Genomic DNA, 228,061 nt, shown 5'->3' on the forward strand with positions numbered 1-228,061 from the left:
GAACTACCACCCGTGAAGCGCGTGCTCCTCCTGCTCCTGGTGGCCCTCGGTGTGCTCGCTGTGCCGGCCTCCCCCGCGCAGGCGCACGCCTCGCTGCTCGGCGCGGTTCCGGCGCCGGGAAGCATCGTGGGCACCTCGCCGACCGAGATCGTGGTCACCTTCAGCGAGGCCGTCACGCCGGTCGCCGGCCGCATCCAGGTGATCTCGCCGGACGGCCAGCGGATCTCCGGCGAGGCCAAGGCGACCGGGTCCACGCTGCGCATCCAGGTCCGCAAGGCCGACCAGCCGCTCGGGACCTATCTGGTCAGCTACCGGGTGATCTCGGCCGACAGCCATCCCGTGGGCGGCGCCCTGACCTTCTCGGTCGGCGCTCCCTCCACGCGGCCGGCCGATCCCGGCGAGGCCGGGACCCATCGTTCGGTCACTCTGGTCACGCCGGTCACGCGCTTTCTGGGGTACGCCGGATTGACGCTGGCCGCCGGGCCGGCGCTGTTCCTGGCGGTGCTGTGGCCGCGCCGCCGCTCCCGGACGGGTGCGATCAAGGCCGTGTACGCGGGTCTCGGGCTGATCGGGGTGGCCACGCTGGCCTCCCTCTGGGCGCAGGCGCCGGCGAGCAGCGGTTCGGCTCTGTGGGACGTCTCGGGCCGTGAGCTGGGCGAGGTGCTTTCCAGCTCGTACGGCCTGACGCTGCTGGCCCGGATCGGCGTGCTGGCCGTGATCGCGGGCCTGCTGCCGCCGCTGTTGCGCGGCGGCGCCGGCCGGGCCCGGTCGCTGGCGGTCGCCGCCCTGGCGCTGGGCGGCATGACGACGTGGCCGCTGACCGGGCACGCGGCCGCCTCGCCGCTGGCCGGCGTGATCGTCGCGTCGGACGTGGTGCACATCGCGGCCATGGCGGTCTGGCTCGGCGGGCTGGTCACGCTGACCGTCTTCCTGCTGCGCCGCACCGACCCACGTGTGCTCGGCGTGGTGCTGCCGGTCTGGTCGCGCTGGGCCGCGCTGGCCGTGGTGTGGCTGGTCGCCGGCGGCGTGGTGCAGGCGGTGGTCCAGGTGGGATCGGCCGGCGCGCTCTGGCAGACCGGGTACGGCCGGTTGCTGCTGGCCAAGGTGGCGGTGCTGGCGGTGACGCTGGCCTTCGCGGCGGTCGCCCGCAAGCTGGTGCACCGCGCGCCGGGCGCGGCCGGGCTGCGCCGCACGGTCGGCGTCGAGGTGCTGGCCACGGTCGTGATCCTCGGCCTCAGCTCGGTGCTGGTGCAGATCAACCCGGGGCGCAGCGCGGCCGTCGACCAGGGCGCCGTACGCGAGGAGGGCGTGTCGCAGACGCTCACGTCGCCGCTCTACACGCTGCAGTTCAACATCTATCCGGTGGAGATCGGCGACAACAACACGATCCACGCCTTCGTCTACACGCCGGCCGGGGCGCCGCTGCCGGCCGACGAGTGGACCGTCACGTCGAGGCTGCTCGACCACGACGTCGAGCCGGTCACCCAGCCGCTGCTCGGGCTGATCCCCCGCCACCACGCGGTCGGCGCGATCGCCTTCCCGTTCCCGGGCACGTACGAGATCAAGTTCACGGTCCGCATCGGCGAGCTCGACCAGGCGACGGTGAAGACGACAGTCTCCGTTCCGGCCGGTTCCGTTCCCGCGTCCAGGTGACTTTCGGTCACCGATTGGGCAGTACCTCCGCGACGCCTTCAGGAGGCCGGAAGCGGGGAGGAACTCGTGCACGTGTCCGTGGTGGATAACGCCGACGAATCGGTGGTCATCACCGTGCGGGGAGATCTCGACATCGACAGCAACACCGTCCTGACCACCACGCTCGACCAGGTGCTCGACCGGCCGGGCCCGAAGGTGATCGTCGACCTGTCCGGGGTCGGCTTCTGCGACTCGACCGGGCTGAGCGCGCTGGTCATCGGGCACAACCGGGCCCGGGCCGACGGCGGCTGGCTCCGGCTGGCCGCGCCCAGCGAGTTCCTCGGCCGGCTGCTGGAGACCGTCGGGCTGACGCCGCGCATCTCCGTCTATCCGACGGTGGCCGACGCGCTGGCCGACCGCAACCCGGACTAACCTCACCGGCGTGCTGATCCTCCTGCCGCCGTCCGAGGGCAAGACCCCCGCCACCTCCGGTTCTCCCGTCGACCCGTCCGGGCACTGGCTGCCCGCGCTGGCGCCGGCCCGCAAGCGGGTGCTGTCGCGGCTGGTGGCCATGTGCAAGCGGACCAGCGCCCGGTCGGTGGCCGACTCGCTGGCGACGCTGGGGCTGAGCGCGGGGCAGGCCTCGGAGATCGCGCTGAACGCGGCACTGCTGGAGGCGCCGGCGGCGCCGGCCGCGTCGATCTACAGCGGGGTGCTGTACGAGGCGCTGGACGCGACCTCGCTGGCGCCGGCGGCCCGGTCGTGGCTCGGCGAGCGGGCGGTGGTGTTCTCGGGGCTGTGGGGTGTGGTGCGCCTCGACGACCTGATCCCGGCCTACCGCTGCCCGGTCGGGGTGACGCTGCCGTCGGTGGGCGGGCTGACCTCGTACTGGAAGAAAGCCCTGCCCAAGGCGCTCGATCCGCTGCCCGGGCCGATCCTCGATCTGCGCTCGGGGGCGTACGGCGCGATGTGGGCGCCGGGCGCCGACGCGGCGACGGTCCGGGTGCTGCACGAGCGGGTGGTCGACGGCGTGGCCAAGCGCTCGGTGGTCAGCCACTTCAACAAGGCCACCAAGGGCCGGATCGTGCGCTCGCTGGCCGAGGCCGGTGTGGCGCCGGCGTCGACCGACGAGGTGGCCGGGGCCTTGCGTGATCTGAAATACCGGGTGGAGGAACATCCGGTGCCGGCCGGCCGGGCGCGCCAGCTGGACGTGGTGGTTTCCGAGCTCTGAGCGCAACCCGGCGAACCGGCCGGAAGCCGGTGAGGAGGGTGAGTCGCACCCCGCCGGCCGCTGCGGCGGGTTCCACCAGGATGTGGCGGAACCCGCTCGATACGTACCTCTGAATGCTTTATTTCGCCGCGAGGATGTCCACGACGAAGCGGAGATCGCCCTGCTGTTCGCCGTAGGCGAGGGCGGCCGGGACGTCGAGCTGGACCCGGCTGCCGACCTTCTGGCCGGGAATGCCCTCGTCCCAGCCCTTGATGACCGCGCCGACGCCGATCGGCGTGCTGAACGGCTCGCCGCGCGACCAGGACGAGTCGATCACCTGGCCGGTGGTGTAGCTGACCAGTTTGTAGTTGGCGGTGACGGTCTGCCCCTTCTGCACGGCGGGGCCGGTACCGGGGACGAGCGCGGTGACGCCGAGCTTGGTGAGCTTGCCCTCACCGGCCTTGACCTCGGGCTCTTTGGCGAGCGCGGCCGGCGTCTCGACCTGCGCGGCGGCCGGAGGAGCGGCCTCCGACGGCACGGCCTCGGTGGGAACGGCCTCGGCCGGGGCGGCGGCCGAGGTCGGAGCGGCGGCCGCGGAGGTGTTGTTCGCGTCGTCACCGTCACCGGAACGGACGGTCACGAAGACCGCGACCAGCACGGCGATCACGGCGACGCCGGCCACGGCGCCACCGATGGCCTGACTCCGCCGCTTCTTGGAATCGGTGTTCACGGGGCGAGCGGTCTGGGAACTCATATGTCAGCGACTCTCCTGTATCACGCCGGTCCGGAAACTTCGGACACGATACGCGCTTTACGCGAATACGCCCCGTGAAACCTCCACCGAACCGCCGAGGTGGGTGATCCCCCGTCCGGGCGGTCACGCATCCCGCTCTTCACCGTCACACGGCGAAGTGAGATCGTGTGCGTCTGTTAAGCCCCCTCACCAAATCCCCCCGCAGGAGTTCCGCTTGTCCCCGCGCCGACGCCCGACGGGTCATCGGGCCGATTCCCGACGGCGGGACGACGCGCCGCCGCTGGACGGTCTCGACACCGGCGGCCGCCGCAAAGAGGTGCTGTCCTCGGCCGCGGTGATCCTGGCCGGGGTGCTGCTGGTGATCGGGTTCGGTTTCGTGGCCACGCGCGCGATGGTGCACAAGGAGGAGGCGCTGCCCCCGGTCGATCCGCCGGCGCCGGCGCTGGGCGACCTGCGGCTGCCGTCCTCCGGCACGGGCCTGATCCCGCTGGGCAGCCCGTCGCCGTCACCGTCGCCCACGCCGCCGAGATCGCCGGTCTTCCGCAGCCCGACGGCCGACCCGGGCAGCGTCCAGATCGCCCAGGCCGGCGTGCCGGCCGCGGTCGACCTGTCGGCCGAGGGCAAGGCGGACTGGGTCCACTGGGGACTGAACGGGACGTTCTCCCTGGAACGGGCGGCCGGCGGCGGCTTCAAGATCCTGGAGGGGGCGCCGACCGCGCCCCGCTTCCGCCACGAGCTGAGCCCGCAGCGGTTCAGCTGGGCCGGCGGCAGCCCGGTGGCGGCGAGTGCCGGCACCACCACGGGCATCCGCACCTGCGGAAAGGGCAACGGCTTCACCCTCTCGGTGCCGGCCGGGCCGGCGCCGAGGACCTTGAGGTTGTACGTGGGTTCGCTCGCGGCCCGCGGAAAATTGACCGCCCGGCTCTCCACGGGCACGGCCGGCGGCTCTATCGTGCTCGATCAGCGCACCGGAACGCTGCGGACGGCGGTGCTGACCGTGGTTTACCACGCGCCGAAGAGCGGGCAGGTGCAGTTGAACTGGGCCACCGACGCGACCTATGGCAAGGGTTGCGGCGGGGTGGCCCTGGAGGCGGCGACGCTTCGATGACGTGCTTGCATATCGGGCCGGCCGGGAACCGCCGGCCGTAGGCGACAAGAGGGGTTTTGCGTGTTCGCGGGCTTTGGATCGTGGGTGGCCCGCTTCCGGTGGCCGGTGCTGGCCGTCGCGCTCGTCGCGGTGATCAGTGCGGGCGTCTGGGGGCTCGGTGTCTTCGGGCAGGTGTCCGAAGGCGGCTACAACGACCCGAACAGTGAGTCCTCCCGGGCCGTCGAGGCGGCCACGGAGGCGTTCGGGGCGCAGGGCGGCGACCTCGTCGTGATCTACACCCCCACCAAGGGCAAGATCGACGACGCCGCGCTCGGCAAGCGGGTCCGCGAGCGGCTCGCCGCGCTGCCCAAGTCGGCCGTGACCGGCTCGACGTCGTACTGGCAGGCACGCAGCGCCCAGTACGCGGCCAAGGACAAGAAGAGCGCCGTCGCCGTGGTCACCCTGGCCGGCGCCGACGACGGGGCCAAGCTCGACGCCTACCGCGAGATCGACGACAAGTTCGCCGTCGAGGGGGCCACGGTCCAGCTGGCCGGCGCGACCGTGCTGGCCGACGCGTCGACCTCGCGCTCCACGTCCGACCTGGCCACGGCCGAGGCCATCTCCCTGCCGATCACCCTGATCCTGCTGCTGTTCATCTTCGGCTCGCTGGTCGCGGCGGCCCTGCCGGTGCTGGTCGGCGGCGCCGCGGTGCTGGGCTCGCTGGGCATCCTGCACGCCATCGCCTCGCACCACGAGGTCAACTCCTTCGCGGTGAACGTGGCCTCCCTGCTCGGCCTGGGCATGGCCATCGACTACGGCCTGTTCATGGTGGGCCGGTTCCGCGAGGAGCAGGCGGCCGGGCGCACCCCGGCCGAGGCGGTGCAGCGCACGGTGGCGACGGCCGGGCGCACGGTGGTGTTCTCGGCGTCGCTGCTGATGATCGCGCTGGCCGGGCTGCTGCTGTTCCCGCAGGGCTTCCTCAATTCCCTGGCGTACGGAGGCCTGGCCGCGGTCGGCCTGGCCGCGCTGCTGTCCCTGACGTTGCTGCCGGCGATCCTGGCCGTGCTCGGCCCCCGCGTCGACAAGCTGCCGGTCCGCCTGCCGTTCTCGGCCGGCGACCCGGACAAGTCGTTCTGGGCGCGGCTGGCCACGGGCGTGCTGCGCCGCCCGGTCGTGGTGGCGGTGCCGATCCTGGCCGGTCTGCTGCTGCTCGCCCTGCCCATCTCGGGTGTCCGCTTCGGCGAGGCCGACGAGCGCACCCTGCCGGCGTCCGACCCGGCCCGCCAGGCGATCGAGACCCTCCAGACCAGCTACCCGCAGTTCGCCGGCGACGGCGTGCAGATCGTGCTGCGCGGTCAGGGCGACACGTCGAAGTTCGCCGTCCAGCTGCGCCAGATCCCCGGCATCGCGCAGATCACGCCGGCCCAGCGGGCCAAGGACACGACGGTCTTCACGGCCACGCTTTCGTCGACCGACCCGTTCAGCACGTCCTCGCGCGACGTGGTCGACGGCATCCGGGCGCTGCCGGTGCCGCCCGGCGTGGAGCTGCTGGTGGGCGGCACGACCGCCCGCAACATCGACAGCCTCCAGGCCACGGCCGACAAGCTGCCGCTGATGATCGGCCTGCTGGTCGGGGCCACCCTGATCCTGATGTTCCTGGCCTTCGGCTCGATCCTGCTGCCGATCAAGGCGGTGCTGATGAGCGCGCTCAGCCTGAGCGCCACCTTCGGCATCCTGGTGTGGATCTTCCAGGACGGCCACCTGGCCGGCCTGCTGAACGTGACGCCGGCCCCGCTCGAGGCGGGCATCGTGGTCCTGATGGCGGCGGTCGTGTTCGGCCTGTCCACCGACTACGAGGTGTTCCTGCTCTCCCGGATGGTCGAGGCCCGGGCACACGGCGCCACGTCCAAGGAGGCGGTCACGACCGGCCTGGCCCGAACGGGCCGGGTGATCAGCGCGGCCGCCCTGCTGCTGATCGTGGTGACGGGCGCCTTCGCCCTCTCCTCGGTCACGACCATGCGCTTCGTCGGCGTCGGCATGATCGTCGCGCTCCTGCTGGACGCCACGGTCGTCCGCATGCTGCTGGTCCCCGCCGTCCTGGGCCTCATGGGCAACGCGGCCTGGTGGGCGCCCGGCCCGCTGAAGCGCCTCCAGCAGAAGGCCGGCCTGGCCGAACACGCGGGCGAACTGCCGACGGGCCGCCACGCCGCGAGCGACGACACGCAGGTGCTGGCCCTGCCCGCGGGCCCGAGCCCGACGTGGCTGGCCCCCTTCTTCGAGGAGCCCAGGGCCCTGCCCGGCGCCTCGTCGCCGTACGCCCTGCCGTCCGGAGCGGACGCCGCCGCCACCCAGGTCTTCCCCCGGGTCACCGACGACGAGCCCATCGACGCCGAGATCATCCCCGACGCTCCGGCCGCCTCTTCCTCCTCCGCGTCCGGCCCCGCCGCTGAGCCCGATTCCGATGCCACTCCCGGACCGGATGCCACCGCGGTCGTCGCCGACCTCGGCACGGAGGACCGCACGGCCGCCTACCCCGTGGTCAGCGCCGAGCCCGCCACCGACGACCGCACCGCCGCCTACCCCGTGGTCGGCGCGGGCAGCGTCGCCTCGCCGGGCGCCGACACCCCAGAGGAATCACCCTCCTCCTCGTCCTCTTCGCCCTCCTTGTCCTCCTTGTCCTCCGAAGAGCCGCCCTCGTCCGCGGATGAGCCGGCTCCGGCGGCCTCGGACGACGAGGAGCCCGCACCGGCCGACACCGCCCTGGAGCAGCCTTCGGCCGACTCGGTCGAGAGCAGGCTGGTCGAGGCCGCGGCCGCCGAGGCCGTCCGCGCCGGCATCGAACGCGCCGAGGCCGAGATGGCCGCCGACGAGGCCGACGCCGCCTACGCGCACGCCCCCGACCCGGTCTCCGTCGAGTCGACCACCGACACCAGCCACGATCCCGACGACGACATCATCGACGCCGAGATCATCGAGGACGACGACCTCCCCCGAGGCTCGGTCTACCCCAGCTCGACGGGTTTCCTCCTGCCGTCCGAGCCGTCGAACGGCTCGACGTACAGCAGCAGCAACCACACCGACTACTCGGCACCTGACGAGTTCTTCTTCACGTCCTCCACCAGCACGTTCACCAGCGCTTTCGCACTACCGGCCGAGCCCGACCCGGTAGACACCTCAGCACCCACCCCGTTCTTCGGCGACCGCCCCGAGGCCCCCACCTTCTTCCGCGAGCCGCTGGCCCTCCCCCCGATCCCACCCACCCGCGCGAACGACCTGGCCGACACCGACTTCGAGCGCACCCGAAGCCTCTCCCCCACCGACCTGAACGCGGCCCGCACCACCCCCGAGCCCCCGTCGAGCCCCACCGCCGACGCTCCCACCTCCGGCTCCGAAACTCCCGACCTGGACGCCACAACCCGCTTCACCGCCCCCGATCTGGCCACGACACGCCGCATCCCCGCCTCGCAGATCAAGAAGGCCCTGGAGCCGGAGCCCACACCGACCGAGGAGCCACCGGCCCAGCCCGAGCCCACTCTTCTCTCGAAGCGCCCGGCCCCACCCGCCGAAGCACCACCGACGACGCCCGCTCAGGCCATCCCGCTGCCGCGCCGTCAGCCCCTACCCGACCCGGAACCCGAGGCCCAGCCCTCCCCCACGGCCAAGACCCAGCCCACCACAACGGCCGCGCCGTCGCCCGCGCCCGAGGATCGGCCCACCACAACGGCCGCGCCCGAGGTCCGGCCCTCCACGACGGCCGCGCCCGAGGTCCGGCCCGCCGCTACGGCCGTGCCGCCGCCCGCGCCCGAGGTCCGGCCCACTGCACCAGCCCCGGCCGAGCCGGCCACCGACGCTACGCCCGCCACTCCGGCACAGACCCCGCTCGCGGCCGAGGCTCCGTCCGCAGCGCCGGCCCGGACGCCACTCCCGGCCGAGACCCCGTCCGCGAGCCCGGCCCCGACGCCTCTCACGGCCGAAACGCAGTCCGTGAGCCCGGCCCCGACGCCGCTCACGGCCGAAACGCCGACCGCGAACCCGGCCCCGACGCCGCTCACGGCCGAAACGCCGACCGCGAACCCGGCCCGGACGCCTCTCACGGCCGAAACGCAGTCCGTGAGCCCGGCCCGGACGCCGCTCACGGCCGAGACCCCGTCCGCCGGCCCGCTCGCGGCTGAGGACTCGGCGCCGGCGGAGGCCGCTCCCCTGCCGCGGCGGCGGACGCTGGCCGACGTCGACCCGTTCCGCGCGAATCCGGAGCCTCTGCCTCAGCGCGCGTTCCAGGCCGACCCCCTGCCACGGCGTCAGCCGGCCGAGGCGGACCCGTTCCGGGCCAACCTGGATCGGCCGCTCCCGCAGCGCCCGGCCCAACACGAACTCCCCGCCGCACCCACGGCACCGGCCGAACCGAAGACCTCGGCCTTCCCCGCCCTTCCGGCCCTGCCGGTGGGCCGCGGCGACCGGCCCACGGACCTGAGCAGCTACCTCCCCCAGCGCCGCGCCGACATCCCGGCCCAGCGCCGCCCCGAGGAAACCGCCCAGGCTTCTCCGTCCGCCGAGGCTTCTCTGTCTGCCCAGCCGTCGATGCCCGCCCAGGCCGCGGCGGCCGCGCAAGCTTCTCCGTCCGCCCAAGCTTCGCTGCCCGCACAGGCTTCAGCAGCCGGTCAAGCTTCAGCAGCCGGTCAGGCTGCTGCCGTGCGCCGGCCGGCCTCGCTCGCGGACCAGCCCCTGCCGCATCGATCGGGGCGGAACGAAGCGTCCTTCGCCGAGCCGACCGCCGCCACCGGTGGCGCGCCTGAGTTGCCGTCGTTCCCGGCGCCCCGCGCGCTGCCTCCGGGGCCCGTTCGGCGGCCCGCGGATCTCGGCGATCATCTGCGGGAGTCGCGGCCGGCCGATCTGGCGCAGTACAGCCGTACCCGCCCGGCCGGCGATCGCGCCAAGACCGCCGCCACCGACGAAGCCCCGAACTCCGTTCGCCGGCCCGAGTCCCTGGCCGAGGTCAAGCCCACCCGGCGGCCGGCCAGCCTCGCCGACCAGGTTCCGGCCCGTCCCCGCCCCACCGGCGACCCCGACGGCCCGGAGACGACGGACTGACGGCGCCCCACCGCCGAGCCGGCACAGCGCCGGCTCGGCCTTGCGGGCGGTCCCCGCAGGCCGCCTCCAGCTCCGGAGCGGCGCGGCGGTCAAGGATGCTAACGGCCCAGCATCTCCGACGCCTGGGCCGTCATGTCGGCGATCACCGAGGCGGCGCTCTTCACACCGTCGATCAAGCCCACGCCTTGGCCCGCCAGCAGCGGCATCTCCTCCAGGTCGCCCGTTGTGACCCGGGTCGGTACCAGGTTGGAGAAGCGGGGAATCTCGATCTCGGGGCCGCCCAGGCTCGTATGCCCGATCACCGGGCGTTCCGCGCCGGGCGGGGGCTGCCTCGGCCATTCCTCCGTCACCCGGTTGCTCAGCACCCTCATCGGGTTGAACTCCGGTGTCTCGGGGCCGAACAGGGACGTACGCACCGTCTCCGTCGCCCCCGCCGTGACCAGCCTTTCCTTGTAGCCTTCGTGGGCTCCCGACTCGTCCGTGGCCACCAGCCGGGTGCCTATCCAGGCGCCGTCCGCTCCCAGCATCAGAGCCGCCGCCAGACCCCGCCCGTCCGCGATCCCACCCGCGGCCAGCACCAGGGCCTGGCTCACCGCGTCCACCACCAGCGGCACCAGCGCGAACGTCGGCAGCGTCGCGTAGTTGTGGCCGCCCGCCTCCACGCCCTGCGCCACCACCACGTCGACCCCGTCGTCCACCGCCTGTCTCGCCGCGTCCACCGAGCCGACCTGTTCGAAGACCCGGACCCCGGCCTCGTGCAGCTTGTCGATCCACGTGCGCGACGGGTGTCCCCAGTGGAACGACGCGGCCGCCGGCTGGGCCTCGCCGACCGCGTCGATCTGATCGTCCTGCGTGAAAGCGGTGATGAAGTTGACGTGGAACGGCCGGTCGGTGCCCGCCCTGATGCCGGCGATGGCCTGTGCCAGCGCCGGCGCCGGCATGAGGCCGACGCCGAGCGCTCCCATCGCCCCGGCGTTGCTGACCGCTACCGGCAGTTCCGGTGTCATCGCGACGAACGCCATGCCGGCCTGGGCGATCGGGGTCGACAGCCCGTACTCCTCGGTGAACCTGGTTCGCAGCTCCATCCGGTCGACGATGGCACGGCCGGGGCGCCGGGCCTGTCAGCCGAGGGACAGCAGCTTGCCCACGTTCTCCGGCGCGAAGAACTCGACCGGTGAGGTGATCCCCGAGTTCAGGCGGGCGAACGCGTCCTGACCCTCCCGGCTGCCGGCCAGGGCCGACATGAGCTGCACCGTCTGCTCGTCCGGCGGCTGGAGCGAGGCGATGCCCAGGGTCATCTGATAGACCGGCATGGCACGGGCGTCACGCCTGGCCTGATATCCGGACAGGGCTTCGTCGTACGGCTTCGTGCCGTTCAGCGCCGTGTCGAGCGCCTCGGCCAGGCCTTCGGCGTCGAGGAACGCGTCCGTGATGCCCTGCGCCGTGATGAAGTCGCGGTTGTATCCGGCGTCGCCGACCAGCGCCCAGCCGGGGCCCCACGGCGTGCGGAAGTAGTTCGGCACCGCCATGCCGGAGATCCGTTCCTCGCGCTTGGCGTCGCGGATCCGCTCGGCGAACGAAGGCGACAGCGCGAACGTCTCCATCAGGGTGGCCTCGACGTCGTCGCGGTGCTCGGCCATCTCGGCGTGCGGCCAGCCGCCGATCACCAGGGTCAGGCCGTCGTTGGTGGGGCACACGGCCCAGCCGCGGCCGGGGCGGCTGTACGCCTCGAACGTGTCGGTCGGCAGGTTGCTGTAGTACGAGTAGTAGCCGACCGTCAGCGGCGCCCGCTCCTCGTACTGGGCCGGCTCGACCGTCTTGGCGACCACGGACGTACGGCCGTCGGCCCCGACCACCACGCGGGCCCGCTCGGTCACCGGCGTCCCGCCCGGCCCGCGCCCGCGGATCCCGGTCACCCGGCCGTCGTCGACGAGCACCTCGTCGACGGTGAAGTCCTCGCGCACCTCGGCGCCGGCATCGGCCGCGGCGTCGATCAGGATCTTGTCGAGGAGGGTACGGCGGGGCGCGTAGGCGTACGGCGACTCGGCGCTGCCCGGTGCTCCGGCCAGGGTGATCGGCCCGAAGTCGAACGAGTAGCGGCCCACCGGCGGGCAGCCGGTCGCCGTCACCCGGTCGAGCAGTCCCCAGCGCTGGAGCGCGGCCGCGCCCGGCGGGTGGATGACGTGCGTCGACACCGTGTCGCTGGGGAAGGTGGCCCGGTCGACCAGCAGCGTTCTATAGCCTTTGCGGGCCATCGACATCGCGAGGGGCGACCCGGCGCAGCGGGCTCCGACCACGATGACGTCGTACGTCGTTTCGGTCATCCCGCCATAGTGGAAGATGACGCCGGTCAGCGGAAGACCAGTCCCCCGCCGACTTCGATCACCTGGCCGGTGAGCGCGGCCGACCCGTCGGAGACCAACAGGCGTACCGTCTCGACCAGGTCCTCCGGCACGATCGGCCGGGGCACCGCCTGCCGGGCCAGCAGCGGCGAATGAGCCTCCTGATCGCGGCCGTGGGCGAGCTCGGCCTCCCCCTCGGTACGGATCGCGCCCGGCGAGAGCGCGTTGACCGTGATGCCGCGCGGCCCGAGCGCGTGGGCCAGCGAGCGGGTCAGCCCGATGAGCGCCGCCTTGCTGGAGACGTAGGCCGGCCCGGACGGCCCGCCCATGACGACGGTCGGCGAGACCACGTTGACGATCCGGCCCCAGCCCTTCGCCGCCATGCCTTCGCTGAGGGCCTGAGTCAGCAGCATCGGCGCGGTGACGTTCACCGCGAACGTCTGCTGCCATTCCTGATGCGATAAATCGGGAAAGTTCGAATTTGAGGCGCGAGCCGCGTTGTTGATCAGGACGTCGACCGGACCGGCTTCAGCGGCAAGAGAGCGGACAGCGACCGGATCGGAGAGGTCGGCGTCGAACAGCGAGGCCGAGGCGCCGAGATCGCGACAGCGCTGGGCGACACCGGCGGCCTCCGCCGCGGCGTCCAGGTGATGCAGCAGCAGGGTGTCGCCGGGGCGGGCCAGTCCGGCCGCGATGGCCGCGCCGATCCCGCGCCGCGCCCCGGTGATCAAAATCCGCATGCCGATCACCCTACGGCGACCGCCGAAGGCGCGGGAGCCACGACGCGCGTCGACAACCAGCACCCCGCCGCCACGAGGGTGAAGCCGGCGATCGTGCTCACGCCGAGGTGCTCGTTCAGCAGGACGACACCGAGAAGCACGGCAACAACGGGATTGACGTACGTCACCAGGCCCGCCCGCGTCGACCCGACGAGCCCGATCAGCTGGTAGAAGGCGAGCAGGGCCACAGCCGTACACAGCAGACCCAGAACCACCAGCGAAGCCCACGCCGAACCGGAGACCGGCGAAGCCGGCAGGGCGAACGCCGCGAACGGCGCCAGCACCACCGCGCTGATCCCCGTGGTCGCGCCGGTCAGGGCCTCGGTCGGCACGTCGGACAGGCGGCGCTGCACCAGCATCGTCGCCACCGCGTAGCTCACCGTCGCCACCAGCACCATGCCCGCGCCGATCAGGCCGTTGCGATCGCCCGACAGGTCGAGGCCGACCAGCAGGGCCACCCCGCCGAAGCCGAGGGCCAGGCCGAGGATCCGGATCGGGGTGAGCGGCTCACGGCGAACCATCAGCAGGGCGATGGCGACCGGCTCGATGGCGATCAGCAGACCGGTCAGGGAGGAGCTGATGTGCGTCTCCCCGTACGTGATCAGCAGGAAGGGACCGGTGATGTGCACGAAGGAGAGCAGGACGACCGGGCCGAGGTGACCGCGCAGGCGGCTGAGCGTGCCCCGGGCCGCGGCGATCGGCAGCAGGATCAGCGCGGCGATGGCGATGCGGCCGGCGACCACGAGCAGGGGTGACAGGTCCTCGATGGCGACCTTGATGAGGAAGTAGGGGATGCCCCAGAGCACGGACACGAGCAGGAACAGGAGCCAGGCGCGACGATTCACACTTCGAGCCTCGTCGCTTACGGTAGTAAGCGGTAGTACCTGCTTGCTGATGTGGCTGTTAGGAATTCTTATGATCGACGTGCGGCGACTCGAGATCCTCCGTGAGGTGGCCCGGCTCGGCAGCTTCAACCGCGCCGCCACTTCGCTGCGCATCACCCCGTCGGCCGTGTCCCAGCAGATCAGCGCCCTGGAGCGCTCGCTGGGCACGACCGTGGCCCTCCGGAGCACGCGGGGCGTCGTGCTCACCGACGCCGGCCGGGTGCTGGCCGACGCGGGCGACGCCATCGCGGCCGAGCTGGCCAGCGCCGAACACGAGATCGCCCGGCTGGCGAAAGCCGGCACCGGCAAGCTCACCGTCGCCACCTTCACCAGCGGCGGGCAGCGGCTCCTGCCGTCCGCCCTGACCCGGTTCGCCGTGGAGCGCCCCGGCGTCGAGCTGGCCGTGCTCGAGAACGAGCCCGAGGACGCGATCCCGCTGATCCGCGAGGGCGCGGCCGACCTGGCGCTGGTCTACCACTACGACGGGCCGCCGCCGCAGCCCGCCGGCCTGTGCTTCACCCCGCTCATGGAGGACCCCATGTGGGTCGTGCTGGCCGACGGGCATCCGCTGGCCGGCCGGGACGCCGTCACCGTGGCCGAACTGTCCGGCGAGCGCTGGGTGCACGGCTGCCTGATCGTCGGCGACCTGCTCGACCACTACGCGGCCATGGCCGGCTACGAGCCCCGGGTGGCCTGCCGGGGCACCGACTACGTCTTCGCGCAGTCGCTCGCCCGGGCCGGGGTCGGCGTCAGCATGGTGCCCCAGGTGGCGCTGACCGCCGGAGTGACCGCCGTCCGGCTGCGGCCGCCGTGCCCCACCCGCTACATCGGCCTCGTGATGCCGAAGCGCCGGCCGAACCCGCTGGCCGAAATCCTGGCCGAGGCCCTTGAGAAGACGGTCGCCGCGCTCGATAAGTAAAGTGGTCCAGCACAGTTCGCGTCGCAGAGATAAGGGCAGCATGTCGGAGAAAAGGGTCGATCCCGAGCGCCTGGCGCTCTGCCTCGCGGTGCTCGCCGAGGTCGAGTCCCTGCCCGTGGAGCACCCCGACGCCGTGGCCGTGCGCCGCGCCACCGCGGGCATCTACAAGACGGCCAAGCTCCAGCGCCGCCGCGACCGCCGCGACGCCATCCTGGAGAACGACCGCACCGTGACCGCGTCGACCGCCACGGGCGCACCCGGCCGCATCGACGACGAGACGGCCGGCATCCCGCTGAAGAGCACCGCCCGGGCCGCCGTGGCCGGGGTCCTGCGCCAGGCCCGCGGCTGCTACATCTGCAAGCAGCGCTACACCCAGGTCGACGCCTTCTACCACCAGCTGTGCCCGTCCTGCGCCGAGAAGAACCACGACCGCCGCGACGCCCGCACCGACCTGTCCGGCCGACGGGCCCTGCTCACCGGCGGCCGAGCGAAGATCGGCATGTACATCGCGCTGCGCCTGCTGCGCGACGGCGCCGACCTGACGATCACCACCCGCTTCCCGCACGACGCGGTCCGCCGCTTCAAGGCCATGCCCGACAGCGCCGACTGGATCAAGCGCCTGCACGTGGTGGGCATCGATCTGCGCGACCCGGCCCAGGTGGTGGCCCTGGCCGACTCGGTGGCCGCCCGCGGCCCCCTGGACATTCTGATCAACAACGCGGCCCAGACCGTACGCCGGACGCCCGGCTCATATTCGGCCATCGCGGCCGCCGAGAAGGAGTCGCTGCCGTCGGGCGACCTGCCGCAGCTCGAATACTTCGGCGGCGCCGGCGCCTCGCCCGCAGCGGTCCTGACCAGCGGAGCGGTCACCGTCCTGACCCCCGACGAGATCACGTCGCTGGCCCTGACCGCCCGCTCGGTGGCCATCGACGCCGGCGGCCTGGTCCCCGACACCACGTCGACGAACAGCTGGAGCGACCGCGTCCACGAGGTGGACGCGCTGGAGCTCCTGGAAGTCCAGCTCTGCAACGTCACGGCCCCGTTCATCCTGGTCAGCCGCCTCCGCGAATCGATGGTCCAGTCCCCGTTCCCCCGCCGCTACGTGGTCAACGTCTCGGCCATGGAGGGCGTCTTCAACCGCGGCTACAAGGGCGCCGGCCACCCGCACACGAACATGGCGAAGGCCGCCCTGAACATGCTGACAAGAACAAGCGCGGTCGACATGTTCGCCGACGACATCCTGATGACCAGCGTCGACACGGGCTGGATCACCGACGAGCGTCCGCACCCGACGAAGATGCGCCTGCACGAGGAAGGCTTCCACGCCCCGCTCGACCTGGTCGACGGCGCCGCCCGCGTCTACGACCCGATCGTCCGCGGCGAGCTGGGCGAGGACGTCTACGGCTGCTTCCTCAAGGACTACGAGCCCATGCCGTGGTGAGTAGGTATTACTGACCGTCAAACATCTCGTGACGTAGTGCCGTCTCCGGGTGGTCGCCGGGTTAGCGTCGAAAAATGATCCTGGGTGGTCCGTGAGCGGCGTGCAACGCGCCACCCGCCGCAACGATCTGCCGCTGCCTTCGGCGCGCCGGTCGCCGGACACGGCGGCGGCGGTGTTGCGGGCCGTCCTCGATCACGGGCCGATCGCGCGGAGTTCGATCGCCCGGGCGACCCGGCTGTCCGCCGCGACGGTGACCGGCGTGGCGGCGTCCCTGCTGAACCAGGGCCTGGTCCGTGAGGCGCCGGAAGCGGTCGGGCCGCCGGGGATCGGCCGGCCGCACGTGCCGCTGGACGTCGAGTCCCACGCGGTCGGCGTCGTCGGTGTCCACATCGCGGTGCCCCGCGCCACGGTCGCGCTGCTCGACCTGCGCGGGCGGGTGATCACCCAGCGGCAGTACCCGCACGGCCGCCGTGACCCGGACAGCGTCCTGGCCGCGCTCGCCGGCACCATCACCGCCGTACGGCGGGAGCACGGCCGTCGCCGCCGGATCCTGGGTCTGGGGCTGGCCACCGGCGGCTGGGTCGACGCCGCCAACGGCACGGTCGTCGAGCATCCGGTCCTGGGCTGGCGTGACGTCCCTGTCGGCGCCGTCCTCGGCGAGGCCACCGGCCTGCCCGTGTGGGTCGACAGCAACTCGCGGGCGCTGCTGCGGGCCGAGCAACTGCTCGGACGGGTGGCCGGGCGGGCACGCCAGAGCGCGGTGCAACTGTTCGTGGGCAACGTCGTGGATGTCGCGTTCGCCACCGGCGGCGTCGTCCATCAGGGTCCCCGGTCGGCGGCCGGCGCGGTCGCTCATCTGCCGGTCGAAGGCTGCGCCGAACCGTGTTCCTGCGGTCGCGTGGGCTGCCTCCAGGCGGCCGTCGGTGAGCGGGCGCTGGTGCGCCGGGCGTACACCGCCGGGCTGATCGACCGCCCGGACATCCACGCGCTGGTGGACGCGGCCGCGGCCGGCGGCGCCGAGGCTCTCGGGTTGCTGCGGGAGCGGGCCCGTCTCGTCGGCCGCGCCGCCGCCCTGTTGCTCGATCTGTTCGACCCCGAGGTCCTCGTGGTGGCCGAAGCGGGCGCGAACCGGCTTCCCGAGTGCCTCGCGACGTTGCGCGCCGAGGCCGCCGACGCGTCGTCGTCGGGCGCCGACATGCTGACAACCGTCTATGCGTCGAGCTTCCCGGACAACGTGCTGGCGGTCGCCGGCGGCGCCGTGGCGCTTGATCAGGTGTACGCCTCCCCCCTCATCTAGCAGGGATTACTTAATTCATTCGGGCGCATTGTTGCCAACTAAACCTAGCTGCATAGTATGAATTAAGGACGACGCACGCCGAACGGAGACGTCCATGACCATCATCGATTCCCGGTCCACGTCGGACACCACGATCTTCCGTCGGGCCTTCCGGCGTCACGCCGCCGGCGTCGCCGTGGTGACGGCCGACGCGGGACGCGGCGCGGCCGGCGTCACCGTCACGTCGCTCGCCTCGCTCTCGGCCGATCCGCCGCTGCTGTCGTTCAGCATCGTGGCGACCGCCTCGGTATGGCCACACCTGCGGGATGCCGGCACCGCCGTCGTGCATCTGCTGGGCGCCGGGCACACCGAACTGGCGCGGACCTTCGCCACCAGCGGCATCGACCGGTTCGGCGGGACGACCCGCTGGCGCCGGCTGCCGACCGGCGAGCCCGTCCTGCACGACGCGGCGGCCTGGCTGCGGATCTCGATCGAGCACCGCCACCCGGCCGGCGGATCTCACCTGATCATCGGCCGGGTCGAGGAGGCCGAACTGGCCGCCGAGAGCGCCCCGCTGCTCTACCACGCCGGCAACTTCCACGTTCTGTGAAAGGCAATCATGATCAAGTTTTGGAGACCGGCCACCGTCGCGGCGCTGGTCCTGACGGTGGCGGCGTGCGGCGCCGATGAACCGAAGGCGACCCTGGAACTGAACGCCGCCCTGCCCGACAAGGTCCCCAGTGGAACCACGCTGCGCCTCGGCGACCCGCAGCTGCAGGCGGTCATCGGCGCGGCCGGGCTGGACAAGGAGCTGACCGGCGCCGGGGTGACCGTCGAGTGGGCCAACATCAGCGGCGGCCCGCAGAGCATCCAGGCGTTCCGGGCCGACAAGCTGGACTGCAGTGCGGTTGCGGACATCCCGTCGCTGTTCGCCGCGTGGACCGGCACCTCGACGAAGATCGTGTTCCAGTCGGTCACCGTGGATCCGCTGGAGCACCCGATCTACAAGCTGGGCGTCGCCCCCGGCGTGAACGTGAAGTCACTGGCCGACCTGAAGGGCAAGAAGATCGCCTACAGCGCCGGGCAGGCGCAGGGCGCGCTGGTGCTGCGGGTGCTGCAGAAGGCGGGCCTGAGCCAGAAGGACGTGCAGCTGGTCGAGCTGACCAGCACGGGCGACTCCTACGTGACCGCGCTCGGCAGCAGGTCCGTCGACGTGGCGCCGATCGGCGCGCAGAACATCAAGATCTACGAGGCGAAGTATCCGGGCGCCACCTCGATCGACACCGGCATCCGCGACGACGCGTCGACGCTGTACTGCCTCACCTCGGCCGTCGAGAACGCGGAGAAGGCGGCGGCGCTGAAGGTCTACGTCGGGGTGCGCACCAAGGCCCTGTTGTGGGCCAACGACCACGAGGCCGAGGTCGCGAAGGCGTACTACGTGGACACCCAGGGACTCAGCGAGGCCGACGCCAGGGCCGTCGTCGAGATCAGCGGCGACAAGGCCGTCCCGGCCACCTGGGACGCGGCGATCGTCCGGCTCCAGGAGACCGCCGATCTGCTGTCCCAGGAGCAGGACCACGAGAAGCTGGACGTGAACAAGCTGGTCGACCGCCGGTTCGAGAAGGTGCAGGCGGAGGCCGCGGGCTCCCAGGTGGTCACGGGTGACGCGTCATGACGACCACCCTGCACGCCACGACACCGAAGACCGAGGACAAGACCGACGCCCGGGTCGTACGCCGGAGGCTGGGTCCCGGCCGTCGCATCCGTTTCGCGTTCTGGATCGGCCCGCTGCTCGCCCTGACGGTCTGGTCGGTGGGCTCCGCGACCGGCGTGATCAAACCGGCGATCCTGTCGGCCCCCTGGGATGTGGCGGTGGCGTTCGAGGACCAGTGGGTCAACCACGACCTGCTCGGCAACATCCTGTCCTCGCTGCAACGCGCGGCCGTCGGCCTGGCCCTCGGCGTGGCGACCGGCGCGGTCCTGGCCGTGATCTCCGGATTGTCGCGGGCCGGTGAGTCGGTGATCGACGGCCCGATCCAGATCAAGCGGTCGGTGCCCACCCTGGCGCTCATCCCGCTGTTCATCGCCTGGTTCGGCATCGGCCAGGAGATGAAGATCATCACGATCGCGCTGATCAGCATGGTCCCGATCTACATCCACACGCACAACGGGCTGCGCGGCATCGACGGCAAGTACGCCGAGCTGGCCGAGACGATCGGCATCAGCCGCGGCGACTTCGTCCGGCACGTGGTGCTGCCGGGCGCGCTGCCCGGATTCCTGCTCGGCATGCGGTTCGCGGTCACGTCGTCGCTGCTGGGCCTGGTGGTCGTCGAGCAGTACAACGCGATCGCCGGCATCGGCCACATGATCACCCTCGCCGAGCAGTACGGCCAGACCGACGTGATCGTGGTCGGCCTGGTCATCTACGGCGTCTTCGGATACTGCGCCGACAGCGCGGTCCGGCTCACGGCAAGGAAGGTGCTGGCATGGCGGCAGACACTCGAGGGCTGAGCACGGAGCAGGCGGTCCGCGTACGAAATCTGCATCGCTCTTTCAATAAAGACGGCGGCGTCCTCAACGGACTCGACCTGGACATCGCCCCCGGCGAGTTCGTGGCGCTGATCGGCCGTTCCGGCACCGGCAAGAGCACCCTCCTGCGGGCGCTGGCCGGCCTGGACCGTGACGTCGACGGGTACGGGCAGATCAGCGTGCCGGGCGCGGTGTCGGTGGTGTTCCAGGATTCCCGGCTGCTGCCGTGGAAACGGGTCCTGGACAACGTGATCTTCGGGTTGCGGGGCGACGGCGCCCGGGAACGCGGGGCGAAGGCCCTGGCCGAGGTCGGGCTGGCCGGCCGGGAACGGGCCTGGCCCCATCAGCTCTCCGGTGGCGAGCAGCAACGGGCCGCGCTGGCCCGGTCGCTGGTCCGGGAGCCGCAGCTGTTGCTGGCCGACGAGCCGTTCGGCGCTCTCGACGCGCTGACCCGGATCCGGATGCACGCCCTGCTGCGCACGCTGTGCGAGACCCACCGGCCCGCGGTGCTGCTGGTCACGCACGACGTCGACGAGGCGATCGTGCTGGCCGACCGGGTGATCCTGCTGGACGCGGGCGTTGTCGACACCGACGTGAAGGTGGACCTGGCGAACCGGTCCCGCTCGGACGCCGGGTTCGCCGCGCTGAGGACGCTGCTGCTGGACCGGCTCGGCGTGGACGAGGAGGGCCGGCGATGACCCGGAAGATGCATCTCAACGCGTTCCTGATGGGCGTCGGCCACCACGAGGCGTCGTGGCGCCTGCCCGAGTCGGACCCGTACGCCAGCTGGGACGTCAAGCACTTCCAGGAGCTGGCCCGGATCGCCGAACGCGGGAAACTCGACTCGATCTTCTTCGCCGACAGCCCGGTCCTCCAGGGCCATCCCGGGCGCCGGCCGGCCGGCAAGCTGGAGCCGACGGTGCTGCTCACGGCGCTGGCCGTGGTCACCGAACGGATCGGGCTGATCGCGACGGCCTCGACGTCGTACAACGAGCCGTACAACCTGGCCCGCCGTTTCGCCTCGATCGACCACGTGTCACAGGGCCGGGCGGGCTGGAACATCGTCACCACCGCCGGCGCCGACGCGGCTCGCAACTTCGGCCTCGACGACGTGCCCGCGCACCGGGACCGCTACGAGCGGGCGGCCGAGTTCGTCGAGGTCGCCACGAAACTGTGGGACAGCTGGGCCGACGACGCGGTCCTGGCCGACAAGGAGGCGGGCGTCCACGCCGACGCCGGCAAGGTCCGGGCGATCAACCACCACGGCCGCTGGTTCCGGGTCGACGGGCCGCTGAACGTCCCGCGTTCCCCGCAGGGCCATCCGCTGCTCGTGCAGGCCGGCTCGTCCGAGGACGGCCGGGAGTTCGCCGCCCGCTGGGCCGAGGCGGTCTTCACCGCGCAGCAGACCCTCGAAGAAGGACAGGCGTTCTATCAGGACCTCAAGCGGCGTACGTCCGGACTGGGCCGCGACCCGGACAGCATCAAGATCCTCCCCGGGATCGTGCCGGTGATCGGCGACACCCCCGCCGACGCCCGCGAGCTGGAGGCCGAGCTGGAGCGTCTGATCAGCCCGGAGTACGCCCGTGCCCAGCTCGCCGAACGGTTCGGCCTCGACCCGGAGCTGCTGAGACTCGACGAGCCGCTGCCCGTGGAGCTGTTGCCCAGCGAGGACGAGATCGAGGGGGCCAAGAGCCGGTTCACCCTGATCGTCGACCTGGCGAAACGGGAGAACCTGACCGTGCGCCAGCTGATCGGCCGGCTCGGCGGTGGCCGCGGGCACCGTACGTTCACCGGCACCCCGGTCCAGGTCGCCGACGCCATCGAGGAGTGGTTCGACGGCGGCGCGGCCGACGGCTTCAACATCATGCCCGCCGTTCTGCCTTCCGGCCTGATCGCCTTCGTCGACAAAGTGGTCCCGATCCTGCAGGAACGCGGCCGCTTCCGCACCGAGTACACCGGCACGACCCTGCGCGACCACTACGGCCTGACCCGTCCCGCCAACAGCCTGGAGCTGAGCCCGGTATGACGCGGCAACTGCACTTCAACCTGTTCCTGCACGACACCGGGCACCACGAGGCCTCGTGGCGGCTGCCCGAGTCGGACCCGCACGCCAACCTGTCGCTCGAGGCCCACCAGCACCTGACCCGGGTGGCCGAGGACGCCAAGTTTGATTCGGTGTTCCTGGCCGACAGCCCGGTGCTGTGGAGCGATCCGGCGCGCCGGCCGTCCGGCAAGCTGGAGCCGACCCTGCTGCTGGCCGCGCTCGCGGCGTCGACACGGCACATCGGGCTCATCGCGACGGCGTCCACGTCGTACAACGAACCTTTCAATCTCGCCCGCCGGTTCGCCTCGCTCGACCACCTGTCGAAGGGCCGCGCCGGATGGAACATCGTGACCACCGCCGGGGACGCGGCCGCCCGCAACTTCGGGCTCGACGGCCAGCCGCTGCACAGGACCCGGTACGAGCGGGCCGACGAGTTCCTGCGGGTCTCGACGAAACTGTGGGACAGCTGGGCCGACGACGCGGTGATCGCCGACAAGCAGCGGGGGGTGCACGCGCGGCGGGACCGGGTGCGTGCCGTCGGCCACCACGGCGAGTACTTCCGGGTCGAGGGCCCGCTCAACCTGCCGCGCTCACCGCAGGGACATCCGCTGCTCGTGCAGGCCGGCTCGTCGGAGAACGGCAAGGAGTTCGCCGCCAGGTGGGCCGAGGCGGTCTTCGTGGCCCAGCCGACGCTGGCCGAGAGCCAGGCCTTCTACGCCGACCTGAAGCACCGGGCCGTCGCGGCCGGCCGCGACCCGGACCACGTGGTCATCCTGCCCGGGATCGTGCCGGTCATCGGCGACACTCTCGCCGAGGCCCGCGAGCTCGACGCCGAACTGGAGCGCCTGATCGCGCCCGAACACGCGATCGGGACCCTGGCCACGGTTCTCGGCGTGGACGCCGAGCGGCTGAAACTGGACGAGCCGCTGCCCGCCGATCTGCCGGCCGAGGAGGAGATCGAAGGGCACAAGAGCCGGCGGACGCTGATCGTGGACTGGGCCCGGCGGGACAACCTGACCGTGCGGCAGCTGATCGGCAAGCTCGGCGGTGGCCGTGGGCACCGGACCTTCACCGGCACTCCGGTGCAGGTAGCCGACACGATCCAGGAGTACTTCGAGAACGGCGCGGCCGACGGCTTCAACATCATGCCCGCGGTCCTGCCGTCCGGCATCGAGGCGTTCGCGGCCAAGGTCGTGCCGATCCTGCGGGAACGCGGCCTGTTCCGCACCGAATACACCGGCACGACGCTGCGCGAGCACTACGGACTTCCCCGCCCCGCCAACAGTCTGGAACCGGCATACCGATGAGCATCCCCCTGCGCCCGTTCGGCCGTACCGGTGTCAAGGTCAGCGCTCTCGCGCTCGGCACCATGATGTTCGGCTCACGCGGCAACACCGATCACGACGACAGCATCCGGATCATCCACCGCGCCCTCGACGCCGGCGTCAACCTGGTCGACACCGCCGACGTCTACAGCCAGGGCGAGTCCGAGGAGATCGTCGGCAAGGCCCTGCTCGGCCGCCGCGACGACGTGTTCCTGGCGACGAAGTTCCACGGGCAGATCGGCGAGAACCCGAACCACTTCGGCAACTCCCGCCGCTGGATCGCCCGTGCGGTCGAGGACAGCCTGCGGCGCCTGCAGACCGATCACATCGACCTTTACCAGGTGCACCGGCCGGAGGAGGACACCGACTTCGACGACACTCTGGGAGCGCTTTCCGACCTCGTACGCCAGGGCAAGATCCGCTACATCGGCACGTCCACGTTCGAGCCGTCCGCGATCGTCGAAGGCCAGTGGATCGCCGAGCGCCGCGGCCGGGAACGTGTCGTGGCCGAGCAGCCGCCGTACTCGATCCTGGCCCGGGGCATCGAGCGCGAGGTCCTGCCCATCGCCGCGAAGTACGGCCTGGCCGTCATCCCGTGGAGCCCTCTCGCGGGTGGCTGGCTGACCGGGAAGTACCGCGCCGGCGGCGCCCAGCCGCCCACCAGCCGCGGTGGCCGCCAGCCCGGCCGGTTCGAGATCGGCGAACCGTCCAACGCGGGCAAGCTGGCCGCCGTCGAAGCCCTGGCCCTGCTGGCCGAACAGTCCGGTCTCTCGCTGATCCACCTGGCGCTCGGCTTCGTCCTCGAACACCCGGCGGTCACCGCCCCGATCATCGGCCCGCGCACGTTCGACCAGCTCGAAGGCCAGCTCGGCGCCGCCCAGGTGCGGCTGTCCCGGGACGTCCTGGACGAGATCGACAAGATCGTGCCGCCCGGCGTCACCCTGTCGTCGCGGGACCAGGGCTACCACCCGCCGGCCATCACCGATCCGTCCCGCCGCCGCCGGAGCGCCTCATGAGCCCGACCTTCCTGTGGTACATCCCGAACACGGTCGAGCCCGGCCATCGCGGCGACGACGCCGTCGACGGTTACGGCACCCTCGACCACAGCGTCGAGCTCGCCCTGACCGCCGAGAGACACGGCTGGTCGGGGGCGCTGATCGGCACCGGCTGGGGCCGGCCCGACACGTTCACGGTCGCGACCGCGCTGGCCGCCCGCACCACCACGTTCCGGCCGCTGGCGGCCATCCGGCCCGGCTACTGGCAGCCCGCGCATTTCGCGAGCGCCGCGGCCACGCTGGACCGGCTGTCCGGCGGCCGGCTACTGATCAACATCGTGAGCGGGAAGGACAACCTGGCCGCCTACGGCGACGTGGAAGGCGATCAGGCCCAGCGATACGCGCGCACCAGGGAGTTCATGCGCATCGCACGCCGGCTGTGGACGGAGGAGCGGGTGTCGTACGAGGGGGAGCACTTCAGCGTCACCGATTCGACGGTGGCGCCCCGGCCGTACGGCGAAGGTCCTCGCCTCTATTTCGGAGGAGCCTCCGCCGCGGCCGAGAAGGTCGCCGCGGCCGAGGCCGACGTGCAGCTCTTCTGGGGTGAGCCGCTGGAGGGCGTGGCCGGCCGCATCGCCCGCCTCCGCCGGTTGAGCGGCGACCTCGGCCGGGACCTGCCGCCGCTGGAGTTCGGCCTGCGCATCACCACGCTGGTCCGCGACACCGCGGAAGAGGCTTGGCGCGACGCCGAGGCGAGGGTCGCCGAGATGGCCGCCCGCGCGGCCTCGCCGGAACTGCTGCGCGGCCCGGCGGTGGGCCAGCAGCGCCTGCTCGACCTGGCCGCCCGGGGCGACGTCCTGGACTCGTGCCTCTACACCGCGCCCGGTCGCTACGGCGGAGGCGGCGCCGGCACGACATGGCTGGTCGGCTCGGCCGACGAGGTGGCGGCCGCCCTGCGCAAATACGCCGATCTGGGCATCACACACTTCGTCCTGTCCGACACTCCGTACCAGCGCGAGACGGCCCGGGTCGGCGACGCCCTGATCCACCGCCTCCGCGACGCGGTCCTCTGAGCCGGCCGGAAAGTGTCGTACCCGGGTGCGACGATCCTCCCGGCACGGCTTTTCGACAGAGGAGGAAGCGTGAGGCTCGCCGAGCAGGACGAGGTGGTCGTCATCGGCTACGCGGTGCGGACACACAACGCCGACGAGGCCGACCCGGCGCGGGCCCGGATTCCCGGGCTGTGGCAGCGCGCGACGGCGCCCGGGGCGTTCGACGGCGTGGAGGGGCGGCGGGACCAGCGGCTGTACGCGGTTCTGACCGGCTACGAGTCCGACCACCACGGGGCGTACACCCAGATCGTGGGCGTAGCGGTGACCGAGTCCGCGGCCGTTCCCGGCGGCATGGCCACCGCGCGGGTCCCGGCCGGAAAATACCTGCTGGTGGAGGCCCGGGGCGCGATGCCGGCGGCGCTCATCGAGGCCTGGGCAACGGCCTGGCGGCACACCGAGAGCGGCGCCACCCCGCCCCGCGCGTTCACCACCGACTTGGAGATCCACCACGAGGAAGGAGCCGACCTCTACCTGGCAACAGCCTGACCACCCCCGGCCACCCACCCGACGCGATACGGCCGCTCGCCCGGAGTCGTCCGCCGCGCTCGGCGCTCACCCAGCGCCGAGCGCTGTAGTGGCATGCCGGAAGCATCACGTGTGTCTACGGCCACGTACTCAGCTCATCTCGCAGGGTTGGGGCTCGCGGGCCTGGCTCAACATGTTCGCCGGCGTCGACTGGTGCCCGCCCGGTCCGGGCACGCTGGCCGCTCATCGTTCTGGGCTGTGTTGATCCTGCCCCGGACGAGCGGGATGGCTTTGAGGGCTGAGTCACCAGGAACATGGCGACGACCGTGAAGGCCATCAGATAGGCAACGTCAATGACGGTCATCGGGACAAGCACGCCCACCCAGAAATCACTCAAGTCGTAAGACAGGGCGATCAGCACCCCCAGCTCGATAAGAATGGTTATGCTGATCACTGAGACCACCAGATATTTAAGGTGAAATATCAACATGCTGGACATGAGGTCCACCATTAACCTCAGGAACGGGCGATCCTTGCCGCCTTTAGAGGAGTCCTTGGCGTTCTTGTACAACGATTCGCCCAACACATTCGACCTCAGTGTCATGATTCGTTTCACCAGCGCTGACTCAATACTGACCGCCAGAAGCAACACCGGTATCACCTGAGCTGCTGCGCCATAAAAGTTCTCAAAATCAGTCTTCACGTCGATCCCCCCAGTTATCCAAGGTGTGCGTACAAGAAATGGTTGCCACCTCGCAGAGGAGACGCTCTGTCTGTTGCGCGACCGCATGGCTGTCAGCTTCCGGCAGCCAGGGCGTCTGACCTAGTCGCGCTCCCTCCGTCACTTGAACCAGTTGGAAAGATGACTGGCAACCTGCGCCAAGCATCCACGGACTGGATCCTGCCCTCGAGGTCACGATCGCCTTGGGCGCTGGCCTCTCGTTATTACTAAGTGCCGTTGGTTGCGGATCGGTTAGTTCTATGCCGATCCATCATGGCGATCGACATCTGGCGGATCAGTTCAGGGCGTCGGCGAGGGGGTCGCAGGCTGGCGGCTCGAAGGCGAGGCGGGACGACGCGTTCACGATCATGCGCTTCGGAGCCCCGGTAGGTCATGGCCGCACTGGATCGGGAATTTCTTCAGACGGCGTTCAAATTCCCGTCTTCAATGAGCCACCACAATAGGAATCAAAGAATGCCCCGCATCTTTGTCGCATGCGAGCGGGATTACTCCGACGTCTCGACCACAGATTCACGCCGCGACGATACTCATGCCATCCTGGAGCCGGCCTCGCGCGGCGGCGTGCCGACCGGGCTCGAAACGCGGTCGAGGCGGGCACCCTCTTGCCCAGCTACGAAGTCCTTCGCCGTCTGTCACCCATCCGCGTCAGCGACCTCCGTGAACAAGGTGGCGCGCGTCATGACGCCACCGTTCACTGCGTGCTGGACGCGCCTCGCCGCTGGCCATGCCGAACGGAGGGGCGTTCATCGAACGTTGTGTGTTTCGTTCGACGCCCAGCCACTCACCGCCCGCAGCCGGCCCGCTGAAGGACGACCACGACACCGTGGGGTGTCCGGGGGTCGCCCCCGGAAGCAGGAACAGATCGAGCCACGGCCCTGCGGGGCCGTGGCTCGATGTGGTGCTTACTGACGATGTCAGTGCTTGCCCTTGTGGTGACGGTGGTGGTAGCGGTGGTAGTAGCCCGGGCCACGGTCGCCGAAGTCGTCGCGGTCCCAGTTGTACCAGTTGTCGCTCCAGTCGTCCCAGTCGTCGTTGTCCTCGACGACCAGGGCCCAGCGGCTGCGGAAGCCGTAGCCGACCCGCACGCACTCGGCGTCGTCCCAGCGGTCGAAGCGCTCGCCGAGCCGGCCGGCGATGACGCAGCGACGGAAGTCCCGGTAGTAACCAACGACGCGCTCGTCATCGTCGTCCCAGTGCTTGGCCTGGTTCGTGGTCGCCTGGGGGGCAGCGTTCGAGCTGCTGCCCGTGGAGGCCACAGCCGTGCCGGCGCCCAGCGTCGCGGCGGCGACGACACCCAGACCGGAGACCATCAGCATTCGGGTGATTCGGTTCATTTCACACCTTCTCTTGACAAAACGCTGTGTCCCAAGAAGGAGATCATGAGTACGCAATGTCACGGGTCAGTTTCGTAAGGTGTAACCCGATCGTGGGAGAACGGACTTCGGCTACGCTTCCGGCAGCGCCAGGTAGGCGGGCCGCAGAAGCTCCACAATCGGGCGGCCGTCCTGCGCCAGCCCGGGCGGATCGAGCTGGTCGAGCAACGCGTCAGGCCTGGTCACGGCCCCGGGACGCCCGCCGACCGCCGCCGCCGGAGGAAGCGCGTCTCCCCAGAAGTCAGCCGGGTCTCCCAGCCCGTCACCCGGATCGGTGACGGGGATCTCGGCGGCAGCCGGAGCGGCCGGCTCGCCGGTGACCGCACGGGCGCTGCGCAGCTCGCGCAGGCGCATCAGTAGCTCGTCGCGACCCCGGCCGCGCCAGACGAAAGCCCCGAACGGGTCCTCCTCGAAACTGCGCGCCAGCGCGTAACTCGCGGCCGCGAGGTGTACGCAGGGCATGGGCCATCGCTCGCAGGTGCAGTCCATCGCCACTTCGTCGAGCGACAACGGCACCAGCGACAGCCCGGCCGCCTCGAACACCCGCCCGATGCCCGGCGGCATCCGCCCCGCGAGCAGATCGGCCGCGAACCGCGCCTGGAGAACCAGATCTTCCTCGACCCGGGCCCATTCCGAGGCCCCGAAGGCCCGCAACGCGATCCGCGACCGGAACGCCCGCGCGTCGTCCGGGCCGCGCACCAGCGCCACCACGAGACTCCCCGAGATGGTCAGGCTCCGCACATGCCCGGCCCGCTCGTCGCGGCGCCCCCGGGCAAAGGTCGGCCCCATCCGCAGCGACTCGAAAGTCCCCAGAAACGCCAGCGACAACCGCTCGTCAGTCACTGAGGGCCTCCGGGGCGAGGGTCAGCAGGTCGCGGAGTTCGGTGGTGGACAGCGAAGTCAGCCAGCCCTCGCCGTTGCCCACGACCCGGGCCGCCAGGACGCCCTTGTCGGCCAGGAGGCGGTCGATGCGCTCCTCCAACGTGCCCAGGCAGACCAGGGTGTGTACCCGCACGTCGCGGGTCTGGCCGATGCGGAACGCCCGGTCGGTGGCCTGCTCCTCCGTGGCCGGGTTCCACCAGCGGTCCACGTGCACCACATGGTTGGCGGCGGTCAGGTTCAGGCCCGTTCCGCCCGCCTTCAGGGACAGGACGAAGACCCCTGGGCGGGTGTCGGCCTGGAACGCCGCCACCATCTCGTCGCGGGCGGCCCTCGGGGTGCCGCCGTGCAGGTAGCGCACGGGCACGCCGAAGCGGGCGGCCAGGTGGGGTGTCAGCATCGAGCCGAAGCGCGCGAACTGCGTGAAGCACAGCAGGCTCTCGCCCTGGGCCAAGGCCTGGTCGACGATCTCCTCGAGGCGTTCCAGCTTGCCCGAGCGGCCGGGCAGCGCTGAGTTGTCGCCCAGCAGCAGGGCCGGGTGGACGCAGGCCTGTTTCAGCTTTGTCATGCCGGCCAGCACGATGCCCTTGTTCCAGCGGTCGGTCGACTCGTCGAGCCGGTTGGTCATCTCCTCGAGGATCGCCTTGTACAGCGTGCTCTGCTCGCCGGTCAGGCCGCACAGATGCCGCACGTGACGTTTGTCGGGCAGCTCGTCGATGACGATCGGGTCGGATTTGACGCGGCGCAGAAGGTACGGCCGGGTGGCCTGGCGCAGGCGGGCCGCCGCGTCCTCGTCGGCGTAACGCTCGATCGGCACCGCGAAGCGGGCCCGGAACGTGTGGGCCGAGGCGAGCACGCCGGGGTTGACGAAATCGAGGATCGACCACAGCTCGGCCAGGCGGTTCTCCACCGGCGTGCCGGTCAGCGCTATGCGTACCCGGGCCGGGAGGCGCCGCACCGCCTTCGCCGCCGCGCCCGCGCTGTTCTTGACGTTCTGCGCCTCGTCGAGCACCACCCTGTCCCACCGCACGGCCGCGAGGCGGTCGGCGTCGCGCACCGCCGTCGCGTACGTGGTCAGCACGATGTCGGCGTCCAGCGCGACGTCCCGGTCCGTGCCGTGCAGCACCGCGACGCTCAGCGACGGCGCGAAGCGGGCGATCTCGCGCTGCCAGTTGCCCAGCACCGAGAGCGGGCAGATCAGCAGCGCCGGCCCGGAGCGGCGGTGCAGGAGCAGGGCCAGCAACTGCACCGTCTTGCCCAGGCCCATGTCGTCGGCCAGGCAGGCGCCCAGCCCCAGGCCGTCGAGGAACGCCAGCCAGGAGAAACCCCTGATCTGGTACGGACGGAGCGAGCCCACGAGAGCATCCGGCGGGTCGAGCAGGGTGAGCCGGTGTTCGAGGTCACCCGAGAGCAGGTCGGCCATCCACCCCGAGCCGGCCGTGGCCGTCACCGGCAGGGGCAGCTCCTCCGGCGGCAGCAGCTTGATCGTGCGCAGCGCGTCGCCGGCCGTCATCGTGCCGCCGCCGCGGGCCAGGAACCGCAGGCCGGCGTCGAGCCGCTCCGCGTCGAGATAGACCCACCGGCCCCGCAGCCGCACCAGCGGCACCTTGGCCCGGGCCAGGTCGGTCAGCTCGGCCTCGGTGAGCATCTCGCCGCCGAGCGCCAGCCCCCAGTCGTAGTCGACCATGTGGCCGAGGTCGGCCGCCTGGTCGCGCAGCACCGCCGGCACCGCCTCGCGCGGCCGCAGGTTGAGGCCCAGGCCCAGACCGGGCCGCTGCCGCCACCACGCCGGCAGCAGCACGCCGTAGCCCGCCTCCTCGAGAGTGGCCGCGTGGCTGAGGAAACGATGGGCCTCCTCGGTGTCGAGGACCATGTCGACCGGCCGGGGCACGCGCAGCGCCGCCTCGAGGTCGGGGTGGAGCCGGGCCGCCCGCCCCAGCCCGCCGAGCAGCCGCTCCTGCGGGTGCCTGGTCCAGCGGCGCAGCGGCGCGTACGAGTCGCGCCAGATGTCGGCCGCCGTCACCAGGGCGCTCGGCTCGTCGACGGCCTGGAGCAGGAACTCCAGCAGCCAGGCCTCGCGCGGCGGGGTGCCGGACGGGTCGACCGCGTCGGGTTCCGACCCCTCCTGGGTGATGTGGCTGAGCCGGAAGCACAGCCGCACGGCGGCGCCGGAGACCGCACCCGCGTGCCAGGCGTCGAGCTTGTCGGCCAGGTCGTCGGCGAGGGCGGGCGCGGCGACGAAGCGCGGCTCGTCGGTCAGCGCGGTCAGCCACCCGTCGCCGATGCGCACGCCGGCCTCGGCCAGCCGGGTGCGGACCAGGCCGTCGACGAGACGGTCGAGGGCCGCGGCCAGCGCGTCCGGCGCCGGCAGCCCGGCCACGTCGCCGGGCCGGGCCCGCTCGGCCCGGGCCGCCGCCGGCAGCCGGCGCAGCAGGTCGGCGTGGTGGACGGCGTCGAAGCCGGTGAGCACGGGCCGCCAGCGGGCGATCGGCCCGTGCGGATGGACCGCCGGCAGCACCCGCCCGCGCCGCACGAGATCGGCCGCGAACGCGCACAGCTCGGTCATCCACAGCACCGACGGCCCGAGCCGCCCGTCCCACGAGTCGGCCAGATCGTCGTCGAGGAACGGCACGGTCACGGCCGGCACCGGCCAGGCCCGCAGCCGGGGCGTCCCGCGCCGGGGCGGCAGGCCCAGCTGGGGCGAGGGCAGCGGCCCGGCGCTGGTGGAGGGCAGGACCAGGGTGGCCTGGCGCGCATCGCCGGCCGGCAGCGCGGCGGTGGGCAGCGCGAACTCACTCCGGTCGGAGGACTCGCCCCACAGGACCAGGGAGCCGTCGCGCCCGACGAACCCGTGCAGCACCCGCACCATGGCCTGGGCGACGGCGGTCATTCGACGCTCCAGTCGGGCCGCACCCGGGCACACACCGGGTCACCGTGGGCGTCGGTCAGGCCCAGAGAGCCGATCAAGACCTTTCCCTCGTACGCCGATCGCAGCACCGCCGTCGGCACGTCGCCGAACATGAGCTTGGCCCGCCGGAACATCTCGAAGGCGTCCCCGACGACGTTTCCCCAGGTCAGGTAGAGAAATCGGGCCCCCGGACGGCCATGGACCCACGGCCCGCCCACGTCGAGCAGGTCGTCGACCTCCCGCGCGTCGACCGAGATCTCCCACGTCGCCGACGGCGCCCAGGCCGGGATCAGCTGCTCGGCGACCGCCTTGCGCTGCATCCCGGCATGAACGTTGGCCAGGCGCAGGGCCGACGACCCGGCCCGGGCGCCGGGCAGGTCGTGTCCCTCGATCCGGATCCGCACACCGCAAACATTAGGCCCGGGGTACGACATGATCGCGCTGCCAGGCGTCGATCAGGCCGCCGAAATGTGCGAGGAACCTCTCGTGCTCGTGGACCGGATAGGTGGCGCGGACCGTCTCGCGCAGCAGCGACCGGAACTCCTCGGAGGTGACCCAGTCGTTGACGGCCTCGTCCACGTGTCCCAGGTAGGAGGCGCAGAAGTCCTGGTAGCGGTCGACCTCGAAGTAGGCGTCGGCCAATCGCCGATACTCGCGCAGCTTCTCGGCGTACGACAAAGAACTGTCGTCCGAAATCTCGAAATAGGCCGAGGTGTCGGTGTCGAGGCGCGGCCGGCGGCCCGTGACGACGCAGTAGATGGTCCAGCGCGCGAGCGCGGCCATCGCCCACGGGAAGTAGTAGTGCAGTGAGGTGATCGCCACGTCGGGGCAGGCGTTGGCGTAGTCGATCGGGTGCACGTCGGTGCCGCGTACGAGGGACTCGCAGGAGTTGAACTCCCACCGGAAGAACGCGTTGACCAGCCGCGAGATGGTCACCACCTCGTCGCCGACGTCGGCCGAGAGGAAGCTGTGGTCGACCTCGTAGCGCGAGTGCATCGGCTGGTCGGGCCGGAACTTCATCACCATCGTCTCGGGGCCGATGCTCAGCGAGCGGGCGAACACGTCGTACCCCTCGACCGAGGCCTGCAGGTGCATCAGCCGCTCCCCGGACGCGTCGTAGGCCGCGTGCAGCTCGTCCGGATTGCGGATCTTGGAGACGCCGACCCAGGCGCCGCCGTCGTACGGCTTCATGTAGAGCGGATAGCCGACCTGCTCGGCCGTGCGGTCGAGGTCGAACGGCTGGTTGTAGCGGGCGGCCGTGTAGGCGTACCGGCTGTTGTCCAAGGGATTTTTGTACGGCACGAGGACCGTCTCCGGCACTTTGAGGCCGAGCCGCATCATCGCGCAGTACGCCGCGTGCTTCTCCATCGACTGGAACGTGAACGGGCTGTTCAGCAGGTACACGTCGTCCATCAGCGCGATCTTCTTGAGCCACTCGCGCGGGTGGTAGTACCAGTACGCGAGCCGGTCGATGACCAGCTCGTGCCGTGGCTCGTAGCGCAGGTTGAACGGCTCGATGGTGACCCGCTCGGCGTTGACCCGGTGCGTCTTGCCGTCCGGTCCGGTGATCGTCCCGATCCGCCGCAGCAGCGCCTCGTAGGCTCTCGGCCAGTCGTCCTCGGTTCCCAGCAACAGTCCGATGGTGTGCTCGACGTCAGCCACTGCGGCTCCTCTCAAGCCCGTTTAGCAGTGAGGTGAGGTGCGGATCCAGGGCGTCCCGCCACGCGGGCCAGTCATGACCACCTTCGTTTTCCGCAAAGGCGACCGGATAATCCTGCGATCGCAGGGCCGCGGCCATGCTCCGGTTGTTGGCCAGGTTCTCCTCGCCGTGACCGCAGGTCATGGCCACCGGAACCGGCACGGGCGGCCCGCCACGGGCCCGCAGGACCCGCCCGGTGAACCGGACGATCCGCAGCCATCGGGCGAAGCCGGACTCCTGCTTGTCGAAGCGTGGCTGGAAGAAGCTGCCGGACTGCAGGAACAGCCCGGCGAACGCGCCCGGATGCCGGCGCTGGCAGTGCAGCATGGCCAGCGCGCCCAGGCTGGCGCCGATGCCCACCACGGGACCGTCGGACACCTGCGGCAGGATCTCCTCGGCCAGGCTGCGGGCGTACGCGGGCGAGGCCGAATACCACTCCAAGCGGTCGCCGGCGGGCAGCAGGACGAGGCGGCAGGGCGCGATCCGCCCGGCCGTGATCGAGGCGGCCAGATAGCGGCCCAGATCGGCGTGGTGGTCGTAGTCGGGCCCGTCGTGGGCCACCAGGACGCGGCCGGCCCGCTGGGCGGGCGTCCAGATCCGCGCGGCGAGCACGGCGCCGAGCTGCGGGGCCTTGACGTCGAGATCGTGCCATCGCCCGGCCGCCGCGGGCATGCTCAGCCAGTCGGGTTCACGGCCGGCCGAGCGCTCCATCTCCGCACTCTAAACGCTCAAGGCGTATAGGTCTGCGTCGTTGAAGAAGAAGGCGGCAGGCCGAACATCTCGGTCAGGCCGGTGACGCGCAACTGGCGGTGCACGAACTCGCTCGGGTTGCGCAGGATGAACCGGGTGCCGACCTCGCGGGCCGCGTTGTGACCGGTGACCAGCGTGCCGATGCCCTGCGAGTCCATGAAGGTGACGAAGGTCAGATCGACCACCAGGGTGACCGGCCGCTCGCGCTGGAGGGTGCCGAGCAGGATCTCGCGGAGGGCGCCGACGGTGGCGGCGTCGAGAGTGCCGCGGACATCGACGACGATCGCGCCGTCGGCCTGCCGCCGCGTCGTCATCACCGCCTCGCCCATGGCAGAGAACCTCTCTTTCCCGTGGCCACACCGTACCCCGGCGGAACGGACCCTCGCAGGCTGCCGCGTGTTTCCGGCACCACAGCGGACAGCCGGTGCGTGTCCCCCGGTTGCGCGTGACCGGCGGTAGGCACATCGTTACATCGGCGGGAACCGATAACGGGAGGTGAACGCGGTATGGCGACGACTTCGGGACGGCCGGGCATCTTCGCGGTCAGAGACGTACGCTCCCTGATCACCGAGACGGCGGAGGAGGGGCACGGGCTCAAGAAGGCGGTCGGTGCCACGCATCTGACCGCCATGGGTGTCGGAGCGATCATCGGCACCGGCATCTTCGTGGTGATCGGCGAGGGGGCGGGCATCGCCGGGCCCGCGGTCATCCTGTCCTTCGTGCTCGCCGCGGTGGCGTGCACGTTCTCCGCGCTGTCCTACGCGGAGCTGGCCTCGTCGATCCCGGTCGCGGGCAGCGCGTACACGTACACGTACGCCACCCTGGGCGAACTGGTCGCCTGGATCATCGGCTGGGACCTGATCCTGGAGTACGGGGTGTCGGTCGCGGCCATCGCGGTCGGCTGGGGCGGCAACCTCAACGCGTTCCTCGACTCGGCGTTCGGCGTGGCCCTGCCGGACGCGATCGCGAAGTCCCCCGAGGACGGCGGGGTCTTCAACCTGCCGGCCGTCTTCGTGGTCCTGGCCATCACGCTCCTGCTGGTCCGCGGCGTCACCGAGAGCGCGCGGGTCAACCTGGTGATGGTCGCCATCAAGCTGGCCGTGCTCGTGTTCTTCATCGTCGTCGCCTTCGCCAACTTCGGCACCGGCAACTTCCAGCCGTTCGCCCCCGAGGGCGTGGACGGGGTGACGGCGGCCGCGGCGGTCATCTTCTTCGCCTACATCGGCTTCGACGCGGTCTCCACCGGCAGCGAGGAGGCCATGAAACCGGAGCGCGACCTGCCCCTGGCCATCATCGGCTCGCTGCTGATCTGCACGGTGTTCTACGTGCTGACCGCGGTCGGCGCGCTCGGCATCGCCTCACCGGACCAGATGAAGGAGAGCGACGCGCCGCTGGCCGCCGCCCTCGACCAGGGCGCCGGCATCAGCTGGGCGGCGGCCGTGCTCGCGCTCGGCGCGGTCGTGGCCATCACCAGCGTGGTGCTGGTGATCATGTACGGCCAGACCCGCATCTTCTTCGCCATGTGCCGCGACGGCCTGCTCCCCCAGCGCCTGGCCCAGGTCAACCAGCGGTACGGGACACCGGCCCGGCTCACCATCGTGCTCGGCGTGCTGATCGCGATCCTGGCCGCGCTGGTGCCGCTCAGCGAGATCGTCAAGCTGGTCAACATCGGCACGCTGTTCGCCTTCGTCCTGGTCAACGTCGGCGTGCTGGTCCTGCGCCGCACCAGGCCCGACATGCCGAGGCCCTACCGCGTGCCGTGGTCGCCGCTGCTGCCACTGCTCGGCATCGCGTTCGCCATCTACCTGATGACCGACCTGCCCGTGGACACCTGGATCCGGTTCATCGTCTGGCTGGCCATCGGCGGGCTCATCTATTGGCTGTACGGCTACCGCAACTCCCGCCTGCGCAGCGAGCCCCAGTCCACGCCGGGCTGGGCCCGCGACCACAGCGACGACGACGAGGAAGAAGAGCCGCGATGAGCGGCCCGGTGGTCACCGGATACGACGGGGGCGCGTCCGGCGCGGACGCGCTGATGCTGGCGAGTTGGACGGCACAGACGCTGGGCGTACCGCTGATCGTGGCCGTGGTGCACCCGGCGCCGGCCGCCCTGGGCTCGGGCCGGGTCGACGCCGAGTGGGTGGCCGACCGCCATCGCGCGGCCACGCTGGTGCTCGACGGGGCCCGGGCCGCGCTGGAGGGCGCGGCGGCCGACGTCGACTACCGCCTGATCGCGTCGTCGTCGGCCGCGCACGGCCTGCACGACCTGGCCGAGCACGCGGCGGCGTCGATGCTGGTGGTCGGCTCGGGCGGCAGCACGGCGGAACGGCTGCTGGCCGGCACGGTCTGCCCGGTGGCGGTGGCGCCGGCCGGCCTGACCGGCCCGGTGGGCAAGCACGGCCGGGTCGGGGTGGCCTATGTGGACACGCCGGACGGCCGGCGCGCCCTGGAGGAGGCGGCCCGGATGGCGAGGCGGACGGGCGACGAGCTCCGCCTCTACACGGTGGTCGCCGAGGCCGACGCGTCGCTGCCGTTCCTCATCGGCGACGACGCGGAGCGGGCATTCCTGGAGACGGCGAGGGAGACGTACGAGCTGTCACTGTCCCGGGCCGCCGAAACGGTGCCGGACGTGCGCGTGGACTGGCGCGTCGAGGCGGGCGACGTGGTGGGCAGGCTGGCCGCGCTGACCGAGGTGGACGTGCTGTTCTGCGGTTCCCGGGGTTACGGCCCGGCCCGCCGGGTGCTGCTGGGAGGAGTATCCACCCGCCTGATCCGCCGGGCCCGCCTGCCGATCGTGGTGGTGCCCCGAAGCGGCTAGTGCGGTGTCCATGACCGTTGACCGGGTTCGACGGCCGTGACATTCTTGCTCCATGCCTAGACGTCGTGGCGCTAGCCCCGATCCGGTCGTGCATCGCACCGCCCGGATCGGCCTACGCCTGACCCGAGCCCAACGGCAGCGCTGCTTCGGCCTGCTGCGCTCCGCCGGAGACGTGTGGGCCTGCGTGCTGGAGGTCAACGGCTGGCGGCGCCGGCGTGGGACGCCCCGGCGGCGGGCTATCAACAGCTGTGCCGGCTGCTGGCCCAGTCCGGGCCCGGCACGTTCGGTGAACTCGACAGCGTGGGCGCCCGGTCGGTGCTACGGCGTTACTCCGATGCCTGGTTCTCCGCGGCCGCCCGCCGCAAAGCCGGCGCCCTCGAGGTGCGGTATCCGCGCCGCCGGCGCTCGTTGATGCCGATCCGCTGGTACCACGGCACCTTCGGCCTTGACGGACACCGCCTGCGGCTACCGGTCGCCCGGGGCTGCCAGGCGTTGCTGCTGCGGCTGGATCGGGCGGTGCCGTATCCGGTCGAGACGGTGCGGTCGGTGACCCTGCTGTTCGCCGACGGCCGACTGAGCGTCGACGTCACCGCCGAACTCCCGGTCGCCACGTATCCGGCCGGGCAGCGACCTGATCCCAGGCGCGTCGCCGGAGTCGATTGCGGGATCATCCACCCGTTCGCCGTCGCCACCCGCGACGGGCACGCCCTATTGGTCTCCGGCCGGGCCATCCGCGCCGAACACCGCCTGCATCTGGCCGACACCAAAGCCCGCCGCCGCGCCACCGCCACCCGGGCACCCAGCAAAGGCCAGCGCGGATCGCGGCGCTGGCGTAAGACCCGCCGCCGCGCCCGGCTGGTCGAAGGCCGGCACCGCCGCCGCGTCCAGCAGGCCCTGCACGAGGCCGCCAAGACGGTCGTCGGGTGGGCCGTCGAACAGCAGATCGGCACCCTGACCGTCGGCGATCCCCGCGGTGTGCTCGATCTGCCGGCCGGGCGGCGGCACAACCTGCGGCTGCGGCAGTGGCAGATCGGCCGCACCCTGCAAATCCTGCAAGACAAAGCCGCAATGGCCGGAATCCAAGTGCACCTGGTCGACGAACGCGGCACCTCCTCGACCTGCCCACACTGCCGCAAGAAGATCACCAAACCACGCGGCAGGACCATGACCTGCCGGCATTGTCAGTTCGCCGGGCATCGCGACCTCGCCGCGGCGTTCACCATCGCCGCCCGAACCCCGGGCAGCGTCACCACCACCGCACCCGCTCACATGAGTGCAGTCACGCACCGTCGAGCCGGACGACACCTGCCCGGTGTCCTCACGGCCCGGCGTGACCCCCGCCGCCACCCACCCCGGACAGCGGCAGCAGGGTCAGTTGGCCGGCGGAGGCCCGCCCCACCCATACCGGTGGGGAGTCGCTCGTCCACACTCATGGGCGAGGATCCACAACACCACCGGAACCCACCCGGCAAACGTTCGTGGACACCGCACTAGCCGGTGGAGCCGTCGAGCTGTTCACGCAGGATGTCGGCATGCCCGGCATGCCGGCTGGTTTCAGTGAGAACGTGAACCAGAACATTGAACAGCTTGACGGCGGGCCGGGGCCACCACGGCACCAGCCCCGGAGCATCAACGGCGAGGGCGTCGATGGTGGCGTCGGAGTGCGCCCAGGCGCCCCGATACCGGCCGACGATCTCCGCACGGGTCTCGAACTCAGCGGGCCGGTGGGAGTCCTGCCACACCCGCTCGTCGTCCCACGGAGCCAGGGGCTCGGCGGGCGGCCGCCCGAAGACCTCGCCGAAGTACCGGGCCTCGGTGTGCGCGAGATGCTTGACCAGCCCGAGAAGATTGGTGCCGGTGGAGGTGAGGGGCCGCCGGACGTCGTGCTCGGAAAGCCCGTCAAGCTTCCACAACATCACTTCACGAGCGTCACGAAGCTCACCATGCAGGTACTCCTTCGCAAACTCATCGATCACGAAGAATCACCCTGCCACACGCCTGCACACGCTCAGGCTTTCGTCTGCCGTTCGAGCTCGGCTTCGGTGACAAGCCGCGAGAGCAGCGAGCGGTCGTGGATGAACCACCGCGCCACCCGTACCCATTGCCCTCGACGTCAAGATCTGCTCGCCGTCTTCATACGTAGATAGGCGAAACGTCCAGCGTGGTAGTGACCTCACTCGGCCGGCTGGGCCCGGACGGCGGTGACGGGAGCACCCCGTGACACCGAGGAATCACGCGCCCGAGCAGACGCGGCCGACGACAAACCCGATGAGCACTGGCGCGATGTTCCTCAATACGGATGTGCACGTCATTTACTCAACCTGCGTTATTTCAATTACCGTGATCGTTTCTTTGCTGTCGATCTTCGGGGTGCGGGATAATGACTCATGGCGCAGCTGGGGTTCTTTTCGAGATCGGTTATTGCTTCTATGCGGGATTGGTCGGGCGTGCCGAGTCATTCGCCGGAGATGGTGGAGTTCCGGCGTGGTCAGGATGAGCGGCGGCGATGGGGTCTTAAACGACGCCATGCGTTGAAGTTGTGTCGGCTGCATGGTTGTTCGCGGTTGTGCGGTGAGTTGGGTCTGCATGATTCGACCGAGCGGATACCCCCGCTGGTCTGGGATGACGAGATCAGCTGGGTGCGGCGCCCGATGACCGCTTCCCGCCCCGACGGTGTGCCGCAAACTTCGCAGGCCAGTTGCCCGAAGAGGCCGGTCGAGGCCGACACGGTGGTGCGGGCCGAGCCAGCCGCCCAGGCCGGCCAGGCAGTTCGGACAGAGCCGGCCACGCAAGCCGAGCAGGCAGTCCGGACAGAGCCGGCCACGCAAGCCGAGCAGGCAGTCCGGATCGAGCCGGCCACCCCGCCCGAGGCGGAGGTGCGGGCCGAGCCGGCCGTTGAGGCTGAGACGGCAAGGCGGCCCGAGTCGACGGTTCGGGGCGAGGTGGTGGTGCGGATCGAGGCGATGACGCCGCGCCGGCCGAAGGGTCCGGCGAAAGTCGCCGCGCGGGCCGAGTCCACTGGGCTGAGTGGATTCTCACGCGTCGCCCGTGAACGCCGGTCGGGCCATTCTATATCGGGGGCCTCGCATAGCTCCGGTCGGCGGCGCGCAATTTCTGTCGCACATTATCCGGCAGTGTCATCGCGAAATTATCGGCGACAATGAAAACGTGACCGGGGCCATCTCCGCCGACGAATGAAACATGCCGCTGATGCTTTGCCGAGAGGAGTTGGGTCTCGTTTCTGGATGGCCGCGGCCCCACGAGGCCGCGGCCGGTGGTGTCAGCCGAAAAGGGCGCCGGCGATGTCGGCGTAGAAGAGGGCCGGGTCCTTGGACAGGGAGGCCTTGACGTTAGCGGTGGGGGTGTCGGCGATCACCTCGAGCTTGCCCGCCTCCAAGCCGTCCAGGGCCTGGGTGACCACCTCGATGGGCGGGAGCTTGGGGATGTCGTAGCCGGCCATCATGTCGGTGTCGGCGATGGCCAGGGCCAAGGCCGTGACCTGGGTCTTCTGGTCGGCCAGTTCCAGGCGGATGCCGTTCGTCAGGGACCACTCGGCGGCCTTCGAGGCGGCGTAGCCGTTGCTGCTCGGGGCGAAGGCGTACCAGCTCAAGGCCGAGATGACGTTGAGGATGGCGCCGCCGGACAAGCGAGGGGCGAAGGCTCGGGTGACGTTGAGGGTGCCCCAGAAGTTTGTCTCGAACTCGCGGCGGATGTTGTCCGTCGACGGGCCCAGCAGCGGGGCGTCCGTGGAGATGCCGGCGTTGTTGACGAGGATGTCGAGGTTGCCCACCTCGGCGGCCGCGGCCTCGATCGACGCCGCGTCGGTGATGTCCAGGCGCAGCGGGACCACGCCGGGGATGTCGATGCGGTCGGGGTTGCGGGCGCTGGCGTAGACGGTCGTGGCGCCGCGGGCCAGGAGGGCCTCGGCGAAGGCCTTGCCGAGGCCGCGGTTGGCGCCGGTGACGAGGGCTGTGCTGCCGTTGATCTGCATGCTGTCAACGCTAAAACCTCTCGTTGACGTCAGAGGCAAGTATTGCGAGACGAGTCACTCCGCGCGGTGACGGCCGGCGCGCTCCTCGTCCAACGGCCCCGCGACCGACTCCGGCGGCACCGCGACCGGCTCCGGCGGCACCGCGACCGATGTGGGCGCGTCGGCCGCTTGGGCGTCCCACGGCGAGACCTTCGGCCGCGGTGGCGAGAGGTCGACCTCCTGCATGGGTACGTAGACACGGGCGTCCACCGCCTCGGCCAGCAACAGTGCCGCCACCAGCGCGGTCGGGCGGTGCTCGGGGTCGCGGTCCAGGCAGCGCGAGCACAGGTCGACCACCTCCGGCGGCAGGCCGTCGGACTCGGGCAGCGGAATCGGGTCGTTGTAGCGCTGCGCGTGCACCAGTTCGGTCGGGGTCTCGGCCCGCCACGGCAGGTGGCCGGCGATGCAGAGGTAGAGCAGGACGCCCAGCGCGAACATGTCCGAGGCCGGCGTGGCCGGGCAACCTTCGAAGCGCTCGGGGGCGACGTACGCCGGCGTGCCCATCACCGGGCCGTCCGGGTCGGGGTCGTGGGTGCCGACGGCGGCCGCGATGCCGAAGTCGAGGACTTTCGCCCCGGCCGGGGTCAGCATGACGTTGCCGGGCTTGATGTCGCGGTGCACCACCTTCTCGGCGTGCGCCGCGGCCAGCGCGGCCGCCACCTCGGCGCAGATGCGCACCCCGATGCGCCAGTCGATCGGGCCGGCCGCGATGTGCGCGCTCAGCGTCTGGCCCTCGACCAGTTCCATGATGATGTACGGGACGTCGCGCCCCTCCCCCACCGCGGGCGACGTGCCGAAGTCGTGCACCCCGGCCACGTTCGGGTGCGCCAGCCGGGCCGCCGACCGGGCCTCGGTGCGCACCAGGTCGACGCCCACCTGGCCCAAGGTCCCCTCGACCGCGGGCGCCATGATCTTCACCGCGACCGGCCGGTCGAGCACCTGGTCGTGCCCGCGCCACACCTCCGACATGCCGCCGACGCCGATCCGTCGCACGAGCTGATATCGCCCGCCCAGCGTCCGCATCCACCCCACCATCCCCACTGATCTTCGGATGGCGGTACCCGGGCCGTCCGGGCCGAAAACGCCACTACCGCGTTACTGTGCCGCCCCTCACCCGTCCTTTCACCTTCTGAAACCGCGTAGGGACGATCGCGCAAGGGGCACGCGCCTGCGTACTTGTCTGCACCTGACCAGCCACGCAGCATCTTTAGATGCCGACCGTCGACATCCTCGCGCCGTATCAGCAGATCGCCGCCGAGATCCGCCACGAGATCGTCACCGGTCACCTGCCGGTGGGCGGGAAGCTGCCCTCCGAGCACGTGCTGGCCGCCGAGCACCAGGTGGCCCGCGCGACCATCCAGAGCGCCCTGCGCCTGCTGCGCACCGAGGGCCTGATCGCCTCGCGCAAGGGCGCCGGGACGTACGTCACCAGCCTGGCCGCGGCCGACGCCAGCCGCTGCCCGGCCCGCATCGAGCTCGACCACGCCCAGGTCGGCTGGCTGAGCCGGCTGCCACCGCCGGCGCACGCCCTCGACCGGGTGCTGCACTGCGAGCTCGAACATCCCCATCCGGGCCCGCACGCCGGCCTGGCCCAGCAGGCGCACGGCACCGGCTGGTGGGTGCAGTGGTCGCTGACCGCCTCCGAGATCAACCCGATCCCGCTGTGCGGCGCCGAGCGCGATCCGGCCGACGACCGCCGCTGCCTGCTCTTCCACGGCCACCCGGGCCGTCACCTGCACAGCCACGACACGCACTAACGTGAGCTGATGGAGGAACTCGTCGATCTGGCCGCCGATCTCATCGCGATCCGGTCCACCGCCGACCGGCCGGACGAGCTGGAGCGGGCGCTCACGTTCGTGCTCGGGGTGGTGGGGCCCGGTTTCACGGTCGAGCGGTTCGCGTCGAGCGGCAAGCCGAGCGCGCTGGTGCGCACCGAGGGGTCGAGCGGGCCGTTCCGGGTGATGCTCAACGCCCACCTCGACGTGGTGCCGGGGGCCGACGGGCAGTTCACGCCCCGGCGTGACGGGGAGCGGCTGTACGGGCGCGGCGCGCAGGACATGAAGGTCGCGGCGATCGTCATGGCTTCCGTCTTCCGCGAGCTCGCGCGCTCCGTGCCGTACCCCCTGGGTCTTCAGCTCGTCACCGACGAGGAGGTGGGCGGGTTCGACGGCACGGGACACCAGGTCGATCGGGGTGTTCGGGCCGGGTTCGTGGTGATCGGCGAGCAGAGCCGGCTCCAGGTCGTCACCGAGTCGAAGGGGCTGGCGCACGTGCGTCTGCGGGCCACCGGCCGGGCCGCGCACGCCGCCTATCCGTGGCTGGGCGAGAACGCCGTCGTGGCCGTCATGGCCGGGGTCCAGAGGCTGCTGGAGCGCTATCCCTCGCCGGCCGAGGAGGCCTGGCGGACCACCGCCAACGTGGCCCGGATCGAGACCGGCAACCGGGCCGTCAACCAGGTGCCGGCGGAGGCGGAGGCCTGGATCGACCTCCGCTTCCCGCCCGGGGACGCCGACTTCGACCGGCGTACGAAGGAAGAAGTGGCCGAGCATCTGCGTGCCGTCACGGGGGTCGACGTCGAAGTGCGGGCGCTCGGGGCGCCGCACCGCGCCGATCCGGACAGCGACGACGTCGGGCAGCTGCGCCAGGTCGTCCGGGATGTGGGGTTCCCGGGAACGCTGTTGCGCAAGCACGGCGCGGCCGACGGGCGCTTCTACTACGCGCACGGGATCGACGCGGTGATCTTCGGGCCGGGCGGGGACGGGCAGCACGGCGCGGACGAGTACGCCGATCTGACCACGGTCGAGCCCTACCGCCAGGCGCTGACCGCCTTCCTGCGGACGGTCAGTCCGCGTTCGCGATGAGCAGCCAGCGCACCCGGCGGACGAGCTCGGCCGGGCTGAACGGCTTGACCAGATAGTCGTCGGCGCCCACGGTGAGGCCCAGGTCGATGTCGAGGGGACGGTCGCGGCCGCTCATCATCAGCACGGGGATCTGCGCGGTGGCCGCCTTGGAGTGCAGCTCGTAGCAGACGCTGAGGCCGTCCATGCCGGGCATGGACACGTCCAGGATGACCATGTCGGGCTGTTCGGCCTGGACCAGGTGCAGAGCGCTGCTGCCGTTGTCGGTGGTGATGACGTTGTAGCCGGCGGCGACGAGCTTCGCCACGACGATCTCACGGATGTCCTCGTCGTCGTCCGCCACCAGGATCCTGGGGTCGGTGACGTCGCATCCCGACTCGATGAAGAAGGGCTGTTCCTTCGAAGCCGTTGCAAGAACCACTGATCTCTCCTGAACCGTCGGAGGTTGCCGAGCGGTTGGCCCCATCGGCCGGGGCCTGGTTCAGGACAGGAAAATCATGGTTGCCGTACGGGTGCAGTGGCGCGGGAAATGACGAAGCCGCCCCTTGTGAGGGCGGCCCCGACATCGACGGTGCGGCCGTTTTCCGCACGCACCTGGCGTCACCAACGAAGGTAGAGCATCAAGATCGATCCAAGGGCTCAGACCCCGTGGATCGTGATCGCGCTCTCACCACATCAGAACAATTCGGTACGAAGATCGTGAGCTCCGTCGGCCCGGGTGGCCTCGTAGTAGACCCGCTGCCGGCCGCCGGGCAGGGCGACCAGGCTCAGGTAGCGCAGGCCGTTCGGCTCGTGCGGGCTGCCCAGCGGCTCGCGGTCCTCGGCGGTGAGCTCGCCGAAGCTCCCGTCGGCCAGGCGCTTGCCGCGCGCGAGACCGGTGCGCTCCTCCCAGTTCTCGCCGGCGGTCGCCCGCCCGTCGTACGCGACCGTGATCTCGTCGCCGGTGACCTGCACCGAGGAGACCCGCACGCCGCGGGCGTCCCACTCCCCCGGCCGGCCGGCCAGCGCCGTGCCCCGCCAGGTCCAGTGCACGCCGTCGGGGCTGGTCGCGTACTCGGTGGTCATGCGGTCGGCGTCGTCCCAGCTCTCCAGCGGATGCACGGACGCCCACAGGTGCCAGCCGTGCTCGTCGTGGTGCAGCACCGGGTCCTTGACCCCCACGGTGTCGTCGCCGGCCAGAACCGTGCGCGGCGTGGCCGTGGCCAGGCCGGCGAGGGTGGCCGCCTCGAGCAGCTCGACCCGCCAGTGCTTGGTGCCGGGCGTGGCGGCGCTGACGTAGAGCCGCCACTGGCCGTCGGGGGTGTGCACGATGGCGGGCCGCTCGAGCGACTCGGCCCCGAACTGCTCCTTGGTCACCTCGACGACCGGCATGAAGCTCACCCCGTCGTCGGAGGCGGCGATCACGTTGGCGATGCCGCGGCCCTCGCCGATCGGCAGGCGCAGGCGGTAGGCCAGGTAGAACCGGCCGTCCACCACGATCGAGCTGGGCGCGCCGGCCCAGGCGCCCGGTTCCTCACCCGGAGGCTCGACCACGACGGTGGAGTCGTCCCAGCGAGGTAGCGGGAGCATCGAGATTCCGGTGGTCACGGCGACTCCTTCGGCGCGGCGTCAGACTGCGCACAAGTATGCATTGTCTATGGAGAAGATGGGGATTAGACGGCGCCCGCGTGTCGGTCGACGGAGAGCCAGTCGTCATAGCTCTCCCCCGTCACCTCACTCAGCAGCGCGATGTCGTCAACGAACGACGGCAGCAGGGCGGCACGCTCCTGCGGCGTGGTCACCGGCCGGGCTCCCTTCTTGCGGTGCAGCAGCGTGAGCAGCGGCCCACGGGCGGCGAGCCGCAACGGCACCGGGAAGTGATGCCCGAAGGTTCCGCCGGTGCGCAGAAGATAGCGCAGGATCCGGTTCAGGTCGTCGTCCTCGACCACGTGCCGGTTGACGTTCTCGCGCGGGATCGAGGTCAGCACTCCGGTGGCGACGCCCAGGAACGAGCAGACCCGGTCGAGCGCGGCCGCCGGGTCGTCCTTGAGCTCGCGATAGCGCATCAGCAGCACCTGCTCGCGGGGAAAGTGCTCGTAGAGGTGGCGCACCTGCTCGCCGTACTTGCCGAGGCTGACGTAATGCCAGAAGTCGGCCCAGCCGGCCGCCTTGCGCGACTCCTCGGCCCGGCAGGCGGTGAGGAAGTCGGCCTCCGGCTCGAGGCCGGCGTTCCAGAGGTGCGTCCAGTTCGAGTGGGCCCGGTCGACCGGGTCGCGCAGCAGGATGATCAGGCGGGCCGACGGGACGAGCGCCTTGATGCGCTCGTGCGCCTTCAGGTCGTACAGGTAGAAGGGCGTGGCCTCGCCCAGCGTGGCGGCCGGCGGCGCGGGGGCGAACAGGGCCTCGTACTCCTCCTGGCGCCAGACGTGCTCCTGGTACGTCTGCACGTCACCCGGGCCGCCCGTGGTGGGCGGCGGGCCGTCGGAGAGGAAGAACTTGGGCTCCTTGACCGTCGGCAGGAACAGGTCCGGATGCTGGACCAGTGCGGCGTGCAGCGCGGTCGTTCCCGCCTTGGGCACCCCGGCGATCAAGAAATCGGGCAGCGGCATGGCAGTCCCTCTCCACGAGCGGGTCTCAAGTGAGACTTAGCCTACAGATCTAGTAGGCATTCGCACGCGCGAGGCGGCCGCTCAGCTCCGGCCGAGAAGACGCCGCCACCACGTCACACGCCGGAAACGCGGGCAGCCCGCGGTATCGCACAGCGAGCACTCGGATCCGGGGCGGTAGTGCTCGTGCGCCTGACGCGGATGCCCGCAGACACACACGGCTTCCTCAGTGTTCATCGCCTCACCCAAAGTAATCGCGCTCGGAATCTACGGGACAGTACCCACAACTGGGGCTTCCGGTGGCCCCGGGCGGGGTCGTGTCGGGGGTACGGCGCAACCGGCTCGCAACCGAGACTTCACGGACAGTGATGTCGACGTTCGGTGACGAATTTCACGCGGAGTAATCCGACATTTTTCTTTCCGCCCCCGGTGGGTGGTCCGGAGGGGAAAGCGAGGTCCGCGACTTTCGCGCGGTACCTGTCGAACTCGATCTTGGTGTCCGTTACCCACGGTGAGAATGTGACCAAAGTCGTAGCGTGATGCCGGAGCGTATTCATCGAGTTCAACCGCCTCACAGCGGGCGCACAGACAGTCGTAATCCCGCCGTCTCTTCGGTCGGTTGACGCTTCGTAGCTGCTTGCTACGGTGGGGCGACAGAAGCGAGTTCCTTACGCCTCTTGCCGCCACGGCCGCCCCGGAAAGGGACCGACATGGATATTTCCGCTTCCACCAACAACACGAAGGGTGACGGACGCACATCACCGAGCGTGAGTGTCGTGATTCCGACCCTGAACGAGGAGCGCAACCTGCCTCACGTGTTCGCCAAGCTGCCGGCGGACATCACCGAGGTGGTGCTGGTGGACGGCGGATCGGTCGACCGGACCGTCGAGGTGGCCCGCGAGCTGCGGCCCGACGTGGTCGTGGTGCACCAGACCCGCACCGGCAAGGGCAACGCGCTCGCCTGCGGATTCGCTGCCTGCACAGGCGACATCATCGTGATGATCGACGCCGACGGCTCGACCGATCCGGCCGAGATCCCGCTGTTCGTGGCCAAGCTGGTGGCCGGCGCCGACTTCGTGAAGGGCTCCCGCTTCAACCACGGCGGTTTCAGCCACGACATCACCAAACTGCGCAAGCTCGGCAACGACGGGCTCAATCTGGTGGTCAACGTACTGTTCGGTACGAAGTTCACCGACCTCTGCTACGGCTACAACGCGTTCTGGCGCAGCGTGGTGCCGGTGCTCGACCTGCCCGACATCCGCCTGCCGAGGCCGACCGACGGCACGAAGCTGTGGGGCGACGGCTTCGAGATCGAGACGATGATCAACATCCGGGCCGCGGTCGACGGCATGAAGGTCGGCGAGGTCGGCAGCATCGAGCACCGCCGCATCCACGGCGAGACCAACCTCAACACCTTCCGGGACGGCTTCCGCGTGCTGCGGACCATCTTCAGCGAGTACGGCCGCATGCGCGGCGCCAGCGGCAAGGGCGCCCGCCGTCCGGGCGGCGTGATCGTCCACCAGCACAGCAACCCCGCCCCGCAGCGGGAGGTCGGCGCGTCCACCCGGGAGATCCAGACCCCCGTCCTCGAAGACTGACCGTCCTCCAGCCCCCACCCGCCGCCTTAACCGGACTAAAGGCCCTCTCTCCAGCCCCCCACGGTCTCAGGAGATCTCCCCGTGTTTTCCGCTCCCCTTCTCGCCACGTCGATCGTCATACCGACGCACACCGAGGAACGCTGGTCCTCCCTCGTCCGGACCATCGCCTGCGCCAAGTCGCAGCGGTTCGAGCCGGCCGAGGTGATCGTGGTCGTCGATCACAACCCGGAGCTGTTCCGCCGCATCCAGCGCGACCTGCCCGGCGTGACAGTGCTCGAGAACGCGTACGCGCAGGGCGTCTCCGGCAACCGCAACACCGGCGCCTTCCACGCCACCACCCCCCTCGTCGCCTTCATGGACGACGACATCACGGCCCAGCCCGACTGGCTGGAGAACCTGATCGCCCCGTTCGCCGACCCGCGCGTGGTCGGCACCGGCGGCGGCATCGAGCCGGCCTGGGAGCACGATCGTCCCCGGTGGATGCCCGACGAGTTCCTCTGGGCGGTCGGCGGCTCGTACGCGGGCATGCCCACCGTCACCTCGCCCATCCGCAACGTCTGGTCGGCCAGCATGGTCGTGCGCCGCTCGGTCTTCGACGCCGTCGGCGGCTTCCGTGTCGGCTTCGGCAAGCTGGGCGACCGCAACCGTCCCGAGGACACCGAGCTCTGCCTGCGGATGAGCGCCCTCGACGGCGGCCACTGGATGTACGTGCCGAGCGCGGTCATCCGCCACGAGGTGCCGGCCCAGCGCTCCACCTTCGGCTTCTTCGTGCACCGCTGCTACGCCGAGGGGCGCGGCAAGGTGCAGATGGCCGGGCTGCACGACGGCGGCGAGACGCTCGGCGCCGAGCGGTCGTACCTGTGGTCACTTCCCAAGGCCGTGCTGCGCAACATCGGCACGGGCGAGTTCCTGCGCGCCGGCGGCATCGTCGCCGGCGTGTTCGCCGCCGGTTGGGGCGGTGTCGTCGAGACGGTCGCCGCCAAGCGCCGTCCCCAGGCTGAGCTGGAGCCGGCCCGATGAGCATCACCACGAGCACCGGAACCCTGCCCGCCGTCGTCCTCGACGTCGACCTGGCCGACGGGGTCCCGTCCGTGCCGGCGATCCAGCCCGACGGGCGGCGCGCCGAGCAGGCCTGGGTGCTGGTCCGGTCGTACACCCAGCCCCTGGGAACCGTTCTTGTCGACGTACCGGAGAAAGGTCTTGATTCGGAGACCTTGACCTCCGCCATCGAGGCCGAGCTCGGTGACGCCATCGGCCGCGCCCGGGGCGACGAGTTCCTCACCTCGCGCCGGCGGATCCTGGCCACCGCCCCGCACATCACCGTGGTGATCTGCACGCGGGAGCACCCCGAGATGCTCGCGAAGTGCCTGGACAGCCTTCTCGCCCAGAACTACCCGGGCTTCCGCATCCTGGTCGTCGACAACGCGCCGGTCACCGGCGCCACCGAGAAGGTGGTCCGCGCGGCCGCCCAGCGCGGCCCGGTCGACTATCTGCTGGAGCCGCGGGCCGGCCTCTCGTACGCCCGCAACGCCGCCACCAAGGCCGCACCCGGGCAGATCCTGGCCTGGATCGACGACGACGAGGTGGCCGACGAGAACTGGCTGGCCGAGATCGCCCGCGCCCTGCACGAGCACCCCGAGGCCGACGTCATCTCCGGCGTGATCGTCCCGGCCGAGCTGGAGACCCGCGCCCAGATCTGGTTCGAGCAGTTCGGCGGGCACAGCAAGGGCCGCGGTTTCAAGCCCGACACCTTCGGCCCGCACACCGCGCACCTCCAGAGCCCGCTCTACCCGCTGCCGCCGTTCGCCACCGGCGCCAACATGACCTTCCGGCCGGGCGTCATCGAGCGGATCGGCATGTGGGACACGGCGCTCGGCGCCGGCTCGCCGGCCATGGGCTCCGAGGACACGCTCGCCTTCACCCAGGTGCTGCTCAACGGCGGCACCATCGTCTATCAGCCGTCGGCGGTCACCCGGCACTACCACCGCCGCGACTACCAGGGCCTCGAGAAGCAGATGGTCGGATACGGCACGGGGCTGGTGGCCGCGTACACGAGCCTGCTGATGAAGCGCCCCGGCCTGATCTTCCCGCTGCTCAAGCTCGCGCCGCACGCGCTGCGGGACATGACCGGCAAGGACACCCCGCGGACGGCCACCCTGCGCGACGATTTCCCACGGGAGCTTCTCTCGGCCAACCGCCGCGGCATGCTCGCGGGGCCCCGGGCGTACTTCAAGGGGCGACGCGCCGCCACGAAACACACGGAGGCCCGAAAGTAATGCAACCGCGCTCGGACCAGCCGGACGCCACCGTCCGCATCGTGGTCGGTGACACCGACGCCACCGCGGTGATCACCTCGGTCGACAAGGACGCCACCACCCGCCTGGAGGTCGGCGAGCGGACGGTACGCATCCCGCTCAGCCCCGACGACCAGTCGGAGACCCGCATGCTGCCGGCTCCGGTGATCACCACCGGCGGCCCGGCCGAGCGGGTGCTGGACCGCACGACCACCATCGACGTGAGCTCCGACCACCGGCCCGAGTTCGCGGTGGCCGGCTTGATCGCAGCGGTGATCGGCCTGATCGGCCTGGCCGTGAGCGGCCCGGCCTCGGTCGCCCTGCTCGTACTGTTCGTCCTGATCGGCCCCGGCGCCGCCCTGATGTCGGTCGCGAACACGCGCAGCCGCCTGATCTCGTGGGCGCTGACCATGGCCGGTGGGCTCACGGTGACGACGTTCGTCGCGGTCATCCCGCTCTGGCTGCGCTTCTGGCAGCCGTACATCTGGCTCGGTCTTCTCGCCGGAGCCACGCTCGTCGGGTCGGCGGTTCAGCTCTTCCGGCTCGGCTTCTCCCGGCCTCGCGGCGCCGGCCAGCCGGCCGAGCGCGTCGACAACGGCCCGGTGCTGCGTGCGCTGCCGTTCTTCACCATGGCCGCCGGGCTCGGCCTCTGGATCCTGGCGCTGGTCGCGCTTCAGCCGGACCAGGTCGGGTTGTACGGCTTCACGGCCGCCCTCGGTGTGCCGTTCGTGATCGGCGCCGTGCTGCTGCTGCTCGGCTTCGCGGTCGAGCTGTTCGGCCGGGCCCGCCCGTACGTGATGGCCGCCCACCTGGTCATCATCCCGGTCATCATGCAGGCCACGGTCCCGCTGCTCGACGGCACGACCGAGTACGCCTGGACGTACAAGCACATCGGCGTGGTCGACCTGATCCGCGACAACGGCCACCTGATCAGCGGCAGCGACATCTACCAGCAGTGGCCCGGCTTCTTCGCCGTGGTCGCGATGATCTCGCACGTCTCCGGCGTCGACGCGATCTCGTTCTCGGCCTGGTCGTCGCTGTTCTTCGCGCTGGTCACCTCGGTCATCACGGCCGCCCTGCTGCGCCAGTTCACCCGCGACCGCCGCATCATCGCGGTCGGCGTGTTCCTCTTCCAGGCCACGATGTGGGTGGACATCGGCTACTTCTCGCCGCAGGCCTTCGTCTTCCCGCTCATGCTGGCCTTCTTCGTCGTGGTGGTCCGCTGGCTGGTCGTCGTGCCGGCGTTCGAGGGTGAGCCCAAGGGCCGCGTCGACCGCCTGCGCCGCTGGCTCGTCCGGGGCATGCCGGCCGCGATGGAGACCGACAAGCGCACCCGCCTCTGGGCCGGGCTGGGCGCGGCCGGCATCTACGGCGCGATCGTGGTGTCGCACCAGCTGACCCCGGTCGTGATGATGATCCCGGTGGTCATCCTGACGGTCCTCGGCGTCGTACGCCCGTGGCGGTTCACGATCGGCCTGATCGCCATCGCGGTCATCTTCATCGGCCCGCGCATGGTCTCCGTGGCCAGCACGTACACCCTGTTCAGCCTCGACTTCCTGACGAACGCGGGCGGCAACGCGCAGAGCTGGGGCACGCCGGAGCAGGAGTTCTCGGCGCTGGTGTCCCGGGTGCTGGCCATCGGCCTGTGGGCGGTGGCGCTGCTGGCGGTCTTCCTGACCCGCAAGAAGGTCGGCCGGGTCTTCATCCCGGTGGTGCTGGGCTTCGCCCCGATGGCGACGCTGGTCGGAGGCAACTACGGCGGCGAGGCGATCTACCGGGTCTTCGCGTTCTCCCTGCCGTTCGTGGGACTGCTGGTGGGGCTCCTCTGGGCGGGCAAGGGCCGCCGGGGCGTGCCGGCGATGATCGTGTCGGGCCTGCTGATGGCGGCGCTGCTGCTGGCCGGACTGCAAGGACTGCAAGGCCAGCTGTACGTCCATCAGGTGCGGGCCACGGACATCGTGGCGGCGGACTACTTCTACGAGCACGCCGAACCGGATTCGGGCCTGATCCTGGTCGCGCCGAACTTCCCGACGAAGCTGGAGGGCAACTACGGCTCCTTCAACAAGGGGCACGTGTCGGTGGACATCTCGCTGGTCGGCGACCCGCTGTTCACGAACAGCATCACCGGGGCGCGGCTGCCGGAGATCGAGACGTACATCCGGGCGATGAACTACAAGACGAACTACCTGGTGGTCAGCGACGCCATGGACGACTACACCGACTACTTCGGCACGGAGCCGGACGACGCGATGCAGTCGCTGGAGACGGCCCTGCGCGCCTCGGCCGACTGGAAGGTCTTCTACCAAGGTCCCGGCGTGGCCATCTTCCAGCTGGTCGGCTCGTCCGCCTCCACCACCCCGGCGTCCGCCAACTGAAAGCCCACCCCGCCCACCCACCTATTGCATCAAATCCATTTGATGTAATCTGCGGGCATGCTGGTGCCAGCCTTCCTGACCGCCGCCGGCCACCCGGTGCGGTGGCGGCTGCTGGGTGAGCTGGCGGGCGGCGACCTGGCCGTGCGTGAGCTGACGGCGCTGCTCGGCCAGCCGCAGAACCTGGTGTCGTACCACCTGGGCAAGCTGCGCAAGGCGTCCCTGGTGACCGCCCGGCGCAGCAGCGCCGACGGGCGCGACACCTATTACTCGCTCGATCTGCCCCGGTGCTCCAGCCTGCTGGCCGGCGCCGGGGCCGGGCTGCACCCGGCCCTGTCGCTGACACCGCCGTCCACCCCGCCCGCGCTGGGCGGGCGGGTGCTGTTCCTGTGCACCGGCAACAGCGCGCGCTCCCAGATGGCCGAGGCCCTGCTCCGGCATCACACCGGGGGCGCCGTCGAGACGTACAGCGCCGGAAGCCGCCCCAAGCCGATCAACCCGCACGCGGTGACCGTCATGGCCGCGCGCGGCATCGATCTGTCGGCGGCCCGGCCCAAGCATCTCGGCGAGTTCACCGGCGAACGCTTCGACTACGTGATCACCCTGTGCGACCGGGTCAAGGAGGTGTGCCCCGAATTCCCCGGCCCGAGCCGGCGGGTGCACTGGAGCTTCCCGGACCCCGCGGGTCTTCCCGACTTCGAACGGATCGCCGACGACCTCACCGCACGCATCGCCTTCCTGCTGCACACCCTCCCCGCTGGGAGCAAGTCATGATCACCGGCAACACCGTGCACGTCCGCTACCTGGTGGACGACGTCCAGGCCGCGATCGACTTCTACACCGGCCACCTGGGTTTCACCTCGAACACGACGTTCCTGCCCGCCTTCGCCGACGTGCTGCGGGGCAACCTGCGCCTGCTGCTGTCCGGCCCGGCCAGTTCGGCCGGCCGCCCCATGCCGGACGGCCGCAGCCCCGAGCCGGGCGGCTGGAACAGAATCCACCTGCTGGTCGACGACATCGACGCCGAGGTGACCAGGTTGCGCTCGGCCGGCGTGGTCTTCCGCAGCGATGTGGTGAGCGGCCCGGGCGGCCGGCAGATCGTCCTGGACGATCCGGCGGGCAACCCGGTCGAGCTCTTCCAGCCGGCCGGCACCTGAATGCACCAGGCGTCCCTGACGACGGTCCTGCGCGAGTGGGGCCGCATCGGCTGCGTGGGTTTCGGCGGCCCACCTACTCACATAGCCCTGCTCCGCAAGCTGTGCGTGGACGAGCGCCGCTGGTTGACCCCGCAGGAGTTCGAGGACGCCATAGCCGCCTGCAACCTGCTGCCCGGCCCCGCCTCGACCCAGCTGTCCATCTTCTGCGCCTGGCGCGTCCGCGGCCGCCCCGGCGCGCTGGTGGGCGGCGCCGCCTTCATCCTGCCCGGCCTGATCGTCATCCTGGCGTTGTCGGCCCTGTTCCTGGGCAACCCGCCCACCTGGGTCGTAGCGGCCGGAGCCGGCGCGGGCGCGGCCGTGGCCGCGGTGGCCGCCCAAGCCGGCACAGCCTTGATGCCCCCGGGCTGGAAGCGAGCCGCGGAACAGAGCAGCCGCCGCCGCTGGACCGCCTACCTGCTCCTGGGCACAGCAGCCGCCGCCACCATCGGCCCGTGGTTGGTGTTGCTGCTGATCGCCTGCGGCTTCGCCGAGATCCTGGCCCAGCACCTCTGCACCGGTCCCCAGCCCGGCGCGAACCCCAACGGCGACCCCGCTCACCGCCGGGACGGAGACCACGGTCCGGGCGGCCATCCGCTGCGCGCCCTCCCTCTCCTGGCCGCGACGACCTTGGGCGGCGGCGTCCTGTTCTCGGTGGCATGGGTGGCCCTCAAGGTGGGCGCGCTGTCGTACGGCGGCGGCTTCGTCATCATCCCGCTCATGCAGGCCGACGCCGTCCACCACTACCACTGGATGACCGCCGCCGAATTCCTCAACGCCGTGGCCCTGGGCCAGGTGACCCCCGGCCCAGTGGTGCACACGGTCGCCGTGGTCGGTTTCGCCGCCGCCGGCCTGACCGGCGGCCTGCTGGCGGCCGTGGTGGCATTCGGCCCGTCGTTCGCCTTCATCCTGCTCGGCGCCCACCGCTTCGACCAGCTGAGGGCCAACCCGCGCGTCCGCGCTTTCCTCGACGGCGCCGCCCCCGCCGCCGTCGGCGCCATCCTCGGCTCGACGATCCCGCTGGTCCGGGCCCTGACCGAGCCGTGGCAGTACGTGGTCCTGGCCGGCGCCGCCGTCCTGACCCTGCTCCTGCGCCGGGGCCCGGTCCTCACCCTGCTGGCCGCCGCCACCGCCGGCGTCGTCATCGTCCTGGCGGGCGGGCCGCTCCCCCACTGACCTGCCCTTGCCCTGAAGCCGGCTTCAACTTCTACGCGGCCGCGTTCGGCGCCGAGGAGCTGATGCGGATCGCCCACCCGGACGGCCGGATCCTGCACGCCGAGCTGCGCGCCGGCGCCTCGGTGCTGATGATGGGCGATGTCGAGCAGCCGTTCGTCTCCCCGAACGCCGCCGGCGGCACCACCATGCTGCGGGATCCGTTCGGGCACATGTGGATCTTCCTCACCCACCTGCACGACATGTCGATCGACGATGTCGTCGCCCGCGGCGAGGCGGCGCTACAGCATGCCGGCGAGCACGGATAGGAGATCCTTGGCGAGATATTCCGCGATCAGCTCGTCCCGCGTGATCTCGACCAGGTCGCCGAACGGCGGGGTCGAGGGGTGGGAGGCGTGGACCACGTCGAGGCCGTCGCCCGCCGCCAGCGCTTCGGCCAGCGCGGGGTGGTCGTCGATCAGCAACCAGTTGGGTTGCTCGCCGATCACGCCGGCCAGCTCGGCACTCGCCGAGTACGCCCGCAACCACGCGGCCGGGGACCCGGCCCGGGGCACGACGGGGGTGACGTTCGCCAGCGAGGTGGCCTGGTGAGCGACCAGGATCACGGGAACATCCAGGGCTTGGGCCTGTGCGCTCAGATCGCGGGCCCCGGCTTCGGTCAGCTGGGCGGTGCGGCCGTCCAGATCCCACCAGATGACGCCGCGGCCCGGGGCCGGGCTCAGCGGGGCCACCGTGGGAACGCCGGTGATCAGCACGTCGGACTGGCGGCGCAGCCGGTCGCGGTAGGGGAAAGGCGCGGTCCGGGCGGAGATCAGCGGGCGGCCGGCCAGGCGCTGGGTGAGATAGGGCAGATGCCAGGCGACGATTTCGTTGCGCAGGGGACCGAAGGAGACCTCTGTCCCCGCGCCTCGAACGCGTTCAAGGCCGAGGCCGGCCACGCGCGGGTCCGGGTCACGGATGCCGGACACGCAGCGGGCGAACCCGCACGAGGCGACCAGGTCGGCGCACGGGGGCTGCTTTCCCCAGTGGGCGCACGGTTCCAGCGTCGTGTAGATGGTGGCGCCGCGCAGGATCGATCGGTCGGGGACGCTGTCGATGGCGCAGCGCTCGGCGTGGCGGCCACCGTACGGTTCCGTGGCGCCGGTGGCGATCAGCACGCCGTCTTTGACGATCACCGCGCCGACCGTCGGGTTCGGGCTCGCGCGGCCCTCGGCCGCCATCGCGCAGAGCAGCGCCTGCCTCATCCAGTACGCGTCGTCGGCCCCCGCCACACCCCGCACGCCGGGCCGAACAGGATCGACCGGCGGCGAGCTGGAAGCAGCGGCCGCGGCGTCTGGGTGCAGGATGCCGGCCAGGCCGTAGCCGGGGGCCAGGCGCAGGTCAGGCGGCATGCAACGTCAGGAGGGTGATCTCGCTGGGGGCGAAGACGCGGAACGGTGGGCCCCAGAAGCCTGTGCCCCGGCTCGTGTAGAGCTGGGTTCGCTCGGAATGGCGGGACAAACCCTGCAGGACCGGCTGGTCGAGACGGACCAGGTAGTGGAACGGCCACATCTGGCCGCCGTGGGTGTGGCCGGAGATCTGGAGGTCGACGCCGTGGGCCACCGCGCCGGCGATCTGGGCCGGCTGGTGGGCCAGCAGCAGGATCGGCAAGGCCGGGTCGGCGCCCTCCAGTGCCGCCTCGTGGTCGGCGTGATGGCCGGGGACGCCCGAGCCGGCGGCCGTGCGGTCGTCCACGCCGGCGATGACCAGGGAAGCTCCTCCCCTGGTCACCTCGACGTGGCGGTTGTGCAAGGCCTCCCAGCCCAGCGACGCCATGTGCTCGACCCAGCGCTGGGCGCCGCTGAAGTATTCATGGTTGCCGGTCACGTAGACACGGGCCATCGACGCCTGGATGTCGGCCAGCGGGGCCGCCTGGGAACGGCGCTGGGCCACCTCGCCGTCGGCGATGTCGCCGGTGTGCGCGACCACGTCGGCGTCCAGCGTGTTCACCACCTCGGTCACCTTGCGCGACCAGCGGGAGCGCTCGATCGGGCCGTAGTGGGTGTCGGTCAGCAGCACCAGGCGCAGGCCGTCGAGCCCGGCGCCCAGGCGCGGCAGGGTCACGTCGACCCGGCGTACCCGCGGGACGCGCCTCGCCTCGGCGTACCCCCAAATCAGCAGGACCGCGGAGACCACCGCGACCACCAGCGTGGCGATGCGGTAGCGAGCCGGGTCGCCGACCCCGAAGGCCCAGAGCAGCAGGGCCAGCACCTGGCCGAGGAGGGACTGGACGAACAGGACCCAGATGACGCCCAAGGTGGTGTCGGCGATCACCGCCGGAACGTCGCGATGGTTGCGGCCGTGGCCGCTGAACATCAGCAGCGGGAACGCGACCAGCACCACCGCGAAGACCACCGTGCCGGTCACGAAGACGCCCGCCGGCCAGTGGTTGCCGCCGCCGATCAGCGTCCACCAGGGCACACCGAACAGCAACGCCAGCACCGCGACCAGGATCAACCCGAAGCGCAGCGCCCGCGACGGGCGGCGGCGCGGCTCGGTCTCGACTGCTTCACCTACGGACACGACTGAAAGCATGCCACTTCAGGCCGGAGGGCTGCCGACCCTGTGGATAACCGCCGCCGGCACGACCACGTCAGCGGAGGACCGCGTGGCGGCGATGAGCACGGCATTGCGTTCATCGGTCCCGGTCGCCCACGCCGAGGCGGCCGACACGTCCTTGCCAAACCGGACATGTCTGGAAATAAGCCGGGAAAGTCGCGTCGTCTGATCAAGATCCGCGTACCAGACCTCAGCGAACAACCCCCGCAAGGGCCGCCATAGCGGATCGTCGAGCAAAAGGTAGTTCCCCTCGCTGATGATCAAGCGCGCGTCACGGAAAATAGGCATAGATCCGGCAATCGGCTGCTCGATCACCCGCTCGAACCCGGGCGCGTAGATCACCTCGTCCTCATCGGCCAGGACGCGCCGCAACAGGGCCGCATAACCGAGCGGATCGAACGTGTCCGGCGCCCCCTTGCGATCACGCCGCCCAAGCCGCGACAGCTCGACATCGGCCAGGTGGAACCCGTCCATCGGCACGTGCGCCACCCACGCCCCCGCGACCAGCCCCGGCGGTGGCGTCGGTGCCAGCGCCGCCACCAGCTCCTCGGCCAGCGTGGTCTTCCCGGCCGCCGGCGCCCCCGCGATGCCGAGCACGGCGCGCCCACCGGGCGGCACGAGCGACCGCGCCCGCTCCACCAGTCCCTCGAACGTGATGGTCATGGCCGGAACCTACCCGGACGGGGGTCGGATCGAGGACTGCGGCCCCGCCGCCGGATGCACAGAATCGGGTGCACGGGGGTAAACATGATCACATTGGTTGCCCTGCTGGGCGCCGCCCTTCTCGGGGTGCCGGTTCAGCAGGAGGTCGATCCGCGCGGCCGCGTCTACGTCACCGAGGGCTCGTCGCTCGTCCGCATAGCGCCGCGCGGCCGCCGTTCCACGGTCGCCGTCTTCCCTTGGGCGGGCCCGCTCGCGCTGCGCCCGGTGGCCAGCGGCGTCGCGCGCGGTCCGGACGGCGCCTTCTACGTCGGTGAAACCACGTTCGTCCCGGGCCGGGCGCGTCTGTGGCGGGTGGTGCCGGGTCAGGAGCCTCAGGTGTACGCCGCGGGTCTCACCGCCGTGGTCGATGTGCGGTGGTCGCCCGGCGGCCGGCTCTCCGTGCGCGAGCGCGACGGTTCGGTGCTGCGTCTCTATCCGAAGGGCCGGTCAGTGCGAGAGTCCGAGGCGCAGACCGGCCACGCCGGCGGGTGACAGCGGCCGCGCCGTGGCCCGGGACAACTCCTCACGCACGCAGGCCGGCAGTTCGTCGGCGAGCGAGCGCAGCCGCGGATAGAGGTCGAGCACGTCCCGGTGCGTGAGCGCGCCGACGCCGATGAGCAGGCCGTTCACCGCTCCCGGGGTGCGCACCAGCTCGGCGCAGAGCTCCCTGCGCCAGCCCGGGTCGTCGACGCGGGTGGCCAGCTCGCGGGCGATCCGGTTGCCGGCCGGCGACGGCTCCTCGGGCGCCGCGTGCCGCCCGGCGCGGGCCGGCACCGGGGCCAGGCGGCAGGCGATGCCGAGCAGCCGGGCCAGCTCGGGCACGGTCAGCACGTCCAGGCCCTCGGCGCAGGTCTCGCAGAGCCGGTGATAGGTCGCCGCGTGCACCAGGGTGGCCGGCCGCGGGCAGTCGCCGAGCGGCCCGCAGAGCCGGTCCAGGATGATCTCGGCCAGGGTGCCCTCGTGGTCGAAGCGCCCGACGCCGAAATACGCGGCGGGAGCGCTGCGATAGCGGGTCAGCGCGTTGCGCGCGCTGGCGTAGTGGCCGGACTCGACGCTGATGCGAGGGGCGCCGCTTTCGGTGTGCAGGTAGATAAGTCGGAACATCTCGATCGCTCCCGGTGGTGCCGCGAACCGTCGTCGACCGGAGATACGGGCGTGGCGGCGCGGGAGTTCAAAATCCGCAGCGCGTCGAAGGTGACGGCGTGCAGCGCGTAGAAACCGGCCGTGATGATGATCAGCATCACGATGAGCACCGCCCCGACCGCGCCGTCGAGCCCGCGCCAGGCCACCGGGAGCACCGCGACTCCGAGCACAAGTGCCGCCTGACCTGCGGCCTCGGCGCAGCGCAGTGGATCAAATGTCATAACCTCACCCTTCCGGGTGGAGGTCCGCCGCGCCTCTGCCCGGAGCGGGAGTTCGACTACGACTTTCGGTAGAGGGACGTAGCGTGGATCTTGAGGAGGACGACCGCGTGACCGTGTTGCCAGCGCTCATGTACCACTCAGTGTCAGCTGTCGGTGGCCCGATGCGTGATCTCGCCGTGCCGCCGGAGCTGCTCCGGGAGCAGTTGAGCGCGCTCGGTGACGCCGGTTACCGCCTGGTCGGCCTGACCGAGGCGCTCGAGCTGATCGACCGGGGAAGCACCGAGAAGCTGGTCGCGGTCACGTTCGACGACGGCTACCGCAACTTCCTCACCCAGGGCGTGCCCATTCTGAAGGAGACCGGCGCGGGCGCCACCCTGTACGCCTCGGTCGGCCACCTGGGCGGCACGGCCGGCTGGCTCGGACCGTGGGCGCCCGATTTCGGGCCGATGCTCACCTGGGACGAGCTGGCCGAGGTCAGGGACGCGGGCGTCGAGATCGGCAACCACAGCATGATCCACCACCCGCTCGACGTGCTTCCGCCGGCCCAGCTGCGTGACGAGATCATCAACAGCCACCGAGAGCTCGAACAACGGCTTCAGACGAGGGTACGGTCGTTCGCGTACCCGCACGGCTACAACAGCCGTCGCGTCCGCGACCTGGTGGCGTCCCTCGACTACGACAACGCCACCGAGGTCGGCCGGCGCCTCCACACACCCTCGGAGAAGCGCCTGGCCGTCCCCCGCCTCCAGCCCACCCCCGACCACAGCGGCGCCGCCCTCGTCGAGCTCGTCCGGACCGGCGAGACCGGCCTCGCGCCCAAGGTGAAGCAGCTCGCCCAGCCCGGCTGGCGGGTCGCGCGCAAGGTCGCCCGGACGTTCGGAAAGAACCTGACATGAACCGCCGCCGCCTGCTCGGCCTGTCCGCGCTGGCCGCCCTCCCGCTGGCCGGCTGCAAGACGTACCGCTCGGACGAGGTGCCGCCGCCGATCCAGTCCCATCCGGCGCCGTCAGCCTCAGCCTCAGCGAGCGCCGTTCTGACCGGCGGCGGCGTGGTGCCCTATCGGAGCGGCCGGGTGCTGCTGGGGGCGTACACCCAGCTCAAGGGTTTGACCACGGCCGAGGGAATCGCGCTGCGCAAGAAGCAGCTGGGGCGCCCGGAGCGGATCGTGCACCGGTTCTATTCGTGGACCGACGCGCTGCCGACGTCACTGTCGTACGTCACGTCGGCCAGCACGGTGATGGTGTCGTGGCGGGGCCCCTTCTCCAAGCAGGTCAACGACGGGTCGTCGGACAAGCTGATCGCCAAGGCGGCGCGCCGGATGGCGCAGCGCAAGGTGCCGACCCTGCTGCGCTGGGCCTGGGACATGAACCGCGACTACTACGACTGGGGCGGGCCGTCGAACAACCAGGACGCCGCGGGCTACGTGAAGGCGTACCGCCGGATCCACGGGATCTTCGCCGACGAGGGCGCGGACAACGTGAGCTGGGTGTGGAGCCCGAACTGGAACTCGTATCCGGACGAGGACTGGAACGCCTACCCGAATTATTATCCCGGTGACGAGTACGTGGACTGGGCCGGTGTCTCGGGCTACTCCGAGGGCCAGGCGCCGGGCGAGATGTTCGACCAGTTCTACGAGACGTACTCGGCCCGCAAGCCCATCATGATCACCGAGGTCTCCGCCACCGACCGCGGCGGCAGCACCAAGCCCGACTGGATCAACGCCTTCCACCAGTGGGTGAAGACCCGGCCCGCCGTCGGCGCCGTCTGCTGGTTCGACACCGACATCCACCCCGGCTCCACCGAGAAGTGGCGCATCGACTCGACCGCCGCCTCCCTGAAGGCGTACCGGGCGATGTCGGCCGACCCCGTCTTCGCCGGGTGAGCGGAACGCACCGCGCCGGGGGCCCGGGCCGCCGGTGGCTCGTCCTGTTCGCCGTCCTGCTGCTCGGTGCCGTCGCGGCCGGCGGTTACCGCCTCTTCTTCTACGAGGGCCCGCCCGACGTCGACGCCGCCGGCCCCGGATACTGGGTCTCCACGCGCGGCGCCGACGACGCCGACGGCTCCCCCGGGCACCCCTGGCGGTCGATCGCGCACGCGGTCTCGGCGGCGCCGGCCGGTTCCAAGATCTTCGTTCGGGACGGCACGTACGACCCGTTCACCGTCACCCGTCCCAACCTGACCGTGATGAGCGCGCCCAAGGAGCACGCGACCGTCAAGGGCGTGTCCGGGGTGCGCGACGGCATCCTGGTCGCGGCGAGCGGGACGACCATCGCCGACCTGACCGTACGGGGGTGCGTGCCCAAGCCGAACGCGGACGTGGACATCACCGGCGACCACGGCAGCGGCATCCGCGTGCACGACACCAGCGACGTCACCGTCAGCGGGGTGACCGTGCAGGACAGCCACGGCACGAACGCGGCCGGCCTCCCGGCCGGCTGCTACGGCATCCTGGTCACCGACTCGCAGGACGTGCACGTCACCGGGTCGGAGGTCATGCACAACGGCGCCGGCATCGTGGTCAGCGGCGGCGGACGGGGCGTCGTCGTCGACGGCAACGACGTGCACGACCAGGACGTCATCGTGCAGAACAGCACGGCGAAGGACGACGACTTCGGTGGGTACGGGCTGGCCGCGACCTTTGTGCGGGACAACCCGGGACCGGTGTTCCGCAACAACACCGTCCGCGACAACCACGGCCCCTCGACCGACTACGGCACCGACGGCGGCGGCATCGAGATCTACGACGCGGCCAACCTGACCATCACCGGCAACACGTTCGAGGCCAACGACGGCGTCCTGGAGACCGGCACCGGCGGCCGGGGCGGCTGCGCGAACAACGTCTTCACCGGCAACCGCGCGATCGGCGGCAACGGGCCCACCGGCTTCGACAGCGACACCGGCCTCGTGCTGCGCTGCGCGGCCGGCAACACGATCAGCAACAACAACTTCAGCGGCCTGCAGAAGTTCACGTTCCTGCTGGCCACGGGCAGCGACTTCGCCGGCAGCATCGAGGGCCTGAAGATCACCGGCAACACGGTCTTCCGCAACTCCGGCACCGTCGTCTACCGCCTCCAGATCGACAGCGGCAAGCCGACCATGACCATCGACGACAACACCTATCAGACCGGTGAGAACGCTTTCGCCGTCCTGAACGGCTCGACTTCCGAGGCCAACGTCCCGTACGACGAGTGGCGGTCTACGACCAAGTTCGACGCCCACTCGACGATGGAGTGACCAGGCCGCACTCGTACGCCACGACGACCAGCTGCGCCCGGTCGCGGACGTGCAGTTTCGTCATGGCCCGGTTGACGTGGGTCTTCGCCGTGACCGGGCTGATCACCATGCGGGCGGCGATCTGATCGTTGGACAGGCCCCGCGCGACCAGGGCGACGGCCTCGCGCTCGCGGTTGGTCAGCTCGGCCAGCCGGGCGCCGTCGGCCACCGGCCGGGGCTGGGCGACGTACCGGTCGATCAGCTGGCGCGTGATCGACGGGGCGAGCAGGGCCTCGCCGCGGGCCGCGACCCGGACGGCGTGCAGGAAGTCCCCGGGTTGCACGTCCTTGACCAGGAAGCCGGCCGCGCCCGCCCGCAGCGCGTGGAAGACGTACTCCTCCAGGCCGTAGTTGGTCAGGATGACGACGTGCACCCCGGACAGCTCGGGATCGTCGGCGATGCGCCGGGTCGCCTCGACACCGTCCACGACCGGCATCCGCACGTCCATCAGCACCACGTCGGGCCGATGCCGCCGGGCCAGCGCCACGGCCTCGCCGCCGTCACCGGCCTCGGCCACCACCTCGATGTCGTCCTCGATGTCGAGCAGCGCCCGGAAACCGCCGCGGATCAGCGGCTGGTCGTCCACGAGCAAGACCTTGATCATGTCGTACGGTCCAGGGGCAGCTCCGCCCGCACCGAGAAGCCCCCGCCGTCGCGCGGCCCGGCCCGCAGGTCACCGCCGAGGGCGGTCACCCGCTCCCGCATGCCGAGCAACCCGACCCCGTGACCCGGTGTGTCCCGCGGGGTGGCGGCGCCGTCGTCGTCGACCTGAATGGTCATCGCGCCCGGCCGGTAGCCGACCCGCACCGAGGCGGCGCCGGCCCGCGCGTGCCGCGCGATGTTGGTCAGCGACTCCTGCACGATCCGGTAGGCGGTCCGGTCGACCGCGGCCGGAACGCCCCGGCGGCGCCCGTCGACCGTCAGGGTCGCCTCCAGCCCGCCCGCGCGGGCCTGGCGCACCAGGTCGGGGAGCTGGTCGAGCCCGTACGGCGGGGAAAGGGTGTCGTCCCGCAGCGCCTCGAGGGTCGCGCGCAGCTCGCGGGAGGCCTCCCGGCCGGCCGCGCGGATCGCGATCAGCGCGTCGGGCACGGGCTCACCACGCTTCCCGGCCACGTGCACGGCGGCCTCCGACTGCACCTTGATCACCGAGATCTGGTGGGTGAGCGAGTCGTGCAGCTCCCGCGCGATGTGCAGCCGCTCCTCACCGGCGCGCCGCCGCGCGATCTCCTCCCGGGTCCGCTCGGCCTCGTCGGCCCGCCGCTCGGCCTGGCGCAGCGCCTCACCGGCCGCGCCGGCCGCGATCAGCCAGGCCAGCTCGAGCACGCCCCGGGCCCGCACGAACGCCTCCCCCGCGCCCCCGCTGACCATCGCCGCCGCCGGAAGGGCGGCCAGCATGACGACGCTGGTCACCACGGTGACGAGCCGCCGCCCGGCCCGCACGGCCGAGTAGACGGCGACCAGATAGGCGACGGCGAAGACATCGAACCCGGCCGCCTGATAGCCGAGCGCGCACACCCCCGTGCCGAGGAGCGCGGCCACGGGCTGCCGGCGGCGCACGACGAGCACCAGCCCGCCCGCGGCCAGCAGGCCGTACCCGGCCCACGGCCCGCCGTCCCCGCCCAGCCCGGCCGCCACGAGGACCGCCGCGGCGCCGACGGCGACGGCCGCGTCCCGGGCATCGATCCGCGCAGTGCCCATGCGGGCACCCTAGCCGCCGGCCGGCCCGGGGCGACTCCTCCCAGCGTGGTCACTTCCCGGCGGAACTACCACGTTCGCGGTAGTGAGAAGTGTCCACATCGGCACGATGCCCGCCGCCGCGCCCGGCGACACGATCGGGGCATGACTGCAGACCGCCTCATCGCCACCGTCGCCGCCCTGCTGGCCCTGGCCGGCGTGATTGCCGGAATCCGGGCGCTGACCCGCCCGGCCGCCCTGCTCCCCCTGTCCGCCCTGATCGCCGGCGTCGCCGGCACGCTGACCGGCATCCTGGTCGTGGCCACCGCCGACGGCGGCCCCGGCACGGGCAACGGCGTGGTCGGCGGCTGGGCCGCGATAGCCCTCGGCCCGATCGCGGCCGGCCTGGGCGGCCTGGCCCTGCTCCGCTTGCGGAGATCGGCGACGATGTGACCCGTGATCTACGTGGTGACCGACATTGAGGCCGACGGCCCGTGGCCAGGTCCCAACTCGATGCGTTCGTTCGCCTCGGTGGCCGTGACCGGCGACGGCGAGGAGCTGGGCGTCTTCGAGACGGTGCTGGAGCCGCTGCCCGGCTCAGCGCCGAACCCGGACACGTACGCCTGGTTCCAGACCCACCCCGAGGCGTGGCAGGCGGCCACGGAGAGCCCGAAGCCACCCGCCGGCGAGATGGCCCGGTTCGCCTCGTGGGTGAAGGCGCTACCGGGCCCGTGCGTCTTCACGGCGTGCCCGATCACCGAGGTGGCCCCGCGCCACCTCCCACCGGAGTGGCTGGGCAACATCGAACACACCCACCGGGCCATCGACGACGCCCGCGGATACGCCCACTTGCTGGGGGTGCTCCTGCGGATGTCCAGCCGCTGAGGGTGACACAGGCGATATACGGCGACGAGGTAATTCCGTTGAAGAGCTTCGGGCGGGCGACAAAGATGGATGGACCCCCTCGGTTCCGCCCATCCCAAAAGGACTTCATCGATGCGCCTGCTCCGCGACCTGTGGATCACCTCGAAAGGCCGCACAGGTCTCGTGGCGGTCCTCATCCTGCTCGGCGCGGCCGGGCAGGCCGGTGCTCTCGCGCTGGCCGGCGCCGTGCTCGTCGACCGGTCCATGTCCCTGTTCACCGTGCTCGCGGCCGCGCTCGTCGCGTCCGTGCTGAGTGACGTCTTCGTCGGGCTCGTCGCCTCGCGGCTGACCGCCGACTGGGCGGCCAAGGTGCGCCGCGGGCTCAACCGGGTCGCCTTCGGGCAGGATCTGCCGACCCTGGAGAACACGCCGGTCGGTGAGCTGCTCGACCGGATCGACTCCGACGTCTACGAGGTCGGCGCCCAGCTGCGCGGCAGCGGCGTGCGGATCGCGCAGTCGGTGGCCGTCGCCGTCTTCTCGATCGTCACCGCGTTCTTCGTGTGGTGGCCGGCCGGCGTCGGCATGGTCCTGGTTTCCCTCTTGCTGTACGTCACCATGAACAAGCCGATCCAGCGCATCTCCCCTTTGCGCATCTCCGAGGAGGAGTCCTGGTCCGACCTGGCCGCCGTGATGGAGGAGTCCATCCACGGGCAGGACGACGTCCGTACGAGCCTCGCCGCCCCCTATGTCCGCCGGCTCTACGCCCGGCGCGCGGCCGAGGTGCTGCGGCGCGGGCGGCTGGTCTGGCGCTCCTCGGCGCGGATCACCATGGGCGCCGGCACGATCACCCGGTCGCTGATCGCCGTACTCGTGGTCGCCGGGGCCTGGGCCCTGTCCACCGGCCACATCGACGGGGCCCGGCTGACCGGTGTCTGGCTGCTCGCGCTCGGCTTCGGCGGCACCCTGGAGCATGTCACCCGCATGGTGCCCGAGCTGCAGAACGCGCTCGGCGCCTGGAGCCGCGTCCAGCTGCTCCAGGACGTACCGCAGGAACCGACCGAGGGTGTTCCGCCCGTCGACGGCGATCTGATCGTCCGAAATCTGACCTTCCGTTACGGCGAGCCCGACAGCGGGCGGCCGCCGGCGCTGCGCGACGTCGATCTGACCTTCGCCCGCGGCCGGTCGTACGCCCTGATCGGCCGCACCGGCTCCGGCAAGTCGACGCTGGCCAAGGTGCTGACCCGGGCCGTCGACGTGCCGCGCGGCACGGTCTTCCTGGGCGGGGTCGACCTCAACGACATGAACGTCGAGGGGCTGCGCCGCTGGACGGCGATCGTCCCGCAGCGCACCGAGATCCTGGCCGGCACCCTGGCCGAGAACATCGCCCTGTTCGACCCCGAGCTGCTGCCCAGGTCGGCCGGCGCGCTCGACGAGCTGGGCCTGAGCGCCTGGGTGGCCAGCCTGCCCGACGGCATCGACACCCGGCTCGGCGAGAACGGCTACAAGCTGTCGGCCGGTCAGGAACAGCTGGTCGCGTTCGCCCGCATCCTGGTCCGCGACCCGCATGTGGTGATCCTCGACGAGGCCACGGCCCGGATGGACCCGGTCACCGAGTCGTGGGTCCAGCGCGCCACCGACCGGCTGCTCACCGGGCGCATCGGCGTCATCGTGGCCCACCGGCTGTCGTCGGTGCAGCGCTGCGACGAGGTGGTCGTGCTGGCCGACGGCGAGGTGCTCGAGTCGGGCCCGCTGCGCGAGTCGCAGCGGTTCGCCGAGCTGATGGCCAGCAGCAACCTGGCCGTCCCGGCGCCGGTCAACAGCGGCGGCGGGGTGCTGGTCGAGGAGCACGACTGGGACACCGCGGCCCAGGTCGAGCTCGGCGCCGAACTGCTGGCCAACAAGCTCCCGCCGGTCGAGCCGCCGCCGCTGCCCGAGGCGCCCAAGGCGCACACGTTCCGCGAGATCGCCCGGCTGACGATGAACGACAAGAGGTACGGGCTGGGCGCGGTCGCCCTGTTCGCGATCCTCGTGCTGCTCGGCCTGGACGGCGCGATCCTCCCGCTGCTGTGGTCGAACGTGGTCGACGGCATCGGCAACCCGCTCTACCCGGCGGTCGGCATCGCGGCCGGCCTGCTCGTGGCCATCCCGACGCTGTACTACACGGGCGCCTGGTTCCCGGAGTGGTGGGTCCGGCAGATGCTGCGGATCAGCATGCGCCTGGTGCACGGCCAGATCGGCCCGCGCCGGGTCAGCAAGCACACCCCGGCCGAGGTGGTCGCCCAGGGCGGCGACACCGAGCGGGTGGTCATGCTGGCCGACAACCTGATCGACAACGCCACCAGCCTCGTGATGATCGTCGCGATGACGCTGGCGTCGCAGTCGTTCGTGCCGGCGCTGTTCTTCATCGGCACGATGGTGCTCTCCGGCCTGGCCGCCACCCTGTTCGGCCCGAAGCTGGAAAAGGCCGCCCGCCGTACGGTGGCCGCGCGCGCCGCGTTCGCGACGTCGCTGGTCTCCTCGCTGTCGGCGGCGCGCACGGTCAAGCTGGCCGGCGCCACCGAGCCGGTGCTCAACCACCTGGCCCGGCTCGACTTCACCCGCAGCGAGCTGCAACGGCGCGAGATCGCCATCCAGGTGTGGGCCCGCTCCACCCCGTCGATCGCCAGCGGCCTGCTGCCGATCGCGGCCTGGGCCCTCTACCTGTCCGGTTCCCTCTCGTCGGCGGCGACCCTGATCGCGGTGGCGACGCTCGGCTCGGCCCGCTGGTTCGCCTGGACGACCGCCTCGCTGGTCTCCCAGTTCCCGTCCGCGCGGGTCTGGACCAAGCGGACGGTGGCCATGACCGGCGAGTCCGAATACTCCAAGGACGTGCCCGGCGTCGACCTCTCGGCCGGCACGGCGCCGGCCCCGCCGACCGCGCCGCGTAACCCGCTGCGCCGTCTCGAGCTGCGCCACTTCAGCGCCGTGCACGAGAACGGCACGGTCGGCGCGCAGGATGTCGATCTGGCCGTCGAACGCGGCCAGCTCGTCCTGGTCGTCGGCCCGGTCGGCGCCGGCAAGTCGTCGCTGCTGCGGGCCCTGGCCGGCATCGTCCACCACACGGGCGAGCTGGCCTGGAACGGCGACCCGGTCGACGAGCCCGAGGTTTTCTTGAGACCCAACCAGGTGGGGTACGTCGCCCAGCTGCCCCGCGTGCTGTCCGGCACCGTGGCCGACAACATCCAGCTGGGTCACGAGGTCGACGCGGCCGACGCCGTCTCCACCGCCCAACTGGAGCACGACCTGGCCGCGGCCGGCGGCGGTCTCCAGTTGCTGATCGGCCACAAGGGCACCCGGCTGTCCGGCGGTCAGCTGCAGCGCCTGGCCCTGGCCCGTGCCCTGGCCCCGCGCACCGAGCTGCTGATCGCCGACGACGTCTCCTCGGCCCTGGACGTGACGACCGAGCTCGAGCTGTGGCGGGCCCTGCGCGCCCACGGCGTCACCGTGGTCGGTTCGACATCGAAACGGGCCGCCCTGAGCCAGGCCGACCACGTCGTCGTCCTGATCGCCGGCAAGGTCGAGGACCAGGGCACCTGGCAGGAGCTGGAGGACCGCTGGGGTCACCTGGCGGGCTGAGCGGTGCGCGCCGCGCATCTTTGCGGGGCGCGCACCTCTGACTATCGTTGAGGTGTGGGTCTCCGGGAACGTAAGAAGCAGGCCACCCGGACCGCGCTGAGCTGGGCCGCCATCCGCCTGATCGTCGAGCGCGGCTACGACGGTGTGCTCGTCGAGGACATCGCCACCGAGGCCGGCGTCTCGGCGCGCACCTTCAACAACTACTTCTCGAGCAAGGCCGAGGCCGTGGCCTCCCGCCACCTCGACCGCTGCCTCCAGGTCGCCGAGGCCCTGCGGGAACGGCCGGCTGATGAGCCACTCTGGGAATCGATCACCGAGGCCGTGCTGGCCCAGTTCGAGCAGACCGCGCAGGTGACCGCCGCTCCGCTCCCCCGCGACACCCAGGCCTGGGCCGCCGGACTACGCCTGATGACCGCCATCCCGGCCATCAAGGCCGAGACGCTCCGAGCCTCGGCCGACGCCGAAACCGCGCTGGCCGCCGCGGTCGCCGCGCGCACCGGCACCAACCCCGAGACCGACCTTTACCCCAAGCTGGTCGCCGCGGCCGTCATGGCCGCCAACACGGTGACCTTCAAACACTTCGTGGCCATCGGGGGCGAGCCGGCCGAGCTGAGGGCCATTCTCATCGGCGCCCTGCGTCAACTGGCCGCCGGACTACCCGAACCACAGCGGTGATCCCGTTATCGGCTCGTTATGAAATCCGAGAACCAGGACGGCCACGTGCGCATCACACCGGAAGACAGCACATTCCGAAAGCACCAGGAGGACCGATTCCCATGCGCGCCCTCACCGCCACCATCACCCTCGCCGTCGCCGTCTTCGCCGTCATCGGTCTCGCCGCCTGCGACGGCCCTGAGCACGTCAACGGCGTCGCCGCGCCGGTGACCACAACCTCGGCGGCCGCCGCCGCTGCCACCTCCACCGTGCCCACCTCCACCGCGCCTACCTCGGCGCCCACCGTCACGGCCACAACCGCCAAGCCGACGGCCACAGCCAAGACATCGGCTCCCCCGCGCGACGCCAACCCCTGCCCGGTCTCGGCCGCCGTCCTCTACAAGGCGCTGCGCGCCGACAAGGACATGTCCGCGCGCACCAGGCCGACGGTCGCCCTGAAAGATGAGACCTGCTACCAGGGTTACGCGACGGCCATCACCATCGTCGAGGGGAAGAACGTGCAGCCGGCCGGCCTGCTCTTCGAATACGACACGGAAGCCCGCACCTGGCGCCCCCTCAACCTGGGCAGCGGCGGTTACTGCGAGGGCTACACATCGGCCGCCATCTCGAAGCGCCTCGGCAACGGCTGCTGACCCGGAACGAGGGTGCTCAGCTGATCTGGTTCTGGAGCTGCTTGACGACGCTGGTGACGGTGTCGGCCGGGATGGCGAAGCCGACGCCGATGCTGCCGGTCGACGAGTCACTGGCGGTTGCGATCGCCACGTTGATGCCGACGACGTGGCCATCGAGGTCGACCAGCGCGCCACCCGAGTTGCCCTCGTTGATCGCGGCGTCGGTCTGGAGCAGCCCGCTGAGCTGTTCGGTGCCGGTGTTGATGCTGCGGTCGGTCGCGGACACGATGCCGGAGGTGACAGTGTTCTCGAGGCCGAGCGGCGCCCCGAAGGCCAGAACAGTGTCACCCACGGCGACGCTGTCGTCGGTCCCGAAGGTGGCCGGCGTCAGCCCGGTCAGCCCGGTCGCCTGAACCAGGGCCAGGTCGTGGGTGGTGTCGGTGGCGACGACGCTGGCGGGAACGGTGGTGCCGTTGGAGAGCCGGACGCTCACGGTGCCCTCGGACGAGATGACATGGTTGTTGGTGAGGATCAGCCCGGTCGAGGTGAGCACCACCCCGGAGCCGAGCGACGACTCACGCGTGCCGTCGACCATGACGGTGACGATGCTGGGCTGAACCTGCTTGACGACGGCGGCGAGATCCTGGTCCTCGGTGACTGTGGTGCTGCTGGCCGTCGTAGCCGTGGCCGCGGTGGTCGAGTCGTGATCGATCAGGTAGCGCTCGGCGACCACCCCACCGGCCGTCCCCGCACCGGCGACGAGCGCGATCAGCGCCGCACCACCGGCGATCCGCCGAGGCCACCGGCTGCCACCCGGCGAGGTGGGCGTCACCTGGTCGTACCGGCCGTCGTAGTCCCCGATCCCCGTGTGGTCCGGGTCGGTGGGCCGGTTCATCAGATCGGTCATGGCGGCGCCTCGCTTCGTTGGCTGATGCGACAACCTTGACTCCGCATGTTGTTGACCAGCGGTGAGCCGTCTGTGGGTTCGCTGTACACCCTTTGGGGTCCGGTTACCACTCATCAGTGGGCGCGGCGCCAGGCGTACGCCTCCAGCCCGCCTACGGTCGTCGGGTGCTTTTCGTCCCAGTTACACCCATCTCGTCCCCCGCCTCCTCCCCCGTTACGGCACACCCCGCCCGACCCATTCCCTCGGTCTCGGCCGCCGAGGTGACCACACCCCCGACCCTTGCCCCGCCTCCGAAGGGTGCGATCGGTCCCACCAGAGCAGAACGCAAACCGTTCGGCCCGACGATCACCCCAGCCACCGGCCCCATGCCGGTCTGGCCGCCGACGAGCCCCGCCCTCAGTCACCCCCAGGTGGCCACCCGATGAGCCTCAGCCTCGGCCGGTCTTTCGCTTCGAAGCGTTTCCGGGTCGGCGGCGTGCTCGCTGTCGTTCTCGCCGGTGCGCTCGGCGCTTGTTCCTCGCCCCGCCCCGCGCCTGTGGCGGACGGCGCCTCTCCCGTGCCGGCGTCTGTCACCCCCGTACAGCAAGAAGAACCGCAATCCGCGGCACCCAGCCCGAGCCCGACGCGGGCCGCGCCCCGCACGAACAGCGAGACCACCGGGCCGAAGGTGGCCGGCGAGGCGCGCGCGAAGCCGCTCGGTGATCTGCGGGCGTTCGTGGCCGCCGTGCAGCGTGATCTTCCTGACGTCGCGATCGATCGGCGGGACGAGGAGGTCGCGGCCTTCGGCGAGCAGGCGTGCCGCGCTCTGGCCGCGGGGAAGCAGGCGCCGGCCGTGGTGCGTGAGTTCCGTGCGCAGGGTGTGTCCAGTGCGCAGGCGAAGCGGCTTTTCGCGCTGGCCAGCAACACCGTGTGCCCCTAGGGAGCAGTCGGGCATCGGCCGAAAGTCGCAGTCGGGCACAGCTTTGACCGACGCCGGTCCGATGCCGGGCACAGCTGCGCGCCCGATGCTGGAGTCATCCCCACTTCAGCAGGAGGTCACGAGATGTCCGCACGAGGAATGCTCAGCGTTGTCGGCACCGCCGTCGGCGGACTGGTGGGCTGGACCGCCGCCCCGCCACCGGCCGACCCCGCCTGCCTGCGCGAACTGTTGACCGAGATCGGCTTGACCCCGGCCGGCATCAGCGACGACGAGACCACCGAGGCGGTGCGCGTCTTCCAGGCCCGCACCGGTCTCACCCCGGACGGCGTAGCCGGTCCACGAACGGTTCACCTCCTCACGAGGTACGCCGCCGAGGCACGCGAGCTCCGCTTGGACCTGGCGGCCTAGGCTTCGGTGCATGACCGGGCACGATCATCTGATCACGTACTACGACGACGCCACCGGTGAACGCACCGCGCTCACCGCGCGCGAGCTCGGCACCTGGGCCGCCGCCACCGCGGCCCTGCTCACCGACGAATGCGGTCACGGCCCCCGCAGCACCGCCGCCGTGCTTCTACCCCCTCATTGGCAGACCGCCGCGGTCCTGCTCGGCGCCTGGTCCGCCGGCATAGCGGTCTCCTACCGCGACTGGGCGAGCGCCGGCCTGTCCCCGGCCGGCGCCCCGCTGGACGTCACCTTCGTGCACCGCCGCCGCGTGGACAGCTGGCTCGACGAGGTCCCCATCGGAACCGACCAGTTCGTCCTGTCCCTCACCGCATCCCACTCACCCTCCCCCGGAGCTCCCCGTGGCTACCGGGACTACCCGGCCGCCGTCCACCCGCATCTGGGCGCCGCCCCGCCCTCGATCACCCCGGCCGCCGACGCCCCCGCCACCACCGACGGCACCACGTACGGCGCCTACGCCGCCGTGGCCGCCGAGATGGCCGCCCAGCGGGGCATCACCCGCGGCGACCGGGTCCTGATCAACGCGGCCACCCAGGAGCAGCCGCTGACCTGGCTCCTGACCCCGATGGTGGCCGGCGCGTCGATAGTCCTCTGCGCCAACCTCGACCCGGCCAAGCTCACCGCCCGGATGGAGGCGGAGCGAATCACTCACTCGTTTCTCTGACCGATTCCGATCACCGGGCCTCAGTCATCGAAGGTCACCGTGACCTTCGGCGACGCGGGGACGGACTGGCAGGTCAGGACGAAGCCCGCGGCGAGCTCGGCCGGCTCCAGGGCGAAGTTGCGCCGCATCGTCACGTCGCCCTCGACGACCCGGGCCCGGCACGTGCCGCAGACGCCGCCCTTGCAGGCGAACGGCAGGTCGGGCCGGGATCGTTGCGCGCCCTCGAGCACGGTGTCGCCCGCCCCGACCGTCACCGTCGTCGAACGGCCGTCGAGCAGCACCGTCACGTCACAGCTGCCGGCGCCTCCGGTCGCCGCCTCCGCGCGCACCGGCTCGGGGGGCGCCTCGTCCACCCAGAACAGTTCCCGGTGGATCCGCTCCGGCGGCACCCCGGCCTCGCCGAGCACCTGGATCGCGTCGGTCACCATGCCGTACGGGCCGCACAGCCACCAGTGATCCACCGCCGGCACGTCGAGCAGCACCGGCAACAGGGCACGAAGCTTGTCCGCGTCGAGCCGCCCGCTGAGCAGGTCGACCTCGCGCGCCTCCCTGGACAGCAGGTGGACGAGCTCGAGCCGCGACGGATGGCGGTCCTTCAGGTCGGCGAGCTCCTCGGCGAACATCACGGTGTCGGCCCGCCGGTTGCCGTACAGGACGGCGACCTGGGCCTCCGGATGGCGCAGCAGTGACGTGGCGATCGACAGCACCGGCGTGATCCCGGAGCCCGCCGCGATCATGACGTGGCGGCCGCCGGCCTCGACGTCGGGGGTGAAGGTGCCGGACGGCGGCGCCACCTCGACCGCGTCGCCCACCCGCACCTGCCGCACCAGCCATCCGGAGACGAGCCCGCCCGGCACCTCGCGCACGCCGATGCGGGGCCTGTCCCCGGCCGGGGCGCAGATCGAGTAGGACCGGCGCTCGTCGCTCTCGTCGCCCGGCCGCCGGACGGTCAGGGACTGCCCGGGCCGGAACTGGTAGGTCCCCGCCAACTTTGCCGGGACGTCGAAGGTCACGGCGACGGCGTCGTCGCAGAGCCGTTCGACCTGCGCGACCCGCAGCGGGTAGAACTCGCGAACCACCATCAGTCTCCCCCGCTCAGATCGCTTTGACGTGCTCGAACGGTTCGCGGCAGGCCGGGCACCGCCGCAACTCGCGGCAGGCGGTCGCGCTGAACGCCGTGATCAGCTCGGTGCGCGGCTGCCCGCAGCGGGGACAGGCGATCCCGTCGTCACGGACGCCGAGCGTCAGCGGCACGGGGCCGGGCGACCGGCGCGGCGCGGGTCCGGGCGGGACGATGCCGGCCTCGGCGAGCTTCGCCCGCCCCGACTCGGAGATCCAGTCGGTGGTCCAGGCGGGAGCCAGCACCGTACGCACCTCGGCCCGCTCGAAGCCGCCGCCCCGCAGCGCCGCGAGCAGGTCGGCCCGGATCGCCTCCATCGCCGGGCATCCCGAATACGTCGGCGTGATGGTCACGACCACCCCGTCCGCGCCTTCCTCGACGTCGCGGATGATGCCCAGCTCGGCCAGGGTCAGCATGGGCAGCTCAGGATCGGTGACGGTGGCGGCGATGTCGGCGGCGCTCACCAGACACCGCCCGGTGTCGCCCGTGCCAGCCCTTGCAGCTCGGCCAGGATCTCGGTGAGCTCATCGCCGTGGACGCCATCGCGCCCCTCCCCGGAACCATTGATCGGAGCCGGCACCAATGTCGCGACTCGGAGGACCTCGGCGATGACCGAGTCGAACTCCTCGCGGAGCTCGGCCGGATCGACCGCCACGTCGAGCTCCGCCAGGCGCCGCTCGACCGGATGCGCCTCGAACAACTCCCCGGACAGCGGCAGCACGACGTCGATGGCGGCCTGCATGCGGGCGTGGGACAGCTCGGTGCCGTCGCCGAGGCGGACCACCCAGCCTGCCGCGTAGTCCCGGTGGTAGCTGACCTCCTTGACGCCCTTGGCGGCGATGGCGGCCACCACGGGGTCGCCGGTGGAGGCCAGCCGGTCGAACAGCGCGAGCCGCCACGTGGAGAAGACCAGCAGCCGCGCTACCAGCTCGGCGAAGTCGGCGTCGGCCCGCTCGGCCAGCCGGACGTTGCGGAAGTCGCCCGGCTCGCGCAGGTAGGCCAGCTGGTCCTCGTCGCGCCCCGCGCCCTCGTCGCGCCCCGCGCCCTCGGCCTCGCCGGCCCGGGTGAGCAGCAGCCGGGCCTGTCCCAGCAGGTCGAGCCCGATGTTGGCCAGGGCCAGCTCGTCCTCGATCTCGGGCGCGCGGGTGACCCATTGCTGGAGCCGGTGGGACAGGATCAGCGCGTCGTCGCCGAGCATCAGGCAGTAGGCGGCCAGATCGCCGCGGTCGACCCCGTCGGGAAAGGCCGAGGGCACGCCGGCCAGCGGGTCGGCGAACCCGGTCCCGTACGCCCAGCGGGCGTCGTCGTCGTGGTCGGTGAGGGCCAGGTAGGCATCGTCGAAGGACATGGCGGCCTCAGATGTGCGGCACGGAGTCGGGGATGGAGTAGTACGTCGGGTGGCGGTAGGCCTTGTCGCCGCTGGGCGCGAAGAACGCGTCCTTGTCGTCGGGCCCGGACGCCACCACGTCTTCGGAGCGCACCACCCAGATGCTGACGCCCTCGTTGCGCCGCGTGTAGAGGTCGCGCGCGTGGTGCAGCGCCATCGTGTGGTCGGCCGCCCGCAGCGACCCGACGTGCACGTGGTTGAGGCCCCGCTTGGCCCGCACGAACACCTCGAACAAGGGCCACTCGTGCCGGATCTCGCTCACGCCCGCACCTCCGTCCGCTTGGCCGCGTGCGCCGCGGCCGCTTCCCGCACCCATGCGCCGTCCTCGTCGGCCTGCCGGCGCCGTGCTATCCGCTCGGCGTTCATCGGCCCGTCGCCGGAGATCACCCGCTTGAGCTCCGACCAGTCGATCGCGCCGAAGTCGTAGTGCTCCCGCTCGGCGTTCCACCGCAGGTCGGGGTCGGGCAGCGTCACGCCCAGCGCCTCGGCCTGCGGGACGGTCATGTCGACGAATCGCTGCCGCAGCTCGTCGTTCGTGTGCCGCTTGATCTTCCAGGCCATCGACTGCCCGGTGTTCGGCGAGTCGGCGTCGGGCGGGCCGAACATCATCAGCGACGGCCACCACCAGCGGCCGACGGCGTCGCGCACCATCTCCCGTTGCGCCTCGGTGCCGCCCATCATCGTCATCAGCAGCTCGTAGCCCTGCCGCTGGTGGAAGGACTCCTCCTTGCAGATCCGGATCATCGCCCGCGCGTACGGCCCGTAGGAGCTGCGGCACAGCGGCACCTGGTTGCAGATCGCGGCACCGTCGACGAGCCAGCCGATCACGCCGACGTCGGCGAACGTCAGCGTCGGGTAGTTGAAGATCGACGAGTACTTCTGCCGGCCCTCGATGAGCCGCCGGGTCAGGTCGCCACGGTCGGCGCCGAGCGTCTCGGCCGCCGAGTAGAGGTAGAGCCCGTGGCCGGCCTCATCCTGCACCTTGGCCAGCAGGATCGCCTTGCGCCGCAGCGACGGCGCGCGGGTGATCCAGGCGCCCTCGGGCTGCATGCCGATGATCTCGGAGTGCGCGTGCTGGGCGATCTGCCGGATCATCGTCTTGCGGTAGCCGTCCGGCATCCAGTCGCGCGGCTCGACCCGCTGGTCCTTCTCGATGATCTCGGCGAAGGCCTGCTCCTCGCTCATGACACCTCCCAGGTGAAGAAGCCCTGCCCGCTCTTGCGCCCGAGTTCCCCGGCGGCCACCTTGTCGCGCAGCAGCCGCGGCGGCGCGAACCTCTCGCCCAGTTCCCGGTGCAGGTGTTCGGCGATGGCCAGCCGCACGTCGAGGCCGACCAGGTCGGTCGAGCGCAGCGGCCCCATCGGATGGCGGTAGCCGAGCTCCATGGCCCGATCGATCGAGGCCGCGTCGGCCACGCCCTCCTCGAGCATCCGGATCGCCTCGAGCCCGAGCAGCACACCGAGGCGGCTGGTGGCGAAGCCCGGCGAGTCGCGGACCACGACCTCGGTCTTGCCGAGCCCGCCCACCCAGGACCGGGTCGCGTCGCGCACGGCGTCGCTGGTCGACGGGCCGAGCACGACCTCGACGAGCTTGCTGCCCGGAACCGGGTTGAAGAAGTGCATGCCGAGGAACCGCTCGGGGCGGCCCAGCCCGTCGGCCAGCCCGGCGATCGACAGCGAGCTGGTGTTGCTGGCCAGCACGGCCTGCTCGCCGACGGCCTGCTCGACCGCGGCCAGCACCCGCACCTTCAGGGCAGCGTCCTCGGGCACGGCCTCGACGACGAGATCGGCGCCGGAGCCGAGGGCGGCCACGTCGTCGACCAGCACCAGCCTCTCCAGGACGGCGTCCTCGGGCTCGGTCAGCAACCCCTTCTCCGAGGCCCGCCGCAGGCCCGCGGCCACCCGGTCGCGAGCGGCCGCCGCGGCGGCCGGGTCGCGCTCGACCAGGCTGACCGCCGCACCGGCGACGGCGAAGACCTGGGCGATCCCGGCACCCATGCGGCCGCCGCCGACGACACCGACGAGTTTCGGTACGGAGCCGGTCATGAGCGGCCTCCCGCCAGGAACGCGTCCATGCGCTCGGCCTTCTCGGCCGACTCGAACAGGATCGCCTGCGCGAGGTCATCGGTGAGCGGATGCCCGCCACCGTCGGCCACGAGTTTCGTCAGCCTCAGGGCGAGCTGCCCGGAGCGGCCCATCCGGTCGAGCAGCTCATGCGCCCGCTTGAGCAGGTCACCGGCCGGCACCACCTCGGCCACCAGGCCGAACCGCAGCGCGTCGTCGGCGTCGAGCCGCCGCCCGGCGAGCAGCACCTGCTTGGCGACGGACGCGCCGGCCAGCTCACGCAGCCGCCAGCAGGCGCCGGCCGCGGCCAGGATGCCGAGACCCGGCTCCGGGTTGCCGAACACCGCCGACGGCGAGGCCAGCCGGATGTCGCACGCGTACGCCAGCTCGGCGCCGCCACCGAGCGCGTAGCCGTCGACGGCGGCGACGGTGGGCAGCGGCAGCCGGGCGATCCGGTCGAAGAGCCGGCTGTTGATGCCCTGCAACGCCTGCTCGCGGCCGCGCTGCCGCAGCTCGCCGATGTCGGCCCCGGCCGCGAAGGTGCCACCGTCGCCGGTCAGCAGCAGAAAGCGCGGGCGCTCCTCGAGCGAGGCGCAGACCTCGTGCAGCTCACCGACCATGGCCGCGTTCATGGCGTTACGCGCCTCGGGCCGCCGCAACGTGACGACGACGCGGTCGTCCAGCTCCTGCACGGCGAGGGTGTTCACGGCCGCTCCAGGAGCATCGCGACGCCCTGGCCGACGCCGACGCAGAGGGTCGCCAAGCCGCGGCGGGCGCTCTCGCGCTCCATGCGGCCCAGCAGGGTCACGGTGATGCGCGCGCCCGAACAGCCGAGTGGGTGGCCCAGCGCGATCGCGCCGCCGTCGGCGTTCACCCGCTCGTCGTCGAGCTTGAGCCGGCGGATGACGGCCAGGGACTGGACCGCGAACGCCTCGTTCAGCTCGACGGCGTCGAGGTCGCCGACGCCCCAGCCGGCCCGGGCCAGCGCCTTCTCCGTGGCCGGCACGGGGCCGAGACCCATGAGGTGCGGCGCCACGCCGGCACTGGCCGAGGTGACCACGCGGGCGCGCGGCGTCAGGCCGTACCTCTCGACCGCTTCGCCGCTGGCCACGACGAGGGCCGCCGCGCCGTCGCTGAGCGGCGAGGACGACGCGGCCGTGACGACGCCGTCGCCGCGGAAGACGGGCCGCAGCTTGCCGAGCTTCTCCAGGGTGGAGCCGCGGCGCGGGATCTCGTCGGCGCCGACGTCGCCCACCGCGACGAGCTCGCCGGCGAACCGGCCCGCGTCGATCGCGGCGATCGCCCGCTCGTGGCTGCGCAGCGCGAAGGCGTCGCTCTCGGCACGGGTGATGCCGTCGAGGGCCGCGACCTCCTCGGCGGTCTCGCCCATGCTGAGGGTGGCGCGGTCGCGCTCCTGGAGCACCGGGTTGGTGAAGCGCCACCCCAGGGAGGTGTCGAAGACCTGGCCCGGGCGCGCCCACGGCGTTCCCGGCTTCTCCATCACCCAGGGCGCGCGGGTCATCGACTCGACGCCGCCGGCGACGATCAGGTCGGCCTCGCCGGCGCGGATCGTGTTCGCGGCCGAGACGATCGCGGTCAGCCCGCTCGCGCAGAGCCGGTTGACCGTGTAGCCGGGCACGGTGTCGGGCAGGCCCGCGAGCAGCACCGCCATGCGGGCCACGTTGCGGTTGTCCTCGCCGGCCTGGTTGGCCGCGCCGAGCACCACCTCGTCGATCGCCTCGCCGGGCACCCCGGCCCGGCCGGCCGCCTCGCGGACGACCAGACCGGCAAGATCGTCGGGGCGGACACCGGCGAGCGCACCACCGTATTTGCCCTGTGGGGTGCGCACACCGCCGACGAGATAGGCCTCAGGCATCGGTGCCCTCCGCGGCCGGCACGTGGTGGCGGGACTGGATGGTGAAGAAGCGGCCGCTGACGAAGTAGTCGTCGGACAGCGAGGCGGTCGCGGCCGGGTTGGCGCCGCTGCCGTGCAGGTCGCTGAACGCGGCCGTCTGGTTGACGAAGACGCCGCCGGTCAGGTTTTCCGCCAGGTGCACGCCCGCGTCGAGCGCCGCCTCGCGAGCCGCGGTGAGCACGTCGGGCGAGGTCGAGTGGACCATCGCCGTCAGCGCGCCGTGAGCGCGGACGGTCTCGGTGAAGATCTGAATGCTGTGCGGCGTGGACTCGGTGGCGATGACGAACGAGACCGGCCCGAACCACTCGCGGGTGTACGCCTTGTCGTCGGCCGCGTCGAGCCGCACCACGACCGGGGTGCGGATGGTGGCGCCGGGGTGTTGTTCGTCGGCCACCTCGGCCGACGGGTGGATCACGCTGGCCGCCCCGCCGGCTTCGGTGAGCCGCGCCAGGACGCCGTCGTTGACGATCGCGCCGAGCGTGCCGGCGGCCCGCGCCGGGTCGCCCAGCAGCTTGTCGAGCGCGGCCGACAGGTCGGCGCCGAACTCCTCGACGCTGCGCCGCCCGGCGTCGGTCACGATGCCGCCCCGCGGCACCAGGATGTTCTGCGGGGTCGTGCACATCTGGCCGCTGTAGAGCGACAGCGAGAACGCCAGGTTGCGCAGCAGGCCCTTGTAGTCGGCGGTGGAGTCGACGATGACCGTGTTCAGGCCGGACTTCTCCGTGTAGACGACCGCCTGCCGCGCGTTCGCCTCGAGCCAGTTGCCGAACTCGCTGGAACCGGTGAAGTCGACGATGCGCACGTCGGGGTGGGTGGCCAGGGTGACCGCGATGCCGTCGCCGGGCTCCTCGACCGCGAGCGTGACCAGATCGGGGCTCAGACCGGCCTCGGACAGCACCTCGCGGCAGATCTGCACAGTGATGGCGAGCGGCAGGACGGCGCCCGGATGCGGCTTCACGATCACCGGGTTGCCGGTGACCAGGCTCGCGAACAGGCCCGGATAGCTGTTCCAGGTCGGGAACGTCGTGCAGCCGATGACCAGGCCGACGCCGCGGCCGACGGCCGTGCTGGTCTTGGCCAGCCGCAGCGGGTCGCCGCCACGCTGGGGCTTGGCCCACTCGGAGGTGGCCGGAATGCGGGTGCTGGCGGCCAGCGCGACGGCCACGGCCTCGAGGGCGCGGTCCTGCGCGTGCGGGCCACCGGCCTGGAACGCCATGACGAAGGCCTGGCCGGTGGTGTGCTGCACCGCGTGGGCCATCTCGAAGCTGCGCGCGTTGATCCGCTTGATGATCTCGACGGCGACGCCGGCGCGGCCCTGCGGCCCGACGGCGCGCCAGGCCGGGGTGGCGGCCCGGGCGGCCGCGATCACCGCGAGCGGGTCGGCCTTGGGATAGCTGACGTCCAGCTCGACGCCGTAGGGTGAGCGCTCGGTGGAGACAGTGCCGTCAGCGCCGGGCACCTCGATCGGGAACGGCTTGCCGAGGAGGGCGCGGAACGCGCGCTCGCCGTCGGGAGCGGCCTCCTCGCCGTACACGGACTTGCTGGGAGACTCGGGAAATGCGGACCAGTAGTCGCGCGCGGAGGCGGCGCGGATCGCTTGATCGAGCAGGTCGGAATGCGTCTCGTACAACTCGGTGGGGGTTGTCATCGTCGCTCCATTGCGTTCGGCTGTGCTCATATTTACCGACCGAACGGCCGGTAATCAACCCCCGGGAGACAGGATGGCATTGACATGACCCCACCTGCGGCCCCACGAAGGCGCGGACGCCCCGGTCATGACCAGGATGCCGTGCTCGCCGCCGCGGTGCGGCTGTTCAACGAGCGCGGCTACGACGCCACCAGCATGTTCGACATCGCCGAGTCCCTGGGCATCACGAAGTCCAGCGTCTACCACCACATCAGCGGCAAGGAGCAGCTGCTCCAGATGGCGATGGACCGGGCGCTGGACGGCCTGTTCGAGGCGGCGGACGAGGTGCGCGCGCTCGACCTGCCCGCGCCCGAGCGGCTGGAGCGCCTCGTGCGGCGCAGCGTGCTGGTGCTGGCCGAACGCTTCGAATACGTGACCGTCCTGCTGCGGGTACGCGGCAACACCGAGACCGAGCAGCACGCGCTGTCCCGCCGGCGCGACTTCGACGCGATCGTCACCGACCTGGTGAAAGAGGCACAGGCCGAGGGCGGCGTACGGCCCGACATCGACCCGGCGACCGTCGCGCGCCTGATCCTGGGCATGGTCAACTCGCTCACCGAGTGGTACCGCCCCCGCACGGGCGGCGCCGAGGCCATCGCCGGCGCGCTGACCCGGATAGCGTTCGAAGGACTGCGTGCGCCCGCGCGCTAGCGTGGGCGCCGATGAGACATTGGCAGAGCCGGGCCGCCACCGCGGCCGCGACGATCCTGGTCCTGACCGCCTGCGGGACCACCCCGTCGCCGGAGAAACCCGTCGCGGCACCGGCAAGCGAGAGTCCTTCAGCCTCGGCGCCGCCGACGACGGCGCCGACACCGACACCGACGCCGAAGGACTGCGTCACGCGGACGCTGGACGGACTCGACCTGGCCGGGCGCGCGGGTCAGCTGCTCATGGTCGGCGTGCCGGTCGACACTCCGACCGGCTACGCCAGCGCCGTACGGCAATATCGCCTCGGCGGCGTCTTCCTGCGCGGCCGCAGCACGCACGCCGCCTCCGAGCTGCGCGGCGACATCGCGACCCTGCAATCGAAGGCGACCCTGCCGATGCTGGTCGCCCTCGATCAGGAGGGCGGCAGCGTGCAGACGCTCAAGGGACCCGACTTCCCGATCCTGCCGTCCGCGGAGCGTCTCGGCGCCGGCCCGATCGCCACGTTGCGCAGCACCACCCAGGACAGCGCGCGCCGGCTCTCGGCGATCGGCGTCAACCTCAACCTCGCCCCGGTCGCCGACACCGTGCCGACCGACATCGGCAAGGCCAATCCGCCTATCGGCGCCTTCAAGCGGCAGTACGGCTCGGATCCCGCCAAGGTCGCCACGGCGATCAGGACCGTCGTGCCGGCCTCGCAGGACGCCGGCGTCTTCACCACGCTCAAGCACTTCCCCGGGCTCGGCCGGGTGCGGGCCAACACCGACACGTCGACCGACGCCGTCGACAACGTCGCGACGGCCGCCGATCCGTACCTCCAGCCGTTCGCCGCCGGCATCGGCGCGGGCTCGGCCGCCGTCATGATCTCCTCGGCGTCCTACCCTCGCCTGGACAAGGTCAACATCGCGGCCTACTCGAAGACGATCGTGACCGGCCTGCTCCGCGAGAAACTCGGTTTCCAGGGCCTCGTCATCTCCGATGACCTCGGCGCCGCGGTGGCGGCCAGCACTCTTCCTCCAGCACAGCGGGCCGTACGCTTCGTGGCCGCCGGCGGCGACATGGTGCTCACGATCATCCCGTCGCACGCCAAGCCGATGTCGGCCGCGCTCATCGCCAAGGCCGAAAAAGATCAGGATTTCCGTGTACGTCTGGACGACGCCACCCGCCACGTCCTGCAGGCCAAGGAGCGGGCCGGCCTGCTCAAGTGCGGCTGACCGGCGCCGCCGTGCTGCCCCGCACGACCAGGTGGGGCACCAGGACGATCTCCGTACGCCGGGTACGGCCGCCGTCCAGGCGGGAGACCGCGGACCGTACGGCGTTGCGGGCCTGGGCCGCGGCGTCCTGGTTGACCGAGGTCAGATCGATGTGCGCGAGGCGGGCCAGCGTGCTGTCGTCGTAGCCGACCACGGAGATCTCGCCCGGGACGTCGATGCCGGCGCGGAGGAAAGCGTCCATCACTCCCACTGCGAGGCGGTCGTTGGAGGCCACGACGGCGGTCGGGCGGCCGGTCGATGCCACGAGCGCCTTCCCCGCCCGTACACCTCCTTCTTCGGTGTGATCGCCCGTCAGGACCTGCCCGGAGAGGCCGGCCCGGCGCATCGCCCGGCGATAGCCGCGGCGCCGGGCGGCGGCGACGGCGCCCAACCCGCCGTCGACGAAAGCGATGTCGGAGTGTCCAAGACCGATCAGATGATCGAGGGCCGCGTCGACGCCCACGTCGTCGGCCGAGCGCACCACGTCGACCTGCGCGTCACGGGCCATGCGGCCGACGACGACGCACGGAACCTGCTCGGCCAGCCTGTCCAGTGACGAGGTGGACGCGTCGGGGCCGAGCAGGATCAGCGCCTCGCAGCGGAAGTCGAGCAGGGTCTCGACGGCGCCGTCCTCGTCGCGGTTGCGCGTCAGCGTGGACAGCACCACCTCATAACCCGAGCGGTCGGCCTCGACGTGCAACTCCTCGACCAGCTCGGCGTGGAACGGGTTGCGCACGTCGAGCATGACGCCGAGCAGGTGGCGCCGGCGGCGGGCCAGCAGGCTGGCCGTGCGGTCGGCGCGATAGCCCAGCTCGGCCGCGGCGGCGAGCACCCGCTCACGGGTCTCGGCGCTCGGGCCGGGCGCGCCTCGCAGCACCAGCGACACCGAGGCGGGCGAGACCCCGACGCGGGCCGCCACGTCCGACAGGCGCGGTCGCTGATCCACTTCGGATCCCCCTTGACATTCATCGAGATCAAGATGGATGGTACAGGAGTTCTTAAAGCGCTTTAAAAGCGAGGTCCCCCTGATGACGCACCCGCCCCTCGGCGTGGCGGTGATCGGGGCCGGCATGGTCGGCCGCGCGCACGCCAACGCCTATCGCAATGCCGCCACCGTCTTCGGTCTCGACCTGCCCGCGCCCCGGCTGGTCGCCATCGCCGACCTGCACGAGCCGTTCGCCGCCGACGCCGCCCGGCGCTACGGCTATGAGCGCGTGGAGACCGACTGGCGCGCGGTCGTGGAGTCCCCCGAGGTCGGCGCGGTCAGCGTCGCCGTGGCCAACAGCCTGCATCGCGAGGTCGTCGAGGCGGCCCTCGCCGCCGGCAAACACGTCCTCTGCGAGAAGCCACTGGCGCCCACCGTCCACGACGGCGAGGCGATGGCCGCGGCCGCCGCGGCGGCGCCGGGCCGGGTCGGCGCGGTCGGCTTCACGTTCCGGCGCTCCCCCGCGCTGAACGCCATGAAGAGAGAGGTCGAGGGCCGGCTCGGGCCGGTGCGCCACTTCGTCGGCAACTACTGGTGCGACTACGGCTTCGATCCGGCCCGCCCGATGAGCTGGCGCTATCAGGGCGGTCCCGGCTCCGGTGTGCTGGCCGACATCGGCAGCCACCTCACCGACCTGGCCGAGTTCTTCTGCGGTCCGACGGCCGCCGTGCAGGGCACGACGATGGCCACCCTGGTGAAGCAGCGGCCCAAACCGCTCGGCGTCGCGGTCGGCCATGCCGGCGGCGTCGAGGTCAGCGACGAACTGGTCCCGGTGGAGAACGAGGACGTCTGCACCTTCACCACGGCGTACGAGGGTGGCGCGGTCGGCACGTTCTCGCTGTCGCGGGTCGCGTTCGGTCACGCCAACTCGCTGCGGGTCGACCTGTTCTGCGAGAACGGATCCGCCTCGTTCGAGATGACCCGGCCGGCCGAGTTCAGCATCGTCGACGGCAGCGCCGAGACTTCGATCAACGGCTCCCGTACGGTCTTCGTCGGCCCCTGGCATCCGTACGTGGCCCGAGGTCTGCCCATGGACTTCCCCACCGTCGGCCACGGGCAGAACGACTTCTTCGTCTACCAGGCCCGGGCCTTCCTCGACCAGATCGCCGGCGTCGAGGGCCTGCCGCCCTGCCCCGACCTGGCGCACGGCCTGCACAACCTGCGCGTCCTCGAGGCGGTCGTGTCGGCCGCCGACAAACCCGTCCAGCTCTGAGGAGTCCCCCATGCGACTCGGCGCCTACACCGCCTGCCTGCACGACCGCTCCCTCGACGAGACCCTGAAGATCCTCGGCGAGCTGGGCCTGACCAGCGCCGAGATCAACACCGGCGGCTTCATCGGCGCGCCGCACATCCCGATCGGCGACCTGCTGGGCAGCGCCGGCGCCCGCGAGGACTACCTGGGCCGCTACCAGCAGGCGGGCATCACGCTGACCGGCCTGAACGTCAACGGCAACCCGCTCAACCCCGACCCGAGGGTCGGCCCGCAACACGCGGCCGACCTGCGCCGCACGATCGACCTGGCCGCCAAGCTGGGCGTGAAACGGGTGGTCACCATGTCCGGCCTGCCCGGCGGCGAGCCCGGTGCCACGGTGGCCAACTGGGTGGTCAACCCGTGGGACAGCCAATATCTCGACGTCATCGACTACCAGTGGCGCGAGGTGGCGATCCCGTTCTGGCGCGACATCCAGGCCCGAGCGGCCGACGCCGACGTCAAGGTGTGCATCGAGATGCACCCGCACAACCTGGTCTTCAACCCGCCCACGCTGGTCCGCCTGGTCGAGCAGACCAACGCCACCCACGTCGGCGCCGAGATGGACCCGAGCCACCTGTTCTGGCAGGGCATAGACCCGGTGGCCGCCGTACGCCACCTGGGTGACCTGGTCTTCCACGCCGCCGCCAAGGACACCCGCGTCAACGGCGACAACGTCAAGCTCTGGGGCGTCCTCGACGACCGTTTCACCCGCACCCCCGCCGACCAGAACCCCCTGAACCTGGGCGGCGCCAACACTTTGAACCAGTGGCCCGAAAGCCCTTCCTGGCAGTTCGTGGCCGTGGGCCGCGGCCACGGCGACGACTTCTGGGTGCCGTTCCTGCAGGCCCTGCACGCCGTAGACCCCGACATGGCCGTCAACATCGAACACGAGGACACCGAACTGGACCAGATAGAGGGCCTACGCCAGGCCGCCGAAAACCTCTTGTCGGCCGCCCAGAAGGCCGGAGTCTGACCCTCCCAAGCAACCAGCCCCGCCCACCACCCTTCGCTCCTCAGTACAGCCTGGGCTGGATCTTGGGCAGTAGGGTGGGTTCGTGCCTGTTCCTCCCTACGTTGTGCGTATGCGGGCTCATGTTGGTCATGAGCTGTTGTTTCTGCCCAGTGCCAGCGGTGTTGTCGTTGATGACGACGGGCGTGTTCTGTTGGCTCGGCGGGCTGACAACGGGCGGTGGTCGGTGCCGGCCGGGACCATTGATCCGGGTGAGCAGCCGGCTGAGGCGGCGCTTCGGGAGGTGTTCGAGGAGACCGGGGTTCGGGCGGAGATCGTCCGGGTTGCGGGGGTGGCCACCCATCCTGTGGTCTATCCGAACGGTGACCAGTGCGAGTTTCTGAACGTCTGGTTTCTGTGCCGGGCGCTGTCCACCGCGGCCAAGGTCGCGGATGACGAGTCGCTTGAGGTGGGGTGGTTCGCGCCGGAGGCGCTGCCCCGGATCGACGACTGGTCGAAGCTGCGCATCGAAGCCGCCCTCTCCGGTGACGCCGCGGCCTGGCATGCGGGGCCGGGGGAGAAACATCCGGCGCTCAACCAGCCGGACGCGCTCTGACTGTTGACTCCGGTATCGGTAAGTCGTAGCTTACGGTTCGTGGCGACTTACCGAGAGGCGGACGGGTGGGAGATCCTCGGCGATCCGACCCGGCGCGCCATTGTCGCCTCTCTGGCGGAGCGGCCCCGGGCCGTGGGAGAGCTGGCCGGTGAATTGCCGATCAGCCGGCCCGCCGTGTCCCAGCATCTGCGAGTGCTCAAGGACGCCGGTCTCGTCGATGACGAGGCCGAGGGCACGCGGCGGGTCTACCGCCTCAATCCCGCGGGGGTCGCGGCGCTGCGTGATCAGCTGGACGCCTTCTGGCGCCGGGCGCTCGAAGGCTTTCAAGAGACCGTCGAGCAGGCGGCCGACGAGGAAGGACAACCATGACGGAGACCTCTGCGCCCACGGTTCAGCGGCAGATCGTCGTCAAAGCGCCCGTCGAACGGGCCTTCGAGGTGTTCACGAAGCGATTCGGCGACGTCAAGCCCCGTGAGCACAACCTCCTGAGCTCGCCCCTGGTCGAGACCGTGTTCGAGGCGCGGGTGGGCGGCAACATCTACGACCGCGCCGAGGACGGCACCGAGTGCCGGTGGGCGCGGGTGCTGGTCTTCGAGCCGCCGACCCGGATCGTGTTCAGCTGGGACATCGGGCCGCAGTGGACGATCGAGTCCGACCTGGCAAACGCCAGCGAGGTCGAGGTCCGCTTCATCGCCGAAGGGCCCGGCCAGACCCGCGTCGAGCTGGAACACCGCCACATCGACCGGCACGGGCCCGGCTGGCAGTCCCTGCGCGACGGCGTCAACCACGACGAGGGCTGGCCGCTGTACCTGAAGCGCTACGCCGCCCTCTTCGCGTAGCGGTCGCTCATGGCGAGGCGGGTCGTTCTCGTCAACGGGCTGCCGGGGTCGGGGAAGACGACACTGGCGACCGCGCTGGCGCGGGCGGCCTCGCTTCCCCTGATCTCCAAGGACGCGATCAAGGATGAGCTGGCCGCGGGCAGCGCCGGCCACGCGGGGTCGGTCGCGGGTGGCGCCGCGCACGCGGGGCTGGGCGCGAGTGGCGCCGCGCACGCGGGGCTGGGCGCCGCCGCCTCGGAGCTGGTGTGGACTCGGGCGGCGGAGCACGACGGGGACGTGATCCTGGAGTCCTGGTGGTTTCGGCCGCGGGATCTGGCGTACGCGCAAGCTGGTTTGAAGCGCAGCCTGGCGATCAGCGTGACCGAGATCTGGTGTGAGGTGCCGGCCGAGGTGGCTCGGAAGCGCTTCGTGGCACGGCGACGGCCTGACTATTACCGCGACGCGCAGAGCCTGGCCGGCAACTGGGCGATCTGGAGCGCCGGCGCGGAGCCGCTGGGACTGGGTGTTGTCCTGCGGGTTCGCACCGACGCTCCGGTCGATGTCGCGGCGCTCGTCAAGCGGGTCCGTGCTTCTGGGTGAACTGGGTGATCTGGCTCAGGTTGTAGCGGGCGCTGTCCTCCGCCCTCTCCTCCCAGGCGAAGACGCACACCGTCGCTATGCCGTCGAAGTCGACCGAGTTCAGGGTCCGGAAGAAGACGTCCCAGTCCACCTCGCCCTGGCCGATGTCCAGGTGCTGGTGGACGCGGGCCGTCGAGCCGGGCGGGTTGACGATGTACCGCAGGCCGGACGAACCGCGGAAGTCGAACGAGTCGGCTATGTGGACCTGCGTGAGCAGCGGACCGGCGTACCTCATGATCGCCTCCAGGTCTCCGCCCTGATGGAACGTGTGCGGGGCGCAGTAGAGGAACGACACCAGGTCCGAGTCGATGCCGTGGATCATGTTCACCGCGGCCAGGCCGTCCTCGATGAAGTCGTCCGGGTGAGGTTCCAGCACCAGCCGGACGCCCTCCCGTTCGAAGATCGGCAGCAGTTCCTCCATCGAGCGCCAGAACAGGGCCTCCGACTCGCCCGGCTGGTCCGGACGGCCGTTGAACTCGGAGTTCATGACGTTCACCCCGAGGTCCACCGTGATCTCGATGGCCCTCTTCCAGTAGCGCACCGCCGCCTGGCGGGCCTCCTCGGAAGGGCCCGACCAGCGGTAGAGCGGCAGGACCGACGCCACCTCGACCGACGCCGCGGCCAGGGCCCGCCGGAACGCCGCCACCCCGGCCTTGTCCACCCGGGGGTGGACGAAGAACGGCAGGAAGTCGTCGCGCGGGGACATCTCGATGTAGTGATAGCCGAGGTCGGCCACCACCCGGGGAAGGTCGAGCAGGGGGACCTTCCGCAACATGTACGGGTCGAGGGCGATCTTCACGCGGCCACCTCCGCCCCGTACAGCTTCGGGCGTTCCACCAGGGCCACCGGCACCCGGTCGCCGGTCCGCAGGGCCGCCACGCCCGCGTCCGACACCACCGCCGCCGCGTAGCCGTCCCAGGCGCTCGGCCCGACCGGGCGGCCGCCGGCCGTCAGGGAGTCGATCCATTCCTGGAACTCCACGTCGTACGCGCGAAGGAAGCGCTCCCGCCAGTCGGCCGGCACCGGGCCGGCCGCGACACCGCCGTGGCGGATCGCCACCAGTGGGGCGTTGCCCAGCGCGGCCGTGCCGTTCTCGCCGACCACCTCGCCGCGGATGTCGTAGCCGTAGCGGATGTTCACCGAGATCTCCACGTCGACCAGCACCCCGCCGGCCATCTCCATGACCACGAACAGCGGGTCCTGCAACTCGCCGCCGTTGCGGCTGCGGCGAGGAACCAGGACGCGGACGGCCACCACCTCGTCGTCGAACATCCAGCGCACCATGTCGATCTCGTGCACGGCCGTGTCGGTGATCGCCATCTCCTTCTCGTAGAAGGCCGGCACGCTGGCGTTGCGGTGAGCGCAGTGCATCATCAGCGGATCACCGACGACCCCGGAGACGACCGCCGCCTTCAACGCGCGATACTCGGCGTCATATCGACGCATGTATCCGACCTGCACCAAGCGGCGGCCGAAAGCGACCTCCGCCTCGAGGATGCGCAGACAGGCTTCCTGGCTGGTGGCCAGCGGCTTCTCGCAGAAGACCGGCTTACCCGCGGCGATCGCGGCCAGCACGTATTCCTCATGCGTCGGCCCCCATGAGCACACCACGACCGCGTCCACGGAAGGATCGGCGATCACCCCGGCGCCGGTGGCATGGACCTGGGCGCCGATCCGTGCGCCGACGGACGCGGCCACCACGGAATCGACATCCGACACGGCGGTCACCTGGACGCCGGCCAGCACCGTGGTCATCCGGCGGATGTGGTCCTGGCCGATCATTCCGGTGCCGATGACTCCGACCTTCAGCATGGGCACCCCTTCAGCGCTTCAGCTCGTGCGACAGCTCGGCCAGCTCGTCGCCGCCGGCCATCTGCTGGGTCAGCTCGTCGAGGCCGACCTCCTTGCGGGTCTTGTCCAGCGTGGTCGCCCCCAGCTTGAGGATCACGAAGTGGTCGCCGACCATGTACGCGTGGTGCGGGTTGTGGGTGATGAACACAACCCCCAGCCCGGCGTCGCGGGCCGCCGCCACGTACTTGAGAACCACCCCGGACTGCTTGACACCGAGGGCCGCCGTCGGCTCGTCGAGGATCAGCACCCGCGCGCCGAAGTAGACGGCCCGGGCGATCGCCACGCACTGGCGCTGGCCGCCGGAGAGCGTCCCGATCGGCTGGTTGATGTCCTTGACGACGATGCCCATCTTGCGCAGCTCGACGTCGGCGATCTCCCGCATCTGCTTGACCTTGAGCCCCGCGAGGGGATAGCGGCCGGCGGTCAGCTCGGAGCCGAGGAAGAAGTTGCGCCACACCTCCATCAGCCCGACCACGGCCAGGTCCTGATAGACCGTGGCGATGCCGTGCGACAGGGCCTCCCGCGGCGAGCCGAAGTTGACCTCCTTGCCGTCGACGCGCAGGCTGCCCTCGTTGTGCGGGTGCAGGCCCGAGATGATTTTGATCAGGGTGGACTTGCCGGCGCCGTTGTCGCCGAGCACGCAGGTGACCTCGCCCGCGTTGACCCGCAGGCTGATGCCGCGCAGGGCCCGGATGGCGCCGTACGACTTGCCGACGCCCTCCATCTCGACGAGCGGCTCCCCGCGGTGCAGACCTTTGTCGGCGTGGTCGGCCAGGGTGTCGGTCATGACTCAACCCACCTTCCTTCTGGTGGACATCCGTTTCACGTAGAGGTTCACCAGCACGGCCAGCAGCAGCATCACGCCGAGGAACGCCTTGAACCAGTTCGGGTCCCAGCCCGCGTAGATGATGCCGAGGCTGGTCATGCCGAAGATGAACGCGCCGATGGCGACGCCGATCGCGTTGCCGAAACCGCCGGTCAGCAGCGTGCCGCCCACGACGGCGGCGATGATGTAGAGGAACTCGTTGCCGACGCCGCCGCCGGCCTGGAGCGTGTTGAACCGGAACAGCTGGTGCATCCCGACGAACCAGCCCAGGAACGACACGACCATGAAAAGACCGATTTTCGTACGGACCACCGGCACGCCGACCGCACGGGCGCTGTCCGGGTTACCGCCGACCGCGAAGATCCAGTTTCCGACGCGGGTGCGCTGCAGCGTCCACGCGGCGAGAGCCACGAAGAAGAACCACCACAGCACGGACGTCCAGATCGTCACCGACCCGATCTTGAAGCTGGACGCGAAGATCGTGCCGAGCGAGTCGAAGCCGTCGATGTTGCTGATGTCCGGGGTGGAGACGGTCTCGGTGACCAGCTTGGTCACGCCGAGGTTGGCCCCCTGGAGCACGAAGAACGTGCCCAGCGTGATGAGGAAGCTCGGAATCCCGGTCTTCATCACCAGATATCCGTTGACGAAGCCGATCAGCAGGCAGAACACCAGCGACAGGGCCGCGCCGAGCCACAGGTTGACCCCGTAGTACCAGCAGAACATCGAGCTGAACAGGCCGGCCGTGTAGACGATGACGCCGGAGGAGAGGTCGAACTCCCCGCCGATCATCAGCAGGCCGACGCCGACGGCCACGATGCCGATCACCGAGGACTGGTAGAGAACGGTGAAGAACGACTCGGCCGACCGGAACGACGGGGCCAGGATCAGGAAGAAGATGAAGATTATGACCGCGGCGACCAGGGCGCCGATCTCGGGCCGGGCCATGAGCCGGCTGGCCAGGGCGGGCCGGACCCGGTCGGCCGATTGAGAGGAAGGCGCCGGAGCGACTGTCTGTGTCATGACGGCACCTCCTTACCGGGTGTTGTTCTTGGTGAACGGCAGGATCTTGTCGATGTTCGTCGAGTCCACGAAGGACGGGCCGGTCAGCACCGCCTTGCCACCGCCGATGTCGTTGCCGTTCTTGAGGTTCAGGTAGAGCGAGGTGACGGCCATGTAGCCCTGCACGTACGGCTGCTGGTCGATCGAGAAGAGGATGTTGCCGCTCTTGATCTCGGTGGCGGCCTGCTCGTTGAGGTCGAAGGTGACCAGCTTGGCCTGGCTGCCGGACTGCTGCCGGGCCTTGATGGCGTCGAGCGCCTGCGGGGCGCCGAGGGTCACGATCGAGTCGATCGACTTGTCCTGGGCCAGCTTCGCCTGAAGGGTCGAGGTCACGGCCGCGTCGTCGGCCCCGTTGACCTGGATGTTCTCGGTGCCGGGGACGGAGCTCTTCACGCCCGCGCAGCGCGCCTCGAGGGCGACCGAGCCGGTCTGCTGGATGACGCAGAGCGGGTGCTTGGAGCCCTGCTCGGCCAGCCTCTTGCCGGCCTCGGTGCCGGCCAGGGTCTCGTCCGAGCCGAAGTACATCAGCGCGCCGAGCCGCTGGTAGTCGTTGATGCCGGAGTTGAAGCCGACCACCGGGATCTTGGCGTCGGTCGCCGCCTTGACCGCGCCGGCCAGGGCGTCCGGCGTGACCAGGGTGGTGGCGATGCCGTTGACCTTCGAGTCGACCGCGTTCTGGATCAGCACGGCCTGCTTGGGCGCCTCGGGGTCGTTGGAGTATTTCAGCGTGACCCCGGTGTCCTTGGCGGCCTGGTTGGCGCCGTTCTTCACCTTGTCCCAGAACGTGTCACCCGGCGTCTCGTGCGTGATGAAGGCGATCGTGTAGCCGGAGCTTCCGGCCGCGTTGCCGCCGCCGGTATCGCTCTCGTCGGTCTTCTCGCGTCCGCCGCCGCTGCACGCGGTGGCGGCGAGGACCACGGCCGCGCCGAGGGCGGCGATCCGGAAGGTACGGGTCCGAGCGGTCATATCTTCTCTCCTGAGGGACGGGACGTGAGTCCACGGGAATTGAGATACGCGCGCGTCCGCTGCGCGATCGGGAGCGGGACGTCGAAGTCGACCGGGTACATGTCCTGCTCGACGACGACGAAGATCTCGGCGTCGAGCTCGCTGAGCGCGTCGAGCACGGAGGGGACGTCCGGCTCACCGGCCGGCGGCTCGACGCTGGCGCCCATGGCGACCGCCTGGCCGAAGGCGAGGTCCTCGGCCACGGCCCGCCGGGCGATGGCCGGATCCATCTGCTTGATATGGACATAGCCCACACGTTCGGGATATTTCCGAATGATGCCCGGAACGTCAGCCCGGCGGTAGGCGAGGTGTCCGGTGTCGAGGCAGAGCGAGACGAAACGCGGATCGGTCTCGTCGAGGAAGCGCTCGGTCTGCTGCTGCGTCTCCACCTGATAGTCCGCATGCGGGTGGAAGCGCATGTGAACCCCGTACTCCTCGAGGAGCACCCGCCCGAGGGTGTTGGTGTTCCTGATCAGGGCGCTCCAGGCGTCCTCCCCGAGGGTGGCCGGCTCGAGATAGGCGCCCGTTTTGTCGTCGCGATAGCCAGGTACCGGGACAAAAACGACATTGGATGCGCCGACGGCGGCGGTCAGCGCGGCGACCTTCCGGGTTTCCGCAAGAACGGCGTCGAAGTCCTTGTGAGGCCCGCCAGCGCCGGCCACGGTGCCACCGGCGACCGAGAGTCCTCGCGACTCGACTTCATCGCGCAATTGCGAGGGATCGGTGGGCAGGTAGCCGTACGGCCCGAGCTCCAGCCAGTGATAACCCGCCGCGACCATCTCGTCGAGAAAGCGGTTCCACGGCGTCTGCTGAGGATCGTCGGCGAACCAGACACCCCACGAGTCCGGGCAGCTGCCTAGTTGAAGGTGGCGGATTTCCATAAGAACCTCAGCTCGCCGTAGGGAAGTGCAAAGAGGCGTCGGATGCGGTGGAGACGTGAGGCCATCGGGAAGTGACGACCTTGCCGCGCGTGTAGAACGAGACGCCCTCGGGACCGTGGATGTGCTTGTCGCCGAACAGGGACGCCTTCCACCCGCCGAAGGAGTAGTAGGCCATCGGCACCGGGATGGGCACGTTGATGCCGATCATTCCGACCCGCACCCCGCGCTGGAACCGGCGCGCCGCCTCGCCGCTGTTGGTGAAGATCGCGGTGCCGTTGCCGTACGGATTGCTGTTGATCAGGTCGATCGCCGCGTCCACGGTGTCCGTGCGGACCACCGACAGCACCGGCCCGAAGATCTCCTCGGTGTAGACGTCCATCGACGGCGCCACCTGGTCGAGGACCGTCGGCCCGACGAAGAACCCGTCCTCGTAACCCGGCACCCGCAGCCCGCGCCCGTCCACCGTGACCTTGGCGCCCTGGCGTTCGCCGCTGTCGATCAGCCCTTCGATCCGCTGCTTGGCCGCGGCCGTCACCACCGGCCCCATCTCCGATTTGGGGTCGCGCCCCGAGCCGACCACCACGTCGCCCGCCTTACGCGACACCAGGTCGACCAGCGCGTCGCCGGCCGCCCCCACCGCCACCGCGGCCGAGATCGCCATGCACCGCTCCCCCGCCGACCCGAACGCCGCCGCCGTCAGGTGACCGGCCGCGAAGTCGAGGTCGGCGTCGGGCAGGATGATCGCGTGGTTCTTGGCCCCGCCGAGCGCCTGCACCCGCTTGCCGTGCGAGTTGGCCTGCTCGTGGATGTAGCGGGCGATCGGCGTCGACCCGACGAACGACACCGCCGCCACGTCGCCGTGGTGCAGCAGCGCGTCGACCGCCACCTTGTCGCCGTGCACGACGTTGAAGACGCCGTCCGGCAGCCCGGCCTGCTTGAGCAGCCCCGCGATGTAGTTCGAGGCCGACGGGTCGCGCTCGCTCGGCTTGAGCACGAACGTGTTGCCGCAGGCGATCGCCACCGGGTACATCCACATCGGCACCATGGCCGGGAAGTTGAACGGCGTGATCCCGGCGCAGACGCCGAGCGGCTCGCGGAAGCTGAACACGTCCACGTCGGTCGAGGCCTGGTCGGAGTACGAGCCCTTGAGCAGCTCGGGGATGCCGCAGGCGAACTCGATCACCTCGAGCCCGCGCTGGACCTCGCCGGCCGCGTCGGACAGCACCTTGCCGTGCTCGTCCGAGATGATCTCGGCGATCTGCTTGACGTTCGCGTTCACCAGCTCGCGGAAGTTGAACATGATCTTCGTGCGCTTGCTGAGCGACGCCTGGCTCCAGGTCTGGAACGCGATGCGGGCGGCCGTGACCGCGGCGTCCACGTCGGCCTCGGAGGCCAGCGCCACCTCGTGCTGCTGCTGCCCGGTGGCCGGGTTGTAGACGCGGCCGCGCCGGTCGCCGGACCCGGCGGTGAGCTCGCCGTCGATCCAGTGCTCGATGGTTGCCATGGCTCTCTCTCCTAGAGGTATTGCCGCTGGTCACGTTTCGCGGCGTCGTAGCCGGCGCGGGCCGACCGGGTGCTCGCGAGGGAGGAGACCTCCGGCACGGGCACGTCCCACCACGACTCGGAGGACGGCACCGGTGACAGCGGGTCGGTCTCGATGTGCACGACGGTCAGCCGGTCGGACTCCCGCGCCCGTTTCAGGCCGTCGCGCAGGTCGGCGATGGTGCGGCAGCGGATCACGACGGCGCCGAGGCTCTCGGCGTTCAGCGCCAGGTCGATCGGCAGACGGCCGCCGTCGTAGTCCTGGTTCGCGCCGCGGAACTGGTAGCTCGTCCCGAACCGCTGGGAGCCGAGCGACTCCGAGAGCGCGCCGATCGAGGCGAACCCGTGGTTCTGCACCAGGACCAGGATCAGCTTGACGCCCTCGGCGACGGCGGTGACGATCTCCTGCGCCATCATCAGGTACGACCCGTCGCCGACCAGGGCGTAGACCTCGCGGGACGGGTCGGCCATCTTGATGCCGAGCGCCCCGGCGATCTCGAAGCCCATGCACGAGTAGCCGTACTCGACGTGATATTGCTTCGGGTCCCGGGCCCGCCACAGCAGTTGCAGGTCACCGGGCATGCTTCCGGCCGCCTGCACCACGACGTCGCGTGCTCCGCACGCTTCGTTCACGACCCCGATGACCTCGCTCTGGGCGGGCAGAGGTCCATGTCCGAGGTGGTACGCCTTGTCGACCGTCTCCTGCCACCGGGCCACATCGCCCTGATAGCCGGCCGGGAACCGCCGGCCGTCCAGCGCCGCGAGCAGCTCCGGCAGCCCGCACCGGGCGTCGGCCAGGATCGGGTGGGCCGACTCCTTGTGCGCGTCGAACGAGGCCACGTTGATGTTCACGAACTGCACGCCGGGGTGCTGAAAGGCCGTACGGGAAGCGGTCGTGAAGTCGCTGTATCGCGTGCCGACACCGATGATCACGTCGGCCTCGCGGGCCAGCCGGTTCGCGATCGGCGTGCCGGTCGAGCCGACCCCGCCCACCGAGTTCGGATGGTCCCAGCTCAGGGCGCCCTTGCCGGCCTGGGTGTCGGCCACCGGGATGCCGGTCTCGCGGGCGAACCGGTCGAGCTCGGCCGACGCCTCGGCGTAGATGACGCCACCGCCCGCGATGATCAGCGGGCGTTCGGCCTCCCGGATCACCTCGGCCGCCCGCTCGACGAAGGCGGGCTCGGCCAGCGGGCGGGGCACGTGCCAGACCCGCTTGGCGAACAGCGCGTCGGGGAAGTCGTACGCCTCGGCCTGGACGTCCTGCGGAAGGCAGAGGGTGACCGCGCCGGTCTCCACCGGGTCGGTCAGGACCCGCATCGCGGCCAGCAGCGCGGACGGCAGCTGCTCGGGCCGCCAGATCCGGTCGAAGAAGCGGGACAGCGGCCGGAAGGCGTCGTTCACCGACACGTCGTAGCCGCGCGGGTCCTCCAGCTCCTGGAGCACCGGTGACGCGGCCCGGGTCGCGAAGACGTCGGAGGGCAGCAGCAGGACCGGCAGCCGGTTGACCGTGGCCAGCGCGGCGCCGGTGAGCATGTTGGTCGAGCCGGGGCCGATGGACGCCGTACAGGCCAAGGTGGACAGCCGGTTTTTCATCCGCGCGTAGCCGGCGGCCGTGTGCACCATCGCCTGCTCGTTGCGGGCGAGCCGATACGGGAGGTCGGCCTCACGGGTGCGCTGCGCCTGAAGGAGGGCCTGGCCGATCCCGGCGACGTTGCCGTGCCCGAAGATGCCCAGACATCCGGCGACCGTGCGCTGCTCGGCGCCGTCGCGCTCGGTCCACTGGCTGGCCAGGAACCGCACCACGGCCTGCCCCACAGTGAGTCTCACAGACGGGTCCTTTCGGTGTGTGTGGTCATCGGCAGTCGCGGGTCGACCGGGACACCGGTCCACGACGCGCGCACCCAGCCGTGCGCCGGGTCGTCGCGCACGAGCCACTCGCGCCGGCCGGGACCGGCCATCACGTTGAGGTAGTAGAGGTCGTAGCCGGGCGCGGCCATCGACGGCCCGTGCCATCCGTACGGGATGAGCACGACGTCGCCCGAGTGCACCTCGGCGCAGACGTCGATCGGGCGGTCCGGGTGTCCGTACACCCGCTGGAAGCCGCACCCCGACGTGCCCGCCGGCGACGTCGCGACCTCGAAGTAGTAGATCTCCTCGAGGCTGGACTCCCCCTCGCCGATCTCGTCGTGCTTGTGCGGCGGATACGACGACCAGTTGCCGCCGGGGGTGAGCACCTCGCAGGCGATCAGCCGGTCGGCCTCGAAGTTCTCCGGCGTGCAGAAGTTGTTGACCTGCCGGCTGGCCTGCCCGGCCCCGCGCATCTCGACCTTCACGTCCTGCGCCGCCCCGTAGCGGAACGGCAGCCGCTTGCTGGCCCGGGCCGCCGGCAGCGCGAACCGCCCGCCGTTGGGCGCGCGCACGGTCACCGTCGAGTCGCGCGGCACGTAGGCGAAGTCGGTCACCCGGGAGAAGACCGAACGCCGGCCGGTCAAGGTCATTCGCTCGTCGTCGCAGGTCACGTCGCAGCCGCCGGACAGCGGCAGCACCAGCATCTCGTCCGGCCCGGTGACGAACTTCGCCCGTGAGCCCACCGGCAGGTCGAGCACCCGCAGCCCGCTGTACCGCCAGCCCGCGTTCTCCGGCGTCACGACCAGGTCGAACGGCTTGTCGGCCGTGCTGCCCCGCCGCATGAGCGGGTTCACCCGGGCCATCACAGCAGTCCGACCGCTCGATCGACCGCGTCGGCCACGCTGCCGCCGGCCGGGTAGAGCAGCGACCGCCCGATCACCAGCCCCTGCACGGTCGGCAGATCAAGAGCTTTCCGCCAGGCCGTGTACGCCGCCTCGCCCTCACCGCCGAGGATGAGCGCCGGCAGCGTGGTCGCGGCCATCACCCGCTCCATGTCCTCGACGACCGGCACCTTGAGCCACGTGTAGGCCGAGGTCGTGCCGAGCCCGGCCGCCACCGTGACCGCCCGGATCATGGCGTCGGCGGTGAGCTCGTTGCGCACCCGCCCGTCGACGCGGTGCGAGATGAACGGCTCGACCATGGCCATCTTGCGCCGGGCGGCGAGGGCGCCGACCGCGTTCCCGCAGGCTTCGAGGGTGGCCACGGTGCCCGGGTCGGTGGGGTCGATGCGCAGCAGCATCTTGCCGCCCTCGTATCCGGCGGCGGCGATGCTGCCGGCGTCGTACGCGGTGAACCGGTCGTCGATCTCGAAGCTGGTGCCGGCCAGGCCGCCCCGGTTCATCGAGCCGATCACGACCTTGTCGTCGAGCGCGCCCAGCAGCAGCAGGTCCTCGAGGATGTCGGGGGTGCCGAGCACACCGTTGACGCCGGGCCGGGCCAGCGCGGTGCGCAGCCGGTCGAGCAGGTCGACCCGGTTGGCCATGGCGAGCGGGTCGTCACCGGCCCGCAGGGCGCCACGGGCCGGATGATCGGCCGCGATGATCATCATCTTGCCGTGCGGGCCGAACAGCGACGACGGGCGCCGCCGCGAGGAGGCCGCGGCGGCGATGGCGGCCGGCCGCCGGGTCCGGATGTCGAGGAGGCCGTCCAGGTCAGGCATGCCGTGCTCCTTCGATCAGGGCCCGCACCTCGTGCTCGGTGGGCATGGCGTCGGCGCAGGACAGTCGCGAGGCGACGATGGCTCCGGCGGCGTTGGCGAAGCGCATCGTCGCCTCGAGCTCCCATCCGGCGAGCAGGCCGTGACAGAGCGCCCCGCCGAAGGCGTCGCCGGCCCCGAGGCCGTTGACCACCTCGACCGGCACCGGCGGCACCTCTGTTTTCCGGCCTTCCGCGGATGCCAGGACACCGGCCGGCCCCTGTTTGATCACGGCCAGCTCGATGCCCGCGTCGTGCAGAGCGGCCGCGGCTTCCTCCGGTTTCCGTACGCCGACCGCGGTCTCCGCCTCGTCGAGGTTGCCCACGGCGACGGTCGCGTAGGGCAGCGCCTCCGCATACCACCGGCGGGCCTCGGCGCGGGACGACCAGAACATCGGGCGGTAGTCGAGATCGAACACCGTGATGCCCGATTTCCCGCGATATTTGAGGGCGGTCAGCGTGGCGGTGCGGCTGGGTTCCTGCGAAAGGCCGGTCCCGGTGACCCAGAAGATCTCGGCGTTCCTGATCGCCTCGAGATCCAGTTCGGACGGATGGATCTCGAGGTCGGGCGCCTTGGGGAACCGGTAGAAGTAGAGCGGGAAGTCGTCGGGCGGGAAGATCTCGCAGAACGTCACCGGCGTCGGCAGCGACGCGACCGGCGTGACGAACCGGTCGTCCACCCCGAACCCGCGCAGCGCGTCGTGCAGGAACTCACCGAACGGGTCGTCGCCGGTGCGGGTGATGACCGCGGCGCGCCGGCCGTAGCGGGCGGCGGCGACGGCCACATTGGTCGCGCTGCCGCCGAGGAACTTGGCGAAGGTGCGCACTTCGCGCAACGAGACACCGGCCTGTTCGGGATAAAGGTCGACGCCGATACGTCCCATCGTCAGTACCTCGTCCGCGGGCATGCGCGATCCTCCGGTTGCGATCTCCGGCGAATGATCAGATTTCGGGCACGGTGAAGCGTGCCGTGTGCCGTGCTCGTATCCGGCGCGTTGAGCGAGATGATCGCCGTTCGTAACCAGTCGGCGACGCTATGTTTGCTGCCTTCGATGTAATAACTTGGAGCGGTCTACGTCAATACTTTGTCATGACAAACCGATGATCCGAGGGGGAGCAGTGACATCGGACCTGTCGCCGCCGTTTCGACCGGTCGAGGTGGACCGCACCAGCCCCGTGCCCCTGTATTTCCAGGTGGCGAGCCGTTTGCAGGAGCTGATCGAGAAGGGCGAGATCGGCGTCGGCGCCCGCATCGAGAATGAGGTCGACCTGGCCGAGCGCCTCGGCGTCTCGCGCCCGACGACGCGGCGGGCGATCCAATATCTGGTCGAGCGCGGCATGCTGGTGCGCAAGCGCGGCGTCGGCACCCAGGTGGTGCACCCCAAGGTCCGCCGTCCGGTCGAGCTCTCCAGCCTGTACGACGACCTGGTGGCCGGCGACCGCTCCCCCCGCACCGAGGTGCTCGAGCTGCGCACGATGCCGGCCCCCGACCCGATCGCCGCCGCCCTGGAGGTGGCGCCGGGCACCGAGGTCACCTGGATCGAACGACTGCGCTACGCCGGCGGCGAGCCCCTGGCCCTGATGCACAACGCCATCCCGGTCGACGTGCTCCCTTTGACCCGCGACGACCTGGCCGCACACGGCCTCTACGAGCTCCTGCGCCGGGCCGGCCTGACCCCGCGCATCGCCACCCAGGTGATCGGCGCCCGCTCGGCCACCGCCGCCGAGGCCCGCACCCTGCACGAGAAACGCGGCGCCTCCCTGCTGACCATGACGCGCACGGCCTGGGACGCGGGCGGCCGCGCCCTCGAATACGGCAGCCACGTCTACCGGGCCAGCCGCTACAGCTTCGAACTCAACCTCAGCGCCGGCTGACCCTAACCGGCAGAACGGCCCCACCCACGGCTTGTGCTCGCCGGGGTCGCCCTGACACCATCGCCACCATGATCGAAAGAATCGAGCCCTTCACCCGCCGGTGACCGCGGCCACGCTCTTCGGGCATGCGATGCGTCTTCACCGCCTGCACCCGGACGAGCCCCTCCCCCGCGACGGCTATCCATTTCCCGACGACGATCTCCACTCGGGCCGCCGTCTCCCGGCAAGCGACGATCACCGCCGGGCGGGCGCTGCCGTCGCCGTCATTCTCGACGCCCATTTCGCGCGGCCGCACGCACCGCCGAGTGCTCTCAACGGCGCGTTCCACGACGTCTACGTCCCGATTCACCGCAACGAGCACATCGTGGCGGCGGCCTTACGGGCCGACGCCGACCGGGTGCGCCAGGCGGGCCGCTGGCTCGTCCGGCACGGCACGGATCGCTGCTCGGCCACGGTCGGCCTGGCCCTGCTCGCCACGGGGTGGGACGCCGAGGACATTCCGCTGATCCAGACGATCGGGCTGTTGTCGAACCACTTCGGCCCGCTCGCCGTGGACGCCTTGGCCCGCCGTCCCCGAAACGGCAGCCAGACGCTGCTCTGGCTGGCGCAGCGGGTGGCCGGCTGGGGACGCGTGTACGTGGTCGAGGCACTATGCCGTTACGGCGTCGACGACGATCAGCGACATTGGTTGCTTCGCCACGCCTGCGACGGCGATTACCTCAATAGTTATTTTGCCGAGCGGCTCGCCACCGTCGGGCACCTGTACGAGGCGATCACCTCCGCGGCCGTGGATGACGAGCTGATCGCGCATACCGGCCGGCTTCTGCTGGCCATGGCCGACGCGGGCGGCATGGGAGCAACACTGGAGAGCTACCCGCCGGCCGCGGCCGTGCTCGCGAGGCACGCGGAACTGTTCGGCGGGCTCGCGCCCACGGCGCAGCGGTATCTCACCGTCGCTCTGCTCGCCGATCGCCTCGAACGGAGGCCACCGGAGAAGTCCGGCTGCGACGACGAGGGGCGAGATCGCCTCGTGCTGGAGTATCTGGCCGTCCTGAATCGGCCGGAGTGGTGTGCGGTGATCCACGACGATCGCGAGACGCACCCGGAGTTCCTCGAGTGGTTCGTCCCCGAGGTCGCGATGCGGCTCGGGCTGCGAGCATTCAGCCGGTGATCGGCGGCCGTGGGGGCCACGACAGAGGATCGGGCGGAGCCAGGCGGGCGCGGAGCTTCTCAGTGCAGGCGGTCAGGGCCTGGTGGGGATCCACGTCCAGGCTGGCGATGGCGACCAGGGCGGTGAAGGCCACGTCGGCCAGTTCGGCCGCCACGTCGTCGCGGGTGTGGGTGACGCCCTTGCGCGGGTTCTGGCCCAGCAGGCCGATCCAGGCCGCCGCGGCCTCGCCCGCCTCCTCAGTGACCTTGAGGATGCGGCAGGTCATCTCCAGCGGCATCGTGCCGTTGTTCAGGTCCAGCCAGCGGCGGGCCTCGTCCACCGCCGGCCAGATCGGATCGGTGTCGCCCACATCGCCTCCACCGGCGGTCAAGTAAAGGAGAAACGAACCTTACGGGATGGGGTGACGGGCGAGCGGCGCGACTGACCGTGAGTGAGAGTTCGGGCGCCGGACGGTTGCCCGTACCGCCATCGATCAGGACGATCGGCGCGGTTCGGCTACGTTGGACGCGCTCGATGGAAGGACCCGACCACAGGTGCAGTCATCCCCCTCCGTAACCGGTGGCATCATCCCCGGCGAAGCCGCCACCGCCGATCTCAGCGGCCGCTGCGTAGGCAACTCGTACGTCCTGGTCTGCCCGGTCGGGCACGGTGCGACCGGCACCGTGTGGCGCGGCATCGACCGGGCGACCGGGGCCGACGTCGCGGTCAAGCTGCTGCACGAAGGGCTGTTACGGCAGCCCAAGCTGGTCATCCGCTTCGTGCAGGAGCGCACCATCCTGATGATGATGCGGCACGAGAACATCGTCGGCGTCCGCGACCTGTTCAGCGTGGGCGGCTCGCTCGCGCTGGTCATGGACTACGTCTCGGGCGGGAGCCTGCGGCAGTACGTCCGGGCCATGGGCACCCTGCCGCCGGCCGACGCCGCCGAGCTGCTCGCGCAGGTCGCGGCCGCCCTGACCCAGGCGCACGAGCTGGGCGTCGTGCATCGTGACGTCAAGCCGGACAACATCCTGTTGCAGGAGAACGCCGGCCGTTTCGAGGTGCGCCTGACCGACTTCGGCATCGCCCGGGTGCTCGACACGGCCGGGCTCACCACCCCGCAGGCCATCGTCGGCACCCCGCACTACATGGCGCCCGAGGCGATCCAGGGCGAGGCCTCCCCCGCGTCCGATGTGTACGCCGTCGGCGTCGTTCTCTACGAACTGATAACCGGTTCCACGCCGTACGCCGGTGAGCCGCTGGCCGTTCTCCGCGGGCACCTGGACGAGAAACCGGTGTGCCCGCCGGGCGTCGCGCCCGCGGCCTGGGAGCTGATCGCGTGGTGCCTGGCCAAGGATCCGGCCCGCCGCCCGGCCGCCGCCGAGCTGGGCGCCGCCCTGCGCGAGCTGGCCCGGGAGATGGCCGGGGTTCCCGCCCTGGCCGGGCAGACCCAGGAGTACGCCGACACGGCCACCCCGGATCTGGGGCTGCGGGCCGTCTCGCACCCGTCGTCGCGGCCGGTTCCGAACGCCCGCAAGCGCCCGCGCAACGGCCCCCGCACCTGGAAGTGGCGCCGGCCGGGGATGATGGTCGCGCTGATCGGGCTGGCCGTGGCCGTGTCGGGTGTGGGCGGCTTCAACGCGTGGCAGCTGCTCGACTCCCCCGGCTCCGGTGCGGCGGCCGCCCCGCCGGTCACGTCCGTGGCGCCCGGTGCGGCCACCGCGGTCCCGGCCGGCCAGGGCAAGGCGCCGCGGCCGACGGCCGGTCCCCCGCAGATCTCCGGCAGTCTCGCCGAGAGCGGCGCGCAGATGGGCGGCGGCGGGCTGACCGGTGGAGGACTTCCTGGCGGCGGGCCCAGCGGCGGCACGGTGGCGGGCGGCGGCGCCGCGGGCGCGGACGGTCCGGCGAAGGCCCGGCCGCCGGGCGCGCACGTCTCGGTGGGCCCGACCGGCGTCGGCGTGTCCGCCGGGCCCGGACGGGCCGAGGCGCAGTTCGGGCCGTGGCGCTGCGGCGACGAGTACAGCTGGGATCTGGGCCATCCGGTGCTGGCCAAGCCGTGTCACGCCCTGGGCGGCTCGGTGCGGGTGGCCGGTCAGATGGAGGCGATGCCGGGGATCCAGGCCGACATCGAGCTGACCGTACGGGACGCGGACACCGATGACGTGGTCGCCGGCCCGTACCTCTGCAAGGGACTGATGTTCACCGACTTCGCCCTGCGGCACACCTGCGGGCCGGGCGACCTGCGACCGGAGCACGGCGACCGCAAGGTCGTGGTCGCCATGTCCTGGCGCTACACCCAGCGGCCGCTGCTGCCGGGCGGCGTCACCCGCGGGCCGGCCTTCCGCTGGTGAGACAGCGGAAGGCCGGCGACGCGATCAGGCCGCGTGCCACATCCGGTAGAACGCCGTGCCGTCGGGCAGCAGCATCTCGAACGGATCCATGTCGGCGTAGCCGGTCCGGCGGTAGAGCCGTACGTTGTTCTGGTTCGTCGCCTCGAGGTAGACCGGCACGCCGGTCTCCTTGAGCTCGTCGTGCGTGTGCTTCATGAGCTCGCTGCCCAGACCGTGGTGCTGGTGGTCGGGGTGGACCGCGAGGAACGCCAGGTGCCAGTGCGGGTCGTGCGGGTGGTGCTTCTCGAAGAGTTCGTCCAGGGCGACGAACCGGTCGTGGTAGACACCGGCCAGCGCCTTGAGGCGCTCCTCGTAGTTCTCCGGTCCGGCCGACTCCTTGGTGTAGTCGAACCACACCGCGGTCGCCGCCAGGCCGTCGCCGTCCGGGTTGTCGATCACGTCGACCCGGGCCGCGGACTCGGTCAGCAGCGTGAAGAAGTCGGCCATCACCCGCAGCCGGTCGTCCAGCGACGGCACCAGGTACCGGTTGGCGTCCAGCTCGAAGAACGAGTGGCTGATCAGCAGACCGACGTCGGCGATCTCGTTCTCGCGGGCGGGACGGATGGTGCCGTGACTCACTTGTTCTCCTCGGTGCTGGCGAGGGCCGCGGAGAATCCGCCGCCCCCCGTTGCGGTGGCGCTGCGGGCTCCGAGCCCGATGCCGGCGTAGATCTGGGGACGGGTCGAGCGCAGGATCAGCGCCCAGATCAGACCGGCGACGAACAGAACGGCGAACGACAGGGGTACGACCACCGCGGGCGTGCTGCCGGGCTCCACGCCGAGCAGCGTCGCGATGTTGTCGATGGCCAGGTAGGTCATGATGATCAGCAGGATGGTGCCGATGACCGGGGCGCCGATGCGGTGCCAGAAGTCCTCGCCCTCGGGGTGCTTGAGGAAGTAGCCGATGACGGCGACCGAGGTGATGGTGACCAGGATCAGCACGCCGAGACCGCCGGCGGTGCCACCCCAGAAGAACATGTTGACCAGCGGGTCCCAGCCGTTCACGGCGTAGACCACGATGACGACCAGGGCCAGCGCGGACTGGGCCAGCGAGCCGTTCTTGGGCGCGCCGGTGCCGGGCACGGTCTTGCCGAACGCGCGGGGCAGCACGCCCTCACGGCCGAGCGAGAAGGTGTACCGCGAGATGATGTTGTGGAACGAGATCATCGCGGCGATCAGCGAGGTCAGGAACAGCGCGTGCCCGATGTGCAGGGCGGAGCTGCCGAGCTGGTCGGAGGCGACGTTGAAGAACAGGTCGGGGCCCTCGTTGGCGGCGCGGCCGACGACGTCGTCACCGGCGGCCGAGATCATGGCCCAGGCGGCGAAGCCGTAGAGCACGGCGATGATGGCGACCGAGAGATAGGTGGCGCGCGAGACCGTACGGCGCGGGTCGCGCGACTCCTCCGAGAACACGACCGACTGCTCGAAGCCGACGAAGCCGGTGACGGCCATGACCAGCAGGGCGCCCGAGCCGGCGCCGACCAGTGTGCCGGGGTCGAGCGGGGCCGAGGAGGCCGAGAAGTTCGGCGAGAAGATGTCGGCGAAGCTGAACGCGATCACGACGACGATCTCGGCGACCAGCAGCGTCGCGAGGACCTTGCCGTTGACGGCCACGTCGAGCACGCCGAGGACGGCGGTCAGCGCCCAGCAGGCCAGCGCGAGCACCCACCACTTGATGTCGACGCCGAACCAGTCGGAGAACAGCGGGGCCGCGATGGCGCCGAAGCCGCCGTACGAGGCGATCTGGAACATGTTGTACGCCAGCAGGGCCACCCAGGAGGCGCCGACGCCGAGCGGCCGGCCCAGACCCTGGGAGATGTAGGCGTAGAACGCGCCGGCGTTGGCGATGTGGCGGGCCATGGCGACGTAGCCGACGGCGAAGATCGCCAGTACGACGGCGACCGCCACGAAGGCGATGGAGATGCCGGTCAGGCCGGTGACGGCGAGACCGGTCGGCACCACGCCGGCGACGACGGTGAGCGGCGCGGCCGCGGACATCACGAAGAAGACGACCGCGGCGACGCCGAGCCGGTCGCGGGCCAGTGCGTTCGACAGCTGGCTCTGTTCAGGGGGTTGTGTAGACGTGGTGGACACGCGGATCTCCATTGAGGGGGTTGTGGGAAGGGGGTGGGTGGTCCGGTGTTCGTCAGGCGCGGCGGGCCATGACGGCGTCGCCGACAGCGGCCTCGGTCTGGCTCACCAGCTCGTGCAGCATGGCGGGGAGACGGCGCTTGAGCTGGTCGAACAGCTGGGTGCGGCCGCGGGCGTCGAGGGTGACGAAGACGTGCTGGTCGAGCCCGGTGGCCAGGATGAGCCCGGCCAGCACCAGGTCGGGGACGTCGAGCATCTCGCCGCGGCCGATGAACGTGCGGATGCGGGTGGCGGGCCAGCCGGCGATCATGGAGTCGCTCGGCACGAACGACACCTTGCTGCCGAACAGGCCGCGCTTCTCCTGGCGCTGCACCAGGCCCGCGCGCGACAACCGGCGCTCGACCAGGTCGACGGCGATGCCGGTGGCCAGGAACGAGATCCAGTCGCGGATGGCCCGGTGGTGGCCCTCGCGCAGCAGTTGGTCGAGGACGGCGGTGGCCGCCGGGTCCCCGGTGGGGCGGTCGTCGATGATCTGGATCTTGCCGTCGACCAGATCGAGCCGGCGCCAGAGCACCAGCTCACCGATCAGGGCGGCGGCCATGCCGAGGCCGAGGGTGGCCGGGGAGAGCAGGCACTTGCCCTTGACCGAGTCGTGGGCGGTGAGAAACAGATCATCGGCGAGGGGTAGCTGCGGCGATGTCGCCACTGCCGGGCCTCCTCTCCACGCGCGCGCCTAGTCGCGCCGTGACTTGCGGTGAACTTCGCGCGGTGACTACCGAGAGTAGTTTCGGTGGCTCGACGCGAACGTTACGGTGAGCGCCCCCCAGCACGACATCGGGTAGCATGCCAGCGCGCCAATCCCGGCGCAATGTCCTCATGAGACTAATTTTCAGTCCGATGTGCATTCATCGAGGATGCATGATGCAAGGCGGCATCTACCAGGCATTCCACATCCGGGGGACGACACCCGTAAAGGGAATTTAACGAACACCGAAGTGGACTGAACGCAAGATCAACTCCCCGGTTATTTTCTGCACCTGCTCAATAACGGACCGTGGCCCCTACGGCGCGTGAACACTGAGGGTAATGTCGTTCGTTTTAGTTGACGCTACAAGTAAATGGGCGTACGGTTGGTGTCAGAAAGTTGAACCTTCAACCGGAGGCACCCATGGCCCGCATGCCCGCCCTCTTCCTCAGCCACGGCGCCCCGCCGCTGGTCGACGACGCGCGCTGGGTGAGTCAGCTCGAGGAGCTGACCGCCGGCCTGCCCCGGCCCAAGGCGATCCTGATGGCCTCGGCCCACTGGGAGTCGGCGCCGCTCATGCTCGGCGCGACCGAGCCGGTGCCGCTGGTCTACGACTTCGGCGGTTTCGAGCGCAAGTACTACGAGGTCACGTACGCCGCGCCGGGCGCGCCGGAGCTGGCCACGCGCATCGAGAAGCTCATGCCCGACAACGAGCGGGTGGCCCGCACCGGCCGGGGTCTCGATCACGGTGCGTACGTGCCGCTGACCGTCATGTACCCCGACGCCGACATCCCCGTGCTCCAGATGTCCCTGCCGACCCTCGAACCCGGCCGGTTGCTCGAGATCGGCCGGCGGCTCGCTCCGCTGCGTGACGAGGGCGTGCTGATCGTCGGCTCCGGCTTCACCACGCACGGCCTGCCGTTCCTGCGGGACTGGCGGCCGGACGCGGCCGCGCCGGGCTGGTCGCGCGAGTTCGACGCCTGGGCCGCCGAGACGCTGGCCCGCGGCGCCGTCGACGAGCTGGCCGACTTCCAGAACAGGGCGCCCGGCATGCCCTGGGCCCACCCGACCATCGAGCACTTCGCGCCGATGTTCCTGACGCTCGGCGCGGCCGACGATCCGGAGCGCGCGCCCGAGCAGCCGATCGACGGATTCTGGATGGGCCTGGCCAAACGATCTTTCCAGGTGGCATAACTCCCTGGTCAATCCGGCGTTATTCAGGAATCTCCCAGGGTAAGCGGGGACGATTGATCGGCAACCGCCCCGCTTATCGCCCGGAGGTTCCCCACTCATGCCACTTGAGGTCACCGCGCTCGGCTGGACGTTGACGATCGGCGTCATCGTCGCCCTGCTCGCCCTCGACCTGACGTTGGGCGTCCTTCGCCCCCACGCCGTCGGCTTCCGCGAAGCCGCCGCGTGGTCGATCTTCTACATCACCGTGGCCGTCGCCTTCGGTGTGGTTTTCGGCATGATCGCCGGCTGGGACTTCGGCGCTCAGTACTTCGCGGGTTACATCGTCGAGAAGAGCCTGTCGGTCGACAACCTCTTCGTCTTCGTGATCATCATGAGCACCTTCGCGGTGCCCGAGAAATATCAGCAGGAGGTCCTGACCTTCGGCATCATCATCGCGCTGGTGCTGCGGGTCATCTTCATCGCGCTCGGCGCGACGCTGCTGTCGCTCTTCTCGTTCATGTTCCTGATCTTCGGTCTCATCCTGATCTTCACGGCGGTGCAGCTGTTCCGGCACCGCGACGAGGATCCCGACGTCGAGGACAACGCGCTCGTCAAGGCCAGCAAGCGCTTCCTGCCGGTCACCGACGACTACATCGGCGGCAAGATGATCACCAAGGTCGACGGCCAGCGCGTCGTCACCCCGATGTTCATCGTGCTGATCGCGATCGGCAGCTCCGACCTGCTGTTCGCCCTCGACTCGATCCCGGCCGTGTTCGGCGTGACCGACGAGGCGTTCATCGTCTTCGTGGCCAACGCGTTCGCCCTGCTCGGCCTGCGCGCGCTCTTCTTCCTGGTGAAGGGCCTGCTCGACCGGCTGGTCTACCTCTCCACCGGACTGTCGCTCATCCTGGCCTTCATCGGCGCCAAGCTGGTGCTGCACTGGCTGCACGAGGACGTCACCCACTCGGCGCCGGAGATCTCGACGTCGCTGTCCCTGGTCGTCATCCTGGTCATCCTGGTCGTCACGACGGTGGCCAGCCTGATGAAGACACGAAAAGACCCGGATGCCAAAGCCCACGCGGGCAGCATCCGGGCCAAATCAGCGGTCCCCGAGGACCGCAAGCACTAGTCAGCCGAGGTAACCGCCAAGGCCGGCGGTCTGACGGTCGCCGGCCTGCTGGCGGTGCAGGTCCTGGCGGTAGAGGATCGCGCGGATCTCTTCGGTCTCCGCGGCCGTGTGGCGGCTGATGAGCTCGTCGAGCTCCGCGCGCTCGGCGGTCGAACGGAAGGACGCGAGCTCGTCGGTGAGCTTGCGGTGGGCGACCCGCATCGTCCGGCGGTTCGCCAGAACGGTGCGAACGTCGCGAAGCTTGGTCGTGAACGGCATGGCCGACTCCTTAACGGATCGTGATGGCGATAGGCCTCGTCGCCTTCCTGTACAACGATCCAGGGATCGGGCTCCATACCCAAATCACGCAGGTAAAACGTTCGTTACGGGCGTGACTGTCACCACTGGATTACTGTAGCGGCGGTCACTCTGCGTGCCGTATGTCCTGGTCAGACGTTTGACGTGAACTCCGCCACGGAGGGCAGCCGCGACGACAGCTGGGTGCGGGAACGGACGCCCAGCTTGCGATAGATGCGGGTCAGCGTCGCCTCGACCGTCTTGACACTCAGGAACAGCCGGCTCGCGATCTCCCGGTTGCTCGCGCCGTCGCGCACGAGGGCGGCGATCCGCAGCTCGGTCGAGGTCAAACCAAGATCCAGGGGAGCGGAGTTGCTTTCCGTACGGGCCAGGGCCCGCTCCGTCTGCTCGGCCCACGGTTTCGCGTCGGCCGCCAGGAAGATCGCCAGCGCGGCGCCGATGGCCACCCGCGCCGCCGCGTACCGGCGGCGCCGCCGCTCCGCGCTGCCCTGCACGAGCAGCGCGTGCGCCTGTTCGATGGGCTGATGCAACTGAGCGAAATGCTGGGCGGCCGCGGCCGACAGCCGTACGGCCGACTCGGCCTGTCCGCTCTCCGAAAGCACCACGGCGGTGGCCCGGTCCAGATATCCGCTCAGCCCCGGATGGTCGCCGAGCCGGTGCGCGGCCGCCCGCGCCTCGGCCAGCATCGCCTCGGCCTCGGCATGCTCACCCAGGGCGGCCAGCCCACCGGCCAGATCGCCGTGCCAGCGCACGATCATCGGGTCGGCCCCGCCGGTCTCGGCCTCGAGCTCACGCAGCCGCAGCAGCGCGGCCACGCCGGCCCGGGTCTGTCCCGCCCGCAGCTCGGCCTGCCCGAGCGCGTGCAGGTTGCGCCGAAGATAGAGGGTGTCACCCTCCTGTTCGGAGGCCCGCACACCCCGGCGGGCGAAGCCGGTGGCCGCGGCCAGGCTCCCGCCGGCCAGCTCGGCCACGGCCGCGGTGTGCCAGGTCGGTCCCGGGCTGAGCCCGGCGTGCTGGGCGGCCCGCACGGCCCGGTGCGCGTACCGCAGCGCCTCCCGGCAGCGCCCGGCCCGGGTGGCCACCTCGGACAGGCTCCGCAGCACCTCGACCCGGGCCTCGCCGATGCGGTCCTGTTCGGCCACGACGAGCAGCTTGAGCAACTCGTCGCGGGCCTCGTCGAGCCGGTCGTCGACCATCGCGAAGCGCGCCGCCATGTAGCGCGGCCCGTAGTGCAGCCAGTCCGGCGCCGGAGCGGCGGGCAGGGCGAGCGCCTGCCGCAGGGTCCGCGGCCAGCCCGGCTCACCACGCAGCCGCTGGATCTGGGCCAGGATGCTCAGCGCCATCGCCTCGGTGGTCGGATCACCGGCGCTGCGGGCGGCGGCAACGGTCCGCCCGGCCTCGGCCTCGGCCGCGTCGGGGTCCCCGGTGAGGAAGGCGGCCCAGGTCAGTCGCAGCCGCACCGGCGCCAGCAGGGCGGGATCGTCACCGGCCTCGGCCAGCGCCGCCGCGAACATCTCCCCCATGTCGGCGATCCCCTGCCCGGCCAGATCGAGCAGCACGACCCGGGCCCGCACCCGGTGCCCGGCCGGCGCGCCACCGGCGATGACCGCCTCGGCGGCCCGCCCGGCCAGCGCGCCGGCCCCCGCGGTCAGGGCGGTGCGGGCGGCCGCGACCAGCCAGTCGAGCCGCAGCGCGGCGTGCGTGTGCGGACACCGGTCGGCCGCGAGCAGGTAGAGCTCGGCGGCGGTGCGCCCGGCCCCGCCTTCCGCACACCGGTCGGCGGCCGAGGCGAGCGAGCGGGCCACGGCGGCGTCCGGCCGCCCGTTGCGCAGCGCCCGATGCCGCAGGGCCTCGACGGGATCGACGGCACCGGCGGCCAGGGCGGTGTGCACCTCGACCCGCTCCCCCGCGCTCGTCCCTTCGATCAGCACGGTGGCCAGAAGCGGCGGCGTGAACCGCACGGCCTCACCGTCGAGCCGGACCACACCGGTCCCGGCGGCATGACGCAGATCCCGTACGGCGTCGTCCCGCCCGGCCCGCAGAAGAACGGTGACGGTCGGCTCGACCGCCAGCGCCGCCACCAGAAGAGTCCGCCGCACTTCGTCGCCGAGCGCCGCCAGCCGCTCCCCCAGCATCTCCCGGGCCGCTTCGGGCAGCGGCGCCGGCCGCCACGCGGGCCCCGGCGACACGGCAGCACCGAGCGTCAGCGCCAGGAAAGGGTTCCCCGCGCTGGCCTCATGCATCCGGCTGGCAATGCGACAGGGAAGCCCACGAGCCTCAAGCAACTCGGTGAGATCATCCGCCGACAGCGGAGGCACCATCACCTCCAGAACCGGCGCCGGGCAGAGCCGAGCCGCCCGATGCCGCTGCCCACCCACGTCAGCCCGCCCCGGCCCAGCTTTCCCCGAGTCAGCACCCGCAGGCGCGACACCTTCCGACCCGGTCCGCCTCGACACGGCCTCGCCCGACGCCGCATCCACCGGCTCCGCACCTTCCGGCCCGCCCCATCCCGGCACGGCCCTCCCCGGCGTCGCACCCACCGGCGTGACGCCCGTAGCCGTGGCCCGTGCCGGCGCGCCGCTCCCGGCCACGGCCCTCGGCAACGCGACATCATGCGACTCCCCCAGGTGTCCCGGCGCGGAAGGGTCAACCGGGCGGGGCGGCGCAGAGGGAGCGGACGAGCGGGGCGGCGCGGGGCGTGCGGGTGGTGTGTCGGGCCAGCGCTGGGCGGTGATCGCCCGGACCCGGGGGCCCGGGCGGCGGCGCATGGCGAAAGCGATCAGCTCGGCCGACTCCGTGTCCAGCCACTGGCAGTCGTCCAGGACCAGCAGGACCGCGCGGCGGCGGGCCGCACGGGCCAGCAGCAGCGGCAGCACCAGGCGGCGGGCCAGCGCGGGGGCGCCCGCTCTCGGCGGCAAACCCTGGCGCAGGGCGGTCAAGGCGGCGCGCTGGGCCGGTGGCAGGCCGGCTGCCGCCTCTTCCGGGAGCTGGGTCACCAGGTCGGAGATTCCGGTGTACGGCAACGTGTGCTCACTTCGCACCGGCCGCAACCGGACCACCAGCTCGCCGCGCGCGGCCGCCGCGGCTGCCACCGCGTCGAGCAGGGCCGTCTTGCCTATGCCGGCCGGGCCGTGCAGGGCGATCCCGCCGCCCGTGGCCAAGCGGCCCTCGATCGTGGCAAGGAGCTCATCGCGCCCTCGCAGGGCGGTTCCCTCGGGCAGCACGCACCCACCCCCTCCGCTCCCAGCTGGCTCTCAGCCTAGGAACACGGAGGGGACTCATCAATGGGTTCGCACGTATTGACAATGTCACATACATACTGCTCAGGACATATTTTTCATGTCACTTCTGGGCCGTCACCGAGGTCGCCGTGACCGAGCCGTCGGTTCCGGCCGCGCCCTGGATGGTGACCGACTGGCCCGCCTTCACGTCGGCGACCTTGCCCGACGTCGCCGTCGAGACCTTCGTCTTGCCGTCCGTCTTGACCGTCACCACTGTCCCGTCGGCCGTCTCGACGTAGATCGTGGTGCCGTTGACCAGCTTGACCTTGCCCGTCGTGGCGGCCGCGGCGGTGGAGGCGGTGCCGTTCCCAGCGGCGCCGGCGCCCGGGAAGCCCTGGCCGCCGCCGGGGAAGCCGCCCGCCGCGCCGTATCCGGCCCGGTTCTGGCCTCCGCCGAACGCGGCCGCCCGGTTCCCGCCCCCGCCGGCCGTGCCCGAGTCGCCCCACTGCTTCTGGGCCTGCAGACCGCCGGCGAAGCCGCCGACCAGCAGCACGATCGCCCCGAGCACCAGGGTGCCCTTGTTCCACCAGCGCTTCGGCGCCGCCTTGGCCAGTTCGGTGGCGAAGCCGTCGTCGTCGCCCTTCGGCGGATCGGTCATCGACAGCACGGCGGTGTCGTCATTCATTGTCACAGCGGGTCCTCACTCGTAGCGCAGCGCGTCGATGGGACGCAGCCGGGCGGCGCGGCTGGCCGGCAGGCCGCCGAAGAACAGTCCGATCGCGATGGAGACGCCCAGGGCGAGCCCCACGGAGCTGGGCACGATCACCGGTTTGACGCCGACGATCTCGAAGCTGCTGCCGATCAGCGCGGCGGCCACGCCCAGGGCGCCGCCGATGACGCTCAGCAGCGTCGCCTCGATCAGGAACTGGGTCAGGATGACCCGGCGCGGGGCGCCGAGCGCCTTGCGGATGCCGATCTCGCGGGTCCGCTCGGTCACCGTGACCAGCATGATGTTGGTGATGCCGATGCCGCCGACGAGCAGGCTGATCGCGGCCACCGCGCCGAGCAGCGTGGTGAACGTGTCGGCCGTCTCGGTCTGCGTCGCCAGCAGCTGGGAGGCGTTCTGGATGCGGTACGGGGTGGACGTGGACGAGCCCGTCGAGGTCACGCTCAGCTTCTGGTTGAGGATCGTGGACACCTCCGACTGCACCGCGTCCACTTTGCCGGGGTCGGCCGCTTCGACAAGGATGGAGTTCAACGACCCGTAACCGGTCAGGACCTGCCGTACGGCGGTCAGCGGCGCCACCGCGGTGTCGTTGGCGTCCTGGAAGCCGGTCGAGCTCTTCTCCGACAGCACACCCACCACCGTGAACAGCGCCCCGCCGACCGTCACCTGCTTGTCGATCGGGTCGACGCCGGGGAAGAGCTCCTCGGACACGGTCTGCCCGATGACCACGACCCGGCGGCCCTGCGCCTCGTCGTCGGCGGTGAAGGCGGCGCCCTGCCCGACCGGCGTGTTCGACGCGGTGAACCAGCCCGGCGTGGTGCCGACGAACGAGCTCACGTCGTGGTCGGTGCCCTCGTAGGTGACCGTCGCGGACGAGCTGACCACCGGCGACACCGACTTCACGTCGGGGGCGAGCACCGGGTCGACCAGCGCGTCGGCCATGTCCTTGGTCAGCGCGGTGCTGCTCGACCCGCCCCGGCCGGTGCTCATCACGGTGATCGTGTTGGTGCCGAGCGCCTCGATGCGGTCGCTGATCGCCTTGGCCGAGCCGTTGCCGACCGCGACCAGCAGGATCACCGCCGCCACACCGATCAGGATGCCGAGCATGGTCAGCGCCGACCGCAGCTTGTTGGCCGACAATCCGCGCAGCGCGAACCGGACGACCTCGTAAAAACTCACAGCGAATGCCTCCCGGCGAAGACGCCCACCGGCGGCTGGTTGATCGGCGACTGCCGTACGTCGGTGACGATGTCGCCGTCGACCAGGCGGATCAGCCGTTTCGCCCGGTCGCCCACCTCGGGCTCGTGGGTGATCAGCACGATCGTGCGCCCGGACGAGCTGAGCTGGTCGAAGACGTTGAGCACGTCCTCGGTGGAGCGGCTGTCCAGGTTTCCGGTCGGCTCGTCGGCCAGCAGCAGCGCCGGCTCGGTGACCAGCGCCCGGGCCACCGCCACACGCTGCTGCTGCCCGCCGGAGAGCTGATTCGGCTCGTGCCGGGCCCGATCGGCCAGCCCCACGATGTCGAGTGCGGCCATGGCGCGCTTGCGGCGTTCCTTGGGCTTGACTCCGGCGTACGCCAGGGGAAGCTCGACATTCGCCACGGCGGAGGTCCGGGGGATCAGGTTGAACGCCTGGAAGATGAAGCCGATGAGCCGGTTGCGGGCCAGGGCCAGCTGCCGGTCGCCGAGCCGGCTGACGTCCACGCCGTCCAGCAGATAGGTGCCGGAGGTCGGGATGTCGAGGGCGCCCAGGATGTTCATCAGCGTCGACTTGCCGGAGCCGGACGAGCCCATGATGGCCACGTAGTCGCCGCGCTCGACGGTCGCCGACACCCCGCGCAGCGCGTGCACGGTCGCCTCGCCCTGCCCGTAGATCTTCTTGAGGTCGCGGACGTCCAGGACCGGGCGGGTCATCGTCCGCCCCCGCCGCCGAAGTTGCCGCCGCCACCGCCGAGGTTGCCACCGCCGCCGGGGAAGCCGCCCTGGCCGCCCCCGCCCGGGAAGCCGCCGCCGGTGGTGCCGTTGCCGGACGTACCGGTGGAGGTGGTCTTCAGCTCGACCTGCTCGCCCGCGGTGAGCCCGGAGGTGACCTGGGTGGCGCTGTCGCCCTCGAGGCCGATCTCGACCGACCGTGTCTCGGACGCGCCGTTGCTGACCACGGTGACCGTGTGCCGGTTGCCGACCGTGGTGATGGCGGCCGAGTTGACGTAGACCGCGTTCTCGACGCTGCCGGTGGTGACCGCGACCGAGACGGTCTGCCCCGCCTTGGCCCCGGCCGGCACTTTGTCCAGGGTCAGCGTGACGCCGTACGTCACCACGTTGTTGGAGGTCGTGGCCGACGGGTCGATCGCGGCGACCTTGGCCGTGGCCGTCGTGTTGTTGAGCGCGTTCCAGGTGACGTCGGCGGTCTGCTTCTCCTTGAGCTTGGTCGCGTCGGCCTCGGCGAACGAGGCGGTGACCTGGAGCTTGCTCAGATCGGCGATGTCGACGAAGCCCGAGGAGGAGGACGAGGACGACGAGCTCGACGACGAGGACGAGCCGCCGCCGGTCGCGCCGCCGCCCTGCTGGCCCCCGCCGGAGGACGAGGACGACGAGCCGGTGCCCGAGGAGGAGCTGCCGAGCGTGCCGTTGACCGCGGTGACCGTGCCGGCCATCGGCGCCTTGAGGACCGTGCCGGTGACACCGGCCTCGGCCTCGTCGACGGCGAGCTGGGCCTGCTCGACCTCGTTGGAGGCGGACGAGGTGTCGGAGCCGGCGTCCTCGGCCCGGTCGAGCGCGTCCTGGGCGGCGTCGAGGTCGGCCTCGGCCGCGTCGAGGGTCCGCTGGGCCGCGGCCGGGTCGACCTCGGCCAGGATCTGGCCCTTGGTGACCTTGTCACCGACCTTCACGGTGATGGAGGTGACGGTGCCGCCGGTGACGAAGCTGGCGCTCGCGGTGCTGCCGCTCTCGAGCGTGCCGTCCGCGGTCACGGTCTTGGTGACCGTGCCCGTCTGCACCGCCATCGTGCGGGCCGACGCGTTGGCGGCCGGGGTGGAGTCCGATCCCGAGAGGGTCTGGTACGCCCAGAAACCCCCGGCTACGAGGGCGACGCCGAGGGCGGTGTTGACCGCCACCGAGGGACGTCGCAGGTTGAGGCGCGCTGGCATGCCGGACACTGTGGCGAAGCGGCCTGGGAGGAGCTTCCTAGCAACCTCGGAGCCACCTCGGAAAGATCACGCGGTGTCACCGGCGGTGGGCAACAACACCCGGAAGGTGGCGCCGCCCTTGCCCGAGGTGTCGAGCTCGACCCACCCTCCGTGACCGTGCACGATGGCGGCCACGATGGACAGGCCGAGGCCCGATCCACCGCCCTTTCCCCGCGTACGGCTCGAGTCCGCCCGATAGAGGCGCTCGAAGACCCGGGCCGCGTGCGCGGCCGGGACGCCCGGGCCGTCGTCGGTCACTTCGAGCACCGCGAGCGGCGTGGAGTCGTACGAGATGGGACCCGAAAGCACGCTGCCGTCGGCCGGCGGACGAGCCGGCACCCGTCCCACCCGGACCGTGACCTTGGCCTGGGCCGGCGTGTGCTGAAGGGCGTTGGCGACGAGGTTGGTCGCGACCTGGCGCAGGCCGTGCTCGTCGCCCAGGACGGTGGCCGGCTCGAACGTGTCGTCGTCGTCGGCCAGACCCTCCAACTGCACCGGCCGGTCCGGCACGCGGGCGTGCGCGTCGCGGATGGTGTCGGCCGCGATCTCCAGCAGGTCGACCGGCTTGCGCCGGGGTGTGCGCTGCTGGTCGAGCCGGGCCAGCAGGAGCATGTCCTCGACCAGCACACCCATCCGGCCCGCCTCCGACTCGATGCGGCTCATCGTCTCGTCCAGCGCGGGGCCGGGCGGGGCGCCACCGCGCCGGTAGAGCTCGGCGAAGCCGCGGATCGAGGTCAGCGGCGTCCGCAGCTCGTGCGAGGCGTCCGCGACGAACTGGCGCAGCCGCCGCTCGGAGGCGGTGCGGGCGTCGACCTCGGCCTCGATGCGGCTCAGCATCGAGTTGAGCGCCGAGCCGAGCCGGCCGGGCTCGGTGTGCGGGTCGGTGTCGGCCACCCGGCCCGAGAGGTTGCCGGCCGAGATGTCGGTGGCCAGGCGTTCCATGTCGGTCAGCGGGCGCAGGCCGAGCCGTACGACGAAAGCCGCACCCAGACCGAGAAGGGCGAGCAGCAGCAGGCTCACCCCGGCGTCGATGAGCACCAGCGTCTCGGTGGTCTGCTGCACCTCCGAGAGGGACAGCCCCATCACCGCGACACCGCCGGTCTCCGCGTTGGCGACCGCGATCAGCCGCCAGTCGGCACTGCCGTCGCGGGCCGGGACCGTGAAGGGGCGGCCGGCTTCTCTTCCGGCGACTTTGCCGTACGCCTCGACCGCCGGCCGGTTGGCGTCGGCGCTCGAGCTGAGCGACGCGTCCAGCGTGCCGTCGGCGTTGTAGACGTAGACGACCTGATCGGGGCCGAGCCGCAGGACACGATTGCGGGGGAAGAATCCGGCGTCCGGGCGCGGCGCGGAGGCGTACGGCCTGGTCATGCCCCGCAGTTGATCGTCGATCCGCTGTTGCAGGTACGAACGGATGAGCAGGACCCCGGCCACGTTGGCCAGCACCAGGGCGACCGCGGCGAGCGCGCCGACGACCAGGACCAGCCGCGAACGGAGGGTCCAGTGCCCCCAGCGCCTGACCTTCACTCTTCGCCGCGTGGCAGACGGAGCGCGTATCCCACACCCCGCACCGTGTGGATCAGCGGCGGGTCGGTCTTGTCGATCTTGCGGCGCAGGTAATAGACGTACGACTCGACGATCCGCCCGTCACCGCCGAAGTCGTACTTCCACACCCGGTCGAGGATCTGCGCCTTGCTGACCACCCGGCCCGCGTTGATCAGCAGGTACTTGAGCAGGTTGAACTCGGTCGGCGAGAGGTCGATGAGCCGGCCCGCCCGGCGGACCTCGTGCGCGTCCTCGTTCATCTCCAGGTCGGCGTAGCGCAGCACCCCGGTCTCGGCCGGCGCGAGATCGGGCTGGCTGCGGCGCAGGATGGCCCGGATGCGCAGCACGACCTCCTCCAAGCTGAACGGCTTGGTCACGTAGTCGTCGGCGCCGGCCGACAGCCCCGAGATGCGGTCCTCGACCGCGTCGCGGGCGGTCAGGAAGAGCACCGGCACCCGGGAGCCGGTCGAGCGCAGCCGCCGGGCCACGTCGAAGCCGTCCAGGTCGGGCAGCATCACGTCGAGCACGACCAGGTCGGGCTCGAACTCCTCCATCGCCACCAGCGCCTTGTGGCCCGAGTCGGCCACCCGCACATCGAACTCGACCAGGCGCAGAGTGGCGCTCAGCAGGGCGGAGATGTTCGGCTCGTCGTCGACGACGAGCACCCGGGCGACACGCGCCGGGGCCATGGTTTCAGTCAGCACCTGGAAGGGATATCAACGCTGTCTTTGAATTCCCTATGAACGAGCTGGCTGTTCACCATCCTTACCAAGATCGCACCACCTCGTCGCCCTCGGCGAGGCCGGCGCTGACCTCGGTGTACTGGTCGCCGCGGAGGCCGACGGTCACTTTGACCTGGCTGCCGCCCTTGAGCACGGTGCCGGAGGTGCCCTCGACGTCGTGGACGGCGGTGCTGGGGACGCGCAGCACCTCGTCCTTGGAGCCGGTGGTGACCTTGACCGAGGCGCTCTGGCCGACGAGCAGATCCTCGGGCGAGGTGTCGAAGGCGAGCACGACGCCGTAGCGGACCATGGTGCCGTCGCTGGTGCCGACCGGGTCGACCTGCACGACGGTCGCCTTGAACTCCTTGCCCGGACGGTCGGCCAGGGTGATGACGGCTTTCTGCTTGACCGCGAGACGGTCGGCGTCGGCCTCGGGGAAGTCGGCGCTGATCTGCATGTCGTAGACGTCGGCCAGGGTCACGAAGGCGGAGCCGGAGTTGACCTGGCTGCCGACCTTGCCGCTGACGCTGATGATCCGGCCGGCGATGGGTGCGGTGATCGTGGCGCCCTCAAGGGCGTCCTCGGCGTTCTCCAGGGTGGTGGTGGCCTGGGTGACACGTTGCTGGGCGCTCAGGATGGGGTCGCCCTGCTGTCCGCCCTGCTGACCACCGGACGTGCCGCTGCCGCCGCCCGAATTGCCGCAATTGGTGCCGGTGTTACCGCTCGTGCCGCCGCCTGGGGTGCCGCCGCCGGTGTTGCCACCTGTGTTGCCGCCTGTGCCGCCGTCCGTATTGCCGCCTTTGTTGCCGCCGCTGGTGGGCGCGCCGGCGGTCCGGGTGGGGGACGTGGTCGTGGTCGGCGCGGTCGTGCGGGTCGCGGTCGGCGCCGGGGTGGCGGTCTTCGTCGGGGTGGCGGTCTTTGTCGGCGACGCGGTCGGGCTCGCCGTCGGCGAGGTGGTGGTCGCGGTGGGCGTCGGCGTCACGGTGGTGCCGGTTCCCGTGACGTACGCGGCGGCGACGTTCGTCCCGCAGGAGGTGGCCGTGCCCGCCGTGGCCGAGCTGGTGGCCGCGGCCGAGCTCTCCCGGGCCTCGGTCAGCGCGTCCTCGGCGTCGTCGAGCGCGTCCTGCGCGTCCGAGACGGCCTCGGCCGCGTCGGTGTCGTCGACCTTCGCCAGGGCCTGCCCGGCCGTGACCGTGGTGCCGGCGCGCACCGACACGCTCTCCACCGTGCCCGATACCGCGAACGAGAGACTCCGCGTCTGTGCCGGCTGCAACGTCCCGGTGGTCGCGACCTCGGTGGTCACCGCGCCGCGATCGACCGCCACCGTGGTGGCCGCTTTCGGCGTCTCCTTGGCGTCGGCGCTCAGCGCGCGGACGACTCCGTACACGATCAGCGCGAGCACGACGACAGCCGCGGCGACCCAGATCCAGCGCCGACGACCGGCCAGTGCTTCACCCATGGGCCGGAAGTGTTCCTAACCGTCCTCGCCGATCGCTCGGTCCCACCTCGGAGTTGCCTCGGAGCTTTCCTCAGCGCACAGCGGAATGACAGGTCCTCCGAGGCAACTCCGAGCTGGGATCGACGTTTCGGCGAGGTGGACCGGTTTGGGTGGTCGCGACCTATGGCCGAGGAAAAGAGGAATCGTGCCGAGATTCGGAACGAAAGCGACCCGTCGCATGGTGGCGCTGTTCGTGGCTTCGGCGGCGGTGGCTCTCACCGCGGCCTGTGGTGGCGGGGACTCCGGTGACTCCGCGTCGGCGAACGGCCAGAACGCGCAGGGTGGGAACACGGCGTTCACCGCGTACACCGAATGCATGTCGAAGAACGGCGTGACCATCACGATGCCGTCGGGTGGCCCGCGCAACGGCGCCTCCGGTTTCCCGCGTGAGGGCGCGTCCGGCATGCCGCGCCCCGACGGCAGCGGCTTCCCGCGTCCCGAGGGCAGTGCTTTCCCGCGCCCGTCGGGCAGCGCCGGCGCCGGGGGTTTCCGCGGCGGCTTCAACCAGAAGCCCGAGGGCGTCGACGACGCGACGTGGCAGAAGGCCCAGGAGGCGTGCGCCTCGGTACGCCCGACCGGCCGCGCCGGCGGCGGCCAGGGCAACGGCAACGGCCAGGGCAACGGCGGCAACGGGCAGAACGCGGCCTATCAGAACTGCCTGAAGGACAACGGCGTGACCGACACGTCGAACCTCGACGCCACCAACGCCACGGTCAAGAAGGCCATGGAGACGTGCAAGGTGCTCGCCCCGGCCGCGACACCGACCGCGTCGCCGACCGCCTGACGCAGCCGCCCGATTCACGCCTGCCATCGCAACAAGCCCCACCCACGGCCCGCCCTTCCCAGGGGGAGCCCCCGTCGGCCATTCTCGCGGAATTTGCGGGCGTGTGTGGGGAGCCCTGTGGACGACGTTCTTCTGTGGAAAAGCTTGACCGGCCGGCCGGTGCGGCGTGACCAGGGCGAACCGGTCTGACCACGGCCGACTCCGACCGCGTCACGGGGCCGGCTGCAAGCGAATCACGCGGCCGGCTCCAAGCAGGCCGTCAGATCTCCGCGCCGGCGCTGCCGTAACCCCCGTGACGGCGGCGCCGGCGCGGTCCGCCCCGTGGGCGATGCGGTGTCCGCCGTGACACCGGGACCACCGAGCGGTTCCGCAGCACCCACTGCTGCTGGTCGGCCGGGTCGGCCGTGGTCCCGTGCGGGGTGCGCCGGTCGAGGGCCGCCCCGATCACCGCCGCGGCCGCCCGGAACATCGCGACGGCCCAGCGACTCAATGCCGCTCCTGCATGTTCAGCCTTGTCCAGCGGTCGGCCATCTGCCGGCGGCGGCACGCCACCAGGTGGCTGGCCAGGATGGCCGGCTGCCCGCCCCGTACGCAGGCGTCGGCGCCGGCCGTGAGCACGGCCGCGACCAGTTCGGCCGGGGCGTCCTCGTCGACCAGGGCGACGATCGTCGTGCGGGACGGCAGCACGCGGCGGGCCGTGGCCACCTCGCGGACCGTGGCGCTCGCGAAGAGCACCAGTTCCTCCGGCTCCAGGTCGTCGATGTCGGCCGGGCGCCGGGTCGACCAGCCCGAGGGCAGGTGCTCGGCGAGGCCGGCCACGCGGCCGGCCGGCCCGAAGACGGCCACCACCGGGAGGGGACCGCTGGTCGCGGGGAGACTGGCCGGGTTGATCGGCAGGTCGGTCGCGGTGGCGGTGAAGTCGCGGGGTCCGCTCTGGCGGTTCAGCTGAACGAGCATGGGGCTCATCCCCTTCGGGAGGTGGTTGGGCACCTCTCACGATTCGCCCGCAGGCTGAGTCACCCATGTGGCCTGCCTGTGCGTTCGTTGTGTCAGGCTGACTCCCGCGAAACCACTGTGACGATGCTGGTCACGGGCAGGGCGGGACCCTCCCGGCCGCTCACCGCGGCCACCACCGTCGCGGCCAGGTGGGCGGCGGCCGTGACCTGGTCGGTCATCACCGTGGTCAACGGCGGCGCGGCCAGGCGGGCCGACGGGATGTCGTCGACGCCGATCACCGCCAGGTCGGCCGGTGATGTCAGGCCCAGGTGACGGACGCCGGCGAGCACGGCCAGCGCCACCTCGTCGTTGTAGGCGCACACGGCCGTGACCCCGGTCGCCTGCCACCGCCGTACGGCCTCGGAAGCCTTTTGCACGTCCAGCGCGACCGTGGCCGCCGCCGGCACCGGCAGGCCGCGCGCGGTCGCCGCGGCGCGGACGCCGGCCAGGCGCGGTTCGGCGAAGAAGCGCACCCGCTGGTCGTCGGGATAGGCGTAGCCGAGGCGGGTGTGGCCGGCGGCGATCAGGTGCTCGGCCTGGCGGCGGCCGACCAGTTCCTGCGGCACGGTGGCGGCGCGGCCCTGTGCGCGACTGCGGGCCAGGGCCACGATGGGCGCGACGCCGGCCGAGCGCATCGCGGCCATTTCGGCGTCGGAGAAGTCGGTGAAGGCGATGACCGCGGCCGGGGTGATCGCCTTCCACAGGTCGGCCATGGGGCGGTCGTTGTGGTTGCCGGGGTGCACGACGAAGGTCAGCCCGTGCCGGGCGAGCGCGGTCGACAGGTTGCCGAGCAGGGAGCCGACCTCGGGGCCGATCGGCCAGTCGGGCAGCAGGCACAGCACCACGTCGGAGCGGCCGGTGCGCAGCGTGCGGGCGGCAGCCGAGGGGGCGTAGCCGAGCTGGGCGGCGGCGTCGAGGACCCGGCCGCGGGTGGTGGCCGAGATGGTCTGGCGGGGCGTGTCGTTGAGGACGTAGCTGACCGTGGCGCGGGAGACCCCGGCCAGGCGGGCGACGTCGGCGCTGGTGACCCGGCGGGTGGCCGATTCCGTCATGCTGACAATCTAACTTACACGTGTAACCATATGGCCATGACGTTCGACTTCGCCGCCCTCATCAAGTCGCTCGATTTGCCGGCCAAGGTCCGCCTGCTCACCGGCGCCTCCGCCTTCTCGCTCGCGCCGGAGCCCGCCATCGGTCTCGGCGAGATGCGTTTCTCCGACGGCCCCACCGGCGTCCGCGGCCTGAAGTTCGTCGGCGGGCGGGTGGTGTCGCTGTTCCCGAACGCGACGCTGCTGGCCTCGGCGTGGGACGAGGCTTCGGCGTACGAGGTGGGAAAGCTCCTCGCGGAAGAGGCGATGGCCCAGCGGATCCACGTCGTGCTCGGGCCGACGATCAACCTGCATCGCAGTCCGCTCGGCGGGCGGCTGTTCGAGGCGTACTCGGAAGATCCGCTCCTGACCGGCAAGCTGGCCGCGGCGTACGTCCGCGGCATGCAGGACAGCGGCATCGCCGCCTGCCTCAAGCACCTGGTGGCCAACGAGTCGGAGACCGACCGGAACACGGTCAACAGTGTGGTCGACGAGGCGACGCTGCGCGAGCTCTATCTGCTGCCGTTCGAGATCGCCGTGGCCGACGGCGACGCCTGGTCGATCATGGGCGCCTACAACGACGTGAACGGCCAGGCCGCGACCGAGCAGCAGCACGTCAACAACGAGATCGTGAAGGGCGAGTGGGGCTACCCGGGCCTGATCATGTCGGACTGGTTCGCCACCAAGACGGCCGCGGCGGCCGCCAACGGCGGTCTCGACCTGGTCATGCCGGGCCCGGACGGCCCGTGGGGCGACGCCCTGGTCGAGGCGGTCAAGGCGGGCGAGGTCGAGGAGGCGGTGATCGACGATCACCTGGGCCGGCTGCTGCTGCTCGCCTCGCGCGTGGGCGCGCTCGGCGAGCAGCGGGCCTGGCCTTCGTCGCTTCCCTCACCCTCTTCGGCCGTACGCCGGGAGCAGCTCACCCGCCTCGCCGCAGCCGGCATGACCGTGCTGAAGAACGACGGCGGCGCCCTGCCGCTGGTGCGCTCGCAGTCGGTCGCGCTGATCGGGCGGCACGCGGTCGAGACGATCGACATGGGCGGCGGCTCGGCCCAGGTGAACCCGCCGTACCAGATCAGCGTGGCCGAGGGCCTGCGTGAGCTGCTCGGCGGCGGGGTGAGCGTGACCGACGGGGTGGAGGTCCGCACGCGGCCGGTGCCGGCCCGCGACGGCTTCCTGACCGCGCCGTCGAACGGGCAGCCCGGCATCGACGTGACGATCTACGACGCGGACGGCAACGAGCTCGAGACGCGGTACTGCTCCCTGGCCAAGACGATGATCGGGATGGACGACGACTTCGCCGGCCCGCCCGCCTCGGCCCGCCTGTCGGGTGTCGTGGCCGCGACCGGCGCCGTGGAGCTGGGCGTGCTGGGCGTCGGCGACTGGACGACGTCGGTCTCGGAGGCGTTCGAGCTGCGGGTCTCCGGCGGCGGGATCGGCGAGGAGGTGCTCACTCCCCCGGCCCGGACCTTCGTGGTCGAGCCGGACGGCGAGCTGCTGTTCGAGGCGACCGTCGCCTTCGAGGACATGGGTCTTTACGGACTTGTCGGAAATTTGGCTTCACGTGAAACGGTCGACGTGATCGACGACGCGGTCCGGGCGGCGGCCGCGGCCGACGTGGCGGTGGTCGTCGTGGGCCTGACCGAGGAGCAGGAGACCGAGGCGGTCGACAAGACCACGCTGGCGCTGCCCGGAGCGCAGGACGCGCTGATCGAGGCGGTCGCGGGCGCGGCCCGGCGCACGGTCGTGGTGGTCAACGCGGCCACCCCCGTGCTGATGCCGTGGCTGCCGCGGGTCGACGCCGTGCTGTGGGCCGGCCTGCCGGGCCAGGAGGGCGGCCACGCGGTCGCGGCCGCCCTGCTGGGCGACATCGAGCCGGCGGGCCGGCTGGTCACCTCGTTCCCGGCCGCCGACGGGGCGTCCCCGGCCTGGTCGGTGACGCCGGTCGACGGCGAGCTGCGCTACGGCGAGGGCACGTTCATCGGCTACCGCGGCTACGACGCGGGCCGGGCGCCGTCGCCCGCCTTCTGGCTGGGGCACGGCCTCGGGTACGCCACGTGGGAGTACTCCGACGTGCGCCTGGTGCTGGGCGACGCCCCGTCGGTCACCGCGACCGTCACGAACACCGGAATCCGCCCCAGCCGCGAGGTGGTGCAGGTCTACCTGCGCCCGGTCGAGCGCGACCAGCCCGTACGCCTGGTCGGCTGGGAGTCCGTGACCGTGGCCCCCGGCGAGTCGGCCCGCGTGACCGTCCACACCGATCGCCGCCTGTGGCGCAAGTGGAACGCGCGGGCCGGGGCCTGGGACCGCCTGGCCGACGGCGGCGAGTTCCTCGTGGCCCGCGGCCTGGGCGACATCCGCGCCACGGTCTCCTAGGCGGTTCGCCCGGCCACCTCGTTCCCGGCGCTGCGCGGCAGCCTGATCGCCTCCAGCGCCGGGAGCACGAGCAGGGCCGCCAGGGCCAGCAGCGCGAAGCGGAACTCGGCGTCGGTCAAAGAGGCTCCCAGACGTACGAGCAAAGCACCCAGAGCCACCCCCAAGCCGGAACCGACCTCCTGGATCGTCGACATCAGGGAGTTGGCGCTTGTCATCCGCGAAGGCGGGACGTCGGCGAAGGCCATCGTGTTGTAGGTCGTGAAGCCGATCGAGCGGAAGACGCCGCTGAGCAGCAGCACCGCCAGCAGGAGCACGATCGGGGTGCCGCTCTCGACGAAGGCCAGCGCGACCAGGATCGCCGCCGAGGCCAGGACGGCCATCAGCATCATCGAGCGGATGCCCAGCGCTCGCATCATCGGGGTGGTCGCCGGCTTGATGCCGACGTTGCCGGCGAACAGGGCGATCATCGTCAGGCCGGCCTGGGCCGCGGTCCAGCCGAAGCCGAGCTGGAAGAACAGCGGTAGCAGGAACGGCACGGCGGCCCCGATCACCGCGCGGAAGACCGAACCGCCCAGCGCCGTCACCCGGTACGTCGAGACCTTGAGGATCCGCAGGTCGAGCAGGGGCCTACGGGTGGTCAGCAGATAGACGACCGCGGCCGTCAGGGCCGCCGCCGCGAAGATCAACTCGGCCGAGGCGAGGGGCCAGCGCGGATGCGTCCCGGCCACCGCCTCGAGGCCGGCCACCAGCGCCGCCAGGCCGGCCGCGACCAGCGCGAAGCCACGCCAGTCGAGCCGCCCGGCGTTCTCGGCGCGCACGTCCGGGACCAGGCGGCGGGCCAGCAGCAGCGCGGCCAGCCCCAGGGGCAGATTCACCACGAAGATCAACCGCCAGCTGGCGTACGTGCTCAGCACGCCCCCGAGCGCGGGCGCGATCAGCGGGGCCACGAGCGCGGGCCACGTCAGGTACGCGATGGCCCGGACCAGGTCCTTCTTCTCGGTGGTGCGGATGACCACGAGGCGGCCGACCGGCACCATCATGGCCCCGCCGACACCCTGGAGGATCCGCGTGCCGACGAGCATCGGCAGGTTCACCGCGAGCGCGCAGCCGGCCGAGGCGAGCGTGAAGATCAGCACGGCCGTGGTGAAGACGCGCCGGGCGCCGTAGCGCTCGGTGAGCCAGCCGCTGATCGGGATGAGCACGGCCAGGGTCAGGACGTACGCCGTGATCGTGACGTTGATCGTCACCGGGGCGACGCCGAGGTCGGCCGCGATGTGCGGAGCGGCCGGGGCGATCACCGTGGCGTCCAGGATCTCCATGAAGAACGCGCCGGCCACGAGCAGCGCGAGCCCGCGCCTCATAGGCGGGGCAGCCACACGTCGTCGACGATCTCGGCCATGACCTCGTCCGGCACCGGGCGCAGGGTCATCAGCATCTCGTGCCGGAGCAGGTCCATGGGAAGGTTCACCACCCGGGGCGCCCGGTGCACGTCGGGCAGTTCGCCGCGCTCGACGGCCCGGGCGATCAGCATGTCGAGGCCGCTGGGCCGGCCGGGACCGCGCAGCGCGTCGCGCAGCTCGCGGAAGTTGGTGCCGGTCTCACGGAAGTAGTCCATCAGCTGCACGGTGAGCGTCATCATCATCCGGGCCCGGCCGGCGTTGACGTTGCGCAGGAACTCCAGAGCGTCGTCGCGCAGGTTGCCGGTGTCCGGCAGCTCGATCGGCTGGTCCATCCAGCCCCGGCCCAGGGTGGCCAGCAGCAGGTCCTCGCGCTGGGGCCACCGCCGGTAGAGCACGGGGCGGCTGGTGCCGGCGCGCGCGGCCACCGCCTCGTACGTGAAACCGGAGTATCCGTGCTCGGCCAGCACGTCCCAGGCCGCGTCGAGGATGGCGTCCTCCAGCTCGGCGCCGCGCCGCCGTGTCTTAAGACTCACTTGCGTATCTTATCGCACCGGCCTACGGTGAAGCCGTTAGATACAGATGCGTATCTTAAGGCGGTTCTCCCCATGACCAACCCGTTCCGCGTCGCGACCGCGGTGATCGCCGGCGGCGTGGCCGTCATCCTCGACTCCACGATCGTCGCCGTCGCCCTGCACCAGCTCGCGGCCGACCTGAACGCCGGAGTGAGCACCATCCAGTGGGTCAGCACGGCCTATCTGCTGGCGCTCGGCGTCGTCATCCCGGTCGTCGGCTGGCTCCAGAGCCGTGTCGGCGCCAAGCGCCTCTGGATGACGGCCCTCGCGGTCTTCCTGCTCGGCTCGGTGCTCTGCTCGCTCGCCTGGGACGCGCCCAGCCTCATCGCGTTCCGGGTCGTCCAGGGCATCGGCGGCGGCGCGATGCTGCCGCTGATGACCACGATGGTCGTCCAGGCGACCAGCGAGGCCGACCGCAACCGGGTCGTCTCGGTGGTCGCCCTCCCGGCCGCGATCGGCCCGATCCTCGGCCCGGTGATCGGCGGCCTGATCCTGGGCGCGGGCAGCTGGCGCTGGCTGTTCCTGGTCAACGTGCCGCTCTGCCTGCTCGGCCTGTTCCTGGCCGGCAAGCTGATCCCGGCCGACGTCCCGTCGCGGCGGGTACGCCTGGACGCGCGCGGCTTCGCACTGCTCTCCCCCGCGCTGGTCGCGCTGCTGTGGGGCCTGTCGAACGCGGCCGGCTCGTTCCTGCGCGCCGACGTGCTGATCCCGCTCGCCCTGGGCGCGGCTCTGCTGGTGGCCTTCGTCCTCCGTGCGCTGCGGCTCGGCTCCGGCGCGCTGGTCGACCTCGGGGTGCTGCGGTCGCGGAGCACGTGGGCGGCGAGCGCGCTGCTGTTCCTGTCCGGGGCGGCCCTGTACGGGGCGATGTTCCTGCTCCCGCTCTACTGGCAGCAGCTGCGCGGCAGCACCGCGCTGGAAGCGGGCCTGCTGCTGATCCCGCAGGGCGTGGGGTCGCTGCTGTCCCGGGTCGCCGCCGGGCGCCTGCTCGACCGGGTCGGCGCCCGGGGCGTGGCCCTGGCCGGCTTCGCGATGGTCGGCGTGGCCACGGCGCCGTTCGCCTTCGCCGGCGAACACACCGCCGTCTGGCCGTTGATGATCGCCTTGTTCGTCCGGGGTCTGGGCCTGGGCATCGTGCTGATCCCGCTCATGACGATCGCGTTCACCGGCCTCCCGCACGAGAAGATCCCGCACGCCAGCATCGTCACCCGCATCGCCCAGCAGGTGGGCGGCTCGGTCGGGGTGGCCCTGCTGGCCGTGATCCTGGCGAGTTCGGGCTCCTTCGACGTGGCGTTCTGGTGGACCCTGGGCTTCACGGCCGTCGCGATGCTGTTGTCGTTCGCCCTGCCCGCGCCTTCCCTTCCGGCCGGTCCCGCGCCTACCCCTGCGGCCGGTCCCGCGCCTACCCCTGCGGCCGGGCCCGCGCCTACCCCTGCGGCCGGGCCCGCGCCTACCCCTGCGGCCGGGCCCGCGCCTTCCCTGCCGGCCGGGTCTTCGCGCGCCGCCCGGACGGCGGCCTGAGGCGATCTTCCGTACGATCGGCGGGTCACCGGGCGGTGACGGTGTGCTCGGGGGAGGCGCTCACAGTGGACTCGGCGACAGCTTCGACCGGAACTCGGCGGCAAGCGGGGCTCACCGGGCTCTACCTAGGACTGTTCGCGACCGTCTGGTTCAGCGTCCCGTCCGCCGGCGGCGGGCTCCGCGTTCTGCTGGTGGTGGCCAGCGTGGCCGCCCTGCTGACCGCGGGCTGGGGCCTGAGCATTCTTCTCCGGGCCGGTCGCGGCGGCGGGGAACCCCGCGACCGCCGGGCCGACCGGCGCTACCTGCTGATCGTGCTGGCCGAGTTCGTGGCGGCCGGGGTGGGCGCGCTGATCCTGTCCTCGGTGGGCCAATCGGCGTACACCCCGGCCCTGGTCTCCGCCGTTGTCGGCCTGCACTTCTTTCCGCTCGTCCCAGTCCTGGGCGATCCGCGGCTGCGCGTGCTGGGCGCGGTGGTCTGCGTGGTCGCGGTCGCCGCCCTGATCGCCGGCCTGGCCACCTCGGCCGCGCCCGGCCTGGTCGCCGGCGTGGGAACCGGCCTGGCGCTGCTCATCTACGCCGTTCTATCGATAGGCCGGAAACTGGCCTGATTCCCGCCTACGGTGAGGCGCGAGCCCACCGACACCCGGGGAGAGAACGCCATGACCAGCGCCGCACCGGATGGCTACACGACCGTCGCGCCGTGGATCGTCACGCCCGACACCGGCCGATTGCTCGACTTCGTCAGCGCGGTCTTCGACGGGGCCGAGCTCGGACGGGTGCCGATCGAGGACGGCACGATCGGTCACGCCGAGATCCGGGTGGGCGACACCGTTCTGCTCGCGTTCGACCAGCGGCCCGAGTGGCCCGCCATGCCGTCGCTGCTGCGGGTGTTCGTTTCGGACGCCGACGCCACCATGGCGCGGGCGGTCGCGGCGGGCGCGCACGTGATCACCCCGGCCGCCACCCACGCCTTCGGGCAGCGGGGCGGGCGGGTGCGGGACGAGTGGGGAAACATCTGGTGGATCAGCGCGGTGGTCGAGCAGGTGACACCCGAGGAGGGGATGCGGCGGCTGGCCGAGCCCCGCTACGCCGAGGCGATGAGGGAGGCGCAGGAGACGTTCGACCGGTCGATCCGAAGTGGCCCGAGTGATCGATGATCTTTGTGTGGCGGACGGCACCGGCGAGAACGGAAGACCGGGCCTTAGTACGCCGTTTCGCGGGGTAGAAAGAACGCGGGCGGACTAAGGAGTCACACCATGGGCGAGATCGTGCTCATCCGGCACGGGCAGACCGAGTGGAGCGCGACGGGCCGGCACACGTCGTACACCGATCTCGAACTCACCGAGGAGGGCGAGCGGCAGGCTCGCGCGGCCGGGGAACGGCTCAAAGGCCGTACGTTCGCCGCGGTGATCTCCAGCCCGCGTACGCGGGCCCTGCGGACCGCTGAGCTGGCCGGGCTCACGGTGACCGAGACGACCGAAGACCTGGCCGAGTGGAACTACGGCGAGTACGAGGGCATCACCACGCCGAAGATCCACGAGACGGATCCGGGCTGGTGGCTGTTCACCGACGGCGCCCCTGGCGGGGAGTCGCCGGAACAGATCGCCGCGCGCGTCGACCGCGCGCTGAAGCACGCGCGCACCTTCCTCGATCAGGGTGACGTCGCCCTGATCGGTCACGGGCACGCGCTGCGCGTGGTGGGCGCGCGCTGGGTCGAGCAGCCGGCCGAGTTCGCCGGCCGGCTCAAGCTGGGCACCGCCACCCTGTCGACGCTGTCCTTCGAGCACGGGCGGCCCGCGATCGACGCGTGGAACGCCTGAAGATCTTGCCGCGTGTTTGCCGGGGTTTAGGGTTCGGCCGCCATATTCACGGTCGTGGAACGACGTAATCTCCTCCGCGCGGCCGTGGCCGCGCCCGCTGTGTCCCTGGTGGCCGCGCCCGCCCTCGGCTCGTCGCCGGCCTCGGCCCACTCGTCCGCCGGCAAGTTCGACGAGGACGGCCCCCGCTTCGCGCTGGCCGTGCTGCCCGACACGCAGTACCTGTTCGACGCCGACAGCGCCGACCCGGCGCCGCTGCGCGAGACCTTCTCCTACCTGCTCGAGCAGCGCTCGGAGGACAACATCGCCTTCCTGACGCACCTGGGCGACGTCACCGAGCACGGCACCGACGCCGAGATCAAGCTGGCCGGCGAGACGTTCAAGAAGATCGACGGCCGGCTGCCGTACAGCGTCCTGGCCGGCAACCACGACGTGAACGGCTCGACGGACGACCAGCGCGGCAGCACCGCCTATCTGTCCACGTTCGGCCCGGCCCGCTTCCGGGGCCGCAAGACCTTCCTGGGCGCCTCGGCCGACGGCTACAACAGCGCCCACCTGATCGAGGCCGGCGGCCGCCAGTGGCTGATCCTCGCGCTCGACTGGCGGATCTCCGACGGGGGCCTGGCCTGGGCGCAGGGCATTCTCAAGGCCCATTCCCGTACGCCGGCGATCGTCACCACGCACGACCTCGCCTACGCCGACGACGGCGGGCAGGCGTACCTGTCCGGCAACGGCCAGCGCCTCTGGGACAAGCTGATCAAGGGCAACGACCAGATCTTCCTGACCCTCAACGGCCACTACTGGCCGCCCGGCCGGACCGTGCTCAAGAACGACGCCGGACACGACGTCCACGTGCACATCACGAACTATCAGGACCGCTACTACGGCGGCGCCGCGATGATCCGCCTCTACCACTTCGACCTGGTGCGCAACCGGATCGACGTGGAGACGTTCTCGCCGTGGTTCCTGTCGAAGTCGCCGCGCACCGCCCTGGAGGCGGAGACGATCGAGCTGACGAGCGACGTCGACCGCTTCTCGCTGGAGATCGACTTCGACGCCCGCTTCGCCGGCTTCGCTCCCCCGGCCCTGCCCGCGCCCCGCCCGGCCGCCCAGGTCGTCGACCGGCACACCGCCGCCTACTGGCGTTTCGACACGGCCGGCCAGTCGGTCGCCGACGGCGCGACCGTGCGGGACCTGAGCGGCAAGGGCAACCACTTGACCGTACGGCGTCTCGCCACCGGCGACGTGTCGCTCTCCGAAGACCACCACGTGGGCGCGCCCGCGCACGCCAGCCTGTACTTCGCCGGCGGCAAGAACCCCAACCGCGGGGCGATCCTGCACACCGGCGACAAGGCCCCGATCAACAGCGCGAAGTTCCTCGGCGGCTACACGATCGAGGCCTTCATCAAGCTCCCGGAGCCGTTCGTCGGCGATCACAGCTGGATGGGAGTCTTCAGCTGGGAGGGCCGCGCGCTCGACGCCGGCAAGAAGAGCGGATACGACGAGCTCGAGCCCACGTGCAGCCTGAACCTGTCCGGCGAGCGCTTCCTGCAGTACGTGCTGTACACCGAGGACGGCGACCACAACCCCACGTCGTGGAGCCACGCGCTGCCGACCGGCGTCTGGCAGCACGTGGCGATCGTCAACGACGGCCGCCGCTCGGTCATCTACGTGAACGGCTCGAAGATCGCCCGCAACCCCACCCAGCCCGCACACGGCATCGCCACCCTGGGCCGCCCCTTCGTGATCGGCGCGACCTCGTACGACCTGAAGTACGAACAGGGCTTCTACGGCTGGATCGGCGACGTGCGCATCAGCGACCGCCCGCTCAAGCCCACCCAGTTCCTGCCGGGTGGCCGTTTCATCTGAGTGCCCGATCGGCGCGGCCGTCCTCGGTCGCGCCGATCTATAGTCGCATCGGCCCTATCGAGGAGTTGCCGATGCCCCACGTGACGCTGTACGCGCTCGAGGAAGAACTGTCGGGTCGCGAGACCGCCGCGATCGGCGAACTGACCAGCGCGGTGGTGTCCGTGTACGGCGAATGGGCGCGAGCTTCGGTGGACGTCCGGCTCATCGGCATCCCACGGGGACGGTGGGCACGCGGCGGAACACCGGTCACCACGGCGGCACCCGCGGTCGTCTTCGGTATGCGCGAGGAAGTGTTCGCACGAGAGGACGCCACCGAACTCGTGGAACGCTTGGTCGCGGCGTTCACCGAGGCCGTGACCACCGTGTTCGGCGACAGCCACCGCGACGAGATCCTCGTCGAACTGGTAGGCCAGCCCACTTCCCGCTCCGGCCTGGGCGGCAGGGTCATCAGCACCGCATAGCGTCGGAGGTTCACGAACCTCAGGACCGGCGCCGTGGTCAGCCCACAAACCCCGCCCTCCCAAGGGGGCCCCCATCCTGAGCAGCATTCTCTCGGAAAACTGCTAGATCGTGCCGGCGGGCTGTGGATAACTCGCCGATGTGGACAACGACCCGCTCGGCTCTCTGGACTGTCAAGACGGTGCCACTCGATGGTGTGAGGAGTGGTTGCGGTCTGCGGTGAGGCGGCCGTCGAACGCGTTGAAAGCGGATGATCCAGCGGCGCCGGCCGGTGGTCTTCACCGTGGCCGTGTCGTCGATTCACGGCGTCGGTCGTGATGGTCATCAAGTATCGCCTGATCAAGAGTGACACCGTTCTCTTGAAGAGGCGGCAGCAATTCGGCGGTGGGGGCATGACGACTTTTGATCCCGCTCGGCGATGCATGGGTTGCAGGTGCTGGCGTTCACCGCGCCTGGGGCGACGCTCTTTCCGCAGTACATCGGGGACGTGTTCGTGGCGTTCGCCGGGCCTTGTCACGGCGCGGGCTGCCGTGCACAACCAGCGCGGGGAGCTGGTGCTCTCCGCGGAGCACCGCTATGTGCTGAAAGCCTGACCGGGTCGACGCGCGAAAGAGGCGTTACGGCCTTGAGTTGCCGAAAGGCCGCCCCGGGGTGCCCGGAGCGGCCTTTCTGCGGTTGGGTGGGTGACGACGCGTACCTCAGAGAAGGTCTTTGAAGTCGACCGTCAGGGCGAACGGGTCCACCACCGTGACCGGCTCGCGGGAGGCAAGTTCGCGAGCCAGTTCGGACGACGCGCGGGTGATGCGCGAGCGCAGTGTGCCGTCGGCCGAGTCGGCGCCCCAGTCGTCGCTGGCTGCGAAGACGGCTGTGGGGACCACGACGGCGTGCAAGTAGGCGAACATGGGGCGCAGGGCGTGCTCCAGTGCCAGGGAGTGGCGGGCCGTGCCGGCGGTGGCGGCGATCAGGACCGGCTTGTCGGCCAGGGCGTCCTTGTCCACGACGTCGAAGAACGACTTGAACAGGCCGCTGTAGCTGGCGGTGAAGATCGGCGAGACCGCGATGAGGGCGTCGGCGGCGGCCACCGCGTCCAGGGCGTCCTTCAGCTCGGCCGGCGGGAAGCCGGTGAGCAGGTGGTTGGCGATGTCGTGGGCCAGGTCGCGCAGCTCGATGACCTGGACCGTGAGCTCGACGCCGCCGTCCGCGGCGGCGGTGACCACCGCCGCGGAGAGCTGGTCGGCCAGCAGGCGGGTCGACGAGGGCTGGCTCAGGCCGGCCGAGACGACTACCAGGTTGCGCTGCTTCATGCCTGAACCTCTTCCTTGCTGTCCTTCTCCAGCTTGGCGGCGAGGAGGGACGCGTGGGTGGGTGCGTCCGGCACGTGGGCCGGCTTGAGGGCGGCGAACTCCTTGCGCAGGACCGGGACGACCTCGCTGCCGAGCAGGTCGAGCTGCTCGAGGACCGTCTTCAGGGGCAGGCCGGCGTGGTCCATGAGGAACAGCTGGCGCTGGTAGTCGCCGACGTAGTCGCGGAAGCCGAGCGTACGGTCGATGACCTGCTGCGGGCTGCCGACGGTGAGCGGGGTCTCGCGGGTGAAGTCCTCCAGCGCCGGGCCGTGGCCGTAGACGGGGGCGTTGTCGAAGTACGGGCGGAACTCCTTGACGGCGTCCTGGCTGTTCTTGCGCATGAACACCTGGCCGCCGAGGCCGACGATGGCCTGGTCGGGGTCGCCGTGGCCGTAGTGGGCGAAGCGGCTGCGGTACAGCTCGATCATCCGCTGGGTGTGCGAGGCGGGCCAGAAGATGTGGTTGGCGAAGAAGCCGTCACCGTAGAAGGCGGCCTGCTCGGCGATCTCGGGGCTGCGGATCGAGCCGTGCCAGACGAACGGCGGGACCTCGTCGAGCGGGCGCGGGGTGCTGGTGAAGCTCTGCAGCGGGGTGCGGAACTTGCCCTGCCAGTCGACGACGTGCTCACGCCACAACTGGTGCAGCAGCGCGTAGTTCTCGATGGCGAGCGGGATGCCGGCCCGGATGTCCTTGCCGAACCAGGGGTACACCGGCCCGGTGTTGCCGCGCCCGAGCATCAGGTCGACGCGCCCCTCGGCCAGGTGCTGGAGCATGGCGAAGTCCTCGGCGATCTTGACCGGGTCGTTGGTCGTGATCAGCGTGGTCGCGGTGCTCAGCTGCAGCCGCTCGGTCTGCGCGGCGATGTAGGCGAGGGTGGTGGTCGGCGACGAGGAGAAGAACGGCTCGTTGTGGTGCTCGCCGAGCGCGAAGACGTCGAGGCCGACCTCCTCCGCGTGCTTGGCGATCGTGACGATGTCCTTGATCCGCTGGCCTTCGGTCGGGGTCACGCCCGTCGTCGGGTCCGTCGTGATGTCACTGACGCTGAAGATTCCGAACTGCATGGCGTGCTCCCGATGCTTCCCGCCGGGCCTCTTGCCGTCCCGACTGACACCCACAACTCATTTGATCGGACAACTATTTCAAAATCAAAGAAGTTGGGGTGCGGCGGTCGTCACACTCCTGGGGCCGACCGACGTTGCGTAACCAGGAGGTGATCCGCTGTGATGGGGGCACACGTAAACCCTGGGGGGCCCGCACGTGCAGATCCTCATCAAGATCGTGGTCACGAGCATCGCCGGTGGCGTGGCCTATCTGCTGACCAACGTCACCAAGCAGCCCGAAGTCTGGCAGATCACGATGTCGGTCTTCGTGGCCGGCGTGGTCCTGGTGGTCCAGTTCCTGATCGACGTGGCCGAGCAGTCGCGCCAGCTGGCCGAGGCGATACGCGTGGACGGGGCGAAACAGTCCCAGGAGCTGGTCAGCTCGGTGGCCGAGATCAGCGCGGCCGCGACGCACCTGGCCATGGCCGAAGCCCTCATCGGCCGCGACAGCCTCGTCCGGCTGGTCGAGTCCGCCGGCCGGATGAATCCCCGGGAGGAACTGCAGCTTCGGTTCGCCCGCCGTCAGATCGAGGACGTGGCCAACCTCATCGACGGTCTGCGATCCGGGCGCGCGGAACACGAGGGTGAGGACCCGGACTGGCTGCTGGGCCTCACCGAGACGGCGAGCACCAGCATCGACGCCACGAGCATGACGTCGTTCGACAAGCATCGCGGATTCGTCGACGAGGGGGAATTCTGGGAAAGCGACTTGGGACTGCGATACCTTGACCGTCAGCGCAAGGCCCTCGAACGAAAGGTGAGGATCCGGCGGCTGTTTCTGCTCACCGAGGACGCAACGGACCCCGTCCAGCTCAAGAAGCTGCTCGAACCGCACCGGAAGATCAATGTGGAAACCCGGATCTTGCGCTCGGACGACGTCTACTTCCTCCACCAGAACGATCTGGAGGACTTCATCGTTTTCGATCAAAAAGTCAGCTACGAGTTCCACACCGCGAGGGCACTCAAGAAGAATGTGACACCATTGATTGCTAGCGTGGCCCTGGTGGTCGAGCCCCGGCTGGTGGCGAGACGCCGGGAGCGATTCGAAGAGCTGTGGGACGCCGCCCAGCCGCCGCAGGACGAGCCAGCACCGCACGTTGCCAGCGATGCCGACCCAGGAGGACGAGCGTGACCCCGATCGATCGAGGCCTGGTGGAGGACGTCACCCCGTTGATCGGCAACGGTGATGTCGATTGGGACAGCTTCGACTCTGCGGCGTACTTCAGCAACAACTACGGCGAACTGCGAGCCGACGACGCCCGGATCATCACGATCGTCGCTGACTTCTTCGCAAGGACGATGTCGCGGATGCCGGAGCGAGCGATTGATGTCGGATCTGGGACCAACCTCTACCCCGCTTTGACCATGCTTCCCTACGCGGGGCGGATCACGCTGTTCGAGCGGGCGTTCACCAACCGCGCATGGCTTGAGAAAGAGCTGTCTGAGCCGCACGGCTCGTGGTGGCAGTTCTGGGAGGCGATCTCGGACCGCCGGCCGAGCTACGGGCCGATCAACAGGCCGCTCGACGTGCTGCGCAGCCGGGCCGCGGTCGAACGGGGCAACGTCTTCGCCCTGCCTCCCTGGCAGTACGACATCGGCACCATGTTCTTCGTCGCCGAGTCGATTACCACTCGCATCGACGAGTTCCAGCGCGCCACGCGGTGCTTCGTCAACGCGCTCAGGCCCGGAGCGCCATTCGCCGCCGCCTTCATGCGGAACTCCTCCGGCTACGTCGTGGGCGGCCAATATTTTCCCGCGTGTTCGGTCGACGAGTCGGATGTGTCCCGGGCTTTGGCGCCCATCGCTCGCAACGTCGACATCGAGACGGTGGAGAGTAATGACCTTCGCGACGGTTACTGCGGAATGATGGTGGCCACCGGCCGGAAGAAGTAGGTCCGGACAGGACTCGCCCACTCGCGGGTCAAAGGCCGCCGTGCGCGGGAGCCCTAATCTGAAAGACATGGCCTTCATGCGCACAGACGTCGTCATTGTGGGCGCCGGTGTCGTCGGTCTCACCACGGCCGCCCGGCTGGCCGAGCGCCGTCCGGGCGTACGCATTTCGATCTACGCGGATCATCTGGGCGAGGAAACGAATTCGTACGCGGCCGGTGCCATCTTCGACCCGCATATGGCCGAGCATCCTAGGCGTGATCTCTGGGCCCGGATGACACATACCGAGCTTCATCGATGCCACCGGAACGGCGAACCCTGGGTCCGGTTCCTCCGCGGAATGGAGGCCTCGCGTACCCACCTCGCGTCGCCGCCGAGCTGGGCGCTGGATCTGCCGGGCTACCGCGAGTGCGATCCGGCGGACCTACCGGCCGGCTTCGCCACGGGCTGGCACTATGAAGCGCCGCTCGTCGACATGCCGCTCTATCTGGACTGGCTGGGACGGCGATCGGCGGCCGCCGAGGTGCCTGTGCACCGGAGACGCCTCGAAACGCTGGAAGAAGCCTTCGACAGCACCGCGATCGTCGTGAACTGCAGCGGCATCGGCGCCAGCAGTCTGGTGCCTGATGGCTCGATGCAGCCGATGCGCGGACAACTCGTCAAGGTCAGCAATCCCGGCATCCATGAGTTCTTCGTGGAGTATCCCGCCGCCCCGGACATGGGCGAGAGCACGTACATCCTTCCGCAAGGCGATTCTCTCCTCCTCGGAGGGAACGCGGAGAAGGGCGAGCCGGAACCGGTCCCCGATCCGGTCGTCGCGGCGGGCATCCTGGAAAGGTGCCGAGGGGTTTTCCCGCAGCTCGCGTCCGCGGGTGTGCTGGAACATCGTGTGGGGATACGGCCTCGCCGATCGGAGGTACGTCTCGAGCATGAGGACCTCGGCGACCGCCATATCGTGCACAACTACGGCCATGGTGGATCCGGGGTGAGTCTGGCCTGGGGGTGCGCCGACGACGTGGCGGACATCGTTCTCAGTCTCCTCGATGCCGGTATCGGGTGTTCGAACGTCTGAGGTCGTCTTTGGCGCCCGGCCGCTAGCCTCGGGGGTGAGGCGATCGACCCGACCCCCATGGGCAGGTGACAGCGCACCGATGCAGATCCAGCCGCGGCAGCAACTCCTCGACATCTGGCGATACACGATCAAGGCGTCTTTCGACGATGGTGAGTGGCGCCCGGACGGCGGCAACTCGATCAGCGACGCCGAGCAGCTTCTCTGCCTGATGTCCCCGGCCACCAAGCTCAAGCAGTTGCAGCTCAGCCGGCCGGACGCCGTCAGTCCCGACATCGAGGAAGCCCTGCGCGAGCTGGGCGACGTCATCCGGATCCCCCAACGGCTGCTGACCATCCTCGACGACTACATCGACCACTACACGAAGGACGGGACACCGGTCTTCCCCGGCGGCTCCTACTTCCAGTCCGAGGGCGGGGAGCTGAGCGACGAACAGCAGCGCTGGGATGTGGTGGACTCGTACGCCATCTCGGTGACGCTGATGCTGGCGATCATCGGTTTCACCCAGGACTACCGGCGCGTTGCCCGGCCGTCCGCCTTCGACCGCATCGACGACCTGGAGGACAAGGCCAGCAAACGGCTGACCGCCGCGATGATCGGGCTTCTTCGCAGCTTCTCGGTGAACGTCTTCTCGATGGACGTCGAGATGGGCACCCATCTCATGCGTACGGTGAATCAGAGCCGCCAGCGGCCCGATCAAGCGGCCGAGAAACTGCGCGAAGCCCTGAAGGAAGTCATCGCTGGACTGCGTGACGACCTGTCGATCGGCATCGGCACGGTCAAGGCCGAGGAGCTGGAGGACCCCCGCTGGCTGTTCGAGTGCGGCTGGTCCTGGGGTGTGGTTCGCGGCGCGTCACCGATCGAGACGAACGCCGACATCGGAGCGCAGGGCGAGGGCATCGCCGAGAACGCGCCCTACCTGTATTTCACCACGGTCGCCATGGACGCCGCCCAGGCTCTGGCGGCCGAGCGCACCCGGCTCCCCGGATGGCTCGACCCGGAACAGCTCCGGCTCGCTCAGCAGTTGCAGGCGCGGTCCGAGCTCGTACGGACGTACTGGGCCACCGTGGCGACCTTCGAGTCCGAGGGCGCCTGGCCGATCGAGGACATCCCGTGGAAGACCACGGACGGCCGGGAGACCGAGTACTACAGCCTGCTGGTCGTCGGCCTGGTCATGTCCCAGATGGCCACCGAGACCGTCACCGATGAGGGGTTGCGGCGGGTGTTGAACGTCCTCGACCGGCTGGCCGAGCGGAGCCGGATCACCGCCCGGGTGACCGGCGACGACGCCTCGGGCGTCGAGATCCATCATCCGGGCGTCAGCTTTCCGCTGGTCGGCAGCCGCACGAGGAGCGGACCGCTGCTGGAGTGGACTTTCGTCGACATGTCGCCGGTCCTGCTCAAGCGGACCGTGGAGCTCGCCGCCCTGATGCCGAGCGGGGCGCTGCGACGGCGGGCCAACGATCTCGCCGACAAGATCTGGGGCCATCTGTCCCGCCGGCGGATCCGCGACGGCGTGGGCGAAGGCCTGTGGGACTCGCCGTCGGGGGTGTTCACGCACGCGGGCGCCGTCGAGGAGCGGCTCAGCTGGGCGTACACGAAACGCGTCGTCGACTGCCTGATCGCCGCCGCGCAGAAGGTGTCCACGCAGCAGAAGCCGGATCAGGAGCTGGGCGACCTGGCAACGAGCCTGTTGGACGAGGCCGAGCAGTTGCACGACCTGGAGTTGCTCAACAGCTCGGCCCGGGCCGGCAGCCCGGGGCGGGCCACGCTCGACCAGCTGGGCTCCCAGCTGCGCGCCGCCCGCGAGAACCTTCCCGAACGGCCGGGCGTCTCGGCGTCCTACCTCTACCCCGTGCTCCTCGAACTGGGCCGCCTCGACGCGGCCCGCCGAGCCAACTCCTGACTGACGAGGAGAACGAGATGCAGATCCAGCCGCGTCAGCAACTCCTGGACATCTGGCACGCGACGGCGCGGGTGTCCTATCACGACGGTGAATGGCGGCCGAGCGGGAACTCCATCAGCGATGCCGAGCAGTTGCTCTGCATCATGGCGCCGGCCACCGAGATCCACCTGTTCCGCCTCGACCGCCCGGACGCTGTCGCGAACGACGTGCTGGAGGCCCTCAGGCCGCTCGGCGACAATCTGCAGATCCCGCAAGCATTGTTGCGCGCGCTGAGCGGCTACATCAGTCGCTACACCGCGGACGACGGCACGCCGATCTTCTCCGGCGACTCCTACTTCGCGCCGGAGGACGAGGGCGCCGAGATCAAACAGGAGCAGCGCGAGCTCGACGTGGTCGACTCGTTCTCCATCTCGATCACGCTGATGCTGGCCACGATCGGGTTCACCAAGGTCTTCCGCCAGGTGGTGTCCAGGCCGGTCCTGCTCCAGAGGGTCGACGAGTTGGAGCGGGCAGCGGCCGTGCGGCTGTCGGCGGCCATGGCCGGCATGCTGCGCAGCTTCGCGGTCAATGTGTTCAGCGCGGAGGACGACGCCGGCCGCGAACTGATTCGGGCCGTCAATCAGGAGAGGCGTCCCACCCGTCTGGTCGTGGAGGAGCTGCGCGACGCTCTGCGGGAGATCAACGCCCGCCTGCGCGACGACGTCACGATCGGATCCGGCGCCGCCGAGGGTAATGAGCTGGACAATCCCAACCTGCTCTTCGAGTGCGGCTGGTCGTGGGGCGTGGTGCGGGACGCACCCGAGATCGAGACCACGGCTTCGATCGGCGAGCAGCGGGCGGGCGTCGCGCTGAACGCGCCGTACCTTTACTTCACGACCGTGGCGATGGACGCCATCCAGGCGCTGTCGTCGGAGCGCACCCGGCTGCTCGGGCTGCTCGACAGCGAGCAGGCCCGTCTGGCGCAGTCGCTGCAGCTGCGGTTCGAGCTCACCCGGTCGTACTGGACGGCGATCGCGACCTTCGGCTCGGGCCGCTGGCCGTTGGAGGATCTCCCCTGGTGTACCACCGACGGTATCGAGTCCGATTACTCCAGCCTGCTGGTCGGCGGCATCGTCATCCAGGACATGCAGGCGGCCCGGGCGTCGAACACCGAGCTGCGCCGGGTCGCCGACGTGCTGGAAGAGCTGGCCAACCGCAGCCGTATCACTCGTCGCTCGTCACAACCCGAGACCGCGATCATCATTCAGGTCCCCGGCTTGCGCCTTCCGCTGGAGGGCAGCGAGGACGACGGCGGCCCGCGGCTGGCGTGGACGGTCGCCGACATCTCCCCCACGCTGTTCAAGCGCTCGATCACTCTGGCCGGCATGCTGGACGACGGCACGATCCGCAGCCGTCTGCTCGACCTGGCCGATGCGATCTGGGAGCACCTGGCCGATCGGATGATGCGCGAGGGAGAAGCCCGCGGCCTCTGGGACAGACCCGCGGGCGTTTACAGATACCTCCCGGACGATCTCCGCGAGGCCTCGTGGTACTACACGAGACGGGTCGTGGACTGCCTTGTCGCGGCGGCCCGGCTGATCAACGCGCCGCCGCTGGGGAGCCCGCTGCTGACCCAGATAGCGGCCGACCTCCTCAACGAGGCCGACCATCTCTACAACCGTGAGCTGCTGAACGGCACCACGCCCGGCGAGATCCTGCGCGCCGAGCTGGAACGCATAGGCTCGGAGCTGCGACGGGCCAAGTTCGTACGGCGGGAACGGCCCGGCGTCGCGATGGCGGTGGCCGGGGAGGTCCTGCGCAAGCTCGACCGGCTCTCGGCGGCCCGTCGGGCGGACAGTGGGGTGTCCTGAGGTGCTCGTCTTCGGGACGTCCGACAAGGGCGGCACAGGCCGGTCCGTGACCATCAGCAACCTGGCCTACCGGCACGCCTTGCAGGGCTACGACGCCTGCTATCTCGACTTCGACTTCGGCTCACCGACCGCCGGGGCCATCTTCGACCTGCCGGAGGCCGTCGCCGGGGTGGAGTCCGGCGGACTGCACAGCTATCTGCTCGACGGCGAGGCGGAGCCACAGCGGATCAATGTGTGGGCCGGCACGCAGCGGGAAGCTCTGCGCAGCCGGCCACCCGGTGCGGGACGGCTGACTCTCCTGCCCGGCGACGCGGGGGGCGGCGAGTTCCCATCGGCGGCCGGCATCGTCGAACGGTGCGTCACGTTGTTCCAGCGGCTCGACGAGGAGTACGACCTGATCCTGGTCGATCTGAGCGCTGGGCGATCGTACGCGACGGAGATCGTTCTGGCCGCTACCCGGCACGAGGCGCTGCGACACGTGCCGGCGCGCTGGCTGGTCTTCCACCGCTGGACCCGGCAGCACATCATCGCCGCCAGCGGCCTCGTCTATGGCCGTTCCGGCATCATCGAGACCGGCGGGCGCCTGGGTCATGACACCGCCGGGCTGCGGGAGTCGATCCGGTTCGTGCGTACGGCCGTGCTGGATCCGTCTTCACCGGATCAGGCCGGTCTGCGGCCCGAGCAACTGGCCTGGCTCGATGTCTGCAACCGGCGCCTGCAGGATCTGGCCTCGCGCAAGGGGGTCGGCCGGCTCAACATGATCGGTGAGGTGCCGCTCGATCCGGTGCTGCAATGGCAGGAGCAGCTGATCTCGAACGATGACGTGTGGCTGCACCGCACGGCCAACGAGCGGACGGTCGCCGCGTTCGAGGAGCTGTCCAAGAAGATCGTCGACGAGAACGCGTGGGTCGGCCTGTGACCCGCTCCGTGGCCCTGTCGCACCTGTCGGTCGAGCTGGGTCACCTCTACATGGACGACTTCGCCGGGGGCGAAGCACGACTCCGGGAGCAGTTCCATCGCGTACGGCCGTGGGCCGAGACCGCCGTGCGGGAGGCTTCCGCAGCGCGCGGCCGGCCGCGGATCAGCACGTGTTTCCTGATCGACGACTACTTCACCCGGTTCTCGACGCCGCGGGAGGTGGTGTCGATGCTGGTCGAGGCGGCCGCCGCGGAAGGGCTGACGATCGACTACGTGGCCCGAGAGTCCGGTTGCGCCCGGGCCGGGAGCGTCGAGGTGGCCCGGCTGGTGGAGGATCACCTGGTGGACGAGCCGGCCGAAGGGGCGAACGGCCGCCCGGCCACCAAGATCACGGGCTGGCTCACCAACGGCGAACGTTCTCCCTCCCTTCCCGCGTCGGCGATGGCGGCGCCGCGGGAATGGCGGCCGGCCCGACAGAGCGCCGTCCAGAACCACTCGATCTTCGTGGACGTCGAGCTGTGGAGCGAGGAGCCGGGCGGCGAGCGTCTGTGGTCCTGCCCGTTCCTGGCCGCGGTGTGGCAGCTGCAACGTCTCGGATTGCTGCGTCACCTGGGCGAACCGGTCGCCGAGCCGGTCCCGGTGGCGACCGGCGAGCTGCCGGCCGAGTGGAATCTCATGCCACCGGTCGTCAGGTTGAATCCGGGAGCCGCGCCGTTCCGCGCCTACCGCACGTTCACCGTGATGGACTCCCGGTTCCTGCCGATCGAGCTGGCCGTACGCACGATCCTGGGCGCCGTGGCGATCGATCCGGCCGCCGCGGCCCAGGTCCGTGACCGGGCCCGGGGCGAGGGCCTGGATCTGCCCGGCGAGACGGTGGGCCGCATCGGTTACTCCCTGCTCTGACCCAGCTCCCGCGAGATCTCCCACAGCTCGCGAAAGAGCTGCGCGCATTCCTTGACCCGCGAATCGGTCAACACCAGCCGGGTCTCGGCCACCTGCGCCAGCCGCGGGTCGGTGGTGGTCGGTGTCGTCTCGTACGCCAGGGTGTCGTCGAAGATGATGAGATCGCGCACCTGGACCTGGAGCGGAGTGGGCACGGTGGAGCGGTCCAGCAGGCGTACGTCGATCAGCATCTCGCGCTGCTCCTGGTAGGCAGTGCGCAGGCCGGGATCGTGTTCCATGGCCGGGTCGTCGAGCACGAAGATGCGGCGCACCCGCTTGCCGGCCCGGGCGGCGCGGCGCTGCGCGTCCAGATAGCGCTGACCGATCTCGCTCTGCCACAGATCGTGGTCGACGGCGGCCATGCTGATCGCGTCGACGCTCTCGGTGGCGTGCCGGGTCAGGCCGAGCAGCCAGTCGCGGTCCTCGCCGTAATAGGTGACCGTGCCGCCCTCGGCGAGCTGCTTGAGGAAGTCGGACGTCTCTTTGATCTTCGCTTGGACGAACTGGTAGACGATCGGCGGCGAGTCGGGCGAGATGGTGGTCGAGTTCCGTACGAGCTGCGTGACCAGGTCGGTCTGCAGCGCCGACGCCTCGATCAGGCCGAACAGCGCGGTGGCGTCGCTGATCTCGGCGAACGCGTCGCCGACGAGCTTCTTGGTGTCCTCGACGCTGTCTCTCTGGACTTTCTCGACGGTGGTTAGCCTCTTCTCGAAGTTGACCAGGAAACGGATGATCAGCGCGATGCCGCCGATCAGGACGGAGAGGATCAGGCTGACCGCCGCCGGCTGATCCAGCCCGTTGGTGATCAGGTAGGTGATGCCGCCGGTGGCGACGGCGACCAGCGCCATGCGCAGGGCGCTCACCGCGGGACCGCCGCCGACAGAGCCTCCACCGCTCCGAGCGCGAGCTGGTCGCGGATGCGGTCGCGCAGCAACACCCACTGACGGGTGAGCGCGGCCTGTCTCTCCGCTTCCGCCCAGAGCCACTCGGTCCCGGCGGGCAGCCAGAGATGAAGCAGATAGTCGACGGCGGGGCGCAGCCGGCGCAGCGACTCGTCGAGCGGCAACGTGCCTATGGCGGCTCGCTCGAGGATGCCGATGACGGAGGTGAGCAGCCAGTCGTGCAGCGCCAGGTCCTCCGCGAAGGCCAGGAGCGGCTCCGGCTCGGCGTCGGACGGCACGACAACGTGGAGCAGCCGTAACCGGTCGTCGTGCACGGCGAAGCGGGACAGCTCGGATCTTTCGGCCCGCTCGACGACGAACCTCAGCCCGGTGCGAGGAAGGCGCAACCGCCCGCCACCGGGCAGCGCCCGCTGCACCATGTCGGACGCCCGTCCCGCTATTTCCCCCAGGTCGAGGGCGCTCGGCGGCCGTTCGGCACCGGTGAAACCCGCGGCGAGCTCGCCGGGGCGCCAGCGGCCGACCGCCTCGATCACTCCGGGCCGAGCCAGATAATGCGACCAGGGCCGCCGGGCGCCGCCCGCGACGGGCTCCACCGTCGCCCAGGCCGTGCCCTGCACGACATGACCGCCGGTGATCGCGGCGCGTTGCAGGACGGTGCCGATGCCACGGACCTGACGGGCCGGCGCGCCGAGTGGGCAGTCGACGCCGACGGGGCGATCGGGCGACCGGACGTACGCGCGCGGCCGTTCCCGGCGCAGCACCGGCTCGCCGGCCACCAGGTCGACCAGCAGGCCGGCCTCGGCGGAGCTCACGGGGCCGTGCCCGCGCAGCAGACCGGTGTGGACCTCACCGACGATGAGCAAGTCGCACCACCATTCGTAGCCCCGCGACTACCATCCCATGGGGCGGCCGGCAAGCGCGAGACGCGAAAAGCGGCAGCCGCCGGAGAACCGGTCACGTCGCTGCACCGGCGGCGGGTCGATCACCGCTAGCTTCGGAACGTGACCCATGACCGACCCGATGTTCTCATCGTCGGCGCCGGTGTCTCCGGCCTGACCACAGGCGTGCTCCTGGCCGAGAGCGGCCTTCGCGTGCGTCTGCGCGCCGAACACGAGCCGCGGAAAAGCAGTTCGGCCGCGGCCGGGGCGATCTGGGATCCGATCTACGCCCAGCACGCGCGGGTCGAGCAGTGGGCCGCCCGGTCCTACGACGTGTTCGCCCAGCTCGCTTCGGCCGGGTCTCCGGGCGTACGCGTCGTCGACGGGGTCGAGGCCTCCCGTGTCCCGATACCCGTCCCGGGGTGGGCCCCGGGCCTGCCGGGCTATCGCGAGTGCGACCCGGCCGAGCTGCCGCCGGGCTTCGCCAGCGGGTGGCGCTACACCGCGCCCCTCATCGACATGCCGACCTACCTGCTGGAACTGCACAGAAGGCTGCTCGACGCGGGTGGCGAGCTGATCTTCGGCGAACGTCTGCCCACCCTCGGCGCCGCGTTCGCCGACAGCGACGTCGTGGTCAACTGCAGCGGGGCCGGCGCACGGGAGCTGGTGCCCGATCCGTCGGTCCAGCCGATTCGGGGGCAGATCGTCGCCGTACGCAATCCGGGTCTGACCGACTTCTTCGCCGAGCACACCGATGAGCTGGGCGAGATGACTTATCTCCTGCCGCAAGGGGATGTGCTGCTGCTGGGCGGCAGCGCCGAGAAGGGTGAGACCGAGCCGCGACCGGACATCCGGATCGCCGAGGCGATCGTGAGCCGGTGCAGCGAGATCTTCCCGGCCATCGGCGGCGCCGAGATCCTCGGGCACCGTACGGGCATCCGGCCGTCGCGGCCCGAGGTGCGCGTCGAGCGCGAGGAGCTGGGCGACGGCCGGTGCGTCGTGCACAACTACGGGCACAGCGGGGCCGGCGTCAGCCTCTCCTGGGGCTGCGCCGATGACGTGCTCTCCCTGGTGCGGGCAATAGCCTGAGGGATGTGACAAGCGACGTTCTCGTGGTCGGTGCCGGTGTCGTCGGCCTGACCACCGCCATCCGCCTGCAAGAGCAAGGCCTTCGAGTACGGGTCCGCGCGGCATCGGCGCCGGCGGACACGACCTCGGCGGCGGCCGGGGCGATCTGGGACGCGGAGCTGGCCGAGCATCCGGACGTACGACGGTGGACCGCAACCAGCTTCGACGTCCTGGCCGGAATCGCCGGCGACCCCTCGGCCGGCGTGCGGGTGACCGCGGGCGTGGAGGCCTCCCGAACTCCGGTGGCCATTCCCGAATGGGCGACGCCGTGCGAGCCGGCCGACCTGCCGCCGGGGTTCGTAACCGGCTGGCGGTACGAGGCGCCGGTCACCGACATGCCGACGTATCTGACGTGGCTGGTGGGGCAGTTCACCGGTGAGATGGTGACCGGACGGCTGGACCGGCTCGCGGACGGTTTCGCGGAGGCGCCGATCGTCGTCAACTGCACCGGCCTCGGCGCTCGCGACCTGGTGCCGGATCCGTCCGTCACACCTTGCCGCGGGCAGCTCGTCATCGTTCGCAACCCGGGTCTCGACCGCTTCTTCCTGGAGTACACCGACTTCGTCGAGGAGATGACCTACCTGATTCCGCAGGGCCCCACTCTCCTGCTGGGCGGTTGCGCCGTCCTCGGCGACGAGAGCGCCGTCCCCGATCCGGCCATCGCGGAACGCATCGTCGAACGCTGCGCGAAGGTGTTCCCGGAGGTCGCCGGCGCCGAGGTGCTCGGGCACCGGGTCGGGCTGCGGCCGATGCGGCCCACGGTGCGGCTGGAGGCCGAGGATCTGGGTGGCGGCGGGCGGCACCTGGTCCACAACTATGGGCACGGCGGCGCCGGCGTCAGCACCTCGTGGGGCTGCGCCGGCGACGTCGCGGAGATCGTGCGGGGTCTGCTCAGCGGCCCTGGAGGCGCTTGACGTTGTCGCCGAAGGTCCAGGACTTCGAGCCGTCCCAGTTGATGGACCAGGTCATCAAGCCCTTGATGGACGGGACGCTGTTGTACGCCTGCGTGACCAGGGCGGGGGTCATGTAGCCGCCGCCGGCGCCGGGCTGGGCGGGGAGGCCGGGGACCTGCTTGTCGTACGGGATGCGGATCGTGGTGCCCTGGATGGTGAGGCCGTTGTTCAGGCACTGGGTCTGCACGGTGAAGCCCTGCACGGTGCCGGCGGCGTACGAGTCGCCCGAGCAGCCGTACATGGAGCCGTTGTAGTACTGCATGTTCAGCCACCACAGGCGGCCGTTGTCCAGGTACTTCTTGATGATGGGGAGGTACGAGCCCCAGATCGAGCCGTAGGTGACGCTGCCTCCGGTGACGTAGGCCGTTTCGGGGGCCATGGTCAGGCCGAAGTTCGCGGGCATCTGGGCCAGCACGCCGTCGATGATGCGGATCAGGTTGGCCTGCGAGGTCGACAAGGTGGTGATGGTGCCGCTGCCGGTGAGGCCGGTCTCGATGTCGATGTCGATGCCGTCGAAGTTGTACTGCTTGAGGATCGGCACGATCGTGGCCACGAAGCGGTCGGCCACGGCGGACGAGCTCAGGTCGACGCCGGCGGTGGCGCCGCCGATCGACATCAGGACGGTGGCGCCGGCGGCCTTGGCCGCGCAGATCTCGGCGGCGGTGGGAACCTTGACGCCGGCGTCCATGCCGTTCTCCCACAGCACCGTGCCGTCGGAACGGATCACCGGGAAGGCGGCCATCAGCACGTTGTAGCCGTGCTGCGTGATCCGGCTGTCGTTGATCGGGATCCAGCCCATTCCCGGGTGTACGCCGTTGGAAGCCCCGTCCCAGTTCTCCCAGTATCCCTGAAGCACCTTGCCGGCGGGCCGCCCCTTGACGGCACAACCGGTGGCCGGCGGCGTGGTCGTCGGCGGGGTGGTGACCGGAGGAGTCGTCGTGGGAGGAGTCGTCACGGGAGGGGTGGTCGGGGTCGTCGGGCCCCCGGTGCACGCGCCGAGGTCCTTCCACAGGGTCGGCGTCGCGGCCGGGTTCCAGCCGGTGCCGGCCCAGGCCGTGTGCGTGACCAGCGCCTGGTACAGGTGGGCGTTGTACGTGACCTGCTGACCGGCCGTGTACGTCGGGCCCTCGCTCCACGTCACCGACGAGCAGGCGACGGCCGCTTCGCCGGCGGGAGCGACCAGCAACGAGGAGCCGGCCGCCACCGCCACCCCGGTGACCAGCGCTAACACAAGACGACGGACACCCATGGCGACTCCCTCGATGCGTGCGTGACGTGCGACACCCACATCATGGAGTTCACATTCGTAAATATCAAGGGTTCTTAACAGTCAGGGGCAGCCCCAGGTAGGACGCGTAGACCGCGAGGGCGTCGTCGGCCGCCCGGCGATCTTTGGCAGTGAAGGACACCAATGGGATGACGGTGACCGTGACGCCCTTGGCGGTGATCGACCGCTTCCAGGTCGCCATGACCCGCCCCTGCTTCACCAGCGTCGACTGGAAGATCCCGTTGCCGCCCGGAATGATCGCCGCCAGCTGTTCCGGCGTGGCCATCAGAGAGCGGTCCTTGTAGCCGAGCATGTATTCGTCGAAGCCCGGCAGCGCTCGCCAGTCCGGAAGTGCCCCGTAAGAGAAGCCGGGCGCTACAAGCATCTCGACGCCGTCGACGTCTACCGTCTCCAACCCGGCTTCGGCTATGCCGGTCTTGCAGTCGGCCATGGTCAAGCCTGTCCAGCCGGCGAAATCCTTGCGGGTGGCGGGGCCATGGCTTCGGAAGTAGCGGAGCGCTATCAGGGCCAGCGCCTCTTCACGGGACGGGCGGCGCGGCGACGGGACCCACTCGTCCAGCAGGACGAAGCTCTGTTCTTTGCCTATGTGGGGGCCGATGACCGTCACGCCGCGCTGAGCCACGTACCAGAGAAGGTGGTAGCCGCGCTGGCCGCTGGAGTCGACGCCCTTCTCCGACAGGACCGACAGGCACTGGGCCCGGGTCAGACGCCCTCCCCCGGCCAGCGCTGTTCCCAGGATGTCGACGGCGCGGTCGACGTCCGCCTCCGACAGGCCCAGCGTCTCGCGGCGCTTCGCGGCACCGGCCAGGGCCCGGACGCCCATCAGCTCCAGCATCCAATGGACGTCCTGCGGCGGCACGAAATGGACCGTCCCGCGCATCGGCCATGTTCGCACGGCCTCGCGTCTCTCCACCGCGGCCTCGACGTCGGCCAGGGTCAAGCCGGGCAGCCGCGCGCCGAAGGACCACAGGCCGCTGTTCACGTCTTGTGCCTGCATCGCCCCGAACCACTCCACCACCTCAGCCACCGTGGACACGGCCGAGGGGAACAGCGCGGACATGCGAAGGCCTAGGGCAGTCGTCCCATCCATGACGACGACCCTAGGCCCCGGGTACGACAGAAATCAGCGGCCGCGGACCGCTCGGTACAGGGCGATCAGGTTGTTCGTCGACGAGTCGTCGTCGGTGGCCGGAGCCGACGAGGCGGTCAGCTTCGGGGCCAGCTGGTTGGCCATGACCTTGCCCAGCTCGACGCCCCACTGGTCGAACGAGTTGATCTGCCAGATGGTGCCCTGGGTGAAGGTGATGTGCTCGTACAGGGCGATCAGCTGGCCCAGCACGGCCGGGGTCAGCTTCGGGGCGACGATCGTCGTCGTCGGGTGGTTGCCCTGCATCACCCGGTGCGGGGCGATCTCCTCGGACGTTCCCTCGGCCAGGACCTGCTCGAGCGTACGGCCGAACGCGAGCGCGCCCGTCTGCGCGAAGAAGTTCGACATGAACAGGTCGTGCATCTCGCCGATGTCGTGGTTGGGCGTGCTGAAGCCGATGAAGTCGGCCGGGATCAGCTTCGTTCCCTGGTGGATCAGCTGGTAGAACGCGTGCTGGCCGTTCGTGCCGGGCTCGCCCCAGAAGACCTCGCCGGTCTGATATCCCACGGAGCTGCCGTCGAGGCGTACGGACTTGCCGTTGCTCTCCATGGTCAGCTGCTGCAGGTAAGCGGCGAAGCGGTGCAGGTATTGCGAGTACGGCAGGATGGCGTGCGACTGGGCGCCCAGGAACGTGTCGTACCAGACGTTCAGCAGGCCCAGCAGGGCCGGGACGTTGCTCTCCAGCGGCTGGGTGCGGAAGTGCTCGTCGACCGTGTGGTAGCCGCCGAGCATGTCGGCGAACTGCTCCTTGCCGATCGCGATCATGACGGAGAGGCCGACCGCGGAGGGCAGGGAGTAGCGCCCGCCCACCCAGTCCCAGAAGCCGAACATGTTCGCCGTGTCGATGCCGAAGTCGCTGACCCGCGACGCGTTCGTGCTGACCGCCACGAAGTGCTTGGCCACCGCCGCGTTGTCACCGCCGAGGCCCTTGAGCAGCCAGTTGCGGGCCTCGGTGGCGTTGGTCAGCGTCTCCTGGGTGCCGAAGGTCTTGGAGACGACGACGAACAGGGTGGACGCCGGGTCGAGGTCGTGGGTCTTCTCGTACAGATCAGTGGGATCGATGTTCGAGATGAAGCGACATTCGATTTCCGGGGCCTTGTACGCCTTCAGCGCCTCATAAGCCATCACCGGTCCCAGGTCGGAGCCGCCGATGCCGATGTTCACCACCGTCTTGATGCGCTGACCGGTGTGGCCGGTCCACTCCCCCGAGCGCACCTTGTCGCTGAACGCTCCCATGCGGTCGAGCACCTCGTGCACCTCGGCCACCACATCCTGCCCGTCGACCACCAGCTTGGCCGTCCGGGGAAGACGCAGCGCCGTGTGCAGCACGGACCTGTCCTCGGTGACGTTGATGTGCTCGCCGGCGAACATCGCGGCGATCCGCTCGGACAGCTTCGCCTTGCCGGCGAGCGCCAGCAGCGCCGAGACCACCTCGTCGGTGACCAGGTTCTTGCTGTAGTCGACGGTCAGGTCGGCCACCTTCGCGGTGAAGCGCTCGGCGCGCTTGGAGTCGCTGCCGAACAGGTCGCGCAGGTGCACCGCCGAGAACTTCTCCGCGTGGCCCTGCAGCGCCTGCCACTCGGCGCTGTCGGAAACGTGTTCGCTCATTGACCTTGTCTCTCGCTCGAAACCCGGACTCTCATCCTCATCCTGGCACGAATCGGAGCGCGGCGACGGCGACGCAGTGGAGATCACTACCTCATAGACCGCCCACAGGCCGGCCACAGAGCCGGCACGGCCCGGCCCCCGAGGGTGGACGCCATGACGACCTTGATGGAACGACCAGCGGCCGCCGCGCCCCGGCACGAGGCCCCGGTTCCCAGGAGAGACCGCCGGTGGCCCGTCCTGGTGCTGTTGGCGGCGACCGCAGTCCTCTATCTGTGGGACCTGAGCGCCTCGGGTTACGGCAACAGCTTCTACGCCGCGGCCGCGCAGGCCGGATCGCAGAGCTGGAAGGCGTGGCTGTTCGGCTCGCTGGACGCCGGCAACGCCATCACCGTCGACAAGCCACCGGCCGCGATGTGGGTCATGGGCCTGTCCGCTCGGATCTTCGGCGTGAACAGCTGGTCCATCCTGGCCCCGCAGGCCCTCATGGGCGTGGCCAGCGTCTGGTTCCTGTACGCGGCCGTGAAGCGCTGGTTCGGCACCGCGGCCGGCCTGACCGCGGGGGCGGCGCTCGCCCTCACCCCGGTCGCGGTGCTGATGTTCCGCTACGACAACCCGGACGCCCTGCTCGTGCTGCTGATGACGGCCGGCGCCTACACGACGGTCCGCGCGGTCGAGAAGGCCTCGTGGAAGTGGCTGGCGCTCACCGGCGTACTCCTGGGCTTCGGTTTCCTCACCAAGATGATGCAGGCCTTCCTGGTCCTGCCCGCGTTCGCGCTGGTCTATCTGGTCGCCGCGCCGACCGGCCTCGGCAAGCGGATCCGCGACCTGCTCGTGGCCGGCCTGGCCCTGGTCGTCTCGGCCGGCTGGTACGTCCTGCTGGTCGAGCTGTGGCCGGCGTCGAGCCGCCCGTACATCGCCGGTTCGACGAACAACTCGCTGTGGGAGCTGGCCCTCGGCTACAACGGACTCGGCCGTATCCTCGGCGGCTCCGGCAACGGCGGAGGGGGCGGCGGCGGTGGGGGCAACGTCGGTTTCGGCGGCGCCACCGGCATCGGCCGCCTGTTCGGCGAATCGATGGGCCTGGAGATCTCCTGGCTGCTGCCGGCCGCGCTGATCGCCCTGGTCGCCGTGCTGGCGGCCACATGGACGGCGCCGCGCACCGACCGGGCCCGCGCCTCGATGCTGCTGTGGGGCGGCTGGGTCCTGGTCACCGGCATCACGTTCTCGTACATGAGCGGCACCATCCACCCGTACTACACGGTCGCGCTGGCCCCCGGCATCGCCGCGCTGATCGGCGTCGGCGGCCGGGTGCTCTGGCTCTACCGTTCCCGCCTGTGGGGCCGCGTCACGCTGGCGGCGATGGTCCTGGCCACGGCGGTCTGGGGCTGGGTGCTGCTGGGCCGCGCCGACTGGCTGCCGGTGCTGCGCTGGGCGTCGCTCGCGCTGGGCGTGGTCTTCGCCCTGGCCCTGCTGGTGCCGGCTTCGCGGCTTCGCCGCTTCGGGATGGTCGCCCTGGTCGCCGCCATTCTCTCGGCGGGTGCGGGCGGGGCGGCCTACGCGGCGGCGACGGTCACGGTGGCGCACACCGGCTCGATTCCCACGTCAGGACCGTCGTCCGCCGCCGGCGGCATGGGTGGTGGCGGTTTCGGCCGGGGTACGCAGGGTGGTGCGCCCAACCGCAACGGCACTCCCCCGGGCTCATCGAGCACCACGGACTCGTCCTCGGACAGCTCTTCGTCCACGACGGACGGCACGGCAAACGGCGGCGCCACGACCAACGGCGGCTCCACCACGGACGGCACGGCCAACAATGGCGCGACCACCGACGGCGCGACCGCGGACGGCACGGCCAACAACGGCGGCGGGCCGGGCGGCGGGGGCATGGGCGGGGGCACGAGCAGCAACACGGAGCTGAACGCCCTCCTCGAAGCCAGCACCACGAAGTGGAGCGCGGCCGTCAGCGGCGCCACCTCCGCCGCCGACCTCGAGCTGGCCTCCGGCACCTCGGTGATCGCCCTGGGCGGCTGGAACGGCAGCGACGCCTCCCCGACGCTGGAGCAGTTCCAGGCCTACGTGGCGGCCGGCCAGATCCACTACTACATCTCCGGTGGCGGGATGGGCGGCGGTGGCGGCATGGGCGGCACCACCACCGAGGCCAGCAAGATCGCTTCCTGGGTGGCCGAGAACTACACCGCGACCACCGTCGGAAGCAGCACCGTCTACGACCTGACCAGCTGAACCGGTCACGACAGGAGCCCCGCGCCCGTCCGGGCGCGGGGCTTTCGCGCGACCAAAGTCTTCGCCCCGGATGCCGCCCTACGGCCCGGTGTCCCACTCAGCTCGCTCCGAAGAGCCCGGAGCCGCGCCGCTGCGGTTGGGTGTCCGACGACGCGTACAACTTCCGCTTTTGCGTCCTAGGAGGCTAGTTCGAAAGGAGCCGTCAGCACGCGGGTGGCCTCCGCGGCCGGCAGCGGCCGCGAGAGGTGGAAACCCTGGGCGTAATCGCAGTCCATGTCGCGGAGGATGGCCAGCTGGGCGGCGTTCTCGATGCCCTCGGCGACCGTGCGCATGCCGAAGCGGTGGGCCAGGCGGATGATCGTCTGGACCATGGCGTCGTCGGCCGGATCGCCGCCCAGACGGTCGACGAAGGAGCGGTCGATCTTGAGGACGTCCATGGGGAAACGGCGCAGGTAGGCCAGGGACGAATAGCCCGTGCCGAAATCGTCCATGGCCAGGGTGACGCCGAGCGCCTTCAGCTCCGTGATGCGGGCCAGGTTCTCGTCGGTGTCGGTGAGCAGGACGCTCTCGGTCATCTCGAGGGTGAGCAGGTGCGGTGGCATGCCCGTCCCGGCCAGGACGGCGGCGACCGTGCCGGCCAGCCCGCCGGTCTCGAACTGGCGGACCGAGACGTTGACCGCCATGTGCACGCCGCCCCACTCGACCGCCTGCCGGCACGCCGTTTCCATGACCCAGCGGCCGAGCGGCACGATCAGGCCGGTCGACTCGGCGACGCCGATGAAATCGAGCGGCGGCACCATGCCCCGCGCCGGATGCTGCCAGCGGACCAGCGCCTCGAAACCCACGATCGCGCCCGTACGCATGTCGACCGTGGGCTGATAGTGCAGCACCAGCTCGTCGCGGTCGAGCGCGTGCCGCAGGTCGTCGGCGAGCGAGACCCGCCGCATCAGCTCGTCGTGCATGCTCGGGTGATAGGCCGTCCACATGCCGCCGCCGGCGTCCTTCGACTTGTACATGGCGAGGTCGGCGTTGCGCTGCAACTGCTCGATGTCGCTCGCGTCCACCGAGGACGCGATGCCGATGCCGGCGCCCGCGTGCACCTCGCGGCCGTCGATGACGAACGGGGCCTCGAACGCGGCCAGGACGCGGTCGGCGACGTCGGTGGGCGAGCCGGACGAGACGATCACCGCGAACTCGTCGCCGCCGAGGCGGGCGACCTCCGGATCGGCGGCGCGCAGCCTCTCGGCGACCCGCACGAGCAGCTGGTCGCCGGCGGCGTGGCCGAGGCTGTCGTTGATCTCCTTGAAGCCGTCGAGGTCGAGGAAGAGGATCGCCACCTCACCCTGGGCGGCGGCCTCGGCCAGCCGCTCGCGGAACAGGGTGCGGTTGACCAGGCCGGTCAGCGCGTCGTGATACGCGTCGTGGCGCAGCCGTTCCTGGAGGTCGTTGGCCTCGCTGACGTCGCGCGTGTTCAGCACCAGGCCCCGGACGTGCGGGTCGCCGAGCAGGTTGGTGATCGTCATCTCGGCCCGGCGCTCGACGCCGTCGGCGTGGCGCAGCGGGATCTCGAACGTGGTGATCGCGCCGTGCATGACCTCGTCGATCCGCGCCGCGACGACGGGACCGGCGACGTCGACGACCCGCCGGCCGGCCAGGTCCTCGACGCGATATCCGAAGATCCGCTCGACCGACGAGCTCTGATAGCGGATGGTCGAGTCGGCGTCGAGGATGGCCAGCGAGTCCGAGCTCTGCTCGACCAGCGCCCGGAACCGCTGCTCGCGGCCCTGAAGCTCGGCCGTGCGGGCGGCGACACGCTCCTCCAGGCTGCGGGCGAGCTGCCGGTTGTCGGCGCGCAGGATCGCCTCACGGACCACGATCAGGAAGATCGAGAAGTAGCGGCACCACGTGCCGAAGGGCGACGGCGAGCCACCGGACGACATCCAGAAAAGCCCGACGATCAAGGTCAGGACCACGACCGCGTACGGGAGGAGGACGCTGACGTTTCGCCGGTGGGCGGCCGCCTCCTGGCGGACCGTGGCGTCGTCGAGCCGGCGGCGCGTGGCGATCGTGGCCGCGACGAGCACGAGCAGATATCCGGCCAGGGCGACCGGATCCCCGCTGCCGAGCCGGATCGCCATCGCGTCGGCCACCGCCAGGAGGAACACGGCGGTCGAGGTCAGCGCCAGCGCCGTCGCGCCGGGAGTGCCGGGGCGGCAGCGGGCGAGCGCGCACAGCGCCACCGCGCCCAGGATCACGTCCGCCACCGGACGGCCGATGGCTTGAGGATGACCGGCCGCGATCGCCGGCTGCATGACGAGGTTCCAGCAGATCACCATGAGGGACGTGGTGATCAGCAGCGTGTCGACGGCCACGCGGAGCCGGGCCAGCCCGGTGCGCGGGGGCCGGGGAATCGCCGACAGGCTCAGGGAGGCGAGGACGACCAGGACGAGATGCCCGGCGACGAGACCGCCGAGGATGCCCAGGACGAGAGCGGCCCAGGCCAGCCGGAGCCGGCCGCCGCGGCGCGACACGACGACGAGACCGGCCACGGCAGCGGCCAGCGCGGCGATGGTGGTGACGACGCCCATGCCCGCATGATCGGGGCCGGGGCGGGGCAGTTGAGACAAACGCGGCGGCTCCCTTTCGGAAGCCGCCGCGCGAAGATCACTTCTTCTTTTTCTTCTTGTCTTTCTTGTCCTTCTTGTCCTTCTTGGACTTCTTCGCCATGGCGGACCCCCTCTCAACGTTCCAACGTCGGTCGTTAACGTTACGGAAAGACGGGGCTACGGGAAGTCAAACGAACGTGAACAGTGGGTGTCTCAAGACACCTGGGATTCGCTTGACCTCACCGTTCACGCCAGGTCAGCCCAGCTTGACCTTGAAGACCGGGTCGGCGGCGAGCTTCTTGAAAGCGGCCAGCGAGGTCGCGGTGCTGTTGATGCTGATGTCGCGGTCGCCCTCGTCGTCCTTGGCCGTGTCGAAGTACACGATCGCCTTGATGGCGGGCCGCTTGGCCAGCTCGGGCAGGACGCTCTGGAAGACCGGCGCCTTGTCGGCGACCTTGTTCACGCGGTGGTAGGCGCCCCACTCGGCGACCATGATCGGCTTGGCGGCGTGCTTGGTGGTGGCCCACTCGTAGAAGCCGGTGCCACCGCCGGTGGGCGCGCGGTCGAGCAGGTCGTTGAACTTGCCGTAGTGGTAGTAGCCCTTCTCGGCGCTGACGTACGAGTCGAGACCCATCCAGTCGACGATGTCGTCACCCGGCCACAGGTCCTTCCACCAGCTCTGCGCCATCCACTTCTCGTTGCCCATGTACGCCATCACGTTGATCACGTTGGTGGCGCCCTTGGCCCGCAGCCGCTCGATGGTGTGGCGGTACATCGCGGCGAAGTCCTTCGCCTCGAAGCCCGAGCCGGCCTTGGCCACGACGTCGTTCTCCGGCTCGTGGTTGATGGCGAGGAAGAACTTCTTGCCGTACGCCTTGGCGCGCGCGGCGAAGGCGTCGATGCGCTTGTCCTGCTCGCCCTTGGCGACCTTGGCCCAGTTCGAGCCGTACGCGATCTTCCAGTTGGTCAGCAGCACCCGCGGGCTGGCCGCGTCGGAGGTCATCGCGATCTCGGCCTTGGTCGGGAAGACCTCGTCGCCCTTGTGGTACGTGTGGAAGATCGTGGAGGTGCGGCCGCTGAGCTTCTCCCAGTCCTTCAGGGCCTGGTCGCGAGGAGCGTCGGTGAAGCCGCCGGCCGCCGCGCCCCAGAGGACGCCGCAGGTGGGGACGAGCTTGTCACCCGTCGTGCAGTCTTTTCCTGCCGCCGGCACTGGCGGCGACGTGTCGCCTTCCGTGGTGACCTCGAGGACCGGGGCGCCGGTCTTGGCCTCGGCCGAGTTGAAGCGCATGGCCGAAGAGGATGAGGTCAAGGCGAAGGCGTACGTGCCGGGGCCGGTGACCGACTTGCCGAGGTCGACCGAGAAGGTGCCGTTCGGGGTGGCGGTGCCGAGCACGGCGCCGAGCGCGGGCGCGGTGGCGCCGGTCAGCTTGCCCTCGGTCCAGGCCGTGCTGGTCACCTTGCGGACGCTGAGCTGGCCGGCGAACTTCGCCTGCGCGGTCAGGGTCAGGCGGGCCGACGCGACCTTGGTGCCGGCCGGAACCGCGAACTTCAGGAAGGAGGTCTTGGTCTCCTTGCCGATCACACCGGCGACCAGCTTGTCCTCGGCGCCGAAGACGGTGCCGGTGCGCGTGGTGGAGACGTACGAGTCGTCACCGGCGGCCAGCTTGATCGTCGCGCCGGTGCCGGCGACGGCCGTGGCGCCGGTCAGGGCGGTGGCGCCCGCACCAGCGAGCACGGCGGTCAGGACCGAATACCTCTGCAGCTTCGAACGACGCAACTTCTCGAACTCCCCCGCTGTGTCCGGCACCGTCGCGGCCGGGCATGGGTAAGAGATTCCGGCGTCGAAGGTGCGCGCTCGGTCCCCTGAACGGTGCGGTCAGGTTGCGGAGGCCGTTTTCCTCAACTTGCGCTTTTCTCCTCTCCTCGGGTAGCCAGACAGGATGATGCCGATCATCGACGGGCACAACGACCTGCCCATGCAGCTGCGCGGACGCTACGGATACGCGGTGGAGGGCCTCGACGAGCCCCGGCCGGAGTTGCAGACGGACATCCCGCGTCTGCGCGCCGGCGGGGTGGGTGGGCAGTTCTGGTCGGTGTACGTGCCGGGCGACCTGAGTGAACCCGAGGCGGTCGTGGCGACGATGGAGCAGATCGACGCCGTCTACCGGATGGCGGCGGCGTACCCGGACGACTTCGCGATCGCCTACAGCGCGGACGACGTCACCCGTGCCATCGGGGCCGGGAAGATCGCCTCGCTGATCGGCATCGAGGGCGGCCACAGCCTGGCCACGTCGCTGGGCGTCCTGAGGGCGTTCGCCCGCCTGGGCGTGCGCTACGTGACGCTGACCCACAACGAGAACCTCTCCTGGGCCGACTCGGCGGTCCGCGAGCCCCAGGTGGGCGGCCTGAACGACGAGGGCCGGGCGGTGGTGCGCGAGATGCAGCGGATCGGCGTGCTGGTCGACCTGTCCCACGTGGCGCCGGTGACGATGCACGCGGCCCTGGACACGGCCTTCGCCCCAGTGATCTTCAGTCATTCCGGCGTACGGGCCCTGCACGATCACCCGCGCAACGTCCCCGACGACGTCCTGACGCGCCTGCGCGACAACGGCGGCGTCATCCAGCTCACGTTCGTGGCCCCGTTCGTCTCGGCCGAGGCCCGCGCGTGGTCGGCCGCGGCCGACGAGGAGCTGACCCGCCTGGGCCTGCCCACGGCCGGCTGGCCCCGGGCGCCGCGCCCCGGCCAGGAGCCGTCGACGGTCCAGGACTGGCCCGGCCCCGACCCGCTCCAGCACCCGTCGTTCGCCCCGTGGCTCTCGGCCAACCCGCGCCCGCCGGTCCCGGCCACCCTGGTCGCCGACCACGTGGAACACGCCCGCGACGTGGCCGGCCTGGACCACGTGGGCCTGGGCGGCGACTTCGACGGCACCACGGAGCTCCCGGACGACCTCCGGGACGTCTCCGGCTATCCACGCCTGCTGTCCGAGCTGGCCGGCCGGGGCTGGACGGAGCCCGAACTGGACAAGCTCACCGGCGGCAACATTCTCCGCGTCCTGCGCGAGTCGGAACGCCTGGCGCAGGAGCCCCTCTGGCCCCTGTCCCCCGCTCGCTGACCCGCCTCCCGGATCCGCCGCCTTCCCGGCGGCCCCCTCACTTCTGGGGTGCCGCCGGCGGCGGTCAGGCCGCCGCGTCGCCGGTGACTGCGTCGCGTGGAGCACTCGCCGCGCCTTCGCGGACGGACATGACGCACCCCTCACCGGCGGCCTCCGCGCCGGCGGGAAGCAAGGGGCGGAACCGGGCCGGCGCCGGCACGAAGTAGTCGCTCTTCTTCGGCTGCTCGGCCGTGGCGTCGCGCCCGCGCTGCCGCGGCACGCGCATCATGCGCGGAATGTGCTTCGCACAGTGGATGTAGGCCTCCTCGACCCGGGCCACGACCCACACCTGGGCCCGCAGCCCCGGCGGCACGTCCGCCTGCTCGCCGGGATCTTCGACGATCTCCGCGACGCCGTTCACGTGCAGCCCGATGACGTCCTGGAAGTCGACGAACAGAATCCCGACGTGCCCGTTCTCGGTGATGTTGCCGAGACTGGCCATGACCCCGTTGCCCCGGAACTCGGGCCAGCTCAGATGCTCGTCGTCCAGCACCCGCACGAATCCGGCCGGCCCGGCCCGGAACGTGCTGTCACACTCCCCACCGGCATCGGCCGTGGCCAGGAACATCATCTCCTGCCGCCCGATGAACTGCCGCATCCTGTCGTTGAGGTGGTTCAGGGTCTGCCGCTCGGCAAAGGCGTCCGCCCGCTGACGAGTACCGAGCACGTCCTGCAGTTGCCGCTCACCGTGGTTCATGATGGCCCTCCAGTCGCCGGATCCCTCCCCGCTGCGCGACAGTTTCACATCGTGCGCACGAGATCGCACTGAGTCACATTCGCGAACAGGCATACGTCACCGGACGCCGAATCAACGGCGCTGACGCAGCTCAGCCCACGTTTGGTGTCGTGCCGCCCCGCCACCGCTGGTAACTCGATCGGGTGACATGAGAGAACGATTCACGCAGCCACTTAACGCCGATCATTGGCCGGATAGCGCGGGACCGGCGGCACCCCGGCCGGCTCAGACGAGCCCGGCGTCGTGAACCAGCAGGGCCACCTGGACGCGGTTGTTCAGCTCCAGCTTGATCAGCAGCCGCGACACGTGCGCTTTGACGGTGGCGACGGACATGTGCAGGTCGGTGGAGATCTCCGCGTTCGACCGCCCCTGCCCGAGTGCGAGCGCGACGTCCCGCTCCCGCTCGCTGAGCCGTTCGAGCCGCTCGGCGGCCCGCAGTTGCGAGGGTTGCGCCGGCGACGCCACGTGCGCGATGAGCTGCCGCGTCACCGTGGGCGACAGCATCGCCTCACCCTGAGCCACCCGCCGTACCGCCCGCAGAATCTCGGCCGGCGGCGTGTCCTTGAGCAGGAAGCCGCTGGCTCCCGCCCGCAGGGCCCGCAACACGTATTCGTCGGCGTCGAACGTCGTCAACACGATGACCTCGGGAGCCCCGGCACGGGCCCGCAACGTCTCGGTGGCCGCCAGCCCGTCGACTTTCGGCATCCGAATATCCATCAGCACCACATCGGGCCGGAGCGCCGCCACCGCTCCCGGCACTTCCGCCCCGTCCGAGGCTTCCCCCACGACGGCCACGTCCGCCGCCGCCGACAGAATCATCGTCAGCCCGGCCCGAACAAGCGCGTCATCATCGACGATCAGCACCCGAACCGGCTCAGCCATCGGCCCGCCCGCGTCGATCCCCCGCGGTTCCGGCCCTTCGGACCGGGTGGTCCCACCCACGCTGCGCTCCCCACCTGCACGGCCACCGACGCCCTCACCCTAAGCGGTCCGCGCCGTGAGCCCTCGCCGGCGCCGGCCAGAACGGGCTTCACAGTGCCAGCGGGCAGCGCGGGCAGGCAGCGCGGGCGGGCACCGCAGGCGGGCACCGCAGGCGGGCACCGGGGCAGGCGGGGCGGCGCGCGGGTCAGGTTGGCCAGGGGAGCCAAGCGGTGAGGGCGAACTGGTTGTCGGGGGTGCGGCCGTGTTTCAGGTAGCCGCCGGCCAGGGTGGCCCGCTCGGTGAGGCCGATCAGGCCGGTTCCTGTGCCCGGGATGGTCATCGACGGGTTGAGCAAGGGCCACGGGTTGCGGATGTCGATGGTCAGGCCGTCGCCGACGGAGCCGTCGACGGCGACCTGCACGGTTGTGCCGGGCGCGTGTTTGCGGGCGTTCGTCAAGCCCTCCTGGACGATGCGGTAGGCGGTGCGGCCGGTCCCGTCGGGCACGGTGGCGGGCTCGATGCGTACATCCAAACGGACCTTGACCCCCGCCGAGCGTGACTCGTCGGCCAGGGCCGGCAGTGCGCCCAGCGTGGGCTGGGGCGGCTCGGGCGCACCCTCGGGGCTCTCGGCGCGCAGCACCCCGATCACCTCGCGCAGGTCCTGCAGTGCTTGGTGGGCGCTGGCCCGGATGACACCGGCGGCGGTCGCCACGTCTTGCGGCGCCGCGTCGGGACGGATCTCGAGCGCCCCGGCGTGCAGGCTGAGCAGCGAGATGCGGTGGGCGAGGACGTCGTGCATCTCGCGGGCGATCCGGTTGCGCTCGAGCGAGCGCGCCTGCGCGACGCGCAGCTGCTGCTCCGACTCGGCCCGCTCGGCCCGGTCGCGCAGCGACAGCACCAGCTGGCGCCGGGAGCGGACCACCATGCCCCACAGGCAGACGATCACGATGAAGACCGTCCCCCACGCCATCGTCTCCCAATAGGGGCGACCCGCCTCGGGCCGTAGCACCGGGAAGGCGGCGTTGGTGAGCACCGCGCCGCCGGCGAACACCGCCATCACCGCGAACCGGCGATGCACCGCCACCGTGAACAGCACGATCATGCAGGTGATCGCCGCGGCGACCGCGAACAGCGAGATCAGCGTGCAGAACGTGGCCAGTGGTATCAGCCAGCGTCCGCGCCGCCACCACAGGCCGAGCGCGGCGATCGTGCCGACGGCGAAATCGAGCCAGATCAGCCAGTCCGGCGCGGCGCCCCACTCGGGCACCACGGTCGGGTCGGGCTGCAACAGGTCGATCGTGACGAGCAGCGTGAAGCCGTAGCCGAGGACGAAGCAGAGGACATCGATCAGCCAGTCACGGGTGGACCGGCGTATCGGGAGGGCCGACTCGAGCCCGGCCGGCAACAGCCACTGGTACTCCGGCTTCAGCTTTCCCACAAAGCCGACTTTACGAGCCGGCGCCGTCCGCCCGATACCTACCAAAGTAGGGGTCCGCTCCCTACCAAGGTTTCTCTCCGGCGACCTCCGGCCGACGCGCTCAGCCGGTCGGCGCCGCCACGCTGGAAGCATGATCACGGTCGAACATCTCACCAAGAGGTACGGCAACCACCCCGCCGTCGACGACGTGTCCTTCTCCTGCGAACCGGGCACGGTGACCGGCTTTCTCGGGCCGAACGGCGCGGGCAAGTCGACCACCATGCGCATGATCTGCGGCCTCACCCCTGCGACGGCCGGAACGGCCACCGTGAGCGGCGTCCCGTACCGGCGGCTCGGCAACCCCGGCCGCCACGTCGGGGTCCTGCTCGACGCCTCGGCGCAGCACGCCGGGCGTACCGGCCGCGAGGTGCTCAGCCTCGCCGCGCTCACGATGGGCGTCGACACCAGTGAGGTGCCCCGTGCGCTGGACCGGGTCGGGCTCAACGCGACGGCGGCCAAGCGCCGCGTACGGGCGTACTCGCTCGGCATGCGGCAGCGGCTCGGCCTGGCCCTGGCCCTGCTGGGCGACCCGGCCGTGCTGATCCTGGACGAGCCGGCCAACGGCCTCGACCCGGAGGGCATCTTCTGGATGCGCGGCCTGCTACGGGATTTCGCCGACCGCGGCGGCACCGTGCTGCTCTCCTCCCGCCTGCTGCGCGAGGTCGAGGCGGTGGCCGACCACCTGGTGGTGATCGGCGGCGGCCGCGTCGTCGCCCAAGGTGACAAGGCCGAGCTGCTCGCCGCCTCGGGGACCCTGGTCCGGGCGCTCGACCCGGCCGCGCTCGACCTGACGCTCAAGCGCGCCGGCCTGGCCGGGACGAAGACGACCGACGGGGGCGTCGTCGTCCAGGCCGGCGCCGAGACCATCGGGCGGGCCGCGGCCGACGCCGGGCTCGTCCTGATCGAGCTCCGCCCGGCCGGTGGCGGCGGGCTGGAGCAGATGTTCCTCACCCTGACCGCCGGTGATTCCGTGAAGGAGGCCGTCCGATGACCGCCGTGCTGGAGACCCCGCCGCAGATCGAACGGGCCAGCACCCGCCCGGTGCCGATCGGCCGGCTCACGATGATCGAGCTGCGGAAGCTGGCCGACACCCGGGCCGGGCTGTGGCTGCTCATCGTGATCGCGTTCGCCACGGCCGCCACCTCGGCGATCATGATCGGGTGGGCGCCCGACGAGGAGCAGACGTTCCAGGAGTTCTTCCAGTTCGGCCTGCTGCCCTCGTCGGTGCTCCTGCCCGTGCTGGGCATCCTGTCGATGACGGGTGAGTGGTCGCAGCGCACCGCGCTCACCACGTTCACCCTGGTGCCGGCGCGTGGCCGGGTCATCGCCGCCAAGCTGATCGCCGGGGTGCTGATCGCGACCGCGTCGACCGCGGCGGCGCTGGCGCTCAGCGCCGTGGCGAACCTGCTGGGCGCGGCCCTCGGCGGCGACGGCTCCTGGTCGATGGACGGCTCGCTGGTCTGGCAGGGCGCGGGCCTCCAGGTGATCTTCGTCCTGATGGGCATCGGTTTCGGCGCCCTGCTGCTGAACACGCCGCTGGCGATCGTCGCCTTCTTCGCCGTGCCGATGGTCTGGTCGATCCTCGGCGGGACCATCAAGGCGCTGAAGACCGCGGCCGAGTGGATCGACATCAACACCACGACGACGGCCATGTCGGAACCGGCCATGACCTCCGGCGAATGGGCCCGGGTCGGTGTGTCCGCCGCGGTGTGGGTGGTGCTGCCGCTCGCCCTCGGTGTGTGGCGCGTGCTGCGCCGCGAGGTCTCGTAGTTTGCCGCCGGCCGGGCGGAGGTACCGTGAAACATGCCCATCGGTGCCCAGCCGCCCGGCCGTCGCGGCACGGTCGACCAGCCCTACAGCGCGCTGAATCTGCGGCTGATCCTCGCCGCGTTCGGTTTCGTCGTGTGCACGGTGCTGGCGATCGTGCTTTTCCGCAGGGGCTGGACGGTGCCGGGCTGGCTGCTCCTCGCGTGGGCCGTCGTGGCGGTGGCCGACATGGTCGTGGTGCAGTTGCGCCGCCGGGCCCGCCGCCGCGCCGAGGGCGGCCGCGACCACTCCGTCTTCGAATAGACGGCTGACCCACTCTCCGAATCGCCGCATGTTGCCCGTCCGCCCGGCACGTGACGGGTACCGTCCCTTTTCATGGACCGCGTCCGATTCGCAGCCTTTGCGGTGATCGCCCTTCTCGTTCCCCTGATCGTTCCAGCCGGGCCGGCCATGGCCGAAAAGGATTACGCCGGGACGACAGCGGACACCCGCGAGCTCAGCAGTACCCGCTTCACCCACGACGGGCGGGCGCTGCCGGAGAACCCTCGATATCGGCCGGGCCCGCAGTCGCGGGCGGCCGTACAGCCCAAGCCGACGCCGCCGGTGGGCACCGCGCGCGACTGGGTGGGTCTCGACGACACGACGGGCAAGTTCTACAACAAGCCGTACACGCTGCGGGCCGTCGGCCGGCACATCGAGGTCTGGGTGGCGCAGGACCTCGCCTTCCCGGCCACGGATTGCCGCAAGGGCTCGGTGGAGATCACCGACACGCAGGTGGCCGACCTGATCAGCGAGTTCGATCGCAAGATCTACCCGCTGGAGACCGCGATCTTCAGTACGCCACCCAGCCGCGACGGCACCAGGGCCACGGCGACCGGCGATTTCACCGGGGACGGCGACAAGACGGTCACCCTCGTGGACAACGTCCGTGACACCAACTTCTTCACCTTTCCCAAGGCCGTCACCTACACCGCGGGCTTCTTCACCCCGCAGCTCAATGAGCTTTTCGACCGCAACGTCATGACCATCGACGCGTACGACTGGAAGCACCGCCTCGGCGCGGAACCGGCCGACGACCCGACCACCGACCTGTGCACGAGCCGGCCCGCCCGCCCGCGGATGTACGAGTCGACGTTCGCCCACGAGTGGCAGCACCTGCTGGAGTATTACGCCGATCCGCAGGAGGCCAAGTGGCTCAACGAAGGGCTGGCCGATTTCGCACAGACCCTCGTGGGCTATGTGGACGCGCGCTCCAAGGTCGACGAGCCGGGCAACGACACGCACATCATGTGCTTCCAGGGGTTCGGGACGGTCAAGACGAAGTACAACGCGAACCCGCGGGAGTGCGGCGGTCCGCAGAACTCGCCGAACCTGTGGGACGAGGGCACGCCCAGCGAGGTGCTGGCCGATTACGGCCTCGTCTATCAGCTCATGCTCTATCTGCGGGACCGGTTCGGCCTGAAGACGATCTCGGTGCTGCACCGCGACGGCATCCGCCAGGGCCTGGCCGCGATCCAGGCCGCGCTGCCGACCGGCGTGCCCCTTTACGAGGTGTTGCACGACTTCCAGGCCATGACGCTGGTCGACCGGATCGCCGGGGAGCCCGGCGGCAAGGTGATCGGCATGGCGGCCGGCAGAGTCACGGCCAAGAGCTTGAGATCGACGGTCAACCTCGACAACAAGACCTTGTACGCCGAGCCCGGCGCGGCACCGAACGGCGCGGATTACGTGCCGCTGCCGACTCCCGTCCGCTCGCTCAGCTTCGCCGGGGCGGAGAACCTGCCACCCCTGCCGACGGGCTGGACGGTGGCCGAGAAGACGCTTTTCTCCGGCAACACCAACGACCTCGACTCGCACGCCGTCCGGGCCGTCACCATCCCGGCCGGCAAGCCCGCGCTGACGCTGGAGACCTCCTATGCGCTGGAGGACCGGTACGACTACGGCTATGTGACAGTGTCGACGGACGGCGGGCGCACCTACATGGCGCTGCGCGGCGACCGCACCAGCGTCGGGCCGCTGGGTTTCGGGATCACCGGCGCCAGCAACGGCGTGGTCACCGCGAGGTACGACCTCACGGCGTACGCGGGAAAGAAGGTCTTGCTGGGTCTGCGGTTCGTGACCGACGCGGGCGGCGGCCGGGGTGGATGGCGGATCGGGACGATCGCCCTGGGCGGGCGGACGCTCAGCGACGGCTCCACCCTGGACGGATGGACCTCGCCCACCTCGATCCGGCCCATGGCGGTGCACAACTGGCACGTACGGCTCGTCGGGCTCGGTAAGGACCGGGTGGAGATCGTGACGGCCGGCCAGTTCGCCCGGCTCGCGGACTATCCCCAGGTGGTCGCCATCGTGTCCTACGACGAGCCGACGGAGAAGGTGAAGCAGTACGCGCCCTATCGCCTCACGGTCAACGGCGTGCTTCAGCCGGGCGGCAGCAAGCCGTAGATCAGCGCGGTGGAGCCCGAGCCGGCCTTGTTGATCTGGCCGCCGCACAGGACAAAAGCCCCCGAGGGCGGCAGCGCGGCGAGGTTGGCCAGCACCTCCAGGCTGATCCGATGGCGCTGATAGACCAGCCGGGAGACCGCGAGGCTGCTGTCGCGGCCGGGGTCGGGGCCGAACGTGTCCGTCCCCGTGCCGCCCCGGCGCCCCAGCCGGCCCGTGTCGATCAGCCAGCGCACCGTCTCCAGGGCGAAGCCGGGCTGATGAAGCACCCCGTCGGCATCGCGGTTGAGGAAGGACTCCGAGCCCCAGCGCTCCTCCCAGCCGGTCCAGATGATCACCATCGACTCGTCCGGAACCCGGCCGTGGCGCCGCTCCCACTCCTCGACGTCGGCGATCGTCACCTCGTAGTCCGCGTCGCGGGCGCACTGCTCCCGCACGTCGATCCGCACCGCCGGCAGGCATAGGTCCTCCAGGTCGAGCTCGTCGGCCAGCGGGTGGCCGTAGGTGAAATGGCCGGGCGCGCCCCAGTGGGTGCCGGTGTGCTCGCCCTCGCGGACGAAGCGCAGGTAGAAGCCCTCCTGCCCGATGGTGGCGACGGTCTCGAGCTCGAAGGCGGGGTCGCCCGGATAGACGACCGTGGTGTCCGGGTCGTTGAGATGGGACAGGCTGATCAGTCGGGGCGGCACCCAGGGGCCGGCGGCTCGGGTCATGCGCACACATTGACACTGTCACGATGACAGTGTCAAACTCTTCGGCATGTGGACGATCGACGAGCTGGTGGAGCGGGTACGCGAGGCCCTGACGGCCGAGTACCCCGGTGCGCCCAACGCCCGCGTCCGCGACGTGCCCGACCGGCGGGCGATCCGGTGGTACACGACCATCGGCCTGGTCGACAAGCCGTTGGGCATGCGCGGGCGCACCGCGCTTTACGGTCCTCGTCACCTGCAACAGCTGGTGGCCATCAAGCGCCGCCAGGCGCAGGGCCAGAGCCTCGCGCAGATTCAGACCGACTTCACGTGGATCTCCCCCGAGGCCCTGCGCGAGGCCGCCCAGATCCCCGAGCACCTGCTCGACAACAGCGACAGTGCTCCGCCCGACCCTGCCATCGAGGCCCGCACCCGTTTCTGGGCCGATCCACCCGCGCCGCCGCCGATCGTCGAAGCGGCGATCGGCCGGTCGCCGCGCCAAGTGACCGCCCACCCGGTCACCGGCGTCGCCCTCGGCGGCGGTGTCGTCCTGCTCGTCCCGCACGCCTTGACCGACCGCGACCGCGACGACATCGCCGCGGCCGCCGCGCCACTGTTCGAACTGCTTGCCGCCCGTGGCCTTATTGATGGGAGCTCCGTATGACCTTCTCCGTCGCCCCGATGAGCCCCGGCGAGATCAGCCGTGTCCGGATCCTGCCCGACTCCGGCTTCGGCTGCCTGCGCACCGACCGCGGCGCCCTGCCACTCGACCGCCTCGACGTCCGAGCCCACATCAGCGGCCTGGTCGCACGGACGGTCGTGCTCACCGAGTTCGTCAACGTGCACGAGGTCGCGCTCGAGGCGACGTACGTCTTCCCGCTGCCCGACCGGGCCGCGGTGACCGGCATGACGATGACCGCCGACGACCGCACGGTCGAGGCGGAGCTCCAGGAGCGGGCGGCCGCCCGCGAGACGTACGACAAAGCCATCGCGGCCGGTCAGCGCGCCTCCATCGCCGAGGAGGAGCGGCCCGACGTCTTCACCATGCGGGTCGGCAACATCCTGCCCGGCGAGCGGGTGACGATCCGGCTCAGCCTCGTGGGCCCGCTGCCGTTCGAGGACGGTGCCGCCACGTTCCGGTTCCCGCTGGTCGTGGCCCCGCGCTACATTCCCGGCACCCCGCTGCCCGGCCCGTCGGCCGGTGACGGGCAGGCGCAGGACACCGACGCCGTGCCGGACGCTTCCCGCATCACTCCCCCGGTGCTGCTGCCCGGCTTCCCCAACCCGTTGCGGCTGTCCGTCGGCGTCGACATCGACCCGGCCGGCCTCACCCTCGGCGAGGTCAAGTCCAGCCTGCACACGGTCGTCGACCAGGACGGCACGCTGAGCATCACGCCCGGCGAGCGGGCCGACCGCGACTTCATCCTGCGCCTGCCCTACCAGGGCGGCGGTGAGACGGCGATCGCCGTGCCCGGCGAGAGCGGCGAGGAGCCCGGCGGCGTCTACCAGGTGGTGATCCTGCCGCCGGCCGACACCACGCCCGCCCGCCCCAAGGACGTGGTGCTGCTGCTCGACCGTTCGGGGAGCATGGGCGGTTGGAAGATGGTGGCCGCCCGCCGCGCCGCGGCCCGGGTCGTCGACACGCTGACCAGCACCGACCGCTTCGCCGTGCTCACCTTCGACCATCAGGTCGATCGGCCGGACGACCTGGGCGAGGGACTGGCCGAGGCCTCCGACCGTAACCGTTTCCGCGCCGTGGAACACCTCGCTCACGCCGGCGCCCGCGGCGGCACCGAGCTGCTCGGCCCGCTGACGCAGGGCCTCGGGCTGCTCCGGGCGAGCGAGGACCGCGACCGGGTGCTCGTGCTGGTCACCGACGGCCAGGTCGGCAACGAGGACCAGATCGTTCACGACATCACCCCGCTGATCGGTGTCACCCGCATCCACACGATCGGCATCGACCGGGCGGTGAACGCCGGGTTCCTGGGCCGGCTGGCCGCGCTCGGCGCCGGGCGGGCCGAGCTGGTGGAGAGCGAGGACCGGCTCGACGAGGCGATGGAGCACATCCACCGCCGGATCGGATCACCGGTCGTGTCGGGCCTGCGCATCACCGGCGACGGGCTGCGCCTGGTCGACGACGAGCGCACCCCGGCCCGCCTGCCGGGGCTCTACCCGGGTGTCCCGCTCGTGGTGAGCGGCCGCTACGCCGGCTCGGCCGCGGGTGGGCGCTTCACGGTGACGGGCCGTACCCGTGACGACCGCGAGTTCAGCACCACGATCGCCCTCCAGGAGCGGTCGGAAAGCGCGATCACGGCACAGTGGGCGCGGGCTCGGCTGCGCGACCTCGAAGACGCCTACGCGGCCGGCGACCGGGGGCTCGAGCAGCGGATCGTCGCCACGTCCCTGCGGTACGGGGTGCTGTGCCGGTTCACCGCGTTCGTCGCGGTGGACAGCCGGGTCGTCAACGAGGGCGGCCAGACCCGCCGGGTGACCCAGCCGGTCGAGCTTCCCCAGGGCTGGGAGGCGCCGGGCGACGTCGCGCCGGCGATGCTCCACATGGCCGCCGCGTCCTTCGCTCCGCCGGCGCCGCCGGCCGCGCCCGCGCCGGCCGGTCCCTCGCTGATGAGTTTCGACAGTGCCGCGGAGACCTCGGCCGGCGGAGGCGCCGGCGCGGTGCTGGGCAGCCGCCGGACGGGCGCCACATCCGGTTTCGCCTCGCCGCGAGCCAGGGCGTCGTTCGCGAAGATGGGTGGCACGGCTGGTTCGGCGCCGTCACTCGACGAGATGCGTGCCCTGGTGGCCACCGAGGCCCAGCGTCTGCGCGACGCCGCGAGCCTCCCGGTCTGGGAGAAGCGCGACCTGCTCGACGACCTGGCCAGCCGCCTCGACGTCCTGATCGGCTCGGCCGTCGACGAGGTCTTCCGCCCCCTGATCGACCTGGTCGCGCGGCTGCGAGGCGACACCGCGATCGACGAGAAATGGCAGGCCGCACTGGAGAGCTTGACCGCGTTCGCCGGCCCGGGCGCTTCCACGCCGCCGCCCGCCGATCCCGGCCCGGCGCCTACACGGAAGGCGTTCTGGAAACGCTGACCACTCCGGGCTCTGGTGAGGTGGTGCGAGTGTCGGGGGTGGAGGGTTCCGGGGTAGGTTCTTGGCGATCTTGGGCCGTCTGGGGAAGTGGGTCTGGTGGCGGCTGTGCTGGTGTCGGTTAGCCGACCTGTGGTGGTCGTTCGCTGTCCAAGCGGGCGCATCGGGTGGAAAGTCGGATGTTCGGCGGGCGGTGTGGGATCGATCATCGCGGGTAGGTTGGTCGGTCGATCGTCTCTTGAGGGCTCTACGGCGGCGGGGGAATCGTGACTGGCGACGAGGTGGGTGACGAGCGGGATCCGCTGCTTGTCCGGCCGTTCGTGCTTCGCGACTCCGGGGCGGTGGAGGGCGAGACGGGCGACGGCGATCGGGACGGCGCCGAGCAGACGTGGCCGTCGGCGGCCCGGGACGCCGGAGCGCGGCAGGGGCCGGACGGCGCGGACGACGCCACGGCCGTGATCGTTCTGCCGGGCGCCGAACGGCGCGGCAGTGGCCGTCGGCGGCTGATCGTGGTGGCCGCGGTGGCGGTGGCCGTGTTGCTCGGGGTTGCGGCGGCGGGGTACGCGGCGCTGCGGTCGGATGTGCGGCCGCAGGTCACCGGTCTGGCCGACGGGCCGCTGCCTCCGGCCACCGGCCCTGCGGCGACGGCCGGTTCGGCGCCGGCAAGTGCGGGTGCGAGTGCTGGTCTGGGCGCGTCGACAGCGACGGGGGCCGGGTCGGGTGTCGGTACGGGGTCGGGGACGAACCCGGGATCGGGGCGCGGGCCGACAGCGGGGGCGACGTCGACGGGATCGACACCCACGCCGAGCGCGGGGGCCGGCGGGGTTCCGGCCATCGCTACGTCGCCGGCCTCTCCGGTGGCCACCACGACTACGGTGCCGGGCGGGAAGACCGCCACGCCCAGCGTGCCGGCGGGGATCGCTCCGGTGCCGCCCGCGGCCGAACGGGTGGGGGCGATCCGGGGGCAGAACGGGCTGTGCCTCGACCTCAACGGCGGGGTGCCGTTCGACGGGAACCACGTGCAGGTGTTCGGGTGCAACAGCTCGTTCGCGCAGACGTGGACCATCGCCTCGGACGGGACGCTTCGGGTGGCCGGCAAGTGCGCGCTGCTCGTCGGCGACGACTCGGTCGAGATCGTCGGCTGCGACGGGCGCACCACAGCTCAGTGGCGGGTGTCGGGTCAGCTGATCGTCAACGCGTCGAACGATGACTGCCTCACCGATCCATCGGGTGGGCGGTGGGCCGGAACCGGGGTCCGGGTCGAGGACTGCAACGGTTCGGCGAAGCAACGCTGGTCACTTCCGTAGCCGGAAAGCAGGTGGTTCGTGCTTCTCTAACTTGTGAGTCTTTTGATCGCGGCGCTCGCCGCGGTGGCCTACGCGGTCGGATCCGTCCTGCAGGCAGTCGCCGCGCGTAGGCCGGGCACGGTGCTCGCGCTGGCGGTCTCGCCGCTCTACCTGGCCGGGCTGGCCGGGGACGGCGGTGGGTGGCTTCTGTCGCTGTGGGCGCTGCGCGGGCTTCCGGTGTACGTGGTTCAGGCCGTGCTCGCCGGATCGGTCGGGTTGACCGTGCTGCTGGCCGGTGTGGTGCTGCGGACACGCCTGCGGCGGCGGGACTACGCGGCGGTTGTGGTGATGGTCGCGGCGCTGGCTGTGGTCGGGCTGTCCAGCCGGGAACAGCCGGCTTCGATGCCGTCGCCCGGGACGACTGTGGTGTTGACGGTCGGCGGGTTCGTGGTGGCCGCGGTCGCGGGGGTCGCGGTGCTGCTGGCCGGGCGGACCGACCGGCGGGGTCTGCTGCTGGCAGGGCTGGCCGGGCTCGCGTATTCGGCTACCGCGCTGGCCGGGCGGGCGGTGCACCTTCGTACGCCATGGGTCTCGACCTTGACCGAACCGCTGCTGTGGGTCGTGATCGGCAGCGGGGTGGCGGGGACGGCGGCCTACGCGGCGGCTCTGCGCAGGGGAAGCGTCGCGCCGGTCACCGCGCTGCTCTGGGCGGTCGAAGTGATCGTTCCGGCGGCGGTGGCGGTTCCGTTGCTGGGCGACGAGATCCGCCACGGGTGGACGGTGCCCGCCGCGCTGGGGATCCTCGCCGTGGTCGGAGCCGCGGCAGTCCTGGCCGGCGCGGAAGGCACCACCGCCAGCGCCGGCGCCGGCGCGGACGGCACCACCAGCGCCGGGACGGAAGCCAGCGCCCGGGAGGGGCACAGCTCCGGCGAGGGGCACAGCTCCGGCGAGGGGCACAGCTCCGGCGAGGGGCACGGCCACCTCGAGGTGCGGCAGCCGTCGGAGCGGTAGCGGTCGAATGGCTACAGGGACTGGGCCAAGGCCTTGCCGGCGGCTCGGCCGCTGAACAGGCAACCGCCCAGGAACGTGCCCTCCAACGCGTTGTAGCCGTGTACGCCTCCGCCGCCGAAGCCTGCTGCCTCGCCTGCGGCGTACAGGCCGGGGACGGGGGTGCCGGACGGGGACAGGGCTCGGCTGCTCAAGTCCGTCTGGATGCCGCCCAACGTCTTGCGGGTCAGGATGTGCAGCTTCACCGCCACCAACGGGCCCGCCGCCGGGTCGAGGATGCGGTGCGGGGCCGCCGTACGGCCGATCTTGTCGCCCCAGTAGCGGCGGGAATTCCGGATGCCCTGGATCTGGGCGTCCTTGCTGAACGGGTTGTCCATCTGGCGGTCCCGGGCCTCGATCTGGGCCCGGACCGTCGGGGCGTCCAGCAGGGGCTTCTCCGTCAGCGCGTTCATGCCGTCCACCAGCTCCTCCAAGGAGGAGGCGACCACGAAGTCCTCGCCCTTCTGCTTGAAGGCCTCCACCGGGGCCGGTGCTCCCTTGCCGAAGATGCGCTCCTTCAGGAACGCGCGGCGGTCGCTTGCCGTGATGTCGGGGTTCTGCTCGGAGCCGGAGAGGGCGAACTCCTTCTCGATGATCTTCTGGGTGAGGATGAACCAGGAGTGGTCGTGCTCGGCGATGTCCGGCGTCGTGCGCAGGTGCCGCAGGGTGCTCATCGTGTCGTAGCCGGGCAGGCACGGCGCCGGCAGGCGGCGGCCCAGCGCGTCGAACCACATCGACGACGGAGCCGGCAGGATGCGGATGCCGTGCGACGGCCAGATCGGGTCCCAGTTCTGGATGCCCTCGGTGTAGTGCCACATCCGATCGCGGTTGACCAGGCGGGCGCCCGCCTGCTCGGTGATGTCGAGCATCCGGCCGTCGACGTAGGCGGGGACGCCGGTGATCATCGACCGGGGTGGGGTGCCGAGGGACGGGGGCCAGTACCGGCGTACGAGATCGTGGTTGCCCCCGATGCCGCCCGAGGCGACGACGACGGCCTGGGCCGTCAGCTCGAAGTCGCCGGCCTCCTCCCTGGGTGACGCGGCGCCACGCGCGCCGTCGAAGGGAGCGAGCCGGGCGCCGCGCACGCCGGTCACCGTGCCGTCGGTGACGATCAGCTCGTCGACGCGGTGGCGGAAGTAGAAGTCGACCAGCGGTGAGGACTGGACCGAACGCACGAACGGGGCCACCACCCCCGTACCCGTCCCCCACGTCACGTGGAAGCGCGGCACCGAGTTGCCGTGGCCGTCGGCCCGCAGGTCGCCCCGCTCGGGCCAGCCCACTGTCGGCAGCCAGCTCATGCCCAGCGACGACAGCCACGCGCGCTTCTCGCCGGCGGCGAACTCGACGTACGCCCGGGCCCACCGCACCGCCCACGCGTCCTCGTCGTCGAGACGGTCGAAGGCGGCGCTGCCCAGCCAGTCGCTCCAGGCCAGCTCGACCGAGTCCTTGACGCGCAGGCGCCGCTGCTCGGGGCTGTCCACGAACAGCAGGCCGCCGAACGACAGGTACGCCTGCCCGCCCAGGTTGGCCGCGTTCTCCTGGTCGACCAGGGCGACCCTCTTACCGGCGGCGATCAGCTCATGGGCGGCGGCCAGACCGGCGAGACCGGCACCGACGACGATGACGTCAGCGTTCATGACCCGGCAATGTACCGGAGATTCCGAAGAAGTTTCGGATTCCAGCGGCGACGATTTCCCTCGACGACTTCAACTAAGGAGCGAACTAAGGCAACGAAACGGTCACGAGAAACTTAAGTCAATCGATGCCTTCTTGACCCGGCCCGGAGGCGCGGGAACTGTTAAGTCACTTTCCGGTTCCCCACCCCCACCCGGGAGATCCCCATGCGCAGACGCGCCCTTTTAGCCGCGTTCACGGCATTAGTCGCGGCGACCGCCACCTTCGGCGTCCGCCTGATGAGCGCCGACGCCGCCCCGATCGCCTTCGCCCATCCGGGCGTCCTGGTCAGCCGGGCCCAGCTCGACTTCGTCAAGGGCAAGGTCAACGCGGGCGCCCAGCCCTGGCTGAGCGCCTACAACCAGATGATGGCCAGCCGCTACGCCTCGCTCTCGCGCACCCCCGCGCCCAGGGCCACGGTCGAATGCGGCTCCTACTCCAACCCCAACAACGGCTGCACCGACGAGCGTGAGGACGCCATCGCCGCGTACACCGACGCTCTGGCCTGGTACATCACGGGCAACGCGGCGTACGCGCAGAAGTCGATCGCCCTGATGGACGCCTGGTCGGCCACGATCAAGTCGCACACCAACAGCAACGCCCCGTTGCAGACGGGATGGGCCGGCTCGGTCTGGCCGCGTGCCGCCGAGATCATCAAGTACACGTACTCGAGCTGGCCCAACCAGGCCCGGTTCGCCACCATGCTGCGCAATGTCTACCTTCCGGTGGTCATTCCCGGCAGCTCCAGCAACGGCAACTGGGAGCTGTCCATGATGGAGGCCGCCGTCGGCATCGCGGTCTTCCTCGACGACAAGGCCAGCTACGACCGGGCCATCACCCGCTTCAAGGCCAGGGCCGAGGCGTACGTCTATGTCACCGCCGACGGCAGCCAGCCCAAGTACCCGCCGGTCGGCAGCGTCGACACCCGGGCCGAACTGATCAGCTACTGGCAGGGCCAGAGCACCTTCGTCGACGGCCTCTCCCAGGAGACGTGCCGCGACTTCACGCACACCGGCTACGGCATCTCGGCCATCAGCCACATCGCGGAGACCAGCCGCATCCAGGGCGAGGACCTCTGGCCCTCGCTGGCCGACCGGACCCGGCACGCGCTCGGCTTCCACACCAAGTTCGAGAACGGCACGGCCGTGCCTTCGAACATCTGCGGCGGATCGGTGGTCAAGGGACTCGGCCCGGTCACGGAGGTCGCGTTCAACGCTCTTTCCCACCGATTGGGGTACGCCATGTCGAACACCCAGACGTACACCGAAGCCAAGCGGCCGCAGGGCACGAACAACCTGTTCGTGGCCTGGGAGACGCTGACCCACGCCAACAACCCGGCCTGAGGGAAGACGATGCGCAAACTACTCATCAGCGCCGTCCTCGGCGTCGTCGTGGCCGGCGTGGGCGTGGCCGGTGTGACCACCGCGTTCGCGGCGTCGACCGGCACCCTGGTCAGCGCGGCCAACAGCAAATGCCTGGACGTGACGAACGGCAGCACCGCCAACGGCAACCAGCCGCAGATGTGGGCCTGCTCCCCCGGCGCCAACCAGACCTGGACCTTCGCCGACGACGGCTCGGTGCGCGGCCTCGGCAAGTGCCTGGACGTGGCCAACGGCGCCGTCACCGACGGCGCGGCCGTGCACATGTGGGACTGCTACGCCGGGCTGACCAGCCAGCAGTGGACCCTCAACGCGGCCAAGGACCTGGTCAACGTCAAGGCCGGCAAGTGCCTCGACATCAAGGACAACAACCTCGCCGACGGCGCCAAGCTCCAGCTGTGGAGCTGCGGCGGCGGCGCCAACCAGAAGTGGAACTACTCCGGTACCCCCACCACGCCCCCGACGACCGTGCCGCCGAACCCGAACAACCCCGACCTCGGCCCCAACGTCACCATCTTCGACCCGTCCATGTCGCAGTCGACGATCCAGAACAAGCTGAACAGCGTCTTCAACAGCCAGGTGAGCAACCAGTTCGGCAACGCGCGCTACGCGCTGCTGTTCAAGCCGGGCAGCTACAACGTCGACGCCAACGTCGGCTTCTTCACCCAGGTGGCCGGGCTCGGCCTCAACCCGGACCAGGTGAACATCAACGGCCACGTGCACGTCGAGGCCGACTGGTGGCCGGACGGCTCGCAGAACGCCACCCAGAACTTCTGGCGTTCGGCCGAGGGCCTGTCGGTGACCCCGCCGGACGGGCTCGACCGCTGGGCGGTGTCGCAGGCGGCCCCGTACCGCCGGATGCACGTCCGCGGCAACCTGGCCCTGTCCGACGGCGGCTGGTCGTCGGGCGGCTTCATCGCCGACTCGAAGATCGACGGTCAGATCCAGTCCGGCTCGCAGCAGCAGTTCCTGACCCGCAACTCGCAGATGGGCAGCTGGAACGGCTCCAACTGGAACCAGGTCTTCGTCGGCAGCCCCGGCGCGCCCGCGCAGAGCTTCCCCTCACCGCCGTACACGACGATCGGCTCGTCGCCGACGATTGCGGAAAAGCCTTATCTGTACGTCGACAGCGCCGGGGCGTACCAGGTGTTCGTGCCCGCCCTGCGCAGCAACGCCAGCGGCACCACCTGGGCCAACGGCACCCCGGCGGGCACCTCGCTGCCGATCAGCACCTTCTACGTGGTCAAGGCGGGCGACACCGCGGCGACGATCAACGCGGCCCTCGCAGCCGGCAAGAACCTGCTGGTCACGCCGGGCGTCTACAACCTCAACCAGACGCTGAACGTGACCCGCGCCGGCACCGTGGTGCTGGGCCTCGGCCTGGCCACCTTCGTGCCGGTCGGCGGGGTGGACGCGATGCACGTGGCCGACGTCGACGGCGTACGGCTGGCCGGTGTGCTCTTCGACGCCGGCACGACCAACTCGAACACGCTGCTCCAGGTCGGCCCGGCCGGCTCGTCGGCGTCGCACGCGGCCAACCCGACCGTGCTGTCCGACGTCTTCATCCGCGTCGGCGGCTCGATCGCCGGCAAGGCCGGCGTCAGCATGCAGATCAACAGCAACAACGTGATCGGTGACCACGCCTGGATCTGGCGAGCCGACCACGGCAACGGCGGAACCGTCGGCTGGAACATCAACACCGGCCGCAACGGCCTGATCGTCGACGGCGACAACGTGACGTTCTACGGCCTGTTCGTCGAGCACTATCAGCAGTACCAGACCATCTGGAACGGCGAGGCCGGCCGGACGTACTTCTATCAGAACGAGATGCCGTACGACCCGCCGAACCAGGCGGCGTACATGAACGGCTCGACCCGCGGCTGGGCCGCGTACAAGGTGGCGGACTCGGTGACCACGCACGAGGCGTGGGGCCTGGGCAGCTACTGCTACTTCAACGTCAACCCGTCGGTGGTCAACGCCCGCGCCTTCGAGGTGCCCGTCAAGTCCGGAGTGCGCTTGCGCGACATGGTGACGGTCTCCCTGGGCGGCACGGGAACCATCACCAATGTCATCAACACCACGGGCGCCGCCGTCAACAGCGGCCACCAGGTGACAAGCCTGGTCAGCGGCCCGTAACAACCGCTCAGCGCCCGGTCACGCCGTCGATCCGCTCCCGCAGGATGTCGGCGTGACCGGCGTGCCGGGCCGTCTCCTCGATCATGTGGGCCAGCACCCAGCGCCGTGAGGGCGGCAGCCCACGGCCGGGCGGGCGGGGAGCGTCGAGCGCGAGATCGTCCCAGGTGGCGACGACCTGGTTCGCCTCCTCGACCGCCCGGCGATAACCGTCGAGCAGGCTCTCGGCCGTCTCGTCGCGGGCCGGCCGCATGGTGCGGCGCAGGTTGGTGATCGGCTCGCCGAGGAAATAGAACCGCTCGACGTACGTCAAATGCTTGATCAGGCCCAGCAGATTGGTGCCCGACGGCACCCCGGCCGTGCGCGTCTGGGGCTCGGGAGCGCCGGCAACCTTGCCCGCGATCGACTCGCGCAGGTAGTCCAGAAATCCCAGCAGGGTGCTTCTCTCGTCCGCGCCGGTCCACCCGGGCCCGGCGTCCTTCGCACGGCACGTCTTCATGGCCGCCAGCATCGCCACCGTGATCGGCCGCCCACAAGAAAAGTTGCCGGATCCGCAAACGGGCCTGGTCGGGGCGTGGCGTCGCCGACCATGGGGTCATGCGTGTGCTGCTGCGCGTGGAGAGCTTCGTGCCGGCCTCCGGGCTCACGGCCTTTCTGCTGCTCTTCGGGGTGTTCGGCGGGGTGTCCGATCCCGCGCCGGTCGCCCGGTGGCTGGGTCTCGGGGTGCTTCTGGCGCCGGCTCTCATGGTGTACGCCCATCGGCCCGCCGCCGCGTGGGCGGGGCTCCTGGGCGCCGTGTTGTGGACGCCCCTGGCCACCGGGTTCGGCGCAGTTCTCATCGTGTGGGCATACGCCCTCATCGGCGTGGCCATCGCCCAGCGCGACCGGCCCCCGGCCGCCCTGCCGGTGCCGCACCGGAGACCGCCGGCGCCCTTCGAGCTCCCGCACGTCGGCGCGCCGGCCGAGGCCGGCGGGTTCGCGCTGCTGATGGCCTCGGCCGCGGGCGTGGTGTGGGTGTCGGTGGACGAGGCGGCGGTCCCGTGGCTGGCCGGCACGATCGCGGCCTTCGGGCTGGGCTGCGCCCTGCTGGCGCGGGCGGTCAAGCAGCAGAGCGCGCTGCGGAACCTGTTCAACCATCCCCAGCCGGTGCACGCCGTGCGGGCCGTCGAGCAGGAGGGCTACGTGCACGTGCTCGTGCCCGCCGAGGACGATCAGACGGCGCTGGAGCTGGCCTTCGACGTGGCCGAGCCGGAGCCGTGGGACCCCGGCGAGGACGTGCACACGGTGGCCGGGGTGCTCTACGGGCATCCGCGCAAGGACGCCTGGTGCGCGCTCGAGGTGGGCGACCGCCTGCACGTGCCGGTCGGGCCGGTCGGCGAGGTGATCACCGTGCCGTTCGACGTGGTGCACGGGCTGCCGCGCGAGATCGAGGACGACGAGGAGCAGCTGGTCGACCCGGAGGCGCTGCGGCCGGCCGACCGGGACGCCGACGCCTTCCAGCCACGCGAGCACCGGATCGCGCCGGCCCGGGCCTGGACCACCACCATCATGATCGGCGCCGGGTCGGCCCTGGCCGTGGGCGAGCTGGGCTACCTCGCCGGCTTCTCGCACACGGCGGTCGCCGTGCTGGTGGCGGTCGCGGGCGGGGCCGGCTTCGAGTTCGGGTGGCGCTCCCAGCTGCGGCCCCGGCTGCGCTGGCACGCGGGCGGCATCGCGGCGGTCACCTTTCGCGGCCGGGACCGACAGCCGTGGGCGACCGACAGCGCGATCGTTTACGACGACGGCAACAGCATCGTCCTGACGGCCGGCGAGTCGGTGATGACCGTGCCCGTGCCACCGCCGTGGCCTCGCCCGAAAACCGGCGACAAAGGCCGCCGGTCTCCCACAAAGGCCTCAGATCGCCGAGTCAGACCCGAGGGCCGAGCAGGCCGGCGCGCCGGAGCCGGCGCGACAAGAACGGGCGGCGGGACGAGAACGGGCGGCGCGACAAGAACGGGCGGCGCGACGAGAACGGGCGGCGCAACGAGAGCGGGTGGCGCGGCCACAGACGCTCCCGCAGCGGGAGAGGCGGGCGCGGCGGGAGCGGCGGGAGCGGCGGGAGCGGCGGGCGCGGCGGGAGCGGCGGGAGCGGCGGGCGCGGCGGGAGCGGCGGGAGCGGCGGGAGCGGCGGGAGCGGCGGGAGCGGCGGGAGCGGCGGGAGCAGGGGGGCGGGCTGAGGTCGGGCTCGCCGGGGAGGGCGGCCCGCGCGGTGGGGCGCGGCACTGGGTGCGGCCCGACGTCAAAGCCCGCCGCAAGGCCAACCCGGCGACCCCGCAGCGGACGGCAGACCAATTAGTGGCGGCTCTGAGGGACTCGCGGACCCGGTCGCTCGCGCTGAGCCCGCTGCCGCCGCCGCCCGAGATCGAGGTGCCCCGGCGGCCGCTTCTGCTGTACGCGGCGTGGGCCGTGGCCACCGCCGGAACAACATTGATCTTGACGTGAGAAGTCCGGAACGGAAACACGAGGCGCGTAGCGTACGAACGTGGATCTGAACACTGTCGCCGAAGTGATCAGCCCCGCCGAGGTGGGCCAGTGGCGCCCGGGTGACGCCTGGCTCGGCGGCGGGACGGCCCTGTTCGCCGAGCCGCGCCCGCACCTGACGCGGCTGCTCGACCTGACCGCCGCCGGCTGGCCCGCGCTCACCGAGACCGCCGAGGGGCTCGAGATCGCCGCCACCTGCACGATCGCCGAGCTGGCGGCGAGCGGGCACGCCATCGTGGAGAAGTGCTGCCACGCGTTCCTGGCCTCGTTCAAGATCTGGAACGTGGCGACCGTGGGCGGCAACCTGTGCGCCGCGCTGCCGGCCGGGCCGATGATCGCCCTGGGGGCCGCGCTCGACGGGACGTGCCTTCTCCAGGGCCCGGACGGCGAGCGGACCGTCGCCGTGAAGGACTTCGTCACCGGCGACGGCGCGACCGTCCTGAAGGAGGGCGAACTCCTCCGGTCGCTCCATCTGCCCGCGGAAGCGCTCGCCGCCGTGACGGCGTACAGGCAAGGCTCTCTGCATGCCCACGGACGGTCCGGAGTGTTGGTGATCGGGCGGAGGGACGCCGAAGGCGGCCTGACGCTGACCGTGACCGCCGCCACCGGGCGCCCGTTCGTCCTGGTTTTCCCGCAGGGCCCGAGCGAGGAGCAGTTGCAGGTGGCGCTGGCCGAGCGGATCCCCGACGGCGCCTATCTGGACGACGTGCACGGCCTGCCGGCCTGGCGGCGCCACATGACCCGGCTCTACGCCGAGCAGATCCGGCGGGAGCTGCGGCCATGAGGATCAACCGGGAGGAGCACGACCGCCCGCCGCGCCCGGGTCAGTGCTTGCGCACGTACCTTCGCGAGGAGGGCTGCTTCGGCGTCAAGAAGGGCTGCGACACCGGCGACTGCGGCGCCTGCACGGTCCACGTCGACGGCCGGCCGGTGCACTCCTGCGTCTACCCGGCCTTCCGGGCCGCCGGCCGCGAGGTCACCACCATCGAAGGCCTCGACGATCACCCGGCCCAGCGCGCCTTCCTGGACGCGCAGGGATTCCAGTGCGGCTTCTGCACGGCCGGCTACATCATGACCGCGGCCGCCCTCACCGACGATCAGCGCGACGATCTGCCAAGAGCTTTCAAAGGCAACCTCTGCCGGTGTACGGGCTATCGCGCCATCGCCGACGCGATGAACGGCGTGGTGAACGCGTGCGTCCCCACCGAGGGCAAGGCGGTCGGCGCCGGTCTGGGCGCCCCGGCCGGCCCCGACGTGGTGACCGGCCGGGCCCGCTACACGTTCGACCTGGACGTGCCCGGCGTACTCCACCTGAAGGTCCTGCGCTCGCCGCACGCGCACGCCCGGATCGTGGCCGTCCGCACCGAGGCCGCGCTGGCCGTGCCGGGCGTCGAGCTGGTGCTCACTCCCGCTGACGATCCCGGCAAGCTCTTCTCGACGGCCCAGCACGAGAACGTCTCCGAGGACCCGGCCGACACGCGGGTGCTCGACGAGGTGGTGCGCTTCGTGGGCCAGCGGGTCGCGGCCGTCGTGGCCACCTCGGAGGCGGCGGCCGAGGAGGGCTGCCGCGCGCTGGCCGTGGAGTACGAGGTGCTCCCCCACGTGCTCACGGCGGACCAGGCGATGGCCGGGGACGCCCCGCTCGTGCACCCCGGCGGAAACGTCGTGGGCCAGCTGCACGCCGCGCTCGGCGACGTGGAGGCCGGGTTCGCCCAGGCCGACGAGATCTACGAGGGGACCTTCTCGACGCCGAGGGCGCAGCACGCGAGCCTGGAGACGCACGGGGCGGTCGGCTGGCTCGACGACGAGGGCCGCCTGGTCATCCGGTCGAGCACGCAGACCCCGTTCCTGACCCGGCGGGCGGTCGCCGGCCTGTTCGACCTGCCGGCCGACCGGGTCCGGGTGATCGCGGGCCGGGTCGGCGGCGGTTTCGGCGGCAAGCAGGAGATGCTGGTCGAGGACCTGGTGGCGCTGGCCGTGCTCCGGCTGGAACGGCCGGTCAAGCTCGAATTCACCCGGGCCGAGCAGTTCACGAGCGCCACCACCCGGCATCCCTTCGAGGTCAAAATCAAGGCGGGGGCACGCTCGGACGGCACGCTGACGGCGCTGCGACTCGAGGTCGTTTCCAACACCGGGGCGTACGGGAACCACGGCCCCTCGGTCATGTACCACGCCTGCCACGAGTCGCTGGCCGTGTACCGGTGCGAGAACATGCGCACCGACGCCTGGTCGGTCTACACGAACACGGTCCCGGCCGGCGCTTTCCGGGGCTACGGGCTGGGCCAGGTGTCGTTCGCGGTCGAGTCGGCCCTCGACGAGCTGGCCCGCCGCCTGGACATCGACCCGATAGAGATGCGCGCCCGGAACGTGGTCCGACCTGGCGATCAGCTGACCGCCCCCGGCGACCACGCCGACGATCTGACGATAGCCAGCTACGGCTTGGACCAGTGCCTCCAGCACATCCGAGAAGCGTCCGGCACACCGGATGTCCCCCCCGGCGGGTGGCTGGCCGGAGAGGGGATGGCCATTGCGATGATCGCGGCGGGGCCGCCCGGTGGGCACTACGCCGATGCGACTGTGACCCGGCTCGGGGATGGGCGGTTCGAAGTCGCGGTGGGTACGGCCGAGTTCGGTAACGGCAGTTCGACCGTGCATTGTCAGATCGCGGCCGACGCTCTGGGCGTTACGGCGGACCGCGTCGTGCTCCGGCAGTCCGACACCGACGTCGTGGGGCATGACACCGGTGCCTTCGGGTCCACCGGTGTTGTGGTGGCCGGGCAGGCCGTTCTTCGCGCGGCCCGGGCTCTGCGAGCCGAGATGGATGCCGGATCAACGGTGACCAGCGCCGACGGGCACTGGGCCGGCAGCCCCCGGTCGGTGGCCTTCAACGCTCACTGGTTCCGCGTCGCCGTCGACCCGGCCACCGGCGAGATACGGATTCTGCGCAGCGTGCACAGCGCCGACGCCGGCACCGTGATGAATCCGGTCCAGTTGCGCGGGCAGATCGAGGGTGGCGTCGCCCAGGCGCTCGGGGCCGCGCTCGCCGAGCACGTCGACATCGACGGCGACGGGCGGGTCACCACCGCCGGGTTCCGGCAATATCACCTTCCGACGTACGCCGATGTGCCGCGCACCGAGGTGCTCTTCGCCCACACCGACGACGCGATCGGGCCGCTGGGGGCCAAATCGATGAGCGAGAGCCCCTTCAACCCGGTCGCCGCCGCGCTGGCCAATGCTCTGCGCGACGCCACCGGCGTACGGCTGACGCAATTGCCATTCACCCGTGACCGGATCTGGTCGGCTCTGGAGCGGGCTGCTGACTCAAGGGCAGTTTGATGGTGAACGTGCTGCCCTGACCCAGCTCGGAACGGGCCGTGACCGTCCCTCCGTGCTCGCTGACGATGTTGCGCACGATGGCCAGGCCCAGGCCGGAGCCCTGCACGGCCTGGTGCATCGCGTTGGACGCCCGGTGGAACGGCGTGAACAGCCCCGGCAGATCGTCGGGCGGAATGCCGATGCCGGTATCGGTGATCTCGATGACCACCTGGTCGTCGGCCGTGGCCACCCGGCATTCGAGGCGGCCGCCCTGGTCGGTGAACTTGATCGAGTTCTCCAGGAGGTTGCGCAGCGCCCGTTCGAGCTGGCCGGCGTCGCCCAGCACCCAGGCCGGCTCGGTGCTCACGTCCCAGCGCAGGTCCTTGGCCCGCGCCGCCGTGCCCAGGCTCTCGTAGAGGCCGTCGACCACGCCGGCCACGTCCACCGGCACCGCTTCGGCGCCCACCCGCTCGTTCGAGCGGTCGAGCAGCAGCAGGTCGGTCACCGTCTCCTGGAGGCGGTTGGCGTTGCGCAGGATCGCGTCCAGCCCCCGCTTCTGTATCGGCGAGAAGCTGTCGTCCTCGTCCTCCACCAGCATCTCGGTATATCCGAGGATGCTGGTCAGCGGCGTGCGCAGCTCGTGGGTGACGGTCGAGACGAAGACGTCCTTCTGCTCGTCGAGCACCCGCAGCTCGTTGATCAGCCGGGCCTGGCGCAGCTGGAGCCGGAACTGGTGGACGTTGTGGTCGACCTCGCGGCAGAGCGCGGCCAGCAGCCGCCGCTCCTCCGGGCTCCACTCCGGGCCGCCCGGCCGCACCACGCAGACCAGGCCGGGTGGGCAGCCCGAGTCGCCGCTGAGCGCCACGGCGAGTCCGCCGGGCAGCGTGGCCGGGGTGATCGCCTGCCCGATCGGCGCCGTCCTCAGCTCGTCGGCCACCATCGGGTCGAGGGTGGCCGCGTTCGGCGGCCAGTGCACCTCGAACCGTTCGCCGGGCTGCAGGGTCACCCGGCCGTAGACGGCGTCGGCGCCCATCGCGTTGCCGACCAGCATGGCCATCCGCCAGGCGGTCTCCTTGGGGTCGCCCTCCGAGCGCAGCTCGGCCGCGACGGCCTGGCGCAGCTCGCTGCGGGCGGCACGGGCCCGCTCGGCGGTGATCAGCCGCTCGGTCTCGGCGGCCAGGTCGTTCACCGAGCCGGCCACGGCCTTGAGCTCGCCCGGGCCGACCGGCTGGGCCCGGGCGGTGAGATCGCCGCCGGCCAGCCGCCGCAGGGTGACCCGGATGTCCTCGAGCGGGGCCAGCAGGTGCCGCTGGTGCAGCAGGGCCAGGCCCATCCCGGCCAGCACGACCACCACGGCCAGAGCGCCGAAGAGCAGCGTGGCGGCCCGGTAGTCGCTGCGCTCGTCATCGGCCAGGGAGTCGCCGTACGCGTCGATCGCGACCGTGACGTCGGAGTTGGCGGTGCGCAGGCCGTCGAACAGCTCCTTGCCGCGCGCGAGCCGGGCGGCGTCGGTGTCGGCCTGCCCGGCGTTCACGATCGGGATCGCGTATCCGTACAGCCAGTTCTCGGCGGCCTCGCGCTCGCTCTGCAACAGCCGGCTGACCTCGGGGTCGTCGACGATCGCGGCCAGATTGCCGAGCGCCTCGAACGCGGCCGAGCGCCCACTGTCGTACGGCTGAAGGAAGGCATCGTCGCCGGTCAGCTGAAAGCCCCGTACGCCGGTCTCGGCGTTGGTCATCTGCTGCATGACGGCCTGGTTGGTGTCGTGCAGGACGTCGACCCGCTCGGTGTGGCCCATGTGCTCCACCCGCAGCCGGTCGCTGACCACGAACTGACCGATGATCAGCACCAGGAAGAGGGCGAGCAGGCCCGCGAAGCCGCCCGCCACGCGGATACGCAGTGAGGAGAACACGCTCCGGTCGAGCCTCACGCCGGCCGTCCCGGTGACGGAAGCGTGAACCAGACCGTCGTGCCGCCGCCCGGCGTCTCCTCGGCGTGGATCTCGCCGCCGTGCCGGTCGACGATCCGCTGGCAGGTGGAGAGCCCGACGCCGTGCCCGGTGCCGGCCGATGGGTCGACCTGGGCGAACATCTCGAAGACCCGGTCGCGCTGATCGGCCGGGATGCCGCGGCCGTTGTCGGCCACGCCGACCCGCCAGCAGCGCGGCCGCAGCGGCACGGCGGTGATCTCGATGCGGCAGGGCCGGTCCGGGCTGCGGTACTTCAGGGCGTTGCCGATCAAGTTCTGCAACAACTGGCGTACGAGGACGGGGTCGCCCTCGATCACCGGAAGATCGTCGTCCACCGCGACCGTCGCGCCGGCCATGCCGCCCCGCAGGTCGGTCAGCGCCAGCTCGACCAGCTCGCCGAGCGGGGCCGGCTCGGGCTGGTAGGGCGCGTTCCCGGCCCGGGCGTACGTCAGCAGCGACGTGATCAGCCGCTGCATGCGGCCGACCGCGCGGGTGCCGGCGGCGATCCACTTCTCGGACTGCGGATCGGAGCCGGACATCCGCTCGTCCAGCAGTTCCAGATAGCCGCTGACCACGCTCAGCGGGGCGGCCAGGTCGTGGCTGACCACCCCGGCGAACTGCTCCAGCTCGGTGTTGGAGCGGCTCAGCTCGGCGATCGTGGCCGCCCGTTCCGCGTGCGCCCGCTCCAGCTCGGCGTGCTGGGCCAGCACCACCCGGGCCTGCCGGCGGCGCTCGAACAGGGCCAGGATCACCTGGGCCAGGTCACGCAGGCGCTCCAGCTGCTCGGCGGTCAGCTCGTGCACCTCGTTGTGGAAGACGCAGAGCGACCCCAGCGCATAGCCCTGCGGGGTCACCAGCGGGACCGAGACGTAGAACCGGACGTCGGCCAGCTTGCCGGTCACCCAAGGGTTGCCGACGTACGCCGGATCGGCCCGGGCGTCGGGCAGATAGGTGAAGTCGCCCGTCTCGAAGCGGATCGCGCACATCGAGTCGGTACGGGCCGTGTCGCTGCCCTCGAAGCCGGTGGTGGTGAGCTGGCACTGCCGGTTCTCGTCGATCAGGTTGAGGGTCGCGGTGGGCACCCCGGCCAGCGTGGCCGCGACCCGGACGACGGCTTCGAGCTCGTCGCCGGCCGGCGCGTCCAGCAGGCCGTACTCGTGCAGCGCCGCGAGGCGGCGCTGCTCGTGGGCGGTCCTCACTTGGTTCTTGTCGGCAGGCAACCGCCCTTCCCTGAGTGCTTGTCCGCTTTATCGGCCTCTATCCCCCGAAGGCAATGGCGCTGCTGGGCGGGGTGAAGTCCTGGGACTCGTCCCCGGCGGCGTACTTCAGCGTCTTCGCGACCGCGGTGACCACATCCGCCTCGACGCCCGAGCCGACGTGGTCGGACGGGTTGACCGGGTCGTTGGCGATGCCGGCGGCGGCCACGGTGGGCGTGAAGCCGACGAACGTCTCGGTGCGGTTGTCCTCGGTGCTGCCGGTCTTGCCGGCCACCTGGACGCCGCCGAAGATGCTCGCCACCTGCGTGCCGGTGCCACCGTCGCACTTGCCGTACGAGCTCTGCTGGCCCACCGGGCAGCGCGCGGCGTCGGTCGCCGCCCGGGCCACCTCGGTGTCGAGGACCTTCTTGCAGTTCGTCGAGACCGCGACCTTCGAACCGTCCGACTTCGTGATCGAGGAGACCGGGAGGGGTGAGCAGTACGTCCCCTCGGAGGCCACCGTCGCATAGGCCGAGGCCAGCTCGAGCGGGGTGGTGTCGATGACGCCGAGCGTGAACGAGCCCCACGAGCCGGCGCTGCTCTCGGCCTGCTTCTTGTCGGCCGGGTTGGCGAAGCTGATGCCCAGGCGCTGGGCCATCTCGACCACTGCGGCCGGGCCGACCTGCTCCTCGAGGCGTACGAAATAGGTGTTCACCGAACGCCCGAAGCCGTCCCACATGGTGCGGAAGCCGTCCATCCAGGCCGGGTTGTCGTTGCCCGGGCAGTACTTGCCGTCGCAGTTGCCCGATCCCCAGTCGGTCCACTCGGTGACCAGCGGCGACTTCGTCTCGTAGCCGGTGTTGAGCGGCAGGCCCTTCTCCAGGGCGGCCAGCATCGTGAACATCTTGAAGGTCGAGCCGGACGGATAGCCGTAGAGGTTCTTACCACCGCTGACCAGCGGGTTCACGGTGTCGGTGGTCTTGACCGCGCTGCCGTAGTGACGGTTGACGGCGAGCGCGAGCACCTTGCCGGTGCCGGGCTGGACCACCGCGATCGGCAGCGTCTTGGAGTTCTTCAGCCCGTAGACCGAGCGGGACTCGGCGGCCGCCTTCTTCTGGATGCCCGGGTCGAGCGTCGTCACGATGGAGTAGCCGCCGCGGCGCAGGGCGTCGTCGCGCTCGGCGACGGTCTTGCCGAACTGCGGCTGCTCCTCCCACCAGCGCTGCACGTAGTCGCAGAAGAAACCCCAGCCGTCGGTCTCCCCGGTCGCGTCGACGCAGCCGTTGGGCTGGGTCTTTCCCGAGTACGTCAGTTTCTCCCCGGCCGCGGCGTCGCTCTGAGCCTGGGTGATCATGCCGGCCTTGACCATGGCGGCGAGCACGTAGAGCTGGCGCTCGCGGGCCTTGGCCTTGGAGCCGCCGATCGGATTGTCCGCGTCCGGCGACTGGACGATGCCGGCGATCAGCGCCGACTGGGCCAGGTCGAGCTTGGCCGGGGTGGTGTTGAAGACGCGGCGGGCGGCGGCCTCGATGCCGTACGCCCCGTTGCCGAAATAGACCAGGTTCAGGTAGTTCTGCAGGATCTGCTTCTTGCTGAGCTTGGTCTCGAGCTGGATCGCGTACTCGATCTCGCGGAGCTTGCGGGCCGGGGTGTCCTCGGTCGCCTCGGCCCGCTCCGACGCGGTCAGCGTCGGGTCCTCCTTGAGCACGTTGCGCACCAGCTGCATGGTCAGCGTCGAGGCGCCCTGCGCGGCCTCACCGCTGCTCGCGTCCTTGACGAAGGCGCGGGCCAGGCCCTTGAGGTCGACGCCGCCGTGGTCGTAGAAGCGGGTGTCCTCGGCCGCGACGATCGCGTTCTGCATCACCGGCGCGATCTGGGCCAGGGTGACGTCGTGCCGGTCCTCGTCGTAGAACGTGGTGATCAGCGTCTTGCCGTCGTTGGCGTAGATGCGGGTGACCTGCGACGCGGACGGGCTGAGCAGCTGGGACGGCAGGTCGTCGGCCTGACTGTTCTGCCAGTGCGCCCCAGCGCCCAGTACGACTCCCAACGGGATCGCGGCCACCCCGACCAGGGCGCCGATGAGCACCAGAACGCCACCCAGGCGGCCCAAGGCGCGCTTCTTCTCGGTCATTGATCAACCGGTAACACCGATTCCTGAGAACAACCTGGGTTTTGTTACCGATCCGTAATTTTTCTCACGTCATATACGTGTGGTTACGGTCACAGGTCGTTTGGCGGTGAGATTCGCCCGAATTGATGCGCGTCGCTCTTGATGTTGTCACGCAGCGTTACCAAGATCCAGTGAGCTGGGTTACTGACTAGTAGCCAAGCCTCTTGTAACCCGCTGACCAGAGCGGCAACATTTCCCGCACGTTAAGCGACGGCATCGACGGACCTCTCTGCGCGCCGACCGTAGCCGTCTCCATCACTAGGAGGTTCCGTGACTGATGCGCAAGGCGATCCGGCGTACGGACGCACCAACTGGCGCCGCTTCGCCGTAGCGGTGGGCGTGCCCACCGTGGTCGCCGGTGGCCTGGTCTTCGCCCTGGCCCAGGGCGCGCTGGCCGCCAGTTTCTCGATCTCGGGCACGCAGTTCAAGCTCTCGGCCGACCGGCTCGAGGGCCAGGGCTTCACCCAGTACAGCGGCCCGCTGGAGAAGAAGAACGGCCAGAAGATCCCGGCCGCCATGTCGGGCATCAACACCGCCACCCTCACCAACCTGTGCCAGTCGGTGGCGGCCGGCCCGATCACGCTGCGGATCGAGGCCGGTAAGGACGCGAAGAACCCGGTCGAGGCCGAGGACCTGCTGATCGGCATGTCCGAGCTGAGCGGCAACGCGACGTTCGAGGACATCGACATCGGCCAGGACGCCTCGACCCTCACCCGGGACGGCCGTCCCGTGGAGGAGCACGGCGAGGAAGGCAGCTTCGGCCAGCAGGCGCGCACCGTCACCATCGACGGTCTGCGCCAGAAGGCGTACTCGACCTCGGCGTCGACCTTCCGGCTGAGCGGCATGAGCCTCAAGCTCTACGTCGGCCAGTCCGGCAAGGAATGCTTCGAGGGCTGATCAGCACCACCGGGGCTCGCGGAACAGATCGTCCGCGGGCCCCACTCCTTTCTTTTTCGGATGACTTTCGGAAGGCAGCAGACTGTGGCGACGGACGACTTCTGGAGCAGGTTCCGCCGGTGGCGGCGCGGCCGGCCGTTCTGGGGCGGGCTCTTCCTCCTGTTGTCCGGCGTGGAGATGTTCCTGAGCGCCAACCTCGACCTGGGCGACATGGAGCTGCACCTCGGGCCGCAGGGATTCCTCTCCTACCTGCTGCCGCTGATCATGCTGCTCACCGGGGCGCTGACCTGGGCCACGCCGGCGCAGCGGCTGTTCTACGGCATCGTCGGGCTGCTGACGGCGCTCTACTCGTTCCTGGGGCTCAACCTCGGCGGCTTCATCCTCGGCATGATGCTCGGCATCGTCGGTGGCGCCCTGGTGATCGCCTGGGGCCCGCCGCGGGCCAAGCCGGCCGTCGACGCCTGGGCCGGCCCCGCGGCCACCGCCGGCCCCGCCTCCACCGATCCGGCCTCCCCCCTCGACGGCACCTCGGGCCCCGATGACACCCGGCATTACGACGACACCTCGTACTACGACGACGACCAGATCGCCGGGCACGACGACCGGCCCACGCGGCCGATCCTGCGGCCCGCAGACACCGACTCCGGCGACACCGCGATCATCCCGGGGCTGCCCCCATCCGCGCCGGACGAGCCTCGGGGTGGGATGCACCCGCGGGCTTTGAGCGTGATCCTGCTGATCGTCGCCGTGACCGGCAGCGTCCTGATCGCCGGGAGCAACATGCCGGCCAAGGCCGTCACCTGCCCCGAGGGTCTTCCATCGCGGTCCTTCTCGTCGGCGCCGGCCTCCGCCCCGTCGGCGGCCGACCCCGATTCCGCCTCCTCGGCGCCGGCCCTCAAGGCCGGCGCCCCCCGGGCCGTCGCTCCGACGGTCACCAGCCAGCCGGCGGCGGGCGGGGCCAGTGCCCCCGCGAGTCCCGCCCCGCCGTCGGCTACCACCTCCGCGCCGGCCAAGTCCACGAACCCCGTCAAGGACGGGGTCGAGGACTTCTTCGACGGCCTCGGCAACCTGCTCGGGATCGGCGACGACTCCACCCCGAGCACGTCGCCGGAGCCGTCGGAGTCAGGATCCGCGCCGGTGTCCGCCCCCGCCACCACGACGTCGGCGCCCGCCACCACCCCCGCGGCCGAGCCGACCACGACCGCGCCGTCAGCGGCGGCTCCGCCGTCCGCGCCCACCACCACCGAGGCCTCGTCGGCTGCGGCGTCCGCCAAGCCGGCGGCCTCCCCCAGCGTCGAGGAGATCCCCTGCCTCGGCCCGCGCGTGATGAACAAGGTGGCCGGCGCGGACGACATCCCCCAGGTCTCGGAGAAGCCCGGCCTCATGGAGGTCGATTCCCTGACCATGTACGAATCGACGTACGACGGCGTCGTCGACATGCCGACCGCCAAGGGCAGTTTCAAGGCGCTGAAGTTCAGCATGGACAAGGCGGTGAACAAGCCGTTCACGCTGACCATCGCCGAGCCCGGCGGCGCCAAGACGGTGATCAAGAGCAACGAGCTGGTCACCGACAAGAACGTGCGCTTCTACACCCCGAAGTTCGAGGGCAAGCTGTTCGGCCTGATCCCGGTGACGTTCACCCCCGAGCAGCCGCCGCCGCTGACCCTGCCGGTGCTCTGGTTCACCGACGTGACGATCCAGCTGGCGTACGTCCGCTGCGACACCTTGACCGCGGCCCCGCTGGACATCAAGGAGACCTCCTAGCCCTCCACCCGGCCACGACGGCGTCGGCGTCGAAGGGCCGCAGGATCACCGGCGGCCCGTCCATCAGGCCGACGTTGGCCTGGCGGATCCGCTCGTTGAGCCCGTCCACGCGCTCGCGCACCTCGCGCTCGGCCGTGAGCCGGTCGACGATCTCGTCGAGGTCCTCGGTCTCACGGCGAAGGGCCAGCGTGGGCGGTACGACACCGGCGGCGGCCCCTTCACGCCGCAGCCAGTCCTTGACCCACCAGTCGTCGTCGTACTCCTGGCCGTGATCGGTGAGGGGCTTGCCCGTGCCGGCCAGGTTGTCGAACTCCCCGCGCTCGGCCGCCTCCCGGAGCTGCCGATCGATCGACGACTCGTACCAGTGCGCCATGGTCCGATTTTACTTGGGCCTTTCGCTTACCAGCGCGGCCAGACGATCGGTCTCGGCGTACGACCGGACCCCGTCCGGCGCCGGCGCGCCCTCCTGAACGGCGGCCGCGGTGACGAGCGCCGCGTCGAGGGCGGCCCGGTACAGCAGCGAGCCGGTGCTGATCCGCGCCACGCCGAGACGGGCGAGACGCCCGACGGTCATTCCCGGGAGCAGCAGCACGTTGAGCGGCCCCGGCAGCGCCCGGATCTCGTGATCGTCCCGGATCCCCGGCACGAAGATCCCGTCGGCGCCGGCCGCGAGATAGGCCTCGGCGCGCTTCGCGGTGTCGCCCTGACCGGTCCCGAGCCAGTAGGTGTCGATGCGGGCGTTGACGAAGAGCCCCGGAACCCGCTGCTTGATGGCGGCGATGAGCTCGGCCTGCTCCTCGACCGGCGCCAGCCCGTCGGCGCCACGCCCGTCCTCGACGTTGATTCCCGCCGCCCCCGCCGCGAAGAGCTCGGCCGCGAACTCAGCTCCCGCGCTCTCCACATCCACGGTCAGCGGCACCCTCAACCCCTTGACCCGCCGCACCAGTTCGAGAGTCCGTTCCTGGGCCAGTCCGGCCCCGTCCGGCACGCCGTAGGCCGCCGCGATGCCGAGGCTGGTGGTCCCGACCGCCTCGAATCCGGCCTCGGCCAGCGCGAACACGGAGGCCACGTCCCACGCGTTGGGCAGCAGGAGCGGCCGCCCCGGCCGGTGAAGCGCACGAAAATCGGTCATGCCGCGACGCTAGGCCCCGAACACTTCGGCGCGGTCCGAACCATTCGTGTCACACCCCCGGCGTAGGTTGACCAGTGGCCGCCCGAGTCTCCGGAAGGACCCCGCAGATGTGCCGCAACATCCACCAGCTGCACAACTTCGAACCACCCGCCACCCACGACGAGATACACGCCGCCGCCCTGCAATACGTCCGCAAGGTGGCCGGCTCCACCCGCCCGTCCCAGGCCAACCAGGAAGCCTTCGACCGCGCCGTGGCCGCCGTGGCCGCCGCCACCGCCGACCTGCTGGGCGAGTTGGTGACGACCGCCCCACCGAAGAACCGCGAGGAGGAGGCAGTCAAGGCCCGGGCCCGAGCCGAACGCCGCTACGCCTCCTGACGCCCCGCCCCGCGCCCGCCCGCGCCCGCACGCCCGCGCCCGCACGCCCGCGCCCGCCTCGCCCCCGGAGCCGTCAGCGGGTCGCGGTGATCAGCTCGGTGTGCTTGCGAACGCGGAAGTGTCCCTCCGCGCCGATCCGCGCCTGGACGAGGGCGCGGGCCGCCGCGAGCTGCTCGCCGGTGAGCGGCCCGCCCGAGAGGCTGGCCAGGTAGGCGACCACCGGCTCGGCGTCCGGAACCAGCAGGTCGCCCGGATAGGCCTCAGCGGCCACGTCCCGAAAGTGCCGCCCCACGGCCGCCGGTGCGTCCTCGGCCGGGAAGTTGCTGCGAGCCGCCGAACCGTTCACGTCCGGCTTGCCCGCCGCCGCCGCGACGGCGAACAGCTCCTCCATGTGCCCGCGCCCGTTGGTGGCCACGTGCAGCCGCCCACCCGGCCGCAGCACCCGCGCGAACTCCCGCAGCGCCAGTTCCGGTTCGTCGACGTGATACAGCATGTGGTTGGCGATGACCGCGTCGAACCGCCCGTCCGCGAACGGCAGATCCGTCGCCTCGCACCGGCGCACCTCCGCCCCCGCGACGTCCCCGAGCCGCTCACACATGGCCGCCGAGAAATCGGTGAGCGTCAGCCGCAGCCCCGGCCGCCGCGGATCGAGATGCCGCCACAGCTCACCGGTCCCCGCACCCACTTCGAGCACGTCCCCGGCAGTCGGCAGCCGCTCCCCCAGCCACGAGAACCATCCCTGCGGATTGCTCCCGTACGCGTGGATGGCAATCCGCGCGTTCAGATTTTCGGTCGTCCCCGCGTACTGCTGCACTGCGTCATCCGACGGCATCCTCACGACCGTGAAGCTACCGACCTAGATCAACCGCTGGGTGGACGAGTCCACTGCATGGAGAAGCCCGTCAGCGCCCGGTCGGTGCGGATCTCCATGGCCGTGCCGAGAATGGTCGCCCGGTCGACCACCACGGCTACCCCGTCGGGGTCGTAGGTGACCCGCTCGGAGAGAAAAACGGGAGTGCCGGGCGGCTGGTGCAGCAGCTCGGCCGTCTTGTCGTCGAGAACACCAGGCCGGATCACCTCGCTCGCTTTGTGGACGATGACGCCGTGGCCGGCCAGCACGGCGTACAGGGACTTCTCACTCAGATCCGCCTTCTCCAGCTCGCGATCGCGGACATAGGAGAGCTGGTGGACGACGGGCCGGCCGGACAGGAGCCGAAGGCGTTCCAGCCGCACCACAGGAAACCCGTAGTCCATCAGCGTCGCGGCCCAGGCCGGGGGATACGCCAGCCCCTGACCCAGCACGTACGTGGACACCGTCTGGCCCTGCTCGCGCAGGTCCTCCTCGAAGCCGCGCATCGAATGCAGCATGTACGTCGGGCGCGGCTCCGTCACGAACGTGCCCCGGCCGGCCTGCTGCGACAGCAGCCCGTCGTTCTCCAGGCGCTGCAAGGCCTGGCGCAGCGTCGCCAGCGTCACCCCGTACGAGGCGCTGAGCTCACGCTGCGGCGGCAACGCGGCACCCGGCGGCAGCTCGCCGTCACGGATCTTCGTAGTCAGGTCATCGGCGATCACCTGATACTTCGGCAGTCGCGTAGTCAGTGGAATCCTCCAGAGCTGCGGCGAGGCTCGCGACGGTCTCCCGTAGTTCTGCCGCCGTGGCCCCGTCAAGAACCCTACGCATCAACGCGGACGCCACCACCACCCCGTCCCCGGCGCGCCCGGCCTCGGCCGCCTGCTCCGGCGAGGAGACGCCGAACCCGATGAGCACCGGCCGGTCGGTGATCGCTTTGACCCGCGCCGCGAGCCGGCCGGCGGAGTCGCCGAGCGAGGCCCGCTCACCGGTCGTGCCCATCACGCTCACCGCGTAGATGTAGCTGTCGCCCAGCTCCGCGATCGCGGTCAGGCGGTCGTCGGGCGTGACCGGCGCGACCAGCGGGATGAGGTCGATGCCGGCGTCGGAGGCCGCCCGGGCCACCGGCCCCGCCTCGTCCACGGGCAGGTCGGGAACGATCAGCCCGCTGACACCGGCCTCGGCCAGCTCGCGGCAGAAGACGGCCGCGGAACGGTGGAACACCAGGTTGGCGTAGGTCATGACGATCAGCGGGACCCGCATCCGGCCCCGCACGGCACGAAGGTCGCCGAGGATCGACGCCACTGTCGTGCCCCGGGACAGCGCCCGGTCGGACGCCTCCTGGATGGTGACGCCGTCGAGCACGGGATCGGAGAAGGGCAGGCCGATCTCGATCGCCGTCGCGCCGGCCTCCTGGTAGGCCAGCAGGTAGTCGGTCCAGTCGTCGGTGATGCCGCCGGTGACGTACGGGATGAGGGCCGTCATGCCGCACCGCCGGGCAGCGTCGCCATGTCTTTGTCGCCCCGGCCGGACAGGGTGAGGATCACCCGCGAACCGGTCGGCAGGTCGGGCGTGCCCGCCGCGCGCAGCACCCAGGCGACCGCGTGGGCCGACTCGAGCGCGCAGATGATGCCCTCGGCGCGGGCCAGCCGGCGGACCGCGCCGACGACCTCGGCGTCGTCGACCGTCCGGTATTCGGCGCGCCCGATGGCGCCCAGGTGGGCGTGCTCGGGGCCGATGCCGGGATAGTCGAGGCCGGCCGCTATCGATTCCGCCTCGGCGACCTGACCGTCCGCGTCCTGAAGGACCATCGAGCGGGCGCCGTGCACGACACCGGGCGAGCCGCTGGTCATGGCCGCGCCGCCGGCCGCCTCGACGCCGACCAGCCGCGCGCTCGTGTCGACGAACCCGGCGAACGTGCCGGCCGCGTTCGAGCCGCCGCCGACGCACGCCACCACCACATCGGGGACGGTGGGGCTCTGCCGCCGCGCCTCGGCGCCGATCACGCGCTGCAACTCCCGGACCATCCACGGGTACGGGTGGGGGCCGCCGACCGAGCCCAGCAGGAAATGGGCCTCGTCCACGTCGGACACCCAGGCGCGCATGGCCTCGTTCGTCGCGTCCTTGAGGGTGCGGCTGCCGCTGGTGACCGGGACGACCTCGGCGCCGAGGGTGGTCATCCGCAGGACGTTGAGCTGCTGGCGCTCGATGTCGCGCTCACCCATGTAGACCGTCGCGCGGAGGCCGAGCAGGGCGGCCGCCGTGGCGGTCGCGACCCCGTGCTGCCCGGCGCCCGTCTCGGCGATCAGCCGGGTCTTGCCCATCCGGCGGGCGAGCAGCGCCTGGCCGAGCACGTTGTTGATTTTGTGGGAGCCCGTGTGCGCCAGGTCCTCGCGCTTGAGCAGCAGCTCCACGCCGAGCTGGGCGGAGAGGTTGCGCGCCGGGGTGAGCGGGGTGGGCCGGCCGGCGTAGACGGCGAGCAGCTCGTCGAGCTCGCCCCGGAAGGCGGGATCGGCCCAGGCCTCACGGAAGGCGGCGGACAGGGCCGCGCAGGCCGGCACGAGGGACTCGGGGACGAACCGGCCACCGAAGTCGCCGAAGCGACCGGCGGCCGGTTCCGTCATCAAGGTAGACGTCGTGCTTGTCATGGGGCACGCCTCCAAAAGTTGTAGAACTCTCCGCCGAAGTGTTGCATAACTCGGCGGAGAGTTCTAGAACTATTTGGCAGCGGCCTTGTACAGCGTCTCCGGGGCCACGGCGCCGGCGAAGACCCGGCCGTCGTCGGTCACCAGCACGCTGAAGAGAGAACCGGAGAAGAGATGTCCACTACCCCAGCTCCCGCTCACCTTCGGCAGCATGTCGATCACGCCGTCGAGCTGCTTGCCCTCGTCACCGGTGGCCTTCGGCAGCTTCGCCGTGACCACCGACGCCCAGCCCTCGCCGATCACCGTCGGCTGCTCGCCGGCGGCCGGCTGCTTCGCGGCCTCGGCGGCCTTGTGCTCCTTCTCCAGCTCGGTCTCGAGCTTGCCCGCGTCGGTCTTGTTGACCTTCGTGCCCGGCGGCGGGTTGAAGGTGAACTGCTGAGCGTCGGGCGTGTCGAAACTGATCTGCTGGAACGCGACCCGGACGGCCGGGTTGACCGCGTCCTTGGCATAGACGTCGACGCGCAGCGGAATCTTCTTCTCGGCGTCGATCGCCAGGCGCACCTGCCCGATCAGCGACTCGGACGCCCGCGGGCTGAGCACGAGCTCATAGGCGTCGCGGCCGGCCACCTTCGCCGCGCCGGTCGTCGAGACCGCCGTGGTCGGGTCGATGGCGTCGAGCGCCGCCTCGGCCGCGTCCTGCGGCGTCGAGGGGACCCCGGTCGGCAGCGACGCGGGCTTCTTGTCCACGTCCGCCGGCAGGGTGAGGTGCGTGGCGGTCTTGGCCTTGCTCTGCCAGATCCAGACGTCGGAGCCGTTGCGGATGACGTCGGTCTCGCCGAGCGTGCTCATCAGCGCCAGGCGAGCCTTGTCCTCACCGGCGTACCAGACGCGGGCCGTGTTGCTGCCCGCGACCAGGTTGACCAGGTCGGCGCCGCCCGAGTCGGCGGTCAGCCCGGCGATTTTCGGCAGGCCCAGGTCGGCGCTCTGCACGATGGTGCCGGACAGTCCGTCGACCTTGGCGTTCTGCAGGTCGACGAGCAGTTCGGCCGCGCTGCGGTCGGGCAGCGAGGGGTCCGCGCTGGCGACGATCGTTCCCGCCGCCGCGCCGCCCCCGATCACGACCACCGCGGCTGCGGATGGTACGAGCCAGCGAAGGGCCGGCCTCGATCTGAACACGGACACGATGTCCACCTCCCGTTGATCTGCCACAAGAGTGCGCCGTGGCCGCTGTGACCGGGCTGAGAGCCGCCTCTAGGGGTTGCCCCTCCCATGCAAAGGTAAGGGGGTGCGGTTGCTGGTGGTGGAAGACGAGGCGCGGCTCGCGGCCGCGTTGCAGCGCGGGTTGCAGGCCGAGGGCTTCGCGGTGGACGTGTCCGGCGACGGGCAGGACGGGCTCGAGATGGCCCGTCACGGCGGGTACGACGCGATGATCCTCGACGTGATGCTGCCGCGGCTCAGCGGCTATCGGGTCGTCCGTCAGCTGCGCGCCGAGGGCAACTGGGTGCCGGTGCTGATGTTGTCGGCCAAGGACGGGGAGTACGACCAGGCCGACGGTCTCGACTGCGGCGCCGACGACTACCTCACCAAGCCCTTCTCCTACATCGTGCTGCTCGCCCGGCTGCGCGCGCTGCTGCGGCGCGGCGTGCACGAGCGGCCGACCGTGCTCGCGCACGGCGACGTCGAGCTCGATCCGGCCGAGCGCCGGGTGATGGTCGCCGGCGCCGAGGTGACGCTCACGGCCCGCGAGTTCGCCCTGCTGGAATACCTCATGCGCCGGCCGGGCGAGGTGGTCAGCAAGATCGAGCTGCTCGACCACGTCTGGGACGCCGCGGTGGAGACCGCGCCCAACGCGGTCGAGGTGTACGTCGGCTACCTGCGCCGCAAGATCGGGCGCGACCGGCTCGAGACCGTGCGCGGCGCGGGCTACCGGCTCGCGGCCGTGACGGGAGACTGATGCGCCGGCCGCGCGAGCTCAGCCTGCGCGCCCGGCTGGTGCTCACCTCGGTCCTGGCGCTGACGGCCGGCCTGGCCGCCGGCGGGGTGCTGCTCGTCTTCGTGCTCAACTTCGGGCTGCTGCGCGCGGTGAACGCCGAGGCGCTGGACACGGCGCGAGGCGTGGCCAAGCTCGCCGAGCAGGGACAGCTGGCCGAGCCGATCCCGGTCAACGCGGCCATGCAGGTGCAGGTCATCGACGCGCAGGGCCGGGTCCTGTCGATCTCGGCCGGCGCCGACCGGCTCATCCCGATGCTGCACCCGGACGAGCTGAGCGGCATGAAAGACGGCAACGTGCGCGAGATCCCCGGCAGCCGGGTCGGGCTCGACGGCGACGCCCGGGTCGTGATGGTGACCGCCGGTCCGCCCACCGATCCCGTGCGGGTGCTGGTCGCGCGGTCCACGAACGACCTGACGCAGGGCGTGCACATCCTGCGCGTGACGCTTCTGATCATGTTCCCGCTGCTGGTCGGAGCCCTCTGGCTGGTGCTGTGGCGGGTGCTCGGCGCGGCGCTCAGCCCGGTCGACGCGCTGCGCGCGGGCGCCGAGGAGATCACCGGGGGCACGCGCGCCGGGCGGCTGCCCGTGCCCGAGTCCCGCGACGAGATCCACCGGCTCGCGGTGACGCTGAACGGGATGCTGCACCGGCTCGACGCGGCGCAGGCCCGGCAGCGGGCGTTCGTCGCCGACGCGGCCCACGAGCTGCGCAGCCCGCTGACCAACATGCGTACGGAGTTGGAGGTCTCGCAGCGGCTGCCCGACACCGATTGGAACGCGCTCTCGGTCGATCTGCTCACCGACGTCGACCGCCTCAGCCGGCTCGTCGACGACATGCTCCTGCTCGCCCGGGCCGACGACGCGGCGCCGGGCCGTGTCGTGGCCGCGCCGTTCCGCGACGTCGATCTGGGGGCGGTGGTCGGTGACGTGGTGGCCCGGTACCCCACGGTGGGCTATGTGCGCCCGGCGGCGCCGGTGACGATCACCGGCGAGCCCGACGCGCTCGGCCGGGTGGTGGCGAACCTGCTGGACAACGCGGTGCGTCACGCGAAATCGCGGATCTGTGTCGAGGTGCGCGCCGACGCGGCGTACCGCTGGATCACCGTGACCGACGACGGCCCGGGCATTCCGGAGGCCGACCGGGAGCGGGTCTTCGACCGGTTCACCCGGCTCGACGACGCCCGCGCCCGCGACGCCGGCGGCTCCGGCCTGGGCCTGGCGATCGTCCGCGAGCTGGCCCGCCGCCACGGCGGCACGGTCAGCCTGAGCGACGCCGCCCCCGGCCTCCGGGTGGACGTGCGCCTGCCCGCCGTCCGGTGAATCACGCGTGAGGAGCTGAGGCGCGAAAAAAGTTGGGATCGGCGGGAACTATCGCGAGTCGTGGGGCGACCAACGCGAGTGCCCGGCAACGGGCTGTCCCCCATGCGGAAGGTTGACGACTTCGATGTCCCTGCTCAAGCGCTCGGCCCTGGTGGCCGCCACGGTCGCCGGCCTCACCCTGGCGCTGGCCGCGCCGGCCTCCGCCCACGTCACGGTGAACCCTGACACCGCGACCGCCGGTGGCTACGCCAAGGTGACCTTCCGGGTGCCCAACGAGTCCGATACCGCCTCCACGACCAAGCTCGAGGTGAACCTGCCGGCCGACAACCCGGTGGCTTCCGTCTCGGTCAAGCCGATCACCGGGTGGGACGTGGCCACCACCGTGTCCAAGCTGGCCAAGCCGCTCGAGGCGCACGGCGCCCAGATCACCGAGTCGGTTTCGAAGATCACCTGGACGGCCAAGGCCGGCTCCGAGGTCAAGCCGGGGCAGTTCCAGGAGTTCGACGTGTCGCTCGGGCCGCTGCCCGAGTCCGGCCAGATGGTCTTCAAGGCTCTGCAGACCTACTCCGACAGCACCGTCGTCCGCTGGATCGACGAGCCCACCACCGACGGCACCGAGCCGGAACACCCGGCGCCGGTGCTGAAGCTGGCCGCGGCGAGCACGACCGACACGGCCGCCGCCGCGCCCACCGCGACCGCCACCGCCGAGGCCGCTCCCGCCGGCGACAGCTCCGACGGGCCCGACGCCTTCGGCATCGCGGGCCTCATCGCCGGGGTGATCGCTCTCATTCTGGCGCTTCTCGCGTACGCCAAGGCCGGTCGCCGGCCGGCGCAGGAGAGCCCCACCACGAAGTCGTGACACCCGGGGCCGGCCGCGCGAGCGTGGCCGGCCTCCGCTTTCCCCGAGAGTGGATCAAGGGTTTACTACCGGACGTGAATCGCGTTCGCACGGCCTCACGGGTCTGGCACGGTCTGCTCTTCGCCGTCGTCCTGACCTCCCTGATCATTCAGATGGTGCTCAGCGCGCAGGGGACCGACGCGCCGGCGATCACGCGGTTCATCCGGCTGTTCAGCTACTTCACCATCCAGAGCAATGTTCTCGTGCTGCTCGCCGCGGGCAGCCTCATGATCGATCCGGGGCGCGACGGGCGGTTCTGGCGGATCCTGCGGCTCGATTCGCTGCTCGCGATCATCGTGACCGGCATCGTGTACGCCACGATCCTGGCCGGCGAGTCCGATCCGCACGGCGCCGGCTGGTGGTCGAATCTGGGATTCCACTACATCGCGCCGTGGGCGGCACTGGCCGGCTGGCTGCTCTTCGGCCCGCGCCCCCGGATCGAGCGCCGCACGGTCGCCTGGGCGTTCCTGTGGCCGGCCGCGTGGATCGGCTACACGCTGGCGCACGGGGCGACCACCGACTGGTTCCCGTATCCCTTCACGGACGCCACCACCGTCGGCTACCCCACCGCCGTCCTCAACATGCTGATGGTCGCCGTCATGGCCGCCGTCTTCGCCGCGATCCTGTGGCTCCTCGACCGCCGCCTGCCACAGACCGCGACCGAGCCCGCCCCACTGCCCTGAGTCAGTCGTCGCCGGGCGTCTGCCGGCGGGACGGCTGCGGATTGGTCCAGGCTTCTCGAAGATCTTTCTTGGTGGTACGCCACCAGTCGCGGAACTCCGCGGCCAGGTCGGTGAGGGCGGGCCGCATACCCGGGTCGTCCAGGCCCGCCCCCAGCAACTCGGCCAAGCTCAGGAGCCACAGGAACGGGGTCAGGGCCAGGGCCAGTAGTGGGAGTGGCCACCAGGCCGTCCAGGCGTACAGGAAAAGCAGGGTTATGGCGACGGCCGTCAAGCACAGCGCCGTCCGGTCGGCGCGGCGCATCAGCGGCGGCAGCAGGCGCAGGCAGCGCCACGGGAGACGGCCGGCCGGGATCAGGATGCGGGCGGCGAAACCGGCCATCACCGCGGCCAGCACCGCGGCCATGACGCGCCCGAACGGGCCGGCCGTGGGCCACCACCACAGAGCGATCAGCTGCAGCAGGCAGACCAGGGCGGCGCTCGCGGCCAGGCCCCGGCGCAGGCCGTTCAGGACGCCACGGATCGGCCAGGTCATCGAGACGATGTCGGCCCGGGCCGGATTGTCGCGGGCCACGTCGCGCAGTGCTCGCATCGAGCGGCGGACCCGCAGACGTTCCGCGTCGAGCATCGCGAGCAGCCAGCGGCCGTACGGATTGCCGGGCGAGATGGCCAGCGCGGCCCGGGCCGCCGCCACGGCGACCTCGCGGTTACCGGCGTCGCGTTCGACGTCGGCCACCGTCAGCAGGCCCTCCACCGAGTTCGGATCCAGCGAGCGACCGTGTGCGGCGGCCGCCCGCGCCCTCGGGTAGTCCTTGGCCGAGGCCAGCGCGCGGGCGAGCACGAAGTGGCCGGTCGGCTCGGCGGGTTCCAGACGTACGGCCTCGGCCGCGGCCGAGACGGCGTCGCGCGAGCGGATCATGACGATGAGGTTCTCGGCCCGTTCGGCGTGGGCGTCGGCGAACTGCGGTGCCGCCGCGACCGCGGCGTCGGCCGTGGCCAGGGCGCCGGCGTAGTCACGCCGCAGGCGCAGGACCGACGCGAGCAGCGTCAGCAGGCGGGCGTCACCCGGGTCGGCGGCCAGACCGTCGCGGGCCGCCTTCTCCGCCTCGTCGTAGCGGCCCACCTGCGCCAGCCGGTGGGCCCGCCCGTAGGCGCCGGCCGGCTCACTCAACGGATCTTGCGCTTCTTGAGGTAGGCCGCCAGGTCGTCGTACTCGCCGGACTCGTTGGCGAACATGGCCACGTTGCGGGCCGTGGCGAACCAGCCGTCGGTGGAGGGGCGGACCTCCCGTACGGCGTCGAGCATGTCCTGCTGGTTGATCATGCGAATGTCGCCGCTGGCGATGGAGTCGCGCATGGCGAACTCGGCCGCCGTCTCGCATACGTGGGCCAGGTCGGCGCCCGAGTAGTGGTCGGTGGCGTCGGCCACGCGGCCCAGGTCGATGCCGGCCACCGGGCGGTCGCGCAGGTGGTACTGGAGGATCGCCTCGCGCGCGGGCTTGTCGGGCGGCAGCACCAGCACCGTACGGTCGAGGCGGCCCGGACGGCGCAGCGCCGAGTCGATGTCCCAGGGCGCGTTGGTCGCGGCCAGCACGAAGACGCCGTCGTTGTTGCCGTCGACCCCGTCGAGCTCGGTCAGCAGCTGGTTGACCACCGTGCGCATGGACGACGAGTTGAGCTGGCTGCGCTTGTGGCCCAGCGCGTCGATCTCGTCGAGGAACAGCACGCAGGGCGCGTGGCCGCGGGCCGAGTCGAACAGGTCGTGCAGGTTGCGCTCGGAGCTGCCCACCCACATGTTGAGCACGTCGGTGATCGACAGGGAGATGAACGAGGCGCCCATCTCGCCGGCCACCGCGCGGGCCAGGAAGGTCTTGCCGCAGCCGGGCGGGCCGTAGAGCAGCAGGCCGCCGCGCAGGCTCTTGCCGAACAGGCTGCGCAGCTTGGGGTTGCGCATCGGGCCCAGGAACGAGATCTCGAGGCGCTTCTTGACCTCCTCCATGCCGCCGACGTCGGCCAGGGTGATTCTCGAGGTCTCGACGTCGAAGGCACGGTCGGCGTGACCCTGTACGGGGTCGGGTTCGCCGTCGGCCCGGGTGAACCGCGGCGGCACCACGTCACCGAACTCCTGCTCCATGGCCGCCCAGTCGACATCCTGAGGGGGCGTGGCGGGGGCGGGTGCGGGCGGCGACGAGGGGGTCAGGGCGGCGCCCATCAGTTTCTGGGCGGTGGCGTTGCCCGGCTCGCGGGCCAGGACCTGGGCGGCGTGCCCGATCGCCTCTCCCCCACGACCGGCCGCCACGAGCAACTCCGCCAGGTGCAGCCGCAACGGCAGGTCGTCCGGGCTGGCCTCCACGGCCGCGGTGAGGCTGTCGATCAAGGGCGAGTCGCTCATGACATCGAATTATGCAACGCCCCGGGAACAGCCGAGGCCGCCAGGGCTCCTGCCCGGGCGGCCTCGACCGTACGAACTCGGGAATCAGCCCGGCCGGCGGAAGCCCGCGATGGGCATCCGGTCGATCTCCGCCATCCGCACGTGATCCCCCGTGTGCGGAGCGTGGACCATCAGGCCGCCACCGATGTAGATGCCGACGTGATGGAGACTTCCCGGGAAGAAGAAGACCAGGTCACCCGGTTGCAACTCGTCCCGCGACACCGCCTTGCCCTCGCCCCACTGGTCTTTCGTGTAGTGGTCGAGGTGCACACCGACGCTGGCCCAGGCCTCCTGGGTCAGACCGGAGCAGTCGTACGAGTTCGGGCCTGCCGACCCGAAGACGTACGGCTTGCCGATCAGGTCGCACGCGCGCTGTGCCGCACGCCCGCCCTTGTCATTGGTGTACGTGACCGGACAGGCACCCAGGCGCAGGGGCCCATCCGAGGCGTCCGCCGAGCCGTACGCCTGGATCCGCAGTTTCTGCAGCGAAGTGATCTTGGTTTGGATCGCCTTCTTGCGCGTGCCCAGGTCCTTGTCGCGCGCGGCGACGGACTTGGTCACGACATCCAGGTCGGACTTGGTGGCGGAAAGCTTGTCGCGCAGCGCCGCCACGCCCTTGATCTGCTCCTGCTGATGACGAGCGAGCTGATCGAGATAGGTCAGCTTGTCGGTCAGCCCGGTCGGCGAGCCACTGATGATCATGGCGTCGAGGGCGTTCGGCGCACCCTGCTTGTACGCGTCGACGGCCAGGCCTTGCACCTGGGCCATCGCCAGGTCGACCTGCACCTGGAGCGGAGTCAGCTGGGCGGCGAGCTTCTTCTGCTGAGCGCGGTTCTTGAGCAGCTGGTTGTGCACATCGTTGTACTGCTCGATGACCGGCTCGAGTTCGTTCCACTGCTTGTCGATCTGAGCCTCGACCGAGGAGGGCGAGGGTGTGGCGTGCGCGACGGCTGGTCCGGTGACAACGACCCCGACCGCCGCGAGTGCGCAGACGAGCCCGCGCAGAACTGCGGCGCGGCCGCGCGCCCCAATCCGTTTCACGTTGGGTGTGATGTCCTTTCTTCCCTCGTGCCGCCGACCGGGTTAGCTGACGGGTTCGGACGGGAAGACGCGTCCGGCCGCGACGCGTCGCGGCTTCACCCCAACCACTCGGGTCCCCGGTTCGCCCACACGGCGATTAGGCGGTGGTCCGTCAGATCGGCCGGGTGGACGATGGGGGGCTGCCGAACCGGGGACCACCGTACTCCGGATCATGTGGAGAACTGAAGCCGCCGCGTACGGGAAACTGCTTGCTCAGGACGGCATACGCAGAGTCACTAGAGCGGCCAGTGGTCCAGCGCACGATCGAGCCAGGGCACCACCAGGATCACCGTGGGTAGCACCAGCAGACCCACGGCGGCGAGCCCGGCGGCGACGTTGAGGCCGACGGACACGGTGTGCGGCTGGCCGAGCCGGGCCAGCCGGCGACGCCTGGCGTCACCCGTCGGATCGGCCCGCGCGTCCTCCGCCAGGGGGATGGCATCGGTCAACCGCTCGAGGGCGGCTCGCAGCGGCTCCGCCCCGGTCTTCCTCCGCGCCACGTCGTCCGAGATCATTTCCAGGAGCAGATGTACGGCGTCAAGGGGCGCCCGGCTCCGCAGAGGCCCCGGCACGGCGCGGTAGAACGCGGTGAACGACTCCATCACCACCTCGTGCCGATGACGGAGGTGGGTCTGCTCGTGGGCGAGGACCGCGTCGACCTGCTCCCGGTCGAGCACCTGGAGCACGCCGTTGCTCAGGACCACGCGCGGCTCGCGGCCGGGCACGCAGTAGGCCAGCGGCAGCGCCCCGTCGAGCACGCGCAGGTTGTCGGGGCCGAGCTCGCGGTGCTGCTCGGCCCGGTCGAGCAGGTCGACCAGCTCACGGTGGCGGGCCCGGCGCGCCCGCGAGCGCCGGGTGACCCCGGCCAGCGAGACGATCAGGCGCAGGATGATGACACCGGCCACGACCAGGGCGCCGATGAGCGCGGCGGCGGCGACCGGCTTGCCCGAGCCGGCGGCCCGGGTGACCTCATACGGCGCGGAGAGCACGACGCCGAGCGCGGACAGCACCGCGCTCAGCGTGATCGACTGCCAGAGCAGCACGGCCGCGACCGGCGCCCGGTCGGGCCAGCGCGCGCGGGCCAGCGCGCCCGGGACGACCAGCGACAGGGTCAGGCCGAGCGCGCCGAGCAGGAGCGCGGTCACCCCTCCGGCCGCCCTGAAAAGGAACGGCAAGCCGTCATTTCTTTGTGACGGCTTCGATTGCCGCCTTCAGGGCGTCGGGCGACAACTGCCCCATGAAGTAGGCCAGGGCGGCATCCTGGTCGCCGCTGGCGGTGAGCGCGTCGAGCATGAGGCCGGCGGTCATCTCCTCCCGCGACTGCGCGGGCACGTACTTGTAAGCGCGGTCCTCGTCCTGCTGGATGACGACGCGCTTTTTCGTCAAGCGGTTGAGCACGGTCATCACGGTCGTGTAGGCGAGGTCGCGCTCCCGGAGCCGCTCGTGCACCTGCCGCACGGTGAGCGGCTCCCCCGCGTCCCACAACTGCCGCATGACCTCGCGTTCCAGGTCCCCGAGAGCCATGTATGCCATCTTACACAGGCCTACTGCACAGCGTCGTACTACGCGTCGTAGTATCTACTACGAGACGTCGTAGAGGGGGCATTCCCATGGACGTGCTGGACCTGACCCGGCTCCAGTTCGCGGTGGTGACGATCTATCACTACTTCTTCGTGCCGCTGTCGATCAGCCTGGCCGCGGCCGCCGCCGGCCTGCAGATCGCGTGGCTGCGCACCAAGCGGGAGGAATACCTGCATCTCACGAAGTTCGTCGGCAAGATCCTGATCGTCACCTTCGCCGTCGGTGTCGTCACCGGCCTCGTGCAGGAGTTCCAGTTCGGACTGGGCTGGAGCAACTTCGCCAAGTTCTACGGCGACGTCTTCGGGCCCACGCTGGCCATCGAGGGCATGCTCGCCTTCTTCCTGGAGGCGACGTTCCTCGCGCTCTGGTATTTCGGATGGGACCGGCTGCCCCGCCTCGTGCACACGGCCACCATCGTCATCGTTGCGATCGGCACCGTGCTGTCCGCGTTCATCATCCTGGCCGCCAACTCCTTCATGCAGCACCCGGTGGCGTACGAGCTCGACCCGGTGACCAACCGCGCGCGCCTCACGTCGTTCACCGAGCTGCTGCTCAACAAGGTCAACCTGGCCGCGTTCCCGCACACCCTGGCCGGCGCGATCATGGTGGGCGGGGCGCTGCTGCTGGCCCTCGGCGTGTGGCGGCTCGCGGCCGACGGCACGTTCCGGATCATGGCGCGGCTCGGCGCCTGGATGACGCTGGCCGGCGGGGCGCTGACCGCGCTCACCGGCGACCACCTCGGCAAGGTCATGACCGAGGTGCAGCCGATGAAGATGGCCGCGGCCGAGGCCCTCTACGAGACGACCAAGGGCGCGCCGTTCTCCATCTTCACGCTCGGCTCGCCGTTCCCGGACTTCTCGCTCGACATCCCGTGGCTGCTCTCCATCCTGGCCAAGGGCAACCCGACGGCGACCGTGCAGGGCATCAACGACCTTCAGGCGCAGTACGCCGCCCAGTACGGCCCTGGCTCGTACGTGCCCATGATCCCGGTGGCGTTCTGGTCGTTCCGCGTGATGATCGGCGCCGGCATGCTGGCCGCGGCCGTGGCGGCGTACTACCTGTGGCGTACGAGGAAGCACCGTGACGCCCCGCGCTGGCTGACCCGCTGGCTGCCGCTGATCCCGGTCCTGCCCGCGGTCGCCAACACCTTCGGCTGGATCTTCACCGAGACCGCCCGCCAGCCGTGGATCGCCTTCGGCATCTCGAAGGTCGCCGACGGCATCTCCCCCGGGCTCACCAGCTCCGAGGTGATCGCCTCGCTGGCCGGCTTCACGGTCGTCTACGGGATCCTCGCGGTCGTCTGGTTCCGCCTGGTCCGCCATCTCGCGCGACAGCCGCTGGCGCCACCGCCGGCCACCGTCGCCGAGACCGCCGAACCCGCACCCGTCTACTGAGGGACTACCCATGATCACCTTCTGGTTCGCCGTCGTCGTGCTCGCCTGGGTGCTCTTCTTCGTCCTGGAGGGCTTCGACTTCGGCGTCGGCCTGCTCGGCCCGCTGCTCGGCCGCGACGACCACGAGCGTGGCGCCGCGGTCCGCACGATCGGCCCGTTCTGGGACGGCAACGAGGTCTGGCTGGTCGCGGCCATCGGCGTCACGTTCGCCGCGTTCCCGGCCTGGTACTCGGCGATGCTCTCCGGCCTCTACCTGCCGATGGTCGTCCTGCTGCTCCTTCTCGCGGTCCGCGGCGTCGCCCTCGAGTTCCGTGGCAAGGGCGACGGCCCTTCGTACCGCCGCCGCGCCGACATCGCGCTGGCGCTCAGCTCGCTCGGCATCGTGGGAGTCTGGGGCGCCCTGCTGGCCACGTTCGTGCGCGGCCTGGCCCTCGGCGCCGACGGCTCGGTGACCGGCGACGGCCTGTCCCGCACCCTCGGCCCGATCTGGTCGCCGGCCGCCGGTCTGGGCGCACTGGCCGCCCTGTTCGCGGCCCTGATGCTGGGCGCCACGTTCCTCGGCCTGCGCACCAGCGGTCCCCTGCGCCATCGGGCCCGCACGCTGGCACGGTGGCTGGGCACGGGCGGGGCCGTCGCGCTTGTCGTCATCGGTTTCGGTACGGCGTCACGCCTGACCCTGGCCGCCGCGGCCCTCAGCCTGCTCGTCGGCATGCTGGCCCGCTCCAGCCGGGAGGCCCTGGCCTTCGCCACCACGGCCCTGTCGGTGGCCGGCGCCGTGGTGGCCGTCTTCACCACCCACGGCGACGTCGTCCTGCGCAGCACGCTCGACCCCCAGTGGTCGCTGACCCGGGACGCGGCCGCCGCCACGCCCCAAGCCCTCGAGCTGATCACCTGGGCCGGCGTCCTCATCCTCCCCGGCGTCCTGGCGTACCAGGCCTTCTCCTACTGGGTCTTCCGCCGCCGCGTCGCCAGCGAACGGGTCCCTTCATGACCACCCGCACAGCGCCACGGCCCGGCGCCGCCGCCGCCTCCACAGTCACTGCTCCCGCCGCGCCGAAGCGGTCCGCGTCAGCCCGCGGGCCGCTGGATCCCCGGCTGGTGCGTCACGCCCGCACCAGCCGGGCCGGCATCGTCCTGCTGGCCCTGCTCGGCGCCGGTCAGGCCGCGGCGACCCTGGCCGTGGCGGTGGCGCTCAGCCTGCTGATCGCGGGCGACCACCGATGGGCCACCGCCCTGCTCGCGGGCGCGTTCGCCGCGCGGGCCGTCTTCTCGTGGGGCGAGCAGGTCGTCGCCCAGCGGACCGCCGCCCGGGTCACCGACGAGCTGCGCCGCTCGATGCTGGCCGCGGTGCTGCGCCGCGGCCCGGCCTGGGTGGCGTCGTTCGGTGCGGGCCGGCTCGTCGCCGTGCTGAGCAACGGGCTCGACGCGCTGCGGCCGTGGTTCAGCGGCTACCTGCCGTCGCTCGTTCTCGGCGTCGCGCTGCCCCCGCTGGTCATCGTCACCATGGCCCTGGTCGACCCCGCGTCGGCGGTCGTCGCCCTGGTCACGCTGCCGCTGATCCCGGTGCTCGGCGCCCTCATCGGCTGGGCCACCCAGGCCCGGGCCCGGCAGCGCTGGCAGGCCGACGCCCGCCTGGCCGGCCACTTCCTCGACGTGGTCCGCGGCCTGCCCGCCCTGCGCGTCTTCGGCCGCGCCGAGCGCCAGACCGCGGTGGTCGCCGACCTCACCGACAAGCACCGCTCGGCCACCTTGCGCGTGCTCCGCGTCGCCTTCCTGTCGTCGACCGCCCTCGACCTGGTCGGCACCCTCTCGGTCGGCCTGATCGCCGTGGAGGCCGGACTGCGCGTGGCCGCCGGCAACCTGTCCCTCGGCCCGGCCCTGCTGGTCATCCTGCTGGCCCCCGAGGCGTACCGCCCGCTCCGCGAGATGGCCGCCCGGTATCACGCCGCCACCGACGCCACCGCCGTCATCAACGACGTGGACGAGATCCTGACCGCCGGATCACCTCCGGCCCAGCGCCACCCAAGCCCAGGCGCCGTTGGAATCGGGGCTTTCGGGCTGCGGGTGCGCTACCCCGGAGCAACGCGGGACGCCCTAGCTCTCGACGAGTTGAGCGTCCGGCCCGGCGAGATGGTGGCGCTGCGCGGGCCATCGGGCGCGGGCAAGACAACCGCGCTGCGCGTGCTCGCCGGCCTTCAGGCCCCTGAGGCGGGCGTGGCCGTCGCGGACGACCCGCTCTATCTGCCGCAGCGGGTCACGCTGCCACATGCCCGCACGGTCGCCGACCTCTTCCCGGCCACAACCTCCACGACGGAGATCAGCGAAGCACTCCGCACGGTCGGACTCGACCTGCCCACCGACACCCCGCTGGGCGAGCGCGGCGCGGGAGTGTCCGCCGGCCAGCGCCACCGGCTGGCCTTGGCCGCCCTGCTGCATCGTGCCGGCGCCGAGCCGGTGACCCTGCTCCTGGACGAGCCGACCGCCCACCTGGACGCCACCACAGAACAACTGGTCATCAAGCACCTCCGCACGGCCGCCCGCCGAGGCAGCGCCGTACTCGTGGTCGCACACCGCCCCGCCCTGCTCGCCGCCGCCGACCGCACCATCGGCGTCACACCACCATCCGACACCGCCTCCACCCCTCTGACCGCCTCCACCCCTCTGACCGTCTCCGCCGCTCGCGCCGCCGGGCCCGAGCCCTCGTCGGGCGCGACGATTCCGCCGGTCTTGGCAACGGCGTCGCGGCGGTCCGGTGCCGGGAGCTGGTCCTTGTGGCGGCGCCCGTGGGCGGCGGTCGTCCTGGGCAGCGGCTCCTCGCTCGCCGGGCTCGTGCTGACCGGGGCGGCGGCCTGGCTGCTGGTGCGGGCGTCCACGTTGCCGCCGGTGCTGTCGCTGTCGACGGCGGTGGTGCTGGTGCGCGGCAGCGCGGTGGCCCGGCCCCTGCTCCGATATCTGGAGCGGCTGGTCGCCCATGACGTCGCGTTCGCGCGGCTCGGCGCCTGGCGGTCGCGGGTATACGCCTCGCTCATCCCCCTCGTCCCGGGCCCACGGCTGCGGCGGCGCGGAGACCTGCTCACCAAGCTCGTCGACGACGTGGACTCCCGGGTGGACGGCCTGCTGCGCGGACGCCTCCCGGCCTGGGCGGCCGCGGCGACCATCGCGATCGCGTCCGGGGTGGCGCTGCTCCTGGCGCCGGCCGTGGCGCTCCCACTCGCCGCCGGCCTGGCGATCGCCGGCGTAGCCGCACCCCTGGTAGCCGCCCGCCAGGCGACTCGCAGCGACGCCGCCACCGGTAAAGCCAGAGCTGAGCTGCGCGACGCGATGGTCGAGACGGTGGACGGCATCGAGGAGCTGACCGGTCCCCCAACCGTGCCGGTGCAGCACAGCCGAGAGCTGACCGGCTCCCCCACCGTGCCGGAGCGGCTCAGCCGAGAGCTGACCGGCTCCCCCACCGTGCCGGAGCGGCTCAGCCGAGAGCTGACCGGTCTCCCGGCCGTGCCGAAGCGGCGCAGCCGCGATCTGGCCCGGCTCGAGGAACAGTCGGCCCGTGCCGCCGGCTGGGCTGCCGCCCTGGGCCACCTGGGCTGGGGCGTCGCCGTCACGGGAACCGTGTTCGCCCTGGGCGGTCTCTCCCACGAGTGGTCCGCGGTCCTGCTGCTGGTCATGGTCGTCCTGGGCGAACAGCTGATGACCCTCCCCGACGCCGCCGTCGCCCGCCGTCGAGCCGCCGGCGCCGAACAACGCCTGGCCACCCTGCTGACCGAGCCGCCGGCCGCGACATTCCCACGCGCCGAACCGCCGAACTCCGGCGTCAGCCGGGTGGGGGCTCTGGGCGTACGGCTGGAAGGCATTGTCGCTGGGTGGGATCCGGGGCGGGAGGCTGTGCTCGACCGGCTCGACCTCGATCTGACGGCGGGTGTGCGGGTTGCTGTGCTCGGTCGGTCGGGGGCGGGGAAGTCGACGCTGGCCGCGGTGGCCGGGCGGTTGCTCGATCCGCGGGCGGGGGCGCTGACTCTGAGCGACGGGACCGATCTGCGGGAGCTGCCGGAAGAGGCCGTGCGGGGGCGGGTCGTGCTCGTGGGGGACGAGACCGATCACGTCTTCGCGTCGACGGTTCGGGAGAATCTGCGGCTGGCCAAGCCTGGTGCCACGGATGGGGAGCTGCGGACCGTGCTGGAACGGGTGCGGCTCGGGGAATGGCTGGACGGGCTGCCCGACGGTCTCGACACGTGGCTCGGCAGTGGGGGCAGCACGATGTCGGGCGGGCAGGTTCGCCGTTTCGCTACCGCGCGGGCGCTGCTGGCCGAGCCGGGGCTGCTGATCCTGGACGAGCCCACCGAAGGACTCGACGTCGACGTGGCCGAGGCCTTGATGGCCGACCTGCTGGAAGCCGGGCGGGGCCGGACGGTGCTGGTGCTGACACACCGCACCGAAGGGCTCGACCTGGTCGACCGGGTGCTGACACTGGAGAACGGCCGGCTGATCGAGACGAACGACCACGCGGCCGAGGACGGTCAGGCGGCCAGGAACTTCAGTGCCGCGGCGGCGGGACTTTCGGGGGCGGCCATGTAGGTGATCAGACGCTGGCCACTGCCGTCGGCGGGTTGAAGGACTTCGAAGTCCAGGTCCAAGTCGCCGACGACGGGGTGGTGCAGAAGCTTGCGGCCCGTCACGCACTCGGCGATGGGGTGATTGGCCCACATCTCGGCGAAGTCGGCGCTGCGGATGCACAGGTCGCCGATCAGTTCGGCCAGGGCGCGGTCACCACGGACACGGCCGGCCACCAGGCGAAGGGACGCCACAGCACGGCAGGCCTCGGTGTGCCAGTCGCGGTGAAGGGCGCGAAAGCGCGGGTCGAGGAACAGCATGCGGACCAGGTTCACGCCGGGCGCGGTGTCGCCGGTAGCCAGCAGGGCCCGGCCGAGAGGATTCCAGGCCAGCACCGTGGTACGCCGGTCAACCAGCACAGCCGCAATGTCCGGCATGCCATCGAGCAACCGCAACAGGGTGGGACGCGCGGTCTCGACCGGGGCCGCGCCGTGGTGTGCACCCGAGGCCGGGACCGTGCCGGGCCCCGCCGTACTAGCCGGGGCAGCCCCGGCGCTCGCGTTCTCCACCAGGGCAGCCGCGGCGCTTGCGTTCTCGACCAGGGCAGCTCCAGTGCGTGCGTCCTCCGCCGGAATCCCGCCCGGGCGAGCAGTCCCGTCCAGGACCGCGCCGGCACGCGCAGCCCCAGCGGCAGAAGCCCCGCCGCGCGCAGCCCCAGCCGCAGAAGCCCCGCCACGCACAGCCCCACCCGCCGACACCCCGCCGCGCCCAGCCCCAGCCGCAGACACCCCGGTGCGCGCAGCCTCAGCCGCCGACACCCTGGTGCGTGCAGTCTCGGCTGGGGTCGTGGCGGGGTGGGAAGCCGCGGTGGGAAGGGCGGCCGGGTGCGCCAAGTCGTAGAGGTGGGAACGCTCGTCCGCCGATAACCGCAAAGCGCGGGCCAGTGCGTCGATCACCGCGGTGGACGCGTTCTGGCTCTGGCCCTGTTCGAGGCGCATGTAGTACGTGGGGCTCACGCCGGCCAGCTGGGCCAGTTCCTCGCGCCGCAGGCCGGGGACTCGCCTTTTCCCGTACGAGCGGAGGCCGGCCTCGGTGGGAGTCAGGCGGGCGCGGCGGGTTCGCAGGAAAGCCCCGAATTCGTTCACCGGGACATCGTTGCTCGCATCAGCGGGGGCTGCCTATCCCTGTGAGTGCTAGGCAACAGCGGGTTCTGGTTGCTTCGAGCACGAACGAACAATGTCAACGCTCATGACGAACACTAAGCGCGCGGCCATGGCCGTGCTGCTGACCGCCGGGTTCATGCTCGCGGTCGACTTCTCGATCCTCAACGTGGCGCTGCCGGCCATCGGGCGTGACGTCGGGCTGTCGCTTGAGGGGCTGCAGTGGGTGACGACGGCGTTCGCGCTCTGCGCGGCCGGGTTCACGCTGCTCTTCGGGCGGGTCGCCGATCTGGCCGGGCGGCGGCGGATGTTCCTGATCGGCATGGCGGCGCTCGGCGTCTCCTCGCTCGTGGGCGGGCTCGCGCAGACGGCCGAGGTGCTGCTCGCCGCCCGGGTCGTGCAAGGGCTGGCCACAGCGGCCGTGACGCCGGCCGCGCTCGCGCTGCTGACCACGCTCTTTCCGGCCGGTCCGGCGCGGGACAAGGCGCTCGGGCTCAACGGGGCGCTGATGGCCGCCGGCTTCACCACCGGCGCGGTGCTCGGCGGTGTGCTCACCGGGTTGCTGAGCTGGCGCTGGGCGTTCTTCCTCAACGTCGTGGTCGCCGCGGTGGTCCTTCTGGCCGCGCCGGTTCTGCTTGACGCCGATGTACGCCGTCAGGAGCGCCGCCGCATCGACGTACCGGGTGCGATCACGGTGACTGGCGGATTGCTCGCACTTGTGCACGGGTGGACGCTCGTAGGCGTACTCCTGCTCGGAATCTTCTGGTTGATCGAGAGGCGTGTCGCCGAGCCGCTGGTGCCCGTGCGGGTGCTGCGATCCCGCGGTGTGGCCTGGGGGAACCTGGCCGGGCTGCTGGCCTTCGCGACCGAGACGTCGCTGGTCTTCGTGCTGACCCTCTACCTGCAGGACGTTCTCGGCTATTCGCCGTTGCGGGCCGGGCTGTCGTTCGCCGTGCTCGGAGCGGGCACGGTCGTGGGCGGATTTGTCGCACCGCGCATAATCGCGCACGTCGGAGCCCGCGGCGCGCTCATCGGCGGTCTCGTTGCGCAGGCGGTGGCGACCCTGCCGTTGGTGCTGCTCGGGCCGGAGAGGCCGTGGCTGCTGGTGCTGACCTTCGTGGGCGGGGTCGCGAACCTGGTCGCGATCGTCGCGTTCATGGTGACCGTGACGAACGCGCTGCCCGCCGCCGACCAGGGACTGGCGACCGGGCTGGCGACGATGAGCCAGCAGATCGGCATCACGGTCGGCACACCGGTCATGTCGGCCGTGCTGGCGCACGGCGACACCGCGTCGGCGATCACCGTCAACGCGCTTGTGGCGCTGGCCGCCGGCGTACTCGTCAGGGTTGCAGTGCCTCCTGCAAGAAACGCAGTTGCGGTGTGAGCAGGTCGACGTCCGGCGGCATGTGACTCGCGCCGGGCAGGGGCAGCACGGTGTGCGGCTTCCCCGCGGCCAGCAGCGCCGCGGAGAAGCGCATCGTGTGCACCGGGTAGACGTTGTCGTCGGCCAGGCCGTGGATCAGCATGAGCGGCCGTTCGAGCTTCGCGGCGTCCCGCACGACCGAGGCGTTCTCGTACGGACGGGGGTCGATCCGGGGATCGCCGAGGTACCGCTCCTGCCAGTGTGTGTCGTAGAGGAACTCGTCGGTGACCGGCGCACCGGCGACGGCCGCGTGGAAGACGTCCGGCCGGCGCAGCACCGCCAGCGCGGCCAGGGTGCCGCCGGCCGACCAGCCGCGGATGCCGACCCGGCCCAGGTCGAGCTCCGGATAGAGCGCGGCCACCGTGTGCAGGGCGTCGACCTGATCCTCGACCAGCTGGTCGGAGTTGTCGCCGTGGGCCTCCTTCTCCCAGCGCGGTCCCCGCCCGGGCGTGCCCCGGCCATCGGCCACGATGACGGCGAATCCCTGGTCGGCGAACCATTGCGAGATGTAGTAGCTGCGCCGGTCGGCGACGGTCCGCTGCATGGCCGTGCCGCCGTACGGATCCATCAGGACCGGAAGCCGCTCGCCGCGCTGCCAAACGGCGGGGAACAGGACGGCCGTACGCAACTCGCGCTTTCCGGCGCGGAGCAAAGACACTTTGGGTACGACTGGAGAGCTCGCCGACAGATCCGCAACCGTCCGGGCGCCGAAGCGCGTGTCCTCCCCGTCGAGCCGATAGGACCGGATCACGGTGCTGCCGCCCGAACGACTGCCGGTGTGCACGCCCTTGGCCGTGGTGATCTGGTGGAGGCCGCCGGCTCGCGACCAGGTCCACAGGTGCAGTTCGGTGGGCTCCTCGGTCGCGGCGAACAGAAGGGTGTCGCCGTCGACCGACAGCAGTTCGGCGACCTGGAGCCCCGGCGGCGTGACCGGCTCACCGGCGACGGTCAGGTGGCGGGTGTCCTCACGGTCCTCGGTCCAGATCAGCTCACCGGCGGCCGTCCGCCTCGGCACGCCGGGCACGATCGGCGTCCAGGCGTCGTCGACCATCTCGGCGATGACCGCGGTCGTACCCGTCGCCGGGTCGACTTCGAGCACCCGCATGACGGTTTGTGGCCGGTTCTGCACGACCGCGAGCAGACCGTGCTCATCCCACACCACGTCGACGAGGTATTCGTACTCGGCCTGGACGGGCACCTCAGCGCCCGATTTATCGTAAACATGGAGCGTTACGACAGCGTTGTCCGTGCCGGCGCGCGGATAGCGGTGTGTGGTGGGCGGCTCCTGCGGATTGCTGGGATCGCTGAGATGCCAGATCTCGACGGGCTCGTTGTCGACCCGCGCCACCGCGAGCCGGTTGCCGTCCGGCGCCCACCAGAAGCCGCGCATCCGCTCCATGGACTCACCGGCCACATGCTCGGCCAGCCCGTACGTCACGTCGGCTTTCTCCGGCGTCGCAACGGCCCGGTCTCCGGTGCCGTCCGCGCCCACGAGCCGCAGCTCCCCCTCGTGCACGTAGGCGACGGTCGTACCGTCCGGGCTGATCGTCGCGTCCTCCACCGGCGTCCGCGCGGGAAGAGCGGAAACCGCTCCACTGTCGACGTCGACCACGAAGAGTTCCTGGTCCGCGGTGAACGCGACCCGCCGTGCGGCCCGATCGGCGCTGTAGTCCGAAATCCCCGCCGACCGGTCACGGGCCCGCTCGCGCCGGGCCCGTTCCTGAGCCGACAGCGCCTTGCCGGCCGGCGTGGCCGGATCGACGAGGAGCCGCTCGTCCCCGCCGTCGAGGTCGAGACTCCACAGCCGCAGGACCGGGTCTTCCCCACCGAGGCTGCGCAGAAAGAGCACACGTTTCCCGTCGGGCCCGATGGTGAACCGCCGCGGCCGCCCGAGGCCGAACCCTTGCGTCCGCCCCACCAGCCGCGGAAAAGAGACAAGCATGCCGCCAGTCTTACCGCACAGCGCCCACACCCGCGCCCCCGACACGGCCACCACCGGCCACCAGCCGTTCCCGCACTTCCCAGCCCCAACCTTTTCGTAACGCCGAGTCCATTTGGTCCCGTTGCCAGCCCCTGGCGTGCAGTTCTCCGATCGGCGCTGGCGATGTGGGCACAAACGTGCAACGCGGTGTGCGCGAACGTGCAATGGCGGCCCTTACAGGCGTTCGATGATAGTGGCGTTGGCGGTGCCGCCGGCCTCGCACATCGTCTGCAAGCCGTAGCGGCCGCCGGTTCGCTCCAAGGTGTTCAGCAACGTGGTGGCCAAGCGGGCGCCGCTCGCGCCCAGCGGGTGGCCGATGGACAGGGCGCCACCGTCCACATTGACCTTTGCGGGGTCGGCTCCGGTCTCGGCCTGCCAAGCCAGGACCACTGAGGCGAAGGCTTCGTTCACCTCGTACGCGTCCATGTCGCTCATGGTCAGGCCGGCCCGGGCGAGCACCTTCGCGGTGGCGGGGATGACGCCGGTCAGCATGAGGACGGGGTCGTCGCCGACCGCGGTCGCGGTGTGGACGCGAGCCCGGGCGCGCCAGCCGTGGCGGGCGGCGATCTCACTCGTGGTGAGCAGCAGCGCGGCGGCGCCGTCGTTGACGGGGCTCGAGTTGCCGGCGGTCACCTTCCAGTCGATGGCGCCGAAACGCCGTTCCCACCCCGGGTCGGCGAAGGCCGGGCGCAAGGCGGCCAGGGTTTCCCCACTGCTGCCGGGACGGACCGTCTCGTCGACGTCGAGAGCCGCGGGGCGGGTGATCTGGGTGTCGAACCAGCCGTTACGCCACGCCTCGGCGGCGCGCTCATGACTGGTGACCGCGAAATCGTCGAGCTGGGTGCGGGAAAAGCCCCACTTGCGCGCGATCAGTTCAGCGCTGACGCCCTGGGGGATCAATCCGCCGTAACGCTGCTCGACCGCCGGTCCGCCGACGAAAGCGCGGGCACCGCCGCCCGAAGCGCGGGCACCATCGACCGAAGCGCGGGCGCCGCCGACCGAAGCACGGGCACCGCCGTCCGAAGCGCGGGCACCATCGACCGAAGCGCGGGCGCCGGCGAAAGCCGGGCTGCCGATCGGGACGCGGGACATCGATTCGGCGCCGGACGCGATGACCAGGTCGTACGCCCCGGCGACGAGGCCCTGGGCGGCGAAACTCAGCGCCTGCTGGCTGCTGCCGCACTGGCGGTCGACGGTCACGCCGGGCACCGACTCGGGGAAGCCGGCGGCCAGCAGGGCCATGCGGGCCGGGTTGGTGCTCTGCTCGCCGACCTGGCTGACCGTGCCGCCGATGACGTCGTCGATGTCGGCCGGGTCGAGGCCGGGGTTGCGGTCGAGCAGCGCTTTGAGCACGTGTGCGTGCAAATCGATCGGGTGGATGTCGTGGTAGGCGCCGCCCGGCTTGCCCTTGGCGATCGGGGTGCGTACCGCGTCGACGATGACGGCGTCTCGCATGAATTCGTCCCTCCCGAAAATTACGGACCGGTCGGTCCGATGGTGGCGCGCCGAGACGTACGGCGTCAACGCCGTGGATAAGCTCGTCACTGATGGCACGAACGGAAGATCCCTCGGGGCGGCAGCGGATCCTGACGGTCGCGGCCGAGCTCTTCTACGTGCGCGGGGTGCGCGCGGTCGGCCTCGCCGAGGTGATCCAGGCCGCCGGCTGCGGCAAGAACATGCTCTACCGCCACTTCCCCGGCAAATCGGCCCTCGTGGCGGCCTATCTCGGCCGGGCGCGGGAGGAGCGCGAGGCCGCGGCCTCGGCTGCCCTGGCGGGCGAGCCTCGGGAGCAGCTGGTCGCGCTGGCGGCGGAGGTGGCTTATTGGGTACGCCGGAGCGCCTACCGCGGATGCGCGTTCCGCAAATACCTCGCCGAGTTCCCGTCCCCCGACGACGATGACGAGGCGGCCGCGGTGGCGCGCGCGTATCTGAGCGACACCCGAGCGCAGGTGAACGACCTGGTCGCGGCGGCCGGCGGCCCGCCACTGCTGGGCGACCGCCTGTGGCTGCTGATCGACAGCCTCTACAGCGGCACCGGCCCCGATCCCTCGGTGGCGGTCGCATGGGCCCGCGAGTTGGTGGCCGACCCTATGTAGAGTGCGTACATGGGTCTCCCCCGGATCACCGCCTCGGTCCTGAAGGTGCTGGCGGCACTGCTCGCCGACCCGGCGGCCGACCGGTACGGCCTCCAGCTCATGACCGACACGGGCCTGCCGAGCGGCACGCTCTACCCGATCCTGGTCCGTCTCGAGCGCGCCGGCTGGGTCGAGTCGCACTGGGAACAGATCGACCCGGTGGCCGAGGGCCGGCCGAGTCGCCGCTACTACCGCTTGACGGCCGAGGGCGAGGCCGCGGCCCAGCGCGAGGTGGCCGCGATGCAGCGCCAGATGTCCCGCGTGGTCAACCGCCCACAGGAGGCCTGATGCCCCCGGCAGCGGACAAAAGCTCAGCACCCAGCCACTCCGACGGCGACCTCCCCGGCCCGGGAAGCCACCCCAAGAGCAGCCCGCCGTGGAACGACTCCCACGGCGGGCCAGCTGGCATCCACGTCGAAGGCAAGATGCCCGAATCCGGCCTCCGGTCGCGAGGCGGGCCGACCGAGCGGATAACCCGGTCGCGAGGCGGGCCGACCGAGCGGATGGCCCGGGCGGGAGTGGCGATCGCGGCACGGCGGTGGCCGAAGGACCTGGCCGATGAGATGCGGGATACGTGGCTGGCCGAGCTCGCGGCACTTGAAGGGCCGGGACGCGCGCGGAAGCGGCTGGTCTTCGTCGCGTCGCTGCTGGTCTCGCCGGCCGTCGACGAGGCGAGCTGGCGGGAGAGGGGCGAGGCGTTCGGCCGGGCCGCGATGGTGGCGGGCGGGGTGACGTTGCTGGCGGCGGCTTCGGCCAATGCGATCCGCTCGGGCGGAGAGGCGCTGCTTCTGCTCGGAGTGCTGACGTTCGCGGCGATCGGGGCGCGGCTTCAGGCGCGGGCCAGCCGGTCGGAGCCTTCGACACCGGACGACCGGTTCGGATCGACAGCACCGGACGGCGGGCCACAGTCGGCGGCGTCGGGCGGCGGGTCGGCGGCGTCGGGGCGAGGGCCGGGGCTGGCGGCGGTCGTGGGGCTGCTCGGGGTGGCGATGTTCGGCTTTCTGGTGGCCGGGAATCAGGTCGCGGTCATGCCTTTCATGGGCGTTCGGGACGTCGCGCCGTCGGTTGCCGTCTGGACGGTGGGGACTGCGGTTGTCGTGCGCCTGGTTCAACGGCTCGCCGCGGCGGGGCAACGAGGCCGGGCGGTGTGGCTGGCGGCCGGCGGCGGGCTGATCACGCTGGACATGGCCGTGGCCGCCGGGTCGCTGCACGCGGCGGCCTCGGTGGGGGTCAGTGCCTGGTCGACCCCGGCGTGGTTTCCGCTCGCGCTGCTGCCGGGTGGCACGGTGTCGTTCGGGCCGCACTTCGCCGATGGGGCTGCGGCCTTCGGGAGCCTTCAGGCTTACGGGCCGGCCTTCCACGCCTCCGAGATCCTGCTGGCCAACGCCGCGGTCATGGCCGGCCCGCTCCTGCTGATCAGCGCGTTCACGGCAGCCGCCGCACTCCGCACGGCACCGACCCCCCAGAGCACGGACTCACGTGCGTCCTCTGGGTGGAGGCAATTCCTGACGGGCAGCGCGGCGGCGATCGCGGCGATCGCCCTGTGTCCTCTGCTGGCGGACCATGGCGGGGACGCCGAGGCGACCCTGCGGCGGATGCTCGACAACTCCACCGAGTTCGGCTTCGGCTTTGCCGCTCATCCGGCCGGGCAGGGGGCGATCGCCCTGCTCGCGGCGCTTCTCGTGATGGGGGCGGCCTCCCGGCGCCAAGCCTGACGACCACCGGGCTACCCAGACTTGCCGACCCTATGTAGAGTTCCGAGCATGGGTAGGCAACGTGTGGTCTGGGTGACGGCGGGGCTGGTCGCGGCCGTCACCGCCGGGGCGGCTCTCGCGCGGCCGGCCGAGGTTCGGCTGTCGGATCTCTCGGTCTATCTCGGTGCCGTCTCGGGGCTGGCGGACGGGGACAGCCTCTACGACTTCATTCGCGGGGCGGCGCCGTTCACCTATCCGCCGTTCGCGGCACTGCTCCTCGCGCCGCTGACGTGGGCGCCCGTCGCGCTGGTGCAGGCCGCCTGGACGCTCGCCACCCTGGGCACGGTCGCGGGGCTGGCCCGCCTGGTAGTTGCCGACCGTCGAAGGGGAACGGCCGAGATCCTCACGCTTGTTCTTCTGCTCTCCGCGCCGGTGGCCTCCGACATCAAGTACGGGCAGGTCAGCCTCTTCCTGGCCGCGCTCATCGCCGTTGATCTGCTGGCGTTGAGACGTACACCCTGGCACGGGGTTTTGATCGGTCTAGCCGCCGCCGTCAAGCTGACCCCTCTGATCTTCGTCCCTCTGCTCTGGTTCTCCGGGCGACGGCGGGCCGCGCTCATGGCCTCCGCGACCTTCGCCGGTTGCGGTGCCCTCGCGGTGATGGCCCTTCCCGGCGATTCCTGGCGGTTCTGGACGGCCGAGGTCTTTCAGGTCGACCGGCTCGGCTACATCACAGGGGTCGGCAACCAGTCGCTGAACGGGGCCTTCATGCGGCTCGGCCTCGACTCGAAACTGGCCGTCCTCGTACTCGGCGGGATCGTCGCGGCGCTGGCGCTGCACCGGGGCTCGCGGCTCGCCCGCAACGGTGACTGGCTCTCCGCCATGACCGTGGTCGGGGCCGGCAGTGTCGTCCTTTCGCCGGTCTCCTGGACGCACCATCAGATCTGGCTCGTTCTCGCCGCTCTCCTGCCCGTGACCCGGGCCAGAACCGCCTGGGCCGTGCTGGTTCTCGCCGTCATGCTGCTTCCGGTCACGGCCGTCCTCAGCGAAGCCCGGCTGCTGCTGGCGATCGCGGTGGCCGCCGCGGTTCCGCTGACTGTCCTTTCTAGAGGGACGCCGGCCGTTGCGCCGGCAGCCGTACGCCGGTGACCTCGCTCGGCGGGCGGATCGCGGTCACCGTCGCGTAGCCCTCGGCCAGCAACGCTATGTCGGAACCGGGAACCAGGGGCTCGCCGGTCTTCTCCACCGCGGTGCGGACGAAGCCCTCGCCGTTCTCCGCGAGCGCCATCTGCGCCTGCCCGAACGGCGCCAGCGTGGCCTCCCGCAGACCCTTCACGGCGTCCAAGGGGCGGTCGGGCACGTTGAGGTTGAGGACCGTGCCGGGTGGCGCGGCCTCGAGCGATTCGAGCAGGCCGGCCGCCGTGCGGGCCGCCGTGTCCCAGTGCAGCACCGAGTCGTCCGGCACCACTATCACCGCTCCCCCGCTGGCCGTCGCGTCGACGTCGGACGGGTTCAGCACGTCCAGCGACACCGCCATCGCGCGCACCCCGTCGTTGGCCGCGGTCAGGGCCGCGCCGACCGTTCCCGAGTGCAGGACCGCCCGGCCCGCGTTGGCGCCGCGGTTCGGGCCGGACAGGACCAGGTCCGGCGGTTCGCCGAAAACCCCCAGACCGGCCAGGACCACGATGTACGCCGGTGAGGCCGTCACGCCGTACGCGATGATCCCGTCCCACTCGTGGCGCTCCACGACGATCCGGCCGTCCGACGTGACGGCGGTCAGCGCCGCGCTCATCCCGCTGGCCTCCTCGCGCGGGGCGGCCACCACCACCTCGTATCCGGCGTCGCGGGCGGCCAGCGCCAGCGCCCGCAGGCCGGGCGCCTCGACGCCGTCGTCGTTGGTGACCAGGATCCGGGCCGTCACTTCAGATCCTCCAGGCGGACCCGCTTGTACAGTTCCCGCACCGCCTCGGCCCGGCCCGTTCCCAGGCCGTGCCGGGTGACGTTGAGGGCGCCGGCCGCCGCGCCCGTGCGCAGCGCCTCCTCGAAAGAGCCGCCCCGGGCCAGCACGGCCGCGACCCCGGCCGTCATCGAGTCGCCGGCCCCGCGATGCTCCTTCACCCGCAGCGGCGGCGGCTCGACCTCGACCTCACGGCCGTCGAACAGGGCGAGCGCCGGATCGCCGGCCCGGCTGATGAGCACCGCCGCCGCGCCCGATCCGCACAGCTCGCGGCCCGCGGCCAGCAACTCGTCCACGCTGTCGCCGGCCGCGCGGCCGTCGTCGATCAGCTCCTCGTGGCTCACCTTCACAAAATAAACGCCACCCTTGAGTACGGCCGAGAGATGCTCACCGGACAGGTCAGCCACCACCCGCACGCCGTTGCCGGTCAGGTCCGCCGCCAGGCGCTCGAAGACCGACGGGTCAACGACATCCGGCGACGCCGGTCCACTGAGGACGGCCACCGGCGCGCGAAGGCCCTCGGCCAGCGCCACGCTGTAGAGCTCGTCCAGCTCATGCCGTTCCAGCGGCGTGCCGGGGTGGTCGGCCACCGCCTCGCGGGCGCCGTCGCGGCGGTCGTGCACATACCAGCCCGATCCGCTGCTCCTGGGCACCGCGCGGAGACGTACCCCCTCCTCAAGCGCGAGCTGACGCTCAAGGATCTCGCCCGTCTCGCCGCCGACGGCGGCGCAGAGCGTGACCGGCACGCCCAGCGAGGCGATCATCCGGGCCTGCCACACGCCCTGCCCGCCGGGGTGGACGTGCAGCTCGGGTCCCGAGGTCTGTTGTTCGATGGTCACGGTCAGGAGGGGTGCGGGGGCGAACACCATCACCGGATCGCTCATGGCAACTCCTCTTACCCAGCCAGGAGCGGGTCAAGCAGCCGCGGCCGGAGCCAGCCTCTCCGGTGGCACCGGGCGGCCGAAGTGGTAGCCCTGCAACAGATCGAAGCCGGCCTCGGCCAGGATGTCGGCCGTCGCCTGGTCCTCGACGCCCTCGGCCACCAGCGTCAGCTCCAGGCCCTGGGCCATCCGGGCCACGGCGTCCACAATGGCCCGTTCGCGGGGGTCGTGGACGCGGTGCACGAACGACTGGTCCAGCTTCAGCTCGTCCAGCGGCAGCCGGGTCAGCAGGGCCAGCGACGTATAGCCCGTCCCGAAGTCGTCCATGGCCACCCGGACGCCGAGCTCGCGGACGCGGCGCAGGCGCTCGGCGCCCCGCTCGGGCCGGGTCATCACCGCGCTCTCGGTGATCTCGACGATCAGCGCGTGCGAGGGCAGGCCGTGCTGGGCCAGCAGGCCCGCGATGACCTCGACGATCCGGTCCTGAGCGAGCACGGGCGCGGGCAGGTTCACCGCCACCGGCACCCGCCAGCCCTCCCGGTGCCAGCAGGCGGCCTGGCGGATGGCGTCGCTGAGGATCCGGTCGGTGAGGGGGGTGATGACGTCGGAGCGCTCGGCGGCCGGCACGAAACGCCCCGGCAGCAGCAGCCCCTGCCGCGGATGCCGCCAGCGGACCAGCGCCTCGAGCGAGCGGACGGCGCCGGTGCGGGCGTCCACGAGCGGCTGGTAGTGCAGCTCCAGCTGGCCCTGGTCGATCGCCGTGCGCAGCTCGGACTGCAGCCGCAGGTCGGTGACGCTCTCGGCGGCCAGCTCGGGACGCCAGTGCTCGACGGTGGTGCGGTGACGTTTGGCCGCGTACATGGCGGAGTCGGCGCCGGCCAGCAGGTCGCCGAGGTCGAGGCAGCCGGCGGCGATGCCGAGCGAGGCCTCGGCGGTGATCGGCACGCCGGCCACGGGAAAGGGACCCTGGATGTCGCGCAGAAGACGACGGCCGACTTCTTCGAGGTACGTGTCGGAGCCGTCCCCGAGATCATCGAGGAGCATGACGAACTCGTCGCCGCCGAGCCGGAACGTGCCGGCGTGACCCGGGAAGGCGCTCAGCTCGTCGGCCACCTGCCGCAGCAGCTGGTCGCCGCGGGCGTGCCCGAGCGAGTCGTTGATCTCCTTGAACCGGTCGAGGTCGATGAGCAGCAGCGCGATCGGCTTCTCGGCCGCCAGCAGCGCGCCCGCCACCTCGCCGAGCAGGCGGCGGTTGCCGAGCCCGGTGAGCCCGTCGTGCAGGGCCAGGGTCTCGTAGCGGCGGCTCAGGTGCTCGATGAGCGGGCCGGCCGGCGCGAGCCCGACGGAACCGCCGGGAAGGTCGACCACGACCGGGCCGGCCTTGTCGGCGCCGGGCCGGGCCAGACAGGCGCGGGCGGCGTCGTCGAGGGCGGCCCCGGCGGGGACGACGAGGGCGGGCTCCTTGAGAAGGCGCCGCACACGGCGGCGGAAGAGCAGCGCCCGGCCGTAGCCGAGCCGCCCGGCGAGGACGGTCTCGAGATAGGGCCGGTCGAGGACATACAGCTGCCCCGCGTCCGAAGCGACGACACCGAGGGATTCGGGGTCGGCGCGCAGAAGCGCCTCGATCACCCCGATCTCGGCGTCCGCGTCGACAACCGTCACCGGCGTGGCAAGATCGCCGACCACCGGCGCGTCCGACATCGGCACCCTCCCCAACCCGACGGCGAGCGTACGCCGGGCGGCGCCCGAACTCCGACACGGTCATCGAAAATTCATCAAGCCACCCGGGTCAGACGCAGGTAGTTCCGCCCCACGGCGTGACGAGCGCCACGGGGTTCGACCCGTAGCCGTACGGTGGCGCCGGGTCCGAGATGGACCGGAAGGTCCGGACTGCCGGTCCAGTCGAGCTGCGCCCGCACGGTGTGCGTCCCCGGCGGCAGGGCCACGGAGATCTCCCGCCCACAGCGCACGGCCCCCTTGACCTCCCCGTCGACAACGATCTGAAAGGCCCGGGCACGGTCGAGCCACGCCCCGGCGGGCCGCTCCACAGTCAGCGTGGCGATAACGGTCATACCGACGATGTTCCCACCGGAAGCGCTTGCCCGCAGAGCTCGCCACGGTCACTGGTACGCGGGTGAGGGCCGCCGGTCCTCGTGACACTGACGCAGAGCGGACGCCACCGCCATGATGGCGATGACGGCGTTGGATCGCGTGTACTGGGTGGCGCCCACCGCGTGGGCCGTGGCGTGCCGGTTGTAATGAGCAGGCACCGGGTCCGATCGGCGCTGGTACGTGCCCACCGCGAGAAGCAGAGGTGCG

At 71.0% G+C, this 228,061-nt stretch carries 206 protein-coding genes, 2 pseudogenes and 1 riboswitch (1 of these 209 only partly in view); of the genes and pseudogenes, 103 read left to right on the forward strand and 105 right to left on the reverse strand.

Annotated features, from left to right (window positions below; genetic code table 11):
- Nucleotides 1–12: 12 nt before the first annotated feature.
- The 3 genes from ACFY36_RS06615 (at nt 13) to ACFY36_RS06625 (ending at nt 2,863) form a co-directional block, all read left to right on the forward strand.
- A complete protein-coding gene (locus ACFY36_RS06615; RefSeq protein ID WP_499744915.1) occupies nt 13–1,653 on the forward strand; it encodes a copper resistance CopC/CopD family protein in 1,641 nt (546 codons plus the stop codon).
- Between the two features lie 72 nt (nt 1,654–1,725).
- On the forward strand, nt 1,726–2,064 hold the full coding sequence (locus tag ACFY36_RS06620) for an STAS domain-containing protein (RefSeq protein WP_499744916.1): 339 nt from the start codon (nt 1,726–1,728) through the stop codon (nt 2,062–2,064).
- A 10-nt stretch (nt 2,065–2,074) separates the two neighbouring features.
- A complete protein-coding gene (locus ACFY36_RS06625; protein WP_499744917.1) occupies nt 2,075–2,863 on the forward strand; it encodes a YaaA family protein in 789 nt (262 codons plus the stop codon).
- A gap of 118 nt (nt 2,864–2,981) precedes the next feature.
- On the opposite strand, the gene ACFY36_RS06630 is transcribed toward ACFY36_RS06625, so the two are convergent.
- Complete coding sequence (locus ACFY36_RS06630) at nt 2,982–3,572, reverse strand: FKBP-type peptidyl-prolyl cis-trans isomerase (RefSeq protein WP_499744918.1); 591 nt, start codon at nt 3,570–3,572, stop codon at nt 2,982–2,984.
- Nucleotides 3,573–3,810: 238 nt separating this feature from the next.
- Here ACFY36_RS06630 and ACFY36_RS06635 point away from each other — a divergent pair, with 238 nt between their 5' ends.
- Entirely contained in the window at nt 3,811–4,704 is an 894-nt protein-coding gene (locus ACFY36_RS06635; RefSeq protein ID WP_499744919.1) for a hypothetical protein, read from the forward strand.
- 60 nt (nt 4,705–4,764) lie between these two features.
- Complete coding sequence (locus ACFY36_RS06640; RefSeq protein WP_499744920.1) at nt 4,765–9,771, forward strand: MMPL family transporter; 5,007 nt, start codon at nt 4,765–4,767, stop codon at nt 9,769–9,771.
- Between the two features lie 98 nt (nt 9,772–9,869).
- Here the strand turns inward: ACFY36_RS06640 and ACFY36_RS06645 are convergent, their stop codons facing one another.
- The 4 genes from ACFY36_RS06645 to ACFY36_RS06660 are packed head-to-tail and all read right to left on the reverse strand — an operon-like array spanning nt 9,870 to nt 13,737.
- Nucleotides 9,870–10,856 carry an NAD(P)H-dependent flavin oxidoreductase gene (locus ACFY36_RS06645; RefSeq protein ID WP_499744921.1) on the reverse strand — a complete coding sequence of 329 codons (987 nt, stop codon included), beginning with the start codon at nt 10,854–10,856 and terminating at the stop codon, nt 9,870–9,872.
- 36 nt (nt 10,857–10,892) lie between these two features.
- The gene (locus ACFY36_RS06650; RefSeq protein ID WP_499744922.1) at nt 10,893–12,095 is read right to left on the reverse strand and encodes an NAD(P)/FAD-dependent oxidoreductase; all 1,203 of its coding nucleotides are present in this window, start codon (nt 12,093–12,095) and stop codon (nt 10,893–10,895) included.
- 26 nt (nt 12,096–12,121) lie between these two features.
- The gene (locus ACFY36_RS06655; protein WP_499744923.1) at nt 12,122–12,853 is read right to left on the reverse strand and encodes an SDR family NAD(P)-dependent oxidoreductase; all 732 of its coding nucleotides are present in this window, start codon (nt 12,851–12,853) and stop codon (nt 12,122–12,124) included.
- A 5-nt stretch (nt 12,854–12,858) separates the two neighbouring features.
- Complete coding sequence (locus ACFY36_RS06660) at nt 12,859–13,737, reverse strand: DMT family transporter (RefSeq protein ID WP_499744924.1); 879 nt, start codon at nt 13,735–13,737, stop codon at nt 12,859–12,861.
- 70 nt (nt 13,738–13,807) lie between these two features.
- Between ACFY36_RS06660 and ACFY36_RS06665 the strand changes: the two genes are divergently transcribed.
- From ACFY36_RS06665 to ACFY36_RS06720, 12 genes are all read left to right on the forward strand, one after another.
- Nucleotides 13,808–14,695, forward strand: coding sequence for a LysR family transcriptional regulator (locus tag ACFY36_RS06665; RefSeq protein ID WP_499744925.1), 888 nt, complete (start codon nt 13,808–13,810; stop codon nt 14,693–14,695).
- A gap of 40 nt (nt 14,696–14,735) precedes the next feature.
- A complete protein-coding gene (locus tag ACFY36_RS06670) occupies nt 14,736–16,136 on the forward strand; it encodes an SDR family NAD(P)-dependent oxidoreductase (protein WP_499744926.1) in 1,401 nt (466 codons plus the stop codon).
- 91 nt (nt 16,137–16,227) lie between these two features.
- Nucleotides 16,228–17,433: an ROK family protein gene (locus ACFY36_RS06675; RefSeq protein ID WP_499744927.1), complete on the forward strand. Its 1,206-nt coding sequence runs from the start codon at nt 16,228–16,230 to the stop codon at nt 17,431–17,433.
- A 94-nt stretch (nt 17,434–17,527) separates the two neighbouring features.
- Nucleotides 17,528–18,022: a flavin reductase family protein gene (locus tag ACFY36_RS06680; protein ID WP_499744928.1), complete on the forward strand. Its 495-nt coding sequence runs from the start codon at nt 17,528–17,530 to the stop codon at nt 18,020–18,022.
- A 9-nt stretch (nt 18,023–18,031) separates the two neighbouring features.
- Nucleotides 18,032–19,087, forward strand: coding sequence for an ABC transporter substrate-binding protein (locus ACFY36_RS06685; RefSeq protein ID WP_499744929.1), 1,056 nt, complete (start codon nt 18,032–18,034; stop codon nt 19,085–19,087).
- Nucleotides 19,084–19,923, forward strand: coding sequence for an ABC transporter permease (locus tag ACFY36_RS06690; protein ID WP_499744930.1), 840 nt, complete (start codon nt 19,084–19,086; stop codon nt 19,921–19,923). The genes ACFY36_RS06685 and ACFY36_RS06690 overlap by 4 nt, the downstream gene beginning before the upstream one ends.
- Nucleotides 19,899–20,639 (forward strand): ABC transporter ATP-binding protein, encoded by a 741-nt coding sequence (locus tag ACFY36_RS06695; RefSeq protein WP_499744931.1) that lies wholly within the window; start codon nt 19,899–19,901, stop codon nt 20,637–20,639. The genes ACFY36_RS06690 and ACFY36_RS06695 overlap by 25 nt, the downstream gene beginning before the upstream one ends.
- Nucleotides 20,636–21,967 carry an LLM class flavin-dependent oxidoreductase gene (locus ACFY36_RS06700; RefSeq protein WP_499744932.1) on the forward strand — a complete coding sequence of 444 codons (1,332 nt, stop codon included), beginning with the start codon at nt 20,636–20,638 and terminating at the stop codon, nt 21,965–21,967. Before ACFY36_RS06695 ends, ACFY36_RS06700 begins: the two co-directional genes overlap by 4 nt.
- On the forward strand, nt 21,964–23,292 hold the full coding sequence (locus ACFY36_RS06705) for an LLM class flavin-dependent oxidoreductase (protein WP_499744933.1): 1,329 nt from the start codon (nt 21,964–21,966) through the stop codon (nt 23,290–23,292). Before ACFY36_RS06700 ends, ACFY36_RS06705 begins: the two co-directional genes overlap by 4 nt.
- Nucleotides 23,293–23,294: 2 nt before the next feature.
- Nucleotides 23,295–24,326 (forward strand): aldo/keto reductase, encoded by a 1,032-nt coding sequence (locus ACFY36_RS06710; RefSeq protein ID WP_499745833.1) that lies wholly within the window; start codon nt 23,295–23,297, stop codon nt 24,324–24,326.
- On the forward strand, nt 24,323–25,378 hold the full coding sequence (locus tag ACFY36_RS06715) for an LLM class flavin-dependent oxidoreductase (protein WP_499744934.1): 1,056 nt from the start codon (nt 24,323–24,325) through the stop codon (nt 25,376–25,378). Before ACFY36_RS06710 ends, ACFY36_RS06715 begins: the two co-directional genes overlap by 4 nt.
- A 69-nt stretch (nt 25,379–25,447) precedes the next feature.
- Nucleotides 25,448–25,903 carry a GyrI-like domain-containing protein gene (locus ACFY36_RS06720; protein WP_499744935.1) on the forward strand — a complete coding sequence of 152 codons (456 nt, stop codon included), beginning with the start codon at nt 25,448–25,450 and terminating at the stop codon, nt 25,901–25,903.
- A 115-nt stretch (nt 25,904–26,018) separates the two neighbouring features.
- On the opposite strand, the gene ACFY36_RS06725 is transcribed toward ACFY36_RS06720, so the two are convergent.
- The 8 genes from ACFY36_RS06725 to ACFY36_RS06760 form a co-directional block, all read right to left on the reverse strand.
- Nucleotides 26,019–26,585 (reverse strand): hypothetical protein, encoded by a 567-nt coding sequence (locus ACFY36_RS06725; RefSeq protein WP_499744936.1) that lies wholly within the window; start codon nt 26,583–26,585, stop codon nt 26,019–26,021.
- 953 nt (nt 26,586–27,538) lie between these two features.
- Nucleotides 27,539–27,958 (reverse strand): hypothetical protein, encoded by a 420-nt coding sequence (locus ACFY36_RS06730; protein ID WP_499744937.1) that lies wholly within the window; start codon nt 27,956–27,958, stop codon nt 27,539–27,541.
- Nucleotides 27,959–28,069: 111 nt separating this feature from the next.
- On the reverse strand, nt 28,070–28,840 hold the full coding sequence (locus ACFY36_RS06735; protein WP_499744938.1) for an SWIM zinc finger family protein: 771 nt from the start codon (nt 28,838–28,840) through the stop codon (nt 28,070–28,072).
- Entirely contained in the window at nt 28,833–31,766 is a 2,934-nt protein-coding gene (locus ACFY36_RS06740; RefSeq protein WP_499744939.1) for a DEAD/DEAH box helicase, read from the reverse strand. Before ACFY36_RS06740 ends, ACFY36_RS06735 begins: the two co-directional genes overlap by 8 nt.
- Entirely contained in the window at nt 31,763–32,188 is a 426-nt protein-coding gene (locus ACFY36_RS06745; protein WP_499744940.1) for a DUF5990 family protein, read from the reverse strand. The genes ACFY36_RS06740 and ACFY36_RS06745 overlap by 4 nt, the downstream gene beginning before the upstream one ends.
- Nucleotides 32,189–32,198: 10 nt before the next feature.
- Nucleotides 32,199–33,446 (reverse strand): ATP-grasp domain-containing protein, encoded by a 1,248-nt coding sequence (locus tag ACFY36_RS06750; protein WP_499744941.1) that lies wholly within the window; start codon nt 33,444–33,446, stop codon nt 32,199–32,201.
- Complete coding sequence (locus ACFY36_RS06755; protein ID WP_499744942.1) at nt 33,439–34,194, reverse strand: alpha/beta hydrolase; 756 nt, start codon at nt 34,192–34,194, stop codon at nt 33,439–33,441. The genes ACFY36_RS06750 and ACFY36_RS06755 overlap by 8 nt, the downstream gene beginning before the upstream one ends.
- A 17-nt stretch (nt 34,195–34,211) precedes the next feature.
- The gene (locus tag ACFY36_RS06760) at nt 34,212–34,562 is read right to left on the reverse strand and encodes an STAS domain-containing protein (RefSeq protein ID WP_097321923.1); all 351 of its coding nucleotides are present in this window, start codon (nt 34,560–34,562) and stop codon (nt 34,212–34,214) included.
- A 177-nt stretch (nt 34,563–34,739) separates the two neighbouring features.
- Between ACFY36_RS06760 and ACFY36_RS06765 the strand changes: the two genes are divergently transcribed.
- From ACFY36_RS06765 to ACFY36_RS06775, 3 genes are all read left to right on the forward strand, one after another.
- A complete protein-coding gene (locus ACFY36_RS06765; protein ID WP_499744943.1) occupies nt 34,740–36,215 on the forward strand; it encodes an amino acid permease in 1,476 nt (491 codons plus the stop codon).
- A complete protein-coding gene (locus ACFY36_RS06770; protein ID WP_499744944.1) occupies nt 36,212–37,051 on the forward strand; it encodes a universal stress protein in 840 nt (279 codons plus the stop codon). Before ACFY36_RS06765 ends, ACFY36_RS06770 begins: the two co-directional genes overlap by 4 nt.
- A gap of 174 nt (nt 37,052–37,225) precedes the next feature.
- Nucleotides 37,226–38,545 carry an RNA-guided endonuclease InsQ/TnpB family protein gene (locus ACFY36_RS06775; protein ID WP_499744945.1) on the forward strand — a complete coding sequence of 440 codons (1,320 nt, stop codon included), beginning with the start codon at nt 37,226–37,228 and terminating at the stop codon, nt 38,543–38,545.
- Here ACFY36_RS06775 and ACFY36_RS06780 read toward each other — a convergent pair.
- Nucleotides 38,545–39,027: pseudogene (locus ACFY36_RS06780) on the reverse strand (DinB family protein); the annotation flags it as partial. The gene ACFY36_RS06775 and the pseudogene ACFY36_RS06780 sit on opposite strands and share 1 nt — an antisense overlap.
- A 411-nt stretch (nt 39,028–39,438) precedes the next feature.
- On the opposite strand from ACFY36_RS06780, the gene ACFY36_RS06785 reads away from it, so the two are divergent.
- Entirely contained in the window at nt 39,439–40,215 is a 777-nt protein-coding gene (locus tag ACFY36_RS06785; protein WP_499744946.1) for a hypothetical protein, read from the forward strand.
- A gap of 116 nt (nt 40,216–40,331) precedes the next feature.
- Here the strand turns inward: ACFY36_RS06785 and ACFY36_RS06790 are convergent, their stop codons facing one another.
- Nucleotides 40,332–41,042: an SDR family oxidoreductase gene (locus ACFY36_RS06790; protein WP_499744947.1), complete on the reverse strand. Its 711-nt coding sequence runs from the start codon at nt 41,040–41,042 to the stop codon at nt 40,332–40,334.
- 54 nt (nt 41,043–41,096) lie between these two features.
- Nucleotides 41,097–42,104, reverse strand: coding sequence for a serine/threonine-protein kinase (locus ACFY36_RS06795; RefSeq protein ID WP_499744948.1), 1,008 nt, complete (start codon nt 42,102–42,104; stop codon nt 41,097–41,099).
- Between the two features lie 188 nt (nt 42,105–42,292).
- Between ACFY36_RS06795 and ACFY36_RS06800 the strand changes: the two genes are divergently transcribed.
- Together ACFY36_RS06800 and ACFY36_RS06805 are read left to right on the forward strand one after the other, a co-directional pair.
- A complete protein-coding gene (locus ACFY36_RS06800) occupies nt 42,293–42,838 on the forward strand; it encodes a GntR family transcriptional regulator (RefSeq protein WP_499744949.1) in 546 nt (181 codons plus the stop codon).
- 9 nt (nt 42,839–42,847) lie between these two features.
- Nucleotides 42,848–43,942: a M20 family metallopeptidase gene (locus ACFY36_RS06805; RefSeq protein WP_499744950.1), complete on the forward strand. Its 1,095-nt coding sequence runs from the start codon at nt 42,848–42,850 to the stop codon at nt 43,940–43,942.
- Here the strand turns inward: ACFY36_RS06805 and ACFY36_RS06810 are convergent.
- The 3 genes from ACFY36_RS06810 to ACFY36_RS06820 form a co-directional block, all read right to left on the reverse strand.
- On the reverse strand, nt 43,923–44,360 hold the full coding sequence (locus tag ACFY36_RS06810; protein ID WP_499744951.1) for a response regulator transcription factor: 438 nt from the start codon (nt 44,358–44,360) through the stop codon (nt 43,923–43,925). The two genes, ACFY36_RS06805 and ACFY36_RS06810, sit on opposite strands and share 20 nt — an antisense overlap.
- Before the next feature lie 254 nt (nt 44,361–44,614).
- Nucleotides 44,615–45,526 carry a hypothetical protein gene (locus tag ACFY36_RS06815; RefSeq protein ID WP_499744952.1) on the reverse strand — a complete coding sequence of 304 codons (912 nt, stop codon included), beginning with the start codon at nt 45,524–45,526 and terminating at the stop codon, nt 44,615–44,617.
- 65 nt (nt 45,527–45,591) lie between these two features.
- Entirely contained in the window at nt 45,592–46,527 is a 936-nt protein-coding gene (locus ACFY36_RS06820; RefSeq protein ID WP_499744953.1) for a sulfotransferase family protein, read from the reverse strand.
- Between the two features lie 773 nt (nt 46,528–47,300).
- Between ACFY36_RS06820 and ACFY36_RS06825 the strand changes: the two genes are divergently transcribed.
- The 8 genes from ACFY36_RS06825 to ACFY36_RS06860 all read left to right on the forward strand — a co-directional run bounded on the left by ACFY36_RS06825 (nt 47,301) and on the right by ACFY36_RS06860 (nt 55,462).
- Nucleotides 47,301–48,122: a glycosyltransferase family 2 protein gene (locus tag ACFY36_RS06825; protein WP_499744954.1), complete on the forward strand. Its 822-nt coding sequence runs from the start codon at nt 47,301–47,303 to the stop codon at nt 48,120–48,122.
- Nucleotides 48,123–48,203: 81 nt separating this feature from the next.
- Nucleotides 48,204–49,142 carry a glycosyltransferase family 2 protein gene (locus ACFY36_RS06830; RefSeq protein WP_499744955.1) on the forward strand — a complete coding sequence of 313 codons (939 nt, stop codon included), beginning with the start codon at nt 48,204–48,206 and terminating at the stop codon, nt 49,140–49,142.
- Nucleotides 49,139–50,398: a glycosyltransferase family 2 protein gene (locus ACFY36_RS06835; protein ID WP_499744956.1), complete on the forward strand. Its 1,260-nt coding sequence runs from the start codon at nt 49,139–49,141 to the stop codon at nt 50,396–50,398. Before ACFY36_RS06830 ends, ACFY36_RS06835 begins: the two co-directional genes overlap by 4 nt.
- Complete coding sequence (locus tag ACFY36_RS06840; RefSeq protein WP_499744957.1) at nt 50,398–52,791, forward strand: hypothetical protein; 2,394 nt, start codon at nt 50,398–50,400, stop codon at nt 52,789–52,791. The genes ACFY36_RS06835 and ACFY36_RS06840 overlap by 1 nt, the downstream gene beginning before the upstream one ends.
- A 57-nt stretch (nt 52,792–52,848) precedes the next feature.
- Nucleotides 52,849–53,562, forward strand: a complete 714-nt coding sequence (locus tag ACFY36_RS06845) for an arsenate reductase/protein-tyrosine-phosphatase family protein (protein WP_499744958.1) — start codon at nt 52,849–52,851, stop codon at nt 53,560–53,562.
- Nucleotides 53,559–53,945, forward strand: a complete 387-nt coding sequence (locus tag ACFY36_RS06850) for a VOC family protein (protein ID WP_499744959.1) — start codon at nt 53,559–53,561, stop codon at nt 53,943–53,945. Before ACFY36_RS06845 ends, ACFY36_RS06850 begins: the two co-directional genes overlap by 4 nt.
- A complete protein-coding gene (gene chrA, locus ACFY36_RS06855) occupies nt 53,946–55,157 on the forward strand; it encodes a chromate efflux transporter (RefSeq protein ID WP_499744960.1) in 1,212 nt (403 codons plus the stop codon).
- A 62-nt stretch (nt 55,158–55,219) separates the two neighbouring features.
- On the forward strand, nt 55,220–55,462 hold the full coding sequence (locus ACFY36_RS06860) for a VOC family protein (RefSeq protein ID WP_499744961.1): 243 nt from the start codon (nt 55,220–55,222) through the stop codon (nt 55,460–55,462).
- On the opposite strand, the gene ACFY36_RS06865 is transcribed toward ACFY36_RS06860, so the two are convergent.
- From ACFY36_RS06865 to ACFY36_RS06875, 3 genes are read right to left on the reverse strand one after another with little or no spacing between them, the layout of a single operon-like run.
- Complete coding sequence (locus ACFY36_RS06865) at nt 55,436–56,545, reverse strand: bifunctional diaminohydroxyphosphoribosylaminopyrimidine deaminase/5-amino-6-(5-phosphoribosylamino)uracil reductase RibD (RefSeq protein WP_499744962.1); 1,110 nt, start codon at nt 56,543–56,545, stop codon at nt 55,436–55,438. The genes ACFY36_RS06860 and ACFY36_RS06865 overlap by 27 nt on opposite strands.
- Nucleotides 56,535–57,716 (reverse strand): metallophosphoesterase, encoded by a 1,182-nt coding sequence (locus tag ACFY36_RS06870; RefSeq protein WP_499744963.1) that lies wholly within the window; start codon nt 57,714–57,716, stop codon nt 56,535–56,537. The genes ACFY36_RS06865 and ACFY36_RS06870 overlap by 11 nt, the downstream gene beginning before the upstream one ends.
- 18 nt (nt 57,717–57,734) lie before the next feature.
- The gene (locus ACFY36_RS06875) at nt 57,735–58,415 is read right to left on the reverse strand and encodes a nucleoside/nucleotide kinase family protein (RefSeq protein ID WP_499744964.1); all 681 of its coding nucleotides are present in this window, start codon (nt 58,413–58,415) and stop codon (nt 57,735–57,737) included.
- 84 nt (nt 58,416–58,499) lie between these two features.
- On the opposite strand from ACFY36_RS06875, the gene ACFY36_RS06880 reads away from it, so the two are divergent.
- Entirely contained in the window at nt 58,500–58,946 is a 447-nt protein-coding gene (locus ACFY36_RS06880; protein WP_499744965.1) for a hypothetical protein, read from the forward strand.
- Here ACFY36_RS06880 and ACFY36_RS06885 read toward each other — a convergent pair.
- Nucleotides 58,902–59,558, reverse strand: a complete 657-nt coding sequence (locus tag ACFY36_RS06885; protein WP_499744966.1) for a hypothetical protein — start codon at nt 59,556–59,558, stop codon at nt 58,902–58,904. The two genes, ACFY36_RS06880 and ACFY36_RS06885, sit on opposite strands and share 45 nt — an antisense overlap.
- Nucleotides 59,468–59,818, reverse strand: coding sequence for a hypothetical protein (locus ACFY36_RS06890; RefSeq protein WP_499744967.1), 351 nt, complete (start codon nt 59,816–59,818; stop codon nt 59,468–59,470). The genes ACFY36_RS06885 and ACFY36_RS06890 overlap by 91 nt, the downstream gene beginning before the upstream one ends.
- A gap of 161 nt (nt 59,819–59,979) precedes the next feature.
- Here ACFY36_RS06890 and ACFY36_RS06895 point away from each other — a divergent pair, with 161 nt between their 5' ends.
- Genes ACFY36_RS06895 through ACFY36_RS06905 form a run of 3 tightly spaced genes read left to right on the forward strand, consistent with a single transcriptional unit; the run spans nt 59,980 to nt 63,052 of the window.
- A complete protein-coding gene (locus ACFY36_RS06895) occupies nt 59,980–60,714 on the forward strand; it encodes a polysaccharide deacetylase family protein (protein ID WP_499744968.1) in 735 nt (244 codons plus the stop codon).
- The gene (locus tag ACFY36_RS06900; RefSeq protein WP_499744969.1) at nt 60,711–61,700 is read left to right on the forward strand and encodes a glycoside hydrolase family 26 protein; all 990 of its coding nucleotides are present in this window, start codon (nt 60,711–60,713) and stop codon (nt 61,698–61,700) included. Before ACFY36_RS06895 ends, ACFY36_RS06900 begins: the two co-directional genes overlap by 4 nt.
- Entirely contained in the window at nt 61,697–63,052 is a 1,356-nt protein-coding gene (locus tag ACFY36_RS06905; RefSeq protein ID WP_499744970.1) for a right-handed parallel beta-helix repeat-containing protein, read from the forward strand. The genes ACFY36_RS06900 and ACFY36_RS06905 overlap by 4 nt, the downstream gene beginning before the upstream one ends.
- Here ACFY36_RS06905 and ACFY36_RS06910 read toward each other — a convergent pair.
- Nucleotides 63,015–63,695: a response regulator gene (locus ACFY36_RS06910; protein WP_499744971.1), complete on the reverse strand. Its 681-nt coding sequence runs from the start codon at nt 63,693–63,695 to the stop codon at nt 63,015–63,017. The two genes, ACFY36_RS06905 and ACFY36_RS06910, sit on opposite strands and share 38 nt — an antisense overlap.
- Complete coding sequence (locus ACFY36_RS06915) at nt 63,692–64,789, reverse strand: sensor histidine kinase (RefSeq protein WP_499744972.1); 1,098 nt, start codon at nt 64,787–64,789, stop codon at nt 63,692–63,694. Before ACFY36_RS06915 ends, ACFY36_RS06910 begins: the two co-directional genes overlap by 4 nt.
- Before the next feature lie 141 nt (nt 64,790–64,930).
- Between ACFY36_RS06915 and ACFY36_RS06920 the strand changes: the two genes are divergently transcribed.
- From ACFY36_RS06920 to ACFY36_RS06940, 5 genes are all read left to right on the forward strand, one after another.
- Nucleotides 64,931–65,218 (forward strand): DUF6223 family protein, encoded by a 288-nt coding sequence (locus tag ACFY36_RS06920; RefSeq protein WP_499744973.1) that lies wholly within the window; start codon nt 64,931–64,933, stop codon nt 65,216–65,218.
- 3 nt (nt 65,219–65,221) lie between these two features.
- The gene (locus tag ACFY36_RS06925) at nt 65,222–65,650 is read left to right on the forward strand and encodes a hypothetical protein (protein WP_499744974.1); all 429 of its coding nucleotides are present in this window, start codon (nt 65,222–65,224) and stop codon (nt 65,648–65,650) included.
- Between the two features lie 111 nt (nt 65,651–65,761).
- Nucleotides 65,762–69,244, forward strand: coding sequence for an ATP-binding cassette domain-containing protein (locus ACFY36_RS06930; RefSeq protein ID WP_499744975.1), 3,483 nt, complete (start codon nt 65,762–65,764; stop codon nt 69,242–69,244).
- 54 nt (nt 69,245–69,298) lie between these two features.
- Nucleotides 69,299–69,919, forward strand: coding sequence for a TetR/AcrR family transcriptional regulator (locus ACFY36_RS06935; RefSeq protein WP_499744976.1), 621 nt, complete (start codon nt 69,299–69,301; stop codon nt 69,917–69,919).
- Between the two features lie 101 nt (nt 69,920–70,020).
- Nucleotides 70,021–70,551: a hypothetical protein gene (locus ACFY36_RS06940; protein ID WP_499744977.1), complete on the forward strand. Its 531-nt coding sequence runs from the start codon at nt 70,021–70,023 to the stop codon at nt 70,549–70,551.
- 16 nt (nt 70,552–70,567) lie between these two features.
- Here the strand turns inward: ACFY36_RS06940 and ACFY36_RS06945 are convergent, their stop codons facing one another.
- On the reverse strand, nt 70,568–71,437 hold the full coding sequence (locus ACFY36_RS06945; protein WP_499744978.1) for a S1C family serine protease: 870 nt from the start codon (nt 71,435–71,437) through the stop codon (nt 70,568–70,570).
- Between the two features lie 421 nt (nt 71,438–71,858).
- On the opposite strand from ACFY36_RS06945, the gene ACFY36_RS06950 reads away from it, so the two are divergent.
- The 3 genes from ACFY36_RS06950 to ACFY36_RS06960 all read left to right on the forward strand — a co-directional run bounded on the left by ACFY36_RS06950 (nt 71,859) and on the right by ACFY36_RS06960 (nt 73,485).
- The gene (locus ACFY36_RS06950) at nt 71,859–72,356 is read left to right on the forward strand and encodes a DUF732 domain-containing protein (RefSeq protein ID WP_499744979.1); all 498 of its coding nucleotides are present in this window, start codon (nt 71,859–71,861) and stop codon (nt 72,354–72,356) included.
- Between the two features lie 123 nt (nt 72,357–72,479).
- Complete coding sequence (locus ACFY36_RS06955; RefSeq protein WP_499744980.1) at nt 72,480–72,764, forward strand: peptidoglycan-binding protein; 285 nt, start codon at nt 72,480–72,482, stop codon at nt 72,762–72,764.
- Nucleotides 72,765–72,774: 10 nt separating this feature from the next.
- On the forward strand, nt 72,775–73,485 hold the full coding sequence (locus ACFY36_RS06960; RefSeq protein WP_499744981.1) for a TIGR03089 family protein: 711 nt from the start codon (nt 72,775–72,777) through the stop codon (nt 73,483–73,485).
- Between the two features lie 20 nt (nt 73,486–73,505).
- Here the strand turns inward: ACFY36_RS06960 and paaE are convergent, their stop codons facing one another.
- The 9 genes from paaE to paaN are packed head-to-tail and all read right to left on the reverse strand — an operon-like array spanning nt 73,506 to nt 81,618.
- On the reverse strand, nt 73,506–74,567 hold the full coding sequence (gene paaE, locus ACFY36_RS06965; RefSeq protein ID WP_499744982.1) for a 1,2-phenylacetyl-CoA epoxidase subunit PaaE: 1,062 nt from the start codon (nt 74,565–74,567) through the stop codon (nt 73,506–73,508).
- Nucleotides 74,568–74,580: 13 nt separating this feature from the next.
- Nucleotides 74,581–75,072, reverse strand: coding sequence for a 1,2-phenylacetyl-CoA epoxidase subunit PaaD (paaD, locus tag ACFY36_RS06970; RefSeq protein ID WP_499745834.1), 492 nt, complete (start codon nt 75,070–75,072; stop codon nt 74,581–74,583).
- Nucleotides 75,066–75,953 carry a 1,2-phenylacetyl-CoA epoxidase subunit PaaC gene (paaC, locus tag ACFY36_RS06975; protein WP_499744983.1) on the reverse strand — a complete coding sequence of 296 codons (888 nt, stop codon included), beginning with the start codon at nt 75,951–75,953 and terminating at the stop codon, nt 75,066–75,068. The genes paaD and paaC overlap by 7 nt, the downstream gene beginning before the upstream one ends.
- A gap of 7 nt (nt 75,954–75,960) precedes the next feature.
- Nucleotides 75,961–76,254: a 1,2-phenylacetyl-CoA epoxidase subunit PaaB gene (gene paaB / locus ACFY36_RS06980; RefSeq protein ID WP_360253420.1), complete on the reverse strand. Its 294-nt coding sequence runs from the start codon at nt 76,252–76,254 to the stop codon at nt 75,961–75,963.
- The gene (gene paaA / locus ACFY36_RS06985; RefSeq protein ID WP_499744984.1) at nt 76,251–77,177 is read right to left on the reverse strand and encodes a 1,2-phenylacetyl-CoA epoxidase subunit PaaA; all 927 of its coding nucleotides are present in this window, start codon (nt 77,175–77,177) and stop codon (nt 76,251–76,253) included. Before paaA ends, paaB begins: the two co-directional genes overlap by 4 nt.
- Nucleotides 77,174–78,037: a 3-hydroxyacyl-CoA dehydrogenase family protein gene (locus ACFY36_RS06990; RefSeq protein ID WP_499744985.1), complete on the reverse strand. Its 864-nt coding sequence runs from the start codon at nt 78,035–78,037 to the stop codon at nt 77,174–77,176. Before ACFY36_RS06990 ends, paaA begins: the two co-directional genes overlap by 4 nt.
- On the reverse strand, nt 78,034–78,762 hold the full coding sequence (locus tag ACFY36_RS06995) for an enoyl-CoA hydratase/isomerase family protein (RefSeq protein WP_499744986.1): 729 nt from the start codon (nt 78,760–78,762) through the stop codon (nt 78,034–78,036). Before ACFY36_RS06995 ends, ACFY36_RS06990 begins: the two co-directional genes overlap by 4 nt.
- Entirely contained in the window at nt 78,759–79,931 is a 1,173-nt protein-coding gene (locus tag ACFY36_RS07000) for a thiolase family protein (protein WP_499744987.1), read from the reverse strand. The genes ACFY36_RS06995 and ACFY36_RS07000 overlap by 4 nt, the downstream gene beginning before the upstream one ends.
- Nucleotides 79,924–81,618, reverse strand: a complete 1,695-nt coding sequence (gene paaN / locus ACFY36_RS07005; protein WP_499744988.1) for a phenylacetic acid degradation protein PaaN — start codon at nt 81,616–81,618, stop codon at nt 79,924–79,926. Before paaN ends, ACFY36_RS07000 begins: the two co-directional genes overlap by 8 nt.
- An 84-nt stretch (nt 81,619–81,702) precedes the next feature.
- Between paaN and ACFY36_RS07010 the strand changes: the two genes are divergently transcribed.
- Both ACFY36_RS07010 and ACFY36_RS07015 read left to right on the forward strand, forming a co-directional pair.
- Nucleotides 81,703–82,308 (forward strand): TetR/AcrR family transcriptional regulator, encoded by a 606-nt coding sequence (locus tag ACFY36_RS07010; RefSeq protein ID WP_499744989.1) that lies wholly within the window; start codon nt 81,703–81,705, stop codon nt 82,306–82,308.
- An 11-nt stretch (nt 82,309–82,319) separates the two neighbouring features.
- Entirely contained in the window at nt 82,320–83,516 is a 1,197-nt protein-coding gene (locus ACFY36_RS07015; RefSeq protein ID WP_499744990.1) for a glycoside hydrolase family 3 N-terminal domain-containing protein, read from the forward strand.
- On the opposite strand, the gene ACFY36_RS07020 is transcribed toward ACFY36_RS07015, so the two are convergent.
- Nucleotides 83,503–84,501, reverse strand: a complete 999-nt coding sequence (locus tag ACFY36_RS07020; protein ID WP_499744991.1) for a LacI family DNA-binding transcriptional regulator — start codon at nt 84,499–84,501, stop codon at nt 83,503–83,505. The genes ACFY36_RS07015 and ACFY36_RS07020 overlap by 14 nt on opposite strands.
- 82 nt (nt 84,502–84,583) lie before the next feature.
- Here ACFY36_RS07020 and ACFY36_RS07025 point away from each other — a divergent pair, with 82 nt between their 5' ends.
- The 6 genes from ACFY36_RS07025 to ACFY36_RS07050 all read left to right on the forward strand — a co-directional run bounded on the left by ACFY36_RS07025 (nt 84,584) and on the right by ACFY36_RS07050 (nt 88,775).
- A complete protein-coding gene (locus ACFY36_RS07025) occupies nt 84,584–85,753 on the forward strand; it encodes a Gfo/Idh/MocA family protein (protein ID WP_499744992.1) in 1,170 nt (389 codons plus the stop codon).
- A gap of 10 nt (nt 85,754–85,763) precedes the next feature.
- On the forward strand, nt 85,764–86,765 hold the full coding sequence (locus ACFY36_RS07030) for a sugar phosphate isomerase/epimerase family protein (RefSeq protein WP_499744993.1): 1,002 nt from the start codon (nt 85,764–85,766) through the stop codon (nt 86,763–86,765).
- Nucleotides 86,766–86,847: 82 nt separating this feature from the next.
- Nucleotides 86,848–87,357 carry an NUDIX hydrolase gene (locus ACFY36_RS07035; RefSeq protein WP_499744994.1) on the forward strand — a complete coding sequence of 170 codons (510 nt, stop codon included), beginning with the start codon at nt 86,848–86,850 and terminating at the stop codon, nt 87,355–87,357.
- A 39-nt stretch (nt 87,358–87,396) separates the two neighbouring features.
- Nucleotides 87,397–87,726 (forward strand): ArsR/SmtB family transcription factor, encoded by a 330-nt coding sequence (locus ACFY36_RS07040; protein ID WP_499744995.1) that lies wholly within the window; start codon nt 87,397–87,399, stop codon nt 87,724–87,726.
- Nucleotides 87,723–88,196 carry an SRPBCC family protein gene (locus ACFY36_RS07045; protein WP_499744996.1) on the forward strand — a complete coding sequence of 158 codons (474 nt, stop codon included), beginning with the start codon at nt 87,723–87,725 and terminating at the stop codon, nt 88,194–88,196. Before ACFY36_RS07040 ends, ACFY36_RS07045 begins: the two co-directional genes overlap by 4 nt.
- Before the next feature lie 9 nt (nt 88,197–88,205).
- Nucleotides 88,206–88,775 carry an AAA family ATPase gene (locus tag ACFY36_RS07050; RefSeq protein ID WP_499744997.1) on the forward strand — a complete coding sequence of 190 codons (570 nt, stop codon included), beginning with the start codon at nt 88,206–88,208 and terminating at the stop codon, nt 88,773–88,775.
- Here the strand turns inward: ACFY36_RS07050 and ACFY36_RS07055 are convergent.
- From ACFY36_RS07055 to iolC, 11 genes are all read right to left on the reverse strand, one after another.
- Nucleotides 88,750–89,613, reverse strand: a complete 864-nt coding sequence (locus ACFY36_RS07055; protein WP_499744998.1) for a sugar phosphate isomerase/epimerase family protein — start codon at nt 89,611–89,613, stop codon at nt 88,750–88,752. The genes ACFY36_RS07050 and ACFY36_RS07055 overlap by 26 nt on opposite strands.
- A complete protein-coding gene (locus ACFY36_RS07060; RefSeq protein WP_499744999.1) occupies nt 89,610–90,626 on the reverse strand; it encodes a Gfo/Idh/MocA family oxidoreductase in 1,017 nt (338 codons plus the stop codon). Before ACFY36_RS07060 ends, ACFY36_RS07055 begins: the two co-directional genes overlap by 4 nt.
- 10 nt (nt 90,627–90,636) lie before the next feature.
- Complete coding sequence (locus tag ACFY36_RS07065) at nt 90,637–91,452, reverse strand: ATP-binding cassette domain-containing protein (RefSeq protein ID WP_499745000.1); 816 nt, start codon at nt 91,450–91,452, stop codon at nt 90,637–90,639.
- A gap of 3 nt (nt 91,453–91,455) precedes the next feature.
- Complete coding sequence (locus ACFY36_RS07070) at nt 91,456–92,511, reverse strand: ABC transporter permease (RefSeq protein ID WP_499745001.1); 1,056 nt, start codon at nt 92,509–92,511, stop codon at nt 91,456–91,458.
- A 12-nt stretch (nt 92,512–92,523) separates the two neighbouring features.
- Complete coding sequence (locus ACFY36_RS07075) at nt 92,524–93,516, reverse strand: sugar ABC transporter substrate-binding protein (protein WP_499745002.1); 993 nt, start codon at nt 93,514–93,516, stop codon at nt 92,524–92,526.
- On the reverse strand, nt 93,513–94,334 hold the full coding sequence (locus ACFY36_RS07080) for a TIM barrel protein (RefSeq protein ID WP_499745003.1): 822 nt from the start codon (nt 94,332–94,334) through the stop codon (nt 93,513–93,515). Before ACFY36_RS07080 ends, ACFY36_RS07075 begins: the two co-directional genes overlap by 4 nt.
- A gap of 109 nt (nt 94,335–94,443) precedes the next feature.
- Complete coding sequence (locus ACFY36_RS07085; RefSeq protein WP_499745004.1) at nt 94,444–95,940, reverse strand: CoA-acylating methylmalonate-semialdehyde dehydrogenase; 1,497 nt, start codon at nt 95,938–95,940, stop codon at nt 94,444–94,446.
- Between the two features lie 11 nt (nt 95,941–95,951).
- Entirely contained in the window at nt 95,952–97,805 is a 1,854-nt protein-coding gene (gene iolD, locus ACFY36_RS07090; RefSeq protein WP_499745005.1) for a 3D-(3,5/4)-trihydroxycyclohexane-1,2-dione acylhydrolase (decyclizing), read from the reverse strand.
- Complete coding sequence (gene iolB, locus ACFY36_RS07095; RefSeq protein WP_499745006.1) at nt 97,802–98,689, reverse strand: 5-deoxy-glucuronate isomerase; 888 nt, start codon at nt 98,687–98,689, stop codon at nt 97,802–97,804. Before iolB ends, iolD begins: the two co-directional genes overlap by 4 nt.
- Nucleotides 98,689–99,546 carry a Cgl0159 family (beta/alpha)8-fold protein gene (locus ACFY36_RS07100; protein WP_499745007.1) on the reverse strand — a complete coding sequence of 286 codons (858 nt, stop codon included), beginning with the start codon at nt 99,544–99,546 and terminating at the stop codon, nt 98,689–98,691. The genes iolB and ACFY36_RS07100 overlap by 1 nt, the downstream gene beginning before the upstream one ends.
- On the reverse strand, nt 99,539–100,489 hold the full coding sequence (gene iolC / locus ACFY36_RS07105) for a 5-dehydro-2-deoxygluconokinase (protein WP_499745008.1): 951 nt from the start codon (nt 100,487–100,489) through the stop codon (nt 99,539–99,541). Before iolC ends, ACFY36_RS07100 begins: the two co-directional genes overlap by 8 nt.
- Before the next feature lie 211 nt (nt 100,490–100,700).
- Here iolC and ACFY36_RS07110 point away from each other — a divergent pair, with 211 nt between their 5' ends.
- Together ACFY36_RS07110 and ACFY36_RS07115 are read left to right on the forward strand one after the other, a co-directional pair.
- Nucleotides 100,701–101,456, forward strand: coding sequence for a GntR family transcriptional regulator (locus ACFY36_RS07110; protein ID WP_499745009.1), 756 nt, complete (start codon nt 100,701–100,703; stop codon nt 101,454–101,456).
- Between the two features lie 100 nt (nt 101,457–101,556).
- Entirely contained in the window at nt 101,557–102,627 is a 1,071-nt protein-coding gene (locus ACFY36_RS07115) for a hypothetical protein (RefSeq protein ID WP_499745010.1), read from the forward strand.
- On the opposite strand, the gene ACFY36_RS07120 is transcribed toward ACFY36_RS07115, so the two are convergent.
- The gene (locus ACFY36_RS07120; RefSeq protein WP_499745835.1) at nt 102,617–102,904 is read right to left on the reverse strand and encodes a pyrophosphohydrolase domain-containing protein; all 288 of its coding nucleotides are present in this window, start codon (nt 102,902–102,904) and stop codon (nt 102,617–102,619) included. The two genes, ACFY36_RS07115 and ACFY36_RS07120, sit on opposite strands and share 11 nt — an antisense overlap.
- Nucleotides 102,905–103,160: 256 nt before the next feature.
- Here ACFY36_RS07120 and ACFY36_RS07125 point away from each other — a divergent pair, with 256 nt between their 5' ends.
- Nucleotides 103,161–104,957: a serine/threonine-protein kinase gene (locus ACFY36_RS07125; RefSeq protein WP_499745011.1), complete on the forward strand. Its 1,797-nt coding sequence runs from the start codon at nt 103,161–103,163 to the stop codon at nt 104,955–104,957.
- Between the two features lie 24 nt (nt 104,958–104,981).
- Here the strand turns inward: ACFY36_RS07125 and ACFY36_RS07130 are convergent, their stop codons facing one another.
- Genes ACFY36_RS07130 through ACFY36_RS07140 form a run of 3 tightly spaced genes read right to left on the reverse strand, consistent with a single transcriptional unit; the run spans nt 104,982 to nt 107,792 of the window.
- Nucleotides 104,982–105,575, reverse strand: a complete 594-nt coding sequence (locus ACFY36_RS07130) for a GNAT family N-acetyltransferase (protein WP_499745012.1) — start codon at nt 105,573–105,575, stop codon at nt 104,982–104,984.
- Nucleotides 105,572–107,089: an APC family permease gene (locus tag ACFY36_RS07135; protein ID WP_499745013.1), complete on the reverse strand. Its 1,518-nt coding sequence runs from the start codon at nt 107,087–107,089 to the stop codon at nt 105,572–105,574. Before ACFY36_RS07135 ends, ACFY36_RS07130 begins: the two co-directional genes overlap by 4 nt.
- A 52-nt stretch (nt 107,090–107,141) precedes the next feature.
- Nucleotides 107,142–107,792, reverse strand: a complete 651-nt coding sequence (locus tag ACFY36_RS07140) for a GOLPH3/VPS74 family protein (protein ID WP_499745014.1) — start codon at nt 107,790–107,792, stop codon at nt 107,142–107,144.
- A 462-nt stretch (nt 107,793–108,254) separates the two neighbouring features.
- Between ACFY36_RS07140 and ACFY36_RS07145 the strand changes: the two genes are divergently transcribed.
- Nucleotides 108,255–109,025: a dioxygenase family protein gene (locus tag ACFY36_RS07145; RefSeq protein WP_499745015.1), complete on the forward strand. Its 771-nt coding sequence runs from the start codon at nt 108,255–108,257 to the stop codon at nt 109,023–109,025.
- A gap of 97 nt (nt 109,026–109,122) precedes the next feature.
- Complete coding sequence (locus ACFY36_RS07150; RefSeq protein ID WP_499745016.1) at nt 109,123–110,133, forward strand: TerC/Alx family metal homeostasis membrane protein; 1,011 nt, start codon at nt 109,123–109,125, stop codon at nt 110,131–110,133.
- Here the strand turns inward: ACFY36_RS07150 and ACFY36_RS07155 are convergent, their stop codons facing one another.
- The 9 genes from ACFY36_RS07155 to ACFY36_RS07195 form a co-directional block, all read right to left on the reverse strand.
- Nucleotides 110,134–110,391 (reverse strand): hypothetical protein, encoded by a 258-nt coding sequence (locus tag ACFY36_RS07155; protein WP_499745017.1) that lies wholly within the window; start codon nt 110,389–110,391, stop codon nt 110,134–110,136.
- Between the two features lie 170 nt (nt 110,392–110,561).
- Complete coding sequence (locus ACFY36_RS07160) at nt 110,562–113,654, reverse strand: AAA family ATPase (RefSeq protein WP_499745018.1); 3,093 nt, start codon at nt 113,652–113,654, stop codon at nt 110,562–110,564.
- A 118-nt stretch (nt 113,655–113,772) separates the two neighbouring features.
- Nucleotides 113,773–114,336 (reverse strand): hypothetical protein, encoded by a 564-nt coding sequence (locus tag ACFY36_RS07165; protein WP_499745836.1) that lies wholly within the window; start codon nt 114,334–114,336, stop codon nt 113,773–113,775.
- A gap of 15 nt (nt 114,337–114,351) precedes the next feature.
- Complete coding sequence (locus tag ACFY36_RS07170) at nt 114,352–115,557, reverse strand: ABC transporter permease (protein WP_499745019.1); 1,206 nt, start codon at nt 115,555–115,557, stop codon at nt 114,352–114,354.
- Nucleotides 115,554–116,291: an ABC transporter ATP-binding protein gene (locus ACFY36_RS07175; RefSeq protein WP_499745020.1), complete on the reverse strand. Its 738-nt coding sequence runs from the start codon at nt 116,289–116,291 to the stop codon at nt 115,554–115,556. The genes ACFY36_RS07170 and ACFY36_RS07175 overlap by 4 nt, the downstream gene beginning before the upstream one ends.
- Complete coding sequence (locus ACFY36_RS07180; RefSeq protein WP_499745021.1) at nt 116,288–117,523, reverse strand: efflux RND transporter periplasmic adaptor subunit; 1,236 nt, start codon at nt 117,521–117,523, stop codon at nt 116,288–116,290. Before ACFY36_RS07180 ends, ACFY36_RS07175 begins: the two co-directional genes overlap by 4 nt.
- Before the next feature lie 66 nt (nt 117,524–117,589).
- A complete protein-coding gene (locus ACFY36_RS07185) occupies nt 117,590–119,086 on the reverse strand; it encodes a sensor histidine kinase (RefSeq protein ID WP_499745022.1) in 1,497 nt (498 codons plus the stop codon).
- Complete coding sequence (locus ACFY36_RS07190; protein WP_499745837.1) at nt 119,083–119,793, reverse strand: response regulator transcription factor; 711 nt, start codon at nt 119,791–119,793, stop codon at nt 119,083–119,085. The genes ACFY36_RS07185 and ACFY36_RS07190 overlap by 4 nt, the downstream gene beginning before the upstream one ends.
- A 76-nt stretch (nt 119,794–119,869) precedes the next feature.
- On the reverse strand, nt 119,870–121,285 hold the full coding sequence (locus ACFY36_RS07195) for an efflux RND transporter periplasmic adaptor subunit (RefSeq protein WP_499745023.1): 1,416 nt from the start codon (nt 121,283–121,285) through the stop codon (nt 119,870–119,872).
- Nucleotides 121,286–121,469: 184 nt separating this feature from the next.
- On the opposite strand from ACFY36_RS07195, the gene ACFY36_RS07200 reads away from it, so the two are divergent.
- Entirely contained in the window at nt 121,470–122,108 is a 639-nt protein-coding gene (locus ACFY36_RS07200; protein ID WP_499745024.1) for a hypothetical protein, read from the forward strand.
- A 259-nt stretch (nt 122,109–122,367) separates the two neighbouring features.
- Here the strand turns inward: ACFY36_RS07200 and ACFY36_RS07205 are convergent, their stop codons facing one another.
- From ACFY36_RS07205 to ACFY36_RS07215, 3 genes are all read right to left on the reverse strand, one after another.
- Nucleotides 122,368–122,598: a hypothetical protein gene (locus ACFY36_RS07205; protein WP_499745025.1), complete on the reverse strand. Its 231-nt coding sequence runs from the start codon at nt 122,596–122,598 to the stop codon at nt 122,368–122,370.
- Entirely contained in the window at nt 122,595–123,065 is a 471-nt protein-coding gene (locus ACFY36_RS07210; RefSeq protein ID WP_499745026.1) for a hypothetical protein, read from the reverse strand. Before ACFY36_RS07210 ends, ACFY36_RS07205 begins: the two co-directional genes overlap by 4 nt.
- 92 nt (nt 123,066–123,157) lie before the next feature.
- A complete protein-coding gene (locus ACFY36_RS07215) occupies nt 123,158–124,156 on the reverse strand; it encodes a LacI family DNA-binding transcriptional regulator (protein ID WP_499745027.1) in 999 nt (332 codons plus the stop codon).
- A 36-nt stretch (nt 124,157–124,192) separates the two neighbouring features.
- Here ACFY36_RS07215 and ACFY36_RS07220 point away from each other — a divergent pair, with 36 nt between their 5' ends.
- Nucleotides 124,193–126,568, forward strand: coding sequence for a beta-glucosidase (locus ACFY36_RS07220; RefSeq protein WP_499745028.1), 2,376 nt, complete (start codon nt 124,193–124,195; stop codon nt 126,566–126,568).
- Here the strand turns inward: ACFY36_RS07220 and ACFY36_RS07225 are convergent.
- Complete coding sequence (locus ACFY36_RS07225) at nt 126,565–127,929, reverse strand: MFS transporter (protein WP_499745029.1); 1,365 nt, start codon at nt 127,927–127,929, stop codon at nt 126,565–126,567. The genes ACFY36_RS07220 and ACFY36_RS07225 overlap by 4 nt on opposite strands.
- Nucleotides 127,926–128,501, reverse strand: coding sequence for a TetR/AcrR family transcriptional regulator (locus ACFY36_RS07230; protein ID WP_499745030.1), 576 nt, complete (start codon nt 128,499–128,501; stop codon nt 127,926–127,928). Before ACFY36_RS07230 ends, ACFY36_RS07225 begins: the two co-directional genes overlap by 4 nt.
- Nucleotides 128,502–128,573: 72 nt before the next feature.
- Here ACFY36_RS07230 and ACFY36_RS07235 point away from each other — a divergent pair, with 72 nt between their 5' ends.
- From ACFY36_RS07235 to ACFY36_RS07260, 6 genes are all read left to right on the forward strand, one after another.
- Nucleotides 128,574–130,058 carry an MDR family MFS transporter gene (locus ACFY36_RS07235; protein WP_499745031.1) on the forward strand — a complete coding sequence of 495 codons (1,485 nt, stop codon included), beginning with the start codon at nt 128,574–128,576 and terminating at the stop codon, nt 130,056–130,058.
- Between the two features lie 65 nt (nt 130,059–130,123).
- Entirely contained in the window at nt 130,124–130,666 is a 543-nt protein-coding gene (locus ACFY36_RS07240; protein ID WP_499745032.1) for a hypothetical protein, read from the forward strand.
- A gap of 51 nt (nt 130,667–130,717) precedes the next feature.
- Entirely contained in the window at nt 130,718–131,215 is a 498-nt protein-coding gene (locus ACFY36_RS07245; protein ID WP_499745033.1) for a VOC family protein, read from the forward strand.
- Between the two features lie 99 nt (nt 131,216–131,314).
- Entirely contained in the window at nt 131,315–131,878 is a 564-nt protein-coding gene (locus ACFY36_RS07250) for a histidine phosphatase family protein (protein ID WP_499745034.1), read from the forward strand.
- Nucleotides 131,879–131,932: 54 nt separating this feature from the next.
- On the forward strand, nt 131,933–133,744 hold the full coding sequence (locus ACFY36_RS07255) for a laminin G domain-containing metallophosphoesterase family protein (RefSeq protein ID WP_499745035.1): 1,812 nt from the start codon (nt 131,933–131,935) through the stop codon (nt 133,742–133,744).
- 71 nt (nt 133,745–133,815) lie between these two features.
- Entirely contained in the window at nt 133,816–134,205 is a 390-nt protein-coding gene (locus ACFY36_RS07260) for a tautomerase family protein (protein WP_499745036.1), read from the forward strand.
- A gap of 696 nt (nt 134,206–134,901) precedes the next feature.
- On the opposite strand, the gene ACFY36_RS07265 is transcribed toward ACFY36_RS07260, so the two are convergent.
- The gene (locus ACFY36_RS07265) at nt 134,902–135,507 is read right to left on the reverse strand and encodes an FMN reductase (protein ID WP_499745037.1); all 606 of its coding nucleotides are present in this window, start codon (nt 135,505–135,507) and stop codon (nt 134,902–134,904) included.
- The gene (locus ACFY36_RS07270; RefSeq protein WP_499745038.1) at nt 135,504–136,607 is read right to left on the reverse strand and encodes an LLM class flavin-dependent oxidoreductase; all 1,104 of its coding nucleotides are present in this window, start codon (nt 136,605–136,607) and stop codon (nt 135,504–135,506) included. The genes ACFY36_RS07265 and ACFY36_RS07270 overlap by 4 nt, the downstream gene beginning before the upstream one ends.
- 241 nt (nt 136,608–136,848) lie before the next feature.
- On the opposite strand from ACFY36_RS07270, the gene ACFY36_RS07275 reads away from it, so the two are divergent.
- The 7 genes from ACFY36_RS07275 to ACFY36_RS07305 all read left to right on the forward strand — a co-directional run bounded on the left by ACFY36_RS07275 (nt 136,849) and on the right by ACFY36_RS07305 (nt 145,182).
- Entirely contained in the window at nt 136,849–137,778 is a 930-nt protein-coding gene (locus ACFY36_RS07275; protein ID WP_499745039.1) for a phospholipase D-like domain-containing protein, read from the forward strand.
- Nucleotides 137,775–138,539: an SCO2525 family SAM-dependent methyltransferase gene (locus tag ACFY36_RS07280; RefSeq protein WP_499745040.1), complete on the forward strand. Its 765-nt coding sequence runs from the start codon at nt 137,775–137,777 to the stop codon at nt 138,537–138,539. Before ACFY36_RS07275 ends, ACFY36_RS07280 begins: the two co-directional genes overlap by 4 nt.
- Before the next feature lie 67 nt (nt 138,540–138,606).
- Nucleotides 138,607–139,608 carry an FAD-dependent oxidoreductase gene (locus tag ACFY36_RS07285; protein WP_499745041.1) on the forward strand — a complete coding sequence of 334 codons (1,002 nt, stop codon included), beginning with the start codon at nt 138,607–138,609 and terminating at the stop codon, nt 139,606–139,608.
- 79 nt (nt 139,609–139,687) lie between these two features.
- Entirely contained in the window at nt 139,688–141,511 is a 1,824-nt protein-coding gene (locus ACFY36_RS07290) for an SCO2524 family protein (protein ID WP_499745042.1), read from the forward strand.
- Nucleotides 141,512–141,528: 17 nt separating this feature from the next.
- Nucleotides 141,529–143,361 carry an SCO2524 family protein gene (locus ACFY36_RS07295; RefSeq protein WP_499745043.1) on the forward strand — a complete coding sequence of 611 codons (1,833 nt, stop codon included), beginning with the start codon at nt 141,529–141,531 and terminating at the stop codon, nt 143,359–143,361.
- Nucleotide 143,362: 1 nt separating this feature from the next.
- Nucleotides 143,363–144,280: an SCO2523 family variant P-loop protein gene (locus tag ACFY36_RS07300; protein WP_499745044.1), complete on the forward strand. Its 918-nt coding sequence runs from the start codon at nt 143,363–143,365 to the stop codon at nt 144,278–144,280.
- Complete coding sequence (locus ACFY36_RS07305; protein WP_499745045.1) at nt 144,277–145,182, forward strand: SCO2522 family protein; 906 nt, start codon at nt 144,277–144,279, stop codon at nt 145,180–145,182. The genes ACFY36_RS07300 and ACFY36_RS07305 overlap by 4 nt, the downstream gene beginning before the upstream one ends.
- On the opposite strand, the gene ACFY36_RS07310 is transcribed toward ACFY36_RS07305, so the two are convergent.
- Entirely contained in the window at nt 145,167–146,084 is a 918-nt protein-coding gene (locus tag ACFY36_RS07310) for a DUF6879 family protein (RefSeq protein ID WP_499745046.1), read from the reverse strand. The genes ACFY36_RS07305 and ACFY36_RS07310 overlap by 16 nt on opposite strands.
- The gene (locus tag ACFY36_RS07315; protein WP_499745047.1) at nt 146,081–146,986 is read right to left on the reverse strand and encodes an SCO2521 family protein; all 906 of its coding nucleotides are present in this window, start codon (nt 146,984–146,986) and stop codon (nt 146,081–146,083) included. The genes ACFY36_RS07310 and ACFY36_RS07315 overlap by 4 nt, the downstream gene beginning before the upstream one ends.
- 138 nt (nt 146,987–147,124) lie before the next feature.
- Here ACFY36_RS07315 and ACFY36_RS07320 point away from each other — a divergent pair, with 138 nt between their 5' ends.
- Together ACFY36_RS07320 and ACFY36_RS07325 are read left to right on the forward strand one after the other, a co-directional pair.
- Nucleotides 147,125–148,090 carry an FAD-dependent oxidoreductase gene (locus tag ACFY36_RS07320; protein WP_499745048.1) on the forward strand — a complete coding sequence of 322 codons (966 nt, stop codon included), beginning with the start codon at nt 147,125–147,127 and terminating at the stop codon, nt 148,088–148,090.
- A 5-nt stretch (nt 148,091–148,095) separates the two neighbouring features.
- The gene (locus tag ACFY36_RS07325; RefSeq protein ID WP_499745049.1) at nt 148,096–149,043 is read left to right on the forward strand and encodes an FAD-dependent oxidoreductase; all 948 of its coding nucleotides are present in this window, start codon (nt 148,096–148,098) and stop codon (nt 149,041–149,043) included.
- On the opposite strand, the gene ACFY36_RS07330 is transcribed toward ACFY36_RS07325, so the two are convergent.
- From ACFY36_RS07330 to pgi, 3 genes are all read right to left on the reverse strand, one after another.
- Entirely contained in the window at nt 149,021–150,331 is a 1,311-nt protein-coding gene (locus ACFY36_RS07330; protein WP_499745050.1) for a glycosyl hydrolase family 18 protein, read from the reverse strand. The two genes, ACFY36_RS07325 and ACFY36_RS07330, sit on opposite strands and share 23 nt — an antisense overlap.
- 64 nt (nt 150,332–150,395) lie before the next feature.
- Nucleotides 150,396–151,460 (reverse strand): winged helix DNA-binding domain-containing protein, encoded by a 1,065-nt coding sequence (locus tag ACFY36_RS07335; protein WP_499745051.1) that lies wholly within the window; start codon nt 151,458–151,460, stop codon nt 150,396–150,398.
- A 33-nt stretch (nt 151,461–151,493) separates the two neighbouring features.
- The gene (pgi, locus tag ACFY36_RS07340; protein WP_499745052.1) at nt 151,494–153,125 is read right to left on the reverse strand and encodes a glucose-6-phosphate isomerase; all 1,632 of its coding nucleotides are present in this window, start codon (nt 153,123–153,125) and stop codon (nt 151,494–151,496) included.
- A gap of 153 nt (nt 153,126–153,278) precedes the next feature.
- Here pgi and ACFY36_RS07345 point away from each other — a divergent pair, with 153 nt between their 5' ends.
- Entirely contained in the window at nt 153,279–155,363 is a 2,085-nt protein-coding gene (locus tag ACFY36_RS07345) for an ArnT family glycosyltransferase (protein WP_499745053.1), read from the forward strand.
- 176 nt (nt 155,364–155,539) lie between these two features.
- Here the strand turns inward: ACFY36_RS07345 and ACFY36_RS07350 are convergent, their stop codons facing one another.
- Together ACFY36_RS07350 and ACFY36_RS07355 are read right to left on the reverse strand one after the other, a co-directional pair.
- Nucleotides 155,540–157,951 carry a putative bifunctional diguanylate cyclase/phosphodiesterase gene (locus ACFY36_RS07350; RefSeq protein WP_499745054.1) on the reverse strand — a complete coding sequence of 804 codons (2,412 nt, stop codon included), beginning with the start codon at nt 157,949–157,951 and terminating at the stop codon, nt 155,540–155,542.
- Between the two features lie 274 nt (nt 157,952–158,225).
- Nucleotides 158,226–159,746, reverse strand: a complete 1,521-nt coding sequence (locus tag ACFY36_RS07355; RefSeq protein ID WP_499745055.1) for a CBM96 family carbohydrate-binding protein — start codon at nt 159,744–159,746, stop codon at nt 158,226–158,228.
- Nucleotides 159,747–159,909: 163 nt separating this feature from the next.
- Here ACFY36_RS07355 and ACFY36_RS07360 point away from each other — a divergent pair, with 163 nt between their 5' ends.
- Complete coding sequence (locus ACFY36_RS07360; RefSeq protein ID WP_499745056.1) at nt 159,910–161,082, forward strand: dipeptidase; 1,173 nt, start codon at nt 159,910–159,912, stop codon at nt 161,080–161,082.
- A gap of 64 nt (nt 161,083–161,146) precedes the next feature.
- Here the strand turns inward: ACFY36_RS07360 and ACFY36_RS07365 are convergent, their stop codons facing one another.
- The 3 genes from ACFY36_RS07365 to ACFY36_RS07375 all read right to left on the reverse strand — a co-directional run bounded on the left by ACFY36_RS07365 (nt 161,147) and on the right by ACFY36_RS07375 (nt 164,216).
- The gene (locus ACFY36_RS07365; protein ID WP_499745057.1) at nt 161,147–161,818 is read right to left on the reverse strand and encodes a pyridoxamine 5'-phosphate oxidase family protein; all 672 of its coding nucleotides are present in this window, start codon (nt 161,816–161,818) and stop codon (nt 161,147–161,149) included.
- A gap of 264 nt (nt 161,819–162,082) precedes the next feature.
- Nucleotides 162,083–162,739: a response regulator gene (locus tag ACFY36_RS07370; protein ID WP_499745058.1), complete on the reverse strand. Its 657-nt coding sequence runs from the start codon at nt 162,737–162,739 to the stop codon at nt 162,083–162,085.
- A gap of 244 nt (nt 162,740–162,983) precedes the next feature.
- The gene (locus ACFY36_RS07375) at nt 162,984–164,216 is read right to left on the reverse strand and encodes a sensor histidine kinase (RefSeq protein WP_499745059.1); all 1,233 of its coding nucleotides are present in this window, start codon (nt 164,214–164,216) and stop codon (nt 162,984–162,986) included.
- Nucleotides 164,217–164,346: 130 nt separating this feature from the next.
- Here ACFY36_RS07375 and ACFY36_RS07380 point away from each other — a divergent pair, with 130 nt between their 5' ends.
- The 4 genes from ACFY36_RS07380 (at nt 164,347) to ACFY36_RS07395 (ending at nt 168,467) form a co-directional block, all read left to right on the forward strand.
- Complete coding sequence (locus ACFY36_RS07380; RefSeq protein WP_499745060.1) at nt 164,347–165,246, forward strand: ABC transporter ATP-binding protein; 900 nt, start codon at nt 164,347–164,349, stop codon at nt 165,244–165,246.
- Nucleotides 165,243–166,025, forward strand: coding sequence for an ABC transporter permease (locus ACFY36_RS07385; protein ID WP_499745061.1), 783 nt, complete (start codon nt 165,243–165,245; stop codon nt 166,023–166,025). The genes ACFY36_RS07380 and ACFY36_RS07385 overlap by 4 nt, the downstream gene beginning before the upstream one ends.
- Before the next feature lie 33 nt (nt 166,026–166,058).
- Nucleotides 166,059–166,325, forward strand: coding sequence for a hypothetical protein (locus tag ACFY36_RS07390; protein WP_499745062.1), 267 nt, complete (start codon nt 166,059–166,061; stop codon nt 166,323–166,325).
- A 72-nt stretch (nt 166,326–166,397) separates the two neighbouring features.
- Nucleotides 166,398–168,467: a peptidase M6 immune inhibitor A gene (locus tag ACFY36_RS07395; protein WP_499745063.1), complete on the forward strand. Its 2,070-nt coding sequence runs from the start codon at nt 166,398–166,400 to the stop codon at nt 168,465–168,467.
- On the opposite strand, the gene ACFY36_RS07400 is transcribed toward ACFY36_RS07395, so the two are convergent.
- Nucleotides 168,443–169,174 carry a cyclase family protein gene (locus ACFY36_RS07400; protein WP_499745064.1) on the reverse strand — a complete coding sequence of 244 codons (732 nt, stop codon included), beginning with the start codon at nt 169,172–169,174 and terminating at the stop codon, nt 168,443–168,445. The two genes, ACFY36_RS07395 and ACFY36_RS07400, sit on opposite strands and share 25 nt — an antisense overlap.
- Before the next feature lie 46 nt (nt 169,175–169,220).
- Here ACFY36_RS07400 and ACFY36_RS07405 point away from each other — a divergent pair, with 46 nt between their 5' ends.
- From ACFY36_RS07405 to ACFY36_RS07420, 4 genes are all read left to right on the forward strand, one after another.
- A complete protein-coding gene (locus tag ACFY36_RS07405) occupies nt 169,221–169,814 on the forward strand; it encodes a MerR family transcriptional regulator (protein ID WP_499745065.1) in 594 nt (197 codons plus the stop codon).
- Complete coding sequence (locus tag ACFY36_RS07410) at nt 169,811–172,240, forward strand: VIT domain-containing protein (protein WP_499745066.1); 2,430 nt, start codon at nt 169,811–169,813, stop codon at nt 172,238–172,240. Before ACFY36_RS07405 ends, ACFY36_RS07410 begins: the two co-directional genes overlap by 4 nt.
- A gap of 263 nt (nt 172,241–172,503) precedes the next feature.
- Nucleotides 172,504–173,544, forward strand: coding sequence for a ricin-type beta-trefoil lectin domain protein (locus ACFY36_RS07415; protein WP_499745067.1), 1,041 nt, complete (start codon nt 172,504–172,506; stop codon nt 173,542–173,544).
- A gap of 33 nt (nt 173,545–173,577) precedes the next feature.
- Nucleotides 173,578–174,534 (forward strand): hypothetical protein, encoded by a 957-nt coding sequence (locus tag ACFY36_RS07420; RefSeq protein WP_499745068.1) that lies wholly within the window; start codon nt 173,578–173,580, stop codon nt 174,532–174,534.
- Between the two features lie 11 nt (nt 174,535–174,545).
- Here the strand turns inward: ACFY36_RS07420 and ACFY36_RS07425 are convergent, their stop codons facing one another.
- Entirely contained in the window at nt 174,546–176,207 is a 1,662-nt protein-coding gene (locus tag ACFY36_RS07425) for an FAD-binding dehydrogenase (protein ID WP_499745069.1), read from the reverse strand.
- 204 nt (nt 176,208–176,411) lie between these two features.
- Here ACFY36_RS07425 and ACFY36_RS07430 point away from each other — a divergent pair, with 204 nt between their 5' ends.
- Together ACFY36_RS07430 and ACFY36_RS07435 are read left to right on the forward strand one after the other, a co-directional pair.
- Nucleotides 176,412–177,587: an alginate lyase family protein gene (locus tag ACFY36_RS07430; protein WP_499745070.1), complete on the forward strand. Its 1,176-nt coding sequence runs from the start codon at nt 176,412–176,414 to the stop codon at nt 177,585–177,587.
- 9 nt (nt 177,588–177,596) lie between these two features.
- Nucleotides 177,597–179,759 carry a pectate lyase-like domain-containing protein gene (locus tag ACFY36_RS07435; protein ID WP_499745071.1) on the forward strand — a complete coding sequence of 721 codons (2,163 nt, stop codon included), beginning with the start codon at nt 177,597–177,599 and terminating at the stop codon, nt 179,757–179,759.
- Between the two features lie 7 nt (nt 179,760–179,766).
- On the opposite strand, the gene ACFY36_RS07440 is transcribed toward ACFY36_RS07435, so the two are convergent.
- Nucleotides 179,767–180,255 carry a DinB family protein gene (locus ACFY36_RS07440; protein WP_499745072.1) on the reverse strand — a complete coding sequence of 163 codons (489 nt, stop codon included), beginning with the start codon at nt 180,253–180,255 and terminating at the stop codon, nt 179,767–179,769.
- Between the two features lie 98 nt (nt 180,256–180,353).
- Here ACFY36_RS07440 and ACFY36_RS07445 point away from each other — a divergent pair, with 98 nt between their 5' ends.
- Genes ACFY36_RS07445 through ACFY36_RS07455 form a run of 3 tightly spaced genes read left to right on the forward strand, consistent with a single transcriptional unit; the run spans nt 180,354 to nt 185,612 of the window.
- On the forward strand, nt 180,354–182,237 hold the full coding sequence (locus tag ACFY36_RS07445) for a hypothetical protein (protein ID WP_499745073.1): 1,884 nt from the start codon (nt 180,354–180,356) through the stop codon (nt 182,235–182,237).
- Between the two features lie 40 nt (nt 182,238–182,277).
- Complete coding sequence (locus ACFY36_RS07450) at nt 182,278–183,060, forward strand: FAD binding domain-containing protein (RefSeq protein ID WP_499745074.1); 783 nt, start codon at nt 182,278–182,280, stop codon at nt 183,058–183,060.
- Nucleotides 183,057–185,612 (forward strand): molybdopterin-dependent oxidoreductase, encoded by a 2,556-nt coding sequence (locus ACFY36_RS07455; protein WP_499745075.1) that lies wholly within the window; start codon nt 183,057–183,059, stop codon nt 185,610–185,612. Before ACFY36_RS07450 ends, ACFY36_RS07455 begins: the two co-directional genes overlap by 4 nt.
- Here ACFY36_RS07455 and ACFY36_RS07460 read toward each other — a convergent pair.
- The 3 genes from ACFY36_RS07460 to ACFY36_RS07470 are packed head-to-tail and all read right to left on the reverse strand — an operon-like array spanning nt 185,554 to nt 190,887.
- Nucleotides 185,554–187,521 (reverse strand): ATP-binding protein, encoded by a 1,968-nt coding sequence (locus ACFY36_RS07460; protein WP_499745076.1) that lies wholly within the window; start codon nt 187,519–187,521, stop codon nt 185,554–185,556. The two genes, ACFY36_RS07455 and ACFY36_RS07460, sit on opposite strands and share 59 nt — an antisense overlap.
- On the reverse strand, nt 187,518–188,759 hold the full coding sequence (locus tag ACFY36_RS07465; RefSeq protein ID WP_499745077.1) for a sensor histidine kinase: 1,242 nt from the start codon (nt 188,757–188,759) through the stop codon (nt 187,518–187,520). Before ACFY36_RS07465 ends, ACFY36_RS07460 begins: the two co-directional genes overlap by 4 nt.
- A gap of 58 nt (nt 188,760–188,817) precedes the next feature.
- A complete protein-coding gene (locus ACFY36_RS07470; RefSeq protein WP_499745078.1) occupies nt 188,818–190,887 on the reverse strand; it encodes a transglycosylase domain-containing protein in 2,070 nt (689 codons plus the stop codon).
- Nucleotides 190,888–191,196: 309 nt separating this feature from the next.
- On the opposite strand from ACFY36_RS07470, the gene ACFY36_RS07475 reads away from it, so the two are divergent.
- Entirely contained in the window at nt 191,197–191,823 is a 627-nt protein-coding gene (locus ACFY36_RS07475; protein ID WP_499745079.1) for a DUF6230 family protein, read from the forward strand.
- Between the two features lie 60 nt (nt 191,824–191,883).
- On the forward strand, nt 191,884–193,587 hold the full coding sequence (locus tag ACFY36_RS07480) for a DUF6114 domain-containing protein (RefSeq protein WP_499745080.1): 1,704 nt from the start codon (nt 191,884–191,886) through the stop codon (nt 193,585–193,587).
- Here the strand turns inward: ACFY36_RS07480 and ACFY36_RS07485 are convergent.
- Together ACFY36_RS07485 and ACFY36_RS07490 are read right to left on the reverse strand one after the other, a co-directional pair.
- A complete protein-coding gene (locus tag ACFY36_RS07485) occupies nt 193,571–193,960 on the reverse strand; it encodes a DnaJ family domain-containing protein (protein ID WP_499745081.1) in 390 nt (129 codons plus the stop codon). The two genes, ACFY36_RS07480 and ACFY36_RS07485, sit on opposite strands and share 17 nt — an antisense overlap.
- A gap of 9 nt (nt 193,961–193,969) precedes the next feature.
- Nucleotides 193,970–194,719: an isocitrate lyase/PEP mutase family protein gene (locus ACFY36_RS07490; protein ID WP_499745082.1), complete on the reverse strand. Its 750-nt coding sequence runs from the start codon at nt 194,717–194,719 to the stop codon at nt 193,970–193,972.
- A gap of 107 nt (nt 194,720–194,826) precedes the next feature.
- Here ACFY36_RS07490 and ACFY36_RS07495 point away from each other — a divergent pair, with 107 nt between their 5' ends.
- Entirely contained in the window at nt 194,827–195,096 is a 270-nt protein-coding gene (locus ACFY36_RS07495; protein WP_499745083.1) for a DUF2277 domain-containing protein, read from the forward strand.
- A 73-nt stretch (nt 195,097–195,169) separates the two neighbouring features.
- Here ACFY36_RS07495 and ACFY36_RS07500 read toward each other — a convergent pair whose 3' ends face one another.
- The 5 genes from ACFY36_RS07500 to ACFY36_RS07520 form a co-directional block, all read right to left on the reverse strand.
- A complete protein-coding gene (locus tag ACFY36_RS07500) occupies nt 195,170–195,928 on the reverse strand; it encodes a class I SAM-dependent methyltransferase (protein ID WP_499745084.1) in 759 nt (252 codons plus the stop codon).
- 29 nt (nt 195,929–195,957) lie between these two features.
- A complete protein-coding gene (locus tag ACFY36_RS07505) occupies nt 195,958–196,668 on the reverse strand; it encodes a GntR family transcriptional regulator (protein WP_499745085.1) in 711 nt (236 codons plus the stop codon).
- Nucleotides 196,655–197,431 (reverse strand): tryptophan synthase subunit alpha, encoded by a 777-nt coding sequence (gene trpA / locus ACFY36_RS07510; RefSeq protein WP_499745086.1) that lies wholly within the window; start codon nt 197,429–197,431, stop codon nt 196,655–196,657. Before trpA ends, ACFY36_RS07505 begins: the two co-directional genes overlap by 14 nt.
- The gene (gene trpB / locus ACFY36_RS07515) at nt 197,428–198,570 is read right to left on the reverse strand and encodes a tryptophan synthase subunit beta (RefSeq protein ID WP_499745087.1); all 1,143 of its coding nucleotides are present in this window, start codon (nt 198,568–198,570) and stop codon (nt 197,428–197,430) included. Before trpB ends, trpA begins: the two co-directional genes overlap by 4 nt.
- Nucleotides 198,571–198,663: 93 nt before the next feature.
- Entirely contained in the window at nt 198,664–199,773 is a 1,110-nt protein-coding gene (locus ACFY36_RS07520; RefSeq protein ID WP_499745088.1) for a LolA family protein, read from the reverse strand.
- Nucleotides 199,774–199,876: 103 nt separating this feature from the next.
- Between ACFY36_RS07520 and ACFY36_RS07525 the strand changes: the two genes are divergently transcribed.
- The 4 genes from ACFY36_RS07525 to ACFY36_RS07540 all read left to right on the forward strand — a co-directional run bounded on the left by ACFY36_RS07525 (nt 199,877) and on the right by ACFY36_RS07540 (nt 203,481).
- Nucleotides 199,877–200,545 carry a response regulator transcription factor gene (locus ACFY36_RS07525; protein WP_498652662.1) on the forward strand — a complete coding sequence of 223 codons (669 nt, stop codon included), beginning with the start codon at nt 199,877–199,879 and terminating at the stop codon, nt 200,543–200,545.
- A complete protein-coding gene (locus ACFY36_RS07530) occupies nt 200,545–201,900 on the forward strand; it encodes a sensor histidine kinase (RefSeq protein ID WP_499745089.1) in 1,356 nt (451 codons plus the stop codon). The genes ACFY36_RS07525 and ACFY36_RS07530 overlap by 1 nt, the downstream gene beginning before the upstream one ends.
- A 124-nt stretch (nt 201,901–202,024) precedes the next feature.
- Nucleotides 202,025–202,759, forward strand: coding sequence for a YcnI family copper-binding membrane protein (locus ACFY36_RS07535; RefSeq protein ID WP_499745090.1), 735 nt, complete (start codon nt 202,025–202,027; stop codon nt 202,757–202,759).
- Nucleotides 202,760–202,833: 74 nt separating this feature from the next.
- Entirely contained in the window at nt 202,834–203,481 is a 648-nt protein-coding gene (locus ACFY36_RS07540) for a Pr6Pr family membrane protein (RefSeq protein ID WP_499745091.1), read from the forward strand.
- Nucleotide 203,482: 1 nt separating this feature from the next.
- Here the strand turns inward: ACFY36_RS07540 and ACFY36_RS07545 are convergent, their stop codons facing one another.
- The 5 genes from ACFY36_RS07545 to ACFY36_RS07565 all read right to left on the reverse strand — a co-directional run bounded on the left by ACFY36_RS07545 (nt 203,483) and on the right by ACFY36_RS07565 (nt 208,512).
- Nucleotides 203,483–204,649 carry a tetratricopeptide repeat protein gene (locus ACFY36_RS07545; RefSeq protein WP_499745092.1) on the reverse strand — a complete coding sequence of 389 codons (1,167 nt, stop codon included), beginning with the start codon at nt 204,647–204,649 and terminating at the stop codon, nt 203,483–203,485.
- A complete protein-coding gene (locus ACFY36_RS07550) occupies nt 204,646–205,869 on the reverse strand; it encodes an AAA family ATPase (protein WP_499745093.1) in 1,224 nt (407 codons plus the stop codon). The genes ACFY36_RS07545 and ACFY36_RS07550 overlap by 4 nt, the downstream gene beginning before the upstream one ends.
- Nucleotides 205,870–205,953: 84 nt before the next feature.
- The gene (locus tag ACFY36_RS07555; protein ID WP_499745094.1) at nt 205,954–206,949 is read right to left on the reverse strand and encodes a C40 family peptidase; all 996 of its coding nucleotides are present in this window, start codon (nt 206,947–206,949) and stop codon (nt 205,954–205,956) included.
- A 15-nt stretch (nt 206,950–206,964) separates the two neighbouring features.
- A riboswitch (cyclic di-AMP (ydaO/yuaA leader) is annotated at nt 206,965–207,102 on the reverse strand.
- A 122-nt stretch (nt 207,103–207,224) separates the two neighbouring features.
- Complete coding sequence (locus ACFY36_RS07560; RefSeq protein ID WP_499745095.1) at nt 207,225–208,163, reverse strand: M56 family metallopeptidase; 939 nt, start codon at nt 208,161–208,163, stop codon at nt 207,225–207,227.
- A gap of 4 nt (nt 208,164–208,167) precedes the next feature.
- The gene (locus ACFY36_RS07565) at nt 208,168–208,512 is read right to left on the reverse strand and encodes a BlaI/MecI/CopY family transcriptional regulator (RefSeq protein WP_499745096.1); all 345 of its coding nucleotides are present in this window, start codon (nt 208,510–208,512) and stop codon (nt 208,168–208,170) included.
- A gap of 86 nt (nt 208,513–208,598) precedes the next feature.
- Between ACFY36_RS07565 and ACFY36_RS07570 the strand changes: the two genes are divergently transcribed.
- Genes ACFY36_RS07570 through ACFY36_RS07580 form a run of 3 tightly spaced genes read left to right on the forward strand, consistent with a single transcriptional unit; the run spans nt 208,599 to nt 214,535 of the window.
- Complete coding sequence (locus ACFY36_RS07570; protein ID WP_499745097.1) at nt 208,599–209,963, forward strand: cytochrome ubiquinol oxidase subunit I; 1,365 nt, start codon at nt 208,599–208,601, stop codon at nt 209,961–209,963.
- Between the two features lie 10 nt (nt 209,964–209,973).
- Nucleotides 209,974–210,954, forward strand: a complete 981-nt coding sequence (gene cydB / locus ACFY36_RS07575; protein WP_499745098.1) for a cytochrome d ubiquinol oxidase subunit II — start codon at nt 209,974–209,976, stop codon at nt 210,952–210,954.
- A complete protein-coding gene (locus ACFY36_RS07580) occupies nt 210,951–214,535 on the forward strand; it encodes a thiol reductant ABC exporter subunit CydD/CydC (protein WP_499745099.1) in 3,585 nt (1,194 codons plus the stop codon). Before cydB ends, ACFY36_RS07580 begins: the two co-directional genes overlap by 4 nt.
- Here the strand turns inward: ACFY36_RS07580 and ACFY36_RS07585 are convergent.
- Nucleotides 214,478–214,930: an MmyB family transcriptional regulator gene (locus ACFY36_RS07585; protein ID WP_499745838.1), complete on the reverse strand. Its 453-nt coding sequence runs from the start codon at nt 214,928–214,930 to the stop codon at nt 214,478–214,480. The genes ACFY36_RS07580 and ACFY36_RS07585 overlap by 58 nt on opposite strands.
- 414 nt (nt 214,931–215,344) lie before the next feature.
- Nucleotides 215,345–215,656, reverse strand: a pseudogene (locus ACFY36_RS07590) (helix-turn-helix domain-containing protein); the annotation flags it as partial.
- Between the two features lie 103 nt (nt 215,657–215,759).
- Here ACFY36_RS07590 and ACFY36_RS07595 point away from each other — a divergent pair.
- Nucleotides 215,760–217,055, forward strand: a complete 1,296-nt coding sequence (locus ACFY36_RS07595) for an MFS transporter (RefSeq protein WP_499745100.1) — start codon at nt 215,760–215,762, stop codon at nt 217,053–217,055.
- Here the strand turns inward: ACFY36_RS07595 and ACFY36_RS07600 are convergent.
- On the reverse strand, nt 217,012–219,036 hold the full coding sequence (locus tag ACFY36_RS07600) for a prolyl oligopeptidase family serine peptidase (protein ID WP_499745101.1): 2,025 nt from the start codon (nt 219,034–219,036) through the stop codon (nt 217,012–217,014). The genes ACFY36_RS07595 and ACFY36_RS07600 overlap by 44 nt on opposite strands.
- 213 nt (nt 219,037–219,249) lie before the next feature.
- The gene (locus tag ACFY36_RS07605) at nt 219,250–220,530 is read right to left on the reverse strand and encodes a thiolase family protein (RefSeq protein WP_499745102.1); all 1,281 of its coding nucleotides are present in this window, start codon (nt 220,528–220,530) and stop codon (nt 219,250–219,252) included.
- 92 nt (nt 220,531–220,622) lie between these two features.
- Here ACFY36_RS07605 and ACFY36_RS07610 point away from each other — a divergent pair, with 92 nt between their 5' ends.
- The 4 genes from ACFY36_RS07610 to ACFY36_RS07625 are packed head-to-tail and all read left to right on the forward strand — an operon-like array spanning nt 220,623 to nt 224,053.
- Entirely contained in the window at nt 220,623–221,171 is a 549-nt protein-coding gene (locus tag ACFY36_RS07610; protein WP_499745103.1) for a TetR/AcrR family transcriptional regulator, read from the forward strand.
- Between the two features lie 9 nt (nt 221,172–221,180).
- Nucleotides 221,181–221,498 carry a PadR family transcriptional regulator gene (locus tag ACFY36_RS07615; RefSeq protein ID WP_499745104.1) on the forward strand — a complete coding sequence of 106 codons (318 nt, stop codon included), beginning with the start codon at nt 221,181–221,183 and terminating at the stop codon, nt 221,496–221,498.
- Nucleotides 221,498–222,925, forward strand: coding sequence for a hypothetical protein (locus ACFY36_RS07620; RefSeq protein WP_499745105.1), 1,428 nt, complete (start codon nt 221,498–221,500; stop codon nt 222,923–222,925). Before ACFY36_RS07615 ends, ACFY36_RS07620 begins: the two co-directional genes overlap by 1 nt.
- Nucleotides 222,926–222,973: 48 nt before the next feature.
- Nucleotides 222,974–224,053 (forward strand): glycosyltransferase 87 family protein, encoded by a 1,080-nt coding sequence (locus tag ACFY36_RS07625; RefSeq protein ID WP_499745106.1) that lies wholly within the window; start codon nt 222,974–222,976, stop codon nt 224,051–224,053.
- Here ACFY36_RS07625 and surE read toward each other — a convergent pair.
- From surE to ACFY36_RS07650, 5 genes are all read right to left on the reverse strand, one after another.
- The gene (surE, locus tag ACFY36_RS07630; protein WP_499745107.1) at nt 224,010–224,825 is read right to left on the reverse strand and encodes a 5'/3'-nucleotidase SurE; all 816 of its coding nucleotides are present in this window, start codon (nt 224,823–224,825) and stop codon (nt 224,010–224,012) included. The genes ACFY36_RS07625 and surE overlap by 44 nt on opposite strands.
- A complete protein-coding gene (locus tag ACFY36_RS07635; RefSeq protein ID WP_499745108.1) occupies nt 224,822–225,745 on the reverse strand; it encodes a 1-phosphofructokinase family hexose kinase in 924 nt (307 codons plus the stop codon). Before ACFY36_RS07635 ends, surE begins: the two co-directional genes overlap by 4 nt.
- A gap of 30 nt (nt 225,746–225,775) precedes the next feature.
- The gene (locus ACFY36_RS07640) at nt 225,776–227,443 is read right to left on the reverse strand and encodes a putative bifunctional diguanylate cyclase/phosphodiesterase (RefSeq protein WP_499745109.1); all 1,668 of its coding nucleotides are present in this window, start codon (nt 227,441–227,443) and stop codon (nt 225,776–225,778) included.
- A gap of 74 nt (nt 227,444–227,517) precedes the next feature.
- A complete protein-coding gene (locus ACFY36_RS07645) occupies nt 227,518–227,814 on the reverse strand; it encodes a hypothetical protein (RefSeq protein WP_499745110.1) in 297 nt (98 codons plus the stop codon).
- Between the two features lie 48 nt (nt 227,815–227,862).
- A protein-coding gene (locus tag ACFY36_RS07650) for a hypothetical protein (RefSeq protein WP_499745111.1) crosses the window boundary here: on the reverse strand, nt 227,863–228,061 show its 3' portion. Its footprint extends 551 nt past the window's final position; only the last 199 of its 750 coding nucleotides appear in the window; its start codon lies beyond the right edge, outside the window; its stop codon occupies nt 227,863–227,865.

The organism is Actinoplanes sp. NPDC000266 (assembly GCF_042899005.1).
GTDB lineage: Bacteria > Actinomycetota > Actinomycetes > Mycobacteriales > Micromonosporaceae > Actinoplanes.

Excerpts from the sequence above, each read along its gene's own strand:
- ACFY36_RS07085 (WP_499745004.1), bottom strand. The coding sequence starts at position 95,940 with ATGGCAACCATCGAGCACTGGATCGACGGCGAGCTCACCGCCGGGTCC.
- ACFY36_RS07620 (WP_499745105.1), top strand. The coding sequence starts at position 221,498 with ATGCCCCCGGCAGCGGACAAAAGCTCAGCACCCAGCCACTCCGACGGC.
- ACFY36_RS06885 (WP_499744966.1), bottom strand. The coding sequence starts at position 59,558 with ATGTTCCGACTTATCTACCTGCACACCGAAAGCGGCGCCCCTCGCATC.
- ACFY36_RS06840 (WP_499744957.1), top strand. The coding sequence starts at position 50,398 with ATGCAACCGCGCTCGGACCAGCCGGACGCCACCGTCCGCATCGTGGTC.
- ACFY36_RS06785 (WP_499744946.1), top strand. The coding sequence starts at position 39,439 with ATGGCGCAGCTGGGGTTCTTTTCGAGATCGGTTATTGCTTCTATGCGG.
- ACFY36_RS07100 (WP_499745007.1), bottom strand. The coding sequence starts at position 99,546 with ATGCCTGACCTGGACGGCCTCCTCGACATCCGGACCCGGCGGCCGGCC.
- iolB (WP_499745006.1), bottom strand. The coding sequence starts at position 98,689 with ATGGCCCGGGTGAACCCGCTCATGCGGCGGGGCAGCACGGCCGACAAG.
- ACFY36_RS07045 (WP_499744996.1), top strand. The coding sequence starts at position 87,723 with ATGACGGAGACCTCTGCGCCCACGGTTCAGCGGCAGATCGTCGTCAAA.
- ACFY36_RS06895 (WP_499744968.1), top strand. The coding sequence starts at position 59,980 with ATGCGTGATCTCGCCGTGCCGCCGGAGCTGCTCCGGGAGCAGTTGAGC.
- ACFY36_RS06650 (WP_499744922.1), bottom strand. The coding sequence starts at position 12,095 with ATGACCGAAACGACGTACGACGTCATCGTGGTCGGAGCCCGCTGCGCC.
- ACFY36_RS06695 (WP_499744931.1), top strand. The coding sequence starts at position 19,899 with ATGGCGGCAGACACTCGAGGGCTGAGCACGGAGCAGGCGGTCCGCGTA.
- ACFY36_RS07645 (WP_499745110.1), bottom strand. The coding sequence starts at position 227,814 with ATGACCGTTATCGCCACGCTGACTGTGGAGCGGCCCGCCGGGGCGTGG.
- ACFY36_RS07260 (WP_499745036.1), top strand. The coding sequence starts at position 133,816 with ATGCCCCACGTGACGCTGTACGCGCTCGAGGAAGAACTGTCGGGTCGC.
- ACFY36_RS07615 (WP_499745104.1), top strand. The coding sequence starts at position 221,181 with ATGGGTCTCCCCCGGATCACCGCCTCGGTCCTGAAGGTGCTGGCGGCA.
- ACFY36_RS06880 (WP_499744965.1), top strand. The coding sequence starts at position 58,500 with ATGATCACATTGGTTGCCCTGCTGGGCGCCGCCCTTCTCGGGGTGCCG.
- paaA (WP_499744984.1), bottom strand. The coding sequence starts at position 77,177 with ATGAGCGAGGAGCAGGCCTTCGCCGAGATCATCGAGAAGGACCAGCGG.
- pgi (WP_499745052.1), bottom strand. The coding sequence starts at position 153,125 with ATGAGCGAACACGTTTCCGACAGCGCCGAGTGGCAGGCGCTGCAGGGC.
- ACFY36_RS07640 (WP_499745109.1), bottom strand. The coding sequence starts at position 227,443 with ATGTCGGACGCGCCGGTGGTCGGCGATCTTGCCACGCCGGTGACGGTT.
- ACFY36_RS06770 (WP_499744944.1), top strand. The coding sequence starts at position 36,212 with ATGAGCGGCCCGGTGGTCACCGGATACGACGGGGGCGCGTCCGGCGCG.
- ACFY36_RS06875 (WP_499744964.1), bottom strand. The coding sequence starts at position 58,415 with ATGACCATCACGTTCGAGGGACTGGTGGAGCGGGCGCGGTCGCTCGTG.
- ACFY36_RS07400 (WP_499745064.1), bottom strand. The coding sequence starts at position 169,174 with ATGACCCGAGCCGCCGGCCCCTGGGTGCCGCCCCGACTGATCAGCCTG.
- ACFY36_RS07220 (WP_499745028.1), top strand. The coding sequence starts at position 124,193 with ATGACGTTCGACTTCGCCGCCCTCATCAAGTCGCTCGATTTGCCGGCC.
- ACFY36_RS07580 (WP_499745099.1), top strand. The coding sequence starts at position 210,951 with ATGACCACCCGCACAGCGCCACGGCCCGGCGCCGCCGCCGCCTCCACA.
- ACFY36_RS06910 (WP_499744971.1), bottom strand. The coding sequence starts at position 63,695 with ATGATCAAGGTCTTGCTCGTGGACGACCAGCCGCTGATCCGCGGCGGT.
- ACFY36_RS07210 (WP_499745026.1), bottom strand. The coding sequence starts at position 123,065 with ATGCTCGTTCAGCTGAACCGCCAGAGCGGACCCCGCGACTTCACCGCC.
- ACFY36_RS07150 (WP_499745016.1), top strand. The coding sequence starts at position 109,123 with ATGCCACTTGAGGTCACCGCGCTCGGCTGGACGTTGACGATCGGCGTC.
- ACFY36_RS07075 (WP_499745002.1), bottom strand. The coding sequence starts at position 93,516 with ATGACCGCTCGGACCCGTACCTTCCGGATCGCCGCCCTCGGCGCGGCC.
- ACFY36_RS07445 (WP_499745073.1), top strand. The coding sequence starts at position 180,354 with ATGCGTGTGCTGCTGCGCGTGGAGAGCTTCGTGCCGGCCTCCGGGCTC.
- ACFY36_RS07595 (WP_499745100.1), top strand. The coding sequence starts at position 215,760 with ATGACGAACACTAAGCGCGCGGCCATGGCCGTGCTGCTGACCGCCGGG.
- paaC (WP_499744983.1), bottom strand. The coding sequence starts at position 75,953 with ATGTCCTTCGACGATGCCTACCTGGCCCTCACCGACCACGACGACGAC.
- ACFY36_RS06685 (WP_499744929.1), top strand. The coding sequence starts at position 18,032 with ATGATCAAGTTTTGGAGACCGGCCACCGTCGCGGCGCTGGTCCTGACG.
- ACFY36_RS07600 (WP_499745101.1), bottom strand. The coding sequence starts at position 219,036 with ATGCTTGTCTCTTTTCCGCGGCTGGTGGGGCGGACGCAAGGGTTCGGC.
- ACFY36_RS06950 (WP_499744979.1), top strand. The coding sequence starts at position 71,859 with ATGAGCCTCAGCCTCGGCCGGTCTTTCGCTTCGAAGCGTTTCCGGGTC.
- ACFY36_RS06920 (WP_499744973.1), top strand. The coding sequence starts at position 64,931 with ATGACTGCAGACCGCCTCATCGCCACCGTCGCCGCCCTGCTGGCCCTG.
- ACFY36_RS07530 (WP_499745089.1), top strand. The coding sequence starts at position 200,545 with ATGCGCCGGCCGCGCGAGCTCAGCCTGCGCGCCCGGCTGGTGCTCACC.
- ACFY36_RS07485 (WP_499745081.1), bottom strand. The coding sequence starts at position 193,960 with ATGGCGCACTGGTACGAGTCGTCGATCGATCGGCAGCTCCGGGAGGCG.
- trpB (WP_499745087.1), bottom strand. The coding sequence starts at position 198,570 with ATGACGGAACCGGCCGCCGGTCGCTTCGGCGACTTCGGTGGCCGGTTC.
- ACFY36_RS07155 (WP_499745017.1), bottom strand. The coding sequence starts at position 110,391 with ATGCCGTTCACGACCAAGCTTCGCGACGTTCGCACCGTTCTGGCGAAC.
- ACFY36_RS07360 (WP_499745056.1), top strand. The coding sequence starts at position 159,910 with ATGATGCCGATCATCGACGGGCACAACGACCTGCCCATGCAGCTGCGC.
- ACFY36_RS07065 (WP_499745000.1), bottom strand. The coding sequence starts at position 91,452 with ATGACCGACACCCTGGCCGACCACGCCGACAAAGGTCTGCACCGCGGG.
- ACFY36_RS07625 (WP_499745106.1), top strand. The coding sequence starts at position 222,974 with ATGGGTAGGCAACGTGTGGTCTGGGTGACGGCGGGGCTGGTCGCGGCC.
- ACFY36_RS07380 (WP_499745060.1), top strand. The coding sequence starts at position 164,347 with ATGATCACGGTCGAACATCTCACCAAGAGGTACGGCAACCACCCCGCC.
- ACFY36_RS07385 (WP_499745061.1), top strand. The coding sequence starts at position 165,243 with ATGACCGCCGTGCTGGAGACCCCGCCGCAGATCGAACGGGCCAGCACC.
- ACFY36_RS07270 (WP_499745038.1), bottom strand. The coding sequence starts at position 136,607 with ATGCAGTTCGGAATCTTCAGCGTCAGTGACATCACGACGGACCCGACG.
- ACFY36_RS07250 (WP_499745034.1), top strand. The coding sequence starts at position 131,315 with ATGGGCGAGATCGTGCTCATCCGGCACGGGCAGACCGAGTGGAGCGCG.
- ACFY36_RS06795 (WP_499744948.1), bottom strand. The coding sequence starts at position 42,104 with ATGCGGACGCTGGGCGGGCGATATCAGCTCGTGCGACGGATCGGCGTC.
- ACFY36_RS07120 (WP_499745835.1), bottom strand. The coding sequence starts at position 102,904 with ATGCCGCTGGAGATGACCTGCCGCATCCTCAAGGTCACTGAGGAGGCG.
- ACFY36_RS06960 (WP_499744981.1), top strand. The coding sequence starts at position 72,775 with ATGACCGGGCACGATCATCTGATCACGTACTACGACGACGCCACCGGT.
- ACFY36_RS06955 (WP_499744980.1), top strand. The coding sequence starts at position 72,480 with ATGTCCGCACGAGGAATGCTCAGCGTTGTCGGCACCGCCGTCGGCGGA.
- ACFY36_RS07370 (WP_499745058.1), bottom strand. The coding sequence starts at position 162,739 with ATGGCTGAGCCGGTTCGGGTGCTGATCGTCGATGATGACGCGCTTGTT.
- ACFY36_RS07175 (WP_499745020.1), bottom strand. The coding sequence starts at position 116,291 with ATGACCCGCCCGGTCCTGGACGTCCGCGACCTCAAGAAGATCTACGGG.
- ACFY36_RS07010 (WP_499744989.1), top strand. The coding sequence starts at position 81,703 with ATGACCCCACCTGCGGCCCCACGAAGGCGCGGACGCCCCGGTCATGAC.
- ACFY36_RS06860 (WP_499744961.1), top strand. The coding sequence starts at position 55,220 with ATGCGGATCGCCCACCCGGACGGCCGGATCCTGCACGCCGAGCTGCGC.
- ACFY36_RS06930 (WP_499744975.1), top strand. The coding sequence starts at position 65,762 with ATGCGCCTGCTCCGCGACCTGTGGATCACCTCGAAAGGCCGCACAGGT.
- ACFY36_RS07295 (WP_499745043.1), top strand. The coding sequence starts at position 141,529 with ATGCAGATCCAGCCGCGTCAGCAACTCCTGGACATCTGGCACGCGACG.
- ACFY36_RS07335 (WP_499745051.1), bottom strand. The coding sequence starts at position 151,460 with ATGGATGGGACGACTGCCCTAGGCCTTCGCATGTCCGCGCTGTTCCCC.
- ACFY36_RS06845 (WP_499744958.1), top strand. The coding sequence starts at position 52,849 with ATGCTGGTGCCAGCCTTCCTGACCGCCGCCGGCCACCCGGTGCGGTGG.
- ACFY36_RS07235 (WP_499745031.1), top strand. The coding sequence starts at position 128,574 with ATGACCAACCCGTTCCGCGTCGCGACCGCGGTGATCGCCGGCGGCGTG.
- ACFY36_RS07480 (WP_499745080.1), top strand. The coding sequence starts at position 191,884 with ATGACTTTCGGAAGGCAGCAGACTGTGGCGACGGACGACTTCTGGAGC.
- paaN (WP_499744988.1), bottom strand. The coding sequence starts at position 81,618 with ATGACAACCCCCACCGAGTTGTACGAGACGCATTCCGACCTGCTCGAT.
- ACFY36_RS06915 (WP_499744972.1), bottom strand. The coding sequence starts at position 64,789 with ATGGGCACTGCGCGGATCGATGCCCGGGACGCGGCCGTCGCCGTCGGC.
- ACFY36_RS06850 (WP_499744959.1), top strand. The coding sequence starts at position 53,559 with ATGATCACCGGCAACACCGTGCACGTCCGCTACCTGGTGGACGACGTC.
- ACFY36_RS07180 (WP_499745021.1), bottom strand. The coding sequence starts at position 117,523 with ATGCCAGCGCGCCTCAACCTGCGACGTCCCTCGGTGGCGGTCAACACC.
- ACFY36_RS06715 (WP_499744934.1), top strand. The coding sequence starts at position 24,323 with ATGAGCCCGACCTTCCTGTGGTACATCCCGAACACGGTCGAGCCCGGC.
- ACFY36_RS07050 (WP_499744997.1), top strand. The coding sequence starts at position 88,206 with ATGGCGAGGCGGGTCGTTCTCGTCAACGGGCTGCCGGGGTCGGGGAAG.
- ACFY36_RS07365 (WP_499745057.1), bottom strand. The coding sequence starts at position 161,818 with ATGAACCACGGTGAGCGGCAACTGCAGGACGTGCTCGGTACTCGTCAG.
- ACFY36_RS07080 (WP_499745003.1), bottom strand. The coding sequence starts at position 94,334 with ATGGTCGCGGCGGGTTATCACTGGCTGGAGCTCGGGCCGTACGGCTAC.
- ACFY36_RS07145 (WP_499745015.1), top strand. The coding sequence starts at position 108,255 with ATGGCCCGCATGCCCGCCCTCTTCCTCAGCCACGGCGCCCCGCCGCTG.
- ACFY36_RS06705 (WP_499744933.1), top strand. The coding sequence starts at position 21,964 with ATGACGCGGCAACTGCACTTCAACCTGTTCCTGCACGACACCGGGCAC.
- ACFY36_RS07495 (WP_499745083.1), top strand. The coding sequence starts at position 194,827 with ATGTGCCGCAACATCCACCAGCTGCACAACTTCGAACCACCCGCCACC.
- ACFY36_RS07245 (WP_499745033.1), top strand. The coding sequence starts at position 130,718 with ATGACCAGCGCCGCACCGGATGGCTACACGACCGTCGCGCCGTGGATC.
- ACFY36_RS07535 (WP_499745090.1), top strand. The coding sequence starts at position 202,025 with ATGTCCCTGCTCAAGCGCTCGGCCCTGGTGGCCGCCACGGTCGCCGGC.
- ACFY36_RS07000 (WP_499744987.1), bottom strand. The coding sequence starts at position 79,931 with ATGCCTGAGGCCTATCTCGTCGGCGGTGTGCGCACCCCACAGGGCAAA.
- ACFY36_RS07395 (WP_499745063.1), top strand. The coding sequence starts at position 166,398 with ATGGACCGCGTCCGATTCGCAGCCTTTGCGGTGATCGCCCTTCTCGTT.
- ACFY36_RS07225 (WP_499745029.1), bottom strand. The coding sequence starts at position 127,929 with ATGAGGCGCGGGCTCGCGCTGCTCGTGGCCGGCGCGTTCTTCATGGAG.
- ACFY36_RS07165 (WP_499745836.1), bottom strand. The coding sequence starts at position 114,336 with ATGAATGACGACACCGCCGTGCTGTCGATGACCGATCCGCCGAAGGGC.
- ACFY36_RS07410 (WP_499745066.1), top strand. The coding sequence starts at position 169,811 with ATGACCTTCTCCGTCGCCCCGATGAGCCCCGGCGAGATCAGCCGTGTC.
- ACFY36_RS07570 (WP_499745097.1), top strand. The coding sequence starts at position 208,599 with ATGGACGTGCTGGACCTGACCCGGCTCCAGTTCGCGGTGGTGACGATC.
- ACFY36_RS07425 (WP_499745069.1), bottom strand. The coding sequence starts at position 176,207 with ATGAACGCTGACGTCATCGTCGTCGGTGCCGGTCTCGCCGGTCTGGCC.
- ACFY36_RS06835 (WP_499744956.1), top strand. The coding sequence starts at position 49,139 with ATGAGCATCACCACGAGCACCGGAACCCTGCCCGCCGTCGTCCTCGAC.
- ACFY36_RS07215 (WP_499745027.1), bottom strand. The coding sequence starts at position 124,156 with ATGACGGAATCGGCCACCCGCCGGGTCACCAGCGCCGACGTCGCCCGC.
- ACFY36_RS06755 (WP_499744942.1), bottom strand. The coding sequence starts at position 34,194 with ATGGAGCGCTCGGCCGGCCGTGAACCCGACTGGCTGAGCATGCCCGCG.
- chrA (WP_499744960.1), top strand. The coding sequence starts at position 53,946 with ATGCACCAGGCGTCCCTGACGACGGTCCTGCGCGAGTGGGGCCGCATC.
- ACFY36_RS07350 (WP_499745054.1), bottom strand. The coding sequence starts at position 157,951 with ATGGGCGTCGTCACCACCATCGCCGCGCTGGCCGCTGCCGTGGCCGGT.
- ACFY36_RS07345 (WP_499745053.1), top strand. The coding sequence starts at position 153,279 with ATGACGACCTTGATGGAACGACCAGCGGCCGCCGCGCCCCGGCACGAG.
- ACFY36_RS07195 (WP_499745023.1), bottom strand. The coding sequence starts at position 121,285 with ATGGGTGAAGCACTGGCCGGTCGTCGGCGCTGGATCTGGGTCGCCGCG.
- ACFY36_RS06865 (WP_499744962.1), bottom strand. The coding sequence starts at position 56,545 with ATGCCGCCTGACCTGCGCCTGGCCCCCGGCTACGGCCTGGCCGGCATC.
- ACFY36_RS06800 (WP_499744949.1), top strand. The coding sequence starts at position 42,293 with ATGCCGACCGTCGACATCCTCGCGCCGTATCAGCAGATCGCCGCCGAG.
- ACFY36_RS06900 (WP_499744969.1), top strand. The coding sequence starts at position 60,711 with ATGAACCGCCGCCGCCTGCTCGGCCTGTCCGCGCTGGCCGCCCTCCCG.
- ACFY36_RS07405 (WP_499745065.1), top strand. The coding sequence starts at position 169,221 with ATGTGGACGATCGACGAGCTGGTGGAGCGGGTACGCGAGGCCCTGACG.
- ACFY36_RS06670 (WP_499744926.1), top strand. The coding sequence starts at position 14,736 with ATGTCGGAGAAAAGGGTCGATCCCGAGCGCCTGGCGCTCTGCCTCGCG.
- ACFY36_RS06940 (WP_499744977.1), top strand. The coding sequence starts at position 70,021 with ATGCGCGCCCTCACCGCCACCATCACCCTCGCCGTCGCCGTCTTCGCC.
- ACFY36_RS06730 (WP_499744937.1), bottom strand. The coding sequence starts at position 27,958 with ATGAACCGAATCACCCGAATGCTGATGGTCTCCGGTCTGGGTGTCGTC.
- ACFY36_RS07635 (WP_499745108.1), bottom strand. The coding sequence starts at position 225,745 with ATGAGCGATCCGGTGATGGTGTTCGCCCCCGCACCCCTCCTGACCGTG.
- ACFY36_RS07265 (WP_499745037.1), bottom strand. The coding sequence starts at position 135,507 with ATGAAGCAGCGCAACCTGGTAGTCGTCTCGGCCGGCCTGAGCCAGCCC.
- ACFY36_RS06945 (WP_499744978.1), bottom strand. The coding sequence starts at position 71,437 with ATGACCGATCTGATGAACCGGCCCACCGACCCGGACCACACGGGGATC.
- ACFY36_RS06790 (WP_499744947.1), bottom strand. The coding sequence starts at position 41,042 with ATGCAGATCAACGGCAGCACAGCCCTCGTCACCGGCGCCAACCGCGGC.
- ACFY36_RS07610 (WP_499745103.1), top strand. The coding sequence starts at position 220,623 with ATGGCACGAACGGAAGATCCCTCGGGGCGGCAGCGGATCCTGACGGTC.
- ACFY36_RS07290 (WP_499745042.1), top strand. The coding sequence starts at position 139,688 with ATGCAGATCCAGCCGCGGCAGCAACTCCTCGACATCTGGCGATACACG.
- ACFY36_RS07025 (WP_499744992.1), top strand. The coding sequence starts at position 84,584 with ATGACGCACCCGCCCCTCGGCGTGGCGGTGATCGGGGCCGGCATGGTC.
- ACFY36_RS06700 (WP_499744932.1), top strand. The coding sequence starts at position 20,636 with ATGACCCGGAAGATGCATCTCAACGCGTTCCTGATGGGCGTCGGCCAC.
- ACFY36_RS07470 (WP_499745078.1), bottom strand. The coding sequence starts at position 190,887 with ATGACCGAGAAGAAGCGCGCCTTGGGCCGCCTGGGTGGCGTTCTGGTG.
- ACFY36_RS06690 (WP_499744930.1), top strand. The coding sequence starts at position 19,084 with ATGACGACCACCCTGCACGCCACGACACCGAAGACCGAGGACAAGACC.
- ACFY36_RS07330 (WP_499745050.1), bottom strand. The coding sequence starts at position 150,331 with ATGGGTGTCCGTCGTCTTGTGTTAGCGCTGGTCACCGGGGTGGCGGTG.
- ACFY36_RS07390 (WP_499745062.1), top strand. The coding sequence starts at position 166,059 with ATGCCCATCGGTGCCCAGCCGCCCGGCCGTCGCGGCACGGTCGACCAG.
- ACFY36_RS07440 (WP_499745072.1), bottom strand. The coding sequence starts at position 180,255 with ATGAAGACGTGCCGTGCGAAGGACGCCGGGCCCGGGTGGACCGGCGCG.
- iolC (WP_499745008.1), bottom strand. The coding sequence starts at position 100,489 with ATGCCCGCGGACGAGGTACTGACGATGGGACGTATCGGCGTCGACCTT.
- ACFY36_RS06820 (WP_499744953.1), bottom strand. The coding sequence starts at position 46,527 with ATGCCGCTGCCCGATTTCTTGATCGCCGGGGTGCCCAAGGCGGGAACG.
- ACFY36_RS07435 (WP_499745071.1), top strand. The coding sequence starts at position 177,597 with ATGCGCAAACTACTCATCAGCGCCGTCCTCGGCGTCGTCGTGGCCGGC.
- ACFY36_RS07565 (WP_499745096.1), bottom strand. The coding sequence starts at position 208,512 with ATGGCTCTCGGGGACCTGGAACGCGAGGTCATGCGGCAGTTGTGGGAC.
- ACFY36_RS07550 (WP_499745093.1), bottom strand. The coding sequence starts at position 205,869 with ATGAGCGACTCGCCCTTGATCGACAGCCTCACCGCGGCCGTGGAGGCC.
- ACFY36_RS06765 (WP_499744943.1), top strand. The coding sequence starts at position 34,740 with ATGGCGACGACTTCGGGACGGCCGGGCATCTTCGCGGTCAGAGACGTA.
- cydB (WP_499745098.1), top strand. The coding sequence starts at position 209,974 with ATGATCACCTTCTGGTTCGCCGTCGTCGTGCTCGCCTGGGTGCTCTTC.
- ACFY36_RS06680 (WP_499744928.1), top strand. The coding sequence starts at position 17,528 with ATGACCATCATCGATTCCCGGTCCACGTCGGACACCACGATCTTCCGT.
- ACFY36_RS06890 (WP_499744967.1), bottom strand. The coding sequence starts at position 59,818 with ATGACATTTGATCCACTGCGCTGCGCCGAGGCCGCAGGTCAGGCGGCA.
- ACFY36_RS06990 (WP_499744985.1), bottom strand. The coding sequence starts at position 78,037 with ATGACCGGCTCCGTACCGAAACTCGTCGGTGTCGTCGGCGGCGGCCGC.
- ACFY36_RS06645 (WP_499744921.1), bottom strand. The coding sequence starts at position 10,856 with ATGGAGCTGCGAACCAGGTTCACCGAGGAGTACGGGCTGTCGACCCCG.
- ACFY36_RS06665 (WP_499744925.1), top strand. The coding sequence starts at position 13,808 with ATGATCGACGTGCGGCGACTCGAGATCCTCCGTGAGGTGGCCCGGCTC.
- ACFY36_RS07190 (WP_499745837.1), bottom strand. The coding sequence starts at position 119,793 with ATGGCCCCGGCGCGTGTCGCCCGGGTGCTCGTCGTCGACGACGAGCCG.
- ACFY36_RS07605 (WP_499745102.1), bottom strand. The coding sequence starts at position 220,530 with ATGCGAGACGCCGTCATCGTCGACGCGGTACGCACCCCGATCGCCAAG.
- ACFY36_RS06760 (WP_097321923.1), bottom strand. The coding sequence starts at position 34,562 with ATGGGCGAGGCGGTGATGACGACGCGGCGGCAGGCCGACGGCGCGATC.
- paaE (WP_499744982.1), bottom strand. The coding sequence starts at position 74,567 with ATGGTGGTTCGCGAGTTCTACCCGCTGCGGGTCGCGCAGGTCGAACGG.
- ACFY36_RS07490 (WP_499745082.1), bottom strand. The coding sequence starts at position 194,719 with ATGACCGATTTTCGTGCGCTTCACCGGCCGGGGCGGCCGCTCCTGCTG.
- ACFY36_RS07030 (WP_499744993.1), top strand. The coding sequence starts at position 85,764 with ATGCGACTCGGCGCCTACACCGCCTGCCTGCACGACCGCTCCCTCGAC.
- ACFY36_RS07285 (WP_499745041.1), top strand. The coding sequence starts at position 138,607 with ATGGCCTTCATGCGCACAGACGTCGTCATTGTGGGCGCCGGTGTCGTC.
- ACFY36_RS06655 (WP_499744923.1), bottom strand. The coding sequence starts at position 12,853 with ATGCGGATTTTGATCACCGGGGCGCGGCGCGGGATCGGCGCGGCCATC.
- ACFY36_RS07015 (WP_499744990.1), top strand. The coding sequence starts at position 82,320 with ATGAGACATTGGCAGAGCCGGGCCGCCACCGCGGCCGCGACGATCCTG.
- ACFY36_RS07060 (WP_499744999.1), bottom strand. The coding sequence starts at position 90,626 with ATGCTGAAGGTCGGAGTCATCGGCACCGGAATGATCGGCCAGGACCAC.
- trpA (WP_499745086.1), bottom strand. The coding sequence starts at position 197,431 with ATGACGGCCCTCATCCCGTACGTCACCGGCGGCATCACCGACGACTGG.
- ACFY36_RS07430 (WP_499745070.1), top strand. The coding sequence starts at position 176,412 with ATGCGCAGACGCGCCCTTTTAGCCGCGTTCACGGCATTAGTCGCGGCG.
- ACFY36_RS07070 (WP_499745001.1), bottom strand. The coding sequence starts at position 92,511 with ATGACACAGACAGTCGCTCCGGCGCCTTCCTCTCAATCGGCCGACCGG.
- ACFY36_RS06805 (WP_499744950.1), top strand. The coding sequence starts at position 42,848 with ATGGAGGAACTCGTCGATCTGGCCGCCGATCTCATCGCGATCCGGTCC.
- ACFY36_RS07455 (WP_499745075.1), top strand. The coding sequence starts at position 183,057 with ATGAGGATCAACCGGGAGGAGCACGACCGCCCGCCGCGCCCGGGTCAG.
- ACFY36_RS06740 (WP_499744939.1), bottom strand. The coding sequence starts at position 31,766 with ATGACCGCCGTCGCCCAGGCCATGGTGCGGGTGCTGCACGGGTTCGTC.
- ACFY36_RS07500 (WP_499745084.1), bottom strand. The coding sequence starts at position 195,928 with ATGCCGTCGGATGACGCAGTGCAGCAGTACGCGGGGACGACCGAAAAT.